The following is a 230,686-nucleotide window of genomic DNA, read 5'->3' on the forward strand; positions in this document are numbered from 1 at the left end:
CAGCGTACGCAACCCAATCAACACAACCACCATCATCATCACCCCCGCACCAATCGCCACCCCGAACCCCGCACGCGCACCATAAGCATCAATCACCGGCCCCGCGAGCATGCCCCCAAGCGCTACGCCAATGCTGATGCCAGTGGTCATCCACGTCAGTCCTTCTGTCATCCTGGACGCAGGGATGATGATCGTCCCCAACTTCATGACCACGACCATGGTGGGCGCAAACGATATGCCCGCGATAAACAGCATCGCTGACAGGACATAAACATCTGTTGCGAAAACCGGCAATACGCCCGTGATTGCCGTGACCAATATGCCGATAAAGAACTGTTTTTCTATCGGCAAGGTTAGCCGCAATGCACCGAACGTCAGACCCGCCACCAGCGAGCCCAACGCATAGGCGGCGAGGATGAAGGTGGCAGACGCGGGCCAGCCTTGATCATTGGCGAAAGCCACGACGGCGACATCGATGGCTCCGCCAATAGCCCCCATCGCCAACAGCGCCAGAACAATGGTGCGAACGCCGGGAATCAGCAAAGTGGAACCGGTGTTGCTGCGGTTGCCAACAACCACTTTCGGTTCGGTCTGACGCTGCATGAGAAACGCCGTCACCCCGATGGCCAGCAGCCCGACCGCAACCAGTGGCCCGGCTTCGGCGAAGAAGGTCACGCTCAAACCGATCGCCAGTGGCGGGCCGATGATATACGCGAGTTCGGTCAGGACCGTGTCCAGAGAGAACGCCGTGTGCAACTGCGGCTTACCGCGGAACAACTGCGTCCAGCGTGCCCTGATCATGGACGGCATGCTGGGCATCGTCCCCGCCAGTGCCGCCAGAACAAAAAACAAGGCGGCAGGAGCCCTCATGTAGACGGCGAAAATCAGCGCCAGCAGCATGACCACGCTGAATGCCGTGACGATGGGCAGCACTCGACTCTGGCCGCGCTGATCAACGAATCTCGAAATGACCGGGCCGAGCAGCGCATTGGCCAAGGTGAACGTACCGGCAACGGCGCCGGCCAGCCAGTAGACACCGGTTTGCTGGACCAGCATGGTGATGATGCCGATGCCGATGCCGATCATTGCTTGTGGCAGTCGGGCAATAGAGCTCGCGAGCACTAACCCGGTGGCGCCGGGTGTCGTGAACAGTTCGCGATAGTGATTGGCCATGGTTTCTCCATTTTATAAACGTCGCTGATCAGCATCCGGCTGCAAGCGCTGCCGCCCATGTTGGCGGAGTCAAACATCAATACCTACGCGTAGAGCAAAAGCAACCCCCTCACCCCAGCCCTCTCCCGGAGGGAGAGGGAGCCGACCGAGGTGTCTCGAGTCATTCATCGACCTGAAAAAACCAGTCGATTATGGATTCAAAGCAGCACGTTCAAGTCGGCGCATCTTTTAAACATCACCCAGTCCCCTCTCCCTCCGGGAGAGGGTTAGGGTGAGGGGCTCTTCTTCGTGACAGGTCGAGGGTTGGAGGCACAGATCAAAAGATCGCAGCCTTCGGCAGCTCCTACAGGATCGCGCTCGATGTAGGAGCTGCCGAAGGCTGCGATCTTTTGATTCTAAAAAACAAAAACCCGCACAAGGCGGGTTTTGTTTGTAACAGGTATGGCAATCAGTCAGCCAGACGCCAGGTAGTCCCACCCTTCCCGTCTTCCAACACCACACCCATCGCAGTGAGCTGGTCACGAATACGGTCGGACTCAGCCCAATCCTTACCCGCCCGTGCCGCCAGACGCGCAGCAATCAGCGCGTCGACTTCAGCCGCGTCAACACGCCCTTCGGCGCCAGCCTGCAGGAAGTCGTCGGCTTCGAGTTGCAACACACCCAGTACGCTGGCCAGTTCTTTCAAACGGGCAGCCAGACCGGCCGCTGCATCAAGATCGCTCTCGCGCAGACGGTTGATCTCACGCACCATCTCGAACAGCACAGCGCAGGCTTCCGGCGTGCCGAAGTCGTCGTTCATCACCGTGGTGAAACGTTCGACAAACGCTTCGCCGCCGGCAGGCGCCACGTTCGGCAGGCCTTTCAACGCGTGGTAGAAACGCTCGAGTGCGCTTTTGGCGTCCTTGAGGTTGTCTTCCGAGTAGTTGATCGCGCTGCGGTAGTGGCTCGATACCAGCAGGTAACGCACGACTTCCGGGTGGTACTTTTCCAGCACGTCGCGAATGGTGAAGAAGTTGTTCAAGGACTTGGACATCTTCTCGCCATTGATGCGAATCATGCCGCAATGCATCCACGCGTTGGCGTAGGTCTTGCCGGTGGCCGCTTCGCTCTGGGCGATTTCGTTTTCGTGATGCGGGAACTCGAGGTCGCTGCCGCCGCCATGAATATCGAAAGTCTCACCGAGGCAGCAAGTCGACATCACCGAGCATTCGATGTGCCAGCCCGGACGCCCGTCGCCCCACGGCGATGCCCAGCTCGGCTCACCCGGCTTGACGCCTTTCCACAGCACGAAGTCCAGCGGATCTTCCTTCGCTTCGTCAACCTCGATCCGCGCACCGATGCGCAGGTCTTCGATCTTCTTGCGCGACAGCTTGCCGTAGCCCATGAACTTGCCGACGCGGTAGTACACGTCGCCATTGCCCGGGGCGTAGGCATAGCCCTTGTCGATCAGGGTCTGGATCATCGCGTGCATGCCCGGAATGTGATCCGTGGCGCGCGGTTCCATGTCCGGCTTCTTGATGTTCAGGCGCGCTTCGTCTTCATGCATCGCGGCGATCATGCGCTCGGTCAACGCTTCGAACGACTCGCCATTCTCGTTGGCACGATTGATGATCTTGTCGTCGATGTCGGTGATATTGCGCACGTAAGTCAGGTCGTAACCGCTGAACCGCAACCAGCGGGTCACCAGGTCAAACGCAACCATGCTGCGACCGTGGCCCAGGTGGCAGTAGTCGTACACGGTCATCCCGCAGACGTACATGCGCACCTTGTTGCCATCGAGCGGCTTGAAGACTTCTTTGCTCTTGGTGAGCGTGTTGTAAATCGTAAGCACGTTGGTTTCCTTGACGCTAAATCACTGGCCCCACGAATCACGCAGGGTCACGGTACGGTTGAATACCGGCTGACCTGGTTTCGAGTCCTTGATATCGGCAACGAAGTAGCCTTCGCGCTCGAACTGGAAACGGTCTTCCGGCTGTGCATTGCCAAGCGATGGCTCAGCACGACAACCGGTCAGCACTTGCAGCGAATCAGGGTTGATGTTGTCGAGGAAACTGGCGCTGTCTTCGGCCTTCTCCGGGTTGGCCGAACGGAACAGACGATCGTACAGACGCACTTCGCACTCGATGCTGGCGGCGGCCGGCACCCAGTGGATCACGCCTTTGACCTTGCGGCCTTCCGGGTTCTTGCCCAGGGTTTCGGGGTCGTAGGAGCAGCGCAGCTCGACGATGTTGCCGTCGGCGTCCTTGATCGCTTCGTCGGCGCGGATCACGTAGCTGCCGCGCAGACGCACTTCGCCGCCCGATTCCAGACGCTTGTAGCCCTTCGGCGGCTCTTCCATGAAGTCTTCACGGTCGATGTAGATTTCCCGGGCGAACGGCAGAGCGCGCACGCCCATGTCTTCTTTCGGATGGCGCGGCAGTTCGAGGTTCTCGACCTGGCCTTCCGGGTAGTTGGTGATCACGACTTTCAGCGGACGCAGCACGCACATGGCACGCGGGGCGCTGTGGTCGAGGTCGTCACGGATGCTGAATTCGAGCATGCCAAAGTCGACCACGCCGTCGGAACGGTTGGTGCCGATCATTTCGCAGAAGTTGCGGATCGATTTCGGTGTGTAGCCACGACGACGGAAGCCCGACAGCGTGGACATGCGCGGATCGTCCCAGCCATTGACGTGCTTTTCATCGACCAGTTGCTTGAGCTTGCGCTTGCTGGTGATGGTGTAGTTGAGGTTCAGGCGGCTGAACTCGTACTGACGCGGGTGCGCCGGCACTGGCAGCGCATCGAGGAACCACTCGTACAGCGGACGATGGCTTTCGAATTCCAGGGTGCAGATCGAGTGGGTGATGCCTTCGATGGCGTCCGACTGACCGTGGGTGAAGTCGTAGTTCGGGTAGATGCACCACTTGTCACCGGTCTGATGGTGATGGGCGTGGCGGATGCGGTACATGATCGGGTCGCGCAGGTTCATGTTCGGCGAGGCCATGTCGATCTTGGCACGCAGCACGCGGGCGCCGTCCGGGAACTCACCGGCGCGCATGCGGGCGAACCAGTCGAGGTTCTCTTCAACCGAACGGTCACGGAACGGGCTGTTCTTGCCCGGCTCGGTCAGGCTGCCGCGGTATTCCTTGGCTTGCTCGGGCGTCAGGTCGTCGACGTAGGCCTTGCCGGCCTTGATCAGCTCGACGGCCCAGTCGTGCAACTGGTCGAAATACTGCGAGGCGTAGCGCACTTCGCCGGACCATTCAAAGCCCAGCCATTTGACGTCGCTTTCGATCGCGTCGATGTATTCCTGATCTTCCTTGGCCGGGTTGGTGTCGTCGAAACGCAGGTGCGTGACGCCGCCGAACTCCTGGGCCAGGCCGAAGTTCACGCAGATCGACTTGGCGTGACCGATGTGCAGGTAGCCGTTGGGCTCAGGCGGAAAACGGGTGATGATCTTGGTGTGCTTGCCCGAGTCCAGATCTGCCTGGATGATCGGCCGCAGGAAGTTGACCGGCACGGCGGGGCCGGACTTGGCATTCGAGGTAGGGTCGACAGTGGGCTTGCTCATAGGATCCTTGACTTACATGTGCGCGGCCGCAGAAGAGGGGCCAGACAAAACAAAGCCGCTATCATAGCCGATGCTGTCAAGGGGCTGACAGAGCAGGCCCTATAAAGGCGTGCATTTAATCGCACGGAAATGAAAAACTGCCTCGAAATTCACGCCTGTCACGCTAAACTGCGCACCTCGGCCTTCAAGGGCTGAACCGGTAAAGGGTGCAAATGGCCCATACCCACGAATTCCTTATAAAGAGTAGCGATCATGACTCAAGTAAAACTGACCACTAACTTCGGTGACATTGTCATCGAGCTGAACGAAGAAAAAGCCCCGATCACCGCGGCCAACTTCATCGAATACGTTAAAAAAGGTCACTACGAGAACGTCGTGTTCCACCGTGTGATCAAAGGTTTCATGATCCAGGGCGGCGGTTTCGAGCCTGGCATGAAGGAAAAGAAAGACAAGAGCCCAAGCATTCAGAACGAAGCTGACAACGGTCTGAAGAACGAGAAGTACACCCTGGCCATGGCTCGCACCATGGACCCGCATTCGGCATCGGCGCAGTTCTTCATCAACGCCACCGACAACGGCTTCCTCAACCACACCGCCAAGACCGCTCAGGGTTGGGGTTACGCGGTATTCGGTAAAGTGGTTGCGGGCTTCGACGTTGTCGACAAGATCGAAGGCGTTTCCACCACGTCCAAGGCAGGTCACCAGGACGTACCAGCAGACGACGTGATCATCGAGAAAGCCGAGATCATCGAAGCGTGATATTGCTGATTTCAGACTTGCATCTGGAAGAGGAGCGCCCGGACATAACCCGGGCGTTTCTGGATTTGCTCGCCGGACGCGCCCGCTCGGCGAGTGCGTTGTACATTCTGGGCGACTTCTTCGAAGCGTGGATTGGCGACGACGCCATGACACCTTTCCAGCGTTCCATCTGCCAGGCCCTGCGCGAATTAAGTGACAGCGGCACGGCGATATTTCTGATGCACGGCAATCGCGACTTCATGCTCGGCAAGGCCTTTTGCAAACAGGCCGGCTGCACATTATTGAAGGACCCGAGTGTCGTGCAGTTTTACGGCGAGCCAGTGCTGTTGATGCACGGCGACAGCCTCTGCACCCGCGACGTCGGCTATATGAAGCTGCGTCGTTATCTGCGCAATCCGGTCACCCTGTTTGTCCTGCGGCATCTGCCACTGCGCACCCGCCATAAACTGGCGCGCAAACTGCGCAGCGAGAGCCGGGCGCAGACGCGGATGAAGGCCAATGACATTGTCGATGTCACGCCCGAGGAGATTCCGCGGATCATGCAGGCATTTGGCGTAAAGACCCTGATTCACGGCCACACCCATCGTCCCGCGATCCACAAGCTGCAACTTGGTGAGCAGGCGGCGAAGCGGATTGTGCTGGGGGATTGGGATCGTCAGGGTTGGGCGTTGCAGGTGGATGAAAACGGGTATGCATTGGCGCCGTTCAACTTTGCTCCGCCGCTGGCATTGCCGCACGGCTGAAGAGCCTCACCCCCTCACCCCAGCCCTCTCCCCCAAGGGGGAGAGGGGGAAAGGGAGCAGATCTTCATGCTGTTCAAACCTGTGTTCGACCAAATTCCTCAAGTAATGCTTTCCAACACCTGAGTTCGGCTCGGAATTTCAGGCCAATGCACCTTGAAAGAACACCCCAATCAGTCCCCTCTCCCTCCGGGAGAGGGCTAGGGTGAGGGGCTTTTGATCTGGCTTTTGATCTTCAATGGCCGGAAGCAGCAGGCCCCGCCTTCGCCGCAAACGGCGGCTTCGCCAGCCACACAATCAATATCAACCCCATAAAGCCCCAACCCAACAGCGCGAAGTAATCCACGGTGGAGAGCATGTACGCCTGACTGGTCAGAATCTGATCCATATGCGCATAAGCCGGCTGACTGGCGCCGCCCAATGAGTTCAGCATCTCACGCGTCGTCGGCTCATACGTGCTGATACTTTCACTCATGTACGCATGATGCTGATCCGCGCGGCGAATCCAGATCCATGTGGTCAGCGAAGCCGCGAAGCTGCCGCCCAAGGTGCGCAGGAACGTCGCAAGGCCTGCGCCGTCAGCGATCTGGCTTGGCGGCAGGTCCGACATCAAGATGCTCAACGTCGGCATGAAGAACAGCGCCACGCCAATGCCCATGAACAGTTGCACCAGCGCGATGTGCTGGAAGTCCACCTCGTTGGTGAACCCGGCGCGCATGAAGCAGCTCAGGCCAATCGCCAGAAACGCCAGCCCGGCCAGCAGGCGCAGGTCGAACTTGTTCGCGTACTTGCCGACAAAGGGCGACAGCAGCACCGGCAGAATGCCGATCGGTGCCACAGCCAACCCGGCCCAGGTCGCGGTGTAGCCCATCTGGATTTGCAGCCACTGCGGCAGGATCAGGTTGATACCGAAGAACCCGGCGTAACCCAACACCAACACAATCGTGCCGATGCGGAAGTTGCGATGAGCGAACAGGCGCAGATTGACCACCGGGTGCTGATCGGTCATTTCCCAGATCACGAACACCGCTAGCGCAACCACCGAAATCGCCGCGCCGATGATGATGAAGTTCGACTCGAACCAGTCCAGGTCATTGCCCTTGTCGAGGATGACCTGCAACGCACCGACACCGATGATCAGCGAGATCAGCCCGACGTAATCCATCGGCTGGCGACTGGTCACCACCGGACGCTTGGCCAGTTGCGAACGCACCACCATCACCGCAAAGATGCCGATCGGCACGTTGATGAAGAAGATCCACGGCCAGCTATAACTGTCGGTGATCCAGCCGCCGAGGATCGGCCCGGCAATCGGCGCGACCACCGTGACCATCGCCAGTAACGCGAGCGCCATCCCCCGTTTAGCGGGGGGATAAACAGCGATCAACAATGTTTGTGTCATCGGGTACAGCGGCCCGGCGACCAGACCTTGCAGCACACGGAAACCGATCAGTTCCGGCATCGACGTCGAGATACCGCAAAGGAACGACGCCAGTACAAACAGAATGGTCGCCCAGAGAAACAGCTTCACCTCGCCGAACCGGCGGCTGAGCCAACCGGTCAGCGGCAGCGCAATCGCGTTGCTGACGGCGAACGAGGTGATCACCCAGGTGCCCTGCTCCGAACTCACGCCGAGATTGCCGGAAATCGTCGGCAGCGCCACGTTGGCGATGGTGGTGTCGAGCACTTGCATGAACGTCGCCAGCGACAGGCCGATGGTGCTGAGCAACAGGCTGGGCGGCGTAAAAGAGGCGTTATTGCTCATCGTGAATCCTTTGAAACCAGGTTGACGCCGTGCCCTTTGTGGGAGCGAGCCTGCTCGCGAAAGCGGTGTGTCAGACAACTTCTAAGTTGAATGTCAGTCAGCATTCGCGAGCAGGCTCGCTCCCACAGGGGAAAGATTCAGCGTTGCGCGGTTTTGCTGGCCGCGGCGCTGTTGTCGTGGATCAGCCGCGCAATCATCGCGTCAGCTTCGGCCAGTTGACGGTCATAGACGTTGGTGCTGAACGAGGCCTTTTGCGGCGGCTGCTGGGCCAGTACCGGGCCGCTCTGGTCGTGCAGATTGACCTCGACGTTGGTCGACAGACCGACACGCAGCGGATGCTTGGCCAGTTCTTCAGCGTTGATGTGAATCCGTACCGGCACACGCTGGACGATCTTGATCCAGTTACCGGTGGCGTTCTGCGCAGGCAACAGGGCAAACGCGCTGCCAGTGCCGGCGCCGAGGCTGTCGATGGTGCCGCTGTATTTCACGTCGCTGCCGTAGATGTCGGATTCGATGTCCACCGGCTGGCCGATGCGCATGTCACGCAATTGGGTTTCCTTGAAGTTGGCGTCGATCCACAGTTGATCCAGCGGAATCACCGCCATCAGCGCGATGCCCGGTTGCACACGCTGACCAAGCTGCACGGTGCGTTTGGCGACGTAACCGGTGACCGGTGCAATCAAGGTGCTGCGGGCATTGGTCAGATAGGCCTGACGCAGATCGGCGGCGGCCGACATCACGTCCGGATGCGACGAAACCACGGTGTCGTCGACCAGGGCGCTGGTGGTTTTCAGTTGCTGTTTAGCGTTGGCCAGGGCGTTTTTTGCCGAGGTCAGGTCATCGCGAGCGTGGGACAGTTCTTCCTGGGAAATCGCCCCGCCCGAGGCAAGATTCTTGCGGCGGTTGTAGTTGTCCTGGGCTTTCTGCACTTCAGCTTGCTGGGCGTTGACCTGGGCTTTCATGCCATCGACGTTGCTGTACAAGCCGCGCACCTGACGCACAGTGTGCGCCAGTTTCGCCTGAGCACTTTGCAGGCCGACTTCAGGGTCGTTGGGGTCGAAGTTGATCAGCACCTGACCTTCGTGAACCAGATCGCCATCGTCAGCACCAATGCTGACCACGGTACCGGTGACCAGCGGGGTGATTTCAACGACGTTGCCGTTGACGTAGGCGTCGTCGGTGCTTTCACTCCAACGCCCGATGAATTCGTGATAAGCCCAGACGCCGGCGATGGCGAGGATTACCACGACGGCCAGCGTCAGCAGCATCACTTTACGTTTGCGCGGGTTGCCGGTGTCCGGGGTGTTGTCTTGAGCTTGGGTGTTTTCGGCAGTGGCCATGAAAAATACCTTGAATTAGTTGTGCGGCGTGGCTGGGCGGGCGTTGGCTGCGGCCAGGGTTTGCCCCTGGAAGCCGCCGCCCAGCGCTTGCATCAGTTGAATCGACAGATCGATCTGCTCGGCATTGAGGTTGGCCAACTGACGTTGGGCCTGGAGCAATTGCTGCTCGATGCTGAGCACGTCCAGGTAGTTGCCGATGCCGGAACCGTAACGCTGGACGACGGTGTTGTAAGAATCCTGCGCAATGTCGGTGGCGTGTTGCTGCGCACCGATCTGCCGGCCGATGTCACGCAACTGGTTGATCGTGTCGCTGACATCGCCGAGTGCTTTCACCAGACTTTTGTTGTACTGCGCCACCGCGAGATCGTAATCGGCGTCGCGCGCATCGAGGTTGGCGCGTAGGCGTCCACCGTCGAAGATCGGCACCGAAATGGTCGGGGCTATGTTGAAGAAGCGACTGGCCGACCCGAACATCGCATCACCCAACAACGATTCCGCACCGGCCGAGGCCGTGAGGTTCAGGTTGGGATAAAACCGGGTTTTCGCCGAGTCGATGTCTTTGCTCGCGGCTTCCACGCGCCAGCGGGCGGCGACCAGATCCGGACGACGACCGAGCAGTTCCGCCGGCAACACCGACGGCACGGCCACGGCGCTGGCCTGGAGGATTTTCGGTCGGGCGATTTCGTTGCCGCGATCCGGGCCTTTGCCGAGTAGCACCGCCAAAGCGATTTTCGCGCTGTTCAGGCGTTTTTCGGCATCGATCAGACTGGCTTCGGAACTGGCTTCCAGACTTTGCGTTTGCTGGAACTGGTACTGGCTGTCGATCCCCGAGCTCAGGCGACGCTGGCTCAGTTCGAGCATCTGTTTAGTGCGCTTGAGGTCTTCGTTGGCCAGGTCATAGACGATGTGCGCCTGCCCCAGATCGCTGTAGGCCCGGGCGACGTCGGCGGCGAGGGTCAGCTGTGCAGCCTGACGATCGACTTCGGCGGCACGGGCCTGACCGAGTGCGGCTTCCCAGGCATCGCGCTGACCGCCCCACAAATCGAAGTTGTAATTGAAGCCGGCGCTGACATTGCGCACGGTGGAATAGGCATCGCCCTGCCCTCGCGGATCCTGATCCTTGGCCAGGCGCGAGCGGCTGATGCCGGCGCTGGCGTCCAGCGTCGGATAGCGTTCGGCATCGGCGGCATACGCGGCGGCGCTGGCCTGATGGGCGCGGGCTTGGGCGATCTGCATGTCGGGGCTGTCGTGCAGGGCTTCGCGGATCAAGCCGTCGAGTTGCGGATCGCCGAGGCTGGTCCACCAATCGCTTTTCGGCCAGGCCGCCGGCGACAGCGTGACGCCATTGAGCGACTGACCGACTTTGAGGCTCTTCGCATCGAGGCTCTGACCTTGAGTGTCGAGGCCGCTGTAGTTGGCGCAACCGGCGAGAATCATCGCCGACAGCACCAAATTGAGGCTGCTGCGCAAGGTTTTACCGCTCATTGTGTTCACCTAACCGCTGGATAGTGATCGGGTCACCGGCTGCCAGCAGAATTTTTTTGAGGATGTATTCCAGGGTTTTCAACTCGTCCGGAGTGACGGCGCCGGCCAGTTCATTCATCGCATCGGCGCCGATGTGTGGCAGGCGATCGGCCAGTTGCTGGCCTTGTTCGGTCAGTTTCAGTTGCACCTGACGGCGATCGCCTTCGCTGCGTTGGCGAACCAGAAAGCCTTTCTGCTCCAGACGATCGAGCATGCGCGTCATCGAACCGCTGTCGAGCGACAAGTGCCGGCACAGCTCGGCCGGCGTATCAACGCCGAACTGGGCCATGATGATCAACACCTTGAACTGCGCGGCAGTGATGCCGTGGGGTTCCATGTGGGTGTCGATGATCCGGTCCTTGAGCAGCGCAGCACGGCCAAGCAACAGGCCGAGATGGCAATGTTTGAATTCGTCCGGGGTGAAATGCTTCATTTGCTCACCTAATAACTGCCTAGGCAGTGAATGTATGTCGAGATGTTACTGCCTAGGCAGCGAATGTCAACGAAATCGTTAGCAGGCTAGGTAATTAGCTGACAAATGGGCTGGGGTTTTGCGTTGCGCAATCGGACGTCATCGCTGGCAAGCCAGCTCCCACAGGGTCCTTGCCGGGCACAACATTCAGGTGCGCCAGAGAGACTTGTGGGAGCTGGCTTGCCAGCGATTGAAGCGACTCGGTTCAGGTGAAAGCGCGACCTAGAAATCGCGCTTGTAGAAAATGTCCAGAGAACTGGCCACGCCACTGGCGACTTCGACGTAAACCTTCTTGCTCAGCTTGTACCGCAGCGCAATGGTGCTGGCCGGTTCAAACACGCCAACGCCATAACGCAAACTGAGCTTCTCGGAGATGTTGCCGCTGGCCACCACGCTGGTGGCGTCGCCGCTGCCCTGTGTGTCGAGCTGGAAATCCTGAATACCCAGATCCTTGGCCAGGCCGCTGGTGACCCCGGCACTGCCCATCAAGCCCAGGCCCAACGCCGCTTGCGCGAGCATGTTGTTGTCTTCACCGTTGGTGCTCAACGGACGGCCGAGGACGAGGTAAGACAGCGCCTGTTCCTGGCTCATCGCCGGCTCGGAGAAGATCTGCGTGGTCGGTTGTTCCGCGCTGCCGCTCAGGCGAATACCGGCGATCACGTCGTCTGTCTGGCGAATCGCTTCGATATCCAGATACGGCTGATCGATGGGACCGGCGAACAGCAGACGCGCACGGCGCACCGTCAGGCGCTGACCGTAGGCGCGGTAACGCCCGTCGTTGAGCCAGAGTTCGCCGCGAGTGTCCATGTTGTCACCGATGTGAACCTGACCTTGCAGATTGGCGGTCAGGCCAAAACCGGCGAAGCTCAACTTGTCTTGCCCGACCACCACGTCGATGTCCATTTTCATGGCTATGGGTGGTTTGCCCTGTTCGGTCTGTGCGCCGACGATGATCGTGTCATCGGAGACCTTCACAGTCGATGGCGGCAATTCACGTACGGTGATTTCGCCTTTGGGCACCAGCACTTTGCCGGCAATTTTCAGCTCATCGCCGGCCATGGAAATCTTCAGGTCCGGCGCCACTTCGAGTTTGGCGTAGGGTTCGACGCTGACCGGCAATTGCGTGCCTTTGAGCGCCAGATCCACCACCAGTGCCTGGCCCCAGGTGATATTGCCGTTCAGGCTGCCCTGCCCGCTCTTGCCGCTTTTCCAGCCGCCGTCCAGACGCACCGACTCACCGGCAATCATCGCTTTGACTTGCAGATCCTGCAGTTCCATCGGCAACTCGGCGCCGGACACTTCGCCATCGCTGAGTTGCACGGTGCCATTGACCAGGGGTGCGAGCAGACCACCGGAGATCGTGCCGCTGCCGTTGAGGCGCCCGGTGAGTTTCTCGACCATTGGCACAAACGGACGCGCCACAGACAGGTCCAGCCCGGTCAGGCGGAACGAGCCGCTCAGCGGTTTGTTTTTCGGCAGCGGATTGAGTTGCGCCTGCACCATCAGTTCGCCAAGTTTGCCACCGACGAAATTGAGGTCCGTGTCGATGCGTTTCGGGGTCAACTTACTGGTGAGTTTCAGCGTCTGGTACGGAAAGTCGAGCCACTGATCCTTTTCACGCATACGCAAGGTGCCGCCGCTGGCGTCGATGCTGATCACGCCATTGGGGCCGCTGGCCGGCAGGTCCAGTTGCAGATCGGCATTGAGCTTGCCCTGCCAGGCGAAGTCTTTGGGCAACCACTGCGCGAGGCTTTCAATCGGGAATTGCTTGAGGTGGTATCGCAGTTTCGGCTCGGGCATCAGCCGTTGATCTTCACCGCAGAAGCTGGCGCTGCCGGACACCCAGCAGTGGGCGCCGAAATTGATTTTGCCGTCCGCCAGGCGCTCGAGCCTGGCCGGGTTTTGCAGTTTCCAATCCTGGCCACCGGCCTGAATATCGCCGCTGGCAAGGCGCCCGCGCCAGTTGCCGTTGTCCAGATTGCCGTCCAGGCCAAGCGCCAGTTTCAGTTTCGGCCCAAGCAGGTCGAGATTGAGTTTCTGGCTCTTGATGTCGCCTTGGGCGCTGGCGGTCAGGGTGCCCAAATTCGTGTCGCCGGCCTGAATGCCGCTGCCTTTGAGATCGATCTTCGCTCGCTGTGCGCTGTCGACGGTGGCGTCGAGGTTGAGGCTTTGCAGGCGATTATCCTGAAAGGCCAGCTGCGAACCTTGCAGACCGAGCTTGCCTTGCGGTGCTTTCAATGTGCCGGCGACGTTGACCTGACCGTTGATCTGCCCGCGCAGCTCTGGCCAGAGTTGGGCCAGACGCGGCAACTTGATGTCGATCTGCCCGGTGAGTTTCTGTTGCAGACTGCCCTTGCCGCTGATGCTATTGTCGCCGAGGCGGATTTGCAGGGCATTCAGATTCCATAGTTCGCCAGCGCCGTCGGCCTTGGCCTGGAGGATCGCCGGTTGGCCGCGCAGTTTGCCTTTGAGGTCGAGATCGGCCGTCAGGCTCAAGCGCTCGTTCTTCATTTCGCCTTGGCTTTTCAACGGCCCCGCCAGGGTGCCCGGCAGTTCTGCAACCCAATACGCCGGGTTGAGCGCCGACAGATCCAGCGCCGCGTCCCAGGCAATGCCGTCAGCAAACTGCACGTTCACGTGTCCTTCGGCTTTGCCCTGCCCGGCCTCCATTTTCAGTTGCGGCAACGCGATCTGTTCAAGGCTGCCGCTAAACGGACTGCTCAGGCTGAATGCGCCCGCCGGGCCATCCAGCGCGGCGGCGAAGTTACCGATGTATTGACCGTCGGTGTAAGACACTTCGCCGTTGAAGGTACGCAAAGCGACCTGTGGCTCGTCGATTTCGTTGTAGAGCCGATGCCACGGGAAGTCCTGCCAATTGATGTTGGCTTGAGCGGTCAGCCCCTTGCTCCAGTCAACACTGCCGGTGAGTTTGAGGCTTTGCTTGTCGTTGGCGCTCAGGTCGAGGCCGGCGATTTGCGCGCCGCTGGCGTCGACCTTGCCTTTGAGCAATAGCGCGACCGGGCCTTTATCGGCGGGCAGCGTGGCGTTGCCGTTTAGCTGGTAACCGTTTTTCAGGTCGCCTTCACCGGTCAGCACCAGTTGATTGAGTTGCAGGGTATCCGGCAGATCAGCGCTCGGTTTGAACGCCTCGGACGTGATACGCACCTTGGCCGGCAGGTTTTCCGCCAGCGGTTGCAGTTCGCCGCTCAACTGGCCATCAAGGTAGCCACGACTGTCGGCGTGCAGGTTCAGGGTCTTCAACAGATCGCCGTCGATTTTCAACGCCAGCGTCCAGGGATCGGTGCCCGGTGACGGCAGGGTCAGATCCCCTGCAATGTTCAGCGGCCAGTTACCGGTGGGCTGGAGCAACCCGGACAGGTTCAGGCTCAACTCATCGCGTTGCAATTTCACGCTGTCGATCTGCAAGCCTTTAGCGGTCCAGTGGGCCGCCAGTTGCAGGCCTTTGAGTTGCTCGCTGCCGTTGAACAGCAAACTGCCGACCTGCACATCGCCCAGTTCGAGACCCAGCGGCAATTGCAGATCAGGCAGTTTGATCGGGCCGCTTTCGGTGGTTTCTTCACTCGGCGGAAACTGCAAAACAACCCGATCAGCCTTGAGTTGATCGATGCACAACGTCATGCGCGTCAGGCACAGCGGCGACCAGGCGAAGATGGCCTGGTCCAGTTCGACCCGGCTGCTGTCTTGCTGCCAGACAAGATGATCGGCGCTCCATTGCCCGCCGAGGCGACCCTGGAAATTCTCCGTGCTCAAGCCCGGCACCAGACCCAGCGCCCAGCGGCTGCCGGTGTTGGTTCCGAGTACGACGGCCACACTCAATACGATCAAGAACACCAACGCCAACAGCGTCAGTGCGGTAATTTTCAAACCACGCTTCACAGCTCAGGCCCCATGGAAAAGTGCAGCCGGATGCCGCCATCGTCGTCCAGCGCATGGGCCAGGTCGAGGCGGATCGGCCCCACCGGCGAGACCCAGCGCACACCGATGCCGACCCCGGTCTTGAGGTTCGGCAGTTCGAGTTTGTTGAAGGAGTTGCCCTGATCGACGAAGGTCGCGACTCGCCATTTCTCGGCGACGGAGTATTGATATTCAACACTGCCGGCAATCATGTAGCGGCCACCGATGCGGTCGCCATCGGAGTTTTCCGGGGACAGGCTCTGGTAGTCGTAACCGCGCACGCTCTGATCGCCACCGGCAAAGAAGCGCAGCGACGGCGGGACCGATTTGTAACCGTTGGTGGCGCTGCCGCCGACCTGCACACGACCGAGCAGACGGTGTTTGTCGAACACCGTGGTCAAGCCCTTGACCAGCGCAGTGCCATATAAAAGGTTGGTGTCGGAGCCGACGCCTTCCTTCGCGACTTTGCTTTCAAAGGTCAGGCGATAACCGTTGTGCGGGTCGATGCGGTTGTCACTTTTGAGGTACGAGTAACTGATGCCGGGCATCAGCAAGGTACTCAAGCCCGAGTCGTCGCCAAGCTCGTATTCCTCGCGCTGCCATTTCAGCGAGATCACCCGTTGCCAGCCGCTGGGCAACTTGCTGTGCCATTCCGGGCCGAAGGTCAGCAGTTTGCTGAGCGTGTCGGAACCTTCGATGTCTTCGAATTGATAACCGCCAGCCCAACGCAATTTGTCGGTCAGCGGCGGGTCGAGCGGGATGTCGTAGAACAGCCCGACGTTCTGCCGCGGCGCCGAGAGCTCGGCTTCCCAGCCATAGCTGTCGCCCTGCGGATTGACCCAGTGGCGCGTCCAGTTGGCTTTGATCCGTGGGCCGACGTCGGTCGAATAGCCGAGACCCAGGCCCATGGTGCGCGGCTTGCGCGTGTCGAGTTTGACGTCCACCGGGATCACGTCATTTTTTGCAGCAGTCGGTGCGGCGTCGACGCGCACGCCTTCGAAATAGCCACTCGATTGCAGATCGCGGTTGAGTTCGGCGATCAGTTCGGAGTCGTAAGGCTCGCCCGGTTTGAATGGCACCATGCGTTGCAGCAGATCTTCGTCGAACGGCGTATCGCCTTCGAAACTGACTGTGCCCAGCGCATAACGCGGGCCGCTTTCATAAATCAGTTCGACATCGGCGACGCCTGCGCGCGGGTCGACCAAGAGTTTTTGACTGGTGAAATGGCCACTGAAATAACCGAAGCGCGAGGCCTGATTCTGGATCAGTCGCTTGGCGTCTTCGTAGCGACCATGGTTGAGCACCGCGCCAGGCTTGAGCACGTCGGCTTTCGGTACGCGAAAGGATTTAAAGGAGGCAGCCGGGCCGTCGACACGGATGGTGACGTTGCGCAGGCGAATCGGCTCGCCGGGATCGATGTTCAGCACCAGGCGCGGCTTGTCACCGCCCTTCACGTCGCTGTCGATCTGCGGCTGGTAGTAGCCCAACGCCTGGGCCGCCTTGCGCGCCTGCTCTTCGGCACCACGACTGAAGCGCAGCAAGGCTTCTTCGTCGCGGTCACCGAGGCTGCCGATATAGCCTTCTATATTGGCCTTGAGTTCATCGTTGGACGGTTTGATCCGCACATCCAATTCACTTTGCGCCAGCGCCGCGCAGCTGGATAACAGCATGAGCACGCCACTGGTAAATCTTCCTGGAAACTTCATGGCGCGAATGCTATCACGGGCTTGGGAGCGTAATAGAAGAGGAAATTTCCCAAGAAGTTCGATTGCTAAGCTGTTGCTGTTTGTAACACCTGAGGGTTGGCGTGGAAAAATACATGCTCACGCACCGGGCCGACGGCAACTTCGCCGATCTCCTCGTAACCCTGTCGTTTGTAAAATTCCAGATAGCGCGGATTGCCGGTGTCGAGCACCACACCTTGCGACGTTTCGTCCACCGCGCACCAGTTGTGTACGGCCGTCAGCAGTTGCTCACCGAAGTGTTTGCCCTGGAACTGCGGGTGAATACCGAGCAGCGGCAACATGTGTACCGAATCACTCGGCACGCACGCGGCGACGGCATCGTGATATTCCAGATAGCGCCGGGTGCAGCGAAAACCGGTGCTGAGCACCATGCGCAGGCGCCATGCCCAACTTTCGGTGATGCCCAAGCGGCGCTGCGGCGGCGCGATCAGAGCGATGCCGATCAGGCGGTCGTTGACCAGCAGGCCAATGGCGGGCAAGTCCTGAAGAAAGTGCTGCTTGACCAGTTCACGGACCGTCGCCCGCACCCGCTGTTCGTATCCGGGGCGTTCGGCTTCGAACAGGTAACCGAAAGTCGGCTCGTGGCGATAGGCCTGATAGAGCAGGGATCTGGCTTCGCGGGAATAACCGCGGTCGAGCATATGAATGTCGGCAATGGCGGTCTGGGTTTCAGGCATGTCAGTGATTCTCCCCTGGCACCGCTTGAATGGCGGGGCTCTTGTTGGTACGAACCTTTTGGTGATGCTGCGGTTCCCCACAGGTATAGACCAACTGGGGATCTTCATCGACTGAACGGACGCCATCGCTGGCAAGCCAGCTCCCACAGGTTTCTCGGGTGTTCACAAAATTTGTGTTCGCTGGAGATCCCTGTGGGAGCTGGCTTGCCAGCGATGGCGCCATTGCAGACAGCACAAACCCCACAGACCAAACCGAATCTGCCTACCCCAACACTGGCCCCCATCCCACATGTCAGCTAGCATCGCCCTTTTGCCAGGACTGCCGACCATGAAGATTGTTTCCTTCAACATCAACGGACTGCGCGCCCGTCCGCATCAGCTGGCAGCGCTGATCGAAAAACACCAGCCGGACGTGATCGGCCTGCAGGAAACCAAGGTCCACGACGACCAGTTTCCGCTGGAAGAAGTACGTGCCCTTGGCTACCACGTGTATTTCCACGGCCAGAAAGGCCATTACGGCGTGGCAATGCTCTCGCGTCAGGAGCCGATTGCCATCCACAAAGGTTTCGCGACTGACGAAGAAGACGCCCAGCGCCGCTTCATCTGGGGCACTTTCGCTGACGCCAATGGCGTGCCGGTGACGATCATGAACGGCTATTTCCCACAGGGTGAGAGCCGCGACCATCCAACCAAATTCCCCGCCAAGCAGCGTTTTTACAGCGATCTGCAAACCCTGCTGGAAACCCGGTTCAGCAACGAACAGCCAGTGGTGGTGATGGGCGATGTGAACATTTCCCCGGAAGACTGCGACATCGGCATCGGCCCGGACAACATGAAGCGCTGGCTGAAAACCGGCAAATGCAGCTTCCTGCCGGAAGAGCGCGAGTGGATGGCCCGCCTGAAAAACTGGGGCCTGACCGACAGCTACCGCCACCTGAACCCGGACGTGACTGACATGTTCAGCTGGTTCGACTACCGCAGCCGTGGTTTTGAAGATGAACCGAAACGCGGGTTGCGCATCGACGTGATCCTGGCATCCCACGGTTTGCTGCCTCGGGTAAAAGCGGCGGGTGTCGACTATGAATTGCGCGGCATGGAAAAGCCTTCGGACCATGCGCCAATCTGGCTTGAACTGAGCTGATCCTCAAATCACCTGAAATCCCCCTGTGGGAGCGAGCCTGCTCGCTCCCACATTGAATCGCTGTCATGTTTTGGTCATACGCCTGACTTAATCTCCCCGGCAATCCCCTTGGCTTCAATTGGTGCCGGCATGACCCTGCGTGTTTTACTGGTTTTTCTGTTGGGCGCATGGCTGAAGGTCTCCGCCGCAGCCCTGCCCATCGCGCAAAACGGCCCGGCACTGCGCATCCAGGGATCCAACACCATTGGCGCCGAACTCGGCCCGGCACTGGTTGAAGGATTGCTGCGAGAGCAAGGTCTGCTGAAGATTCACCGCGAAACCGCGGACACCGCCAATGAACTGCGGATCGTTGGCCAGACCGCGCAAGGTCAACGCGTTGTCGTGGAAGTTGCGGCCCACGGCTCGAGTACCGGATTCGTCGCATTGAAAAACGCCAGCGCCGATCTGGCCGCGTCTTCCCGCGAGATCAAGGATGGTGAGTTACAGACACTGCAATCACTCGGCGATCTGAAAAGCCCAGGCGCCGAGCAAGTCATTGCCATCGATGGCCTGGCGATCATCCTCCACCCCGATAATCCATTGCAGCAACTGGATACCGAACAACTGGCGCGGATCTTCAGTGGCGAGCTAAAAACCTGGGAAGACCTCGGCGGGCGTGGTGGCGTCATTCATTTATATGCGCGGGATGATCAGTCCGGGACGTACGACACGTTTAAGGAATTGGTCTTGAGTCGTCGTGGGAAAAGTCTGAGTAACGCGGCGAAACGGTTTGAATCCAGCGAGCAGTTATCCGACGCCGTCAGCAGCGATCCACAGGGTATCGGCTTCATCGGTTTGCCGTACGTGCGCCAGGCCAAAGCGGTGGCGATAGCCGATGGCCCGTCGCAATCGATGCTGCCACTCAACAGCTTGATCGCCACCGAAGACTATCCGCTGTCGCGACGATTGTTCTTCTATCTGCCGCCCGACAGTCAAAACCCGTGGGCCAAGGCATTGGTGGCGTTTGCGCAAAGTCGTCAGGGCCAGGGCATTGTTGCGGCCAACGGTTTCATCAGTCAGACCGTGCATGCGATGACCGTCGCACCGAATGCGCTGATGCCGGAGGGGTATCAATCCCTCAGCCGTCACGCCCAACGTCTGACAGTCAATTTCCGTTTCGAGGAAGGCAGTGCCAGCCTCGACAACAAGGCTCGGCAGGATCTGGCTCGGGTGTTCGACTATATAACGCGCCACGACAAAACCGATCGCGCGGTAACACTGGTGGGGTTTGGCGACATCAAGGACGACCCGGCGCGGGCGGACTTGTTGTCCAAATTGCGGGCGATGGCCGTACGGCGTGAGCTGGTGAAAAACGGCGTGGTGCTGCGCGAGGTACGCGGATTTGGCGCGCAGATGCCGGTGGCAGCCAATAGCGCGGATGAAGGCCGGATCAAGAATCGGCGGGTTGAAGTTTGGATCTACTGAACCTGATGTGATTGGGTGAACCTGCTGATGCCATCGCTGGCAAGCCAGCTCCCACAGGTTTCTCGGGTGTTCACAAAATTTGTGCTCATTGGAGGTCCCTGTGGGAGCTGGCTTGCCAGCGATGAACGATGACACGGTGTCGAATCAGCGCTCGCTACGCAGCATTTCCTTCGGCACATACTTGCCGATTTCGAACTTGCCAATCGCCGCGCGGTGCACTTCGTCGGGGCCGTCAGCCAGGCGCAGGGTGCGTTGCATGGCGTACATGTAGGCCAGCGGGAAATCGTTAGACACCCCTGCCCCGCCATGCATCTGGATCGCCCGATCAATCACGCGAAGTGCCACGTTCGGCGCGACAACCTTGATCTGCGCGATCTCGCTCTTCGCCACTTTGTTACCGACAGTGTCCATCATGTAGGCCGCTTTCAACGTCAGCAGGCGCGCCATGTCGATTTCCATCCGCGAATCGGCGATCTTGTCGACGTTACCGCCCAGACGCGCCAGGGGTTTGCCGAATGCCGTGCGGCTCACCGAGCGTTTGCACATCAATTCCAAGGCACGTTCGGCCATGCCGACCGATCGCATGCAGTGGTGAATTCGGCCCGGGCCAAGGCGACCCTGAGCGATTTCGAAGCCGCGTCCTTCACCCAGCAGGACGTTTTCGTACGGCACGCGTACGTTGTCGAACAGCACTTCAGCGTGACCATGCGGCGCGTCGTCATAACCGAATACCGGCAGCGGACGGACGATTTTCACGCCGGGGGTGTCAACCGGCACGAGGATCATCGAGTGCTGCGCGTGGCGCGGCGCATCAGGATTGCTCAGGCCCATGAAGATGAGGATTTTGCAGCGTGGATCGCAGGCGCCGGAGGTCCACCACTTCTTGCCATTGATCACCCACTCGTCGCCATCACGCACGGCGCGGGCGGCCATGTTGGTGGCGTCGGACGAAGCGACATCCGGTTCGGTCATGGCAAACGCCGAGCGGATCTCGCCGCGCAGCAGCGGTTCGAGCCAGCGCTGTTTCTGTTCTTCGTTGGCGTAACGCACCAGCACTTCCATGTTGCCGGTGTCCGGAGCCGAGCAGTTGAACGGCTCTGGCCCGAGCAAGGAGCGCCCCATGATTTCTGCCAGGGGTGCGTATTCGAGGTTGGTCAGACCGGCGCCGAGTTCCGATTCCGGCAGAAACAGATTCCACAACCCCTGTGCCTTGGCCTTGGCCTTGAGCTCCTCCATGATCGCCGTCGGCTGCCAGCGATCGCCTTCGGCAACCTGGCGTTCGAACACGGCTTCGGCCGGGTAAACGTAAGTGTCCATGAACGCGGTCACGCGCTCACGCAGTTCTTGCACCTTGGGCGAATAAGCGAAATCCATGAGCAATTACCTTCTTGGGCAGAGGTTGTTTAAGTCATGCAATCGATGCTAGAACAGCGTTGATAATTTACCTAGCCTATTCTCGGCGTGTATTAACATTCATCACCGATATATGATCGGCTGATTGTCAGCCCCTAAAACACTTGCCCTTAAAACAAGAGAAGCCGCGTTATGAATCTGAGCAAGGTCGACCTCAACCTTTTCATCGTCTTCGACGCGATCTACACCGAAGCCAACCTGACCCGTGCCGGGCAGATTGTCGGCATCACGCAGCCGGCGGTGTCCAACGCGCTGGCGCGGTTGCGCGAAACGTTTAACGACCCGCTCTTCGTACGCACGGCTCAGGGCATGGTGCCGACGCCGATGGCACAGAACATCATCGGCCCGGTGCGCAACGCGCTGTCGCTATTGCGCGTATCGGTTCAGGAAAGTCGCATTTTCAACCCGGCGCAAGCGGTCAAGACCTACCGCATCAGCATGACCGACCTCACCGAGGCAGTGATTTTGCCGCCGCTGTTCCAGCGTTTGCGCCGTTTGGCGCCAGCGGTAATCATTGAGAGTTTCCTGTCCAAACGTCGCGAGACCACCAAGGAACTGGCGGCCGGACGTCTGGATTTTGCCGTGGATGCGCCGCTCAACACCGACCCGCAGGTGCGTCATGTCAAGCTGATGGAAGACCGCTACGTTTGCGCGATGCGCAAGGGCCATCCGATGGCGGGCAAGGAAAAATTCTCCCTCGATGACTATCTGTCGCTGACGCACATCCATATTTCCAGCCGTCGCAGCGGCCTCGGCTATGTGGACCTGGCACTTGGAAAAATGGGCATTCAGCGCAAGATCGCATTGCGCTCGCAGCATTATTTGATGGCGTCCCAGGTGATGCAGCAGACCGACATGGTCATGACCGTGCCGGAGCGTTTCGCCCGTCGCCATGAACTGCATGCGTTTAATCTGCCGGTCAACGATGTGCCGCCGGTGGAGACGCATCTGTATTGGCATGAGAGCACCGATCAGGACCCGGCGAATCGCTGGATGCGCGAGCAGATGATCGAGTTGTGCCAGCAGGTGACGGCGCATGAGAAGAAGCTTGATAAGGTGTAAGAAATTACACCGCGTTATCGTTCTTCGCGAGCAGGCTCGCTCCCACAGGGGATTGCTCTCTGACTGAATTAATGCGGTCGAATGTGGGAGCGAGCCTGCTCGCGAAGGGGCCATCAAATACACCAAAAATCATCCCGCTTGACGTAAACGTCAACCTACCATTAGCTTAGCGCCAAGACCTTTTATCGAGCGCTTTCATGAGCAGCCAGACCTATAGCATTTCCGACCTTGCCCGCGAGCTGGACATCACCACCCGGGCAATTCGCTTTTATGAAGAGCAAGGCCTGCTCAGCCCTGAGCGTCGCGGCCAGGAACGCATCTATTCGCCCCGCGACAAGGTCAGCCTGAAGCTGATCCTGCGCGGCAAGCGCATCGGTTTCTCGCTGGCCGAATGCCGCGAACTGATCGAACTCTACGACCCGTCCAGCGGTAACACCAAACAACTCAACAGCATGCTGGCGAAAATCAGCGAGCGCCGGGAACAGCTGGAGCAGCAATTGCTCGACATCGAGCAGATGAAGCTGGAACTCGATACCGCCGAGGAACGCTGCGTGCAGGCGCTGGAGCAGACGCTCAAGAGCCAGCAAGCCATCTAAAGGTCAACTTTTCCCCCTGTGGAAGCGGGCTTGCCCGCGATCATGCCGGAGCATCCAGCATTAATGCTGACTGACCCGACGTCATCGCGGGCAAGCCCGCTCCCACAGGACTCTCCACGAATCAAAATTCAAGCAGGTCAACGCCATGTCCCTCCCCTCCCAAGTACGCCTGATCGAAGTCGGCCCGCGCGATGGCCTGCAGAACGAAGCCCAACCCATCAGCGTGGCTGACAAGGTGCAACTGGTCGACGCCTTGAGCGCCGCAGGTCTTGGCTATATAGAAGTCGGCAGTTTCGTCTCACCGAAATGGGTGCCGCAGATGGCCGGGTCCGCCGAGGTGTTCGCGCAGATCCAACGTAAGCCCGGCGTGACCTACGGTGCACTGGCACCGAACCTGCGTGGTTTCGAAGATGCTGTCGCGGCCGGGGTCAAGGAGGTCGCGGTGTTCGCCGCTGCATCCGAAGCGTTCTCGCAGCGCAACATCAACTGCTCAATCAGTGAAAGCCTGGCGCGGTTTGCGCCGATCATGGACGCGGCGAAACAGCATGGCGTTACCGTACGCGGTTACGTTTCCTGCGTGCTCGGCTGTCCTTACGAGGGCACCGTCGCGCCGGAGCAAGTGGCCATGGTTGCGCGCGAGTTGTACGCGATGGGCTGTTATGAAGTGTCGCTCGGCGACACCATCGGCACCGGCACCGCAGGCGCGACTCGTCGCCTGTTTGAAGTGGTTTCGGCGCAGGTGCCAAGAGAAAAACTCGCCGGGCACTTTCACGACACCTATGGCCAGGCCATGGCCAACATCTACGCCAGTCTGCTCGAAGGCATCGCGGTGTTCGACAGCTCTATCGCCGGCCTCGGCGGTTGCCCGTACGCCAAAGGTGCGAGCGGTAACGTCGCCACCGAAGACGTTGTTTACCTGCTCAACGGGCTGGGAATCGACACCGGAATCGACCTGGACGCCTTGATTGCCGCGGGTCAGCAAATCAGCGCGGTGCTCGGTCGCCCGAGCGGCTCGCGCGTGGCCAAGGCCCGTAACGCACAGTGAGGCCGAGGGTGTTACCGCTGCGTCCGCAAAGTGGGCACGAGCGAGTAACACGGAAACAAATTGTCTGGCTTTGACCGGGCGATAAAACCCGAAAAAATATCAAGTCATTGATTTATAAGGAATTTTTAAAGTTGGCACGCGTCCTGCTATCTCTATGGCATAACAAGAATAAAAAGCGGCAAACCAATAAAAATAAGACGTAACGACTCTGACATAACAAAAACAACACGGCAGAGACGCAGCTAACAGATTTTTTTGGAGAAGGTGTGTTTTTCAGGGTGCTCTCAGGAGTGACCCGCAACCGGGCAGAGAATAATAAAACTACCTTCAGGTAGCTCCCGAATCGGTTGGATCGTTTAACGAGAAAGCAGATCAGCGCTCAAAAAAATACGTTTGCTCTTGATCCCGGATGGGGGTCGCCAAAAACAGCGGTAAAGGGCCACGGTTGCCAAAAACAACAATAGACCGACCCTCAATAATAAAAAAAGAGCACGCGACGACAAAATTAAAGGGGAGCCTCGGCTCCCCTTTGTGCTTTCTGTGATTCCCGAATACCCCCCAATCCCTGTGGGAGCTGGCTTGCCAGCGATTGCGGTAGATCATTCAACGTTGATGCTGGCTGACCTGACGCCATCGCTGGCAAGCCAGCTCCCACAGTGATTGTGGTTAGGGCTCAATTGTTTTCAGCTCCTCGATACTGATCTCGCGCATCCTGAATTTCTGAATCTTGCCCGTCACCGTCATCGGAAACTCTTCGACAAACTTGAAATGCCGTGGTGTCTTGAAGTGCGCGATGCGCTCCTTGCACCAGGTTTGCAGCTCCAGTTCTGAAGCGCTGTGGCCGGGATGGAATTTGATCCAGGCGACAATTTCCTCACCGTAACGCGAGCACGGAATGCCGATCACCTGCACGTCCGCCACGGCCGGATGGGTGAAGAAGAACTCCTCCAGCTCACGCGGATAAACATTCTCGCCACCGCGAATGATCATGTCCTTGTTACGTCCGGCGATGTTCACGTAGCCATCGTCATCCATGCTCGCCAGATCGCCGGTGTGCATCCAGCCGGCCTCATCGATGGCCTCGGCGGTGGCCTGCGGATTGCTCCAGTAGCCGAGCATGACACTGTAACCACGGGTACAGAGTTCGCCGATGGTGCCGCGCGGCACCAGGTTGCCGGCCTCGTCGATGATCTTGCTTTCAAGTTGCGGTTGGGTGCGGCCGACAGTGGTCACGCGCAATTCCAGTTCATCGTTCGGTCCGGTCTGTAGCGAAACGGGGCTGGTTTCGGTCATGCCATAGGCGATCTGCACTTCGCTCATGTGCATCTCGCTGATGACCCGGCGCATGACTTCGATCGGGCAAGTGGCGCCGGCCATGATGCCGGTGCGCAGGCTCGACAGATCGAATTCGCCGCGTTGTGGCTGGTCGAGCATGGCGATGAACATGGTCGGCACGCCGTAAAGCCCGGTGGCTTTTTCTTCGGCGACGGTTTGCAGGGTCAGCAACGGATCGAAGGCATCGTTGGGATAAATCATCGTGCTGCCGTGGGTAATGCAACCGAGGTTGCCCATGACCATGCCGAAGCAGTGGTACAGCGGCACCGGGATCACCAGTCGATCAAGCGGCGTCAGGCCAATACTTTCGCCGACCATGTAACCGTTATTGAGAATGTTGTAGTGACTGAGGGTCGCGCCCTTGGGGAAACCGGTGGTGCCGGAGGTGTACTGGATGTTCACCGGTTGATCGAAGTGCAGGCTGTCGCTGCGTTCATGCAGTTGTTGCGGGGCGATGCTGGCGGCCATATCGGCCAGTTGCGACCACGGCAGGAAACCCGACGGCGGTTGTGCGTCGAGGCTGATCACGCCACGCAGCTCCGGCAGACGCTCGCTGCGCAATTGGCCGATGGATTGCTCCGCCAGTTCCGGCACCAGTCCCTGCAACATGCCGTGATAACTGGAGGTCTTGAATGCTCCGGCACAGACCAGCCAGTTGCAGCCCGACTGCTTGAGGACATATTCGAGTTCGGAGGTGCGGTAGGCCGGGTTGATGTTGACCAGGATCACCCCGATCTTCGCGGTGGCGAATTGGGTGATGCACCACTGCGCGCAATTCGGGGCCCAGATGCCGAGTCGATCGCCCGCCTGCAATCCCAACGCCAGCAAAGCCCTGGCATGCAGATCCACTGCGTCAGCGAGCTGTTGCCAGGAGTAGCGCAGCTGCTGATGGCGCACCACCAACGCCTCGCCGTCCGGGTATCGCGCGACGGTCTGATCGAACATCTGCCCGATGGTCATCGCCAGCAAGGCTTTGTCCTGGGAACCTCGGGTGTAACTGCGCTGCGGATTTGCACTGGGTTGATCCATGACGACCCCTATTGTCTTTATTAGCGGGTTTGCCGGATTAGTCCCTCTGGGACAGTCCGTTTTCTATCTTGAACTGTCTCTACTCTCGCCTAAGTTGACGTTAACGTAAAGTGTGATTGACAGTCACTCATCGCAGGCTTACGTTAACGTCAAGGTGAGAGCTGAACCGCCGCCCTCCCCACCCTACAAAAAAGCCAAAAGGTGACCCATGAGCTACCCATCCCTGAACTTCGCCCTCGGTGAAACCATCGACATGCTGCGCGATCAGGTTCAGTCCTTCGTCGCTAAAGAGATCGCCCCACGCGCGGCGCAAATCGACAGCGACAACCTGTTCCCTGCCGACATGTGGGGCAAATTCGGTGACATGGGCCTGCTCGGTATCACCGTGCCGGAAGAGTACGGCGGCGCAGGCCTGGGGTATCTGGCGCACGTGGTGGCGATGGAAGAGATAAGCCGCGGCTCGGCCTCGGTGGCGTTGTCCTACGGCGCGCACTCCAATCTCTGCGTCAACCAGATCAACCGTAACGGCAACCACGAACAGAAAACCAAGTACCTGCCGAAGCTGATCAGCGGCGAGCACGTCGGCGCGCTGGCGATGAGCGAGCCGAACGCCGGTTCTGACGTGGTTTCAATGAAACTGCGCGCCGACAAACGTGGCGACCGCTACGTCCTCAACGGCAGCAAAACCTGGATCACCAACGGCCCCGACGCCAACACCTACGTGATCTACGCCAAGACCGATCTGGAAAAAGGCGCCCACGGCATCACTGCATTCATCGTCGAGCGCGACTGGAAAGGCTTCAGCCGCAGCAACAAGTTCGACAAGCTCGGCATGCGCGGTTCCAACACCTGCGAGCTGTTCTTCGATGACGTCGAAGTGCCGCAAGAGAACATCCTCGGCGTGCTCAACGGCGGCGTGAAAGTGCTGATGAGCGGCCTCGATTACGAACGCGTCGTGCTGTCGGGCGGCCCGACCGGGATCATGCAGTCGTGCATGGATCTGATCGTCCCGTACATCCATGACCGCAAGCAGTTCGGCCAGAGCATCGGCGAATTCCAGCTGATCCAGGGCAAAGTCGCCGACATGTACACCCAACTCAACGCCAGCCGCGCCTACCTTTACGCGGTGGCTCAGGCCTGCGAGCGCGGTGAAACGACACGCAAGGACGCTGCCGGCGTAATCCTTTACACCGCCGAACGTGCCACGCAGATCGCCCTCGACGCGATCCAGATTCTCGGCGGTAACGGTTACATCAACGAATTCCCCGCCGGTCGTCTGCTGCGTGACGCCAAGCTGTACGAAATCGGCGCCGGCACCAGTGAGATTCGTCGCATGCTGATCGGTCGCGAACTGTTCAACGAAACGAAATGAATTTCGTCAGCGGCAAGCTGCGAGCGTCAAGCGGCAAGAGACATGCGCTCTCGCCTCAACTTGCAGCTCGTAGCTTGAAACTTGAAGCTGCTACGGAGTAGCACATGATTCTGCACACTCAGCTCAATCCTCGTTCAGCGGAATTCGCCGCCAACAGCGCCGCGATGCTCAAACAGGTCGACGCCCTGCACACCCTGCTCGCACAGGTCGCGCAGGGTGGCGGCGCGAAAGCACAGGAACGCCACACCTCGCGAGGCAAACTGCTGCCGCGTGAACGCATCAACCGCCTGCTCGATCCGGGCTCGCCGTTTCTGGAAATGAGCCAGTTGGCCGCCCACGGTGTCTATGGCGAAGACGTTCCGGCCGCAGGCGTGATCGCCGGTATCGGCCGGGTTGAAGGCGTCGAATGCATGATCGTCGCCAACGATGCGACGGTGAAAGGTGGTTCGTATTATCCATTGACCGTAAAAAAACACCTGCGCGCGCAGACCATCGCCCAGCAAAACCGTTTGCCGTGCATTTATCTGGTGGATTCGGGTGGTGCCAATCTGCCGCGTCAGGACGAAGTGTTCCCGGATCGCGAACACTTCGGGCGGATCTTCTTTAATCAAGCCAACATGAGCGCGATGGGCATTCCACAGATCGCCGTGGTCATGGGCTCGTGCACCGCCGGTGGCGCTTACGTGCCGGCGATGGCCGACGAAGCGATCATGGTGCGCAACCAGGCAACGATTTTCCTCGCCGGCCCGCCGCTGGTGAAAGCCGCGACCGGGGAAGTGGTCAGCGCCGAGGACCTGGGCGGGGCCGATGTGCACTGCAAGATTTCCGGGGTGGCCGACCATTACGCCGAAAGCGACGAGCGCGCCCTGGCCCTCGCCCGCCGCAGCGTCGCCAATCTCAACTGGCGCAAGCTCGGCGAAGTGCAGCAGCGCACACCGATCGCTCCGCTGTACAGCAGCGACGAGTTGTACGGTGTGGTCTCGGCCGACGCCAAGCAGCCGTTCGATGTCCGTGAAGTGATTGCGCGGCTGGTCGATGGCTCGGTGTTCGATGAATTCAAAGCACTGTTCGGCACTACGCTGGTCTGCGGTTTCGCCCATCTGCACGGCTACCCGATCGCCATCCTCGCCAACAACGGCATCCTCTTCGCCGAAGCCGCGCAGAAAGGCGCGCACTTCATCGAACTGGCCTGCCAGCGCGGCATTCCACTGCTGTTTCTGCAAAACATCACCGGCTTCATGGTTGGCCAGAAATACGAAGCCGGCGGCATCGCCAAGCACGGTGCAAAACTGGTGACCGCTGTGGCGTGCGCCAAGGTGCCGAAATTTACCGTGATCATCGGTGGCAGCTTTGGCGCCGGTAACTATGGCATGTGCGGTCGCGCCTACGATCCGCGTTTCCTGTGGATGTGGCCGAACGCGCGCATTGGCGTGATGGGCGCCGAACAAGCGGCTGGCGTGCTGGTACAGGTCAAACGCGAACAGGCTGAACGCAGCGGCCAGGCGTTCAGCGCCGAGCAGGAAGCCGAGATCAAGCAGCCGATTCTCGACCAGTACGAAGAACAGGGTCACCCCTACTATTCAAGCGCACGATTGTGGGACGACGGCGTCATCGACCCGGCGCAGACCCGCGATGTGTTGGCCCTGGCCTTGTCCGCGTCGTTGAACGCGCCTATCGAACCGAGCCGCTTCGGCGTGTTCCGGATGTGATGCTTTTTGTGGGCGCGAGCCTGCTCGCGAAACGGTCTGTCAGGAATCAGAGAAGTCGATTGATAAACCGCTTTCGCGAGCAGGCTCGCTCCCACAAGAACCGTGGAGACGGATGAATATGAGCGATTTCAACACCCTCGAACTGCACAGCGACCCACGGGGTTTTGCGACTGTGTGGCTCAACCGTGCGGAGAAGAACAACGCCTTCAACGCCGAAATGATCCGCGAACTGATCCTCGCCCTCGACAAGGTGGCCAGCGACGCCAGCATGCGTTTCCTGTTGGTGCGCGGGCGCGGCAAGCATTTCAGCGCCGGCGCCGATCTGGCGTGGATGCAGCAATCGGCCGAACTCGATTATCACACCAACCTCGACGATGCTCGGGAACTGGCGGAGTTGATGTACAACCTGGCCAAACTGAAGATTCCAACCTTGGCCGTGGTGCAAGGCGCAGCATTCGGCGGCGCGTTGGGTCTGATCAGTTGCTGCGACATGGCGATTGGTGCCGATGATGCGCAATTCTGCCTGTCGGAAGTGCGCATCGGTCTGGCGCCAGCGGTGATCAGCCCGTTCGTGGTGCAGGCCATCGGCGAGCGCGCAGCACGCCGCTATGCCCTGACCGCCGAGCGTTTTGGTGGCCAGCGTGCGCGGGAAATCGGCTTGTTGTCCGAGAGCTATCCGAACGCAGAGCTTGAGCAACAGGTCGAGCAATGGATCGATAATCTGCTGCTCAACAGCCCTGCTGCCATGCGCGCCAGCAAGGATTTGCTGCGTGAAGTCGGCAACGGTGCGCTGACTCCAGCCCTGCGCCGCTACACCGAAAACGCCATCGCCCGCATCCGCGTCAGCCCTGAAGGTCAGGAAGGCTTGCGCGCCTTTTTGCAAAAACGTCCGCCGAACTGGCAAGCCGCAACCACCACCAAGGAGCCGCGTTGATGAGCGCACCTGTTCTCACCACCCTGCTGGTGGCCAACCGAGGCGAAATTGCTTGCCGGGTCATGCGCACTGCCAAGGCCCTGGGCCTGGCCACAGTCGCGGTACACAGCGCTACCGACCGTGATGCGCGACACAGCCGTGAAGCAGATATCCGCGTTGATCTGGGCGGCAGCAAAGCGGCCGACAGTTATCTGCAAATCGACAAACTGATCGCAGCGGCCAAGGCCAGCGGCGCCCAGGCGATTCATCCGGGTTATGGTTTTCTTTCCGAGAACGCCGGATTCGCTCGCGCCATCGAAGCCGCGGGTCTGATCTTCCTCGGCCCGCCCGCCTCGGCCATCGACGCCATGGGCAGCAAATCCGCCGCCAAAGCGCTGATGGAAACGGCTGGCGTACCGCTGGTGCCGGGTTATCACGGCGAAGCGCAAGACCTCGACACCTTCCGCGACGCCTGTGAACGCATCGGTTATCCGGTGCTGCTCAAAGCCACTGCCGGTGGTGGCGGCAAAGGCATGAAAGTCGTCGAGGACGTCAGCCAACTGGCCGAAGCCCTCGCCTCCGCTCAACGTGAGGCACAATCATCGTTCGGCGACTCGCGAATGCTGGTGGAGAAATACCTGCTCAAGCCACGCCATGTGGAAATTCAGGTGTTTGCCGACCAGCACGGCAACTGCCTTTATCTCAATGAGCGTGATTGCTCGATTCAGCGCCGCCATCAGAAAGTTGTCGAAGAGGCGCCGGCACCGGGGCTGACCGCGCAGCTGCGCCGCGAGATGGGTGAAGCGGCTGTGCGTTCGGCGCAGGCGATCGGCTACGTTGGCGCGGGCACCGTGGAATTCCTGCTCGATGCTCGCGGCGAATTCTTCTTTATGGAGATGAACACAAGACTGCAGGTTGAGCATCCCGTGACCGAGGCCATTACCGGCCTGGATCTGGTTGCGTGGCAGATCCGCGTTGCGCGTGGTGAAGCGTTGCCGATCACTCAGGAGCAAGTGCCGCTCAATGGCCATGCCATTGAAGTTCGGTTATATGCCGAAGATCCGTCGAATGACTTCCTGCCCGCCGCCGGACGTCTGGCCCTGTATCGCGAATCAGCCGACGGCCCAGGACGGCGGGTAGATAGCGGCGTCGCAGAAGGTGACGAGATTTCGCCGTTCTACGACCCAATGCTCGGCAAGCTGATTGCCTGGGGCGAAGATCGGGAGCAGGCGCGTCTGAGGCTGTTGAGCATGCTCGATGAGTTTGCGATTGGCGGCTTGAAAACCAATATCAATTTTCTCCGGCGGATCATCGCTCACCCCGCGTTCGCGGCGGCAGAACTGGATACCGGTTTTATTCCGCGTTATCAGGAGCAACTGTTGCCGGCTCCGGGCGAGCTGAGTGATGCGTTCTGGAATGTGGCGGCGCAGGCGTTTGCGCAGAGCCTGCCGAGCATTGCGCGGGCTGATGACCCGAGTTCGCCATGGGCTCGCAATAGCGGTTTGCGCGCGGGTCTGCCGCCGGAAATCACCCTGCACTTGAGTTGCGAGGGCCAGGATCGCGCGTTGACGTTGGGTGCAGGTAGCACCGCCAGACTGTTGGGTGAAGCACTGATTGTCGAGCACGACGGGGTGCGTCGTGACTTGCGCGCTATCCGTCAGGGCGATTCACTGTATCTGCAATGGGAAGGTGAGTTGCGGCGTATCGAGTCGTACGACCCGATCAGCGCTGTCGAAGCCAGCCACAGTCATCAAGGCGGACTGACTGCGCCAATGAACGGCAGCATCGTGCGGGTTCTGGTTGAAGCGGGTCAATCGGTTGAGGCCGGGGCGCAACTGGTGGTGCTGGAAGCCATGAAAATGGAACACAGCATCCGCGCACCACACGCCGGCGTGATCAAGGCGCTGTATTGCCAGGAAGGCGAAATGGTTGGCGAAGGCAGCGCTTTGGTTGAGCTGGAAGCTGTGTGAAATGAAGATCGATCCTACGCCTGGCGAGGATCGATCTGACTAAAAACGCGCCGTTGCCTGAACCACTACGCCGATAATTCGACACTCATCGGTAAACAGGGCTTTCGGCCAGGTCGGATTGAGCGGCACCAGATAGCGCTGGCCGCCCTCTTCGTCGAGTTTTCGAAAAATCGCTTCGTCGCTTCCCGGCCACTGCGCGATCACCAGCTTGCCGGGCACCGCCTCCACCTCTGGATCCACCAGAATCAGCATGCCTTCAGCAATGCTTATGCCACTGGGCGCGGTCATCGAATCCCCCGTCACCGTCAGCCAGAACGCAGCACCTCGGGCGTGGTAATCCGTCAATTCGAAGCGTTGTTTATCGGGCGCGGGCGCATAGGCTGGCTGTCCGCTTTCGCGCACCTCGCATGGCGCTCGCCAGTCACTGACGGGGTAACGGAAGTACGGGTTGTACTTCTGCGCCAGCGGCATCTCATCCTCCGGCGTCTCCTGCTGCTCGCGGATCAGTACCACCACTTCCAGATATTCCATGCCCAGCGCATGCAGCACGCGATTCATTTCAGTGACGCCCGGTTCCCTACGTTTGTTCAGCCAATGACCGATCCCTCCCTGGGACATACCGACGCGCTCTCCGAGCACTGTTTGAGTGATTTTGAGTTCACTCATCTTGGCCTTGACCAACTCAATCCATTTATCCATGTGCAGCACCTTACGCGGAGGCCTTCCGCACAACAAAACACAAATTGTAGTATTTAATTTTTAGTCAAAACTACACTTCGTACTATTCTGAAAGCACGGATTTTCAATCGAACAAGGAGTGGCCGTCATCATGAATATCAGCAGCAAAGACTTGCCCGATCTGCAAATGGACACCACGTTCACCTCGCCACAAGGCAATGCCGCGGCACAGCGAGCACTGGACTATTACTTGAAACCGGCTGTGTCAGAGCCCGAAGTCGATGAGCGCTTCTTCGATGTGAGGCGCCATCTCAGCGGCGAGGAAGCGCTGGTGCACGCCTCGGATCTACTGCGTTGCGCGGCAGCCACCGCGTTCAAGGCAGCAGAAAACCTGCAGGGCGCGAGCCGCGACCTGGCATTTTCGGTGGTGCATATGGTGGATATGGCGCGGGCAATGGTCGACCACTCGCTTGATGGCGAGGAAACCTGAAGGCGCGAGAAGAAAGAATTTTCCAATCGTCCAGATGAAAACATTTGACTTGCAAATGATAATGATTATTATTGCATACAGCTGGTCGCGAGATCAGTCGATGGACCAGAGACCTTAGGTCGGTCTTCTGGACTATCTCCTCATCAGGCTAATCACGGTTTTTGACCCGGCTTATTGCCGGGTCTTTTTTTTGCCCATTTTTGGGCTTATAGCTTCAGGCTAATGAAGTCTTTAGATGCTGCAAATTCGATGGCGCGGATAATATCAAAAGAATATCGATTGGCAAGACAAGCCCGGCTGCATTGGGGAAAACTAACAACAGATAGCACTTGAGAATCAATCGCATACACTCTAAGCTGCATCCGCGTCATGGAGGACGCCCCCGCCTCCACACCACAATTACACTCGGTTTCACGTCCATCTTGTGTGTAAAGTAACGGCCATAAAAATCATATTCAGGAACCGATTATGACCGTGGCCAAATCTTCGTTCGACATCAGCGCCAATTTCGACAGCGGCAATATCCAAGTCATCGATATCAGTAATCCGCTCAACCCGGTTCTGGCCATCCGCCCGGACACCCGCAGCGCGCATTTCCAGTGGTTTCACTTCAAGGCCAGCGGCTTGCATGTCGGCCAGGAGCACTGGTTTCGCCTGAACAACGCCAGTCAATCGACTTACAGCAAAGGCTGGCCAGGCTATCAGGCAGTGGCCTCCTACGATCACGTCAACTGGTTCCGTGTGCCGACGATCTTCGAAGGCGACTGCCTGCGTTTCTCCCTTGAAGCCACCCAGACCCACGCCTGGTTCGCCTACTTCGAACCTTACAGCCGTGGCCGTCACGACTGGCTGATCGAGCAGGCCCTGACCAAAGCCGGCACCGAACTGCTGGCCACCGGCAAGAGCGTCGAAGGCCGCGACATCCAATTGCTGCGCAAAGGCACAGGTGCCGAAGGCCAGCGCAAAGTCTGGATCATCGCCCAGCAACACCCGGGTGAACACATGGCCGAATGGTTCATGGAAGGCGTGATCGAGCGCCTGGAAAGACACGATGATCCGGTCATGAACAAATTGCTCGCCAGCGCCGATCTTTACCTGGTGCCGAACATGAACCCGGACGGCGCGTTCCATGGTCACCTGCGCACCAATGCCATGGGCCAAGACTTGAACCGCGCCTGGCAGAACGCCACTCAGGAAGTCAGCCCTGAAGTGCTTTTCGTGCAGCAGCAAATGGAAAAATACGGTGTCGATCTGTTTCTCGACGTACACGGGGACGAGGAAATCCCCCACGTCTTCACCGCCGGTTGTGAAGGCAATCCGGGCTACACACCTCGGATCGAGAAGCTCGAAGAACATTTCCGCAACCACTTGAAGCACACCACCAAAGACTTCCAGACCAAGTACGGCTACACCCGCGACGAACCGGGCCAGGCCAACATGACCCTGGCGTGCAACAGCGTCGGTCAGAAGTACGATTGCCTGTCGCTGACGCTGGAAATGCCGTTCAAGGATCACGACGACCATCCAGATCAACACACCGGCTGGTCGGGCAAACGCTCCAAGCAATTGGGCAAAGACGTGCTGACCACCATTGCCGACATGGTCGGCACCCTGCGTTGACCCCCCGCTCTCGGTAATCCGCAAAAGATCGCAGCTTGTCTGCGATCTTTTGTTTTGTGCAATGCACAGCCTCGCTCAATCAGGTTGCAAAACGAAACCAGATTACATACCGTGATTCTGGTTTTAATTTGAAACCTAAAAGGAAGCCGGGTATGAAACCTCATTCACTCAACAACAGCGTGATACTGCTCTTTGCCGTTGCCTGTGGTCTGGCCGTGGGCAATGTGTATTACGCGCAACCGCTGCTCGACGCGATGGCCGAAGCGTTTGCCATGTCGCCGGCAACCATTGGCATCGTGATTACCCTGACTCAGGTCGGTTACGGCGTCGGCCTGGTATTGCTCGTGCCACTTGGCGATTTGCTCAACCGACGACGATTGATCGTCGCGCAGACGCTGCTATCGGCCGCGGCGTTACTGATGATCGCGCTGGCACCCAGCAGCCTGTGGCTATTGATCGGCATGACCTTGACCGGTCTGCTCGCCGTGGTGACGCAAGTATTAGTGGCTTACGCAGCGACGCTGGCGATCCCGGCACAACGCGGGCGCGTGGTTGGCGTGGTCACCAGCGGCATCGTGGTCGGCATCTTGCTGGCGCGCACGGTCGCAGGCGCCATGGCCGATCTGGCTGGATGGCGGGCAATTTATCTGCTGTCGGCGGGGCTGACGTTGTTGATCGCTTTACTGCTGTTTCACGTGCTGCCCAAAAAAGAACGTCCGCAGCCGACGACAACCTATCGTGCATTGATCATCTCGGTTTTTGGTTTGTTCAGGGAAGAGCCCGTTCTGCGTCAGCGCGCAATGCTCGCCCTGCTGACCTTCGCCAGCGCCATGGTGCTGTGGACGCCGATGGTCCTACCGCTAGCCGCCCCGCCGCTGTCACTTTCCCACAGCGAAATCGGCTTGTTCGGACTTGCCGGGGCCGCAGGCGCGCTGGCCGCCGCCCGCGCCGGTCACTTGGCTGATCGAGGTCTCGGCCAGTGGGTCAGTGGGTTATCGCTATTGTTGATGCTCGGCTCGTGGCTGCCGATCGCCCTCACCCAATCCTCGCTGTGGGCGTTGCTACTCGGCGTAGTCACCCTGGATCTGGGCTTACAAGCCGTGCACGTCACCAGCCAAAGCATGATCTACAGCGTGCGCCCGGAAGCACAAAGCCGCCTCACCGCCGGTTACATGTTGTTCTATTCGATCGGCAGCGCGCTGGGTTCGATCGGCTCTACCGCCATGTATGCGTGGGCCGGATGGATCGGCGTGTGCTGGCTGGGCGCGGGCATCAATGCCCTGGCGTTGGCGTACTGGTACCTGACGCTGAGAAGCGGCGCATCTTCACAATGCGCCGCTCAGGCAGGCTAACGGCGATCACGCCCGCGCAACATGCTGTCGAGTACCTCGTCGCGGCGCACCCAGCCATGGAACAGCGCCGCCGCCAGGTGCAGCAGCACCGTCAGGAACAACAGATACGCCAGATACCCATGGGCCTTGCGCAGCAACGCAAACAACTGCGCATCGGCCGGCACAATTGACGGTAACAGCAGCGAGCTGCTGAGCATCACCGGTTCGCCCGACGCACTGATCATCGCCCATCCGAGCAACGGCAACACCAGCATCAGCGCATACAGCAATACATGCGAAGCCTTGGCCGCCATCACTTGCCAGTTCGGCAAATCGGCGGGCAGCGGCGGTTGCCGAGTGGAAAACCGCACAAGAAGACGCACGATCACCAGCGCCAGAATCGCAATACCCAATGGCTTGTGCAGATGGATCAGCCATTCATGCCGCTCGGAAACCGAGGTGACCATGCCGGCGCCAATAAACAGCATGGCGATGATCATCAGCGCCATCAGCCAATGCAGCAGCCGCGCCAGCAGCGCGAAATGAGTCGGTTGAGCGCTCATGGACGAGCCTCCTGTTTGGCGGCGGGCAACTGGCTGACTTCGCTGGTGCGTCGCAGGTAGGAATCGGCGTAACCGGCGGAGCGAGCCGCAAGCAACGGATCGTCGGAACCTTGAATCCCGGCCGGCAGCACCAGCGGATCGTAGTTGATGTCGCGGCACTCGCCGCTCAGTTGCGGTTGGGTTCGCTCCAGCACCAAGGTGCCGGCGTTCAGAACCTTGCGCCCCTCTGGCCAGGCTTTGCTGGCGTCGTTCACCGGGTCATCGGCATTGGCCAAGGTAATGTTCAACTGAAAACGCAACGGTGCGGACGCCAATCGTTGCACCAGGTCTTTCTCCAGAAAATCGCCCCCCTCAGGCGCAGTGGCACCCGCAGTGTCCTGCGCCAAAGGTTTCATGCTCCAGCGCACGGCCTGTTTTTTGCCACTGGCGTCCACCAGATAGAACGCGTTGACGCTGTTATACGTTTCAGTGGCGTAACTGGCGGATGGCTTGGCGGTCTTCACCCACGTCAGAAACGGCACGGCTTCCGGGTGCGCTGCAAAAAAGGCTGGCACCTTGGTCGGATCCGGTTTGCCAGTGGCCGGATCCGGCGATTGCGCCTGCTGCAACTGATAGAACGCCTCAGGCGTGCCGACCGGGAACACCGGCATGCTGTTCATCCCGGTGCGCCATTGCTGACCATTGGCCTGAGTGAATCGTAGCGCCAGGCTGCGGATCGGCACGCTGCTGTCCGGTGCATAAGGATTGCCCGCCGGCAGCGCGAAACGCCCGACCACTGGCGTGCGCGGATCGTTGAACACCTGCGCGGTGGAGAACACTCGCGCCTCGCCACTGCTCTCAAAATGCCCGATCACGCACACGCCTTTGGCGTGATTACGGCGAAACCCGGGATGCACGCCGTTGTTCTTCTCCAGCACATCGACCAGCGCTTTGGGCGTCAGACGTTGTGGGTCAAAGGTGCCATTAACGTAGGCAAAAGCCCCGGCCACGGCGGCGACTACCACGGCAATGGCGCCAAGACGCAATACCAGGTTCGCGGCACTCAATGGCGGGCGTTGCGGCCCGCCGGGTGGTGCCGCGTTGGGTGAGCTGCGATCAACCATGAAAGACTCCAGGGCCATCGGCCATAGGGAAAGGTGCTATGAGACGCACGCCTCGTAGGATTATTCCCTTTGAACTGTAGTTTCTTTCAGGTCACTGCGTTTGCTGATGCGTTGAGCAGGTTAAATCTGCTCAAAACGTGGCGTGCGCTTCTCCAAAAATGCCTGCATGCCTTCTTTTTGCCCCGGTGTGGCGAACAAGCCGTGAAACACTCGACGCTCGAACAGGATGCCTTCGCGCAGCCCGACTTCCTGAGCGCGATCCACTGCTTCACGCGCGGCCAATGTCGCCGTTCGTGGAAACCCGGCAATCTGCTGCGCAACTGCCAGTGCCTGTTCAAGCAAGTCATCGGCGGCTGTCACGCGCGACACCAATCCCGCCTGCTCGGCCTCCCGAGCACTGATCGAGCGCCCGGTCAGGATCATGTCCATGGCTTTAGCCCGGCCGATCGCACGTGTCAGACGCTGGGTTCCGCCCATGCCCGGCATGACGCCGAGCGTGATCTCAGGCAACGCAAATTGCGCTGACTCGGCGGCGATGAGCACATCGCACATCATGGCCAACTCACAGCCGCCGCCATAGGCATACCCCGCCACTGCAGCCACTTTCGGTGTCTTGAACCCGACGAAGGCATCCCAACCGGCGAAGTAGTCCTGCTCAATCATTTCCAGACAGGTCTTTGCGTACATTTCCTTGATATCAGCGCCGGCAGCAAAGTACTCATTCGTACCGGTAATAACGAAACAACCGACACCCGGATCATTGTCCAGGCCTCTCAGGCAATCGAGCAGTTCACTCATCATTTGCTGGCTCAGGGCATTGCGGGCTCGTGGACGATTGAGCCGAATCAGCACAACGCGTCCGAGTCTTTCGATCGATATGTTCATGTTCATTGCCTTCCTTGGATTAAGTAACACTAAGAAAAATATCGACGCGGTGTCAGGAATCCCAAATAGCGCCGTAAGCAGGGATACCCCTGGCTTCCATTTCCTCGACCACGCGCTCCGTCAATGTCTGATTGGATATGCAAATCACTGCCTCCGCGCCGAACGACTGCACCGCGCAATACGCCAGCTTCACCAGGTCGGGTTTGCCTGACACATCGGTGTCCCAGATCAGTGCATCGGGCTGCGCCGCGAGAATTTCGTCCACCAGTGCATCGCCATAAGTGGCTCTGGGACTTCGGGTCGACCAGATCAGGCGGATGGGTATCTGTTTGGCCAACAAGTGCGGCAACACCGGGCCAATTCCGCTGCCGGTGGCGATATACACCACTGCTTTGAACAACGTCTCAATGTGCGCCACCCCTGCGGTGGTAATGCCTTTGACCCAGACGTGGGTCGGCGCCTGCTCGATGAAATCGCCCGTCCAGTCACCCGCCCGGGAAATGATCAGTCGGAAACCGTCCTCCCCCGGCGCAGGAATATTGGCGAACGAATGCCATTCCCACAGTGGGTTGCGACTGATCGCAGTGGCTGAACCGGCAAACGGTGTGTGGTGATCGAACCGGGCTATCACCGCGTGGGAGGAAAGCGGCACCACACTGACAGGGACTCGGCGCAACCGCAGCCACGGCAAGGTAATGCTGAATGTCACCAGCAATAGCATCCAGAACGAGCCAGATCGCAAGAGGGCATCCGTCAGCGCAGCCGTGGGATGTTGCTCCCTGACAAACACCAGTGTCATCGCCCAGAACATCGCGAGCGCGGCCCAACCGGCGAAGCGGTGGGTGCGCTCGAAAGCATTATGAAAACGCGCGCGAATGATCGGCAGCGCCATGATCGCCATCAGTAAAAGCAGCACGAGCAAACCGCCGCTCAGCCCGATCAGGGTCAACGAAACGCCGCCCGGGCCTTCAAATTTCAGCCAGATCATCGAGCCGAACAACAACGCAAACCAAGCAATGGCTGCCATCGCGCCACCGCTGTGCAGACCACCAAAATGGTAGACCTTGGCCAACGACCGGCGAATCGCCAGCGGCCAGGACGTCGGCGCCCGGGTGGCCAGCCAGAACAAGCCATTGATGACGTACTGCTGCCGAATCAGTATCGCCATCGACAAGTTCGCGACGACCAACCCGGACAGCGTTTGCAAAGCAACGCCTGAAGTCGACCACCACTGGCCGATGTTCAAACCGTAAACCAGGGCGGCAATGTTGACGGCGAACACCAGCAACACCAGACGGTTGTAATGCGAGAACATCGGCAGCGTTCCCAAACGCCGCCACAATGCGCGCCGGGGCGGTAACACGATCGTCGAATCTGTGCGGCTCATGCCTGCACCTGCTGCTCGGCGCGAGCATGTTGTACCTGATGCGCCACGGCCCATTGGAGCAACAAACGCTTGTCGACCTTGCCTCGGGATGTCAGCGGAATATCATCCACAGCGAGAATCAACGATGGCACGCAATAATAAGCCAGGCGCTCTTCGCAACGTTTTCGCGCTACTTCAACGTCTGTGATGGCGGGATAGACGAAGGCCACCAGATGGCGACTGTCGAGCTTGAGGGTGACCGCGCGCTCACAGCCCGGCGCAGACTCCAGTGCCGCTGACACCGAGTCGAGTTCCACCCGAAACCCCCTGACCTTGACCTGATCATCGACACGCCCCAGGTGTTCGAGCTCACCGTCCGCCGTCCAGCGTCCCAGATCCCGGGTACGGAACATCAAACGTCCCTGACCCAGAAACGGATCGGGCCGATAGCGTTCGTTGGTCAGTTGCGGATTTCCCAGATAACCGGCGGTCACGCAGTCACCGCCCGCCCACATTTCTCCCTGCTCGCCCGGAGCGCAAAGCTGTCCGGCGTCGTCGAGTACATAAACGGTGTTGTTGGGCGTTGGCTTGCCGATCGTCAACGCACCCGCGCCGCGATAGTGCTGCATGGTATCGACGATGGTGGTCTCGGTCGGCCCACAGGCATTATAAAAAGTGCAAAACGCCGCCCAACGATCCGCCAGCGGTTGTGGGCAGGGCTCGCCAGCCAGAGCGACCACTTTTACCTGACTGCAACGGGCAGGATCGAGCGTAGCGAGTATCGACGGCGTCGCAATCAGCACGTCACAGCGCTCGGCGGTTTGCGCGATGTCCTTGCCGCGGATCAACAGCGTTGCTCCGTTGGCCAGACAACCCAGCACTTCCCAGGCCGCCATATCAAAAGCGATGTTCAGGATCTGGCCGACCTTCAGGCCCGGGCGCATACCAAGATTGCCGGGCTCGGTCAGCAAAATATTGCACACATTACGCTGCGTCACGCGAACGCCATTGGGCAGTCCGGTTGTACCCGAGGTGAACAGGACAAAGCACAGTGAGTCCGGCGATGACGTCGTGCCACACCTATTCAAGTCGTCGCTGGCGACACTCGGCACCTGAATGAATTCATCCAGGTGGATGCACTGTTGATCCGTGGTCAGAGGAATCGCCCGCGCCAGTTCGGACAGTGTCAGTACGACCCGAACCTGGGCGACCGCCATGATATGACTCAGCTGCGCTGCGGGGGTGATGCCGACGTGTTGAGGAATATAGGCCGCCCCGGTTTTCAGCACGGCCAGCATGCCCACCAGCATCGGGATCGAACGCTCGACAAACAGCGCCACATGATCGCCCGGACCCACACCCTGCTTGAGCAATGTCGTGGCGAGTCGATTGGCCTGGCGGTTCAACTCGCCGTAAGTGATGGACTGGCCCTGATATTCGGCCGCGATTGCTTCAGGCCGGCCAGCTGCTTGCAGTTCGATTGCGCGATGGATCAACGTAGCGTCAGGCTGGACGCTCGGACCGCAGCCGAAGCGTTGCCATGGGTTGGACTCGACGAACGGATTCGGCTCCGCGTTCGATGTCGACCGGTTATTCATCGCAAATGCTTGCATGGGATTTCCCTTTCCTTTTCTCAACGATTTATGTTTTCACGTTCGGCTCCGCATCCTTGGGTTGCGCCGATAGCCAACGTGATTGACAAATGGGTTGAGCAGGGAAAGTTGAATCCATTACACGGCTTACAAATCGCAGCGAACTATCCTACGAAGAAGGGAGAAAAAATTTTCAAACCGGCGGATGGAATAACCATCCTTGAGGGACGTCTTTCTTCTCAACATCGCCTTTCGGCAAAGAGCAGCCCCTCGCCATGAACGAGCTAGACGAACAACTGCGTGAACTGATCCCCAGGCTACGGCGCTTCGCCGTTTCGTTGACGCGCAACAGCAGCAGCGCCGACGATCTGGTGCAGGCGTGCCTTGAGCGGGCCCTGTCGAGTTGGGGCGGCAAGCGCGCTGACGGTGATCTGCGGGCCTGGCTGTTTTCGATCCTCTACCGGCAGTTTCTCGATGCCCATCGCCGCTCGCGCCGTCACGCGCGGATGCTCGAGTTTTTCACCGGTCGCGACGATGCCGAACCGTCGACCGAGCGCACCGTGATCGCCCAATCGACCCTGCAAGCGTTCGACCGCCTGCCCAGCGAACAGCGGGCGCTGCTGCTGATGGTCTCGGTTGAGGGCCTTTCCTATAAAGAGGTCGCCGAGATTCTCGACACCCCGATCGGCACCGTGATGTCGCGCCTGTCCCGCGCCCGCCAGGCTTTGCGCCAACTCAGCGACGGCGAAATCATCAGCCCTTCTTTGCGGATACTCAAATGATCAGCATGCCTCCCAGCGAGCGTGACCTGCACGCCTACGTCGATCACCAACTCAGCGACGCCGACCGGCGCGTGCTGGAAACCTGGCTGGCCAGCCATCCGGACGAAGCCGCACAGGTTCGTGGCTGGCAACAGGACGCCCAGCAACTGCGTGCGGCACTGAGCGGCGCATTGCAGCAACCGGCCAATCCGGCACTTGATCCGGCGATGATTCGTCTGCGCCGCCAGCGTCAGTCGCGCCGCCATCTGGCCAGCGCGGCGGTGCTACTGATCGCGGTGAGCGTCGGTGGTTTCAGCGGTTGGCAGGCACGGGAAATGACCCTCGTGCGAGCCTCCGCGTTACCAATGACCGACGCCCTGCTGGCCTATCGGTTGATTGCCCAGCAAGGCATGCTGCCCGCGGATTACAAGGTCGATGGTGCTGGCGACATGCAGCGCTGGCTTGATCGTTATTTCACTCAGGTCAGTCGCTTGCCAGATTTGACGGCGGCGGGGTTTGAGCCCGTCAGCGGGCGCTTGCTGAGTACCGATGAAGGGCCGGCGGCGATGGTGATGTATGAAGATGCGAGTGGGCACAAGGTCAGTTTTTATGTGCGACCGCCTGGGCCAAAAAACACCTTCTTGCCCAGAGGCAGTCGTAGTGATGGGGATTTGCAGGCGGACTACTGGTCAGGCGGTGGTTACAACTATGCGATGGTCAGCCCGGTTGATACGCCGGCCGCGCCACTGCTCAAGCAATCGCTGCAATTCTGAAAATCAACGCAGGACCGGAGGGTACAAAACCCAGCTCCACCTTGCCAGCCGTGTAGCGAACCTCACCAACGGCGCCGTGCAAAATGCCATCGACGCGCACGGTAGCAGGCCAGCGGCGCGCCCGGTTAAACTACGCCGCGGCGCTCCTGGGCGCCGGTTCGCTGAACACGGAGTAAACCAAAGTGCCCGCCCATCCGCCGAAACGATCGCGACTGACCCAGCGCTGGCCGGTGCTGCGCCGTTTGTTCGGCAAAGGCACGCCTGCCAAAGCAGGCCATGACGCCAGCGCCCAGTTGATCCGCGATTACTTCCGCCACAAGGCCAACGGCCAGGGTTACACCCTCAGCCACAGTCAGTTGCGAGTGATCGACTGCATGGCGCAGCAGGCCAGTCTGCTGTTCGGCGCAACAGCGCAAACTCCACCGAGCCTGTATCTGCACGGCAGCGTGGGGCGCGGCAAGAGTTGGCTGCTGGATGGCTTCTTTCAGGCGCTGCCGATCACGCAGAAACGCCGCCTGCATTTCCATGAGTTTTTCGCGCAGTTGCATCAAGGCATGTTCAGTCATCGCGAACAGGACGATGCGCTGGCCATAACGCTGGATGAACTGCTGCTGGACTGTCGGGTACTGTGTTTCGACGAGTTTCATGTGCATGACATTGGCGACGCGATGCTTATCACCCGTCTGTTCAAAGCGCTGTTCCAACGGCGGATTCTGCTGCTGGTGACCTCCAACTATCCGCCCGAAGGCCTGCTGCCCAATCCGCTTTACCATGCGCGATTCAAACCGGTGATCGAACTGATCAACTCGCGCATGCAGATCATGGAGGTCGGCGGCCCTCACGACTACCGCAGTCAGATGCGCAACCATGCGCATCAGGTTTTCACTCAGGGACGCTACGTGTGGCCAGCCACCCCCGCTCAGCGTGAGACGCTGAAGCTGCCGACGGAAGACGCACCAGCCATTTCGTTAACCGTTGGCACCCGGCCTTTTCGCGCACGTTTTTGCGAGGATCGCCGCGTCGGCTTCACCTTCGCTGACCTGTGTGAACAGCCGACGGCGGTCATGGACTATCTGCAATTGTGCCGACGCTTCGACCACTGGATCATCGACGGGCTGCCGGAACTGGGCGAATGCTCGATTGCCGCTCAGCAGCGGTTCATCAATTTGATCGACGTGCTCTACGACCAGGACAAACACCTGACGTTGCTCGGTCGGTTGCCACTGGGCGAAAGCCTGGCGGGTCAGGTTATCGATCTGGCCCGGACCCGCAGCCGGCTGGGGCAGTTGCAGGAAGAACACAGCACGGGCTGACCGCCATCAATTCCCTGTGGGACTCCCACAGTTAAAGCCGAGTCAAGATCCGATAAAATTTCAAATCACAGCTTTGCCGCTATCATGTCGCCCATTCCCAGCGACCCCTCTATTTGCGAATTCCTTCATGCACACCCTTGCTCAATTGCGCGCCGGCGAATTGTCGGGCATCACGCGGCTGGACCTGTCCTGCGGCCTGACCGAGTTCCCGGCAGAAATCTTCGATCTGGCCGACACCCTGGAAATCCTCAATCTCAGCGGCAACGCCTTGAGCTGCCTGCCGGATGACCTGCATCGTCTGACTCGATTGCGCGTGCTGTTCTGCTCCGACAACCAGTTCACCGCGCTGCCCGCCTGCCTTGGCCAATGCACGGCCCTGACGATGATTGGCTTCAAGACCAACCGCATCGCCGACGTCCCCGGCGCCGCCCTGCCACCGCTGCTGCGCTGGCTGATCCTGACGGACAACTGCATCGACACCTTGCCGAGCGAACTGGGTGAACGTGCGCACCTGCAAAAACTCATGCTGGCCGGCAATCGCCTGCAATCGCTGCCGTCGTCGCTGAGTCATTGCCACCGACTGGAACTGCTGCGCATCGCTGCCAACCAGTTGACCGAGTTGCCCCACTGGATACTGACGTTGCCGAGCCTGACGTGGCTGGCCTACGCCGGCAATCCGCTGGAAACCGAAGCCGACGCCGCGGCGCTTGAAGCCACGCCGCAGATTGACTGGTCGGCGCTGCGCCTGGAGCAACAACTGGGCGAAGGCGCCTCCGGGGTCATTTCCCGTGCGACCTGGCAACGCGCCGATGGTGCGGTGACGCCGGTTGCGGTGAAGCTGTACAAAGGCGAAATGACCAGCGATGGCTCACCACTGCATGAAATGAACGCCTGCATCACGGCCGGGTTGCACCCGAATCTGATTCGAATTGAAGGTCGCATCCATGGCCATCCCGACGGCCAGCAAGGTTTGGTCATGCAACTGATCGATCCGAGCTTTGCCAACCTGGCAGGACTGCCGAGCCTGGCGTCCTGCTCTCGGGATGTCTATGCCGAGGATCGCCGCTTCAGCGCACAGGTTGCACTGCGCATTGCCATGGGCATTGCGTCGGCGGCGGAGCATCTGCACCAACAAGGCATCACCCATGGCGATCTCTACGGACACAACATTCTGTTGAACGATCAGGGTGACTGTTTACTGGGGGATTTCGGCGCAGCGTCGTTTCATTCCACCACCGACAGCATGGAAACGCGGGCGCTGCAACGCATCGAAGTACGGGCGTTCGGGGTCTTGCTGGGAGAATTGCTGGCGCGGATCGACTCGGGACTGAGTGAGGAGCGACGTGAGGCGCTTGAAGAGCTGGCGCGGCGTTGCTCTCAGGCGGATGTGCTGGGGCGGCCGGGGTTCAGTGAGGTGATTGAGGTATTGCAACAGCTGTGACCGCTGTACGGTCAATCGCTGGCAGGCTAGCTCCCACAGGGTTTATGGCGATCACATAGTGTGTGCACGACGCCATACCTGTGGGAGCGGGCTTGCCCGTGTGGCGGCTCTACTGAGTAAACAAATCAGCCAGCCAGACCCACAAACATATCCTGCACGTCATCATGGTTGTCGAGGCCTTCGAGGAACGCTTCAACCTCAGCCATCTGCTCATCGCTCAAACCGCTGACCGGGTTTTTCGGCTGGTAGCCGAGCTTGGCCGACAGCACGGTGAAGCCTTGTTCCGGCAGGGCTTTCTGCACCGCGTCGAGGTCGGTCGGATCGGTGATAAACAGGGTCGCGCCCTCTTCACCCGGCTCAAAATCCTGGGCACCGGCTTCGATCGCCGCCATTTCCGGATCGGCGTCCGGAGTGTCTGCCGAGGCTTCGATCATGCCGACGTGGTTGAAGTCCCAGGCAACCGAACCGGAAGCGCCCAATTGGCCCTTGCGGAACGCCACGCGGATTTCCGCCACGGTGCGGTTGATGTTGTCGGTGACGCACTCGACGATCAATGGCACCTGGTGCGGGGCGAAACCTTCGTAGGTCACGCGGTGGTATTGCACGGTTTCGCCCAGCAGGCCCGCGCCTTTCTTGATTGCGCGGTCGAGGGTTTCTTTCGGCATCGAGGCTTTCTTGGCCTGTTCGACTACCAGACGCAGGTGCGCGTTGGTCGCGGTATCGGCACCGTTACGCGCAGCAATGGTGATTTCTTTCACCAGTTTGCCGAAGATCTTGCCCTTGGCATTGGATGCCGCTTCTTTGTGTTTAACCTTCCACTGTGCGCCCATTACTCACTCTCTTGATCTGTGGCGCCGAGACATCTATTGGCCGACGCGTGGCGCCAAGTTTATACGGCCTAAAGTCGGCAATCGACCAAAAAAATCCAATGTTGAATCGACATCTTCGCCGGACCTTGTAGGGCGATTCTGAAAACCACCTTTGACATGACCATTCAGCGCTGCGGTTTCGTACCCTCTGAGGCCCGTATCGCCTGACAGAGCCTGTTCGAATGCTCAATGACAAGGAAAGTCCGTTTACCCTCACCCTGACCGACAGTGGATTATGCCTGCCGGTGGTGCGTTTCAATGGCGAGGAAGCGCTCAACCAACGCTATCGTTTCGACATCGAACTGATCGGCCTGGCCCCCGCCGTGACGCCGGGCACACTGGTGCAGCAACCGGTATTTCTGCGTCTGGATGACCATCACGGCATTCACGGCATGATCGACAGTGCCAGTTGCGAACATCGCGGAGCGCACCGCATCGGCTATCGACTGATCGTGGTCCCGGCGCTGCAACGGATGGCGCAGCCGAGCAAACGTCGGGTGTTCGTGCAACTGAGCGTGCCGCAGATTCTTGAACGGTTGCTCGCTGACAACGCCCTGCCGGCCGACAGCTACCGAATTGAAATGACCGTGGGCCAGTATCCGGCACGTCCATTTTGCGTGCAGTTCGAGGAAAGCGATCTGGCGCTGCTACACAGACTTTGAGAAGAAGAAGGCATCCACTATCACTTCGAGCACAGCACCGACGGGCATGTTGTCGTGTTCGCCGATGACAGCCTGAGTCTGCCGCAAGAACCGTCACTGGTGCCGTTCATGGAGGATGAACAAGCGTCCTCGCCCTGTGTCAGCTCGTTGTACCAGAACCACCACGCCGCCCCCATCCCGACGCTGCACGCCGTGCGCAATCGAGGGCTACAGACTGCCGACGGGGATGCGGCCAATCAGCCCCCGTCAAAACCGTCGCTGCCGATCCCTTCGCCGCAGCAACGCCACAGTGAACAGCGCAGTCGTCGCCATCTGGAACGACAACGTTGCCAACATCGTTCAATCAATGGCCGCAGTAACTGCGTCGGTTTGCTCAGCGGGCACTTGTTGCAAGTGACGGAACATCCCATCAGCCAGTTCAACGAACAATGGCGGATCACCACCCTGCGCCATCACGGGCAACACCCATCGATTCTGGACCCGGCAGCGACGGTGCACCGTTACTACAACGATTTCACCGCCCAACCGTGGTCTACCGACTATCGCCCGCCACTTCAGCAACCGCGCCCGAGCATTGCGGGCTATCACCTGGCGCAAGTACTGGGAACACCAGGGCAACCCGTGCGGCTCGATGCGCAAGGGCGGATCGCCGTCAGGTTGTGGCCATCGCAATCGCCCCCCGTCGCCGACACCGACACCGAAGCCATCTGGCTACCCATCGCCATGCCCCGGGCCAACGGTCGAATCGCCCCTGATGAATTGCCCAGCGTGGGCAGTGAAGTGTGGGTGAGTTTTCTCGACAGTGATCCGGACCGGCCGATCCTGTGCCTGGGCAACACACGCAATCCCACACCCCGCGAAACTCCGTCCGCGACTGACAGCAGTCTGTTGCTCGATTGGCTGCTCAACGGAACCCACCTGTGACCTGATCTGTAGGAGCTGCCGAAGGCTCGGGCCGCGATCGGACGATCTTTTGATCTTGCTTTTAAAAACCAAAATCAAAAGATCGCAGCCTTCGGCAGCTCCTACAGGGGTTGGAGTGTTTTGCGGTTATGCGGTTGTCAGCCCTTGTCAGCCTTGCCTGCCGCCGCGGCAAATTTGGCCAGGCGCACGTCCAGATGCCGGGGCCGGTGGCCATGGTCTTCGGCGCGCTCCTTGCGGCGGATGGCGTTACGCACCATCAACGATCCCAGGTAGCGGATTGGCTCCGGCGGGAAATAACCCATCGGCCCGTTGACCAACGGCGAGCGCGTCCACGGATTGTCCAGCCCCTGCACCAGTGACGCCAGAATCTGCCCGCCCATGTGACACGGGCCGACGCCGCTGCCGGAATAGCCGAAACCGTAAAACACATTGCCACTGCTGCTCATCTGACCGAAAAACGGCAAACCGGTGACCGAGCGATCTGACGGGCCGTTCCAGGTCGCGTCGACTTTGACATCGGCAAACGCCGGGAAAAAATCGCCCAGGCTCGTTTTGAGCAGGTCCGCGTAAGGCGATGGCTGATCGAACACCGGCAACATCCGCCCGCCAAAAGCGAAGGTGTTACCGCCCTTGCCGAGCATGATCCGGCCATCCGGGGTGTTGTGGTAGTAGTGCACGAAAATCCGCGAATCGAGCACGGTGATCCCACTGGTCAAGCCGATTTCCTGCAACAGATCCGGACGCGGTTCGGTGATCAGCATGTCGCTGGAGACAATCGCCACACTGCGTTCGAATTGCGGGAAGGCGCGGGCCATCCACGCGTTCATCGCCAACACCACGCGGTCTGCCTGCACATTGCCGTTGGCCGTACGAATGCGTGCTGGACGGCCCTCCTCCAAACCGGTCATTGCCGTGTTTTCGTGAATTTTCACGCCCAACTCCAGCGCTACACGGCGCAACCCGCGCACCAGTTTGCCGGGTTGCACACTGGCTGCTGCTGGCGAAAACCAGCCCTCCAGATGCTTGCTGGAGCCGGCCATGCGCTGCACATCAGCCACCGGACGTTGAGTGAACGAGTTGATACCGTTGCGCTCAAGCGCAGCGATTACCGCGTCAGTCGAACCGACCTGCGCACGGTTGGTCGCGGTATAAAGCGTGCCATCGAGCCGGTAGTCGGCATCGACGCCGTACTGCTCGCAGAACTCGCCGATCGCATGAATGCTGCGTTCGGATTCCTTGACCAGACGCACCGCTTCCTCAACGCCGAACAAGCGCTCAAGCGTAAAATATTTGGCCGACCACGACAGCGCACACCCGCCGTTACGCCCACTGGCGCCGGCGCCGCAGATGTCGGCTTCGATCAGCAGCACATCGAGTTCGGGGTTTTGTTGCTTGAGCATGATCGCCGTCCACAACCCGGTGTAACCACCGCCGACGATGCACACGTCGGTGCGCACTTCGCCTTGCAGCGGCGGGCAGGTTTCGGAGGTGTCGGCCTGCAGGGCCTGCTCCAGCCAAAACGGTCTCATGGGTATTCTCCAGTCAGTTGGCCACGACACAGCCTGCCGCGAACACCGCAGCAGGCCGCGAGGCAAAGCGTTTTCAGTTACGCAGAGGTTTGATCGTCAAGGGGGAGTTGGGGATGGACGCGCGCGGCTCCATGAAACCGACCGGACGGCTGTTCCAGTGCGGAATCAACACCAGCGCCGAAAACAGTGCACAACCGGCGAAGACGATGAACACCGTCACCGTGTCGAAGTAGCCCGGCAGCAAGCCGCCAAGCACGGCGCCGACCGAGCCGCAGCCGTTGACGAATCCGGCGGCAGTGGCCCCGGCCTTGGCTTTGCCGAAATCGATGGCGGCCGCACCGCTGATCATCGAGTCGGGTCCGTACAGGGTCAGGCCCATGAAAAACAGCAATGCCACAACCAGCAAAACACTGCCGGTCTGCAAGGCAGCCATGAACAGCGCCAGCGTCACCGTCAGCGCCAGCAGGCTGATCACACAGGCTGGCATGCGCCGAGCGCCGAACAATTTGTCCGACGCCAGACCAATCATGATCGGCCCAAGCAGCCCGGCCAGCTCGAACGAAGTGGGGATGATCGCCGCACCCACCTTGCCGACGCTGGGCATCTGTTCAAACACGATCACCGGGCCCCACAGCAGGATCGCGTAACGCGCCGGTTTCAACATGAAATACGCCAGGCCCAGCACCAGCACCGTGCGATTACGCAGGATTTCCTTCAACGGCTCCCAAACACTGAGCTTGCTGTTGGCTTCGGTCTCTTCGGCGGTTAACACAGGCTCCGGTTCCACCGCCGGCAGGCCGACATCTTCCGGTTTGTCGCGCTGGAAGATGAAGAACAACACCGCCACCACCGCCACCACTGCCGCACTGGAAAAAAACGCTGCGTGCCAGCTGCCGACGAGCGTGTAGGCCCACCAACCGGCGAACGGCGACGCCACCAGTCCACCAAATGCGTAGCAAGAACTCCACAAGCCGAGCACTCGCCCGCGCTGCTTGGACGGGAAGAAACTGCCAAGGTTTTTACACAACCCCGACCATCCCGTGGACTGTGCCAACCCTTGAATCAACATACAGGTGGCGAAGATCGGCAGAGTGGCGAAACTGCCCATCACCAGCGCCGCCGCCGCAGAAATCAGCAAGCCTCCGAACACCACGACCCTTGGGCCGAAGCGGTCAGCGAGCATGCCCCAGGTGAATTGGCCGATGGCGTATGCCGCCAGATAGATGGCATCGAGGTTGGCCATGGTCATTTTGTCGAGCATGAAATCTGGATCTTCGCCGATGCCCAGTTTGGCCACCGAGAAGGCTTTGCGAGTGAAATAGAAAGCGGCGTACGCGAGCCATGTGATAGCAAAAATCTGCATGCGCCAACGCGCAATGGTGCCGATGTGCTTGTTCATTGTGGTTCTGACCTCAGGGTGTGAGTGTGCCGGCAGAATCGTTAAGTAAACGCCTGTGTTTTTTTATTGTTGAGCACTGCGATATCACCCCGTCCCTATGGCGATACCGGTCAGATGAGTCCTGCTGTTGCACGCACAGGCTCATGGCCAGCGCCGCTGTTCGATCGAGCAGTCGGCGGTGGCGTGAGCCGATCAAAGCAATTACTGTTTAATAAATAAAATCGATTTATCGTATTTCACACATAAGCTCAGCTTTTAACTGGAGCGACGATGTCAATTTCCCACGCCCAACTCAAAGCGTTCCACGCCGTGGCCGTGCATGGAAGCTTCACCAAAGCCGCCCAGCGTCTTTTTCTCACGCAACCGGCGATTTCCGACCAGGTGCGCAAACTCGAAGAACGTTTTGGGGTTTTGCTGTTTCATCGCAACAAACGTTCGGTACGCCTGACCGATCTGGGCGAACGCTTGCTGGCGATCACCCAGCGCCTGTTTGTGATTGAAGCGGAAGCACAGGAGTTATTGCAGGAATCCAAGGCCTTGCAGACCGGCAGCCTGATTCTGGCGGTGGATGCGCCGGTGCATGTGCTGCCGCAGATCGCGCGGTTCTGCGAGCGTTTCCCTGGCATCAACGTGAAAATCGAGACCGGTAACACCGATGAATCATTGTTTCGCCTGTTCAACTATCAGGCCGATCTGGCGCTGCTTGGGCGTGATGTCAGCGATGAACGCTTGCTGTGCGTACCGCTGCGCAACGATCCGATGGTGGCGTTTGTTTCGCGCAATCACCCGTGGGCCGAGCGCGAGTCGATCTGCCTGGCGGACCTGGATGACACGCCGCTGGTATTGCGCGAACACGGTTCGGTGACCCGGCAAACGCTGGAGGAGGAAATGGCTCGGGCGGGGTTTCGCATTCGTCCGGCGATTCAGGTCGAAGGCCGGGAAGCGGCGCGCGAGGCGGTGGTGGTGGGGATTGGTGTGGGCGTGGTTTCAGCGGCCGAGTTTGGCGCCGACTCAAGGGTTTGCGCGTTGCCGATCACTGACTGCACCCGACGCTTGACCGAAACCCTGGTGTGCTTGCGCGAACAGAGTTCGCGGCGAGTGGTGGCGACGTTTCTGGATATGGTTCGCGAGAGTCTTGTGTGAACGGCGCTGGCCCAATCGCTGGCAAGCCAGCTCCCACAGGGTTACAGCCTTTAACAAATTGTGCGTACACCAGAGAAACCTGTGGGAGCTGGCTTGCCAGCGATGAAAGCGCCACGGTTTATCAGGCTGGCGCCAATCCAAAAAACGCCTGAATCAAGCGCAACTCCCGCCGCCGCTCCATGCAACCGATCATGTGCCGATTGACCAAGCCCTCCCCGACAATAGGAATTGCCACCACCCGTGGGTCGTGGCTGACTTCCACCGATGACACCACGCCAACGCCCAGTTGCGCGGCGACCGCCTCGGTCACCGCCTCGCGACTGTCCAGTTCGAGCAACACGCGTGGATGAATCGACGCCTGCGTGCAGGCTAGATCAAATGTGCGCCGGGTAATCGAACTCGGCTCACGCAGCACCATGATCACCTGATCCAGTTCCTTGAGTTTCACCTCCGTGGCACGCGCTGCCCACGGATGCCCCGCCGGCACCAGTGCACAAATCCGCGACTCGCTCAGTGCTTGCAGATGCAGTCCCTTGCGTGACTCGACTTCGGTCAGCACCGCGACGTCGGCGTGTTCCGACAATAACGCCGCCAGCGTTTCCTGGGCATTGCCCAAACGCAGATTCACCGTGATCCCCGGATAGCGCGCACGCAGACTGGCCAGCATCGGCATGACCATGTGCGGGCCGTCCGCCGCCACTTCCAGCCGCCCGGTCAACAACTGGCGGTTGGCCTCCAGCATGGTTTGCGCTTCTTCCGCCAGACCGAACATTGCGCGAGTAATCGCCGCCAGTTTGGTGCCTTCCTCAGTCAACTCCACCCGTCGCGCGGTGCGTCGCAACAACGTGATTTGGTAATGCTCCTCGAGCGACTTGATGTGCCCGGTCACTGCCGGCTGGCTGATGAACAACCGTGCGGCGGCGCGGGTAAAGCTGCCCTCGCGCGCCACGGCATCGAAGGCGCGCAGCTGAAACAGGTTCATGAATAACTCTCACTGATGGCTGGCATAACAACAAACAATTTGATTGATGCAACGGCAAATTGCAACTTAGGCCCCGTAGCTTCATCCCACAGCGCTATCCGAGGACACACGAATGAGTATCGCCGAACCCATCCTGCTCACTCCCGGCCCGTTGACCACTTCGGCCCGCACCCGCCAGGCGATGATGGTCGACTGGGGGTCATGGGATGACCGCTTCAATCAACTGACCGCCAGCCTCTGCGAGCAATTACTGGCGATTCTCAACGGCGCCGCGACCCACCACTGCGTGCCATTGCAAGGCAGCGGCACTTTCGCGGTCGAGGCAGCGATCGGCACGCTGGTGCCACGCGACGGCAAAATACTGGTGCTGATAAACGGCGCCTACGGCAAGCGACTGGCAAAAATCTGCGAAGTGCTGGGCCGCTCGTTCAGCACTTTCGAAACCGCTGAAGACGAACCGACCACCGCCGCCGACGTCGACCGTCTGTTGCGCGCCGACAGCACTATCACTCACGTCGCGCTGATCCACTGCGAAACCAGCACCGGCATTCTTAATCCGCTGGCGGAAATCGCTCACGTCGTCGAGCAACACGGCAAGCGCCTGATCATCGACGCCATGAGCTCCTTCGGCGCGCTGCCGGTGGACGCGCAGCAAGTGCCATTCGATGCGCTGATCGCCGCGTCAGGCAAGTGCCTGGAAGGCGTGCCGGGGATGGGTTTTGTTTTCGCACGCAAAGAGTCGTTGGCCTCAGCTGCCGGCAATTCGCACTCACTGGCGATGGACCTGTTCGACCAGCACGCCTACATGATGAAGACCGGGCAATGGCGCTTCACCCCGCCGACCCACGTAGTCGCGGCGCTGCACGAAGCCCTGCTGCAATACAACGAAGAAGGTGGCCTGCCGGCGCGGCATGCGCGTTACGCCGCCAATTGCCAGGCGCTGATGGAAGAGATGGGCAAACTCGGTTTGCGCAGCTTTCTGCCAGCAGCGATTCAGGCGCCGATCATCGCGACGTTCCACGCACCTAATGACCCGCGTTATCAGTTCAAGGATTTCTACGAACGGGTCAAGGCCAAGGGCTACATCCTCTATCCCGGCAAACTGACTCAGGTCGAAACCTTCCGCGTCGGCTGCATCGGTCATGTCAGCCCGGACCAAATGCGCCAGGCCGTGGCGGCGGTGGGCGAAGTATTGCGCGAGATGGAAGTGTTAGAGATCTAACCCCCCTAATACCTATGGGAGCGAGCCTGCTCGCGAATGCGGTTGAACATTCAACCTTGATATCGACTGGTCTGACGCCTTCGCGAGCAGGCTCGTTCCCACATTTGAATTGCATTGCCAACACAGGATTTTCAACATCATGAACTACACCAACCCAACCAAGCTGCAAGCCGCCATCCTCGACTGGGCCGGCACCGTGGTCGATTTCGGTTCCTTCGCTCCGACGCAGATCTTCGTCGAAGCCTTTGCCGAATTCGACGTTCAGGTTTCCATTGAAGAGGCCCGCGGCCCGATGGGCATGGGCAAGTGGGATCACATCCGCACCCTGTGCGATCAGCCGCAGGTGGCCGAACGTTACCGCAAAGCGTTCGGCCGCACGCCGACCGACGATGACGTCACCGCCATTTACGAGCGCTTCATGCCGCTACAAATCGAGAAAATCGCTGAACACTCGGCGCTGATTCCCGGTGCCCTGGACACCATCGCCAACCTGCGCCAGCAAGGCATCAAGATCGGCTCCTGCTCCGGCTACCCGAAACAGGTGATGGATAAAGTCGTCGAACTGGCTGCCACCAACGGCTACATCGCCGACCACGTGGTCGCCACCGACGAAGTGCCGAACGGCCGCCCTTGGCCAGCACAGGCATTGGCCAACGTCATCGCGCTGGGCATCGACGACGTCGGCGCCTGCGTGAAGATCGACGACACCGTCCCGGGCATCCTCGAAGGTCGCCGCGCCGGAATGTGGACCGTGGCGCTGATCTGCTCGGGCAACGCGCTGGGCCTGGATTACGAGGGCTTCCGTGCCTTGGGCAGCGATGAGCTGGCCAGCGAACGCGCGCGTATCCATGCGCTGTTCGAAAGCTCGCGCCCGCATTACATGATCGACACTATCAGCGATCTGCCGGAAGTGATTGCCGACATCAACAAACGTCTGGCCAACGGTGAAATGCCGCAATCCTGCTAACTTGCAATAAAAAAACACCGCCGACTTGAGAGCCAGTCGGCGGTGTTTCTGTTTTACTGATCGAGACGCAGAGCATCACGAAACTTTACAACATGGCCAACCCACAACTTATTACGAGACAAGGTTACCTTGCGCATCGTAGGTCAGGCCGTCCGGATACTTGATACTGCCATCAGGAAGTTGTTCTGTTCCATCTTCCCAAACAATGCGGCCATCAGGGTGTTCGATCGTGTTATCCGGCCAGATAATGCGGCCATCAGGAAACTCGACACGGCCGTCCTGGTGATGGATAACGCCATCGGGGCCCTTGAGTAAGTTCTTGCTCGTATCAACCAGACTGCCATCGGGAAGGGACGCAGAGCCATCAGTATTGAAGATTCCGCCCAAACTGATAACAAGTGTCGCCAGAGCGACCGGATCAATATTGAAGTTGATGGTCGGCCAAGGCATGGGTGGCCTTTTCGCTGCAACAGGTCTGACAATGCCGCCAGTAGTTACAGGTTTGGTTATCGGAACTGGCTTGACTGGCTTGACTGGCAAGAGTGGCTTGACCGGCTTGACGATTGGTTTGACTGGCTTGACAGGCTTGATGAGAGGCTTGACCGGCACTACAGGTTTGGGCGGCACTGGCTTGACCACCGGTTTCGGTTTGGAGACAGGTCGTTTGGCCATGGCCTTTTTAATAACATGAGCGTTTTTGTTTTTACCAGAGAACATAAATAATCCACTTGAAAAATCAAACAAAATTAATACCCCCAAGTAACTATTTTTACCCGAGGACTTACCCACACAATAAACAGCACGATATAACCAGGCAATCCGAAGTCAAATACAGAATATAAACAACAAGCCGCAACACAAACACTTAACCTTCAAATCCAAACTTCAAAAACAATTAACAGCCATTAAACTCAGCCACTTCACGCATCGCCATAGAAAACATCCAAATCGCACCAGTACATTGAACAAAACTCAGACGACTCAGAGCAAAAACGCGCCATCGGGTTGAGCCCAGGCAGGGGTGATCCCGGCCGAGACACAGCAGCGGCGCTCTTTGGCCATAGATAGATCCCATGCCCGCAAAAGCTCAACTTAGAAGAAGGTTATGGGAGAACCCCCGCCGTCCCTGCAATCCACCTGTATGCACGAAGACCAAGCGTGCGCCGCTGGCGAATTTACCTGCCTCGACCTGCTGCTTGAGCGCCAGCAACGCCTTGCCGGTGTACAGGGGCTCCAACGGTACGCCGCTGTCCAGCTCGGTCTGCGCAATGAACGCCAGCAACGGCGAATCAACCTTGGCAAAACCGCCGCGACTGGCATCAATCAGCTCATAGTCAGCGCTGCGCCGGCCGGATTCCTGCAGGATCGACTCGACTTGCGCCGCCACGCCGTGATCCTCAGGCACCGCCAACGCGCCGTAAACCGGATGCGCCCCCGCCTCGGCGAGTGCCAACCCGGCCAACGTTGTCCCGGTGCCGCAGGCCAGCCACCAACCGTGATAATCGTTCCAACCCAAATGGCTCAATTGCGCATCGACCTGCGCTTTGATCGCGGCACAACCCAGCGCCCCGGCTAATCCGCCACCGCCCTCCGGCACCGCATGCAGATTTGGATAACGCGTCTGCCACGACTCCCAGAACCCCGGATCATGTCGCGCTCGATAGCCGCCATAACCCAGCCAATGCAGGTGCATGCCGTACGCCTGCAGATCGGCGACAGTCGGCGTTTCTTGTGGATGACCGCGCAGCAGCCCGGCCGTTTTAAACCCTAGCCGTTTACCCGCCGCCGCCAACGCGTGCAAATGATTGGAGTGCGCGCCGCCGAGACTGATGATGCCTTCGGCACCGGTGCGATCGGCGGCTTTCAGATGTTCAACGAGCTTGAACCACTTGTTGCCGCTGATCAGCGGGTCGATTTGATCGAGGCGCAGGATGGCGACTTCAACATTGGCGGCGGTGAGCCAGTCGAGTTGCAGGAGTTCAAGAGGAGCTTGCGCAGGCAAAAACATAAGCACCGCATGACTTGAAAAAGATCACAGTCTACCAGCCAAAAAAACCCTTGTAGGAGCTGCCGAAGGCTACGATCTTTTGATCTTGTTTTTGAAAAACAAAGTCAAAAGATCGCAGCCTGCGGCAGCTCCTACAGGGGTTAGTCCGTTACCGGTGGCCGTTGATCAGAGCTCTGCAGCCAGACGCGACCCTTGATTGATCGCACGCTTGGCATCCAGCTCCGCCGCCACATCAGCACCGCCGATCAGGTGCACGTTTTGCCCGGCCGCTACCAGGCCATCGTGCAGTTCACGCAAAGGGTCCTGCCCCGCGCAGATCACGATGTTGTCCACCGCCAGCAACTGTGGCTCGCCGGTTTCGCCGATGCGGATGTGCAGGCCTTCGTCGTCGATGCTCAGGTATTCAACACTGTTGAGCATCTGCACCTGCTTGTTCTTCAGCCCGGTACGGTGAATCCAGCCAGTGGTTTTGCCCAGACCGTCGCCGACCTTGGTTTTCTTGCGCTGCAAAAGGAACACTTCGCGAGCCGGCGCGTGCGGCGCAGGTTTGATCCCGGCCACGCCACCACGGGCTTCAAGTTTGGCGTCGATGCCCCACTCCTTCCAGAACGCGGCGCGATCCTGACTGGTGGCAATGCCTTCGTGAACGAGGAATTCCGAGACGTCGAAACCGATGCCGCCCGCACCAATTACCGCCACGCGTTTGCCAACCGGTTTACGCTCGAGGATCACGTCGAGATAGCTCAACACCTTGGCATTTTCAACGCCCGGAATCGCCGGAGTGCGCGGCGCAATACCCGTGGCGAGGATGATTTCGTCGTAACCGCCGTCAACCAGTGTCGCGACGTCGACGCGGGTGTTCAGGCACACCTCGACGTTAGTCGTTTGCAGCTTGCGGTTGAAGTAGCGCAGGGTTTCGAAAAACTCTTCTTTGCCCGGCACGCGTTTGGCGATGTTGAACTGGCCACCAATTTCGCTGGCAGAATCGAACAACGTCACCTGATGGCCACGCTCGGCAGCCACGGTCGCGGCGGACAACCCGGCAGGGCCGGCGCCAACCACGGCGATTTTCTTGATTTGCTGCACCGGCAGATAGTTAAGCTCGGTTTCGTGGCAGGCGCGCGGGTTGACCAGGCAACTGGTGAGCTTGCCGCCGAAGGTGTGGTCGAGGCAGGCCTGGTTGCAGCCGATGCAGGTGTTGATCTCGTCAGCGCGACCTTCGGCAGCCTTGTTGACGAAGTCCGGATCGGCAAGAAACGGCCGCGCCATCGAGACCATGTCGGCATCGCCTTCGGCGAGTATCTGCTCGGCGATTTCCGGCGTGTTGATGCGGTTGGTGGTGATCAGCGGAATGCTCACCGAGCCACGCAGCTTGGCCGTGACCTTGCTGAATGCCGCACGCGGCACCTTGGTGGCGATGGTCGGAATACGCGCTTCGTGCCAGCCGATGCCGGTGTTGATGATGGTCGCCCCGGCCTGCTCGATGGCTTTGGCGAGGATGACGATCTCGTCCCAGGTGCTGCCACCTTCGACCAGATCAAGCATCGACAAACGGAAGATGATGATGAAGTTGGGGCCGACCGCGTCACGGACGCGGCGCACGATTTCCACTGGCAGACGCATACGGTTTTCGTAGCTACCGCCCCAACGGTCGGTGCGATGGTTGGTGTGCGCGGCGAGGAACTGGTTAATGAAATAACCTTCCGAACCCATGATTTCCACGCCGTCATACTCGGCGGTTTGCGCCAGCACCGAACAGGTCACGAAATCCCTGATCTGCTTCTCGATGCCCTCCTCGTCGAGCTCTTTTGGCTTGAACGGGTTGATCGGCGCCTGAATCGCACTCGGCGCGACTTGTTTCGGGCTGTAGGCATAACGGCCGGCATGGAGGATCTGCATGCAGATCTTGCCGCCCGCCTCGTGCACCGCGCGGGTGACGATACGGTGCTTGAGCGCTTCCTCTTCGGTGGTCAGTTTGGCTGCACCGGAATACACCCCGCCCTCGTCGTTCGGGCCGATCCCGCCAGTCACCATCAGGCCGACGCCGCCACGGGCACGTTCAGCGAAGTACGCTGCCATGCGCTCGAAGCCACCCGGCTTTTCTTCAAGACCGGTGTGCATCGAGCCCATCAGGGTGCGGTTGCGCAGCGTGGTGAATCCCAGGTCCAGCGGGGCCAACAGGTGCGGGTAATGAGCGGCGGTCATCGGTAACTCCACAACGAGCGATCACGGAAAAAGTGCGGGAGCTCTGCGTCCCCCATCAGTCATGTTCGACAGACTAAGAGTCGCATCGCTGTCACTCAATGACCGTAACTGACAAGTTAATGATCTAAATGCGCAGCGCCCCTTGGCAAGCCAGACCCGGGGCCCTACCCTAGTCGCCATACCCTGTACCCGGTCGTTGTTGGTTTTCATGCGCAAACTTTTGTACCTGTTTTTTTCCATGGCCCTCGTTGCCGTCCTCACCACCTACGCCATGTGGGCGGCAGACCGGCCTGCGGGGCATTACCTGTCGGACCTGCGCATCAAACTGGCGGTCGATCAGGGCACGCCCGCCGACCGAGGTAATCTGCTGGGCATCCAGCCGGAACTGTTCCCCACCGACTACCAAAGCCCCGCGCGCCTGCGCCGCAAACTCGCGGCGTACTTGCAACAAGCGCAGGATCAAGGCTTGTTGAATGACAAGACCGTGGTGGTGTTGCCGGAACATGTCGGCACCTGGTTAATGATCAGCGGCGAAAAAGACGAGCTCTATCAAGCCCCCACTCTCGCCGAGGCGATGAATTGGCTGGCGGCGAGCAATCCGTTGTTGTTCGCCCGCGCCTGGCTCAGCGCCAAGGGCAAAGACCGTCTCGACGATGCTCACCTGCGCATGAAATCGCGCACCATGGCCAAGGACTACCAAACGCTGTTCGGCGGCCTGGCCAAGGAATTTCACGTGACGCTGGTGGCCGGCTCAATCGTTCTGCCCGAGCCGAGCATCCGTGACGGCCAGCTCAAACCCGGCAGCGGTGCGCTGTACAACAGCAGCGTGGTCTTCGGTCGCGACGGTGCACCGCTCGGCCAGCCGCAGCGGCAACTGCACCCGGTGTTCAGCCAGCGTGATGTCATCCAGGCCAATGAGAAGACGATCAACGTGGTCGATACCCCGGCCGGGCGACTTGGCGTACTCATCGGCAGCGACAGCTGGTATCCGGACAACTACCGCAAACTCGACGAACAAGGCGCGCAATTGATTGCCGTGCCGGCGCAGGTACTCGGTCAGGGTGCATGGGATCAGCCGTGGCGTGGCTATAAGAGTTCGAGTACACCAAGCTCCGTCAGTCTCAAGCCCGGCGAAGTCAGCGAAGGCCAGGCCTGGCATCGCCTGACCTTGACCGCGCAACCGCCCAGCAGCCATGCAGTCGCCGGCATGAGTGTATTTCTGCGTGGGCAGTTCTGGGATAAATCAGGCGCAGGCCGAAGCTTCCTCAACAGCAACGGCCAGCAGTTCGCCGACGGTGACGCCCGCGGTGCACGTATGCTCAATATCTGGTTGTAAGCGATGAAGCCGCTGCCGATGCGCCTTGGGGATCTGTCGGTAGGTTTCGTTCATAGCCTCGCTGATGCGGTTCGCAGTCACGGCGCTGACCCACAGCCGCTGCTCGAACAATACGCACTGGATGCGGCAAGATTGGCCGAGGCCGGGGCACGACTGTCGATTCCGCGTTACATGCGTTTGGGGCATGGCGCGATTCAATTGACCGGGGATCCGGCCCTCGGCCTGCGCATGGGTCAGCTCAGTCGCTTGAGCCAGGCGGGACTGGCCGGTGTCACCGCATCGCAGGCGCCTACCGTACGTGAGGCCGCTCGCTGCCTGATCCGCTTCGAACCGTTGTACGGTTCCAATTACCGCGGCCAGTCGAGCTTTCACGAGGACGCCACTGGCGCATGGCTGCGTTTCTATTCGATCAGCCCGTACAACGCCTATAACCGTTTCGTGGTGGATTCGATCATCGCCGGCTGGCTGCATCAACTGTCCAGTGTCAGCCGCGAACCGCTACGGGCTGAACGCGTTGAAATCGAATTCGACGCGCCCGATTATCGCGACGCTTACACTGCCTTGGGTGATTGCCCGGTCCAGTTCGGCGCCGAGCGCAACCAGTTGCGCCTGAACCTTGCCAGCCTTGCCCTGCGCAACCCCGAACACTGCCCGAGCACTTGGCGGCATCTGCTGCAACTGTGTGAAAGAGAACTGGAGCAGCTGACCCGCACTCGTAGCCTGCGCGAACGCATCACGCAACTGCTTGGGCCGTTATTGAATGGTGGCCGAGAACCCGACCTGGAAGAAGTGGCGGCACGCCTGAAGCTGCCGACATGGACCTTGCGGCGCAAACTGACAGAGGAAGGCACGCAATTTCGAGCGATCCTCAACGACACTCGCCGTGATCTGGCGATGACCTACATCCGCGATACGGAACTGGCGTTCGGCGAAATCGCATACCTGCTCGGCTTTGCTTCAGCCGAAGCATTCCAGCGAGCGTTCAAACGCTGGAGCGGCCAGACGCCGGGCGAATTCCGCCGCAGTCATCGTAAAACAGCCTGACACCTTAAAGCTCGGTAGCGTCTTCCGCCGGCTCTGGCGAATCCAGTTCGTAGGCCTGGAATTCGAGCAGTTCTTCCTGATAGTCATCCATCGCGTAATCCCCCTGCTGCTCTGTTGAATGGGCCTGAGCAAATGCCCAGAGCCACGAGCATAACGTGCCCGTGTGAAGGAAAAGTGAAGCCTGGCCTTCATGAATAAAACGTAGCAGGCGGTCAGGAATTTATCGCAGGATTTTTGTCAGGGGAATGTAACGAGATATTCCTCTGTGGAGCTGCCCAAGACGCGATCCTTGATGATTTCAAGATCAAAAGATCGCAGCCTTCGGCAGCTCCTACAGGGGACGAGCCGATGCGTGGGATTATTGGCCGGAGGCCGGCATTGCCGGAATCGGCTCGGACGGCGGCGGAATGTCCGTCGGGTTGGCCGGTGGCGTGATGGTTTCGGTAGCCGGCGCAGGTTCTGCACTGGGTGCCGGAGCAATCGGGGTCGACTCCGCAGGAGGTGCGACCGGCTCGGAACTGACCGGTGCCGGTTCAGCGGGCGCAGGCGCGGTCACGGCCGGCTCAGGCGCTGGCTCAGGTGCTGTAACGGGAGCTGTAACAGGCGCTGGAGCGGGCTCTGCGGCCGGCGTCAGGCTCGCGGGAGCCACTTTTGCCTCAGGCACGCCCAGATCCGTCTTCGGCTTTTCCTCGATATGTGCAGCTTTCTTGGTTTCTGCCGGCAGAAACTGTTCGACCAGGGTAAAGAAGCGCTCATAGAACTTCTGCGCCGTCACCGTCTCGCTGGCGACCTTGACCATCGAATCGTCCGACGAGCCGATCGGCATCGATACCGACCCCAATACGCCGACGCCGAGGCTGGCTGAGTTGTTGGTCTTCTTCAGCGCATAACGATCCTGCAAGGCATTGGCGAACATCGTCGCGTGGTGCCCGGCACTGCCGTCATCGGCACAGACCACATTGAAGCTGATCTCCATGTGCGTATCGCCGGTTTGCTGAAAACTCTTGTGGCCACTGATCAGTTTCGAGTCGCTGCTGGTAATGATGTAGCCCTGACTCAGCAACGCACGACGCGCCGCTTCGCAACTGACAACGTCGGTCACCGGGTAATTACGCGAAAACGTACCGGAGTCATCGAAGCTCTCGTGCTCATACATCGGCTTGTCTTTCGCACAACCGGCAACACCGGCCAACAACAGCGCCAACCCGACAACACGCAAGGGAGTGGAAATCAACATTAAACATCCTGAGGGAAAACAGTCCGGGGCGTATTGTGCAACAGAACGCGCCCTCGCGGCGTAAGGATTAGTGTCTTGAAACGGTTACAAGCCTATCGACCCCAGATTGCGGAAAAAGGTCGCGTCGATAATTCAATGAAGGAAATCCAGCAAAATCCAGAATCAGTTCTCGGCTAAAAGCAACGACAGCACCACCCCAAACCGAATGGATAGTTACAGAAGAGAGCATCAGCCGAAAACGAGAAAAGCCCTGCAAGCGTAAACCTGCAGGGCTTCTCGGTCAGGCTGACCTTCTCATTAAGCCCCGGCACACAGCCCGGGACTTCTTGTACTACAGCTCAAACCGCCATCAGAACTTCTTGATGTCAGCCTGGCTCTCCAACTGCTTGCGATACGCCGCAAAGTCCTGCTGACCTTCACGCGACGCAAGGAAGCGACGGTACTGAACCTTCTCTTCATCAGTCGGCGCAGCCGCTTCGTTCACGCCATTGAGGCGAACGATCACCAAACTGCCGTCCGGCAACGTCACACTGGTAAACGTCGGTTTGTCCTTGGCAGCCGGTTTCGGCATGCGGAACAGTGCTTGCAGCACCGCCGGTTCAACACCTTCCTGACCACGCGTGGCCGCTTCGGTGGTTTTCCAGTCCTGACCGTCAACCGCTTTGTCCAGAGGAGCCTTGCCATCACGCAGATCAGCAATCAGCTTCTCGGCCTTGGTCTTGGCTGCAGCGCTGGCATGCTCTTTGGTCAACTGAGCGCGGATGGCCGCACTCACGCTTTCCAGAGGCAGTTGAGCAGGCTTCAAGTGTTCCTTGGCACGCAGCACGATCACAGTGTCCGGATCCAGCTCAATGGCGGTGCTGTTGGCACTCTCATCGAGCACTTCGGTGCTGAATGCAGCAGTGACTACGGCACGGTTGGCCGTAACCCCTTCGCCACCTTCACGGCCGAATGGCTTGGAAGTGTGAACAGTCAGCTTCAAATCTGCTGCTGGCTGAGCCAGGTCAGACGCTTCAAACGCGGAGTCTTCCAGTTGCTTGGTCGCCTCGACGAAACGCTGCTCGACTTGCGCCGCTTTCAAATCGCGGGTCAGCTTGTCTTTCAGGCTGGCCAGGGACGGCACTTCAGGTGCTTCTACACCCAGCAGCTTGATCAGGTGGAAACCGAAGTCGGTGCGAACCGGCTCGGAAACCTGGTCTTTGGCCAGCGAGTACAGCGATTTTTCGAAGGCTGGATCGTAGACACCAGGACCTGCGTAACCGAGGTCACCGCCATTGTTGGCCGAACCCGGATCCTGCGAGAACTCCTTGGCCAGCGCTTCGAATTTCTCGCCTTTGGCCAGACGCGCCTGGACTTCTTCGATCTTCGCTTTGGCTTGAGCTTCGGTGGTCTTGTCGTTCACTTCGATCAGGATGTGAGCCGCGCGACGCTGCTCCGACAGGTTGGCAATCTCTTTCTGATACGCCGCCTGCAGGTCTTCATCCTTGACAGTAACCTGGTCGAAGAACGAGGCCTTCTTCAGCTCCAGGTAATCGATGACGACTTGATCCGGAGTCATGAACTCCTTGGCGTGTTCGTCGTAGTAAGCCTTGACCTCATCGTCGGTCACCTTGACTGCAGCCGGATCGGCCTTGACGTTCAGGGTCGCGAAGTCACGGGTCTGTTTTTCCAGACGGGCGAAAGCCAGCACTTCGGCGTCGGTCACAAAGCCGCTGCCCGCAACGCCGGCACGCAGTTGGCCGATCAGCATTTCCTGAGCCAGCATCTGGCGGAACTGCATACGGCTGTAACCCAGTTGACGGATCACCTGGTCGAAACGCTCGGAGCTGAACTTGCCGTCAACCTGAAATTCAGGCGTCAGCAGAATCACCTGATCAAGGGCACCTTCGGAGAAAGCAAATTTCGCTTCGTCCGCACCTTGCAGCAGCAGCTTGCGATCAATCAAACCCTTGAGGGCTGATTCGCGGAGCATTTTTTCATCGAGCAACGAAGCGTCGAAATCCTTGCCCAGCTGTTGCATCAGTTGACGGCGTTGCATATCAACGGCCTGGCTGAGCTCGTTCTGGCTGATGTCTTCACCGTTGACCGTGGCCGCATTCTGGCTGTTGGTCGTAGCCTGGAAAATGGCCTCGACACCCGTGAACGCCATCAATACAACGATGATCCCGATAATAGTCTTGGCAATCCAGCCTTGTGAATTGTCCCTGATATTCTGCAGCATGCGTCCCCCAGAAACGGTTGAATTTCAATATTTAGGCAACCGTGGAGCGTGGGTAAAATCCGGATAGAAGAAAGGCGCATCCGAGGATGCGCCTTCTCGTAACTGGCGGAGCGGACAGGGCTCGAACCCTCGATCCCGGCGTTACAGGCAGCTGTTTCAGCGACCTGCTCTACCGCTCCGCTGCCAAGTCAGGCATAACCCCGACCCGGATGGGTAAAAACCTGAAAACTTAGTTAACCGCTTCTTTCAGTGCTTTACCGGCTTTGAAACCTGGTTTTTTAGCAGCAGCGATCTGCAGCGTCTTGCCGGTCTGTGGGTTACGACCAACGCGAGCTGGACGATCAGTTACGGAGAAAGTACCGAAACCAACCAGAACTACGGAGTCGCCAGCCTTGAGAGCGCCAGTGACGGATTCGATTACAGCGTCCAGCGCACGGCCAGCAGCAGCTTTCGGGATATCAGCGGATGCAGCGATAGCATCAATCAGTTCCGACTTGTTCACTCTAAGTCCCCTTATATCTATTTTGAGATGATTCTAAGTTTTTTGGTGAAAGCAAAAACGAGTGCTGGATGGCCTACAAACACTTAAGAGCCGCTTTATAACAAGGGCTCTAAAAAGCTGTCAAGGAAGCCACCCAGTCAAAAACGATTAATGCGTGCTAATTCTTTCCTTAGAGTCAGACTCACGTTTTTCATCCTTGGCAACTATCTCCGGAGCCACATCCGGCAAGGGCTCCGGCGCGTATTGCAGCGCAATTTGCAGGACCTCGTCAATCCATTTAACCGGTTTAATCTGCAGATCCTGCTTGATATTGTCAGGAATCTCCTTCAAATCGCGCACGTTCTCTTCCGGAATAATCACAATCTTGATTCCGCCGCGGTGTGCCGCCAGCAGTTTTTCCTTCAGACCGCCGATTGCCAGTACCTGACCACGCAAGGTGATTTCGCCCGTCATGGCGACATCAGCGCGCACCGGAATACCGGTCAGTGCAGACACCAATGCCGTGCACATGCCTACACCGGCGCTAGGGCCGTCCTTCGGGGTCGCCCCTTCCGGCATGTGAATGTGCGTGTCGCGCTTCTCGTGGAAGTCCAGAGGAATGCCCAGGCTCTTGGCACGGCTGCGCACAACGGTCAGGGCAGCAGTGATCGATTCGACCATTACATCGCCCAGCGAGCCCGTCTTGATCAACTGACCTTTGCCCGGTACGACAGCGGCTTCGATGGTCAACAATTCGCCGCCAACCTGCGTCCAGGCAAGGCCGGTGACCTGACCGATCTGATCCTGCTGCTCGGCCAGACCATAGCGGAATTTGCGCACGCCGAGGAAGTGTTCCAGCAGCTCAGCTGTCACTTTCACCGAGAAGCGTTTTTCCATCGCATGCTCTTTCACCGCCTTGCGGCAGACCTTGGCGATCTGACGTTCAAGACCACGCACACCGGCTTCACGGGTGTAGTAACGAATGATGTCGCGAATTGCTTCGGCGTCGAACTCCAGCTCGCCTTTCTTCAGACCGTTGGCGGTGATCTGCTTGGGCGACAGGTATTTGACCGCGATGTTGATCTTCTCGTCTTCGGTGTAGCCCGGCAGACGGATGACTTCCATCCGGTCGAGCAGCGCCGGCGGGATATTCATCGAGTTCGAGGTGCACAGGAACATCACGTCCGAAAGATCGTAATCGACTTCCAGATAGTGGTCGTTGAAGTTGTGGTTCTGCTCCGGATCGAGCACTTCCAGCAAAGCAGATGCCGGATCGCCACGCATGTCGCTGCCCATTTTGTCGATTTCATCGAGCAGGAACAGCGGGTTACGGACGCCCACCTTTGTCATTTTTTGAATCAATCTTCCCGGCATCGAACCGATGTAAGTCCGGCGGTGACCGCGAATTTCCGCTTCATCACGCACGCCACCCAGGGCCATGCGCACGAATTTGCGGTTGGTGGCATGAGCAATCGACTCCGCCAACGAGGTTTTACCCACGCCAGGAGGACCGACCAGGCACAACACCGGGCCACGAATTTTTTTCACGCGTTTTTGCACGGCGAGGTATTCAAGGATACGTTCCTTGACCTCTTCGAGGCCGTAGTGATCGGCATCGAGAATGTCTTCTGCGCGAGCCAGGTCCAGACGCACCTTGCTCTGCGCCTTCCACGGCACCTGCACCAGCCAGTCGATGTACGAGCGCACCACGGTGGCCTCGGCGGACATCGGCGACATTTGCTTGAGCTTGTTCAGCTCGGCAGTGGCTTTGGCCAACGCGTCCTTCGGCAGACCCGCAGCGTCGATACGCTTTTTCAGGTCTTCGATTTCGTTATGGCCTTCATCGCTGTCACCAAGTTCTTTCTGAATGGCCTTCATCTGCTCATTCAGGTAGTACTCGCGCTGACTGCGCTCCATCTGCTTTTTGACGCGACCGCGAATGCGTTTTTCGACTTGCAGCAGATCAATCTCGGCGTCCAGCAACGCCAGGACGTGTTCGACCCGTGCCGACAAATCGATGATTTCGAGGATTTCCTGCTTCTGCTCGATCTTCAGCGCCATGTGTGCAGCCATGGTGTCGACCAGGCGGCCCGGTTCATCGATGCTGTTGAGCGAAGACAGGACTTCAGCCGGGACTTTTTTGCCCAGCTGTACATATTGTTCGAACTGCGAAAGCAGCGTGCGCACGAATACTTCGGATTCGCGCTCGACAGCCTCGACTTCTTCGATCAGCGAGACTTCGGCACGGCAGTGCCCGTCGACTTCACTGAAGCGTTCAACGGTACCGCGCTGCTCACCCTCGACCAGCACCTTGACGGTGCCGTCAGGCAGCTTGAGCAGCTGCAGAACGGTAGCGATGGTACCTACGCGATAGAGAGCGTCTTCACCGGGATCATCATCAGCCGGGTTTCTCTGGGCCAGCAACAGAATCTGCTTGTCGCCCGTCATCGCAGCTTCGAGGGCTTCGATGGATTTCTCGCGCCCCACGAACAGCGGGATAACCATGTGCGGATAAACCACGACATCACGCAATGGCAAGAGAGGCAATTCGATGGTTGTCTTCATGATTTCGCCTCTACGGCGGCCATATGGCCGTAATCAGATGGAATTAAGCTTGAAACCAAGATGGGGGCTGCCTTGAAAAAAAACAAGCGCAAAGCGGATGTAAAAAACGACATAAAAAAAAGAGGCCCGAAGGCCCCTTCTTTATTCCGGCAGAGTGGACGCTTAAGCGTCCGGCGCTGCCTTGGCAGTCGGCTCACTGTTTTCGTAGATATACAGTGGCTTGGACTTGCCTTCGATCACACTTTCATCGATCACGACTTTGCTCACCTCGGACTGCGAGGGGATTTCATACATCGTGTCGAGCAGCACACCTTCGAGAATCGAACGCAGGCCACGAGCACCGGTTTTACGTTCCAGGGCACGTTTAGCGACTGATTTCAGTGCATCGGCACGGAATTCCAGATCGACGCCTTCCATCTCGAACAGCTTGGCATACTGTTTGGTCAGAGCATTTTTCGGCTCGGTGAGGATCTGCATCAGCGCAGCCTCATCCAGCTCGTCCAGCGTCGCGAGGACCGGCAGACGACCGACGAACTCCGGGATCAGACCGAACTTGACCAGATCGTCAGGCTCAACTTCACGCAGGGATTCACCGACTTTCTTGCCTTCTTCCTTGCTGCGCACTTCTGCGTTGAAACCGATGCCACCCTTGGTGGAACGGTTCTGGATGACCTTCTCGAGACCCGAGAACGCGCCACCGCAGATGAACAGGATGTTACGGGTGTCGACCTGCAGGAACTCCTGCTGCGGATGCTTGCGGCCACCTTGCGGCGGTACGGAAGCGACCGTGCCTTCGATCAACTTGAGCAAGGCCTGCTGCACGCCTTCACCGGAAACGTCCCGGGTGATCGACGGGTTGTCGGACTTGCGGGAAATCTTGTCGATTTCATCGATGTAGACAATACCCATCTGGGCTTTCTCTACGTCGTAATCGCACTTCTGCAGCAGTTTCTGAATGATGTTCTCGACATCTTCACCCACGTAACCGGCCTCGGTGAGGGTGGTGGCGTCGGCGATCGTGAACGGAACGTTCAGCAAGCGGGCCAGTGTTTCGGCCAGCAGGGTTTTACCGGAGCCTGTCGGGCCGATCAGCAGGATGTTGCTCTTGCCGAGTTCGACGTCGTCAGCCTTTTTGTCACGCTGGTTAAGGCGCTTGTAGTGGTTGTACACCGCTACGGCCAGAACCTTCTTTGCACGCTCCTGACCAATGACGTACTGGTCAAGGATGCCGCTGATTTCTTTAGGCGAAGGCAATTTATGCGCGCTGCTTTCGGCCTGGGCTTCCTGCACCTCCTCGCGGATGATGTCATTGCACAGGTCGACGCACTCGTCGCAGATAAAGACCGAGGGGCCGGCAATCAATTTGCGTACTTCATGCTGGCTTTTGCCACAGAAGGAGCAATAGAGCAGCTTGCCGTTGTCCTCGCCGTTGCGGGTGTCAGTCATTCGTTCGATCCAAATCCGATAGGCTTGCAACACAAGATGAAGGCTATTGCGGGCTTTTTCAAGCCCGCCGCTGATCAGACCAGCCGACCACGCCTAATTTGAGCTGCTTATTTTTACGCTGGGCGCTGGTTGATCACTTCGTCGATCAAGCCATATGCCTTCGCAGCTTCTGCACTCATGAAGTTATCGCGGTTGGTATCGCGCTCGATTTCTTCCAGAGTGTGACCGCTGTGCTTGGCCATCAACGTGTTCAGACGTTCGCGAATGAAGAGGATTTCCTTGGCATGGATTTCGATATCCGATGCCTGGCCCTGGAAACCGCCCAGTGGCTGGTGAATCATCACACGCGAGTTCGGCAGACAGAAACGCTTGCCTGGAGCACCTGCGGTCAGCAGGAATGCGCCCATGCTGCAGGCCTGGCCGATGCAAGTGGTCGATACGTTGGGTTTGATGAACTGCATGGTGTCGTAGATCGACATGCCCGCTGTCACCGAACCGCCCGGGGAGTTGATATAGAGATGGATGTCCTTGTCCGGGTTTTCCGCTTCAAGGAACAGCAGTTGCGCGCAAATCAGGTTGGCCATGTAGTCCTCTACCGGACCAACCAGAAAGATCACTCGCTCCTTGAGCAGGCGCGAGTAGATGTCATAGGCGCGTTCGCCACGAGCAGATTGCTCGACAACCATCGGAACCAGGCCGCCTGCGGCCTGGATATCAGAGTTCTGCTGAATATACGAATTACGGAACATGCTCTGCAGTCACTCCCAAATAGTTATGTCTTGAATACGCATAAGCCAGCTCGAGAGCTGGCTTATGTGAGCACTTCTTAACGCAAAAACAATCAGTCGGCTGTTGGAGCTTCTACCGGCTTGACCGCTTCTTCGTAAGAGACCGATTTGTCGGTCACGCTAGCTTTCTGCAGAACAGTATCCACAACTTGCTCTTCCAGCACAACCGAACGAACTTCGTTCAGTTGCTGGTCGTTCTTGTAGTACCAGGACACAACCTGCTCAGGCTCCTGGTAAGCAGAAGCCATTTCCTGAATCATTTCGCGTACGCGGGCTTCGTCAGGCTTGAGGTCGAACTGCTTGACCACTTCAGCCACGATCAGACCCAGCACGACACGGCGCTTGGCTTGCTCTTCGAACAGCTCGGCCGGCAGTTGGTCAGGCTTGATGTTGCCACCAAACTGCTGAACAGCCTGCACGCGCAGACGGTCGACTTCGTTGGACAGCAGAGCCTTTGGCACTTCAATCGGGTTGGTGGCCAGCAGACCGTCCATTACCTGATTCTTGACCTTGGATTTGATCGCCTGACGCAGTTCACGCTCCATGTTCTTGCGAACTTCAGTGCGGAAACCGTCGATACCGCTTTCCTTGATGCCGAATTGAGCGAAGAACTCTTCGTTCAGCTCAGGCAGCTTCGGCTCGGAAACGGTGTTTACAGTCACGGTGAACTCGGCGGTTTTACCAGCCAGGTCCAGGTTCTGATAGTCCTCTGGGAAGGTCAGGTTCAGAACGCGCTCTTCGCCCGCCTTAGCGCCAACCAGGCCTTCTTCGAAGCCCGGGATCATGCGGCCGGAACCCAGTACCAGCTGAGTGCCCTTGGCGGAGCCGCCAGCAAACACTTCGCCGTCGACCTTGCCAACGAAATCGATGTTCAGCTGGTCTTCGTTCTGGGCAGCGCGATCGGCCACTTCAAAACGAGTGTTCTGCTTGCGCAGGATGTCGAGCATTTTGTCCAGGTCAGCGTCAGCCACGTCAGCGCTCAGGCGCTCAACGGTGATGCCTTCGAAACCAGCAACGGTGAACTCAGGGAACACTTCGAATACGGCAACGTATTCCAGATCCTTGCCAGCTTCGAGCGACTTGGGCTCGATTGCAGGCGAACCAGCCGGGTTCAGCTTCTGCTCGACCACAGCTTCGTAGAAGGAGGACTGGATGACATCACCAACAGCTTCCTGACGAGCATCAGCACCGAAACGGCGCTTGATTTCGCTCATTGGCACTTTGCCTGGACGGAAGCCAGCAATCTTGGCCTTTTGGGCAGTCTGCTGCAGACGCTTGTTGACCTGGCTCTCAATACGCTCAGCCGGCACGGTGACGCTCATGCGGCGCTCAAGAGCAGTAGTATTTTCAACAGAAACTTGCATGGATATTCCTCGTTGCACAGACGTTAGCCGGCCGTTTCCGACCCCAGAATCAAGGGCATGCATTCTAGTGGGTCAAACTCAAGAAGTCACCCTACTGAAAACGGGTAAAAAAACAGCAGGCAATTTATAGGAGCCGATGCACGGATGCGTCGCGCCCCCGAGGCGAATACAACCAATCACGCCAGGGCTCTGCGCCGACCTCTTCTATATATAGAAGCGGCGACCAATCATTCCCTGACGGCCGACCTTGCAAGCAAGCTCGACGAGCAGCACAGCATCATCGAGCAACATAAATTCGACGAAGCGCCCTGGTCTTGCGACTCGAAAGCGGCAATCGCCGACTTTTCAAATCGCTAAAACAAAAAAGGCGCCAGACTGTTAAATCTGGCGCCTTTCGAAATATGGGGTGGACGATGGGGATCGAACCCACGACAACGGGAGTCACAATCCCGTGCTCTACCAACTGAGCTACGCCCACCATATTGCGTAACAAAAAAGCCAAATAACTTCTTTGTTGAACCTCACCAGCCCAAAGGCAGAATGAAGCTTTAATTGGTGCGGATGAAGAGACTCGAACTCTTACGCCTCGCGGCGCTGGAACCTAAATCCAGTGTGTCTACCAATTCCACCACATCCGCGGATGAAGCTTTTAAAACAAAAACGCCAGACCGTTAAATCTGGCGCTTTTCGAAATATGGGGTGGACGATGGGGATCGAACCCACGACAACGGGAGTCACAATCCCGTGCTCTACCAACTGAGCTACGCCCACCATATCGCGTTACTTGTGCCAAAGCTGCCTAATGGCGCACCCGGCAGGACTCGAACCTGCGACCATCCGCTTAGAAGGCGGATGCTCTATCCAGCTGAGCTACGGGCGCCTTATTAATCTGTACTCTTAAAGGACTACAAACTAAGTGCTTTCCAGTGCCGCGGAACGTTGATTCCGCTTTACCTTCTTAACCAGTGCTAGGCTGTGCCCGACAAGTGCGACGAATAGTATAGAGCGCTCCAAAGGTCGTCAAATCCTTTTTGAAAAAAATTCATTTAATTAAAGGAGTTAGGGGAATTAGCTGACCAAGCGCCTTTGCCCTCACCGCCCGACATGCGAGAATGCGTTCTCTTTTTTTCCCCTCTCGATGGTTAATCACGCGCAATGACTGCACAACTAATCGACGGCAAATCGATCGCCGCCAGCCTGCGCCAGCAGATCGCCAAACGAGTTGCCGAGCGTCGCCAGCAAGGCCTGCGCACTCCCGGCCTCGCGGTGATCCTGGTCGGCAGCGATCCTGCCTCTCAGGTTTATGTCTCGCACAAGCGTAAAGACTGTGAAGAGGTCGGCTTCCTCTCGCAAGCCTACGACCTGCCCTGCGACACCACTCAGCAAGCGCTGACCGATCTGGTCGACCGTCTTAACGACGATCCGGCCATCGACGGCATTTTGCTGCAGCTACCGCTGCCCGAGCATCTGGACGCCTCCAAACTACTGGAGCGCATCCGCCCGGATAAAGACGTAGACGGCTTCCATCCTTATAACGTCGGCCGTCTGGCCCAGCGCATCCCACTGCTGCGCCCATGCACGCCAAAAGGCATCATCACCCTGCTGGAAAGCACCGGTGCTGATCTTTATGGCATGGATGCGGTGGTTGTCGGCGCCTCCAACATTGTGGGTCGCCCGATGGCGATGGAACTGCTGCTGGCCGGTTGCACCGTGACCGTGACACACCGCTTCACCAAGGATCTGGCCGGCCACGTTGGCCGTGCCGATCTGGTGGTCGTGGCCGCCGGCAAGCCGGGCTTGGTCAAGGGCGAGTGGATCAAGGAAGGCGCGATCGTGATCGACGTCGGCATCAACCGTCAGGAAGACGGCAAACTGGTCGGTGACGTTGTCTACGAAACCGCCCTGCCCCGCGCCGGCTGGATCACTCCAGTGCCGGGTGGCGTTGGTCCGATGACTCGCGCCTGCCTGCTGGAAAACACCCTCTACGCGGCAGAAACCCTGCACGCTTAAGTCGGTTTTTTCGCAGCATTGGAACCCCGCCTCGTGCGGGGTTTTTCATGCGTGAGAAAAAACACTAACCGTTCGCCGGAAACCCCTATTTTTACAGGTCTTTTCACGAGATTTTCAGGTCATTCAAACAACCATCGACAGATGTTCAGCCATACTTCTAGAATGCGACGCTTTTAAGAAATAACCCGTTACAAACTAACGGAATATCCAACTTTTATGAGTTCGCCCGCGTGAAAATTCGTCTTTCGATTCTGAGCCTGTTTTTTGCATTTACAGGCGCATTCATCACGCCAACGATCAACGCTGCGGAAACCACCGCCGCCCCACGTGACGCTTCGAAACTGAAGATCGCTTCCGGCAGCGCCCTGCTCATGGATATGCAGACCAACAAAGTCATCTACTCCAGCAATCCTGACGTGATCGTTCCGATCGCTTCCGTCAGCAAGCTGATGACTGGACTGGTAGTGGCTGAAGCCCGACAGAACATGGACGAATGGATCAATGTCGATATCAGCAGCACGCCGGAAATGAGAGGCGTGTTCTCCCGAGTCAAACTGAAGAGTGAACTGCCGCGCCGCGAGATGCTGCTGATTGCCCTGATGTCTTCGGAAAACCGCGCAGCTGCAAGCCTGGCGCATCACTACCCGGGTGGCTACGCAGCGTTTATCGCGGCGATGAATGCCAAGGCAAAGGCACTGGGCATGACCAGCACTCACTTCGTCGAGCCGACCGGCCTGTCGCCGCGCAACGTATCCACCGCGCGTGACTTGAGCAAATTGCTGATAGCGGCGCAAAAGCAACCGTTGCTTGTTCAGTTGAGCACCACCAAGGAAAAAACCGTAGCGTTCCGCAAACCCAACTACACCCTGGGTTTTCGTAACACCAACCATTTGGTGAGCAAGGACAACTGGAACATCAAGATTACCAAGACCGGCTTCACCAATCAGGCCGGGCATTGCCTGGTGCTGGTGACGAGGATGGGCAATCGCCAGGTGGCGCTGGTGATTCTTGACGCATTCGGCAAATACACACATTTTGCCGATGCCAGCCGTATCCGCAGCTGGGTTGAGACGGGCAAGAGCGCCAACGTTCCAGCGGTGGCTCAACAGTACAAGGCCGATAAAAACCTCAAGAGCCGCCAGAGTGGCGTGGTTGAAGCCTCCAAGTAAAAGGCACCCAAACAAAAAGCCCCGAATCTTCGGGGCTTTTTTTCATCTACGCGCCTCAGTCGTTAGGCAACGGCATCTTGTCATCGTCAGGAATGCCATCTCCCTTGCTGGTATCGGGCGTAAGCCCAGGAGCTACCAAGGGCCGGGCCATTGGGTCGCGCATCGGGCTGTCCGGATCGAGCACTGGATCAACGCCCTCTTCAGGCGTCGTCGGCACGCTGTCGGGCTTTTGGTCATCGAAGCTTGAATCGGTACTCATACGCACCTCACATCAAGGTTTCAGATTGGCTAAAGGATCGTAGGGTTTGGCCGGTTTCTTTTCTTCTTCACCGGGCTCCACATCCAGCGGTGCCTTGGCGGGACCTACGGGATCAACTTGTGGATCGGCGACATCCGGCGAATCCGGATCAAACCCCAGGTCATCGCCTGAGGAATGCTCGGAAGAATGCGGGCCTTGCGGGGATCGAGAATCTGTCATGTCGCCTCCTTGTTCACCCGTGAACAACGGGTTGTCATCTTCAGAGGCCTGCCGGGCGCAGTCGTGCCCGGCAGATGACGAACGGAGACTCAGTGCGCGGCCAGTGCCTTACGCGCTTGCGCCGCTTCGGGTTCCTGACCGGCCTGAGACAACTCGTCGGCAGCCTTGAGCCAGCGCTGACGATCCACGTCCACAGGAATCTGCGCAGGTTTCTGGATCAGGATGGCCCAGCCACCAGACTTTTCGAAGGCCGATTCAAAAGCGCTGAAGCTCATCAGCTCGCGACGGTTCATACCCGCGCGCAGCAGCACTTTCTGTTTATTGCGGTCGTAACCGGAAAGAATCGCGTAACGCGGCTCAGCCCAGAATGCCGAACCTTCGCTGAACCGCACCATTACCGGGAACCCTGCGGCAACCTGAGTCAACAAGGCCGGCAAGCTCTTGTCCAGCGGATATACAACCATGCCGTATTCCCGGGCGAGGTTCTGGATGTTCTGTTGCAGCTTGTCCTCCGCACCGGGCAGGTGCAGCGGTTTTTCCAGCAAGCCCGGCGTGATGACGATGCCTTGCTGCGACAACAGACTGGCCAACACCTGCGGGCCGCTTTGATTGGCTTCGCCCCGATAGAACGTGCCGCTCAGCTCGACCCGTTCCGGCAGTCGCTTGACCTGCGGCGCGACAGTGCTCGCACACCCGGCCATCACAGCCGCGCATCCGGCCACCAACAGCGCCGCACGAATTCGAGAAAATACCTGCACCTTTGTCACTCTCTGTTCAGACGCCGGTCGTCGTGTTCCGGCAAGGTCAAGGATCATAGGACGCCGCAAGGCTGCGGTATAGCCTTAAACCGCAGACACATCGATTGCATAGAGCAAACTGATTGGTCATCACCGACCTTTGGTCAATAGCTTGAAACACCGCAGTGACTAGACTGTCACTGAGACAGAGCGAACTGAAAAAGTGGGCGCCCGATGCAGGGCAAAGAGGAGGCACTGATGAGCCTGACCATGACCATCGTAATGTTGATTGCCGGCTGGCTGGCTGTGGCCACCGCCATGCTTTGGGGAGTGCTGCGCATTGCGCGGCGCCATCATCATCATCATCATCATCATCATCATCATCATCATCATCATCATCATCCTGTCCAGACCACGCTGGTGGAAAAGGCAGAAGAGCAACGCGTACGCCACGCAACTGCGCATTAAGCGAAAAGCCCCTCACCCTAGCCCTCTCCCGAAGGGAGAGGGAACCGAGGGGGTTGTTCTCTCGAGGTACACCGACCTGAAAGCCCGAGCCGAACTCAAGATTTGAAAGGCCCGAGGATCCACGCCCTCTCCCTCGGGAGAGGGCTGGACGGGCGGCGTTCCGATGAGGGGCTGGCTCTATCCACGCCACAAATCCATAGCCGAAAAAAACCGCCTGAGCTCCAGGAGTTCAAGCGGTCTTTTGTTTTTCAGCTATTACGCCTGCGCGGCCAACTTCTTCTGCTTGGCACGACGCGACAGCATGTTCAGCACTTCAATCCCGGCCGAGAACGCCATGGCTGCATACACATAACCTTTCGGTACGTGGGCGCCGAAGCCTTCGGCGATCAGCGTCATGCCGATCATGATCAGGAAGCCCAGGGCCAGCATCACCACCGTCGGGTTGTCGTTGATGAACTTGGCCAGCGGATCAGCAGCCAACAACATCACCAGTACCGAGGCCACGACCGCGATGATCATGATCGGCAAGTGTTCGGTCATGCCGACCGCAGTGATGATGCTGTCGATCGAGAACACCATGTCGAGCACCAGGATCTGGCCGATAGCCGCAGCAAAGCCCAGCGTGACCGTCGAGGTGGCCGACTTCGGGTCTTCCGGCGCCGGGTCCATGCTGTGATGGATCTCGGTCGTGGCTTTCCAGACAAGGAACAGACCACCGGCAATCAGGATCATGTCCTTCCAGGAGAAAGCCTGGCCGAGGATGTCAATCACAGGCTCGGTCAACTGCACGATGAACGCGATGGTGCTCAACAGCGCCAGACGCAGAATCAACGCCATGCCGATACCAATGCGCCGCGCCTTCTGGCGATGCTGCTCAGGCAACTTGTTGGTCAGGATCGAAATGAAGATCAGGTTATCGATGCCGAGCACGATCTCCATCACGACCAGTGTGGCCAAGGCAACCCAGGCGGTGGGGCTGGCGGCGAGTTCTAACAGATATTCCATGGGTCAGTCCTGACTCTGTGTAAGACGATTTAGATGGTCTTGGAGGAAGATTCGGAAGTTTCCGAGTCTTTTTCCGATGGTTCTTTTTTCTCGATCAGCCCGCCAGTGGCGTCGCTGATTGCTTGCTCGGCAGCCTTGTGGGTGTCGTCGATGGCTTGCTTGGCGCTTTCGGCCGCTTTGCCCATCAACTGCTGAGCGCTTTTCTCGGCTTGATCGCAACCGGTCAGAACCAGTAAAGACGTAAACATCAACACAGGGAATGTGTATTTCATGAGGCTTCCTTGGAATAAACAGTCAGGGTCACAGACCGACCCTCGATGGCTGGGCATTCTAGGGAGCCGAACACTTCAGGAAAATTCGTATTTTTAGCGGCTATACTTCGGCTTTTACGAACTGACGGAGCCGCCAATGCTCAATTACCGACAACTGCATTATTTCTGGGTGGTCGCCAAGACCGGCAGTATCGTGCGTGCCTGCGAGCAGCTGAACCTGACGCCACAGACTATCAGCGGGCAGATTTCCCTGCTCGAGCAAACGTACGGCATTGAATTGTTCAGACGGGTTGGCCGGCAACTGGAGCTCACCGAGGCCGGGCGTCAGGCTCTGCCCTACGCCGAGCAGATGTTTCAACTGGGCGGTGAACTGGAACTGATGCTGCGCGCACAACCCAACGAACAGCAGATTCTGTTCCGCGTTGGTGTTGCTGACGTGGTGCCGAAATCCATCGTCTATCGCCTGATCGCGCCAACCATGGAGCTGAACGAACCACTGCGCATCACCTGCCGCGAAGACAAACTCGAACGCTTGCTGGCGGATCTGGCGATCCAGCGCCTGGATCTGGTGATTTCCGACAGCCCGATGCCGTCGCATCTCGACATCAAGGGCTACAGCCAGAAACTCGGTGAGTGCGGGATCAGTTTCTTCGCGACCGCCGAACTGGCTGCGCGCTTCGGTCAGGATTTTCCGCGCAGTCTGCACGGCGCCCCGCTGTTGATTCCCGGACCGGAAACCGTGGTGCGCAGTCGGTTGCAGCGCTGGTTTGCCGAGCAGCAGATCCAGCCGCAAATCGTCGGTGAGTTCGATGACAGTGCCTTGATGCAGGCCTTCGGCCAATCGGGCAGCGGGATTTTTATCGGCCCCAGCGTGATTGCCGAGGAAGTGAAGCGTCAGTACGGCGTTCAGCTGATCGGCCAGACCGACGCGGTGACCGAGTCGTTCTATGCCATATCCGTGGAGCGCAAGGTCAAACACCCCGGCATCGTTGCGATTACCGAAGGTGCCCGACGCGAGCTGTTTACCGCGTTATGAACCCTGGGCGCAGACGTCGCGCGGCTTGAGCGTCATCAGCACCATGGCGAGGAACACCGACAGCAGAATGAACCCTGCGGCGGCAAACCCGAGGAAGCCCAGACCTGCGCTGTCGATGACTCGGCCGCCGACCATCGCGCCCAGACCGATCCCCAGATTGGCCCCGGCAATGTTCAGCGATGCGGCGAAGGCCGGCGCTTCTGGCGCGGCTTTCATCAAGCGCACATGGCTGACCAAGAACAACGCCGCTTGGGTCACGCCCCAGATGCCCATCGCAACCGTCAAACCCAGCGGCGAATGAATGTTCGGCACCAGCGACACCATGCCGGCAATCATGAACGCACAGAACAACACCGACGCCCCCAGCGGATGGCGGTCCACTGCACGACCACCCAACGAGTTGCCGATCAAGCCGACCGCGCCAAAGCCCATCAGGCACCATCCAACCACCGTGCCGTTGAAACCGGCGAGGCGTTCAAGGATGTCGGCCAGATAGGTGTAAACGGTGAACATGCCGCTGAACACCAGAATCGACAGCACGACGTGGCCGATCATCAGCGGGCTGCGCAAGATCTTGAACTGCGAGCTGAAGCTGACCTGATGCTGGTGCAGGTCGGTTTTCGGCAGATACACAAACAGCAGCAATGCCTTGGCAAAGGCGATTACCGCCAGAATGCCAAACGCGCTGCGCCAGCCGAACGCATCGGATATCAAGGTGCCGACCGGAATGCCGAACACCGTGGCGCAAACAATGCCGAAGCCGATCTTGGCGATGGCTCGACCGGCAAAGTCCGGGCCGACGATGTCCACCGCCGTTTCACTGGCCAGCGCCCAGAACACCGGCAGGCCGAGCGCCGGGATCAACCGGGCAATCGCCATCACCCAGATATTGGGCGCCAGTGCGGCCACGGTATTGGCCAGACCAAACATGATCAGGATGCTGATAAACAGCTTGCGCCGCTCGAAGCGAGCGAAATACGCGGTCAAGAATGGGCCGAACATCGCCACGGTAAAAGCGAATAAAGTCACCAGCAGACCGGCCTGCGGGATGGTGACCTCAAGGTCTCGGGCTATCGCCGGTAGCAGGCCGACGATAACGAATTCCGTGGTCAGCACCGTGAAACCGGCGGCGGACAACAGAAGGATGGGCAACAGCATGGGAAACTCCAAAGAAACGACGACACCAGCGATGACCGGAAGGCCCGCTGGCAGAACTTGAAAATGAGGATGCGCGATCTTAACAGAGTGTGTCCGGACTGACTTGCACAAACCTGTCTATCTTGCTGACAGATCGGTGGCAGATCGTCACATGCCTGAAGGATAAGGCCTACGCTGTGATAAAGTCCGCGCCCTGAAAAACGTACACCTGTTCAACGGTCTGTTTAAGGACGTTGAATTTGCGTCAACACTTTCGCTGCGTGGTGGTGGTCTGCCCTGGTTTTGCCACCGCCTCACGCAACCTTGTACCCAATAAAAAACAGAGATGCCGTCATGACCGCTTCATCCCCTTCTCTATTGCAACGCTTGAAAAACCTGAGCCTGGTCACGCAGATCGTGATCGGCCTGATTGCCGGTATCGTCTTGGCGATGTTCGCGCCGGAAGCGGCGAAATCGACGGCGTTTATCGGCAAGGTGTTCGTTTCGGCATTGAAAGCCGTGGCGCCGATTCTGGTGTTCGTGCTGGTCATGGCGTCGATCGCCAACCACAAGCACGGCCAGGAAACCCACATCCGTCCGATTCTGTTCCTTTACCTGCTGGGCACCTTCTCCGCAGCAGCGGTGGCCGTGGTCGCGAGCATGTTGTTCCCGTCCAATCTGGTACTGGCCACCGAAAACGTTGCGGTATCCGCGCCGGGCGGTATCGGTGAAGTGCTGCAAAGCCTGGCGCTGAGCGTGGTGGATAACCCGGTAAGCGCGCTGATGAACGCCAACTTCATCGGCATTCTGGCCTGGGCGATCGGCATGGGCATCGCGATTCGCCATGCCGGCGACACTACCCGCGAAGTGCTGGGCGATCTGTCCAACGGCGTCACGGTAATCGTGCGCGTGGTGATTCGCTTCGCCCCGCTGGGGATCTTCGGCCTGGTCGCTTCGACGCTGGCCACGTCCGGTTTCGGCGCGCTGATGGGGTATGCGCACCTGCTGGCGGTGCTGCTGGGCTGCATGCTGTTCGTGGCGTTGGTGATGAATCCGCTGATCGTGTTCTGGAAGCTGCGTCGTAACCCGTATCCGCTGACCCTCAAGTGCCTGCGCGAAAGCGGCATCACTGCATTCTTCACCCGCAGTTCGGCGGCGAACATTCCGGTCAACCTGGAATTGAGCAAGCGTCTGGGCCTGCACGAAGACACGTACTCGGTATCGATCCCGCTGGGTGCGACGATCAACATGGCCGGCGCGGCGATTACCATCACCGTGCTGGCCCTGGCTGCAGTGCACACGCTGGGCATCACCGTGGATATTCCGACGGCGATCCTGCTGAGTGTGGTGGCCGCGATCTGCGCCTGCGGCGCTTCGGGTGTGGCCGGTGGCTCGCTGTTGCTGATCCCGCTGGCGTGCAGCCTGTTTGGCATTCCAAGCGAGATCGCCATGCAGGTGGTCGCGGTAGGGTTCATCATCGGCGTACTGCAGGATTCCGCCGAAACCGCGCTGAACTCCTCCACCGACGTGCTGTTTACCGCAGCGGCGTGCCTGGGTGAGGAAGAGAAAGCTCGCCGCACCGCGTAATTACGCTGCGATAAAAAAGCCCGCCAACGTGTGAACCTTGGCGGGCTTTTTTGTGGCTGAAATCGCGGTCCCCCTCACCCCAACCCTCTCCCCCATGGGGGGCGAGGGGGAAAGGGAGCTGATCTTTGTCGCTTCCGATCCAGAGTTCGACTTGATATCTCACGTCTACGTATCTCGACCAATCAGCTCGGTCAGTCCCCTCTCCCTCCGGGAGAGGGTTAGGGTGAGGGGCTCTTGGCGATTTAGAACGCGCCCATGTAATCGCGTTTACCCACTTCAACACCGTTGTGACGCAGCAAGGCGTAAGTGGTGGTGACGTGGAAGAAGAACTGCGGCAGACCGTAGGTCAGCAGGTAGGACTGGCCACTGAAGCGCTTTTCTTTCGGCGTGCCCGGACGGGTAACGATTTCGATGCCTTCCTTGCCATCGATCTGCTCTGGCTTGATCTCGCCGATGAAGGCCAGGACCTTGGCGATCAGGGCTTGCAGCTCGGCGAAGGTGGTTTCGCTGTCGTCGTACTTCGGCAGTTCGACTTCAGCCAGACGCGCGCAAACACCTTTGGCGAAGTCCACGGCAATCTGCACCTGACGGGTCAGCGGGAACATGTCCGGGTACAGGCGAGCTTGCAGGAAGGCGTTCGGGTCGATGTTTTTCTCGGTGGCGTGGGCTTCAGCCTTTTTCAGGACATCGCTCAGGGCGTTGAGCATTTGTTGAAAAACCGGGACGGATGCGGCGTACAGGGAAATGGTCATGGCAGTCTCGTGTAGTGGCTGGGTGGAACATGGGGGCGATTATAGCCATGCTTGATGACCACACGGCTTGCCTTTTGTTTGGCAAGGATTACGCTAGGCGCCTTCGACTGCTGAGGGAACGCGCGATGACCACCGAACCAGAATCCACCTTCGACGAGCCACGGCTTAACGCCACAGAAATCCGTATCCTCGGTTCGTTGATCGAGAAACAGGCCACCAGCCCGGAAACCTATCCGTTGACCCTCAACGCACTGGTCACCGCTTGCAATCAGAAAACCAGCCGTGAACCGGTGATGAACCTGACCCAGGGCCAGGTTGGCCAGAGCCTGCGCGCTCTGGAAGGTCGCGGTTTTGCCAAGCTTGTCATGGGCAGTCGTGCCGACCGCTGGGAGCACAAGGTCGACAAGGCGCTGGAGCTGGTGCCGGCGCAGGTGATTCTGGCGGGGCTGCTGTTTCTGCGTGGCCCGCAAACCATCAACGAACTGCTGACTCGCAGCGGGCGCATGCATGATTTCGAAGATGCCGAGCAGGTGTTGCACCAGCTCGAGCGCCTGATTGCTCGCGGGCTGGCGGTGCTGATTCCACGTCAGGCCGGGCAGCGCGAAGATCGTTACACCCATGCGCTGGGTGATCCGGCGGATATCGAGGTCATTCTGGCGGCGCGGCACAACCCTCAGGAGCGTGGCGCGGCTAGCGGTGTTTCGGTGGAGCGTATCGAAGAGCTTGAGGCGCGGATTGCGGCGCTGGAAGAGCGTCTGGCGCGGCTGGAATAAACACCTGAAATCAGCGAGGGAGCCAGCCTGCTATCGATAGCGGTCCGTCAGTTACAAATCAGCTGGATGTGCCGACCTCATCGCTGGCAAGCCAGCTGCCACATTGGGTCTTGGTGATACGCAGGTATTGTGTTCACCGCAGATCCCTGTGGGAGCTGGCTTGCCAGCGATTGGGCCAGCTCATTCACCGCATGACTTTCAGCTACGCGCAAACTCCACCGCGGCCTGAAACTGCTCTTCGGTCGGCCGCACCCCGGTATAAAGTACGAACTGCTCCAGCGCCTGGATCGCAATCACCTCCAGCCCGGTGATCACTCGCTTGCCTTCAGCCCGTCCGCGCACGATCAGCGGCGTTTCCGAAGGAATCGCCACCACATCAAACACAGTCTGCGCCGCTTTGATCACCTCAGGCTCAAACGCCAGTTGCCCTGCTTCCGGGCCACCGTCCATACCGACCGGAGTGACGTTGATCAGCATCTGCGGGCGCTCATCGCCCAACGCGGCCAGCCAGCGGTAGCCGAGCGAGTCTGCGAGTGCACGCCCGGCGCGCTCGTTACGGGCGACGATCAAACCGTTTTTGTAGCCACCGTCGCGCAGGGCACTGGCCACAGCCTTGGCCATGCCACCGCTGCCGCGCAGTGCGAAGGTCGATTCCTTGGGCACCGCATGGGTTTCCAGCAGCTGTGCGATGGCAATGTAGTCAGTGTTGTAAGCCTTGAGATGGCCATGGGTGTTGACGATGGTATTGATCGACTGAATCGCCGCCGCCGACGCGTCCAGCTCATCGACCAGCGCAATACTGGCCTCCTTGAACGGCATCGACACTCCGCAACCACGGATGCCCAGCGCGCGAATTCCACTGACTGCGCCGGTCAGATCCTTACTGGCGAAGGCCTTGTAGTAGAAATTCAGGCCCAACTGCTCATACAAATGGTTATGAAAACGCAGACCGAAATTACCCGGCCGGCCGGACAGGGACATGCACAGCTGGGTGTCTTTGTTCGGGTTCATCTGCATGAAACTTCTCCTTCAAACGCACTTTCGGATGGGCGGGATTAGCCAGCCCATCGGGTTCTGTTCGATCATATCGGCGTGGCTGTACGCGATGACGTTAGCGTTGAGCGTCCGGTAAAGAAAACGGTACAGACCTTACACAAAATTTACCTGGCGACTGTGCTGAATTTCAAAAAAACGCTGTCTTAGAAGTATCCCCGCGACGACTGCGGGCCTGGTGCAGGCCCTGCCGCCGGGTCGAAGAACCGAGGAATTATCATGATTCGTAAACTCTCCATCATGGCAATGTTGATTGGCGCACTCGCTGTCACAGGACAGGCAGAAGCCGGTGGTGGCCATGGCTGGCAAGGCCCTGCGGTGTTTGGCGCGATCGTCGGCTCGGCCATCATCGGCTCGGCGCTGATCAATCAGGATCGACCGGTGTATGTCCAGCAGCAACCGGTTTACGTTCAGCCACAACCGGTTTACGTGCAACAGCCGCCCCCACCGGTTTATTACCAACCGGCACCGGTGTATGTGCAGCAACCGGTATATATCCAACGGGCGCCCGTCTATTACGGCCCGCCTCGCGGTTATTACGGTCGGCCACACGGTTACTACGGTGGCCCACGCTGGTAACCGAAACACAGAGCCCCGCCTTGATAGCGGGGCTTTTTTGTGACCGTCTGTCGGCCGCCGTCTGAAAAAATCTCGCCAAGGTCGCTGTGAGGACAGTTTCAACAGCTAAAGTCGGCATGATGGATTCGACCGCTGGGGAAACATCGAACGGTCATTTATTTGTCATGACGGAACCGCAAGCTGAATCCGTCCGTAAACAACAGGTTGATAACAACAAGGACGACTCCATGCCAACACAAAATCCGCACCGCATCGTCGGCTTGTGCACCTCCAGCAAGGTGTACAGCGCGCTGACCGAGCTCAAGCACCTGGAAGGCCACCGCTGCGCCAAGTTTCTTTCGCTGCTGGCCGAGAACCTCGTGCACAAGGGCCTGCTCAATGAGCGCGAAGTGATGCAGATGCTTGATCAAGTGGTCGATTGAAACAGCCCTCACTGTTATCAATGACCACTATCGAAAGCGTTGATTGTCCCTGAGAACGCCAAGTCCCTAAGGTAGCGCCATCGATTGATGGAGGTCCTTGTCATGGCTCAGGTTCAAATCATGTCCGTTATTGGCAGCGCCGTTCCTGCCTCACTCAGAGAGCTGGGATTGCTCGCCTGTTGGTATCTGGTGCGTGACGGCGAGCCGATCAGCGGCCCGCTCACGTCCTTGCCGGCAGCGCAGGCACTGTCGCAACAGGTCGCCGGCGCGCGGTTCCAGGTTTAAGGCAACTGCACCTTGGGCTTGGTCTCGATAAACAGCGCCCAGCTGGACATGAACAGCGCGGCAATCAAAGGCCCGATCACAAACCCGTTCAAGCCGAATACCGCCAGACCGCCCAGGGTCGAGATCAGGATCAGGTAGTCGGGCATGCGCGTGTCCTTGCCGACCAGAATCGGGCGCAGCACGTTATCGACCAGCCCGATCACGAAAATGCCGAACAAGCCAAGCACGACACCCTGCCAGATCATGTTGCTGAGCAGGAAATAAATCGCCACCGGTGCCCAGACAATCCCGGCTCCGACCGCGGGCAACAGCGACAGAAACGCCATCAATACCGCCCACAGCAGCGCGCTGGGGATGTCGAGAAACCAGAAGATTGCGCCGCCCAGCGCGCCTTGCGTGACCGCGACCACCAGGTTGCCCTTCACCGTTGCCCGCACCACGCGGTTGAACTTCAGCTGCAGGCGTCGCTTGTGACTCTCTTCCAGCGGTACGGCGGTGCGTATCTTGCGCGCCAGTTCCGGGCCGTCACGCAGAAAGAAGAACAGCAGATAGAGCATGATGAAGAAACTCACCACAAACTCGAACGTACCCTGGCCAAAACTGAATGCCTGAGTGGCCAGCACCTGGCTGCCCTGCATCGCCGACTTGACGATTTTGTCGCGCAAGCCGTTCAGCTCGCCCATGCCGAAACGGTCCAGCAAATGCTGGAAGTACGGCGGCAGGCTCTGCTTGAACTGCGCCAGATAAGCCGCGACATCCAGCTCGCCACTCTCGATGTTCTTGTAGACCATCGCCCCTTCCTGGACCAGCAACACGCTGATGATGATCACGGGCAAAATCGCAATCACCAGACAGACGCTCAACGTACACAACGACGTCAGGTTGCGCTGCCAGCCGAATCTGGCCTGCAACCGACGCTGCATCGGCGCAAACAGAATGCCGAGGATCACCGCCCAGAACACCGCGCCGTAGAACGGCAGCAGAATCCAGATAAAGGCCACCGTCACCAGCACCAACAGCACCGTGAGGGATTTGAATTGAAGACTTTTTTCGTTCATGTCCGATCCATGTCAGTCAGGCGTCACACACGCCCGCTCCACTTAGTCCGCCTTCACCCGCGCGAGTGCCATCTTTATTCAAGGAGCATAGATCCAGATCAATAAACCCTGGAGACAACCGCACTACCCTGCCGCGCTTTTGCGAGCGCTGCCGCCATGACTCCCACACTCACTCTCGCCGCCCCCGAACTGCTCGCCCCCGCCGGCACCCTGAAAAACATGCGTTACGCCTTTGCTTACGGTGCCGATGCGGTTTACGCCGGCCAGCCGCGCTACAGCCTGCGGGTGCGCAACAACGAGTTCGATCACGCCAATCTGGCACTGGGTATTCGTGAAGCGCAGGCGCAGGGCAAGCGCTTCTACGTGGTGGTCAACATCGCGCCGCACAATGCCAAGCTCAAGACCTTTCTCAAGGACCTGGCGCCAGTCATCGAGATGGCGCCAGACGCGCTGATCATGTCCGACCCGGGGCTGATCATGCTGGTGCGCCGGCATTTCCCGCAGATGCCGATCCACCTTTCGGTGCAGGCCAACACGGTGAACTGGGCGAGCGTCGAGTTCTGGCAGCAACAGGGCCTGAGCCGGATTATCCTGTCCCGCGAACTGTCGCTGGAAGAAATCGCCGAAATCCGCGAGCAGGTGCCGGGCATGGAGCTGGAGGTGTTCGTTCACGGTGCCCTGTGCATGGCCTATTCCGGACGTTGCCTGCTCTCGGGTTACATGAACAAACGTGACGCCAATCAGGGCACCTGCACCAACGCCTGCCGCTGGAAATACTCGGCGCAGGAGGCCACGCAGAATCAGCTGGGCGAGATCGTCCAGACCTTCCAGCCCGAGCCAACCCTGGGCCTTGGCGCGCCGACCGATCAGGTGTTTCTGCTGCAGGAAGCCAATCGCCCTGACGAATTGATGCCCGCTTTCGAGGATGAGCACGGCACCTACATCATGAACGCCAAGGATCTGCGCGCGGTCCAGCATGTCGAGCGCCTGACCCGCATGGGCGTGCATTCACTGAAAATCGAGGGCCGGACCAAATCGCATTTTTACTGCGCGCGCACCACGCAGGTGTATCGCCGGGCAATTGATGATGCGGTGGCCGGGCGCGAGTTCGATCGCAGCCTGATGAACGATCTGGAATCACTGGCCCAGCGCGGCTACACCGAGGGTTTCCTGCGTCGCCATGTGCATGACGAGTACCAGAATTATCTGCATGGCAGCTCGGTCTCGGAGCGACAGCAGTTTGTCGGGGAGTTGACCGGCGAGCGGCGTGACGGATTGGCCGAGGTCAAGGTGAAGAACCGTTTTGCGCTGGGTGATCATCTGGAATTGATGACGCCTGGGGGCAACTTTCATTTTGATCTGCAGGAGCTGCGCAACCTCAAGGGTGAAGCTGTCGAGGTGGCGCCGGGGGATGGGCACACGGTGTTCGTGCCGATTCCGGACGGGGTGGATTTGCGCTTCGGGTTGTTGATGCGCGATGTGGCGAATGCCTGAAAGCCCCTCACCCTAGCCCTCTCCCAGAGTGAGAGAGGACTGAATGGGGAATATTTCAGAGATTCACCGACATGGACTTGCTTCACCGAATCCATAGTCGACAGAGATTTTTCAGGTCGATGTCGAGCGTAAAACAACTCGGTCGGCTCCCTCTCCCTCCGGGAGAGGGCTGGGGTGAGGGTAACTGTTCTTACGCAGTGAATTCTTCGCGCAACATCGCCACAAACGCCTCGCGCGCCGGGTGCACCCCGGCGTTTTCATGCCAGTAAAACAGATTGTCGATGGCCGTCAGTTCGGGGAACTCATAGCCCACACACCCCGCGCCTTTGGCGTATTGCTCGAACACCCCTTTGGGCACCAACGCCACGCCAGCCCCCGCACTGACGCACCCGACAATTGCCCCGTAACTGGCCAGGCTGACAATCGGCAACGCCTGCCCCTGACGCAACAACCAGTGTTCCAGCGCCGCCCGATACGGACAGCCTTGCGGCCACATGAACACGGTTTTGTCCTGAAGATCATCGATGCCGTGCACCGGCCCGAACGACGTCGAGGCAATCAGCAGCAACTCTTCGCGATACATCGGTGTGCGTTTGAGCTGGGAACGCTCAACGTCCACCGCGACAATCGCGCCGTCGAGGCGGTGGTTCAGCGTGTCGTCGAGCAACTGGCCCCAGGTGCCGGTGGTGAGTTCCAGTGCGACCTGCGGATAACGCTTGTGAAACTTCGCAAGCAGCCGTGGCAAACGCCCGGTGGCTGACGATTCGATGGCGCCGATGCGCAGCGGCCCGGATGGCTCGGCCGAGGGATCAACTGCGCGTTTGGCCTCCGCGGTCAGCGCCAGAATTTTTTGCGCATAGGCTAGAAACGTCTGCCCTGCCGGACTGATGCGCAGCCCACGTCCCTCACGCAGAAACAGTGCAACGCCCAACTCCGCCTCCAGCGCCTTGATCCGCGCGGTGATGTTCGACGGCACGCAGAACAGTTTTTCCGCCGCCCGGGCGATGCTGCCCTCCTCGGCCACGGTCTTGAACATACGGATTTGTGCCAGCTCCATACTCATCACTCTGAGTGAACATTCAGCGCAGTATAAGTCAGTTGTGGCGAATGATTGCCCGCCCGGATACTCGGCGCATCATGCCTACTGGTGCTCGATCATGCCGTCCCCTGCTTCGCTGAAAATGTTACTGGCCATGGCGTTTGTCGTCGGCTGCTGGGCGTATTCGCCAACCGGCATCCACATCGGCCTGCAAGCCTACGATCCCGGGCATCTGGCGTTGTTGCGGTTTCTGTTGGCGTCGTTGTTCATGGCGGTCATCGCCGCGTTCAAAGGCCTTCAACTTCCCCGCGTGAAGGACGTACCACTGCTGTTCGCCCTGGGTTTCTTCGCGGTCAGCCTGCATCACGTCGCGCTGAACATCGGCCAGCAAAGCGTCAGCGCCGGGGCGTCGAGCGTGCTGGCGCAATCGAGTCCACTGTTCAGCACTTTACTGGCGCGTTTTGTGTTCAAGGATCAAATCACTGTCTGGCGTTGGGGCTGCGTGTTGCTGGGTTTGGTCGGCGTGGCGATTGTGGTCAGCGGCGATAGTGGTGTGGGCGAGATCGACGCGCATGGCTTACTGATCTTGCTGGCGGCGGTTTCCTGGAGCATCTATTTCGCCCTGCAAAAGCATCACGCCCGGCGCTATGACAGTTTGAGTCTGACGTGCTACGCGGTGTGGTCGGGGACATTGCTGTTGCTGATTTATCTGCCGGGGTTGAGCGACGCGGTGATGAAAGCGCCGCTGCGGGTGCAATGGGCAGTGTTGGCGCTGGGTGTGTTTCCAAGTGCCCTGGCCTATCTGGCGTGGGGGTTTGTGCTCAGGCATGTGGATTTAAGTCGGGCGACCATGACCCTGTACCTGATTCCGCCGACGGCGATGGGGATTGCGTCGGTGGGGCTGGGCGAGCGGCCGACCCTGTTGATGCTGGCGGGCTCGGCGGTGGTATTGGTCAGTGTGCTGGCGTTGAATCTGGAGCGGCAGTTTTGGCTGGGGCGGACTGCGTGCGCTAATCATTGATATCGAGTGAGACGGATGCCGCCATCGCTGGCAAGCCAGCTCCCACAGGGTTCGGGGTTGTACAAAGGTTCTGCTGCACACCCGCATAACCTGTGGGAGCCATCACATCAATCAGAGCCAGCTGCCCATCAGCGCCGATCATCCGACAACGGCGTCGGCTCATCCGCTGGCGGCATTTCTTCATCCGCCGGTGGGTCCTTCCAGTCCTCCGGCCGATCGGCGTCACTCAACGGATCGCGCCCCGGAGTCATCCCTGGCGGTGCATCGTGATCGCCCAGTGACGGCTCATCGGTGCCGGGCACCGGGAGGGTTGGGTCGGAGGGAAGCACTCCCCCCTGAAACAGCAAGTCGTTAGCCATGACGCACCTCACCAAAGAGGTCCGGAAAACCCGGGCCGTACAGTTTGGAATCGGCCCCGGGAACGGCGTGCCATCGAACAGACCAACGGCGCTCAACCCTGTGCGAGGAACCGGTCGCGACTGTTGGTCAGATGCAGCCACATGGCTGCCCGCGCTGCATCCGGATCCTGGCGCTTGATCGCATTCAAAATCGCCTCGTGCTCCAGATTGGCCAGTTGCCCCAGCTTGCTCAAATCCGACGCCCCGCGCTCGACTGCATTGACCCGCGCCCGCGGAATCATCGCGTTGCCCAAGTGCTGCATGATCTCGCTGAAGCACACATTGCCAGTGGCCTCGGCGATCAACAGATGAAAGCGCCGATCAGCCTCAACGCAGCTGTCGTTGTTGGCCAACAGACGCTGATAGTCATCCAGCGCCTGGCGCATCTGCAGCACTTGCTGCTCGCTGCGGCGCTGCGCCGCCAGCGCCACGGCTTGCGTCTCCAGCCCCATGCGCAATTCAAGAATGCTGCGCACCCCGAGCGCGGTGTCGACGTTCAACCGCAACCCCTGCTCCGGCGCCCGCTCGATCACGAACGTGCCGATGCCATGCCGGGTCTCGACCAGCCCCGACGCCTGCAATTTGGAAATCGCCTCGCGCACCACTGTGCGGCTGACCCCGTATTCCTGAACGATGGAATTCTCCGACGGCAATTTGTCGCCGGGCGACATTTGCCCGAGCAGGATGCTCTGGGTGAGCTTCTCCACCAGGTCGTGGGCCAGGTTGTGCGCACGTTTGCGCGCGGGGGCGTCGAGGTCTTCTTGCATGGTCGGTTCCGGTGAACGGGGCTTGCGGATCGTAGCACTGCGGGGATGGCTGACAAGGGTCGATGTTACTCCTCTGGGCCCGATCAACTTGTATGACAACACTCAATTCCTGCGGAAAAACGCATTCAGGAATTAAGCGTTTCGCTGAACCAACATGCGGAGCTGTTCAAAAGACACGCCCGCGCAACACAAGAAAAACCCAGTAAAAACGGACTTTACGACCCAAAAAAGCATAAGAAATCTGCCTCTCCAAAGAATTTAGTCGGTCCTTCCCACTTGTAGGACAAAAAAACCTAGTTGTATGATGTCTATCAACAACGCAGCACCCAGCCCTACCCCGCATAAAAATAATCAGTGGGAGAAAACCTAGTGAAAACCTCCGTCTCCGGGATGAACGAGGGCGTTGACCCAACGCTGGCGTCCGCCATCTCGAAAGTGAAACGCCACGTCTTGCCGCTCTTCGTGATCATGTTCATCGTCAATTACATTGACCGGGTGAACATCGGTTTCGTCCGTACCCATATGGAACATGACCTGGGCATCGGCGCCGCCGCTTACGGCTTCGGCGCCGGCCTGTTCTTCATCGGTTATGCGCTGTTCGAAGTCCCCTCCAACATGCTTTTGCAGAAGGTCGGCGCACGTATCTGGCTGACCCGAATCATGTTCACCTGGGGCGTGGTCGCTACCTGCATGGCGTTCATCCAGAACGAAACCCACTTCTACATCCTGCGTTTCCTGCTCGGTGTCGCCGAGGCCGGGTTCTTTCCCGGGGTGATCTACTACTTCACTCGCTGGCTGCCCGGCGCCGAACGCGGTAAAGCCATTGCGATTTTCCTCAGCGGCTCGGCCATTGCGTCCCTGATCTCCGGCCCGCTGTCCGGCCTGCTCCTGCAAATCAACGGGCTGGGCATGCACGGCTGGCAATGGATGTACTTTATTGAAGGGATGTTTTCGGTGTGCCTGTGCGTGTTCGTCTGGTTCTGGCTCGACGCCAAACCTCACGATGCAAAATGGCTGAGCCGCGCCGAACAGGACGCGCTCGTCACGGCCATCGACGACGAACAGAAGGCCCGCGAAGCTGCCACACCGATCCGGCCATCAATGGGCAAACTGCTCAAGGATCGGCAGATCATCCTGTTCTGCCTGATCTACTTCTTCATTCAATTGACGATCTACGCCGCGACCTTCTGGCTGCCGAGCATCATCAAGAAGATGGGCGAACTCAGCGATGTGCAGGTCGGCTTGTTCAACTCGATTCCGTGGCTGCTGTCGATTGTCGGCATGTATGCCTTCGCCTCCCTCTCCACCAAATGGAAACACCAGCAGGCATGGGTCGCCGCTGCGCTGCTGATCGCTGCAGCGGGGATGTTCATGTCCACCACGGGTGGGCCGATCTTCGCCTTCGTTGCGATCTGCTTTGCGGCGCTGGGTTTCAAGTCGGCTTCGTCGCTGTTCTGGCCGATTCCGCAGGCTTATCTGGATGCCCGGATTGCCGCCGCCGTGATAGCGCTGATCAACTCGGTGGGCAACCTCGGCGGCTTCGTTGCGCCGACCACTTTCGGTCTGCTCGAAGAACACACCGGCTCGATTCAGGGTGGCCTCTACGGCTTGGCCGCTACCTCGATCATTGCCGCGATCATCGTCTTCTTCGCCCGCACCAAGCCCAGGCCGGCTGCGGATATTGCTATAGCTGAAACTGCGCCGAAACACGCCTGATTCTGAAAGATACGAAAAGGATAAAAACAATGAACGCACACGACACCGCCAAAGCCCCGATCATCACTGACATGCAGGTCATTCCGGTGGCCGGCCACGATGGCATGCTGCTTAATCTGAGCGGCGCCCACGGGCCATTTTTCACCCGCAACATCGTCATTCTCAAGGACAACGCCGGCCACACCGGTGTCGGTGAAGTACCCGGTGGCGAGCGCATTCGCCAGACGCTGGAAGACGCACGCAGCCTGGTCATCGGCAGCCCGATCGGCACGTATCAAAAGATGCTCAACCAGGTGCGTCAGACCTTTGCCGACCGCGATGCCGGCGGCCGCGGCCTGCAAACCTTCGACCTGCGCATCACTATTCACGCGGTCACCGGCCTCGAAGCCGCACTGCTCGACTTGCTCGGTCAGCACCTCGACGTGCCAGTCGCGGCGCTGCTCGGCGAAGGCCAGCAACGCGACGAAGTGAAGATGCTCGGCTACCTGTTTTACGTCGGCGACCAGCACGAAACCGACCTCGCCTACCGCAGCGAACCGGACGCCGACAACGACTGGTTCCGCGTACGTCACGAGAAGGCCATGACCGCCGAAGCCGTGGTGCGCCTCGCCGAAGCGGCCCACGCGAAATACGGCTTCAAGGATTTCAAGCTCAAGGGCGGCGTGCTCAGTGGCGACGCGGAAATCGAAGCGGTCACGGCGCTGGCCGAACGCTTCCCGCAGGCGCGCATCACCCTCGACCCGAACGGCGCCTGGTCACTCAAGGAAGCGATCCGCTTGTGCCGCGACCAGCATCAGGTTCTGGCGTATGCGGAAGACCCGTGCGGTGCGGAAAACGGTTATTCCGGCCGCGAAGTCATGGCTGAATTTCGCCGCGCCACCGGCCTGAAAACCGCCACCAACATGATCGCCACCGACTGGCGCGAAATGGGCCATGCGATTCAGTTGCAATCGGTGGACATCCCGCTGGCCGACCCGCACTTCTGGACCATGCAGGGCTCCGTGCGCGTGGCGCAGATGTGCCATGAGTGGGGACTGACCTGGGGCTCGCACTCCAACAACCACTTCGATATTTCGTTGGCCATGTTCACCCATGTTGCGGCGGCAGCACCGGGTGAAATCACCGCCATCGACACCCACTGGATCTGGCAGGACGGCCAGCGCCTGACCAAGGCACCGCTGCAAATCGTCGAAGGTTGCGTGCAGGTGCCGAAGGCATCGGGGCTGGGTGTGGAAGTGGATATGGATCAGGTGGCCAAGGCTCACGAACTGTACAAAGGCATGGGCCTTGGCGCGCGGGATGACAGCGTGGCGATGCAGTTTCTGATTCCGGGCTGGAAGTTCGATAACAAGCGGCCGTGTCTGGTGCGCTAACGCTTCACTGACATCACGGATCTCCTGCACTCTCAATTTTGCAGGAGGTAGGTGATTGCCGGTCCGAGACATAAACCTGTGGGAGCTGGCTTGCCAGCGATGACGTCAACACGGGCAACATTGAAGGTGACTGACCCAACGCTATCGCTGGCAAGCCAGCTCCCACAGGGTCGTGTGCTAGAAAGCGATTTGTAGCAGCCAGTTTTTAAACGCATTCATCGCCGTCGTCTCCGGCCGCGACTGTAACCGCGTCAGCCAGTAACTCCCGGTAGTGATCTCGATCGCGAACGGCTGGCGGATTGTATCCGCCGCCAGTTGCCGGGCAAACATCAGCGGCGGGGCCAACGCCACGCCACTGCCCTGCAACGCCGCTTCCATCATCGCCAGCGACGAGTCGAACATGATGCTTTGCGGCGGCGCGGCCTGTGTCGCCAGACCTGCCGCCTGAAACCACGCTGGCCATTCATCAGTGCGATAGGAACGCAGCAACGTCTGCTGCAACAGATCCCCCGGCATGTGCAATTGCCGGGCGATCTCCGGCACGCACAGCACTGATAGCGGCGCATCGAGCAAGCGCATCGCCTCGATACCGTGCCAGGCGCCAGCGCCAAAGCGGATCGCATAATCCAGCCCTTCGGCGGCAACATCCACGCGATTGTTGTGCGTCGACAGCCGTAAATCTATGAGCGGATGTTTCGCCCGGAAGTCCGCAAGCCTTGGCAACAGCCAACCCACGGCGAAAGTGCCGACCGCACCGACGGTCAACATCTCGCGATACTGTCCACCGGCAAGGCGTTCGAGGATCTGCGCGATGTGATCAAACGAGGTGCTTAACACCGGCAGCAACGTTTCGCCTTCACTGGTCAGCATCAGCCCGCGGGGCAGGCGTTTGAACAGTGTTACGTTGAGCTGCGCTTCGAGGCTTTTGACCTGATGACTGACGGCAGCCTGAGTCACGCACAGCTCCACGGCAGCTCGAGTGAAACTCAAGTGACGCGCCGATGCTTCGAAAGCGCGCAGTGCATTGAGCGGCAATTGCGGTCGAATCATGCCCAGCCCCTAATTTTTCTAATGGCTAATCCAAGATTTCGTCGTTTGTCGATTCACGTCGGACTGCCTAAATTGTCGGCGCTGATCAGCCGCCCATTACAAAAATCGCCCGCAGTGTAGCGCGATACCACCATCAACACTCATGGAGAGTGGTTCACTTATGTCATCCATCAACCTGACCAAAGCCTTTTCCTGTAGCGCGTTCGGACTGTTATTCGGCGCTGCAACCTGCCTCGGCGCCCCGCAAACGGATGAGCAACTGCAAGCGCTGGTCAAAGCCGCCGTCACACCGGTGATGCAGCAACAGAACATTGCCGGCCTGGCCGTTGCACTGACCATCAACGGCCAGCCGCATTACTTTAACTACGGCGTCGCCGCCAAGGACACCGGGCAGAAGGTCAGCGAAAACACCCTGTTCGAAGTCGGCTCGGTGAGCAAAACCTTCACCGCGACATTGGCCGGTTACGCGCAGGCCACGGGCAAACTGGATTTGTCGACCAAGGCCAGCACGCTCTGGCCGGAACTAAAAGGCAGCGCCTTCGACAACATCAGCGTGCTGCAACTGGGCACCTACAGCGCGGGCGGTTTGCCGCTGCAGTTTCCTGCTGATGCGGACTCAACGGACAAGATGCTCGGCTATTACCGGCAGTGGAAACCGGCCTATTCGCCGGGCAGCCATCGCCTGTATTCGAACCCCAGCCTCGGCCTGTTCGGCTACCTGACGGCAAAAAGCCTCGGTCAACCCTTTGCTCAGGCCATGACTGAAACCTTGCTGCCGAAGCTGGGCCTCAAGCACACCTTCATTGAAGTGCCCGCCTCAGAAGCGAAGCTCTACGCGCAGGGTTACGACAAGAACGACAAACCGGTTCGCGTCAGCCCCGGTGCACTGGACGCCGAAGCCTACGGCATCAAGACCAGTGCGGCGGATCTGCTGCGCTACGTCGAGGCCAACCTCAAGCCTGCGAACCTTGAACAGCCGCTACAAAAAGCCATCGCCGCGACCCACACCGGTCACTACACCGTCGGCGATATGACACAGGGTCTGGGCTGGGAGCGTTATCACTACCCGATCAGCCTGGAGAAGCTGCAGGCCGGCAACTCGACGCCGATGGCGATGGAGCCGCACAAGGTCAAATGGCTGACCCCGCCACAGCCTGAGCCGGCCAATGTGCTTTACAACAAAACCGGCGCAACCGGCGGTTTCGGCGCGTACGTGGCGTTCGTGCCATCGAAGGATATTGGCATCGTGATTCTGGCCAACAAGAACTACCCGAATGCGGAACGGGTGAAGATTGCGCATGAGATTTTCAGTGCGCTGACCAATTAAAGATCAAGAGATCGCAGCCTTCGGCAGCGCCCTTTTTGCAGGCAATAAAAATGGGCGACCTTTAGAGGTCGCCCATTTTTTGATTCAAGTCGAACCCTCAATCATTTGGCATTTCTGGCGCCTTGGCAGGTTTGCCCGGCTTGGCGCCTTTCGCACCTTTGGCCGGTTCAGGTTCGGCAGCGGCCGGGGCCTGGGCTGCTGCTGCGGCGGCCGCTTCTTTCTCGGCCATGGGCATGGCGTCGATTGTGTCGAAGATTTTCTTCAGGTCGATGGTCTTTGCGTCATCTCCCGAGGCGGAGAGTTTGGTCTCGCCGTCCTTGCCCACCAGGAACACTTTCGGATAAGCCCCGGCGCCCAGCTTCAGCGAGCGCAGCAGGGCCATGGTCTCTTGCTGGCCCATGTCCTTGCCGTCGAGCTGACCCGACATACTGAGAATGGTGTAAACCTTGATATTGCGATCGGCGACGCCCTTTTTGTTGGCCGGGTCGTCCAGCGACGTTTTCAGGTTCAGCCACACGGGGTCGGCGGTGCTTTGCGCGATCACGATCAGCGGTCGGGCGCGGCCCATGTCTGCGGCAATCGGCGAATCGTTGTCAGCGGCGAACAGGGGGCCGGCAACTGCCAGCAAGAGTGTCAGGGTCAGTGACCTGATGAGCATGCGCATCTCCTTTTGATATCCACGCTCTAATGATTGCGCATCGCGGCGATTGTTCCGGCGTATCCGGCAAATATCTGTCGCCCTGCCAGAAGCTTAGGTCAGCCCCGACATTGCGCAACTGCACAAACGCGATTGCCACGCCAATTTGATTACCGTTCATGAGCGCATTAGGGTGGCTGTTCTGCTCACGAAATGGAGGTCACCGCGTGCACATTGATTACCTGTGCGATCACCCTGAATTGATCGAAGAACTGGCTGAACTCAACTTCAAGCAATGGAGTGGCTTTCGTCCCGGCGACACCCTTGCTGCCCGCACCGAACGCATGCGTGCGGCGTGCGGCAAAGGTGCGATCCCCAGTGTCGTGGTTGCGATTGAAGACGGCCGGTTGCTGGGCGGCGCACTGCTGATCGACAGCGACATGAAGGTCCGCCCCGAACTCACGCCCTGGCTGGCCGGGGTTTATGTGAAGGCTGAAGAACGTGGCCGCGGGATTGCTTCGCAACTGGTCAAGCGCATTGTTGAAGAGGCTGAGGCGCTGGATGTGCCGGAACTGTACCTGTACACCGACGCAGCGCAGTCGCTGTATGCGCGGCTGGGTTGGGAGGTGGTCGAAGAGATGGTTTACGAAAATTTGCCGGTGACCGTCATGAAATACATCACGCGAAAACCAACATAAGAAGAAATCTGTGGCGAGGGGATCTAGCGCGACGTCAGTCCAGTGCCGAATCGAGTGCCGCCAGTAGATGTGCGGATTCGATCAAACGCTCGCCGAGTCTGATTACCCCGCCGTCCAGATCAATGCTCACCGTCACCGACGCGCGATCGCCAGGGTATTTGCGCAGTAGCAAGTCGATGCCACTGACCGTCTCCTGCGCTGTGCCGATCAAATCCCATACGCTGTCGCTCAGATCCATCAATACCTGCTGACGCTGCCGATCAACCACCAGCGGCGCATACAGCCAATGGCTCATGCGCATCTCGCGAGGTTCGACAGTGATGGCGATACGGCCATCGCAGTGCACAGTGGTTTCGCTCATGGTTGTCGATCAAAACGCCAGTTTATAGCCGATCAATACCAGCATCGTCGCCAGGCAGGGTCGCAGCACTTCGTCGGAGATGCGGCCGGTCAGGTGGCTGCCAAGCCAGATGCCTGGCAACGAACCGATCAGCAAAAAGCCCAGCACGCTCCAGTCCATGTTGCCCATGCTCGCATGGCCGAGGCCGGCGACGAGGGTCAGCGGTACGGCGTGGGCGATTTCGGTGCCGACCAGGCGGCGGGTCGGCAGCAGCGGATAGAGGATGAACAAGGCCACGGTGCCGAGTGCGCCGGCGCCGATCGAGGTCAGGGCGACCATGGTGCCAAGGATCAGGCCGGTGATCACCGTCATCACGTTCAGCCGCGAACCGCTCGGGTTGTAGTTGCCGCCAGCGCGTTTGTGGGCGAAGTCCAGCAAGCGTTTTTTGAAGAAGATCGCCAACGCCGTGGCAAACAACACAAAGCCCAAGGCTTGTTTGATGATGGCGTTCATCGCGTCCGGCGCGGTGTGCAGCGTGCTGAGAAACCACAAGGTCATGACCACCGCCGGCACGCTGCCGAGGGTCAACCAACCGGTGATGGCCCAATCGATATTCTTGTTCTTCTTGTGAACAATGACGCCACTGGATTTGGTAATGGCCGCGTACAGCAGATCGGTGCCGACCGCCGTTGCCGGGTTGATGCCGAACCACAGCAGGATCGGCGTCATCAACGAACCACCGCCGACACCGGTCATGCCGACAATAAAACCCACCACCAGCCCGGCAATCACCAGGCCGAAATTTGCCAATTCCATTAAGACGTCCAGAAAAACGACTAGAAAAATCTGGTCCGCAGCATAGCGATTTTTCTTATAACCACATATATCGATGCGGTCTATCGTTATGCCCAATCACCAACTCCCCCTGTAGAAGCTGCAGAGGGCTGCGATCCTTTGAAGGTCGCGCTTTCTGGTTTTTGGGAACTTTGGTTGCGCTTTTTTTGTGTCTTGGCGGCCTGTGGGCCGACCAGGTTGTTGGGGGGCGTGTGTGAATATCCGTTTTTTGGGTGATGGCTGAGTAGGGTTCCGCCCTTACGGCGGGTCACCTTTTCCAAACGCCGAAAAGGTAACCCAAAAGGCTTTGCCCTGACGTTCGGCCCACTCGCTGGGGCTCGGGGTTCCTTCGCTCCGGGATCCATCCGGGGCATCGATTCCGGTTTGCTTCGCTGCACCTCCTTTCGATGTCTTCCCCGGATGAACCCCTACGCTCAGCCTGCCGACGGGCCTTTAAGATCAAGAGCTGCACTCGAGCTAACGCTCATTGTGTTGAGTGGTGGGAGAGCGATGCGGTCGGCATTGGTTTTGTGGTGGATTTTCCCTCACCCCCAGCCCTCTCCCGAGGGAGAGGGAGCCGATTTCTGTTGGTTAGAAAACTTATATTCGACTCAGGATCCCAGTCCGGCATCCTTCTACCAAACAACGCGATCAGTCCCCTCTCCCTCCGGGAGAGGGCTAGGGTGAGGGGCTCTTGATCTGGCCTTGGCTCTTGATCTGGCTTTTGATCTTCTGCCCCTTCGGCAGGCCGAGCGTAGGTGTTCATCCGGGGGGCAGGCGCGCAGCGCCGTGCGGCGAAGCCGCATTCATCGAAAGGAGGTGCAGCGCAGCAAACCGTAGGCGATGCCCCCGGATGGACACCGTAGCGAGGGAACACTGAGCCTAAGCGAAGTGCCGTACGCCGGGGCAAAGCCTTTTGGTTCCTTTTTGGCGTTTGAAAAAGGGACTCGCTGTAAGAGCGAAACCGCCAGCGGCAACACCCGCAGCAACGGATATACCCCCAATCCCGATCCCAATCCCAATCCGGCGTTCAGGTGCTCCACGACGAACGCAACAAGAAAGATCAAAAGATCGCAGCCTTCGGCAGCTCCTACAGGGGGATCAGTGTTGGCGTCGTCCGGGTTTGAAGCTGTGATGGCTGTTGATCCACACGGTTGCCAGCGCAATCAGCGACAGAATCAGCAGCGCCCACGGAAACGACATCGCCCCCGCTCGATCCAGCAGTAAGCCGCCAAACAGCCCGCCTCCGGCGATTGCCACGTTCCAGGAAGTCGTCAGCATTGCCTGCACCACATCGACATGGTCGCCAGCAGAATCCGCCGCTGCCGTCAGCAACAACGTCGCCGAACCACCGAAGGACAACCCCCACACCGCCATGCAGCCGTAGATCACCCATGGCGACGGATTCGCCAGGGCCAGCACCAGCGCTGTCACGGCAAACACCGCGAGGCTGATCAGGGTCAGCCAGCGCAACCAGCGATCCACCAGCATGCCGATGATCCAGATTCCCACCAGCGAACACACGCCAAACACCAGCAGCACCAGATCGACACGTCCGGCGAGTCCGGCCTGCATCAAAAACGGAGAAATGTAGGTGTAGAGAATGTTGTGCCCGAGCATCCACGTCAGCACCACCAACAACACCGGGCGCACACCCGGCAGACGCAGAGACTGCATCAATGGCAGACGCTCGGCACTGGCCTGCCCCGGACGATCGGGCACCGCCACAACAATCCACGCCGCCAGCACCAGGGCCAGTGCCGACATTATTCCGAACGAGGCGCGCCAACCGATCAGATGGCCCAGCCACGTTCCCGCCGGTGTTCCCAGGGAAAGCGCCACTGGTGTGCCGAGCATGGCAATCGCCAGGGCTCGCCCCTGCTGATGCACCGGCACAATCCCGCGGGCGTAGCCGGCCATGATTCCCCACGACAGCCCAGCCGCCATACCGGCGAGAAAGCGCGAGGCCAGCGTCAGGCCGTAATGACTGGAGAACGTGGTGATGGTGTTGAACAGCAGAAACCCGCCAACCGTCATCAACAGCACCCGGCGCCGTGGCCAGCCACGGGTGGCCACGGTCAGCGGAATCGCCGCAACAATCGAACCCAGCGCATACAGCGTCACCAATTGCCCGGCGAGCACTTCGCTGACGTTCAGTCCGGCGCTGATTTGCGGCAGCAATCCGGCCGGCAGGGTTTCAGTGAGGATGGCGATAAACCCGGTCATGGCGAAGGCCAGCAACGCGGCATAGGGCAGTTTGTCGGCGCGGGTCGCGTGGTCGACACGGCTGAAATCGGCGCTTGCGGGGTCGGTCATGACGGATGCAGCTCCATTTGGATCAAAATTAGCGAGTGATTGTATACAAGTTATCCGACTACCGATCAACCCAATCCCGCTGACAACACTATCTCCCCTGTAGAAGCTGCCGAAGGCTGCGATCTTTTGATCTTGATCTAAAAAACCAAAATCAAAAGATCGCAGCCTGCGGCAGCTCCTGCATTTATTGGCCAGCAGCGTATCCACAGATTTATTGCACCGGGAGGAAGTTGAGGAACAGCAAACTCTGCGCGTAATTGAGCCCGATCCGCCGGTAGCGTTCATCAAGCATTTGCGTCAGCAGATCCAGGCGCGCAACGATTTTGCCGAACTCCACGGCAAAACTCAGGTTGCTGCCCTCCTCCGAGATCTCATTGGAAAACAACAGCGGCTGGCCTTCCTTGTTCTGACGCTGCGACAGAATCCACGTGGCTTTTTCGATGTTGCGCGCCGCGTTATGCACGAACGTCGGGTCAATCGCGTCCGTCATGTAGAACTGGGTTCGATTGCCATGGGCCGTCACCAGCATGCTGCCGATGGCATAAATGAACGCGCCGACGCGGTCACCACGAAACTCCGGGCTCATCGCATAGCTGAGCGCCGCGAGGTCCTTTCTGCCGCCGAGCACCGGCAATGGTTGTTGCTGCTCGATGGCCAGTCGTACCTGCTTGACGGCGGCGTGAATGTTGAGGAAACCCGACTTGCGCAACTCGTCCGGGTTGCGCAGGTACAGCTTGCCCATCAACCGGTAAAGACTGCCAAGGTTGTCGCGCATCGCCAGCGTGGCCATCCGGTCGACGCTGGTCTGCAGAAATTCCTGCGGCTGCCCTTCGCGGATCTGGTTGATGAAACCGTTACCGTCCTGATGGCTACAACCGCTGACCAGCAGCGACGACAAACACGCCAGCAACAGGCACGGGCGACGGATAAATCGGGTGATCAGCTTAAACACTCTCGGCATGAATTCTCGAACAGGCACATTCCTGTGCGGCGGGAGTCACCGCATCCTGGCCATGGATAGAGCCGCTGATTGCGCAAAAGTGCAGTGCTGGTGTTATTTCCCGACCTTCGGCGTGACACAGCAATCCATTTAGTCCGACTTTATTTTTGCAATAAACGTTTAATCCGCTATAAATTCTCACTCGAACGATAAATAGCATGACTATTGCCACCCCCTACAAAACAACAACAAAAAGGAAGGTCAACCATGATTCAATCCCGTCACCTGCTCTCCGGCCTTGGACTGTCCCTGATGATCGCCACCCTCTCTGCCAACGCGGCCGGCCTGAGCGCCGAACACAAGGCCTTCGGCAAAACCAATGACGGCACGCCCGTCGAGCAATACATCCTGCGCAACAGCCATGGCATGCAAGCCACGGTCATCACGTACGGCGCAACCCTGCAATCGCTGCAAGTGGCGGACAAGAACGGCAAGTTCGACGACGTCGTGCTCGGCTTCGACGATGTGCAGGGCTACCAGAAAGGCACCGCGTACTTCGGCGCGACCATTGGCCGCTTCGGCAATCGTCTGGCAGAAGGTGCTTTCGAACTCGACGGCAAACGCTATCAAGTGCCGCAGAATGACAAGTCCAACGCCTTGCACGGCGGCACTCAGGGCTTCGATAAAAAGGTCTGGAAAGCCCAGGAAACCAAAGACAAGGATTCGGTCGGCGTGACCCTGACCTATCTGTCGGTGGACGGTGAAATGGGTTTCCCCGGCAACCTCACCACCGAGGTGACTTATCGCCTCACCGACAACAACGAACTGCGCATCGACTACAAGGCCAGCACCGATAAGCCGACAGTGCTGAACCTGACCAACCACAGCTACTTCAACCTCGCCGGCGCCGGTAATGGCGACATCCTCAAGCAAGTCGCGACCTTGCATGCCAGCCATTACACGCCGGTCACCGGCAAACTGATCCCCACCGGAGAGCTGGCGCCAGTGGCCGGTACACCGATGGACTTCAGCAAACCGACCGCCATCGGCACGCACATCAAGGCGGATCATCCGCAACTGAAATTTGCCGAGCCGAAACAGGGTGGCTTCGATTTCAACTGGGCGCTGGATACCAAAGGTGATGCGAGCAAACTGGCCGTCGAAGTCAGCGACCCACAGTCCGGCCGGCATCTACAGCTGTTCACCAGCGAACCGGGCGTGCAGTTCTACACCAGCAACTTCCTCGACGGCACGGTCAAGGGCAAGGGTGGCAAGGTCTACCCGCACTGGGGCGCGTTTACCCTCGAGACCCAGCATTATCCAGACTCACCGAATCAGCCGAACTTCCCCAGCACACGGCTGGACCCGGGGCAGGCTTACGCGCATAGCGTGGTGTTGAAGTTTTCTGCGAAGTAGAAGCTGAAGATCAACAGATCGCAGCCTGCGGCAGCTCCTGCAGTTGTTTGGGTACACCGTTTGAATGGCGGTGAATCCAACCCCACCTTTAGGAGCTGCCGCAGGCTGCGATCTTTTGCTTTATGAAGCTCATGGAACCCCTGCGCTATCCTGCTGCCCACTAAGGTATTGACCCTTTCAGGCAGGAGGTTTGAATGCGTACCCTCGAATTGGCTGGCGTGCAGGTCCCGGTGATGGGCCAGGGCACTTGGCGTATGGGTGAGGATCGTTCGGCCCACAAGCGCGAAGTTGCCGCCTTGCGCAGCGGCATCGAACTGGGCATGACCCTGATCGACAGCGCCGAAATGTACGCCGAGGGCGGCGCCGAAAGTGTGGTCGGCGAAGCCATCGCCGGTCTGCGCGATCAGGTGTTTCTGGTCAGCAAGGTCTACCCGCACAACGCCAGCCGCAAAGGCATCCCGCAAGCTTGCGAACGCAGTCTGCGTCGGCTGGATACCGATTACATCGACCTCTATCTGCTGCATTGGCGCGGCCAGTATCCGCTGGATGAAACCGTCGAGGCTTTCGAACGCCTGCGCGAAGAGGGCAAGATTGGTCGCTGGGGCGTGTCGAATTTCGACGTCGATGACCTCGAAGAACTGGCGTCTCCTGCCTGCGCGACCAATCAGGTGCTCTACAACCTTGAAGAGCGTGGCGTCGAATTCGACCTGCTGCCGTGGTGCCAGCAACAGCGCCTGCCGCTGATGGCTTACTGTCCGATCGGTCAGGGCGGCGCGATGCTGGCCAACCCGGTGCTGAAACAGATTGCCGCTCGTCACGGCGTCACCCCGGCGCAGGTGTCGCTGGCGTGGATTCTGCGTCAGGATGGCGTCATTGCGATTCCCAAGGCTGTGCGGCCGGAACATGTGCAACTCAATGCACAAGCTGCGCAGCTGCAACTGGAGGCCGGGGATCTGGCGGCGCTGGACCAGACGTTTCAAGCGCCACAACGCAAGCAGCGGCTGGCCATGGTCTGAGCTGACGACTGGCCGAGGTTCCGTATGAGAAGCACTGATCATCACGACCCGTTTGACCTGCAACGATTCGTCCAGGCTCAGGACCCGGTATTTGACCGGGTCCAGCGCGAACTCGGAGCGGGTCGCAAACGCAGCCACTGGATGTGGTTTGTCTTCCCGCAGTTCGCAGGGCTTGGCGGCAGTGAAATGTCCCGACGCTTCGCCATCGGGTCTGCCGCAGAAACCCAGGCCTACCTCGATCACCCATTGCTCGGCGCACGACTGCGCACCTGCACGCAGCTTGTGCTGAATACCGGCCAGCGATCCATTACAGAGATTTTTGGGCATCCCGATGACTTGAAATTTCACTCCTCGATGACGCTCTTCAGCCAGTTTTCCGCTGGCGAAAGCCTGTTCAATCAAGCCCTCGATCGCTACTTCCATGGGATCCCGGACGAATGGACGCTGCAACTGCTGGACTCAAAAGAGGCCCAGTTGCCCCCCGATCAGGGTTGAAAAATCATCGTCGACGAAGGGCAGGATCGCGTCCGCCACCGGTTGCAGCTGCCGGGTGATGTAGTGGTCGTAATCGATGGTTGAACGTCGCACTTCCAGCGGTTCCGGACCGGCCAGGGTGATGACGTAGCTGATCCAGCCGCCATTCTGGTATTGCCGTGGACGGCCGTGCTGCGTGTTGTATTCGTCGGCCAGCCGCGCGGCGCGCACATGGGGCGGCACGTTGCGTTCGTAATCATCGAGGGTGCGACGCAGGCGCTTGCGATAGACCAGCCGATCATCGAATTCCCCGGCGAGGGTTTTGCGCACGTAATCGCGCACGTAATCCTTATACGGCTTGCGCTGGAAGATTCGCTCATACAGCTCCTGCTGGAACTGCCGGGCCAGGAGCGACCAATCGGTGCGCACGGTTTCCAGGCCTTTATAGACCATCTCATCTGTACCGTCCGCGCGCGTTACCAGACCGGCATAGCGCTTCTTGCTGCCCTCCTCTGCGCCGCGAATGGTCGGCATCAGGAAGCGTTTGTAGTGAATTTCAAACTGCAATTCGAGCGCACTTTCCAGCCCGTACTCTTCGCGCACATGCTCGCGCCACCAGTCGTTGACGTGCTTGACCAGGATATGGCCGATCGTCGCCGCCTCCTCCTGACCATGGGCGCGACGCAGCCAGACAAAGGTCGAATCGGTGTCGCCGTAGATCACCGCATGCCCCTGCTCTTCGATCAGCTTGCGCGTGCGCAGCATGATTTCGTGTCCGCGCAGCGTGATGGATGAGGCCAGCCGCGTATCGAAGAAGCGGCAACCGCTGGAGCCAAGCACGCCGTAGAAGGCATTCATGATGATTTTCAAGGCTTGCGACAGCGGCGCGTTGTGCTCGCGTTTGGCGGTCTCGCGACCCTCGGCGACCCGCGACACAATCGACGGCAGACAATGCCGGGTGCGCGAGAACCGTGCGCCCCGAAAACCCGGCACCGAGTCCGCATCGTCCGGGTGCTGCAAGCCTTCGATCAGCCCCACCGGATCAATCAGGAATGTGCGGATGATCGACGGATAAAGACTCTTGTAGTCGAGCACCAGCACCGATTCGTAGAGGCCCGGTTGCGAGTCCATGACAAACCCGCCGGGGCTGGCCTGCGGCGGATTGGTCCCGAGGTTCGGCGCAACAAACCCCTGGCGATGCATCAGCGGCATATACAGGTGCGTGAACGCCGCTACAGAGCCGCCGCTGCGATCCGCCGGCAGGCCGGTGACGCTGGCGCGCTCAAGCAAAAATGTCAGCAGTTCAGTCTTGGCGAAGATCCGCGTGACCAGTTCGCAGTCCTTGAGGTTGTATTTGGCCAGCGCCGGTTTGTCCTCGGCGAACATGCGGTTGATCTCGTCCATGCGCTGGTACGGATTGTCGATGGCCTTGCCTTCACCGAGCAGGGTCTGGGCGACGTTTTCCAGGCTGAACGAGGGAAAGCTCCACGTCGCCGAACGCAGGGATTCGATGCCATCGATGATCAACCGCCCCGCCGCCGAGGCGAAGTAATGATTGCGGCTGCCGTGCTCACGCCACTGCATCTCCTCACCGCCACGACCGATTTTCAGCGGCACGCCCAGGCGCCGTGCGTGTTCGTGAAGAATGCGTAAATCGAATTGCACAACGTTCCAGCCGATGATTGCGTCAGGGTCGTGCAGCGCGAACCAGTCGTTGAGCTTCTTCAGGATGACCGTGCGTGAATCGCAATATTCAAGGTCGAAGTCGACGATGCTGTCATCGCCATTCGCCGTGCCGAGCATATAGACCTGACGCTCGCCGCAGCCTTCCAGCGCAATGGAATACAACTCGCCGTTTTCGGTGGTTTCAATGTCCAGCGAGACCAGCCGCAGCTTCGGCCGGTAGTTGGGGTCGGGCTTGAGTTGAGCGTTGAGCAATATACCGTTAGCGTCGGGTGTGCCACTGAACAACACCGGGGCGGTGATGAAACGCTCCATCAGGTAGCGCTCGGGCGGACGGACATCGGCCTCGAAGACATCGACGCCGGCGCGGGTGAGCGCGGTTTCCAGGCGCATCAACTGGCCGTGTTGCTGGCAATACAGGCCCAGCACCGGACGATGTTCGAAATCCAGCAGGGCCAAAGGTCGCAGTTCGACGTTTTTTTCGTCGTGCAGCAGGCGTTCGGCCGCTTCACGCTGCTCGGCAGGTATAAACGCCACCGACGGCTGATGCGGCAAACGCACACGGCGCGGCCCGGCATCGGTCGCCAGCCAGAACTCGACTTCGGTGCCGGCGGGGGTATCGCGCCAATGCCGGGTCAGGACGAAGCCCTGCTGTAAATCCACCACTGCGACCTCAGAAATTGAAACAGAGGGGCATTCTACGCGGCATTCGACCATTGGGTGGCGCGCAAAGCATGGTTGGCAACGGTGCGACACCTGTCAGAGTTGACAGGTTACACACCGTGCCAGAGTTGCTAGATTGGCCTTTGCCTCCATGCGATGCCATGCGTCGAAGGAAATGAGAAATGGATCTCTCCGTTCATCGCCGCACCCCGTCGGTCAGCGTGAACGACGGCCGGGGTCTTCCTGTTCGTCAGATCGCCTATTTGCGAAAGGTGCCAGGGGCGGCCGCACAGTCGTTGATCACCCGGCAACGTCACGACGCCGCAGGCAGAGCGATAGAGCATTGGGATCCACGACTGTTCGCAACAGCGCCAAAAGCCAATTTGACGACCATTCATGACATGGCAGGCCAATCGCTGCAGCTCAACAGCGTCGATTCTGGCTGGAGCCTGGGTTTGCATGGTTTGGCCGGGGAAGTTGTCCGGCGTTGGGATGCCCGAGGGAATCGATGGAGCAACCGCTACGACAATCGTTTGCGCTTGCAGGGCATCAAAGTGAACGACGGGCCTGAGATGGAGACCATGCGCTATGGCGCCGCCGATGCAGATGCCGAGAAAAACCTGCGCGGCCAATTGCTCCACAAAGTCGATGCCTCAGGTTCTCTGGATTACAGCTCGTTCAGCCTCAATGCCCTGCCTCTGGAAGAAACCCGCACGCTGCGTGATGCCGGTGTCTACACCACGCGTTGGCGCTACGGGGCCAACGGCGCAGCACTGAGCCAGACGGATGCAAGTGGCCATCAGCAATGCTCACGCTATGACGTCGGCGGGCAACTCCAGCAGGTGACTCTCAAGATCAGCGGCGACGATGCTGTGAAAGACATCCTCAAACACGCCCGATACAACGCCGAAGGCGAGAAAATCGAACAAATCCTGGGCAACGGCGTGGTGTGCAATTGGGAATACGATGGCGCCAACGGTCGCTTGAATGGCATCAAGGCAGGTCTGCCCGGCCAGGCCTTGCGGCAAAATCTCGAATACCAATACGACAAGGTCGGCAATGTTGTCGGTCTTCTGGATCGCACCGTTGACCCAGTGTTCTTTGCCAACCAGCTTATCGACGGCCAGCGCGACTTTAGCTATGACTCGCTCTATCGCCTGATCCGCGCCACCGGACAGGACGTCATGCCCCCGACCGGCATGCCCGGCCGTGCATTACCGAGCGATCCCAAAAACCGCCTCAATTACACCCAGACCTACGAATATGACACCGGTGGTAACCTGATCAAACTGGTTCACGCCCGGGCAATCGCTGGCTACACCCATCACATGTTCATCGACCCGAACAGCAATCGTGGCGTGCGCTGGAAAGAAGGTGACCCACCGCCCGACTTTTCCACGCAGTTCGACGCTCATGGCAACCTGCAAGCCTTGCAACCCGGCCAGGGTTTGCAATGGAATGTCCTGGATGAACTGGCATCGGTCACGTTGATCGAACGCGAATCCGCCCTGCCCGACAAGGAAACCTATCGCTACAGCGGCGGCGCCCGAGTCTTCAAACACCACGAGACTCAGGGCTCAACCACGACGCACTTTCATCAGGTGCGTTACCTGCCGGGGATCGAGATCCGCACTCGCGAAACAGGTGAAGAGTTGCACGTCATCACGTTACCGAGCCTGATCGGCAACGTCCGCTGCCTGCATTGGCTCAGTGGCCGCCCAGGCGAAATCAACAACAATCAACTGCGCTATTGCCTTGAAGACAGTCAGAGCTCCACCCTGATCGAACTCGACCAGAATGCACGCCTGATCAGTCATGAACACTATTACCCGTTTGGGGGAACGGCCTCACTGGTCGCCAATTCGAGGACGGAAGTCAGCTACAAGACCATTCGTTATTCAGGCAAGGAACTGGATGACACCGGCCTCTATTATTACGGCCGACGCTATTACGCACCGTGGTTGCAGCGCTGGATCAGCGCCGATCCGGCAGGGGCGGTGGATGGGTGGAATCTGTATGCGATGGTGGGGAATAACCCGACGAGTTTTGTTGATGAGTTCGGGTTGAATGACAAGTTGAACGAAAGAGTCAGTAGTCGAACAACGAGTATGATAAGTGCAGGAAACGAACCTGTTGATTCCAGACCAGCCAAGCAAAAGAGGCGATTACTTGAAAACCCTGATAGGCGGTTCACCAAAAAATACAGGAATACTCAAGCCGTAGCCCATGCGGGAGCTCTGATACCTGGCACAAGTTCAGACCAGGACATTATCGTCACTGACTTTTTTAATATTTCGCTGGAAAGGGCGGAATTCACAGAAAAGGAACACGGCTTCCATATCACAAGACAGAGTGACAACAATCTGGACTCAAGCGAACTCGCTTCACTTGGGGTTTTCCAGGTTGACGACTTGAACGAATTTGCAAGCTTCATGGCAAAGCTCTATATCAACCGGCTGGCGGACAAGGATCTGGCTGTAAAAATCTACAACGGGGAATCGTCAGAGCCTCAAAGCCTCAAAGCCTCAAAGGAATGGAATATGAAGTACCTCTTCTCCATGATGTAACACTTGATCGCATGAAGCGTCACATAGAAGCCAGCAATAACCGAATACCCATGAGTCGCGGGCTTCCAGGAGCTCATGCGGAAGTGCAGGCAGCCAACGCAGCTCTTTATATCCAACAACATCTTACGGGCTCGACCAACCCGAAAGAGATCTCGATAGTGACCCAGAAGTTGCAGCAAGCTGACTACGCACAGGCATTTGAAGCGTGCTACAACTGCACCGGCCAGTTGGTCGCGACTTACGATAACGCTGTTGTTCCCTTCGACGTACTATCGGGAGCCACAAATCAGGACCACGAACATTGGATAAACCAACAGAAAACTCTTTCCGGGTGGAAATAAGTTTCAGTAACTAAAAAAGGCCTGTTTCGGAAAACAGGCCTTTTTTTTCATACAGCTATCGACTGCTTTGATAATAGGCCTTGGGTCAATGCTTTCAGCAAAGCCTTGCGTTCCTCGTTTAATCCGACAAGTTCGCGCTCATAAACTTGCTGTGAAACGGTGCCTGCCGAATACCGATCAAGCAACGCCTCCGCCTTCGCGTCGTACACCTGCGCATTCTGCTTAAACGCCTGCGTATGCCTCCCTTTCAGATACTTACGCCAGAACCGCTGTTCGATCATTCGGTTGACCAATCCGTCCCCCGCCTCAAGCGACAACACCGTTTGATAAGCCTCGTCGATCTGCGTCTCACTGACTTCAGCGATGCTGCGAAACAACATTCCCCGTGACTGCCACGGCAACTCGAGCCGATCAGCCAGACCGGTCTGAAATGCCAGATAGACTTCCACTTCATCAATGCTGCCCGTGAATTCACCGTCCTCATCAAGTGCAATAAAAGCTTCACCAGCCTCCAGGCGGGTCTGAATGTTGGCGCGGGCAACGTCGTTAACCATGTCCAGGCGAGACTTGCCCTGCGCCAATTGCACCAGACTGAACTCGACCTGCTCGGGGCTGCCCGCCAGCCAGGCTTCATGGATCAGAACCTTGATCCCCATCTCATTGAAAATCTGTGCCCCGGCGTCCGCGCAAGAGTCAGGATTACTGGCCATGCGGAACAATTCTTCACGCAGTTGCGTGTTCTGTGTCGCGGCATCCAGCATTCGCCACACCCGCTCGGTCAGCGCCGGACGCGCCTCCTCGGCGATGTAGTCTGCTGACTCCGCGACTTTTTCCAGCACTTCAAAAAAACCCTGGGAATCAGGCTCGTGCTCCAACTCATCCCACACTGTTTGCTTGCGCTGACGCGGCTCGCCCGTGACGCCCTCCAGCCAATGCGCACTGGTCTGCTCGCCCTTCGGCGGATAACTGCGAGCGGGGTCGTAGCCCACCGAGCGCATATAGGCATGAAATTGTTCGCGGCCCTGATCGGACAGACGTTCACGACTCAAACGGGTGCGCGCTATCAATCGCGCCTGCTCCGAACCGGGTACTACCTGAGGAACCTGTTCGATTGGATTGCCTTGCAGATCCAGATCGAACGCCCTTGAACGCGGTGCCGTGAACAGGCCTGTCGGCCATTCGGTAATCCCGGTGTCGTGCAGATCGAGGATTTGCAAGTCTGCCATCGCACTGACATCCGGTGCCCGCGCCAGCATCGGATTCGCGCCCAGCCTCAAGGTCTGCAAGCGGGTCAGATGGCTGAGTTCAGTGACGTTTGCGGCCGTCAGCGTCAGTTGGTTGTTGCCCAGATCCAGTGTTTCCAAAGCGTGCAGATGGCCTACCCGACGGGGTAATGCGGTGAGGGAGTTTTCGCTCAGGTTCAGGACCTTCAATTTGGGGAAGTAGCCGAGGAACTGGCTGATATCAATGCGCAACTGCGCATGACGAAATTGCAGCTCGCTGACGTGCGCAAACTCAACGTCAAGCGTCGGCAGGTACTCAAGAAAATCACTGGTCCAGTGAAAATCCAGATCCAGCGTGTAGCCGCCCTCTCCCGCCGTTTCAGCGGCCTGCCAGCATTGGCTGAGTGCCTTGGCGAAACGCCGTTTGTGAAAACGCTGATCCATCGGCAGCAATTCGCCGCGCTCGATGGCCACCCAGTCATCAAGGGTTTTCTGCAGATGTTTGAACGCCAATTCCCGCCCCCGGATGAGCCGTAAAGCGTCGGCAGGTGTTCCGGATGCTCGCACAAACTCATTGAAGTTAGCCGTCGTGGCCCGCGGATAGAGGCTTTTGAACCGATCCTCCGGACTCGACTCACCGCCCGTGCCTAATAGCCGTTCAGTGATCAACGTGTAGCCTGGATTTTGGGTTTTTTCGACGGCGATTCGAAGCGGTGAGTCGTCGAGCAGATCGCGCAGCTCTGCACGGGTTATGGACGATTGCTGAAGGTTGCTGCGCAAGCGCTGACCTTCACCGATGCCAAGCCCCAGACTGTCGCGTTCGGCATCCGGCAATGCCTGCAACACCGCATCATAAAAATCACCCGCGCCGTGCAAACTATTGCCCTGCGCGTCGTAGGGCTGGAACTGGTTCTGCACCGTGCGCAGCAGTACTTTGCGAATGGGTGCCGAGGTCGGTCCGACGCTGTCGATCAGCAGTCCGTCGAACGATTGGTTGCGAATTTCGATCAAGACCTGCGGCGACCAGCCCGGTAACTTTCCCAGACTGTGCAGCGCCAATCGGTAGCTGTCGAGATTGGCATTGGCCGGCAAGTACAGCCCCTCCCAGGCCCGGGTCGTGCGCCATTCATGCATCGCTTCACGGGCAGCCTGTTTCAAGCGCAAGGACAATTGTCCCTGCTCGCTGGCCAACTGCTTTTCTGCCGGCAAGACATCCGTCAGTAAATTGCTCACAAGCTCGTTCGGCAGCTGGGGAAACTCATTGCGCAGCAACACGCTTTCGGCAGAAGGCACGGCAGTCGGCACCTCCAGCCATTTGACGTGGCTATCCACCAACGCTGTTCTTTGCGCCCTTGCCGATTCGACGATCAAGGCGCGCAGCCTCGCAGCACGTACGTTCGCAGCGATAACGCCACGACCAAACTCTTCTTCCAGCAACACGTTGATGTCCTGCTCGCTCAACAGGGACAACAGCGTGGCGGACAGGTCTGCGACGGTGCCGTGGTCGAGCTGCAAATTGATCGGCGTTTTACCTGCCAGTGATGACGATTGCCACAGCACGTTGCCTTGCTCATCGAGCCATCGCAGCGAGAGCTTTTCAGGCCATTGTTTGTGCCCCGTCAGCAACTGCAGTTGCATCCGCACATCGGCCTTGCCATGGATCTGCAAGTCGTCACTGCCAAGCTGTGCAATGAACGTTTCAATGAACTGATCGGCAGTAAAACGCTTGATCGTCGCCGCCAGCATCGCGGGCGGCTGTTCACGTTCAACGTGCAGTTTGCGCAATGTCGACTCATCCACACCGCTGACGATGCGGATCTGTTCCAGCGACTGTTCGGAAAAACCGTCGACCTGATGACCGAGACGCCGCATCAACTGACTCCCCTGCCAGGCCTGAGGTTGTTCGGCTTCATGCACCCAGGCGCCAGCACCGTTGTGGCTAAGACGGGGGGCATAGGCATCGCTGCGCTGCGGATGCTGGATGCGGTAATCATCCGATCCGGGCTCCGGGCGAATAACGAACGTTTCGCCCTCCAGCGGCAATACCTGCTGATCGGCCTGACGATAAATGCCCATGGCGTCAGGCCGGGCCGATTCACTCAAGTCCACCGACTGTGAATAGCGCCGCAGATCCGAATCCCATAACCGCGAGCGACCATCCGCCATATCGACAATTTTCATGCGGCCGATCAAGGGCGACGCCTTGGGCGAGACCACCGCCCCCACCAGTTGCCCACCCACCAGGAACGCACCCAGCTGAATCAGGCTTTCCACCACGCCGAGCACATGTTCGAACGCCTCAGTACGCAGTCCTTGAGCCCACTCGACGATCCCTTCGAACGTTTCATCCAGCAACTGGTAGGCGGTGTACGCAAGCATCAATTCACCCAGACCAGGTACAAACGGCGCGGCGACAAATGCCCCCACCTCCAGCACGGTCAGCGCGACGTTGAGGAAGCTGTCCCAGCGAGCCCAGCGTGAATTGGCGTCCTCATCGCCAGTGGGGACTGCCCGCGTTCGAGCGTCGGCAAACAAGGTGTTCAACTTCTGCTGAAACTGGTGAAACCAGAACTCACCCTTGATTCGCGCATACCCGATCTGCAGAGCAGGTTTCAGAACAGGCGCTGGGCGCCAGGCCGGCAGTTGCTGAGAAGGAACCGGTGCATGCCATTGCAGTTTTAATAGCCGATTGTTGAGCTGAAAAAACAACTGGCCTCGGTGCTGATGCGGCACGAACCGGCTGAAGAATCGCTGGTATTGCGGTGAGCGCAGCTGTCGTGTCAGCTCGACGCCGAACTGGGTCGAAGACGCGTACTGCTTCAGCGGATGCTCGGGATCATGGGGGACATAGGCAATGACCGGAACAGTCGTTGAACTGTGCTCAAGATCGGCGCAGACCAGCACAATCCCTGGCAACTCGACGCCCATCATCGTCAATGCATGGCAGTGGACTGCCCGCCCTTTCCAGAATAACCGTCGATCTCCCGCAGCCCACCTCTCTACCAGGCGATGAGCGTCGTGATCAATATCGCCTTTGATCAACGCCAGCCCATTGCACAGGCGCAGGGTGCTCTTCTCGTTAGCCTCGACCTTTATTTTCAGGACGGCGCTGGCAACGGGATTGGCCGGATCGAAAAAGTCTTCGAGATATCTCTGATAAGCGGCACCGGCGTCCAGCTCCCGGCACAACGCGGTAAAAGCCGCGACGGACATTCTGGCCTTGATCGGCACGACGTCGAATTCTCCGGAGTCCGAAGGTCGGGTAATAAAGTCGCTCGCCGGGTCGTAATATTCTGCTCGGGTCTCTTTCAATTCGAAATTGTGCAGACAGCACTCAAGCAGGGTCAGGGTGCGCACCTCGAAGCCCCCCGTCATCCCGGTCGAACGGTAAAGCCTTAGACACGTCGAGCTGACGTCTACGGTGATGTCATAGCGGTCTTTCAGCGCAGCGGTCAGCAACCCATGGGCAAACGCTTCGACTTCGGTCAGCCGCGCGAAGACTTTGTCCACCGCTTGCCGGGCAGTCCAACTCGCTGCAAGGGCGCTTTTCATCTCGTCGCGTTGCGCTGACGAGGCAGAGTGAAACCAAGGCTGGTCTGGCACTGTGGCCTGCTTTAACGCGTCCCTGTGCAGTGCTGTTCAATAGCCAGTCTGGAACATTCCCGGCAATGAAGCTGAATGTGGCATTGCCAGCCAGAGAATCCGGCAGCGATGGCACGATATTTTTGTTGCTCAAATTCAAGCCAGGCATCGAAATTTTCATCCATGAAATTCAGATGCCCGAGTCTATCCAAGACGCAGAAACGCCATCGCGCCCTTCTGTATCAATACGTGCACAGGCCAAGAAGCGGCCATGCGTGGAAAAAAACGGCCAAATGACGTTTTTTGCGTGCTATCTGCCGCTTTGCCACCTTGCCCTGCGCGCCAGCGTCTACGATGCTTGGATAACAACGACAACACCTGAGTAACCGCCATGAAGACCGTCGCCCAACTGCTCAAGCTCAAAGATCAGAAAAACCAGGAAGTGCACCAGATCAAGCCAGATCACATGGTGCTTGAAGCGCTGATGAAGATGGCCGAGAAAAACGTCGGTGCCCTGCTGGTGGTGGAAGACGACAACGTGGTCGGCATCATCAGCGAGCGCGATTACGCGCGCAAACTGGTGCTGCATGGCCGCTCATCGGTGGGCACGCCGGTTCGCGACATCATGGTGGCGAACGTGATTACCGTTGATACCCACCAGACCGTCGACACGTGCCTTAGCATCATGTCGGACAAGCGCCTGCGCCACTTGCCCGTGGTGGAGAACGGCAAGTTGATTGGCTTGCTGTCGATTGGTGACCTGGTCAAGGAAGCGATTGCCGAACAAGCCGAACTGATCAAGCAACTGGAGCAATACATTCGCGGGGAGTGATCTCCCGAAACACCACGATCCCCTGCAGGAGTGAGCCTGCTCACTCCTACCATTGGATTTACCGCGTGTTCACACGGGCCAATGCCGCGCAAACACCGGCGCCAGCACCGGATGTCGATCAATGCGCTGCAACCACGCATAAAACCCCGGACGGGTCTGACGCAGATGCTCGCGGCTGCCCGCCCAGCGCGTCACCACCGCCGCCAGCACGTCCAGCGCACCCGGTGTTTCGTCGTCCAGGTACAGCTCGGCGGAGAACTGGTCGGCAAACACTTCCCAACTCCAGTGCAATCGCTGGCGAGCGCCGGCGATCAGGTTCTGCCGCGACGCTTCGTCGGGCATCACCAGCCAGCGCTCGGGATAGTCGACGACGCCGATCGCCGCGTAGCAATTGCTGACGATGTAGACCAGACCGCGAATGGCCTGATCGCGCTCGTCCGCCTTGGCCGGCAGCAAACCCGATTTGGGAAATGTCAGGCCCAGATGAATCAGAATCGCCGCGCTCTCGGTGAGCACGCTGCCATCGGGCAATTGCAGGGTCGGGATCTGCTTCAGGGGATTGAGCTTCGCCAGATCCTCGGCGGCTTCGGTACTGGCTTCGATATCAATGAAGCGATAAGCGATCTGACACAACTCCAGCGCCGCTTCGATGGCGGCTGCGCCTGAGTTGCGATGTCCGTAGAGCTGATACATACCCCCTCCTCAATCCCCGACAGGCCTCTGATGTAGCACTATTTATAGCTGTTGTATCCGATTTGGCCCGATTTTCCCATGCACTCGTAGCTGCGAATCAAACCTCGCAAGAAAGCGCTGGCGGTGATTAAAAAATATTTTTCAGTCACTGCATCCAAACCCCTCCGTCACGGGTAGTCCCTGTAACAGCCCTCCTCGGCTGTCAGCGGTTTACCCTTTTCGGAGAAAGACACTGATGAACACCACACAGCTGATCTGCTTCACCGGTTTGCTCGCCGTCACCTCGACGACCTTCGCCCAAAGCAACTATCCGGACGCCATCAAAGTTCCGGAAGGCCACAAGATCGCATTGGAAACCACCGGGGTGGGCGAGATCACTTACGAATGCCGCGACAAGCCCAACGCTGCCGGGCAGACCGAGTGGACCTTCGTCGGCCCGAAAGCGGTGCTCAATGATCGCAGCGGCAAGCAGGTCGGCACCTATTTCGGTCCGCCAGCCACCTGGCAGGCCAAGGACGGTTCGAAAGTCACCGGTACGCAATTGGCCGTGGCGCCGTCGACTCCGGGCAACCTGCCCTATCAACTGGTCAAGGCCAACCCTGCTGAAGGCAAAGGCGCAATGACCGGCGTCAGCTACATCCAGCGCGTCGCGCTCAAGGGTGGCGTGGCGCCAGGCAGTGCCTGCACGGCGGATAACAAGGGCAAGCAGGAAGTGGTGAAGTATCAGGCGGATTATATTTTCTGGGCAGCGAACTGACGTTACAGGCCTGACACAAAACCTGTGGAAGCGGGCGTGCCCGCGATAGCGGTGGATCAGTGAAGTAGAAATTGGCTGACACGACGCCATCGCGGGCAAGCCCGCTCCCACAAGGTTCTGTGTGCAGAAGTTACATGTCAGCTAGATTGCACCACATGACCTTGCCTGAACCCGAATTCGATTATGAAGCCCGTCTCGCTGCCTGTGCCCGCGGCGAGCGTTCTGCCCTGCGCGATTTGTACGTGCAGGAAGGCCCGCGCCTGCTCGGTGTGACCAAACGGCTGGTGCGCGACACGGCGCTGGCGGAGGACATTGTCCATGACGCATTTATCAAGATCTGGAACGGTGCCGCGGGGTTTGACGCTTCACGAGGTTCGGCGCGTGGCTGGATGTACAGCGTGACGCGGCATCTGGCGTTGAATCAACTGCGTGATCACCGGCGGGAAACGCCGTTCGACGAAGACCACGAAGTGCTCGACGAGACTTTCAACGCGCAGGATCATTCGGCGCGCATCCATCGCTGCCTGGAACAACTCGACCCACAGCGCCGGCGCTGCATCCTCCACGCCTACGTCGACGGCTATACCCACGCGCAAATTTCCACGCGCCTCGGCACGCCGCTCGGCACGGTCAAGGCCTGGATCAAACGCAGCCTCAACGCCTTGCGGGAGTGCATGGGATGACCACTGAATCGGCGCAGGAACGCGATGAACTGGCGGGAGAGTACGTGCTCGGCACGCTCTCTGCCGAACAACGGATCGAGGTGCAGAAACGCCTGCCACATGAGCCTGAACTGCGTGCGGCGGTGGATGCCTGGGAGCGGCGGTTGCTGGAACTGACGGATTTCGCCGCGCCGCAACAACCGTCAGCGCTGCTGTGGCCGCGGATCAATCGCAGCATTGATCGACTCACGCAGCCAGCACCTTCAACCTCATGGTGGAACCTGCTGCCGCTGTGGCGCGGGTTGAGCGCTGCCGGCCTGGCCGCCACATTGGTGTTGGGCGCGATGCTGCTGACCCAGACCACACCGAAACCGAGTTATCTGGTGGTGCTGGTCGCGCCGCAGGACAAGGCTCCGGGCTGGGTGATCCAGGCGAGCAATTCGCGGGAAATCCAGCTGATTCCCTTGGGTGTGATGGAAGTGCCTGCGGACAAGGCGCTGGAGTTCTGGACCAAGGCTGACGGCTGGCAAGGCCCGGTATCGCTGGGGTTGGTCAAACCGGGGCAGGCGCTGTCGGTGCCCCTGGACAAGTTGCCGCCGCTGGAAGCGAATCAGCTGTTCGAGTTGACGCTTGAAGGGGCGAACGGTTCGCCAATCGGCAAGCCGACCGGGCCGATCCAGGCGATTGGCCGGGCAGTCAAAGTCCTCTGAATCAATCATCATTGCCGTCGATGTTCACCATCACGGCAATGAAGTTCTCTTAAAAAATCTCCGGCGTAACATCTGCTCCATACCAACCCAATAACACCCCGGAGCACACCATCATGAAACGCCAAACTCTTCTCAGCATCGCTTTCTCGGTTTTCGCAGTTAACGCTTTTGCCGCTACCCCGGCTCACACGATGATCGCTGCTGATGGCGCAGATCGTGTGCACCAGAGCACTATCGCCGCTGACGGCGCTGATCGCGTCAAAGGCAACACCATCGCTGCTGACGGTGCTGATCGCGTCAAAGGCAACACCATCGCTGCTGACGGTGCTGATCGTGTCAAAGGCAACACCATCGCCGCTGACGGCGCTGATCGCGTCAAAGGCAACACCATCGCCGCCGACGGTGCTGATCGTGTCAAAGGCAACACCATCGCTGCTGACGGTGCTGATCGTGTCAAAGGCAACACCATCGCTGCTGACGGTGCTGATCGCGTCAAAGGCAACACCATTGCCGCTGATGGTTCGGATCGCCTGAATGGCAACCGTGTCGCTGAAGGTGGTGCAGATCGTCTGAACGAACTTCGTAACGCTTGAATGAATGGCGTTAATCGCAACAACCCAGAGAAGCCCGGCTCCCGTAGCCGGGTTTTTTATGTCTGGGAAAGTTATCCGGCCTTGGCCATGCAGCGTTTGTAGCGCTCGTCCACACGTTTGGCGAACCATGCGGTGGTCAGTTTGCGGGTGATTTTCGGGCTCTGCAGCACGATCCCCGGCAGCACCGCCCGTGGCAGTGATTTGCCTTCGGCCTTTTCGGCCAGTGCAAAAACCTCTCGGTACAGCTTGGTCTCTTCGAATTCCAGGGTTTTGCCCTTCTCCAGTTGATCGCGAATGGTCGGATTGCGCATGCCCAATGACTTGCCAAGGGTACGCACCGCCAGTTCCGTGCCGCCGGGCATGATCGAGTCGTAGCGGATCAGGTCGCCATCCAGCGCCAGCGGGATACCCGATGCGCGGCTGACCGCATTCTGAAACGCCGCATTGCGGCTGGCGTACCAACCGGCGTTGAAGTCGGCGAAGCGATAGAGCGGCTCGCGGTAGCTCACGGGGTAGCCGAGCAAATGCGCGATGCCGAAATACATGCCGCCGCGACGGCTGAACACTTCGCGGCGGATCGTGCCGTCCACCGGGTACGGATAGTCCTTGGCGTGCTGCTCGGCAAATTCGATGCTGACCTGCATCGGCCCGCCGGTGTGCACCGGATTGAAGCCTCCAAACAGCGTGCGACCCATCGGCACCATGCCGATGAACTCGTCAAAAATGGCACTCAATTCCTTTTCACTGCGCGCCGCCTTCAAGCGTTCGCTGTAGGTTTTGCCATTGGAGGAGCGTACCTGCAAGGCGCCGCTGACCAGCAAGCTTGGGATGTGGACTTTGCCGGCACGACGGTCGATTTCGTCGCGGGCGATCTTACCCATGCCCGGCACTGTCGGGTCAGCTTGAAAGGTTGATTCCTGCTCGGTGACGGCCAGCACCGAACACAGGTTTTGCGTAGTCGGATTGATGTCCTGTGCAGCGAATGCCACGTAAATATCAGTCGCCCAGCCTTGGCGGTCAGCGATTTTCGCCGGTATCAGGCGCACGATCTCAGCCTTCACTTCGGCCGGAGGGCGCGGGGCGGGCTCGCCATTGCGCTGGCTGGCGCAACCGGCCAGCACCAGCATTGCTGCGAGGGTGATCAGTAATCGAGGGGTGTGCATGTTGCTTCATCCAGTCCGTTGAGGCGGGTTCACCATACGTTCAATGGTATGGCGCAGGCTAGGACTGCGATGATCCGGGCCTGTTCCCTGACTGAACACACTCCCCTGTAGGAGCGGGGTGATGCAGCGATGATGACAAACTGATTGCAAAACGTTACTGAGAAAATCTATCATTCGCGCCTGGAGTCGCATTTGCGCAAGGAGTTCCCGCGCCGCCCCACTTTCTCACCGGCCGTGCGCCTCCAGGTATGAAACATGTCCGCTCCTGCCCGACTACGCGTTCCTTTTCGTCCGACGCTTCTTGCCCTGCTCTGCTCCCTGACCGTTACCGCCCACGCTGCTGAAGAAGACAACAAAGCGCTGGTGCTGGACAACGTCAATATCAACGCTAAAGCGCCAGCGCCAAACGCCCTGCCCCCGGTCTATTCCGGTGGTCAGGTCGCACGCGGGGGCCAGCTCGGCGTGTTGGGCAATCAGGACATGATGGACGTGCCGTTCAGCGCCGCGTCCTACACCGAACAACTGATTCAGGATCAGCAAGCCGAAAACGTCGCCGACGTGCTGCTCAACGATTCGTCAGTGCGTCAGGCTTCGGGGTTTTCCAACCAGTCGCAGGTGTTCATGATCCGTGGCCTGCCGCTCAACGGCGACGACATTTCCTATAACGGCCTGTATGGCGTGTTGCCGCGGCAGATCATTTCCACCGACGCCCTGGAGCGCGTGGAAGTGTTCAAAGGCCCCAACGCTTTTATCAACGGCGTGACCCCGACCGGCTCCGGCATCGGCGGCGGCGTCAACCTGCAGCCAAAACGCGCCGGCGACGTGCCGCTGCGCCGCTACACCACAGACATCAACAGCGAAGGCCGCATCGGTCATCACTTCGACATTGGCCAACGCTTCGGTGAAGACAACCGCTTCGGCGCGCGCATCAACCTGTCCCAGCGCGAAGGCGACACTGGTATCGATCACGAAAACCAGCGCTCGAAACTGTTCGCCATCGGCCTCGACTATCGCGGCGATGCGCTACGAATTTCCGGCGACTTCGCCTATCAGAAGGAGCGCGTCAACGGTGGCCGCAGCTCGGTCAACCTCGGCACTGCCACGCACATCCCGGACGCGCGATCGGCCGACACCAACTACGCGCCGAAATGGGGCTACACCGACATCGAAGACACCTTCGGCATGCTCCGCGCCGAGTACGACCTCAACGACAACTGGACTGCCTATGCCGCTGGCGGCGCCAAACACACCCGTGAAGTCGGGCGCTACAACTCGACCACGCTGGTGGGCAACTCTGGCGCATCTTTCACCACCGGCTCTTTCATTCCTCACGACGAAGACAACACCAGCGTCATGGCGGGCCTCAACGGCAAATTCAATACCGGCCCGGTCAGCCACAAGCTCAACTTCGGCCTGACCGGCATCTGGACCGAACAGCGCAGCGCCTACGATTTTGACCTGACCCAATACGCCAACAGCATCTACCACCCGGTGCAGACGCCCGCGCCGGTCGGCAACTTTTCCGGCGGTGACCTGAATGATCCGGGCATCGTCGGCAAAACTTTCAACCGTAGTCTGGCGATTTCCGACACCCTCGGTTTCTTCGATGATCGCCTGCTGGTGACTGCCGGCCTGCGCCGCCAGCAACTCGTAGTGCAAGGTTATGGTTACGCCAGTTACGGCAGCGGCCCGCGTTCGTCGAGCTACGACGAATCGATCACCACGCCGGTCTACGGCATCGTGTTCAAACCGTGGGACCACGTGTCGTTCTACGCCAACCACATCGAAGGTCTGGCTCAAGGCCCGACCTCGCCGACCAGCTCCGGCGGGTTCCGCGTGACCAACGGCAACGAAGTCTATGCACCGGCACGCTCCAAGCAGACCGAGGCCGGGGTGAAGATCGACATGGGCACCTACGGCGCGAGCCTGGGGGTTTATCGCATCGAGCAGCCGAGCGACGGCTACTGTGAAATCGACAGCGCCACCACATGCACCTACGTGCGTGAAGGCGAGCAGGTCAACAAAGGCGTAGAAATGAACGTGTTCGGCGAGCCGATCCAAGGCCTGCGCCTGATCAGCGGCCTGACCCTGATGGATACCGAACTGAAAAACACCCTTAACGGCGCCAATGACGGCAACCGTGCCATTGGCGTGCCGACCTTCCAGTTCAACGCCGGCGCCGATTGGGACGTACCCGGCCTGCAAGGCGTGGCGCTGAACGCGCGGATGCTGCGCACCGGCGGCCAATACGCCGACGCGGCCAACAACCTCAGCCTGCCGACCTGGAACCGCTTTGACGCGGGTGCGCGTTATGCCTTCAAGGTCTCGGAGAAAGACGTGACGGTGCGTCTGGGGGTGGAGAACCTGGCCAACAAGAAGTACTGGGAATCGGCGCAGGGTGGTTATCTGACGCAAGGTGAGCCGCGCGTGGCGAAGTTGTCGGGCACGATTGATTTCTAAGGCCTGAAAAGCCCCTCACCCTAACCCTCTCCCGGAGGGAGAGGGGACTGACCGGGGGATGCTGAAGAGATACACCGACGTGAACATGCTGTACTGAATCCACAATCGACTCGATTTCTCAGGTCGACGGATCGCTCAAGACCGCTCGGTCGGCCCCCTCTCCCTCTGGGAGAGGGCTGGGGTGAGGGGCTGGATTCCCGTCACACCATTACACGTCAGTCGAACCCCAAAAAGGCCCCGCAACTTCAACGCTGCGGGGCCTTTTTCCGTCTGGCCGACAAACTGGCCACCCTCTCCTTCTGATCCATACTTGCTCCACAGCAAAAGGAGCACGCACCCATGAACCGCAGCGACGTCCTGATCATCGGCGCCGGCCCCACCGGGCTGGTGCTGGCCCTGTGGCTGAGCAAATTCGGCGTGCAGGTGCGCATCATCGACAAGACTGCCGGCCCCGGCACCACTTCCCGGGCGCTGGCGGTGCAGGCGCGAACGCTGGAGCTGTATCGGCAACTGGACCTGGCAGAGACCATCGTGCGCAACGGTCATCAGGTGGCGGCGGCAAACTTCTGGGTCAATGGCAAACCGGTCGCGCAGTTGCCGCTCAACCGTATCGGCGAGGGCCTGACGCCCTACTCGTTCGTCGAAATATTCCCGCAGGACCAACATGAACAGCTGTTGATCGAGCGTCTCGAAGATTATGGCGTGCGCGTCGAGCGCGAAACCACGCTGGAAAGTTTCGAGGAAACCAGCGACGGCGTCACCGCCCATTTGCGCCTGCCCGATGGCGAGCAGGAAATCTGCCAGGCCTGCTATCTGGCAGGTGCAGACGGGGCGCGGTCGGTGGTGCGCAAAAACCTCGACGCCGGTTTTCCCGGTGGCACTTATCAGCAGATTTTCTATGTGGCGGATGTCCAGGCCAGCGGCCCGGCGCTCAACGGCGAGTTGCATCTGGATCTGGACGAAGCCGACTTTCTCGCGGTGTTTCCACTGGCCGGCAAAGGCCGCGCGCGATTGATCGGCACCGTGCGTGACGAACGTGCGGAGCGTGCCGAAACGCTGGAGTTTTCTGATGTCAGCAGCCGCGCCATCGAACACCTGAAAGTGCACATCGAGGACGTCCACTGGTTTTCCACCTACCGCGTGCACCACCGCGTGGCCGAGCATTTTCGCGGCGGGAGGGCGTTTCTGCTCGGCGACGCGGCCCATGTGCACAGCCCGGCGGGCGGGCAGGGCATGAACACCGGCATCGGCGATGCAATCAATCTGGCGTGGAAACTCGCTGCAGTCCTCAGCGGCGGTGCCGAGGCGAAACTGCTCGACAGCTACGAAACCGAACGCATCGCCTTCGCCCGGCGGCTGGTCTCCACCACCGACAAAGTGTTCAGTTTTGTCACGGCCGAGGGGCGCATGGCCGATCTGTTGCGCACGCGGCTGGCACCGTTTCTGATTCCCAGGATGGCGTCGTTCGAGGCGAGTCGCGAATTCCTTTTTCGCACGGTCTCACAAGTCACCCTCAACTATCGTGGCATGCCGCTCAGTCAAGGCACGGCCGGCCACGTCCACGGTGGCGATCGCTTGCCGTGGGCACATGACGGTGAGGGAGATAATTACGAACCGCTGAGGCAGCCGTGCTGGCAGGTGCATGTGTATGGCGACACCAGCGACGAAATGCTCGCCTGGTGCCTTGAACATCATTTGCCGCTGCACGTGTTCGACTGGCGACCGGCGTTTGAAACGGCAGGATTGGCGCGCAACGGTTTTTACCTGTTGCGCCCGGACACCTACGTGGCGATTGCCGATAGCAGCGCCGATCCGAAGGTGATTGAGCGCTACTTCCGCGACCAAGGGATCCGGCCATTTTTCGCCTGCCCCTGACCCACGAACACCACAGAAACCTGTGGGAGCTGGCTTGCCAGCGATGAGGTCAGCACAGCCAAAATCAACCTCGACTGAACCACCGCTATCGCTGGCAAGCCAGCTCCCACAGGGTTTTGCGGTGCGGGTTAGATCCCGGCCAGCGCCAGATCCATCGCGAAATACGTGAGGATCAGATCCGCCCCCGCACGCTTGATCGCGCCCAGGCTCTCGCGCACCACGCGATCCTCATCAATCGCGCCGGCCTGCGCGCCGAACTTGATCATCGCGTACTCGCCGCTGACCTGATACGCCGCCAGCGGCAGGTTCGACGCTTCGCGGATATCGCGGATGATGTCCAGGTACGCACCGGCCGGTTTGACCATCAGCGCATCGGCACCTTCCTGCTCGTCGAGCAGCGATTCGCGCAGGGCTTCGCGGCGGTTCATCGGGTTCATCTGATAGCTTTTGCGGTCGCCCTTCAACGCGCTGCCACCGGCCTCGCGGAACGGGCCGTACAGCGCCGAGGCGAATTTGGTCGAATAGGCCATGATCGGAATCTGGGTGAAGCCGGCCGCATCCAGTGCCTGACGAATCGCCCGCACCTGACCGTCCATCGCCGCCGACGGCGCAATCACATCAGCACCGGCACGGGCAGCAGCAACGGCCTGTTTGCCGAGGTTGATGAGGGTCTGATCGTTGTCGACTTCATGGTTGTGCATCACGCCGCAGTGGCCGTGATCGGTGTATTCGCAGAAACAGGTGTCGGACATCACGATCATTTCCGGCACGGCGTCCTTGGCGATGCGCGACATGCGCGAGACCAGGCCCTCTTCGCGCCAGGTGTCGCTGCCGTTGCTGTCCAGATGATGGGACACACCAAAGGTCATCACCGACTTGATGCCGGCGCGGGCATAGCGCTCGATTTCGCTGGCCAGTTTGCGCTCGGGAATACGCATCACACCGGGCATGCTCTTGATCGGCACGAAGTCATCGATCTCTTCCTCGACGAAAATCGGCAGCACCAGATCATTCAGGCTGAACTCGGTTTCCTGGAACAGACTGCGCAGGCTCGCATTGCGGCGCAGACGGCGGGGACGTGCTTCGGGGAACTGACTGGACATGGGGCTTTCCTGAAAACGGAAGATGAGACGAAAGTCGTAGGGGGCGAAGCTTATGCCTTGCAGGCGTTGGCGTACAAACCTGGATCAATCAAGACAGCATTACTGAGTGCGTAATAATCTTTCAGGCACCCTGAAACCCTGTGGGAGCTGGCTTGCCAGCGATGACGGCGGCAGGGTCGACATGAATGTTGCCATTTCCACCGCTATCGCTGGCAAGCCCCACAGGGTTGTGTGTCAATCAGGAAGGGATCGTTAAACCACGGATTACCGCAGGCCGTGCCAGAAAACGCTCCAGCACCCGGGTGACATTCGGGAAGTTGCTGATGCCCACCAAGTCACCGGCCTCATAAAAGCCAATCAAATTACGCACCCACGGAAATGTCGCGATATCGGCAATGGTGTAACGCTCGCCCATGATCCAGTCGCGACCTTCCAGCCGACCGTCGAGCACCTTGAGCAGACGTTTGCTCTCTTCGACGTAACGATCACGCGGGCGTTTGTCCTCGTAATCCTTGCCGGCGAACTTGTTGAAAAAACCGAGCTGGCCAAACATCGGGCCGATGCCGCCCATCTGGAACATCAGCCACTGCAGGGTTTCATAGCGCAAGGTGCCCTCCTGCGCGAGCAACTGGCCGCTCTTGTCGGCGAGGTAAATCAGGATCGCGCCAGACTCGAACAACGGCAGCGGCTGATCTTCGGGGCCGTGGGGATCAAGAATCGCCGGGATCTTGTTGTTCGGGTTCAGCGAGAGGAACTCCGGGGACAACTGATCATTGGTGTCGAAACCCACGCGGTGCGGCTCGTACGGCAGGCCGATCTCTTCAAGCATGATCGACACCTTGACGCCATTGGGTGTCGGCAAGGAATAGAGCTGAATCCAGTCAGGGTACTGCGCCGGCCATTTCTGGGTGATCGGGAACGCGGACAGATCGGTCATGGGAAGCATCCAGTCACAAATTAAAGCCCGATCATAATGTAGGCGCTGCCGCAGGCTGCGATCTTTTGAGTTTGAGCGTTTCAACAGGATCGAAAGATCGCAGCCTTCGGCAACGCCTACAGGAACCGTAACATTCAGTGATTATTCTCTGCCAATGCTGTGAGTGCTTGCCATTAGAGTGCCGCGCACGCTTGCGAATCGAACCAAAGGGCCTCGGAGGACTCTGAGCTATGCCCTTGTTGCAGAGGAAGCGCTTCATGACATGGAAAACACCCGGTGCTGGGAGCCTGCGGTGTAAAGGTTTGTCAGCCTTAACCGAACACGCTGAAGACCTTTTTATTTCATGTCGAATTTGATGAGTTTCGCCAAACGCTTCAAACATCGCGCCTACGTTGCCCTGCCCTCCCTGTTGGCGGTCAGCGCGTTGTTCCTGTCGCTGGAATCCAGCGAAAGCCGTGCACAACCGGTGGACGGCACCCAGACCCTGGTGTTCCTGCGCCACGCCGAAAAGCCTGAAGGTGGCCTCGGCCAGCTCAATTGCCAGGGCTTGAACCGCGCCATTGACCTGTCGACGTTGCTGCCGGAGAAATTCGGCGCTGCCGACTACGTGTTCGCCGCCAATCCGACGCGCAACGTCGAGGAAGGCGAGCTGGACAACTCCTACAGCTATATTCGCCCGCTGATGACCATCAGCCCCGCCGCCATCAAGCTCGGCCTGCCCGTGAACATCGAATTTTCGGCCAATGACACCAGCGATCTGGCGCGCGAACTGCTGGAGGACAAGTATCACAACTCCACCATCTACACCGCGTGGTCCCACGGCTATTTGCCGGAACTGATCAACAAAGTCGCGGGCAACGCGGTCGGTGAAAAACAGAACATTACCGATGACTGGGCGGGCAGCGACTTTGATTCGCTGTATGTGCTGACCCTGACCTGGCACAACGGCAAGGCCAGTTTGCAGAGCCACAGCTACAAGCAAGGGCTGGATAACGGCAAGGCCACCTGCCCGACTTGAGTCTTCGGGTGCCTGTTCGGGCCTCATCGCTGGCGAGCCAGCTCCCACAGGTTTTGAATGCACAATGAATGCTGTGGAAGGCTGGATGATGGCTGGGACACTTGTCTGACTTGAGTCTTCTACTGTCAGTGATGGCCTCATCGCTGGCAAGCCAGCTCCCACAGGTTTTGAATGCACAACGAATGCTGTGGAAGACTGGATGATGGCTGGGACAGTTGTCTGACTTGAGTCTTCTACTCTCGGTGATGGCCTCATCGCTGGCGAGCCGGACTCCCGCAGGTTTGGAGTGATGCGCATATTTGCGCTGACCCCACAACACTGTGGGAGCTGGCTTGCCAGCGATGAGGCCGGCAAACACGCCATCAGGCTTTCTGATTCACCCGCTCGCGCAGATACTCGATAACCGCCCCACGCTCCCCGGCAAACTCGATACGCCCGCCCTTTTTCTCGCGCTGGAACACATACATCGGGTCGTAATACTCACGCAGCAACCCTTCGATCCAGCCGCGATGCAGATCCACCACACCACTGCGAGCCTGCTCTGACAGCGCCGCTTCCATCAAATCGAACAGCCGCCGATGGCGTTCGCCACCCAGGCGTTTCTGCACGTTGTTCAGGCTCTCAAGCAGCCGCTCTGCGAACAGCGCAAAACCTTCCTCGCCATGCACCGATGCAAACTCGGCAGACAGATCGACCACGTAATCACGCAGAATCCGCTCCACGCGATCCTCGAAACTGTCTTCCAGCCAGACCATCGGGTACTGCTGCATGCCCTGATACATCGCCAGCGGCAAGGCGCAACTGCCGACCACCCGACTCTCGTCCTCCAGCACAAACTGCTCGATACCGGCATCACGCTTCTTGAGGATGTCGATGGCCAAGCGGTTCTCGAAATCGATGTTCGACGGCTGCGCGGTGGCGCGTTTACCGAAACTGGAGCCGCGGTGATTGGCGTGCCCTTCCAGATCCAGGCCATTACGCAATTGCACCAGCACTTCGGTCTTGCCGGTGCCGGTCATGCCGCCCAGCAAAACGAAATCACACTGCGCGATGGCTTGTTCAGTGGTGTCGATAAGGAAGCTGCGCATCGCCTTGTAACCGCCGCCAACGCGAGGATAGTCAATGCCGGCCTCGTCACGCAGCCATTGTTGGGTGATCTGCGAACGCAAACCGCCGCGAAAGCAATAGAGGTAACCGTCGGGATGGGCCCGGGCGAAATCCGCCCAGGCCTGAATGCGCTCGGCCTTCACCGCACCGGACACCATTTGATGGCCCAACTCGATGGCGGCCTGCTGGCCGTGCTGCTTGTAACAGGTGCCGATTTTCTGCCGCTCGATGTCATTCATCAGCGGCAGATTGATCACGCCAGGGAACGCGCCTTTGTGAAACTCGACCGGCGCGCGGGCGTCCATCAGCGGCCGATCGTTGAGGAAAATATCGCGGTAATCGGTGCAGTCGCGGAGCATCAAATCACCTCGACTGCGTTCGTCTGTCGCTCGACCAATTCGCCAATTGGCGCCAGGTTCAAGCCCAGTTCGGCGGCGACGGCGAGGAACTCGTCATTGCCTTCAGGCGTAACCGCGATCAACAGACCGCCGCTGGTTTGCGGGTCGCAGAGCACACGTTTGTGCAGCTCCTGCACACGGCCGACCTTGCTCGAATAACTGTCGAAGTTGCGCAACGTACCGCCGGGGACACAGCCCTGTTCGAGGTAATACTCGACGCTGTCCAGACGCGGCACTCGGTCGTAGGTAATGCGCGCCGTGAGCTGGCTGCCGTCGGCCATTTCCACCAGATGCCCGAGCAGGCCGAAACCGGTGACGTCGGTCATCGCCGTAACGCCAGCGAGTTTGCCGAAGCGGCTGCCGGGTTTGTTCAGCGTGCACATCCAGTCGCGAGCGACTCCGACGTCGGCAGGACGCAACTTGCCTTTCTTTTCGGCCGTGGTGAGGATGCCGATGCCCAGCGGTTTGGTCAGGTACAGCAGGCAACCGGCGGTGGCGGTGTCGTTGCGTTTCATGTGGCGTTTTTCCACCAGACCGGTCACCGCGAGACCGAAAATCGGCTCTGGCGCATCAATCGAATGCCCGCCCGCCAACGGAATGCCTGCCGCGTCGCACACCGCACGCCCGCCACGGATCACTTCCCGTGCCACTTCCGGCGCCAGCACATTCACCGGCCAGCCGAGTATCGCAATCGCCATCAACGGATCACCGCCCATCGCATAGATGTCGCTGATCGCGTTGGTCGCGGCAATGCGCCCGAAGTCGAACGGATCATCGACGATCGGCATGAAGAAGTCCGTGGTCGAAACTACACCGCGCTCGGCATCAATTTCATAGACCGCCGCGTCATCGCGCGAAGCGTTGCCGACCCACAGTTTCGGGTCAAGGTTCTGCGCGCCGCTGCCGGCCAGAATCACCTCCAGCACCTGCGGGGAAATCTTGCAGCCGCAACCGGCACCGTGACTGTATTGGGTGAGGCGAATCGGCTCGCTCATGGGAAAGAGTCTCTGGCAGGGAATGGGGCGGATTCTAGCAGAGCGCGGCTGACAATTTTTCTGCTGACTGTCAGGGCGCCTTCGCGAGCAAGCTCGCTCCCACCTCAGATCGCTATACCCTGCGCAGACCCAGTGTGGGAGCGAGCCTGCTCGCGAAGGCTATTGAGCAGTCAATGAGCACTTCATTGCAAAGCGCAAAAAGTGTCCTGATGAAAAATCATCCGCCACTGCTCGACAGTTCCTACACCGATTTCACTGGTTACATGTTTGGGCTACGGCAGGTTGCGTCTTTGCCTACAACAACGCCAGAATCGGCCGGCTTGTGTGCCTTGCGCGCTGTCCCTATTGTTTCTCGGTCGCTGAAATTCAGCGGTCGGGCTTGGCGGCCCGGAAAGGTGTTGCAGGTTCTGTCATGAAAGTTTCAGGCACTTATGAGTGCCAGACTCACTTTATGGCAGGTTGCACATGGATTCCTTCGGGGATGCCGATTCACCTTTCTCGGTCCGCCAACCTTGTGCAACCTGCCACCCACTCTGCTTGGCGGCAGATGGGGTAAGTCCATCGATCTGAAAGGTGATTTCACAATGGTCAAAGTTACTCCGGATCCCCCCAGCACCATGTTCATGGTCGCCCCCGAAATCGACACCGAATCGCTCCTCGCCAACGCCTGCGAATCATTGGCCTCTGCCAAAGTGATGCTGACCGAATTTGCCGCCGTGCTGAATGGCCCTAACCGCAGCATCGCGCTGGGCATCGCCCAGATCGTCATGCTCGGTGAACTTGCAGTGAACCGGGCCTTGGACAATATCGACCCGCAACAGTAAAGAACGAAAGATCGCAGCCTGCGGCAGCGCCTACAGGAAAAACGCGAATTCCCATGTAGGAGCTGCCGCAGGCTGCGATCTTTTGCCTCTGCAAAAAAAACCGCCCTTTCGGGCGGTTAAAAGTGCTTCGACCCTAAATCAGAAGCCAAGGCTGAAGCTGATCGTCATCGCATGATCGTTGTTGTCATCCGACAGTTGCCCCGAGTAGCCGATACCAAGTTTGCCGGTCGGACTGATCTGGAAGTCCACGCCCGCTTCGACTATCGCGCTGTCCTTGGCAATCGGTACGCCTTGGGTGCTGAACGAGGCGCCGCCGTCGATGAAGGTCAGGTCGGCATCAGGTTTGGTGTCGCCGAACGCATGCCGCCAGCCCACTGCCGCGCGCGGGGTGAATTGCCCGCCGTTGGCCAGGGTGATGACTTTGCCGGCACGCAGGCCGAGGGTGGAGAAGGTGATGTCCTGATCGGCATCGGCTTTCAGGCGCCCTACTCCGCCTTTTTCCTTGGCCTTGTCAGTGTCGTAGTTGACGTAGGCCAGACCTGCGAACGGCTCCAGAGCAATGCCGGCAGCTTGCATTGTGTAACCGACTTCACCGAACACCTGAGCGCTACGAGCGTCGTAATTGGCCTCCAGACGGTCGTTGTAGGTGCCGACGCTGACATCACGCTTGGTCTCGATGTCGTGCCAGCTGTAAGCCGCGCCGAGGCGCACTGCCAAAGCATCGAACTGCGAGTTGAGATATGCCGCCAGGTGGTAGCTTTCTACCGTGGCATCCGAGCGACGATCATGCGCATCGAGGTCGCTGCGGGTGTAACCGGCGGCCATGCCCAGGCGCCACTGGTCATCGAGTTGCTTGTCAGTGCCGAGCATGAAGCCGCTGAGGTTGCGGTCGAGTTTGGCGCTGTTGCTGTCGCCATCCGACTCACCCCAGGCGCCAAGTGCGCGGGCCCAGCCGACCATCTCGCCGTGGCAACCGTTGCTGCTCAACTGGTTGTCGCTTGGCGCCAAGGCACGGCGTGGATCATCCAGCGCACTGCACGAAGGCTGGCGCATGCGGTCGTTAACGGCTTCGCGCACGTAACGCGAATCCTCGAGGATCGCACTGGCGGTGCTGGCATGAATCTCCCCGGACAGGCTGTCGAAGGCATTGCGCGCACCGGCCACGCTGAGGTTGACGATCTGGTTCTGCAACGCCGCGCCCGCCGCACCGTTGCGCGACAATGCCGAAGCGGTATTGCGCTGATTGCCCGTGGCGGCGACGTCGGCGAACGAGTTGTCGTTACGGCTCACTACCAGGTTTACCGCGTTGGCGTCGTACACCAGCGCCGAGTCGAGGAATGCGTATTGCGGCAGATCCGCTGCACTGAAGGTACCGGTGACACCGCCGCCCGCCGTGATCAGCGAATACGTGGTGTTGCCAGTGAACGGCGCAAGCGAGTTGACTTGCAGACCGCCACCCAGCGCAGCCGTACCGCCGACCGCCAGCGGTGTAGCGGTTGGCGAGCTGACTGTCAGCGCCAGCACACCGCTGGAAGCATTGGTCAGGTTGCCGGCGACACTCAACGTGCCCGCCTCGGCCCCGGATTGCACCAGACCATTGTTGACCACCGAACCGACACTGCCGTTACCGCTGAGCGCAGCGCCGCTGGCGACAGTGACCTGCCCTCCCAACGAGGCCTGAGCAGCGCGGCTGCCGATTTGCAGCACGCCTTGATCGACCGCTACGGTGCCGCTGAACGGGTTATCACCGGTCAACAGCAAGGTGCCCGTGCCGCGTTTGAGCATGGCGCCGAGCCCGCGCAACGACCCGTTAAATTGCCCGTTGAAGTTCTGCACGAACAACAGCGAAGCGTTGTTGAGGATGTTGCCTTGCAAGCTGGTGGTGTTACCCGCCAACGTACCGCCGCTGACAGTCGTGCCACCGCTGTAAGTGTTGGCGCCGCTCAACACCAGAGTCCCGGAATCGAGCTTCTCGATGCCGCCCGTGCCCACCAGCGGTGTGGAGATTTCCGCGCTGCCACCAGCATTCACCCGCACCGGTGCGAGACTGCCGTCTGCGCCGTTGACCGGAGTCAGCGTACCGCCAGCGCCAGGCGCGAGGCTGTAGCCATTGCTGAGGAACTGCAAACCAGTGAAGTTCTGATTACCCAACACGGTGACAGTGCCGGCCTGACCACCAAACACAGCGAACTGCCCGTTGGAGGCCAACGCCTGGGTGCCGCTCGGATCAGTCCAGTTGGTCCCCGGCCCCCACACACCACTGCCGCCACCGATGCTGCCATCGGGATTGGTGGTGCCGCCGTTCCAGAACTGCACTTCACCCGGCGAGTCTTGCACCAGCAGATTGATCTGATTGGCAATGGCGGTTTGCAGGGTCAGGTTGGCCTGCGCAACCGGCAGGCTGCCGTAGACCAGACCGTTGTCGGTCAGGCTGCCGCCGTAGCTGAACAGTTGATAGACGCCTGTGCCGAAACCACCGGCGTTGCTGATGTTCAGCGTGCCGTCGAGGGTCAGGTTGCCGGCGACATTGACCACCGTGGTCGAACTGGCGGCAGACCCGAGGCTGAAGTCCAGATCAGTCCCCGAAGACAACGCCAACGCACCGACTGACAGCGGCGTCGCCGTGCCGCCACCGGCCAGCGTCGCGCCGTCGGCCAGTTGCAGCGAACCGCCCAATTGACCGCCACCGCCAATCTGCGCACCGCTGGCGACGTTGACGTTGGCACTGTTGAGCACACCGTTGACGGTCAAGGTGCCGGCCTGCACAGAGGTGTTGCCGGTGAAGCTATTGTTGCCGGTCAGCAGCAACTGACCGCTGCCGGTTTTATTCAGCGTGCCGGTACCGGTGAGGTTGCCGGTGTAGCTGCCGTCGGCGTTTTGCTCGAAGGTCAACGCCGCGTTGTTGGCGATTGCACCTTGCAGGCTGCTGGTGTCGCCTCGAGTGCTACCGCCGTTCAGCGTGGTGCCACCGCTGTAGGTGTTGGCGCCGCTGAGCAGCAGGTCGCCGCTGCCGTTTTTCACCAGACTGCCGGTGCCGGTGACCGCGCCGATCAGCGTGGTGTTCTGGTTGCCGGCGAGTGTCAGCTCGGCGCCCAGGTTGATGGCGTTGGCCAGTTGCAGCGCCGAGGTGCTGTCCAGTGTGCCGTTGCCGAGCACACTCAATGCACCGCTGCTGATTGCGCTGTTGTTGCCCAGAGCCAGCGTGCCGCCACTCAGTTGGGTGCCACCGGAGTAAGTATTGCTGCCATTGAGAGTCAGGCTCGAAGCACCGGTTTTGATCAAACTGCCGCTGCCGCTGACGACGCCACCGAGGGTCAAGGCGTTGGAGCCGGCGACGCTCAATCCTCCGTTGAGCACCACATCATTGCCGAGGCTGACAGCGGTGTTGCTGTCCAGCGCAGTGCCATTCGCGGCAGTTAACACACCAGTGCCGAGCGCGGCATTGTCGCCGACGACAATCGTACCGCCATTGAGCGCGGTGCCGCCGGTGTAGCCGTTGGCAGCGTTGAGCACCAGGGTGCCGGTGTCATATTTGCCGAGGGTGCCTGCGCCGTTGAGCGCTACACCGACGGTTGCCGTGGCATTCGGATCGACGCGCACCGAGGCGTTGCCCAGCGAACCGTTGACCAGATTGAGCGATCCCGCCGTGCCGTTCTGCAGGCTGTAGCCATCGGTGACGAACTGCATGCCGGTGATGGTTTGCGCGCCGTTGACCGTAACCGTGCCCGCCGCGCCCTGGAACACCGCGAAGTTGTTGGTCCAGGCTTGATTGGTGGTGCCGTTGACGTCGGTCCAGTTCGTGGTGCCGGTGCCCCAGGTACCGTTGCCACCGTCGACCGTGCCGTTGGCGATCAGTTGGCTACCGTCCCAGAACTGCACGGTGACGGCTGGCGCGGTGACCAGCAGGTTGAGCTGATTGGCCTGCGCGGTCTGCAGTTGCAGATCGCCCACTGAGACGCTGCCCGGCACGCTGCCGATGAGCATGCCGTTGTCGATCAGGCCACCGGTGTAGTTGATCAGGCGATACACGCCGCTGCCAAAACCGCCGATGTCGCTGACATTGAGTGTGCCATCGAGGGTCAGGTTGCCGCCGACGTTGACCAGCGCGTTACCGCCACCCGACACCGGCGTACCGAGGCCGACATCGAAGTTGGAGTTGCCGTTGAATACCAGCGAATCCACCGACAAGGTGCTGCCGGTGACACCCGCCAGATGTCCGCCATCGGCCACGGTCACCGCACTGGTCAACGTGCCGCTGCCGCCGAGTGTGCCGCCGTTGTTGACCAACACATTGGCGCTGGCCAGCGAACCGTTGACCTGCAAGGTGCCGGCGTTGACGTTGGTGTCGCCCGTGAGGTCGCTGATGCCGCTCAGGGTCAGGCTGCCAGTGCCGAGTTTGGTCAGCCCGCCGTCACCGCTGAGGATGCCAGCGAACGTGCTGCTGACGTTATTGCTGCCCAGGCTCAGCGTGTTGCCAGTGCCGATCAGCGCAGTGCCGCTACCCGTCAGGCTGGCGAGACTGCCCGATGCGCCGAGATTGAGGGCTGCGCCAGCACCGAGATTGACCGTCGCATCATTGCCCAGCGCTGTACCGCTCAGGGTGGTGAGGCTGCCGGACAGCACATCGAAGGTCCCGCTGAACGTGTTGTTGCCGCTCAACGTCAGGTCGGCCAGGCCGTTTTTGCTCAACGTTCCGGACCCGGCAACCACGCCGCCCAGGGTCAGGTTGTTGTTACCGGCCAAGGCCAGATTCGCATTGACGTTGACGTCGTTCGCCAGCACCAGCGGCGAGCTGTTGTCGAGGGTCGACGCGCCAGCCACGTTCAGTGCGCCGGAGCCCAATGCCGCAGCGGTGCCAAGAGTCAAGGTGCCGGCATTTAAGGTAGTGCCGCCGGTGAAGGTATTGACGCCGTTGAGGGTCAGGTTCGACGCGCCGTCCTTGATCAGTCCGCCCGCGCCGCTGACTACACCGGCGAGCGTCAGGTTGTTGTTGCCGGTGTTGCTCAGGTTGGCGTTGAGCACGATGTTGTTGCCCAGGCTCAACGCACTGGTGCTGTCCAGCGCCGAAGCGCCGGCCACGGTGAGGTTGCCCAGCCCCAGCGCCGAGTTGCTGCCAGCGGTCAGGGTGCCGGCGCTCAGGTTGATGCCGCCGAGGAAGTTGTTGTTGCCGCTCAGGGTCAGGTTGGCCGCGCCGGTTTTGCTCAGGCTGCCCGCACCATTGATCGTGCCGGCAAGCGTCAGGTCTGCCGTACCGCCAATGCCGAGGTTCCCCGCCAGATTGACCGCGTTATTCACCGAAACCGCGGTGGCGGCATCGAGCGTGGTGCCGCCCGCCGCGTTCAGGGTGCCGGAGCCCAGCGCCGAGTTCGACGCCAGAATCAGTCCGCCGGCATTCAGCGCCACCGGCCCGAGGAAGGCATTGTTGCCGCCGAGCGTCAGGTTGGCCGCGCCGGTTTTGATCAGGCCGCCAGTGCCGCCGATCACGCCGTTAAGCGTCAGCGCATTGCTGCCGACCACGGTGAGGTTGCCATTAAGGGTCGCTGCGTTGCCGAGAGTCACCGCAGCATTGCTGTCCAGTTGCGTGCCGGCGTTGGCGGTCAGTGTGCCGCTGCCCAGCGCGGTGTTGCTGCCAACGATGATCTTGCCGCCGTCCAGTTGCGTGCCGCCGCTGTAAGTGTTGGCGCCGTTGAGCACCAGGGTGCCGGTATCGAGTTTGTTGAGGATGCCGCTGCCATCGATATTGACGCCGATGGTCGCGGTCACACCCGGATCAACGCGCAACGCGGTGGTCCCCCCGGTGCCGTTGACAGCAGTCAGTTGCCCCGCCGTGCCATTCACTACGTTGTAGCCATCGGTGAGGAACTGCATGCCGGTGAACGCTTGCGTGCCGTTGACCGTCACCGTACCCGCCGAGCCCTGGAATACCGCGAAGTCGCCCGCCCACGGTTGATTGACCAATCCGTTGGCATCGGTCCAGTTGGTGCCCACCGCATTCCAGGTACCGGTGCCGCCGTCGACGACGCCGTTGGCAATGGTCTGGCTGCCATCCCAATAACGGATGTTCACGTTCGGTGCCGACACTTCAATGTTGATCTGGTTGGCCACACCGGTTTGCACGATCAAGTCGCCGAGGCCGTAGCCGACCGGTACGCCGGCAACATCGAGACCGAGATTGGTCAGGGCACCGGTGTAGTTGAACAAGCGATACACACCGACCCCGAAACCGCCGGCGTCAGTGACGTTGAGATTACCGTCGAGGGTGAGGTTGCCGCCGACATTCATCAACGACGTGGTCGACGGTGTCCCCAGTGCTACATCAACATTGCTGCCGGCCGCGAGGGTCAGCGCACCGGCGGACAGTTGATTGCCCGAGGACAGCGCCAGATGGCCGCCGCTGTTGACGTTGACGGTACCGAGCGCCGAACCGGTACCGCTCAGGGTACCGCCGGTATTGACGTTGATCTGCGCGCTGGCCAGCGAACCGCTGAGATTCACGATGCCGCTGTTGATCGCGGTGTCGCCGGTGATGCCGTTGATTCCGGTGAGGTTCAAGGTGCCGGTGCCGACTTTGATGAGGCCGCCGCTGCCGCTGAGGTCGCCGTCGAACGTGCTGGTGCCGTTGCCACTGCCGACGGTCAGCGTGTTGCTGCCGGTGAGTTGCACGCTGCCACTGCCGGTCAGTGCTCCGAGGCTGGCGTCGCTGCCCAGGTTCAACCCGGCGCCGGCGCTGACGTTGACGCCGGCGGTGTTGCCCAGCGCGTTGGTGTTCAACGTCGTGACGCTGCCGGACACAATGTTCAGCGCGCCGGTAAAGGTGTTGTTGCCGGCCAGGGTCAGGTCTGACAGGCCATTTTTGGTCAGGCTGCCGGCGCCGTCGATGATGCCGTTGAGGCTCAGGTCGTTGTTGCCCGCGATGGTCAGCCCGGCGTTCAACGTGATCGCATTGCCGATTCCGAAGGAAGCGCTGTTATCCAGGGTTGCAGCGCCGCCGACGATCAACCCACCGCTGCCCAAACCGTTGGCATTGCCCAGCGTCAGGGTGCCGGCATTGAGCGCGGTGCCGCCGCTGAAGGTGTTATTGCCGTTGAGCGTCAGGTTGGCCGCGCCGTTCTTGATCAATTGGCCGGTACCGCTAGCGATGCCGCCGAGGGTCAGGTTCTGCGTACCGCCGACGGTCAGCGCAGCATTGAGGGCGACAGCGTTGCTGAGACTGACCAGCGGTGAATTGCTGTCCAGCGTCGCCGCGCCGCCAACGGTCAAGTCACCCGTGCCCAGCGCCGAACTGTTGCCGACGGTCAATGTGCCGGCGTTCAAAGTCGTGCCGCCGAGGAAGTTGTTGGCAGCGTTGAGAATCAGATTGGCCGCGCCGTCTTTCACCAGACTGCCAGCGCCGCTGACCAGACCGGTCAGGGTCAGATCCGCCGTGCCGCCGATGTTCAAGGCTCCGGCCAACGCCACCGCGTTGTTCAGGCTGACGGCGGTATTGGCGTCGAGCGTAGTGCCTGCCGCCGCGTTCAATGTGCCGGCGCCCAGCGCGTTGTTACTGCCGAGGATCAGTTTGCCGGTGTTCAGCGCGGTGTTACCGAAATAGGTGTTGGCGCCGTTGAGGATCAGGTCGGCGGCGCCGTTCTTGACCAGCCCACCGATACCGGCGACCACGCCGCCGAGGGTCAACGCATTGGTGCCGCCCAGAGTCAGCGTGCCGCCGAGGTTGACGTTGTTGGCCAGGGTTGCTGCGGTACCCGCGTCCAGCGTGGTGCCGTTCGATGCGTTCAGTGCACCAGTGCCGAGCGCCGTGTTGGAGCCGACGATCAGCGAACCGGCATTCAGCGCCGTGGTACCGGTGTAGGTGTTGGCGCCGTTGAGGGTCAGGCTCGACGCGCCCGTCTTGATCAAACCGTTGGCGCCACTGATCACGCCGTCGAGGGTCAGCGCGTTGGCGCCGCCGGCGGTGAGGTTGGCGTTGAGGGTAATCGCGTTATTCAGGGTCAGCGCCGAGCTGCTGTTGAGGGTGCCCGCCCCGGCCACGGTCAGTGCGCCAGTGCCGAGTGCTGCACCATTGCCGACAGTCAGACTGCCGGCGTTCAGCGTGGTACCGCCAGTGTACGTGTTGGCGCCACTGAGGGTCAGGTTGGCCGCGCCATTCTTGAGCAACTGACCGGCGCCGTTGATCACACCGGAGAGGGTCAGGCCGCTGCTGCCGCCGAGGGTCAGGGCACTGCTGTTGAGGTTGACGTTATTGCTCAGGTTGACGGCGGTGTTGCTGTCCAGTGCTGAAACGTCGATGACGTTCAGCGCACCGCTGCCCAACGCAGCATCATTGCCCACGGTGAGGGTGCCGGCGGCCAGCGTGGTATCGCCGAGATAGGTGTTGGCGCCGTTGAGAGTCAGGTTAGTAAAACCGCGTTTGGTCAGCCCGCCACTGCCACTGATAACACCGCCGAGGGTCAGGTCAGCGCTGCCACGGACTTCCAGATCGCCACCCAGGGAAACGGCGTTGGTCAATGCGACCGCGGTGCTGGCATCAAGCTTGGTGCCTGCCGCGGTCGTCAAGGCCCCCGTACCCAGCGCAGTGTTGGAGCCGACAATCAGCGTGCCGGCATTGAGCGCGGTACCGCCGGCAAAGGTGTTGTTGCCGCTGAGGGTAAGGTCCGCCGTGCCGTTCTTGATCAGGTTGCCGGCACCGCTGACGACGCCACTCAGACCCAATGCCTGCGTGCCACCGATGGTCAGCCCTCCCGCCAGCGCTACGGCATTGGCGAGCGTCACGGCCGTGGTCGCGTCCAGCGTGGTGTTGGCCGCCGCGTTCAATGCGCCAGTGCCGAGCGCGGTGTTGCTGCCGACAAACAGGCTGCCGGCGTTGAGCGCGGTATTGCCGGCGTTAGTATTGTTGCCGGTCAGCGTCAGGCTGGCGCTGCCGCTTTTGGTGATGGCGCCGGTGCCGGACAAAATGCCATCCAGGGTCAAGGCATTGCTGCCGAGCACGTTCAGCGCGCCAGTCATGGCGATGTTGTTGGCCAGCGAGACGTTGGCGGTGCTGTCGAGGCTAGTGCCGGCAGCCGTGTTCAGTGCGCCGCTGCCCAGCGAATCGTTGTTGGTCACCAGCAAGCTACCGGCGCTCAGGGTGGTCGTGCCGGTGTAACCACTGTTGGCGCCGCTGAGGGTCAGGCTGCCGGTGCCGGTTTTGCTCAGGCCGCTGCTGCCGGAGATCAACCCGCCGAGGGTCAGTGCGCCGGTGCCGCCGGCCGTCAATGTGCCGCCGAGGCTGATGGCGTTGTTCAGGCTGATCGTGCCGGGGGCACTCAGGGTTGTCGCGCCGGTGACGTTGAGGGTGCCAGTGCTCAGCGCAAGGTTGTTGCCCAACTGCACGGTGCCGCCGTTGAGTATGGTGTTGCCCAAGTACGTGTTGGCGGCGCTGAGGCTCAGTTGCCCGGAACCGACTTTGGTCAGGCCGCCGCTGCCGGAAATCACCCCGCTGAGGGTGGTGGCGTTGGTGCCTTGCACCGTCACGCCACCGGCACCGAGGGAGATCAGATTGCTGACGTTCAACCCGGCGTTGCTCGCCTGCAAAATCCCGCCGTTGGAGGTGATCACACCGCTGCCAAACGTGGCGTTGTTGTTGAACTGGGCGACGCCGCCATTGAGCGTGGTCGCGCCACTGACCAAGGGTCCCTGCAAGGTCCAGGTGCCGCTGTTGATGGTCAGATTGTTGAAGTTGACGTAGGTGGCGCTCGACGCTGTGCCGACTCCGGTGGTACCGCCGCCGACGCCGATCGGGTTTTGCAGGATCAGGCTGTTGGTGCCGCCTGCGCCGCCATCGACGGTACCGGTCGGGGCGAAGGTCAGGTTGATGCCGATCAGGCCACCGAGACCGACGCTGACCTGAACACCGTCACCGACCTGCACCGTAGAACCGGTAATCGCCGTGAACGTGTTGGTGCTGCTTGCGCCCATCGACACGCCGCCGGTAATTGCGCCGGCGTTGGTAAATGTATTGCCCGCGGCCGACGTCTCGAACGCGATCCGGCCGTTGATGACACCGGTGCTGCTGTTGGTCATGTTGACCTGCGAACCGCCGTAGACGCCGACTACCGGCGTATCGGCCAGGGTGATGCCCCCAATCGATAATCCCGTGGAGGTGATGGTGCCGTTGTTGGTGATGCTGGTGGTACCGGCCGCCGCATTGTTCACCGCGATACCCAGGCCGTCGATGCTGGTCAGGTTGAGCCCGAGCAACATGCCGGTGCCGCGAATGATGCCGCTGGCGTTGTTGAGCACGCTGACCGTACTCGTCGCGCCGGTCCCAATGAATGCACCGCCACTCAATACCGAAACCAGGCCCAGCAATGCCGGATCAAGCGTGCCTGAGTTGTTGAGGGAGATGTTCACCCCGGTCAGGTCCATCACGTGGCCGCCCAGGGTCGCGTTCATCTGCGCGCCACTGTTGACGTTGACCGTGAGACCGTTGGTAGCGCTGTTGAAGTTATTAAGAAACAGCGGCAGGCTCGGCACGCCGGTACAGGTCACCGTAGAACCCGCGGTGGAACAGGTGGCTAGCGCCGGCATGCTCACTGCGCCGAACAACAGTCCGGCGACGCTCAAGTGCACAGCAAGGGAAAGAGGGGAGAAACGCGAAACGAGGGCGACACCGGACCTTACTTCCACGGGCTACTCCTTTGTCGTGGCCAATTCTTCCTTGAATGCGTGAGAAGTCAGGCTTATTCCGCACGCGAATCAAGACTGCGACGGTCATCACAAAACCGTTGATTGCTGACAACGCTAGTAGAGCCGCGCAAATGGGAGCGGATTAAATGGTATTAATACTTTAATACTAGGCCCTCTAAATCAGGGCTTTCAGCCTGTGAACAAGGGGAACTGGCCGTAAAACATCCCTCTGTAGGAGCTGCGGCACGCTGCGATCTTTTGATGTTGCTTTAAGCATCAAGATCAAAAGATCGCAGCGTGCTGCAGCTCCTACAGGGCCACCGGAAGAAAACTGGTACGGCTTATGCAAACGTTTGCGAGCCGTCAATCACGGCATTTTCGCCACACATCCGCCAGGCCCGCAGATTCCGGGCCTTGATCCGCAAAAAAAGGACTTTGCATGCACGTCGCTTCCCTTCTTCGCGCCCCCTTCGCGCGCACGTTTGCTGTTTCCTTGCTACTGACTGGCGTTACCGGAGTTCTCAGTCAAAGCGCATTTGCACAACCGGCCCTGCCCGAGTCCGCCCAGGGCGAAACCCTGAGCCCCGAAGCCAGCCCGCCGAAACAAGGCGCGTACCTGTCGGACTGGTACAACCAGGACCTGACCCTGATCGGCAGCAAAGACATCAGCTTCGGCCCGCAACCGGCCGACGACATCTACCTGGAATATGAATACTTCGGGCGCAAGGGCCCGTTCGAGCTATACGGCTACATCGACGTGCCGAAAATCTTCAACATCGGTAACAGCCACGACAGAGGCGTATGGGACCACGGTTCGCCAGTGTTCATGGAGCACGAACCGCGGATCTCCATCGACTACCTAGCCGGCCGCAGCCTGGCTATCGGCCCGTTCAAGGAATGGTATGTAGCCTTCGACTGGATCTACGACCACGGCAGCCGCAAAGAAAACCGCGCCAACACCCTCTACAGCGGTTTCGGCACCGACATCGACACCCATTCGCGGGTCAATCTGTCAGCCAACCTGTACGGGCGCTACCAGTGGGAAAACTACGGTGCGAGCAACGAGTATTCCTGGGACGGCTACCGTGCACAGCTCAAGTACATCATCCCCATCGACAAATTCAGCAACGGCGCCTCGCTGACCTACATCGGCTTCACCAACTTCGATTTCGGCTCCGACATCCACAAGGACAACCCGGCACGCACCGCCAACGCGACGGTGGCGACCAACGTGTTGCTCTACGCGTTCACCCATTTGCGCTTCACCCTGGTCGGGCGTTATTTCCATAACGGCGGCAACTGGGAGGATGGCAGCGAGCTGAATTTCGGCGACGGCAATTTCCGCGCGCGTTCGAATGGTTGGGGGTATTACGCGGGGATCGGTTATCAGTTCTGACCTGTAAATGATCACTGGATCGCAGCCATCGGTAGCGCCCATCAGATCGGGGTAGATACCGTCGGACAATCCGAGTGAATTTTCCCGGTGCGCCGCGATCCTTCTATTACCACAGGGAGGAATACGGGCTTTATGAACAACGCAAAACTTTATGTCATCGACTACACCCTTCACGGTACGCCCAAGTCCTTCATTATCCGCTCGGACAAGATGGACAACGCCGAGGCTTGGCATTGGGCGAGCTGCGACGCAGGCGTAGGTCGGATCCCGCGTTTCGGCCGGGAAAAGGTGCAGAAGACCAGTAAACCGATGGCGGAAAAATTCGGCGTGGAAAACGTTGTCTGGCGACCGACCAGCTAAGCTGCGCACAGTGATCGACATCATTCGGGGGAATGCACAATGACCCACCTCATGAGCCCGGCACATCTGGATTACGGCCTGGACAGCTTGTTCGGGCGTATTACCAAAAGTGTTGATTGTTCGGTAGGGCTTGAAGCCGTCGAGGGTGATCCGTTTCGCTTCGCGCTGAGGGTGCCGGCGCCGTTACCTGAAAATCTTGATCAGGCGAAAACCGTCGTGGTCACGGTCGAAGGCCGACGCTTGCAAGGCACGGTGCGGCATGTAGAGCGGCTGGATGACGACAGCCTGAAACTGGAAGTGGAGCCTGATTAGGCTCCACTTTTTTTAGGCGTACGTTTATTTGGGATGCGCGCACTGGCAGCCCTTGCTGGAACATTCCTCGCCACCCTTGTGGTGGTGAGCGCAGGCTTCACAGCAATAGTGCTTACCGTGCTCAGCGTACGCATGCTCGCCGTCTTTGATGGTGCATTTACATCCGGGGCAATCGCATTTTCTATCAGGCATGGGACAGACTCCTTGGGTTGTGGTTGTCTGAGGCTCGAATGCGAGCCGTAAACAACAGTGTAGGAGCTGCCGCAGGCTGCGATCTTTTGATTTTGTTTGAGTTTGGATTTTGGGAGTTGTGAGCATATCCGTTGTTGCGGGTGCGGCCGCTGACGGTTTCGCTCTTACAGCGACTCACTTTTCCAGACGCCGAAAAGTAAGCAAAAGGCTTTGCCCCCGGCGTACGGCACTTCGCCGAGGCTCAGTGTTCCCTCGCTACGGTGTCCATCCGGGGGCATCGCTTCCGGTTTGCTTCGCTGCACCTCCTTTCGATGGATGCGGCTTCGCCGCACGGCGCTGCGCGCCTAACCCCCGGATGAACACCTCCGCTCGGCCTGCCGATGGGGGCTAAGAGCAAGAGCAACATCAAAAGCCAGATCAAGAGCCCCTCACCCTAGCCCTCTCCCGGAGGGAGAGGGGACTGACCGAGGTGTTTGGCAGAGCTATGCCGACCTGGGATACCGAGTCGAACTCAGATTCTGAAAGCCTCACAAATCGGCTCCCTCTCCTCGGGGAGAGGGCTGGGGTGATGAGTGAATCCAACACCGAACAAAAGCCGACCGCATCGCTCTTCCCCCACTCAACACAATGAGCGTTAGCTCGAGTGCAGCTCTTGATCTCGAAGGCCCGTCGGAAGGCTGAGAGCAGGGATTCATCCGGGGAGAACATCGAAAGGAGGTGCAGCGCAGCAAACCGAAATCGATGCCCCGGATGGATCCCGGAGCGAAGGAACCCCGAGCCCCAGCGAGCGGGCCGGACGTCAGGGCAAAGCCTTTTGGGTTACCTTTTCGGCGTCTGGAAAAGGTGACTCGCCGTAAGGGCGAAACCCTAAGCAGCCATCACCGCAGCAACGGATATGTACTCAGTCAGTAAATCAATCAACCCCACGAACACTACTGCGATACATAAAAACCAAAGCCAACCCCAAGCAACCCATCGCCAAAACCCGACTCGAAGAAAGCTCAATCGCCGGATTTCCCAACCAGCCAAAATTATCAATCAACATCCCCATCCCAAGCTGCCCGACAATGACAGCTACCGTCGCCACAGCCGTCCCCACGACAGGCACCGCGCCCACCATCACCATCATATAAACCACCCCAAACAGCGCCCCCATCAACTGCCACTTGGGCACATCCAGCAAACTCACCGCCTGCGCCGGCTCAAAAAACAGAATCAACAGCCCGGTCACCACCGCGCCCACCACAAACGTCAGCAAACTGCTGCGCAATACACCAACGGTTTCACCCAAACGCCCGTTGATCGCCGCCTGCACACTCAACACCGCGCCGGCCAATACCACCACTGCCAACAAAATAATCAGACTCATCACTCACCCCCGCGCAATCAAAACCAATGCCACCACAATCAACCCCAACGCCAGCCAGCGCTCAGCGTTAACCTTCTTGCGCGTCGTCCCGAACCAACCAAAGTGATCGATCAACACACTCTTGCCGACCTGCCCGGACAGAATCGCGATCATCGTCATCGCAATACCGATATGCGGCGTCGCCAACGTCAGAACCACCACATACATCGGCCCCAGAAACCCGCCGATCAACTGCCAGCGTGGCAGATCGGTGAGCGCAGGGCCCTTTTGCGGGCCTGCGAACAACAACAGCAAAAACAGAATCGCCGAGCCGACGCCAAAGATGCTCAAGGTCGCCCACAAATGCCCGACCTGCACCCCCAACGGCCCGAGCAAGCCCGCCTCCACTGACAAACCCATGCCCGCCAGAATCACCAGCGGCAGCAACAACAATCGCAACAACGGCCTGGCCACTGGCGCGCTAACACTCACCTCATCCAACGTCTGCATAACCAAAACCTGTGCAAGTAAACGATGGCGCGGATTATCGGCTGGCTTCGCTGTGCGATAAATGGGAGCATCCGGACAACACTTTTGCGTAACTCGCACAGCAGGACGATCCATGCACGGGCTCAATGAACTCGGTTTCAAGGCACTCAGACTGTTTGTCGCAGTGCTCGACCACGGCAGCTTCTCTGAAGTCGCCCGCCGCGAGGGCGTGGCGCCCTCCTCCATCTCTCGGCAAATCCAGTTGATGGAGCAAGCGCTGAACCAGCAATTGCTCTATCGCCATACGCGCGCAGTCACGCCGACCGAAGCCGGGCGCATGCTCGGCCACCATGCGCGGCTGGTGCTGGTGCAACTGGAAGAAGCCGAACAAGCCTTGCAGGAACAGCAAAGCGAACCCACTGGCCTTGTGCGGATCAACGCCCCGGTGGTGTTTGGTCAACGGCATCTGACGCCGTGGCTCGGTCAGTTGTGCGCGCGTTATCCCAAGCTGCAACTGGACATCCAGCAAACCGACCATTACGTCGATCCGTTGCAGGAAGGTGCAGACCTGTTGTTTCGCATCGGCCCGCTGCACGACTCGAGCATGCAGGCGCGGATAATTGCGCCGCACCGCTTTCAGGTCGCCGCCAGCCCGGCCTATCTGAAACGTCACGGCACGCCGCAGCATCCCGATGATCTCGCACGACATCAGTGTCTGGCCTACAAAGGCGCAACTGGACAGCAGCGTTGGTTTTTCCGTCAGGATCAAGGCGACTGGACGCCCTATTCGGTGAGGGGTCCGATCACCGGCAACCACGCCGACACCCTCACCCAGGCGGCCGAACAGGGGCTGGGGTTGGTGATGTTTCCGTCATGGCTGATTGGTGAAGCGGTGCGCGAAGGCACGCTGGTGCCGGTGCTTGGGGAGTATCAGGTGTCGAACAGTCTGGAGCCGCAGCAGATCGCGGTGCTGTGGCCGGGGAGCCGGCGGTTGTCGGTGAAGGTACGGACGGTGATTGATTTCTTTGTCGAGTGTTTTGGCGAAGTGCCTTATTGGGACAGACCCTCACCCTAGCCCTCTCCCGGAGGGAGAGGGGACTGATTGGGGGATGCTGCAGGATTACACCGACCTGAACGAACTGCTGTGAATCCATAATCGACCGGATCTCTCAGGTCGATGTATGACGCAAGACACCTCGGTCAGTCCCCTCTCCCTCCGGGAGAGGGCTAGGGTGAGGGGCTGTTGTGGCGCTCAGATTCGGAACTGCCCAACCAGTTTGCCCAACCGCTGGCCAAGATCCGCCAGACTGCGCGACGTCTGCGCACCCAACTGCGTTTCATCCGCCACGCTATCCACCGCCACCGCAATCTGATGCACGCTGCGGTTGATCTCTTCGGCCACCGCCGTCTGCTCCTCGGCAGCGCTGGCAATCTGTGCGTTCATCGAGTTGATGGTCGCGATCAATTCCGCCATCGCATCCAGTGAAGCCCCGGCCTGATTGGCCTGCGCCGATGTTCCGTCACCCGCCTCGCTGGAGCGGCGCATCGCCTCGACCGCCGCTTGCGTGCCGGCCTGCAAGCGATCGATCATCGCCTGAATTTCCTGGGTGCTGATCTGCGTACGACTGGCCAGCGCACGCACCTCATCCGCCACCACTGCAAACCCACGCCCGGCCTCACCGGCCCGCGCCGCTTCAATTGCCGCGTTCAGTGCCAGCAGGTTGGTTTGCTCGGCAATCGAACGGATCACCCCGAGCACACCGACAATCGAACTGACGTCCTGTTGCAGGCTATCGAGCGACACGCCGCTGCTGCGGATGTCATCGACCAGCGCATGAATCTGTTTGATGCTGCCGGCCACCACGCGTTTGGCGCTCTGGCCTTCTTCATCGGTTTGCTGGGCGGCGACGGCGGCGTTCTGCGCGCTCTTGGCGACTTCCTGGGCGGCGGCGGACATTTCGTTGATCGCCGTGGCGACCTGATCGGTCTCGTGGCGTTGACGCTCCATCGCCTGATCCGAACGCTGGGCCTGATCCGAAACCTGCGTCACCAGCCCGGTCAATTGTGTGGTCATCTCGGTGATCTGCCGCACCAGGCCGTGAATCTTGTCGACGAAGCGATTGAACGAGCCGGCCAGATCACCCAGTTCGTCCTGGCTGGTGATGTTCAGGCGACGGGTCAGGTCGCCCTCGCCAGCCGCGATATCGTCGAGGTTGGCTTTCATCTGGGTCAGCGGACGCAAAATGGTATTGGCCAGCAGCATTCCCACCGCTGCAATCACCAGCAGCACCACCACCGCCACGCCGACGATGCTCAGCACCACGCCTTGCATGCGTTCCTGCACCTGCGTTTCGACCAGCGCCACTTGCGCTTCGATGCCGTCGAGGTTGACCGAGGTACCGACCGCCATGTCCCACTTCGCCAGGTATTCGGTGTAGCCGAGTTTCGGCACCAGCACCTTCGCGTTGCCCGGCAGCGGCGAGCTGTATTGCAAGTAATGCGTGCCGTCCTTCGCCACTTTCACCAGACCGAGGTTGACGTAAACGCCGTTCGGGTCGCGGTTGTCCTTGAAGCTTTTGCCCACGCCATCGGGATCGTTGGCCTTGAACAGGCGCACGGTCTCGGAGTCGTAGCCGAAGAAGTAGCCGTCCTTGCCGTAGCGAATCCCCGACAGCAGTTTGATCGCCTGCGCGCGCGCCGCTTCATCGCCGGGGGCGGCAGCGTCGTACAGCGGTTTGATCGTGGTCATGGCCACGGCGACGTAACTTTGCAGAGTGGCTTTGGCGTCGCCGAGCAGGCGCTCGCGCGTCTGTTCGACCTCTTCGCGCGCCTGTTTCTGAAGAATGAACAGCGTGGTCAGGCTGATGACCAGCGCAAAGAGCAATACCGGGAGGACGGCAAGGGAGAGGACTTTAGCCTTGAGGCTCAAACGCATTGGGGTGCTCACTCTTTTGGTTTTATTGGCGTGGTTAAAGGCTTTAACGGCACGCCAGGTCAAAAGTTGAGTCAGCAGACACCTCATCACCCTGCGGGAGCGGGCTTGCCCGCGATAGCGGTGTGTCTGCCACATAATTGTTGAATGTGTCGACGCCATCGCGGGCAAGCCCGCTCCCACAGGGTTCAGCGGTTACAACACCATCGCGGCCACCCAGCCGAACGCCAGCAAAGGCAGGTTGTAATGCAGAAACGTCGGCACCACGGTGTCCCAGATATGGTGATGCTGGCCGTCGATGTTCAGGCCGGAGGTCGGGCCCAGGGTCGAGTCCGAGGCAGGCGAACCGGCATCGCCCAGCGCACCGGCAGTGCCGATAATGCAGACGATGGCCAACGGGCTGAAGCCCAGTTGCAAGCACAGGGGAACGAAAATCGCCGCCAGAATCGGCACCGTGGAAAACGACGAACCGATGCCCATGGTCACCAGCAACCCGACCAGCAGCATCAACAGCACACCCACACCCTTGCTGTGATTGATCAACGACGCCGACGACTCGACCAGGGTCTGTATCTGCCCGGTGGCCTTCATCACTTCGGCGAAACCCGAGGCAGCGATCATGATGAAGCCGATCATCGCCATCATCTTCATGCCTTCGGTGAACAGATCATCGGTGTCGCGCCATTTGACGATGCCCGACACCGAGAAGATCAGGAAGCCCACCAGCGCCCCGATAATCATAGAGTCGAGCAGCAACTGCACGATGAACGCTGCGGCAATCGCCACGCCGGCGATCATCAGGCTCAGCGGGTTGTACTGCACCGCCGCTTGCTCGACCTGCTCGATCTTCGCCAGGTCGTACACGCGCCGCTTGCGGTAACTGATGAAGGCCATTGCCAGACCGAACACCATGCCCAAAGCCGGAATGCCCATGGCGTGGGTGACGTTAATGCCACTGATGTCGACGCCGCTGCGTGCAACGTTGGCCAGCAGGATTTCATTGAGAAAGATGTTGCCGAAACCCACCGGCAGGAACATGTACGGCGTGATCAGACCGAACGTCATGACGCAGGCGATCAAGCGGCGGTCGAGTTGCAGCTTGGTCAGTACATAAAGAAGCGGCGGCACCAGCAACGGAATGAACGCAATGTGGATCGGCAGGATGTTCTGCGAGGCAATCGCCACCACCCACAACAGGCCGATCAGCAGCCATTTGACGTTGCCGCCACCGGTACTGTGCTGGCGATCGACCATCGCCAGCGCCTTGTCGGCCAGCGCATGGGCCAGGCCCGACTTGGCAATCGCCACGGCGAAAGCGCCGAGCAATGCGTAGGACAACGCCACCGTCGCCCCGCCGCCCAAGCCGCTGTTGAACGCCTTTAGCGTGGCATCGATGCCCAGACCACCGGTCAGGCCGCCGACCAGCGCGCCGACGATCAAAGCGATCACCACGTGCACGCGGGACAGGCTGAGAATCAGCATGATGCCAACCGCCGCTATGACTGCATTCATTTCACTACCTCAAAAAACACTGCGGTGGAAAACCGACCGCCAGACAGGATGAGCCCGCCAAAGGTTAACCGGCGGATTGCAAAGAGGGTCTTATTAGAAGGGCGCGCACTGTGAATGAAGCCGCGACAAGCTGCAAGTAACAAGCGGCAAGCTTTTGCGTTTTTTCGCTTGCAGCTTGCGGCTGGAAGCTCAAGAAAGCTGCTTTCAGGCCGCTACAGTGCAAAGTCTAAGATATTTATCGAATAAGGACGTGTCCATGTCGCTCAGACAACTTTCCATCCAATGGAAAATCACCCTGCTCGCCGGGCTTTGCCTGGCCGGTATCGTGACCCTGTTGGTGGGTCTTTCGCTGTATCGCATGGAGCACAGCTCCGAAATGGTGAAAGCCTCCAGCATGGAGATGCTCACCGAATCGGCCCAGGCGCGCATCGAATCCCAGGGCGAAGTGCAAGCGGCGGGCATTCGCCAGCAGTTCATGGACGCCTATCAATACGGCCATGGTTTCTCGCGTCAGGTGCTGTTCCTGCGCGAGCAGGCCGAAAAGCGCTTCCTTGATGCCTTCGACCTGCGCGAAGACATGACCCGTCAGGTCAAGTCCGCGTTGCAGGCCAACCCCGACTTGCTCGGTCTGTCGCTGGTGTTCGAAGCCAACGCGCTGGACGGCAAGGATGAACTGTTTGCCGGCCAGGCCGAGCTGGGCAGTAACGACAAGGGCCGTTTCGCCCTGTACTGGTCGCAGCCGACACCGGGCAAAATCACCTCGATGGCCCTGCCGGAAAGCGACATGGCCGACACCAGCACCGGCCCCAGCGGCCAGGCTGCCAACGCCTGGTTTACCTGCCCGCGCACCACGCTCAAACCCTGCGTGATCGAACCGTACTTCTATGTGATCGACGGCCAGAACGTGCTGATGACCAGCATCGTTTTCCCGCTGACGGTGAACGGCAAAGTCATCGCTTCGCTGTCGGTCGACATCAACCTCAACAGCCTGCAAGCGATCAGCCAGAGCGCCAGCAAAAAACTCTACGACGGCCAAACCGTCGTGAGCATCATCAGCCCGGTCGGCCTGCTCGCCGGCTACAGCTCGGATGCCGGCAAACTCAGCCAGCGTCTGGACGCCGTGGATAAAACCAGCGGCGCCGAACTGCTGCGCCAACTTGCTTCAAATACCAGTGTCAGCAGCCTGCACAGCAACGGCCAGTTGAAAGTGCTGTCGCCGTTCCAGCCGATTCCCGGCGGACCGTCGTGGGCAGTGTTGCTGGATGTCCCTGAAAAAGTGCTGGTGGAACGCGCCGAAGCACTCAAGCAGCAACTGGATGCGAGCAACAACACCGGCACGTTGATCGAGTTGGGCCTCGGCGTTCTGGCGGCGTTGATTGGCCTGCTGCTGGTCTGGCTGATGGCGCGCAGCGTGACCCGACCGATCCTTGGCGTGGCGCACATGCTCGAAGACATCGCCAGCGGCGAAGGCGATCTGACCCGGCGTCTGGCGTATGACAAACAGGATGAACTCGGCCAACTGGCCGGTTGGTTCAACAAGTTCCTCGACAAGTTGCAGCCGATCATCGCCGAAGTGAAACGCTCGGTGCAGGACGCGCGCAACACCGCCGACCAGTCCTCGGCCATCGCTACGCAGACCAGCGCCGGCATGGAACAGCAATACCGTCAGGTCGATCAGGTCGCGACTGCGTCCCACGAAATGAGCGCCACCGCGCAGGACGTCGCTCGCAGTGCCGCTCAGGCGGCCGAAGCGGCCAAGGATGCTGATCGTGCCACCCGTCAGGGCCTGACTGTGATCGACCGCACCACCGCCAGCATCGACACCCTCGCCGCCGACATGAGCGCGGCAATGGTGCAAGTCGAAGGCCTGGCCGCCAACAGTGAGAAAATCGGCGCGGTGCTCGAAACTATCCGCGCCATTGCCGAGCAAACCAACCTGCTGGCCCTCAACGCCGCGATCGAAGCGGCTCGTGCCGGTGAAGCCGGACGCGGTTTTGCCGTCGTCGCCGACGAAGTCCGCAACCTCGCCCGCCGCACGCAGGAGTCGGTGGAGGAAACCCGTCAGGTCATCGAACAGTTGCAGAGCGGCACGCAGGATGTGGTCGGCTCGATGAGCAACAGCCATCGTCAGGCGCAGGGCAGTGTCGAGCAGGTAGGCCAAGCGGTAACAGCGCTGCGTCAGATTGGTGATGCGGTGACAGTGATCAGCGACATGAACCTGCAGATTGCCAGTGCCGCTGAAGAGCAGAGCGCGGTGGCGGAAGAGATCAACAACAACGTGGCGACGATTCGCGATGTGACTGAATCGCTGTCCGGGCAAGCGAACGAATCGGCGCGGGTGAGCCAGTCGCTGAACAGCCTGGCGAATCAGCAGCAGAGTTTGATGGATCAGTTTCGCGTCTGATTCAAAGGTTGTGGGGTGTCAGTTGGATTCCCCCCTCACCCCAGCCCTCTCCCCCCAAGGGGGGCGAGGGGGAAAGGGAGCCGATCTGCACAGGCTTCAAGGCTGGCGTTCGGCGGGATAACTCAGGTCGGCGTACCTCAAACAAACAACGCGGTCAGTTCCCTCTCCCTCGGGGCGGTCCGACGTTTCGGGAGGGCTAGGGTGAGGGGCTCTTAATGACTTATCGCCGAGGCAGCTGAATCTCTACCTTCAACCCGCCCCACTCACTCTCGCCCAACACCAACGTCCCGCCCCACGTATCGACGATATCGCGCACAATCCCCAGCCCCAGGCCATGGCCGTCGGTCTGCTCATCAAGCCGTGTCCCGCGACTGAACACCTGAGCGCGTTGTTCGGCAGGAATCCCCGGGCCATCATCCTCGACGCTCAAGGCAAACCCGTCAGCGCTCTCGACCACGCTCAAACGCACCTCGGCATCCGCCCACTTGCAGGCGTTATCCAGCAGGTTGCCGAGCAGCTCCAGCAAATCCTCGCGGTCCCACGGCAGTTGCAGCCCTTTGGGAGCAACGTAACTGAGCGCCAGGTGCTCGCCGTGGATCATGTTCAGCGTCGCCAGCAATCCCGGCAGTTCGGCATCGCAATCAAACAGCGCCCCGGGCAACGCATCACCGGACAGTCGCGCGCGATTGAGTTCACGATTGAGCCGTTGCTGCACCTGTTCCAGTTGTTCCTTGAGGATCTTGCGCAGCTCGGGATGGCTGTCGAGTTTTTCGCTCGACGCCAGGCTCAGCAACACCGCCAGCGGTGTTTTCAGCGCGTGGCCAAGATTGCCCAGCGCATTGCGCGAACGCTTGAGGCTGTCTTCGGTGTGTGCGAGCAAATGGTTGATCTGCGCCACCAGTGGCTCCAGCTCCACCGGCACCTGATCGTCCAGTTGCGAGCGCTGGCCCTGCTGCAACTGAGCGATTTGCTCACGCGCCTTTTCCAACGGCCGCAGCGCGCGACGCACGGTGAGGCGTTGCAACAACAGAATCAGCAGCAAACCGGCCAGACCGAGACCGAGGCCGATCCGGCGCATGCGCTCGAAGCTCTCGCTCACCGGCGTGTAATCCTGCGCGACGCTGATGGAGATCGACTGGCCCAACCGGCGATAGTCCGAACGCAGCACCAGCAATTTCTGGCCGTCCGGGCCCAATTGCAGATTACTGTGCAGCCCCGGATGCTCGAGCAGCGGCAGATCCTGGTCCCACAGCGAGCGCGAGCGCCAGTGGCTGTCGGCAAAATCGATGCGGAAATAATGCCCGGAAAACGGCCGCTGATAGGCGGGCGACAGGTGGCGCTCATCCAGCTGCAAGCCCTGCGGGCCGCGCACCAGCGCCACCAAAAGGCTCTCGCTGTCGTTGCGCAATCCGGCTTCGAGGTAGCGCTGCAAGCCCATTTCGAACAACCACAGACTGGTTTGCGCCAGCACCAGCCCCACCACCACCATCACGCTGATCAAACCCAGGCTCAAGCGGCGCTGGATCGACCTCATGAAGCTTGCCCGCCGAACAGGTAACCCTGACCGCGACGGGTTTCGATCACGCTTTTGCCCAGTTTGCGGCGCAGGTGATTGACGTGGACTTCGAGGACGTTGGAGTCACGCTCGGTCTCGCCGTCGTAGAGGTGTTCGGCGAGGTGGCTTTTGGAAAGGATCTGCTCCGGGTGCAGCATGAAATAGCGCAGCAGACGGAATTCCGCGGCGGTCAGCTGGATATCGGCACCATCGCGCGTCACGCACTGACGGCCCTCGTCCAGATGCAGGCCGGCAGCCTTGAGCGTGGTTTGATTGGCCTGGCCCTTGGAACGGCGCAACAGCGACTGCACCCGCAGGTGCAGCTCTTCCGGGTGGAACGGTTTGGTCAGGTAATCGTCAGCGCCGGCCTTGAGGCCCTCGATGCGTTCAGCCCAGGAGTCGCGCGCCGTGAGGATCAACACCGGGATCGCCAACCCGCCCGCGCGCCACTGCGCCAGCACCTCAAGCCCCGGCACCCCGGGCAGGCCGAGGTCGAGGATGATCAGGTCATAGGGCTCGCTGCTGCCCTGATACACGGCATCGCGTCCGTCCGCCAGCCAATCCACCGCGTAGCCTTGGCGTTGCAGGCCGGCGATCAACTCGTCAGCCAGCGGTACGTGGTCTTCCACCAGAAGCAAGCGCATCGATCAATCTTCCTTGTCTTTCACGAGTTCACCGGTATCGGCCTTCAGGTGCAGCTCGCGCGCTACACCCTCGGCCGTCAGCAACTCGACTTCATAAATGTAGACGTCGTGTTTTTCTTCCAGCTCGACTTCCAGCAGTTTTGCCCCGGGATAACGATCCATGGCCTGCTGCAACACTTGCTCCAGCGGCAGGATCACCCCGCGCTGACGCAGCTCCAGTGCCTCGTCCTGATCGAGGTCGCGCGCCATCGCCGACGACCAGAAAATCACAAGCGCCAACGCAGCAAGGCTGGTGGCGCGAACATTAACCTTCATTACGTATCCTGATGATCCTTGAGAACCTGCCCACTGACCGCGTCTAATTCCAGATCCCAGTTCAGCCCTTGAGGATCACGCAGTTCGACCTGGTAGATGTACTTGCCGTACTCCTCTTCCAGCTCGGTTTCGGTGATGGTCGAACCCGGGTGTTTGGCCAGTGCCGTGGCATTGAGCTTCTCGAAGGAGACGATAGTACCAGCGTCGCGCAGCCGCAGGGCCTCATCAGGGCCCAAATCGCGGGCATGGGCGAGGCTGGCGGTCAGGCCGATGATCGAGACGAGGGACAGGGCAGTCAGGGTTTTCATGGGTATCTCCGTATTTTTTTATGTGTTGCCTACGGAGGGCACCTTAACGGGATGAACTTAACTGAAACTGAATGGCCATCATTGTGCAATGACCAACACAAATCTCTCCTGTGGGAGCGAGCCTGCTCGCGAATACGGTGTATCAGCTACATCTTCGCTGACTGACACTGCGCTTTCGCGAGCAGGCTCGCTCCCACAGGGTTTGGGGAAACGCTTATAATCCTTCGCTTGCTAACGATCGAGACCGGTATGACTGCCATCCACATCAAGTTCCCCGCCCTAACCCTCAAGGCTGGCCCACGGGCCATGGCGCGCATTCGTGCGCAAGGCCTGAACGCTGCCGACGTCGGCACCCTGCCCGGCGCGGCCGGTGGGCCGAAGGCGCTGGGGATTCAGGGGCTGGATCTGGCGTTGTTCGGTGAGTGGCTGCCAAGTGCACCACGCGAGCGTTCGCTGATCGGGGCATCGGTCGGTTCCTGGCGCTTCGCCAGCGCCTGTCTGCCGGACGCCGCCGAAGGCATCCGTCGCCTCGGCCAGCTCTACGCCGAGCAGAATTTCAACAAAGGCGTGACCATGGCCGAGATCAGCCAGAGCTCGCAGCGCATGCTCAACGACCTGCTCGACGGCCGCGATGCGAGCATCCTCAACAACGCCGATTACCGCTTGAACATCATGGTAGTGAAGAGCCAGGGGCGTCTGGCCGATGACCATCGTGGTCGTCTCGGTCTGGCGCTGGGCTCCGTGATTGCCGATAACTTGCGAGGCCGCGCACGGCTGTCGCGGCACTTCGAACGATTGATCATCCACGATCCGCGCCTGGCGCCGCCGGTCAATGCGTTGAACGACTTTCCGTCACGCTTCGTCGCGCTCAATGCCGGCAATCTGCGTCAGGCGCTGCTGGCGTCGGGTTCGATCCCGATGGTCATGGAAGGCGTGCGTGATTTGCCGGGCGCCGGTGCCGGGACGTTTCGCGACGGTGGCCTGCTCGACTATCACCTCGACCTGCCCTACAGCGGCGACGGTATTGTGCTCTATCCGCACTTCACCGACCGGGTGATTCCGGGCTGGTTCGACAAGACGTTGCCGTGGCGCCGTGCTTCGGTGGAGCGCTTGCAGGACGTGCTGTTGCTCGCGCCGTCGAAGGAATACCTGGCGCGCCTGCCCTACGGCAAACTGCCCGACCGCAACGACTTCAAGCGCTTCATGGGCGATGCACCGAGCCGGCAGAAATACTGGCACGCGGCGATGGACGAGAGCCGCCGACTGGGCGACGAGTTTCTCGAACTGGTTGCCAATGGTCGCCTCGCCGAGCGCTTGCTGACCCTTTAGTCAGCACGGCCAAACACAAGCTGATAAACTCCCCGCCTGCCCGAATCGCTGCGGCGAACGCCATCTGAACAGAGCTGAAAACACTGTGGAAATCTTCAAGGAATTTACATTCGAATCCGCCCACCGCCTGCCGCACGTCCCGGACGGCCACAAGTGCGGGCGCCTGCACGGTCACTCGTTCAAAGTGGCGATTCACCTCAGCGGCGACCTCGATCCGCACACCGGCTGGATCCGCGACTTCTCCGAGATCAAGGCGATCTTCAAGCCTCTGTACGAGCGCCTGGATCACAACTACCTGAACGATATTCCCGGTCTGGAAAACCCGACCAGCGAAGTATTGGCAAAATTCATCTGGAATGAAATGAAGCCACTGCTGCCGGAACTCAGCGCGATCCGCATTCATGAAACCTGCACCAGCGGTTGCATTTATCGCGGTGAGTAACTCGTACTGAACAACACCGCTTATCCTGTGGGAGCTGGCTTGCCAGCGATGACGTCGGCACACGCAACATCAATGTGACTGACCCACCGCTATCGCGGGCAAGCCCGCTCCCACAGGGTTCAGTGTCTGCTCGCAGAAAAATGAACAGCCGCCATGGCTGTTTTTTTACGCCTATGCTTCTTGGCTCAAACCCGCCAAGAGGACAGGCCCATGACGGACTGGCTGCTCGATCAGGTCTTTGATTTCCATGGCCGACAGGTACGTCATGCCGTGCGCGGCGACGGCCCGCCGCTGGTGTTTGTGCATGGCACGCCCTTCTCTTCCTACGTGTGGCACCGCATTGCACCGCATTTTTTCGCGACGCACCGGGTGCACTATTTCGATTTGCTCGGCTACGGGCATTCCGAGCAACCTGATGCGGATGTGTCCCTCGGCATCCAAAACCAACTCCTCGCGCAATTGCTCGAGCACTGGAATATCCTACGTCCCGACGTGGTCGCCCATGACTTCGGCGGCGCCACCGCGTTGCGCACGCATCTGCTCGATGGCAAGGACTACCGCAGCCTGACGCTGATCGATCCGGTGGCGCTGACGCCTTGGGGTTCGCCGTTTGTGCAGCATGTACGCCTGTATGAAGCAGCCTTCAGCGGATTGCCCGACTACATTCAGCGCGCCATCGTGCCGACCTATATTCGCGGAGCGATTCACCGCGAGATTCCTGATGATGAATTGGCGCCCTACGTGCAGCCCTGGCTCGGCGATCCGGGCCAAGCGGCGTTCTATCGGCAGATTGCGCAGATGGATGAGCGCTATACCCGTGAAGCTGAAAGTTTGTACTCGGCGATCCGTTGCCCGGTGCAGATTCTCTGGGGTGAAGAGGATCAGTGGATTCCCATCGAACGTGGTCGAGCGTTACACAACATGATCCCGGGATCACAATTCCACCCAATCGCCAACGCCGGCCACCTCGTCCAGGAAGACGCCCCTGAAGCCATTGTCGCCGCCCTGCTGCGATTTCTCTGAGCCCAGAAATCCCCCTGTAGGAGCTGCCGAACGCGGCCCGAGCCTTCGGCAGCTCCTACATAGGGCTTCGGTTTCGTCAGGTGCACTGCTTTCGAGCCGAAAATTCCTGACTCGTCTATACATAACCGCGCCAACCGCGATTGGCACGACCACTGCAACCCTCCCCGCATCTTCCTCTTTCAGCAAGGACCGCCCCATGACGCAAAACGATTCCGGCAACGATTACCCCCTCAGCGAAGTCCCCCTGCATGCGCGCAAAGGCCTGGCCTCCACGGCGATGGTGTTGCTGGGTTTTACCTTCTTCACCGCGACCATGTTTGCCGGTGGCAAGCTCGGTGTGGCGTTCGGTTTTGCCGAGTTGATGGCGGTGATCATCGTCGGCAATCTGCTGCTCGGGATTTACGCGGCGGGCCTGGGTTACATCGCCTTCAAGAGCGGTCTCAATTCGGTACTGATGGGGCGTTTCTGCTTTGGCGAAGTCGGCAGCAAGCTCAGCGACCTGATCCTCGGTTTCACCCAGATCGGCTGGTACGCCTGGGGCACGGCGACGGCGGCGGTGGTGATCGGCAAGTATTTCAACCTCGATGAGGCCACGGTCCTCGGGTTGATGGTGTTGTTCGGTCTGATGTTCTGCGCCACGGCGTATGTCGGTTATCGCGGGCTGGAGATTCTGTCGTACATCGCGGTGCCGGCAATGATGTTGCTGCTGATGCTGTCGATGTGGGCCGCGACGGTGAAAGTCGGCGGTTTCGAAAGATTGCTGAGCGTTGTGCCCAGTGGTTCGCTGGACTGGTCGACCGCCATCACCTTGGTGTTCGGCACATTCGTCAGTGGCGCGACTCAGGCGACCAACTGGACGCGCTTTTCGCGCTCGGCAAAAGTTGCGGTATTGGCGAGCCTGATCGGGTTCTTCATCGGCAACGGCCTGATGGTACTGATCGGCGCCTATGGCGCCATCGTCTATCAGCAACCGGACGTGGTTGAAGTGTTGCTGTTGCAAGGTTTCGCCATGGCCGCAATGGCGATGCTGTTGCTGAACATCTGGAGCACTCAGGACAACACCATCTACAACTTCGCCGTCGCCGGGTGCAACCTGCTGCGCACCGGGCGACGCAAGACCGTGACGTTGGCGGGTGCGGTGATCGGTACCCTGCTCGCTCTGCTGGGCATGTACGACATGCTGGTGCCGTACCTGATTCTGCTTGGCACGGTGATCCCACCGATTGGCGGCGTGATCATGGCCGACTTCTTCTACCGCTGGCGCGGGCGCTATCCGCGTCTGGCCGACGCACGGCTGCCGGCCTTCAACTGGCCGGGTCTCGGGGCCTACGGGATCGGCACCGTCGCGGCGTTCAGCTCGCCGTGGGTCGCGCCGCTGGTAGGGATCGCTGCTGCCGCGCTAACGTATGTCATCTTCACCGCCATACTCGGCGCCCGCAGCGCCAGCGCGCCACTTCAAGACTTATAAGAAGGATTTGCCTGATGCACATCATCAACGCCCGACTGCGCAACCAGGAAGGTTTGCACGAATTGCACCTTGAAGACGGGCTGATCCGCAGCATCGCCCGCCAGACCGAAGCCCCGACCCTGGGCCCCGACGACCTCGACGCCGGCGGCAATCTGGTGGTGCCGCCCTTCGTCGAGCCACACATACACCTCGACGCCACCCTCACCGCCGGCGAGCCGCGCTGGAACATGAGCGGCACGCTGTTCGAAGGCATCGAATGCTGGGGCGAGCGCAAGGTCACCATCACCGAAGAAGACACCAAGACCCGCGCCAAGAAAACCATTCAGACCCTGGCGGCTCACGGCATCCAGCATGTGCGCACCCACGTCGACGTCACCGACCCGCAGCTCACCGCACTCAAGGCCATGCTCGAAGTGCGCGAGGAAAGTCGACACCTGATCGACCTGCAAATCGTCGCGTTTCCGCAGGAAGGCATCGAGTCGTTCCGCAACGGTCGCGAGTTGATGGAAGAAGCCATCCGCATGGGCGCCGACGTGGTCGGCGGGATCCCGCATTTCGAGTACACCCGCGATCAGGGTGTGAGTTCGGTGAAGTTCCTGATGGACCTGGCCGAACGCACCGGATGCCTGGTCGACGTGCACTGCGACGAGACCGACGACCCGCATTCACGCTTCCTCGAAGTGCTCGCCGAAGAAGCCCGCAGCCGCGACATGGGCGCCCTCGTCACCGCCAGCCACACCACGGCGATGGGCTCCTACGACAACGCCTACTGCGCAAAACTGTTCCGCCTGCTCGGCCATTCCGGGATCAGTTTTGTCTCGTGCCCGACCGAAAGCATTCACCTGCAAGGGCGCTTCGACAACTTTCCGAAACGCCGTGGCGTGACCCGCGTGAATGAGCTGCTCGAAGCCGGAATGAACGTGTGTTTCGGCCAGGATTCGATCGTCGACCCGTGGTATCCGCTGGGCAACGGCAACATCCTGCGCGTGCTTGAAGCCGGCCTGCACATCTGCCACATGCTCGGTTACCGCAACCTGCAAAGTGCGCTGGATCTGGTGACCGACAACAGCGCCAAAGCGATGAATCTGGGCGAGCGTTATGGCCTGGAACAGGGGCGACCGGCAAACCTGCTGATCCTCTCGGCGGACAGCGATTACGAGGTCATTCGCAGCCAGGGCTTGCCGCTGTATTCGATTCGCGGCGGCAAGGTGTTGATGAAGCGGCAGATGCCGCTGGTGGAGTTCAGCAGCAATCTGAGCTGAAGCTGAGGGCCCCATCGCTGGCAAGCCAGCTCCCACAGGGTTTTCGGTGAGCACAGTGTGTGTCTGGCCTAGGACTGCTGTGTACACAGACGAAGTGCTCAGCACAAAAACCTGTGGGAGTCTGGCTTGCCAGCGATAGCGATGTCGGATTCAGCGTATCAATTGCGCCGTACCGAATAATCTGACGCCGACCAATTCCCCGTGTTCTTCCTCAAGCAAAATCGGCGCCGTGCCACCAGGCATCACCACGTGAACTAGCCCAGCCGCGACCCAACCAACTCGCCACGCCGCGCACACCACCGCACTGGCGCTGGTACCGGAGGAAGCGGTCGGCCCTTCGCCGCGTTCGAACACCCGCGCGACAATTCGCTGCTCGGACTCGCGCACGGCCCATTGCAGATTGACGCCCGCCGGGCAAGGATCACCTTCACCCGTCGGCATCGCGTAAGCAATCCGGGTCAGGCCTTCGGTCAGTGGCGATTCGCGCATTTGCTCGTTATTCGGCAATGCGCCAGCGTCTGTCAGTAACGTCACACAATGCGGATTGCCGATGCGTACAAACTGACTGCGGCTCCACGTCGGATCGAGTTGCGCCAAGGGCCTCACATGGCTTACGGCACGCCCATTGAACTCGCCGCTTTCTATATTCTGCGCTCCGACCGCCTCCGCGCCGAATCCGGGCTGGCGAGATCCAGCCAGAAACCTTTCACACCTTCGATTTGCGCCGGTTTCACCGAGGTTTCCAGCGCATCACCCTTGTCGTGGTGGACGCTTAATCGTGCCCCCTGCTCCGGCATCAATCCCTGCTCGGTCAACGCTTGAGAAAATATCGTCAGGCCGTTGCCACTGCGCTCGGCGAGGGTGCCGTCGGTGTTGACGATCAGCACGTCAAACGGCGGCGAGTCCTGGAAAGGGCCAATCAACAGGCCATCGCTGCGGTGGGATTTGCTGTTCGGCGGGCGCTGACCTTCCGGCCAGTCGCAGCAAAGCGCGATGGCCGCTTTACTCCATGCCCTGCGCGCTGACGCACATTCGGTTGCATTCGCTGGCAAATCAATCCCTGCTTCACGCAACGTCGCCGGAGAAACCACCCCATAGATGTTGCCCCGAGCATCGTAGAACTGCGTCATCACCTGCCCTTCATCGTTTCGAAAATGGCACTGTAAAACGCAATCCCCTGTGGGAGCGAGCCTGCTCGCGAATGCGTTGGCTGAGTCAAAGAACATGTGCACTGACACACCGCTTTCGCAAGCAGGCTCGCTCCCACGGGTTGGACTGTGCAACGATATCCTGCTGCGTTCCACCAAGTCCTGTGATCGAACCTCGACGCTCAATCACTGTCCCTCGGGGACGCGATGTATTTTTGCCAAGGATCGATATGACCAGCCTCAACCCCCAAGACACGTTCGTCCCCGGACGCTTGCAACAGATGTCCACCCGCATCGCTTTTTTCATCGCCGGCCTCGGTATTGCCGCGTGGGCGCCACTGGTGCCGTACGCCAAGGCCCGCGCCGGGCTCAATGAGGGCACCTTGGGATTGCTGCTGTTGTGCCTCGGCGTCGGTTCGATTCTCGCGATGCCATTGGCGGGGATTCTCGCCACGCGGTTCGGTTGCCGACGCGTGGCAACTGGCGGCACGTTACTGATCTGCGCGGCGTTGCCGTTGCTGGCGACGGTGTCGTCGATTCCGGCGCTGATCGCCACGCTGTTCATGTTCGGCGCAGGGCTGGGTACGGTGGATTCGACGGTAAACCTGCAAGCGGTGATCGTCGAGCGCGCCAGCGGCAAGAACATGATGTCGGGTTTTCACGGCTTGTTCAGCCTCGGCGGGATTGTCGGCGCGGCGGGCGTCAGCGCCCTGCTCGGCCTCGGTATGTCGCCGCTGGGGGCGATGCTGGTGGTGGTCGCGGTGCTGATCGGCGCGCTGTTCAAATGCGTCCCGCACATGCTGCCGTATGGCAGCGAAAGCTCGGGCCCGGCCTTTGCGGTGCCGCACGGCATCGTGCTGTTTATCGGCGGGATGTGCTTCATCGTGTTCCTCACCGAAGGCGCGGCGCTGGACTGGAGCGCGGTGTTCCTCGCTCAGGAGCGCGGGATCGACACGGCGTATGCGGGTTTGGGTTACGCGGCGTTCGCTCTGACCATGACCGCCGGACGCTTGATGGGTGACCGAATTGTGCGCAGTGTCGGTGCGACGCGGATCATTCTGTTTGGTGGCCTGCTGGCGGCGGCAGGCTTGTTCCTGGCGACGTTCGCGCCAAGCTGGCAACTCGCACTGGTCGGTTATGCGCTGGTCGGTGCCGGTTGTTCGAACATCGTGCCGGTGCTGTACACGGCGGTGGGCAAGCAGACAGTGATGCCGGAAAGCATTGCCGTGCCGGCGATCACTACGCTGGGTTATGCGGGGATTCTGGCGGGGCCGGCGGTGATCGGTTTTGTCGCGCATGCCAGCAGTTTGAGTTTTGCGTTTGGCCTGATGGCGGTGTTGTTGGTGGCCGTGGCGATTGGCGGGAAGGTGTTGAAAGTCTGAACCGAGTGCACCTGCCAGATCGCGAACTGTGTGGGGGTTGCTGAAGGCTGCGATCTTTTGATTTGGTTTTTTGGGGGTTGGGGTTTGGGGTTGGGTTTGGGGGCATATCCGTTGGTGCGGGTGCTGCCGCTGGCGGTTTCGCCCTTACGGCGAGTCACCTTTTCCAAACGCCGAAAAGGTAACCCAAAAGGCTTTGCCCCGGCGTACGGCACTTCGCTTAGGCTCAGTGTTCCCTCGCTACGGTGTCCATCCGGGGGCATCGCTTCCGGTTTGCTTCGCTGCACCTCCTTTCGATGGATGCGGCTTCGCCGCACGGCGCTACGCGCCTAACCCCCGGATGAACACCTCCGCTCGGCCTGCCGAAGGGGCAACAAATCAAAATCAAAAGCCAAAGCCAAAGCCAAAGCAAGATCACAAGCCAAATCAAGAGCCCCCTCACCCTAGCCCTCTCCCGGAGGGAGAGGGGACTGATCGAGGTGTTTGGCAGAGCTACGCCGACCTGAGATACCGAGTCGAACTCAGATTCTGAAAGCCTCACAAATCGGCTCCCTCTCCTCGGGGAGAGGGCTGGGCGGGCGGCGTTCCGATGAGGGGTGAATCCAACACCGAACAAAAGCCGACCGCATCGCTCTTCCCCCACTCAACACAATGAGCGTTAGCTCGAGTGCAGCTCTTGATCTCAGAGCCCGTCGGCAGGCTGAGTGGAGGGATTCATCCGGGGAGGACATCGAAAGGAGGTGCAGCGAAGCAAACCGGAATCGATGCCCCGGATGGATCCCGGAGCGAAGGAACCCGAGCCACAGCGAGGGCCGAACGTCAGGGCAAGACTTTTTGGTTACTTTTGAGGCGTTTGTCAAAAGTGACCCGCCGTAAGGGCGGAACCCTACTCAGCCATCACCCAAAAAACGGATCCGCCCCCCAAAAGCCTCAAAACCCCAAACTAGCCTGCACAAAAAACGTCCGCGGCGCCCCCACATACATCCCCGAATTGTTATCACTGGAACGCGTGAAATACTGTTTGTCAAAAACGTTCTTCACCCCAGCGCCCAGCTTCAGATTCGACACCTGCGGCCCGAAGTCATAGCCGCCGCGCACGTTCCAGGTCACATAACCCGGAATATCACCGTACTGCCCATCCGCCGTGCCGTCAGTGATGTAGTTACCGTTAAAACTACCATCGGCATTCACACCAGTACCCGGCGAACGCTGTTTCGACTGGGCAAAACCGTCAAGATTGTAGGTCCAGCGATTGACGTCATAGCGCAAACCAACGGTCGCCACCTGACGCGAATAGAACGGCAGATCCCGGCCCTTGAAGCCTGGAATCTCACCTTCATAGGTCGCACGGGTATACGTAAAACCGGCATTCGCGGTCAGACCATCAAGGCGCGGGTCCAATGCAGCCATGTCGTAGTGCACCGACGCTTCAATGCCTTGGTGCTTGGTCGCGCCGAGGTTGGTCCAGCCCACGTCGTTGCTGATGTATTGCAGTTCGTCGTCGAAGTCGATGTAGAACAGCGTCACTTCCCCGCCCCAAACGTCATCGTTGTAACGCGTGCCGATCTCGTAGGTCTTGGCCTTTTCCGGTTGCAGACCGTTGGCGGTGCTATCGCCCGAGCCGCCCTGCCCCAGCTGGAAATATTGCAGGCTGCCGAACGAGGTTTCGTAGTTGGCAAACAGCTTCCACGCGTCTGACAGGTGATACATCACGCTCAGTGCCGGCAGCGGTTCATTGCTTTCGATGCTGCGGTTTTTCTCTGGCACCGGTCTGCCGGCGGCATCGAGCACTGCGCGATCGTGCCAATCCGTGCTGATGTGTTCGAAGCGAATGCCCGGCGTGATCGTCCAGTTGCCGACGTCGATTTTGTTGTCGACGTAAACCGAGTTGGCCTCGGTGCCGCCGGTACGATCCTGGAACACGTGGCCGTCGGAAGTCGGCGTGACGACAGGCTGGTTGTTGACCAGCGCCAGTCGGCTCGACTGCTCGTGCATCGCCTCCTTCAGATAGCGATAACCGACGCTGACTTCCTGGGTGGTCGGGCCGACGTCGAACACGCGCGACACACGCGGCTCGATGCCCAGAGTGTAATAAGAGCGCGGATACGAGCTGAGGGTTTTCTGGTCGCGTGCAGCGATGGTGCTGCCACGGAAACTGTCGGTGTAGTAGGTCAGCACTTCAGCCTGAGTGCGCTCGTCGATCTGGCGAACCCACTTGAACGACACGTCCTTGCGTCGGCCCGTAAAGCTGTCGTAGTCGCGCACCGACTCATACGGATTGTCGTCGTACTGCTTCTGCGTAAGGCCGCCCGGCATGTCGGCGCTGGCGTCGTAGTAATGGAAATTGAGGCTGAAATCATCCTGATCGGTCGGCGCCCAGTGCGTCTTGAGGATCACGTCGTCAATGTCGTTGCCGTTGTTGCGCTCGCGGTAGCCGTGGCCGTTGACGCCCGAGTACAACAGCGCCACGCCCATGCCGTTGTCGGCGGTACCGCCGAGGAACGCCGTGTCGATGTGCTTCCAGCCACCGTACTGGGTAGTTTCAAGGGTAGTGCCGATCTCGCCAGTGGTTTTTTCCGGGATCGCGCGGGTGACGAAGTTGATCACGCCACCGACGTTTTGCGGCCCATAACGCACGGAGCCGGCGCCACGCACCACGTCGATGCTGTCGAGGTTGCCCGACGAGATCGGCGCCATCGACAGTTGTGGCTGACCGTACGGCGCGAACGCCGCCGGCACGCCGTCGATCAGCACGGTCGAGCGTGGCGACAGACGCGACGTCAGACCGCGCACGCCAACGTTCAGGGCAATGTCGCTGCCGCCGGTGCCGTTGGAGTCCTGCACCTGTACGCCGGGTACGCGTTTGAGCACGTCGCTGACGTTCATTGCGCCCTGCTCGACCATCGCTTCGCGGCGAATCACCGTGCGCGCGCCGGGGTGGTTTTGCACCACGGCCGCATTCGCGTCGCCGAGCCAGTCGCCGACCACTTTAATATCGGTCACGCCCAGTTCCAGCGGGCCGTTGGTGGCGGCAGAAGTCGCGGCGGGCGACAGCGTCACCGAGCCGTCGTTGATCTGATAATCCAGACCGCTGCCTTGCAGCAATTGGCGCAGCGCCTGTTCTGGCGAGATATCACCGTCGACTGCCGGGGCTTGTTTGCCGGCGACCAGGTCCGGGCTGAAAAACACTTGCAGCGAGGTTTGCTGGCCCAGTTCACTCAAGGCCTGACCCAGCGGCTGCGCGCGAATATGAATAGATTCAGCAGCGAACGCCAAAGGCACGGCAGCATTGACCGCCACCGCGAGGGCCAGCGGCAACCAAGGAGATTTTTTGTTGTTGGCAGGGATGGTTTTCACGTCGAACGTAGTCCTGTGGATCGCAAGAGTGTGCGGCTGTTAATGCAAACCAGTTGCAGTTGAACAGGAAGACGATGAACTCGAAAAAAACCTGAATTTTATTTTGAAATTATTTCCTGGCTGCCATCCGCGAGGGTGCGAATGGCCACCGGCAGAATGTTCGGCAAGGCCTTGAGCAAGGCATCGGTGTTGTCGGATTTGAACACGCTGGTGAGGCGCAGATTGGCCACGCCGGGGTTGCTGACGGTCAGCGGCCTTTCGCGATAACGCGATACTTCGGCGGCCACTTCGCTGAGGCGGGCGTTGTTGAACACCAGTTTGCCGCCACGCCACGCCGTCAGCTCCGCCGGGTTGACGGCGTAGGCTGCCGCCACTTTGCCTTGCGCATCGACGTGGGTGCCGAGGCCGGCGGTCAGGTTGGTAAATTCGTTGTCCGGCGCATCGTGTCCCTGGACCTTCACCGTGCCCTGCTCCACCGCCACCCGTGTCTGCGTCACGTCGCGGCGCACATCGAAGCGCGTGCCGGTGACCGTGACCTTGCCGCTGCCGGCCTCGACTACGAACGGCCGCGAGGCGTCGTGCTCGACGCTGAACATCGCCTCGCCTTCACTCAATTCGATGAGCCGGCGATCCGTTTCATAATGCACCTGCAAGCGACTGCGGCTGTTGAGGTCGATCACCGAGCCGTCCGGCAATGCCACATGCTTGCGCTCACCGAGCGCGGTGGAGAATTCTGCGCTGTAACCGCCCGGGTGATTAAGGCCGCTGAACAGTCCCAGCCCAAGCGCCACCGCCAGCACACTGGCCGCCACCGCATAACGCAGCAACGGACGCCGCTCACGGCGGGCCGGTTGGTTTTCAGCGAGGGCTTTGAGGCGTGGCGCCGGCAGCAGGTCAGCCGCCGTCCACAGCCCTTGCAGCAACTGGAATTCATCACGGTGTTGCGGATGTTGATTCAGCCAGGCGTCAAAGCGCTGCTGCTCGTCGGCACTGACGGCCGGCTCCTGCAAACGCACAAACCAGCGAGCCGCGTCATCGCGCACCGTCGTTTGCCCGCACGCGCAATCACGAGTATCCATCATGGAATGTCCTGTTTGGACGGGGATGAAAAGCTGCAGCGACTCACGACTGCAACCCGTCCAGTCGATCACGCAGATGCCGCAGGGTGCGGATCATATACTTTTCGACCATGTTCTTGGACAGCCCCAGGCGCTCTGCGATTTCCGCCTGGGTCAGGCCTTCAATCTTCTGCCAGACAAAAATCTTCCGGCAATTGACCGGCAGTTCCGCCAGCGCCCGTTCGATGGAGTCGGCCAACTGGATCGCGTGCATGTAATGCTCCGGGTCGCCGGTTGACGACGCACTGTGATCGATCGCCTCCGACTCCATGGCGCCGCGCCGATCCTCCCGCCGATAGCCATCGACCGCAATATTGCGCGCGGTCTGGTGCAAATACGCCCGTGGTTGCTGCACCTCTGCCGAATCGGATTCGAGCACCCGCACAAAGGTGTCGTGCGCCAAATCCTCGGCCTGCGCGCGATTGCGCAGGCGACGAGTCCAGGTGCCGATCAACTCTTCGTAATGCTCGAAAAAGCCGGGTCTGCGGGGACGCATGGGGTATGGGTGGTGTGCTGAGGAAAGGAGCGCGAATAGTAATGGTTACTATTAAGACCGGCAAATCATTCCGATCATAAGCAAATCCCCGTGGAGCTGCGGCACGCTGCGATCTTTTGATCCTGGTTTTCCAAGATCAAAAGATCGCAGCTTACGGCAGCTCCTACACGAGTATCGGGATCAGCCTTTTTCGTCGATTCCGGCTTGGAGGGTTTGGGTATCGAGATGCCCGCTCAAGGTGATCGGGCCGACTTTGAGGTTGCCGTTTTCAAGGGAAACCTTTGGGGCGTTTTCCTCGGTTTTTTGTGGCAGATCCAGGACAGCCTTGATGCCGTAATCGCGATTGTTCAGGTCGGTGCTGCTGACCTTCGAACCACCCAGATCAACCTTGCCGTCACTCGCCGAAATGCGCGCGCCGGTCAGTTGTGTCGCGCCGCCTACATTCAGCTTTACACCTTGACTGGCGCTGATGCCGGACGCCTGCGCGACGCTGTCCTTGTGCGCGTATTCGCCTTGGGCTTTCAGCGTTGGCTTGTAATCGGTGCCGGCGAGTTTTTCCTTGTCGTTCGGTGGGTTTTTCTTGGCGGTCAGGCCCAGATCCACGTCAATCTTGGCGCTTGTCTTCGAGTCTTGACGGCTGTCGACTGCCAGATCACCTGCGACATTCCCGCTGACAGTCTTCGCATCGATTCGCGCGCCAGCCAACTCTGCATCACCTGCGCTGTTCAACACCACACTGTCAGCCTTGATCTGACTGTTCTGCTGCGTGGTGCCTTGCAGGTAATCCACGCCGACCTTGGCGCCAGCATTGAAACCGTGATCGCTGCTGGCCTGCTCTTCGGCGGCTGTCGGTTTTTTGCTGCTCAGGTTGCCGCCGGCATTCAGTGCGACGCTCCAGTTGTTACGGCTTTCAGTGGACTGTGCCGACTCCTGAACATAGCCGCCCTTCTGTGCATCGACGTTGACGTTTGGTGCACTGACTTGCGTGCCTTGCAGATGAACAGCGTCACCGCTCAGGGCGATCCCGCTCTGGCTGTTGAGTTGGCCACCGGTCAGTGTTCGTGAGTGCTCATTGACCCGACCGATGTTGAAGTTGCCACTGAGATTGCCGCCCTGATCGCGGCTCTTCTCGCTGCTGGATTTGCTGCCGCCGCCCTTCAAGCCGCCGCCGAGATTGCTGCCGGTAGCAGTGTGAGTGTCCGTGGCTGCTTGCAGATCGAGTTTGCCGTCAGCATGCAGATCGATGGCGCCAGCGCTGTCGATCGTCGTACCTTGCTGGACCTGATTGCCGCCGCTGCTCAGTTGTACCGGGCCGTTGCCGGTGATGCTTGCGACATGGGCCTGAGTGTCAGAGGTCTGCTTGCCGGTGTGGTCGAGCTGGAACCCGGCGCCGAGATCGACGTTGGTGCCATCGCTGCCCGGCAAGGTGCCGACCGTCAGCGAGCCATTGCCGCGCAGACTGGCGTCACTGCTGTTCTGGCGATCGTTCGCTTGATTGAGTGCAAGATCGCCGCCGGTCTTGATGCTCACACCGCCCTGCCCGCCGTCGAAACGGCTGCCTTCGAACTGCGCGTCGCCACCGACCTTGATGTTCACACCCTGGCTGCCGGCATAAGCGCCGACCACCGCAGTGGAACTGTCCTTGCTCGACTGGCTGCTGCCACCCGCGCCGCTACCGGCGACATTCACGTCTTCACCGGTTTTGGTGTAGACCCGCACGTCGACTTTGGCATCCACCGAACTGTCGGTGCTGGCGTGGGTATTGCTCGCGGCATCGGCAACCAGTTTGTCGGCGCTGATGTTCACTTGACCGGCGCTGGCGTTGTACTGCGTGCCTTGGTCGTGCAGGGTTCCAGCGACGTTCACGTCGACAGTGCCGCCGTCAAAACGACTGACCACAGCGTTGCTGCCTTGCTCGGTTTTCTCGGCGCTGCCGTGACCGACCGCGACGTCGATACCGACGTTCGGCTGACCGAGATTGGCCAGTGCATCCTTGTCCGGCACCTTGGCGTTCAGCACATCTTTAACCGCACCAGCGATAGGCCGGGCGATGTCTTTGTACTCGACGTTGGCGCCGATGTCCGCCGACCAGTTGCTTTGGTTGTGAGTGCTGCTTTCGGTGTTGCTGGCCGCGCGGTTATCGACTTCGTTGGCCACGATGTTCAAACCGTCGCCAGCCTTCACTTGCGCGCCTTCAGTGGCGAGCTTGTCGGCGTTGATCGTCAGGCTGCCGCTGCTCTGCACGCTGGTGGTTTGCGCAGTGGTTTTGCTGCTGGTGTCTTGCGAGGTGCTATGGGCGAAATCGATGCCACTGCCGGCGCGGTCAAGGCCGCCGGTGTAATAGAAACCGCCGCCGGTGCTGGACTGGTCGGTGGTGGTTTTGTGACTGTCCTGTTCGGCCAGCAACGACACGTTTTTACCGCTCAACGTCGTGTCGCCCGCGGTGGATTTAACGTCCGCGCCCTTGAGGGTCACGTCGCCGCCCGCCTTCACTTGCACGCTCCCGCCGCTGAGGCTGGAACCTTGCTGGGTGACGTCGTTGCGGGTCACGGTTTGTTGCTTGTCTTCGTAATGAATCCCGGCGCGATACTGCTCTGGCGTCTGCTCTTTGGCGTAGGCATCGAAGCCACGGGTTTCAGTCGTGGTGCTGCTGTCGTGGCTGTTCTGCGCAGAATGCACGTTCACATCCCCCGCCGCATCCGCCGTCAACGCGCCGCCCGCCTTGACGGTCGAGCCGGCCACTTCAATGTCCTTGGCACTTTTGAGCTTGAGGTTGCTGTCGGACACCAGTTCGCTGTGCACCGTGGTGCTGTTCTTGGCGTTCTGGCGCGACTCGTCCTTGCTGATGCCGAAGAACTTGCTGTCCTTGTCATGATTGTTGCTGTGCGAGGTGTCCTGCACGCCGTCGATGATCAGCGAACCCTTGTCGCTGATCACGCTTGCGTCGGTGCTGCCACGGACCTGGCTGCCGCTGATGCGTACGTCGTCAGCCTTGACGATCAATTTGCCCGCCGCATTGACCTTGCTGCCCTGATGCTGGGTCTGGCCCTTGTCGGCATCACCGGTTTTGCCGAAGAAACCACCGCCAACCAGGTCGCCGGAATAGCGATTGTCGTTGCTGCGATCGGTGCGTGTGGCCGTGGTGATTTCCACCTGTTTGCCGGCCAGTTGCAGGTCGCCCGCACTGTTCAACTCGGCACCTTCGGAACGCAACAGCGCTGCGGTTTGCAGGGCGATATTGCCAGCCTTCAACTGGCTGGTGACATTGCGCTGCTCTTCGCTGCTGGTGTCCCAGTTGGCTTTCCACAAGTGTTTGCGGTGATTGCCCTGATCGGTCTGGGTGTGGCTTTCGGTGGCGGCGGTCAGACGCAGATCACCGCCACTTTGCACGCTGAGATTCTTCGCCGCTTCGACTTTTGCAGCCTGCAGTTGAGTGTCTTTGCCGGAGGACAATGTCGCGTCGCGACTGGCGATAATCTGGCTGCCGTGCTGACGCGACTCGCTGGCGGTTTGGGTACGGTCGTAGGTTTCCCACGTGATGCCGATGGTGCTGTTACTCCAGTTTTCGCGCTTTTCCTGGAGCTTGCGGCTTTCGACCGTACTCAGGGTCAGGTTGCGCTTGGCATTGACGCTAACGTCACGGCCACTGACATCGGTGGCGGCCAAGGTCAGGTCCTTGCCGCTGTGCAGGCCGACATCGCCCTGGCTGCTGCGGATGCCAGCGCGCGTCACGTCGAGACTGTTCGCCACGGCATCGCCGCTGACACTGAGGTCACCGGCAGAACGAATCTGCACGCCATCGCGCCCGGCCACTTGTACTGCGCCAACTCGCACGCCAGCGTCTTCAGCGGTGCTGACGATATTGATGCGTCCGGCTTGCATCGCCCCGAACAGGCTGGCGTCGATGCGTTGATCGGTGGTGTTGCCTGCCGGGTCCACAGTCTTCACCTGGCCGCTGGCGTAATCGACCTGATTGCGACCAACGGTGAGGTTCAATTGATCGCGGGCATTGAGCGCGCCCAGGCTGTCGATACGCGGGGCAATCAGGTTGATCGAGCCCTCGCCATTACGCAGGCCACCGCTCTGAATCTGCAACTGGCCGCTGGCGTCACGGGTGTTCAGGGCGTGCAGTTTGCCGTCGTTCAACTCCGGGCGACCGACCACCAGATTGGCGTTCGGCGTGTTGATGAAACTGCCGCCATTCACCGAAATGCCGTTGGGGTTGGCCAGCACGTAATCGGCGGCGCGACCGAAGATTTCCTGTGCGCCGTTGATGGCCGACGGGTTGCGGCTGATCACTTCGTTGAGGATCACGCTCGCCGCTTGCCCTTGCAGTTGCGGGTTGGCCGCCAGTTGCCCGGCGAGTTGCGACTGTCCGGCCTGCAAGGCGTTGTTCAGCACCAGACCCTGGCGGTCGACGTTGTAGTCGAGGAACTGGTTGTGCGACAGGCCCGAACCGTTGGGCGCGACGATATTGACGATCGGCACACCGCCCTGAGTCTGCAATTGCGCCGTGCCGCCCGGTCCGGGAGCGACGACTACACCACCGGCCAAAGCGCTCGGCAGGTGCACGGCGAAGAACAGGCTGGCGATCGCCCAGCGCAATTTGCCCCGTGGGGAAAGATGAAATGCAAAGGTATGTGCTGGCATAAAAACGTCTCCATGTAAGTACGGCATCACGTCGCGCGTTTTGGTGTTGGCCGTGGCTGTCGCGCTCAGATCCGACGGCTGTTTGTTCATTGCATTGTTCGTATCAGTCATATCTGCACCCCGACCCGCATCAGCCAGGTTTCGGGCTCATGTTGCAGACCGTTTGGGGTGTTGAGGGCGCGTTGGTAATCGACGTCCACTTGCAGGTTCTTCCAGCCCAGATTCAGGCCGACACTGGCGCCGCTCAGGCGTTGACCCTGGGCGCCGTGATCGGCCTTGATCCAGCCGTGGTCGAGGCCGATACGCGGGGTCATCTGCAGCGGCCATTCGCTGCGCAGCGGCAGGCGCAAGGTGTTGCGCCAGATCGCACCGCTGGCACCGGAGGCACTGCTGACGCGATAGCCGCGCACCGCCGAATCGTCGGTACCCAGCAGTTGCTCGATGGCCGGCAACGGATCTGGGCTGTACTGCAAATTGATTTGGCTTTGCCATTGCCAGGCTTGCGCGCCGAACTGGCCATTGCGCCATTGACTGAGGCCGGCGCGGTACTTGCGAAACTGTGCCTTCGGCAGGTTGTTGATCGCCTGTCGGGAATCGTCATCTGCACCGAACCAGCGCAGGCCTTGCGCGTAGTTGACGTCGAGATTCCACACCGCGCGGTCGAGCCAGAACAGATTGAGCCCGGCTTCGGCCACAGTCAGGGTCGGGCTCTGGATACCCAAGCGGACGTGTTGCAGATAACTGTCGACGTCCTTGTGCGCCAGTTGCAGATTGGCGCTGAGCTGGCGGCTCTGGTCGCGCCACAACACGCGGTCGGCGCGCAGGCTGACCTGGTCAGTGATGCCGGTGCTGTGAAAAGTCGTGCTCGGCAATTTGAACGGCGCGCGGTATTCGGCGTGGCTGGCGAACACGCTGTAGGTCCAGTAGCCGTAGGGGATCGCGTAATACAGGCTGGCGTTGCGGCTGTAGCGGTCGCCCTGATTCAACGTGTCACTGGCGCTGAGGCTCAACAGGTCGTTGAGTTCCAGCGGACTGTCGAGGCTCAGACTGAGCGTATCGCGGTCACGCCCGGTGCTGGCGCTGCCGAGGTTGTCGATCCCTGCATTCAAGGCCCAGCGCGAGTGCCCGGTGGTGCGCGAGCGCAGGATGATGCGTGAGGCGCCGGGCTGGCTGCCGGGGGCGATGTCGGCGGTGAAGTCAACCGAGCGCAAGCGGTTCAACTGATCCAGCCCCTGCTCCAGATCGCGCAGGTTCAACGGTCCGCCGAGCATGCCCGGGAACGCACCACCGAGGGAAACCGGCAGGCTTTGATCGGCCAGTTCGATGGACTCGATGTAGCCTTCGTCAATCCGGATGTCCAGCGACTGCCCCGCCGCCGGTGCACTCACCAGGTAGGGACGGCTGGCGATGTAGCCCTTCTCGACGTAAATCGCGGTGATGGTCGCCAGCAGATGATTGATCTGGCCGACGCCCATGCACGGCGCGAGCAGCGGCTTGATGCGGGCATTGAGTTTGTCGCTGTCGATCAGCGTGACGCCGCCGATGCGCGTGCCGCTCAACGGCCAGCAGCGCTCATCGGGAGTAACGGTTTGGGGAATCGCCGGAGTGACCGGCGCCGGGCCGAACGCGCCGCGCTCCAGCTGACGTTTTCTTTGCTCAAGTTGCAGCTGTTGCAAGTCGCGCTGCTGCTGTTGCTGCTGGCGCAGCACTTCCTGGCTCGGTGCGACAGGTTCGGCCGCTTCAAGCGAGGACGCAACCACGCTCAACACAACGACCGACCACAGCGGCCAACGCGTGACATAACGAGGAAAAACAGCGCGAATCGAATACGGCACGCAACTTCCTTGCGATCATTGAATGGCGTAATGCCACATCATCAATAATCGTGATAGTCGGAGCCCTCCTACACAAATGCAAGACGCTTCCTACAGCGCTTACACTTCTTAAACAATTGCTTTTGTTGCTTTTATTGTCAGCAGCAACGCCACGGTACTACAGGCTATCAGGGTTTCCCCGAGGGCCTGAGACCACCCTGCTAGCATCATGCCCGCGCCGATCAGCAGGTAATAAATCAGCCCCAACAAAGCTCCGGCAGTGCCGAGACGATCCGGGTAATTAACCAGCGCCAGGCCAAGAATATTGGGGATTGCCATGCCGAACGCCAGCACGATCAGCAACATCGGCAGCACAAACGCGCCACTGTCCTGCAGCCACCAGACGCCAATGCCACCGAGCAAACCGATGATGGCGGCGAGCCGGATCAACTGCATCGCGGCACACCCTGCCTGCAACAAACGCCTGTTGGCCCATGCGCCAAAACCTGAGCCCAGCGCGAGTATCACGCCGCTGTAGCCGAACCATGTTGCGTCCAGATTCAGACGCTGAAAAATGAACGGGCCAAGGCTGTAATAACTGAACAGCGCCACATTGAACGCAGCAATCCATAACGCCGAGCGCCAGATGCCCAAGTCGCGCAGCATGCGAGCGAGGGTTTCCCACAGATCGACATGGGGTGTTTGCTCAGGAGGGGTTTCCGGCAAGGCGTAGCAACTCCAAAGCCACAGCGTCGCGGCCAGCAAAACCAGTGCAGTCAATACGCCGCGATAGCCGAATGCCTCGACCAGGCTAGCGCCGCTGAACAGACCGATTGCAGGACTTGCCGCCAATGCGATGCCCACCAGGGAAAAAACCTGCGCCAGTTCTGCCCCTTTGAAACGGTCGCGCAGCAAAGTCTGCGTGACCACCGAGCCCACCGCCGCACCAAATGCTGCCACCCCCTGCGCCAGCAATAGACCGTTGAAACTGCTGACTCGCAAGGCGATAACCATGGCGACCGCGTAGATCGCCAATCCCATAAGCATGACCGGACGCCGGCCGATGCGATCACACAATCGCCCCCACACCACCACGCCCACGGCAAAGGCGAGGAAGTAAACCGACAAGGTCTGCGCTGCCGCCTCGGGACTGACTTTAAATACCCTGCCGATATCCCCCAGCGCCGGGCTGTACAGGGTCTGCGCAATCTGCGGAAACATCAGCAACGCAATCGCCAGCGGCAACAGATTTTTGTTGTTCATTGTTTATGACTCCTCGAGTAAACCGCCGGGGAGTTTAAGAACTGCTGACTGGCGTATTATCCGAATCCTGCCAATTTATCGCGCAAATCGGACAACCCATGGCTTGGATTGACGCCCACACACTCTTTGATGCGGACTGTTACTCGGCGCCGGTGATCGGCATCGCAGCAATACTGGGTGATCACGATTCCGGCCAACATCAGCACCTGCACGGGCAACTGCTGTACACCCGACAGGGCTGCACGCGCATCACCCTCGCGCAGCAATTGTGTCTGCTGCCACCGTCGCGAGCGGCGTGGATTCCGGCGGGTGTGAGCCATCGGGCACAGATGCAGCAAAGCGTTGATTACCGCTCCATTTACCTGGTCCCTGAATTGTGCCGCGAGCTGCCGCAACAAGTTTGCGTCATCGAGGTCAGCCCTCTGCTGCGCGCCGTGCTGGAGCCCATGGCCACGGCGGATTTCGACACTGATTGGCAACAGGGCAAATTCGCCCATTTACTGGGTTTGTGCCTGAGCGAAATTATCGAAGCGGCACAACAACCGATGTTGTTGCCGTTGCCACGGGACAAGCGTTTGCTGCCACTGCTCGCAACCCCGGAACAATTGCCACCGGAACTGCAGGTGCTGGAACGCCAGATCGGCGCCAGCAGCCGCACCATCGGCCGAATTTTCCAGCGCGAAACCGGCATGAGTTATCAGCAGTGGCGCCAGCAATGGCGGTTGATGCGCGCCATGGAGTTGCTCGCCACCGGACGCAGCCTCAGTTATTGCAGCTTCGAACTGGGCTTCGCCAGTGACAGCGCGTTCATCGCGTTCTTCAAAGCCATGACCGGCAGCACACCCGGCCAGTGGCTCAGATAAACATTTGAAGACCGGCGCACGCGTCCACGCAAATTGTGATGTGGCCTCAGGCTTGAGGAGTTTTGCGGAAGCCAACCGCCAAGCGGTTCCAGCTGTTGATGGTGCTGATCGCGACGCTCAGGTCGACCATTTCCTTGGGCGAAAACTGCGCGGCAACGACGTCGTAGTCTTCGTCCGGCGCGTGGGTCAGGCTCAGTTGGGTCAGCGATTCGGTCCACAGCAACGCGGCGCGTTCACGGTCGCTGAAGAATGGCGCTTCACGCCATGCGGTCACCGCGAACAGGCGCCGTGGAGTCTCGCCACCCTTGATTGCATCGGCGGTGTGCATGTCGATACAGAAAGCGCAGCCGTTGATTTGCGAGGCGCGCAGCTTGACCAGTTCGATCAGGGTTTTTTCCAGCGGCAGCTTTGAGACGGCGGTTTCCAGGGCGATCATCGCTTTCAGGGCGTCCGGGGAAGCCGTGTAGAAATCGATACGAGGTTGCATGGTAGTTTTCCGGGGCAAGTGAATGTGTGGCTACGTTAGTCCCGGTGCAGCGCTCGGCAAATAGCCAATATTCCTGAAGAACAGTAGGCCACTCCATCGACCGCTCGTCACTCGGGCGGCACAAAGCGTTGGGGGCCTCAGACCAATATCAGGTAAATCCCCTTTTTGGAGACGTACCATGATGACGCGCAAACTTACCTCGTTACTGCTCGCTGGCCTGCTGGCCACGGCATCGGCTGCCAGCTTCGCTGCCAACGACGGCGCCGATGCAACAGGCACCAAATCGGGTTCCACCAGCGGCTCGACAATGCCACCGGACAACACGCCGGGCGCGCCATCGGGCGGTAACGGCGCAGACGGCACCGGCACCAACGGCGGCGCCAGCGGATCGGGCTCGGGTGCTGGTGGTGGCACCGGTTCGGCGGGTGGCGGTACCGGCGGTGCGGGCGGTGGCACGGGTGGCTGAACGAACAAGAGCCATCCGTGGTAAAAATCTTTCCACGTGCTCTCTAGACATTCACACAATCTGTGCTCCCACAGGTATTTGTGGTGGTCTTTGTATCAGCGGTCGTAGCGCATCAGCTCAGCGATCCCGTCATCCGTCGACAGCACCGCCGCCCGATTGCGCCCGGCATTTTTGGCCTGATACAACGCCGCATCCGCGCGCTGGATAAACACTTCAATACTGTCATTGCCGCTGGGGACAAACGAGTAGCAGCCCAGACTGACCGTCAGATAACCGGTGGGCGAACCACTGTGGGTGATGCGCTTGTCGATCACGCTGCGGCGAATCTGCCCGGCAATCGCCAATGCGCCATTGATGTCCGTGTCGGGCAATAAAACCGCGAACTCCTCGCCCCCGTAACGCACGACCAGATCGGACTTGCGCTGGCAGCAGTTCTTCAGCACCTGGGCCACTTGCGTCAGGCAATGATCCCCCGCCACATGCCCATAAGCGTCGTTGTAACGCTTGAAGAAATCGATATCGAGCATGATCAGGCTGACCGGACTGACCTGCCGCGCACCACGGGCAAACTCGATCTCCAGCGACCGCTCGAACAGGCGCCGATTGGCCAGCCCGGTGAGGCTGTCGTGAGTGGCGATCTGCTCCAGCGCCCGTTGCGCCTTGCGCAGGTTTTTCTCGATCCGCTCGCCGTCGCGCACCTGATTGATAAACACCCAGCCGAACAAACCGATACCCAGCATCACCAACGCCACAATCACGCTGGACTGAAACGCGCGGTCATACCAACCCTTGAGAATCGTGTCCCGCGAAGTCGCGGCCGACACCACCAGCGGATAAGCCGACAGTTGCCGGTAGCCGTACAAACGGGTGACACCATCGACTACCGATTGGAACATCGCCGTCCCGGCAGAGGCATTGGGCAACAGTGATTGATAAATTTCGCCTTTGGCCAGTGAAGTGCCAATCAGGGATTCATCGTACGGCCGGCGGGCGAGCAAAGTGCCGTCAGTCAGGCCGATAAACATGATCCCGTTGTCATCGAGGCTGAAGCTCTTAAAGAACTGCTCGAAGTACGACATTTTGATCCCGGCCAGCAACACACCCTGAAAGTTGCCGGCACGATCGTTGACGCGTTTGGAGATCGGGATGATCCATTCGCCGTTCTCGCGGCTGCGAATCGCCGGGCCGATATGCGCTACCGCCGAGACATTCTGCTGATGAAACTTGAAATATTCGCGATCAGCCACGCTGTTGCCATGGGGCAGATCAGGGACTGAGGTAACGACCCAGTGTCCCTGGTCGTCGAACAGAAACATGCCGTGCAACTGCTCCAGCTGCTGCACCCGTCGGGAGAACGTTTTCTGCAAGCGCGGTCTCAGCGCCGTACCGTAACCGTCGTCCTGAATCCAGTCGACCAGACTGGTCAGCACCAGGTCCGCCGCCAGAAACGTATCCTCTGCCTGCTGCGCCATCGCCCGGGTCAGGTTGCTCGAGGCCATTTGCGCCACCGTCAGATCCTGGCGCCGCGACTGCTCAAGTTGCAGGTACAGCAAACCAAACAGGCACAAACTCACCGCAACGATAAACAGCACCGCCGCTTTGCGCAGCGGCAGACGCTTTAGCGTGCCGGGAGCCTGATGCGGATCTTGAATGGGGATTGGCAAAAGCATGTCCTGGGCAGGTACGACAGGGGCGTTAGCCCGAAACCCTTATGAATTGTGAGCGTAGTCCACCGGGGTGCAAGGGGCAAACGCCCCGCTCCCGCCCAGTTGTATCGGCGTAATGCGCGATTGGATGACAGCCGTGGGTCGAATTATTTTTGCGGCGACTATTGCAGATAGGGTTGGTGAAGTTTTTGCGCGGGGTGTCGAGGATGGATACTGAGAGATTCGTCTGACCAGACCGAAACCTCCTGTGGTGAGGGGATTTATCCCCGATGGGCCGCGAAGCGCCCCCCTGAAATGGGACTGCTGCGCAGTCCATCGGGGATAAATCCCCTCGCCACAGGTTCAGTGCTCAGTGCTCAGTGCTCAGTGCTAAAACCAGATCACATCACCGCGCCGGAGGCACCCGAATATCCCCCGCCCGGCACTGTGTTTTCACACCCTTGCCGCACGCGCCAAACTGCAGATCCTTGCCCATGCACACGCGCACTTCCGACAACTCCGGGCCACTGCAAATCACCGCGATGCCATCAGCCGGAATCCCCGGATTGGCCTTGCGAAACAAGTCGGAAATTTCCTGCGCCTCGAAGTAATACGACGTACTGAACGGTTGCAACTCCTGGGGAATTTTCACCGTACCAACCGCTTTATCCGCCGCATCCAGATACCCCATCGCGCCGAGGCCGCTGCAAGTGCCGTGCTTGGACCACTCGTGATCGAGCAGTTTTTTGGTTGGGAACAGCGTCATGCCTTTGTTGCTTTCCGCGGCCGACAGTGTAGTCAGCGGCGGACAGGATTGCGGCCAGCCGCCCTTGGCGTATTGCGGCCACAAGCCGTGTAGGACAAAGCCATAACCCTTGCCGGAACACTGCACGTCGTCCTTGTGCGTCAAACAGAAGGTCGGCGACCAGGACAGCGTCAGCAGGTAATAATCGAATACCCCCGCCACCGACTCCGATTGCGCCTTGCTCGACTGCGATTGACGTGCCGAACTCAGACCGATGCTACCGGCCGTCAGCGCAATCACTGCCAAAATTGTAAACAGCTTTTTCATGTACCCGCTCCTTGGGACGCCTGCGTCCGTGGTTTTCGATCCTGACCAGACTGGTCAGCGCAGATTTCGACACGCTTGTGTTGCAAGCGCATGACGCACGGCAACGTTGTACGCCGTTGAAAGGTCTACGATTAATAAGCAGACACCACAAACAGGGAACCGAAATGAGTAAAGCAGACGAACTCGCCGCGAAGCTCAAGCAAACCCGGCATAGCCACGCGGACGACATCACCTGCGCCGAACTGGAGATCGATTGCTGGCCCGCGCAGGTGTATGACCTTTACCACCGCATCGAAACCTGGCTGCAACCGGTGACCGAAGTCGGCCTGAAAATTCGGCGCAATCCTACGCACATCTGCGAAACCTCTCCGGACGGCGAATCCCACGATTACGCTATCGATCAGTTGGTGATCGAAGCGAATAACCAAACCCTGACCTTTGATCCCATCGCACGATTCACCGAAGACGGCGCCGGGCGCGTGCAAATCACCCTTCCGGACAGAAACACCTATCTACTGCGCACCGTCGATGAACATCACGAAAGCCACTGGTGGATGCAAACCGTTGAAACCGGGCAGGAACTGGATGCCATCGCGCTGACGGAGAACAACCTGTTGTCGGTGGTGCAGGAAGGATTGGGGTTGTAAGCGCGCTCTGCCGATAGGGATCAGAGCCCAGAACGTGGTTAACTTCTGGCTCCGATTCCTTTGAAGCCCGACAGCCATGATAAAAACCAAAATCTTGCTCGGTACCTTACTGGCCCTGCCCCTGACCTTCAGCGCTCAGGCAGCGGAACAACCGTCGCACCTCGACACCATCCAGCAACAAGGCCAACTGCGCGTCTGCACCACCGGCGACTACAAGCCTTACACCTTCAAACGCACCGACGGCGATTTCGAGGGCATCGACATCAGCATGGCGCGCTCGCTGGCCGACAGCCTCGGGGTCAAGGTCGAGTGGGTGCAGACCACCTGGAAAACCCTTATGCCGGACATGGAGGCCGGCAAATGCGACATCGGCATGGGCGGCATTTCGGTGACGCTGGAGCGGCAGAAAAAGGCATTTTTCAGCAATACCCTCGACGTCGACGGCAAGATCCCGCTGGTGCGCTGCGCCGACCAATCCAAGTACCAGACTGTCGAGCAGATCAACCAGCCCAACGTGCGCCTGGTTGAACCTGCCGGCGGCACCAACGAAGCGTTCGTCCACGCCTTCCTGCCAAAAGCGCAATTGGCCCTGCACGACAACGTGACCATCTTCCAGCAACTGCTCGACAACAAGGCCGACGTGATGATCACCGACGCCTCGGAAGCGCTTTACCAGCAGAAACTCAAACCGGGGTTGTGCGCGGTGAATCCGCAGCAGTTCATGCAGTACGGGGAAAAGGCTTACCTGCTGCCGCGCGATGACATCAGCTGGAAGTTGTACGTTGATCAGTGGTTGCACTTGAGCAAAGTGACCGGCAAATATCAGAAAGTACTGAGCGAATGGATCGCCGTGCCTCAATAAGCATTGCGGCCTGATACAGCCCGTGTGGCGAGGGAATTGCTCCCTCGTCCTCATGCAACCGAACGCCATAACATGCAACTTCCCTGATCAACAGCGCCGGTTCAGAATCGCTCACCCGCCAGACAAGGACATCCCCATGCAATTCCTCCCCCTCACCGACGCCAGCCCCGCCCTCCAGACCCACGTCCGCACCCTGCGCAACCAGGAAGACGTGCGCAAATTCATGTACACCTCCCACGAAATCACCGAACAGGAACATGCCAACTGGCTGGCCTCTTTGCAGGGCAATCCACGCCAGCAGGTGTTTGTGGTGATCAAGGATGAGCAGGCGGTCGGGGTTGTTTCGCTGAATGCGATTAACGAACTGCACAAGACAGCGGATTGGGCGTTTTATCTGGATGTCGGGTTGCAGGGTAAGGGGTTGGGCAGCGTGGTCGAGTTCTGGATGCTTGATTACGCATTTGATGTGGCGGGGTTGGAGAAGCTGAATTGCGAAGTGCTGGCGATGAACTCGGCGGTGGTGAAAATGCATCAGAAGTTTGGGTTTGAGGTTGAGGGTGTGAGGCGACAGAACGTGGTGAAGGATGGGGTTCGGATTGATGTCGTGCTGTTGGGGATTACCAAAGAAGAATGGCAAAACAAGCGCCCAGCACTCTTTCCCGTTATCGAACGCATCAGCGCCGCTTGACGCCGGGAGGTCTGCGTTTGAGACGTGAACCAAGCCCAGCCGAGTTATACAAAATCCGGGACGCATTATCCTGGATCTTCGTCGACACCGCTGTGGACTTCCCCTACATCGCCAGCCAGGTCGAAGGCTACGACCCGGAACAGATCAAGGACATCCTGTACTCGGAAGTCGCCGTCGTCTGCGCCTGGAACCTCGCAGGTCCACTGCCGCAGATCTGGACAGGATTCGACGCCGATGAGTTAAACCGCGATATCGAGGAAATGCTGGCGGCGAAGAAAAACAGCTGGCTGCGGCGCCAGCGCCACAGGCTGCACACGGCTTGGTTACGCTTTAACTACGGCGACGCCTGGAAAGAGCTTTCAGCTCATCTGAAACAACCGAACTGATCCCGTCCGCGGCAACGGTAACGGTAACCCGTCGCCACAGAGGGACACGACTTACGCCTTCACCTCAACGTTATCCAACGCCTGATTCACCGCCAACTCCCCCAACATCACCACCTGCGCAATACCCAGCGCGGTTTTGCGGTGCGAGGGATCCAGCGTCGCGGCGAAGTTGTTGAGCATCTCGGAGGCGGAACTCAGCGTTTCGCTGGCATTGGCCAACAGGGATTCCGAGTCGTATTTTGGATTGGCGAAGTACATCCGCTCGGGCTCGTTGGCGCTGGCCATGATCTGGCTGGCGGGCAGCAGATAATGATCGAGCGCACGCTCGGCGGCTTCGTGGAGTTTTTTGGAATTGGGGGATTCGTAGGGGGATGCGGGATCGGTTTCTGGCGGGTTGGGTGTTGGTTTGAACATAGATGGAACCTCTAGCGCGATTACTAAAAGAAGCCATCACCCTCGCTACCAAACGAAGGGTGGCGGCCATACGCGGGTTGGTAGACCGGTCGCACTAGAACCCGGCGCCCACGAATGGGCCCCACGCATGACCACCATGAAATCCGAGCCCTGGGAAAGCGACTGAACAAGGTGACGCATGCATCTAGACACGAAGCGGGCTACCAAACCCGATCACTGGTTTTCAGTGACCAAAGGACGATAGAACCTGCGGACTAGACGCACAAGCCGGGGGATTCTGTCTTACGTGTAGGGGGTGGCGCAAGAAGGCGTAGGCCAAGGACTGCAAAAACAGACTTCTTTTAAACACGTGCAGATTTCTGCGTTTAGAACAAGCTCGACGAGTTCAGTGTTCGAACCAAAAACAGTCGCCGATGCAGGGAGCATTGCGTTCCTTTTCAAGTGCTGTCTGTCGTGGCGATGATGGATTGGGGCAGTAAATGAGTATGAAAATGCTCCTTCACAATAGCCGACGTTCGGCCAGAAGCGGACATTCTCCTTTGTTGCTGAGGAGTCGAGGGACTATCACCGTTTATACGATTGTCTTCATACGTTCCGCGCGCTAACCTCAAACCGACATTAAGCTCACACCCTGCGGCATGGAATGTTACCCATCAAATCCGTCCAGAGCGTTATGCGCCATTTCATGCCTATTTATAGATATGCCTTTCGATAGGAGGCTCTAAGCGTGGCTGCAAAAATCACTCCTCGTTTGATCGAACTCACATATGAGTCGGTTCTGAAATCTTTCTGGCGCCGTAAAGCATTACAAAAATTCCTACTCGCCTCTCATGTGGCTGAAAAATTTGTAGATACTTGGACGACTGACGAGTCAAAACGAGATCTACTGGATCGCATGTTTCCTAGATTGCAGACCTCTGATCGCGGGAAAGCAGTTATCTTCCAGATTGCGCGCAACCTTTCGGAACAAACCACTTTCCCCGATTTACGCAATTGGGAAGATTCAGATCAGAAAATTCAGGAAGCACACAAGGCAGTCCAAGAGCTAAAAGCATATTTGCGACAACAAGACGAAGAAATAAATACTGAAAAAGAGCGGCAGGAAGCTTTGGAGCGTGCTCGCTCTGAACGCCAACGAATTCAGAGGTCATTAACGGACAAGACGAAGCTGCAGCAAAGACTTGACGCACTGCATGCCAAAGTTGGAACACAGGAAGGTGGGTACGAATTCGAGGGATGGTTTTATGAACTACTCAATTACTGTGAAATCTCCAACCGAAGCCCCTATAAGACTGATGGTAGACAGATCGACGGTTCCTTGACACATGAAGGAACCACATATTTGATCGAACTAAAATTCACCAAAAGCCAATCGGGAGCTACAGACATTGACTCGTTGAAAGCCAAGGTTAATAAGATGGCTGACAACACCATGGGAATTATGGTCTCCATCTCAGGCTACAGCAGTACTGCCATTGCAGATGCCTCAGGAAGTAAGACTACGTTACTTATCTTGGACGCTAGCCATCTGTACCTATTTCTCAGTGGCGGTATGACTTTCGCTGAAATCATCTCAAGAGTGAGAAGGCATGTATCTCAAACTGGTCAAGCGTATCTTCCTATCAATCAGTTTCATGGTTAAATACAGACATAACAAAGGCACTGTATCCACCCAGTGCACGGAAGAAGAACCTCGTCGTGTTTCGGTTATTCCGGCGGGTTCAGGAATAACTGATGGACTGGAACAAAGGGGCGGGAGACGGGTTTATTTACTGTGAAGCCTCCATCCCATAAATAAACCCGCCACCTTTTTAGTAAACCATTAAAAAATTCAAAAATTATCGCCTTTCAAAATATACTTTTGAAAGGTCTCTGCGCGAACCACTCGTGATTTCCGATTATTTGTACCTTGGTACATGTATGAAAAATACGTACCGAACTCAGTCTCAGGACTATTCTTTTGACTCAGAACAGATACTTCCATTTTCTCAAGGCGCAGTTTCAGGTCGCCTAGATCTGGAATCTGGTCAGCGACAGATAGTTCCACGGCCAAAGTGAAAAAATTAGACTTTCGAAACCAAATAGAATCAAGCCCCAACCCTAACTGTTCAATAACCCCAAAAGTTTTTAGCAACAAAGCCTTCATCGTGGTAGCGCCGGAGTATTCATCATTGAATTCGGCGACACATTTTTCTATTTCATTATCCCGATGATAGTAACCCCCCCTCTGAATTGTGGACATTACTTGTAGAACAAAATGAAGATCTGCCATACGGGTAAATTCGGACTCATGGAACACACCATAGTCCTCTAACTTCAGATCTTTTACTATTGACTTTGCCGTCTGAATATACTGCCCGTCATAGACAGCGTTATGAATTTCAATATCTTCTAATTTGAATTTGGTAAGGTTAATTCTTCGAAAAATTTCGCGAACCAAATCATCATCTACCTTTCCGATATCTCGTAGGACAATTTGATACGAAAGGAAAAGTTCTCTTTCGCCCTCTTCCAAATCAGCGTACCGTCTCACTAACTTAAGCGGCTTTTCGAAAGTATCTTCTATGTAATTTTTTATCGTAGTCAATCGCTGCTGGCCATCAATGACCACTTGAGTAGTCCGAAGCTTTTTGGTATCAACCTCACCCTGACAAACGTAAATTTCAGGAAATGGAAAACCATTCAATATGGTATCCAGAAACTGTTCTTGGTGCTCATGAGTCCATACAAACTTACGCTGAAAATCTGGCTTCAAGTTTAACTTTTGCGTATCAATTTTCTCATAGATATCAGCAATCGTAGGATTCGTTACCGACGGTTTAATCTGCACAGCCATATTATTTCCTTATACTCTTTGACGTTTTCACGTCTTTCATCCCGCTGACAATATAGTCTTCTAAATGAGCATAGCTTTTAAAAACGCCCGCACTCACCTTATAGTTACCTACACTACAGCGCCCATTGGAGATAGAAGAGAAAAACTCAAACCAATCATCCTTAAATGTTTTCATTTGAAAGGAAATCGGTAACTTATCAGGGCGAATCCAACCTAGGGCGACATACTCTAAAAACTGATGATACATAGCAAGTTCACTTTCGCGAACAACAGTCCTCGCCTTACGGAACCTCATTTGATACCCAGCAATATCCTTCATTATTCGTTCAAACAGGGTTGGTGAGACTAATGCCACGTCAATATCAGAATCGTAATCGAATATCTTTCCTTTATGAGGACTGAAACCGAGCTTACCAGATCCAGTTATATAAACCTCGTGAAAGGGGACTTCAAATTTACAAGACAACAACTTCTTAAAGTCATAGTATTCCTCCACCCGACCATCATAGACATGAGGAATACCGTGCAAAACATGTCGACGACAGAAGTCAAGGACTTCGTCATCGTTTTCAGTTTTTTCTAGCTCAGATAAAAAGAGTTTTAGATCCACAAGCATTCCTTGGCTATTGCATTTTCTACGCAGTCAACTGCATCCTATCGCCATCAAATTGCCATCAAATTGCCATCGTCAAAAAATTTACATTTAGAGCTTTTCAGCATTTGCTGAACACATTGCCGGAAGTATTTGACTTTATCGATAAAAAGATAGGTATCTCATACCCCTCTTAACCTTTTACTGATTGTGGGGAAAGTCGATTGGGTCGGAGAGCTACCGATCGATTTCCGTAATCGAACAAAAAAGGCTTCATTACTCCGATACTCGTCTCCGCCCCCCAAACTTCTCCCCCAACCCTGATAAACTCCCCTACCTCCCAGCCCCATACAATCCAGTACCGCCAATGCCCCCTATTCCCGCCACATCCGCCCCACTCTCCCGCCGCTTCTCCGTCGCCCCGATGATGGATTGGACCGACCGTCATTGCCGTTTCTTCCTACGCCTCCTGTCGAAGAACGCTCTGCTCTACACCGAGATGGTCACCACCGGTGCGCTGCTCAATGGCGATCACGAACGCTTCCTCCGTCACAACGAAGCTGAACATCCGTTGGCCTTGCAGTTAGGCGGTAGCGTGCCACTCGATCTGGCCGCTTGCGCTCGCATGGCGCAGGAGCACGGTTACGACGAGGTGAACCTGAACGTCGGCTGCCCGAGCGATCGTGTGCAGAACAACATGATCGGCGCGTGCCTGATGGGTCACCCTCAATTGGTGGCGGATTGTGTGAAGGCGATGCGTGATGCGGTGTCGATTCCGGTGACGGTGAAGCATCGGATCGGGATTAACGGGCGGGACAGTTACGAGGAGCTGTGTGATTTCGTCGGGACGGTGCGGGATGCCGGGTGTACCAGTTTTACGGTGCATGCGCGGATTGCGATTCTGGAGGGGTTGTCGCCGAAGGAGAATCGCGACATTCCGCCACTTCGCTATGACGTTGCGGCGCGGTTGAAGGCGGATTTTCCGGAGTTGGAGTTTGTGTTGAACGGCGGGATCAAGACGATGGAGGCCTGCCATGAGCATTTGCAGACCTTTGACGGTGTGATGCTGGGGCGTGAGGCTTATCACAATCCGTATCTGCTGGCGGAGGTGGATCAGCAGTTGTTCGGCAGTTCGGCGCCGGTGATCAGCCGGGCTGAGGCGTTGGCGCAGTTGCGACCTTATATAGCCGAGCATTTGCTGGCCGGTGGGTCGATGCATCACATCACGCGGCATGTGCTGGGCCTGGGCACCGGGTTTCCGGGGGCGCGCAAGTTTCGCCAATTGTTGTCAGTGGACATCCACAAGGCCAAGGATCCGTTGGCGTTGCTGGATCAGGCGGCGGAGTTGTTGGAGGGTCGTTGATCGACGCGTTGTATGTGCGGGCAACGAATGAGCGTTGCCCGGAGTGTTGTTGTACTGACAGGATGTCTTTTGTTTATGCCCGCGTTTATTTTTTCTCGCTTGAAGCGTTACTGCCTGCTCGCCTTGTTTAGCTTCACCTCGAATGTTTATGCACATTGCGACGGGTTCTGCATGGGGAGCACCGATACGCCGTGGGAGGCCACGCAATTTTCCGGTTTCTCCATCCTTGTGCTGTTTCTCACACCTTTTTCTGCGACGAATAACACGACCGAAAACTTCAAACGTGTTTACTCCGCCGAGGAGCAGGAAGACGCTCGCTATTACCTCGCCAGCGACGGCATGCTGCAAGCCGCGTATTTCACCTCGGCCTTGCAGCGTTTTCGTCGGGAATCCCCCGACAGCGAATTAAACGATCTCGCCGTCGCCGCGCTGATCAGCAGCCAGTAATCAGCTCGCCGCAGCCGCCGTCCAGTTCACCCAGCCAAACATCCACGTAGCCAGAATCAACAAGCCAAACGCAATCCGATACCAGGCGAACGCGGCATAGCTATGGTTGGCGATGAACTTGAGCAAGCCGCGCACGGCGATCATGGCGAAGATGAATGCGGTGACGAAGCCCAAGGCGAAGACCGGCAGGTCGCTTTGCTGGAACAGGTCGCGGTATTTGTAGCCTGAGTACACGGCGGCACCGACCATGGTCGGCATGGCCAGGAAAAACGAGAACTCGGTGGCGGCTTTGCGCGACAGACCGAACAGCAGGCCGCCGATGATGGTAGATCCGGAACGCGAGGTGCCGGGAATCATCGCCAGACACTGTACGAAACCGACCTTAAGCGCGTCAGACCAGTGCATGTCATCGACATGCTCGACGCGAATCACGTGGCTGCGCTGTTCGGCCCACAACATCACGATGCCGCCGACAACCAAAGCGACGGCGACTGTGATCGGGTTAAACAGGTAGTGATGAATGGCGTCAGCGAAGAGCACACCCAGAACCACGGCGGGCAGAAAGGCGATCAACAGGTTGAGAGTGAAACGCTGGGCGTTGCGCTCGGTCGGCAGGCCTTTGACGATTTCGGTAATCTTTGGCCGGAATTCCCAGACGACGGCAAGAATGGCCCCCAGTTGAATAATGATGTTGAACGCCATGGCGCGTTCACCGCCGAACTCCAGCAAGTCGGCAACGATAATCTGGTGGCCAGTACTGGAGATCGGCAAGAATTCGGTGAGGCCTTCTACTGCACCCAAAATCAACACCTGGAAAAAGGTCCAGAAATCCATTAATCCTCCGTCAGAGCGCTCTTGGTGAGCGACTGGTCGATAACACTCAGGGATTGAGTATCTGAAATAATACAAAGATCAAAAGATCGCAGCCTTCGGCAGCTCCTACAGGTGAATGCTTTCCAAATGTAGGCGCTGCCGAAGGCTGCGATCTTTACTCTTGTTGGCCGAGGAGATTACGTCTTATCAAAAGACACACTCAAGCCATGTTAATAAACGTCCGCGTACGAACTAATGTGAAACTATTTAGGCACTTAGTAGGAAAAACTTCATTGCGTCAATAAAGTGTGACCTGTCTCACATATTGAAGGCTGGCTATACAGTGGCCAATGGACACAAACAAAGATGTCGTCATGAGTTCAAAATAGTGGCACAATTTCATATTGCCACCACATACTCACTAGTTCACGAAGCCGAGAAAATCAACTAAAAGCTTGAAAAGCTTATTTATTGTTAGAAAACTCGGGAGCTACGTCTAAAAACGGCGTAAATGTTACCAATTGTCAGTCACAGATGAGAACCTGTGCTTTAACATCCTGATGTCAGCACCTAATTTCGAGTCAATGCATGATGCTCTCAGGGAACTTGGCGACTAGAAGTCCGCGCCCGACAATCGACGAACCAGGTGTACTCACTCTGGGTCGAACCCGTGGTGTGGCGGAGCATTTTAGTGCGCTACTCGCAAAGCTTGTGCGAACCGATGTGGCGCTTGAAGCCAACTCGTACACTGATGCCTATATGCAGAATGAAGATTCTGCATTGTATCGAGCAATCTTCATTGTGATCGACAGCCCACAAGCACTCGAAGACAATCTTGCGCTGGTCGAGAACCTGCGCAAAGACAACTTTAAGCCGCTCATTTGTGCAGTTATCACTGGCCGCGGTGCTTTCAACAAGATCAAGTACTACCTTGCCGGTGCCGACTTCTGTATCAAAATCAACACCCTTTCCGAAGATGGCGCCGAGTCGTTAGGAGAATTCTTCAGCAGTGAAGAATGGCAAAGAGACATCAATCTGACACTTGATCCAACTCGAATCTGTCTACTGAGCACGAACAAGCGGCTGGATATCTCGTTTGCCGAGATGAAAATCCTTGAAGCGTTTGCGCAAAGCAATAATCACATTCTGAGCCATGATGAAATCGCCAACATCATGGGGCTCAATCCCAATTTCTACGATCCTCGTGCGTTGGAGAAGTCCATCAGTCGCTTGCGTGGAAAAATCAAGGACGTGTATGGTACAAACGCGATTCAGAGCATCCGCGGCTATGGCTATCGACTGATGCGGGGCCTGATATCGACTGCCTGAGTCTCGGGCAGACCTCCCTTTTGCATGCTCACGAAGGATCGTCTGATGCAACGATATATCTATGGTTTCACTTCACGCCTACCTATAAAAAAGCGATCGAATGAGCGCAACAATATAACAATAAACTCAACAACATAGCAGCAGAACGAGTGGAACTTATCGAGGGCCAATTTCGGGCCCAGACCCTGCCTGTCGATTACTTCCAAGGAAGTCATTGCTCGCCTGCCGATTTACCTTTTAACCAATTTTGGTGCGCAGTTAAGGAGAGAGACATGGAAACTAGTACAACCCTCCCCAGAAAATATTTTGTTGTCGTGACCAACAGCACAGCGTCGCAGCGTGAACTCGAGAACATCCTGTCGAGCGAGCGCTTCAATTCACTGGGCACGTCTCAGGCACAAATGTTTATTGAAGGTGCTACTTCGCCCTCTTCCGCCCCCATGCTGATGGAGTTCACTTACCCAAGCGGCACCCGAAAGCAGGTTGCCCGCACGATTGAACATGACACCCAGCGTATATTGGCCACACTCGAATCCGAGTGGCGGGCAGCACAATCAAGCAATCCCTTTCGCAGCGCCCCGGCCATAACCGGCGAATCCGGCAAACTGCCTGTTGGTAATGAAGGCGTTACGCCATGTACCGAAACCTGGCATCTGGATAATGATCAAGGTGCATTGGTCAAAGACGATATCGAGATCAGTCTTACCGGCCTGGAAACGGCACTGGTGAGAAAAATGCTGCATCACGAAGACCGTGTGGTCAGTCGAGATGACTTGATCCTGAGCATCGGCCGAGAGCCGGAGCAGTATCGCGGACTGGAAATGTGTCTGAGCCGTCTGCAAGACAAATTCAAAAGTGCCAGCCAAGGTGAGCGACTGTTCCGTGCCGTGAGAAATCGCGGTTATTGCCTCATCCAGGACATCGTCGCGTAAACACAGGCAATATCTGCGAACACACAAACAGATAACAGTGCGATTACAAAAACAACAAGAGCACTCTGTTTGGTTCCATCTCCCTGATTAGAATAAAAATCCCTGCCTCCACCCTCTAACAGTAACAAATACAACAACAACTATTCACCCCCTCCTCTGCGACCTTTTCTAACAACCAACTATTTAATTATTAAAAAGTTGGCATTGTGCCACCTTGTTAGAACTCGTCAGACACCATTCCCGACAATAAATTAGTCTATTGACTGACGACAGTTCGGCACATCGATGTTGTTACTTTCAGAACACTCAATAGAACAAAAACAATACATCTGACTAACAACTCGGCTTTCAACTGTTGAAACCTGAATGGACGTCTTTTGGGGATATCGTATGGATCTTTCTCTTAGTATCAATCGAAGCACGGGCCTCAAGGGACTTACCTTCTGGGGACAATGGGCGCTGGCACAGGGCTTTATCGTAGCCCTGCTGTTTGTATTGGCGGAGCAACACACGGGAACCGTCGCGTTCTACTACCGGATGTGCGCAACGCTGGCGGTACTGGCATCGGTGCCGGCTTACACGTTCAGCGGCGTTTATCGTAAACGGGATAACTATCTGACGGGGCTGGGTCGCCTGTTCATGGGCTGGTCCATGACCATGGCGGCGTTGGCTTTCATCGCGTTTGTGTGCAAGGCCGATGAGTTGTTTTCCCGACAGGTCATCCTCAGTTGGGCGGTGTACGGCTTCCTTGGCCAGGCACTGTTGTACGCGCCGCTGCATGCGTTTTCGAAGTTCTACCAGCGTTCGCGTAAAAGCGAGCACAAGACCTTGATCGTCGGCACCGGTGAGTTGGCGCTGGGGCTGGCGAAGAAGCTGAGCCAAATTGAAAATCTGCCGCTGGTGGGGTTGATCAGCAACGGCAAGGTGCCTTCGCTTACCTCGGATGCACCTCGCGTGGTCGGCGCCCAGGAAGATCTGCTGGCGTTGATCGAAGCCCACGATATCCGCCGTTTGTACATCACCCTGCCGCTGTCGGAAGCGGCGAAAATCGAAGCCATGTATGTCGACTTGCTCGGCGCCAACGTGGATGTGGTCTGGGTGCCGGACTTGAACAGCCTGACGCTGCTCAATCATTCGGTGAAAGTCGTGGACGGCCTGCCGGCGATCTACCTGAACGAAAGCCCGCTGACCAGCCGTCCGACCGCTGCACTGAGCAAAAGCCTGATGGAGAAAAGCGTTGCGCTACTGGCGATCATCCTGTTGAGTCCGGTGCTGGCGATCATTGCCTTGGCCGTGAAGATCAACTCGCCGGGTCCGGTGTTTTTCAAGCAGGATCGCCACGGCTGGAATGGCAAGGTGATTCAGGTCTGGAAATTCCGCTCGATGCGCGTGCACGATGACAAAGAGGTCAAGCAGGCCAGCCGCAACGATTCGCGCATCACCCCGGTCGGACGCTTCATCCGCCGCACTTCGCTGGATGAGTTGCCGCAATTGTTCAACGTGCTGCAAGGGCACATGGCGCTGGTCGGCCCACGTCCTCATGCCGTCGCGCACAACAATTTCTACTCGGGGAAAATTCTCGCTTACATGGCGCGTCATCGGATTAAGCCAGGCATTACCGGCCTCGCCCAAATCAGCGGCTGCCGGGGTGAGACCGATACCATCGACAAGATGCAGCGACGTGTCGAGATTGACCTGCAGTACATCAACAGCTGGTCGCTGTGGCTGGACCTGAAGATCCTGGTGAAGACACCGTTTACGTTGTTGTCGAAGGATATCTACTGAGGGTTGGCGTTAAGTAATACATGACCGCAGGGGGACGAAAGTCCCCTTTTTTGTGCCTGGGATTTGGGGTTGACCGAAGTCGGATATGGACCCTGACTCGGGGCTCACTAAGAGCCCATGGGGGAATGGGTATGAATCGGATCTTTGGTTTCGACATCTGACCCTGTAGGAGCTGTCGAGTGAAACGAGGCTGCGATCTTTTGATCGTAAAGATCAGGATCAAAAGATCGCAGCGTTCCGCAGCTCCTACAGGGGACTTGTGGTGGATCCGAGTTTGGGGCTGCGGCGAATGACCCTGTGGGGATGGCTTGCCAGCGATTGCGGAAGGTCAGTCAGTCAACATCAGTGCTGAATGTGCCGCCGTCATCGCTGGCAAGCCAGCTCCCACAGGGATTCGGATACATCCGCAATATCAACTGTGCCTGATATATGGCTATCGCCAGCAGGCTGGCTCCTACAGATTTGGACTCGGTGTATTCCGACAAAAACTCGTCGGCTGGCAGGCCAGCCACACAGGTTGAGTCCTCGCAAGACCAGTCATTACTCAGTGATCTTCTCGAAGTTGCGATAGAACATATCGTCATCGCGGCTATCGGTCATCGAGTGCAGTTGATAACCACGATTAAGCCGCGCGCCGCCGTCTCGGGTCAGCGGTGCCCAGACCAGGTTGGCGCGGCGCATGGTCGACATGCTCATCATTTCGTCGAACGGGATCGACAGATAGAGGCCCTTGTCGAAGCTACCTTCACCGTACTCGGCGCTACTGGCCGTGGTTATCGTTGCCCAGGCACCGACCCGCACGCCGTTGGAAAACTCCCGGGAAATGTCCATCGTGCCGCCCCAGTCGCCGGCCAGGTAACGGCCGACACTGACAGCAGCCAGCATGTCGTAAGGCAAGTCGGTATAACCGGTGACATGACCGGTCACCACCGAGTAATCACGCAGGCCGAAACCCTGGTCGAATTCACGCTGGCGCACGTAGTTGAGGTCCGCGCCCACCGACCAGCGCTCGCCGGTCGGGCGGAACAGCACTTCGCCCCCTACCCCGGCATACATCGACTCCAGATAACCGCCGTAAACCATGCCGTACAAGTCTTTATCCAACTGTTCGGTGTGGCTGAGCTGGAACATCGGCATGGTCACTTCGGACTCGGTCAGGTACCGACGCAAATCCGTGCGCACGCGCGGCAACCCGCTGGGTGCGTCGTAGGTGAATTTGTCGAAGTTGTTGATCAGGTTGGCACTGAGCAAACCGCTCCACCATGTGCTGCGGTTGAAGCGGTACTCGGCGTCCGCGTCGGCACTGAACTGATAGAGCAAACCGTCAGGGCCGCCGACGTTTTGCTTGAAGCCCAGACCCACGCCATAACTGAAGTGCTGCGGCGCTTCGCTGTAGAGGGTTTTCTCGTTGTGCGGCATCGCCGGATTGATTTCGGTGGTGCGGTGCAACGACAGCAGCGGCTCCTCGTTGTTGATCACTTCACGAAAGGTCTCGCGCGGCACGCTGGTTTCTTCCAGCGGCAGGTCGTAACGCTTGTTGACCACGGTGAACCAGTTGATGTCGTCGTTGACGCTGTTGTCGAGAATCCGGCTCGCACGACCGACCGCTTTGGACGAATGAAAATAACGCTGCTGCTCGCCATACACGATCAGCTCGGAATCGCGCTGGGCGATGCGCTCCACCTTGTACCCGGCATTTTGCTGCAACCGCTGCGAGACGTTAGCCCAGTCGACCTGCTCCATCGACGTGGCCGGCATCTTCGCCGGCAGCGGTTCGGGGGTTGGGTCGTAGGTCTTGGCCGGCGCCTTGCGGCTGACGAAATTGGTATGAAATGTCACGCCGAACATCGCGGTGTTGCCGCGCTCCCACGCCGCGCTGATGTCGACCGAATCCGCGACCTTGAACACTGCGCCGAAGTTGATCGGCGAGTCTTGCTTGATCACGTTGTCCTTCGGCTCGTGCTTGTAGTCGTTGCCTTCATATTCGAGCTTCAGGCTCAGGCGATCCCATGGCGTCTGATAACTCACACCGCCGAAGAATGAGGGCTTTCCGCGAAAGTACGAACCTGAGTTGACGTCACCGGTGCCTTCGAGCGCGGGCCGGGTATCGAAGCGATCACTGACATAGCCCAGCGGGTTGTCGAAGTCGCCGCGATTGCCCAGGTAACCCCAGGCAATGCCGGCGCTGAAATCGAAATTGTCGTAGCGCTTGTTGGCGACGAAATATTCACTGGAGAACAAACCCGTACCGCCGATATCTCGGAAGCCCAGTGCAACATCGGGCAGCCAATGGCTTTCCTGCCACAGCCGGACTTTGGCGTCGACCGCCTTATCCTTATAGCTTTGGCTGCCGCTGAGGGCCTCGGAGCCGTACGCCCGGTTGGTGATCGCGGTGTAGCGAAACGAGCCTTCGAGCCAATCCAGAGGCTGCAACGAAACGCTGTAACGGCTGTAAGGCTCGGTGCGGTTGGCGTTGACGCTCAACTCGCCGGCCGGGGCCATGCGCGCCGTCGGCGTCTGCAACAGGCCCGTGCCACCGAAGTCACTTTGGGTAATGCGCGGTTCTCCATGAACCAGACCACAGGGCAATAACAACACAGCTGCAAAACGAAAATTCAACGAACCACCTCAGCCAATTGCGTGGCAATCAATTCGGCCAACTGCTGATTCAGTTCAGGAAGAGGCGGATCAAGATCATCATTTTTGACCGGCACCAGAATCTTGCTGCCGGCGACGGGCATGTGCCCGCTCTCGCGATTCCAGTGCGCAATACCGACGCGCCGCGTAACACCGTTGGGCTGGATCAGCCACAGGTAATCGGCCTCGGCATCGCTCAGGATCGAGCACCCTTGCAGGTATTCGCGAGCCTCCTGCAACGGTTGATACGGCAAGTGGCAAGGCTCGGCGACAGCACCGAGCACTTCAACTTCGTCGATGCGCTTGGGGTAGATCAGACGATCGCCATCGTCCAGACGGATGTTGCGCGCGAAGCCGACTTCCACCGCGACCGGATCGAGGTCGGCGATCTGCCGGCCAGTCACCGGCATCTGCCGGACTTGCTCGGTCAGCCGTTGCGCCAGCGCCACACGGCTCGGCATGTCAAAGAGCAACGCCATGCGCTGCAAGACATCCAGATCAAACAGCACGCCAGCCTTGAGTCGCGTCTGCTCCTCCAGCAATGACTGGCGCAGCAACACCCCCGCCAACCAATAACCTTCGGCATTGGGCACCGCTTCGTTGATCACATCGAGCAAGCGCCCGCCCGCCGGCAGTTCGACCGGCCCGGGATTGGCGACATCGCCCGTCACCGTGACAGCGGCCTGGCTCACACCGGCAATCACCATCAGACACGCTGAAAAAAAGCCAAGACGCTTCACGGCAGATGCCTGCGATCAGGTGTCAGTTGCACGATTCTGACGCGCAGTTGCGAGGTCAGTTGCTGCTCACTCTTGAAGATGAAACCGTCACGCGGATCAACCCAATAACGATTGGTCGCACTCAGGCCGATGGCCGGAGCTTCAATCTGCTCATCGACACGCAGCACGGTGTATTCCTTGTCAAGAATGTCGAGGGTTTCCGTCGAGCGGCGGGTGAAGCGACTGTTGACGATCACCCCCACTTCCTGGCCCTTGTAGAGGTCGATCCAGCGCCGCGTGGTAAAGCCATCGGCGACTTGATGCAGGCCTGACTTGAACGGCGAGTCATCCGCCAGACGCGTGCCGTCGAGATCACCCTCAAGGCCCAGACCGATGCTGCGCACGGCGAGGCCATCGCGCAGCAGCAGCACTTGCTTGCCGGAGGCGACCCAGAACTGCAGGTCTTCACGCTCGCGCACCAACGCCAGCACCCCGGAGCCGGACGGCGTGGTCAACTTGAGTTGCGGATAGCTGACCTCGGCCACCTGGGCCGGCGTCACGTCCACTTCGTCAGGGCCGATCACTGCCGATTTGAGGTTGTTCAGCGACGCGCTCATCAGTGGGTTACAGCCACACAACAACAGGGCCGCCATCAGGCAGACACCTACTTTCAACGTGTTCACAGTCGGCGGCCTTATTTGCTGTTGTTACTGTATTCGCTCCAGTTCTTCGCAGCGGAAGCCCCGGTGCCGACAATCGACGCCGACGGCACCAATTGGCTGATGAAGCGGTTCCAGCGCGTCACGTTCGCTGGGCCGACATAAACGACATCCTGCGGGCGCACTTCGAAATGCGTGGCGAGCGCCATGGCGGTCGGCGACTCGGCATTCAACTGGTAGATTTTCGCCGGCTCGACGTCGAGGTTTTCCACGCCGCGAATGACGTAAACCGCGTTGCCGTTGGAGGTGGTCTGGCTCAAGCCGCCGACCGAACCGAGCACATCGGAGAGGTTCATCGTCGCCGTCTTGAAGCTCAATGCGCGTGGCTGGTTGACCTCACCCATGACGTAAATTCGCTTGTTGTCGTTGTACGGCAGGTACAACTGATCGCCGCCCTTGAGGTACACGCCTTGCAACTCGGAATCATGATGGTTGAGCGAGTCGAGATTGAGCGGATACACCCGCCCGTTACGCGTCAGCAACAGGCCGGACAAGTCCGCGTTGTTGGTATCGATGCCGGCCGAACCCAGCGCTTCGACCACGCTCAGCGGATTGGTCGAAATCGCCTGCGGGCCGGCCTTCGTAACCGCGCCGGTGACCACCACTTTCTGACTGGCGAAACGCAATACGGCGACGTCAACCTGCGGCTCGGCGATGAACGCCGACAGCCGTTGTTCGATGTCAGAGCGCAGTTGCTGGATGGTCCGGCCGGTGGCCTGGACTTCCTTGATAAACGGGTAGTACAGCGTGCCATCAGAACGCACCAGACGGCCGTTGGCATCGATCTGTTGCTGCGCACCGGACGGCGCTGTCAGCTCGGGGTGATCCCAGACCGTGATGTACAAGACATCGTTATTGCCGATGCGGTACTCGGCCGGGGTCGTCAATAACTCCGGCGGCAGCGACGTGCGCTTTTGCGTGGCGCGGGTGGTGGAGATCAGCTTGGGCGTGATCGGAATCAGCTCGACCCGACTGCTCTCACTGGCACCCTGGCGGGTGATGTCGCTGGTGCTCAGGTATTGGCCGGGGGAAAACATGCAACCTTGTAAAGCGAGACTTGCCAACATTAAAAGAGAAAAACTACGAGTCATAATGGCACTACGCTATTCAAGGGCGGATCTAAAAAAAGAAGTCACCCGACTTGCGTCGGGCGACCCTGTACTGCACTAACAAAACGGCTGTTAGTTATGCGTGCCGGTTGTACCGGTGGTACCCGTCGTACCGGTGGTACCGCCGTTGGCACTGCCACCGCTGTTGGACGCCGCTACTGCACTGGCGACCATTGCAGTACTGGCTGCAGGGGCTTGCGAAGCCGCTACACTACCGCCCACATTGGTCACCGCAGTAAGCGGCGCTTCAGCTGCGGCAGCCCAGTTGCTCAACATCGTCAACAGGGCAACTGCCATCACTTTCTTCATATCAACTCCTTTCTAACATTCGACCTGTTAAAAACCGGCCGGTGCTAGAGGTGGTAGAGTTCAAGTCCGCGAAAAATGCGAACAAGATCCGTTGTTCTTTCACAGTCTTACGCAACTGATAAAAGTCGAACGGCAGGTTTATATCTACGGACTTGCAAAAGGCATTTCCAGCGTATTTTCCCGACGATATCTAACACCTGACCGAAACTAACATTGGGCATCAAAACGACATTATCGGAGATAGCCCTTCGGATGGTTCGATTGCCAGCGCCACGTGTCGGTGACCATGTCCTGCAAGTTACGCCTGGCTTTCCAGCCCAGCTCTTGCGCAGCTTTGGACGCGTCGGCCCAACTCTCGGCGATATCCCCCGAACGTCGCGGCATCACCCGATACGGCACGGGTTGTCCGCAGGCCTGCTCAAAAGCACGTAACACTTGCAACACGCTGTAGCCATCGCCGGTGCCGAGGTTCCAGGTATGAATGCCGCTGCGTCCGGAAATCGACTGCAAGGCTTTCAAATGCCCGTCCGCCAGGTCGACCACGTGGATGTAGTCACGCACACCGGTGCCATCGACCGTGGGGTAATCGTCGCCAAAAATCGACAACTCTTGCAGGCTGCCCACCGCGACCTGACTGATATAAGGCAGCAGGTTGTTGGGAATGCCATTCGGATCTTCACCCATATGGCCGCTGTGGTGCGCGCCGATCGGGTTGAAGTAACGCAGCAAGGCGATGCTCCAGCGCGGCTCGGACTGGCACAGATCACGCAGGACGTTTTCGACGATCAGCTTGGATTGCCCGTAGGGATTGGTCGGAGTACCGGTCGGGAAGTCTTCGCGGATCGGCATCTGCGCCGGCTCGCCGTAGACCGTGGCCGATGAGCTGAACACCAGGCGAAACACCCCAGCCGCCGCCATCGCCTGACACAGCGTGATGCTGCCGCTGACGTTGGTCTCGTAATACTCAAGCGGCTTGCGCACGCTCTCGCCGACCGCTTTGAGACCGGCGAAATGCAGCACGCCGTCGATGGCATGCTCGTTGAATATCCGGTCAAGCAGCGCCCGATCGCAGACATCACCGCGAATCATCTGCGCACTTTTGCCGCAGATCGCCTCCACCGCATGCAGTGCCGCATCGCTGCTGTTGCAAAGATTATCCAGCACGACAACTTCATAACCTGCTTCAAGCAGCGCAAGTGTGGTGTGCGAGCCGATATAGCCGGCGCCACCGGTTACCAGAATCTTCATAGCGCGGTCCGTGATTGGATAATTAACAAGTAGCGTGTCAAGCCTGTTGTTGTGGAGATGTGTCGCAATCCACACAAACCAGGCGACAACAACCGAAAACAAAACTAGTTCAATGACTGGCAATAAATATTTTTGCAGGTCACACTGTATTGCCCGGTACTTATTAGCACTGCAAGTGCACTCATCACTATCAACAGATACCGACTAAAAATAACTAATAACGCGCCATCCGACATCTCATAACATTGTCGCGTTTTACCGGCGCATTCAATTGCAATTAATAACCTGACTCAGGTATTAAAGCAGTCGTTCAATAACTATTGAAACTTGCACTCCTTCGTTAGTGCGCGCACCCGTTGGCTGTGTTCCATGACTGTCCAGGATACTTTTATGATTCGTAAATGTTTGTTTCCCGCTGCCGGATATGGCACGCGTTTCTTGCCAGCCACCAAAGCCATGCCGAAAGAGATGCTGCCGATCGTCAACAAGCCGTTGATCGAGTACGCCGTTGAAGAAGCGCGAGACGCCGGCTTGCAACACATGGCCATCGTCACCGGCCGGGGCAAGCGTGCGCTGGAAGATCATTTCGATATCAGCTACGAACTTGAACACCAGATCCGCGGGACCGAGAAAGAGAAGTTCCTTGCCGGCACCCGCGAGCTGATCGACACCTGCACCTTCTCCTACACGCGCCAGGTAGAAATGAAAGGCCTGGGCCACGCGATTCTCAGCGGTCGTCCGTTGATCGGCGACGAACCATTCGCCGTGGTTCTGGCCGATGACCTGTGCTTGAACCTGGAAGGTGATGGCGTGCTCACGCAGATGATCCAGCTCTACAAGAAATTCCGCTGCTCGATCGTAGCGATCCAGGAAGTCCCGGCCGATCAGACGCACAAGTACGGCGTGATCGCCGGCGAGCTGATTTCCGATGGCATTTATCGGGTCAACAACATGGTCGAAAAACCGGCGCCGCAGGATGCACCTTCGAACCTGGCGATCATCGGTCGCTACATCCTGACGCCCGACATTTTCGACCTGATCGCCGACACCCAGCCGGGCAAGGGCGGCGAGATCCAGATCACCGACGCCCTGATGAAACAGGCGCAAAACGGTTGCGTACTGGCCTACAAGTTCAAGGGCCTGCGCTTCGACTGCGGCGACGCCGAGGGTTACCTGCAAGCGACCAACTTCTGCTACGAAAACGTCTACCTCAAGGGCCGCTGAGACGGCCCACACACCCACCGCCCACTTATCATTTCAGGCAGGCCTCTATGAACATTGCACAACATTCGGCAGACATTGAACGTGAGGTGGGCAACCTCGGGGTGGTCAGTTGGTTGTCGCGTCAGCAGCCGTTGCCCAGCGCCAATGAATCCTGGCTGGGCACCATTTTGCTGGTGGAGCGCATCGGCATGTTTCCGTCCTCCGGCGACATTCGCCGGCCGCTGGCCGATCCATATCCCCTGCTCGCCCACCTGAAAAAGCTCTATGGCGAGCAGGCGCTGGAAATCGATGACCACGACGGCCTGAAAGTGATTTTCAGCGACTGGCGCTTCCGGGTGCGCATCTGCTGCAACGACCCGGCGATCATCATCAACGTGGAGACGCGTTGTGATACGCGGTTGATGCCGCAGAAGCTTGCGGAGTTGTTGAGTCAACTGGACGGCTTCGAAAAAGCGTAAGCCCCAACGTTCACCTGTTGATTTTATATCCCCGCTATCCCGGTTATCTCAGTTGCCCCGGTTTGCTCGGCAGCTCCTACAGGGGTATGCGTTTTCATGCCATCGCACGCAGGACAGGGGAACGATCACAGTGGGGAAGCGGCGCAACGGTCCTTGGCACCAGTGATCCAGCCATAGAAATAATCGGCAATCACCTTGCCGCCCGTGGCCGGCACCGGATGAATCTTGTCCGGGCCGATCATCGCGGCCGCGTAGCGTTTGACGTCGCTGCCGAACGCGCATTGCAGATTGGCGTACCCCAGATGCTGGGACTGAGCCCAAGGCTGCAAAACCTGCGCATAAGCCGACATCGGATAGGCACTGGAGCGCGTGGTGTCCTGACGCATGATCAGGTTGATGCTCGCCGCTGGCTGAATCTCGCGAATCATTGCCACCAGCCCCTGCACATTGTGCAAATACGTCTGCGGCTTCACACCAAAGCCCTGATCGTTGCCACCGAGCATGATCAGATAAACGTCGGCAGGAATCTTCGACACGGCCGCTTTCCACTGTGTCTGCCACTGCGGATCGCTGTGATAGAAGTCAGCGGATGCCGCGCCTGACGCCGCCAGTTTGGACACCCGCACGCCGCCCTGATCGTTGCTCATCCACAAGCCGAACAAGGTTGGCGCGCCGTTCACCACTTCGAGCCGGAACGCCCAATCCGCCGCTGTCGGCGTGTCAGGCAATGGCACCTCTTGTACGCCGGAACCAGCGAGCTTCAAGGGTTTCCAGTCTTGCGATGGCGTCCAGCGATAGCGGATCTCACTGGACTCACCGTTGCCCAGATAAAGTAATTTCGCTTGAGTGACGACGGTGTTGATCGCCGGTGTCGGACTGGCATTGACCTGCAACCATGCACCGGGCCGCCCTGTCACCGTTCGGCTATCGGGGCTGGCCTGGCCGAGCCCGGAGACCTTCCAGTCGCCGCCGAAATACTTCTCGCTGCTACGGGTGTATTTGAAGTGTGTGCCGCCCAGCGCCGCGCCGTGGTTGAAACCGACGTAGCCAGGCCCGGCGAAACCCACCTCCCCGGCCACCCGCTGAACCAGTTTGTTCAGATAGAAATCCTGTCCGGCGCTGTAGCTGTCGCCAATCACCGAGACTGCCAGCACCTTGCCGGCCTTGCCTTCACGCCACCGGGCAAAGCGCTCGCGCGCATCACCTACCTCAACCACCGACGCTGCAACGGGCTGAGCGTCATCAACTGCCAACATGCATAAATTCCTTCATTCAGTGACGGCCCCTTCGCGAGCAAGCTCGCTCCCACAGGGTTTGTGGTCATCCATTAAATCTGTGCATACCAATAAACCTGTGGGAGCTGGCTTGCTAGCTCCGACAGAGATGGTGTGACTTACAGGGATGATTGGGTTGGCACCACCGGGGTGATGGGTTCCAGTGGTTTTTTGCTTGCCGCTCGCTCCCCCAGAAACAGCACGGAGGTGAAATTGAACCGACTGAAAACCATCGACAACACCACAGGTCCAAGCAACCCGCACGCCACGCCGCCGAACACCAGCACGCTCTCATCCTTCACGCCCAAACGTCCCAGGACAAACCGCGAAGTGGCGGCAAACAAAACATGGAACAGGAAAATCGCATAGGAATAACCGCCCAGCCAGGTCAGCCACTTCGAGCGCATATCGCTCGACAGCAGCGCGAAGCAGGACACGCAACCCACCGTCAGACCCATCACACTACGGCGATCGACAATCAGCTCGCGATCCACCGCCGCGACATACAACAGCGTCAGCGAGATCAGCACAAACACCAGCGGCCCGATCATCTTGAAGCGCTGTCTCAACGCGTCGACGCTCTCTTGGCCGATCATCCCCGCGACGAAAAACGGCAGCAGGTAGATTGCGCCGTTGATGCCGAACGCGTCGAACGTGAACGGCGGCAGTAGAAAAATCGCCGCAGCAAAGGCAAACAGCAGATACAGGCGCGTGGGCGAACGCAGCAGACCACGCCACTCCAGCAAGCCGACGAACATGAAAATGATGAACACCGCCTGCAAGAACCAGAAGTGGTTGATCGGCACCCAGAACGACAACAACGCGTCGATCACACTGACCTCCTTGTTCACCCCCGGGCCGACCGCTTGCAGCACCGAGAACGGCACGCCCACGCAAAACAGCGGCACGATCAGCCGCCGAACCTTGCCGGTGAAGAACGCGGAAAAGTCATTCCCGCGGATTTTGTAAATCGAGTAGATGTAGCCGGAAATGAAGGTGAACAGCGGCATGCGCACGTACACCATCGAGTCGGCGAGCACTCGAAACGGTGAGCCCAGATCGATCTTCAAGCCGCCGCCCAACGGGCCGATGACGTGATAGAGCACCAGCAGCAGGCACGCCAGGCCGCGCAGGGTTTCGATCTCCAGGGACTTTTTCTTGCTCGACATAAAGCACCTGCCTCAATTCAGAATTCTTGATTCAACCTGCACCGGCTTGTTCGCGCGCAGCATCAATCCCAGGCCGACGAACAGCACTGGCACGACCATCGAGAAGTGCCGGGCGAAGGAGCCGAAGTCCGGCTCGAACAACCCCTGCACCAGCAAAAACGCCAGCGGAATCGCGATCAGTTCCTTGGGTTTGGTCTGGATCGGCGTGCCCTTGTAATCGGTGGAGGTGATGACTTTGAACAGCAGCAACGCGGTCATGATCATCAAGGCGACGAAGATCGCCTGACCCGGCCCGGACAGCAGGATTAGCTCCACGGGGAACGACAACCGGAAGAAAATGATCATCGAGTCCAGCGCTTGGGAGACGAAGTCACTGCCGCTGAGCCACGACACGATCAGCGATTTCGAGCCCTCTTCCCCCGCCGTGCGCAACTCGTTGTTACTCGCGCGAATCGACGACACCGGAAACCCGAGCGCCAACTGAATCGCCATGGCGACTGCCAGATAGAACATGAACAGCATCAGGAAAAAGGTCATGCGCGACACATACTTCTTCATCACACAGACGCCGACCCAGGACAGCGAAAACAGAATCCAGTAGGGCCGGATCAACACGCCGTAGATCACCGCCGACAGGAAAAATCCGCCGCGATATTTACGCGTCAACGAGCTGAGCAAAATGCTCAGCACCGCCACCGAAACGATGATTTCCTTGGTCAGGTTTTCCAGAAAAAACGAGCGGACGATGCCCCACAGACACAAGGTGCCGAAGATCGCCAGCGGCATGCGCCGAAACACCACCACCGGAATCGCCGTGAGGAAGAAGTTGCAGAACATGCCGTAGGCCCAGGCATTGGTCAGGTTGATCCCGGTGGGCCGCAGCAGGAACGCCGAACACTCGTAGGAGGAGCGATCCGGCGAGAACGGATTCCAGAAATTGCAGTTGTCGGCGCGAGCATAGGACGACCATAACGTCATGGCATCCGGCCCGGGCGCGCGAGGGACCAGCAGCGGCATGGCCACCGACAGAAACAGGCCGGTGAAGAGGATCAGGAACGAGACGTACGAATCGAGTTTCTTGCCACGAAACTCGATGCACGGCAGCTTCAGGCCCATGACACAGCGGCCTTCTTCGCGCCCGTCACACGGGTCAACACGGCAATCACGCCCAGTTGCACGATGATCGCAACGACGTTGCCCCACGCCGCGCCATAGATCGAATAGTGCTTGATCAGCAGGTAGCTGACCGGCACCGAAACCAACAGGCAGATTGCCGCGCTGGCGAGTGACACGCGACTGTTTTTCGAGGCAATCAAACCGCCCCAGACGATGTCGCCAATCGCGCGCAAGGCGAAGGAAAAGATCAGCACAGCGAGGATCGCGTTGTCCGGACGTGGCACGCTGGTCGCGACGTAATCGAGCACCACGTTGAAGAACAGATAAATCGCCACCGCTACCACAGCGGACACCGCCAGTGAGCGCATGACCCATTTGTTGACGAACAATTGCCTGACCGTGAACGCTTGCTGATCGGCCTGAAAACGTTTGGCCAACACCGGAATGCCGACCACCGCCACCACCGCGTAGGACAACGCTTGCAAGGTGTTGGCCGCCGACCACGCGTACACGTATTTACCGAGGCTGGCGTAGGGTTCGAGGTCGATGATCAGAAAGCGCTCGGCGTACTGACTCAACGCGATCAAACCGGTGCCGAGGTAGAACGGCAACCCGGCCTTCCACACTGTCGCGGTGGCCAGCGTTCCGGCTTCTCGTCCCCGATGCACGTTCACCACGATCAGGTAGCCGGCGATGATCACCAGCACGTTGGCGACCACCCACAGCCACAAAACACTGGTAATGCCCGACACCCAGCCGAGCATCATCCCGCCCACCGCCAACAACGCCCACAGGCCGGTCTTGATGAAAAACAGCAGCGCGCCCGCCGTGGCTTTCTGCGCGGAAAACACGAACGAGTTGATTTCGAACGACAGGTGTTCGGTGAGCAACACCAGCGTCACGCAGAGGATCAGCGCCATCGGCGCCTCGACAGCCTGGAACAGTGAATAAATCAGCACTGTGACCACCGACAACACCAGCCCCACCGCCAGATACAGCAGCAAAACCTTGTCGACGACCCGGCGCGAACTGCCGCCGACACTGATCAGCCGATTGATTTCCGAACTGAAGCCGACACTGTAGAACTTCGAGGCAATCAGCGATGCCGCGACCACCACGCCGTAAAAGCCCAACGCTTCATAACCGAGGTAATGAGTGATCGCCAGCACCAGCAAAAACTTCGCGCCCAAGGCTCCGCCGCGAAGCAGTAGCCGAAATATCATCGAACGATCCCTTTGATGATCTCGTCCATGGCCACGGTTTTTGCCTCGATCTCGCGGCAGGTGTCGGTCAGGCGTTTGCCGAAATTCGACAGCGCGTTCGGCGCGTAAACCGTGTTGATGATGGTGTCGACATTGATGTCGCCGCCGTTGATCACCCAGTCCTCGACACCCATGTCCTGATAAGCGCCGAAGCCTTTGCGCTCGTAGCTGATGTGATACGCCGGCACGCCCGAGAGCAGTGATTCGATCGCGCCGTGCAAGCGCACGGAAATCACCAGATCCGGCTGATACTTGGCAATTGTCGCCTTCAGCGACAGCAAGTCTTCGCTGATGCCCAATTCGCGATAGAACGCGCCGTCATCGTTGCCACGCACAGCGCTTTGCACGGCGCAGACCACTTTGCTTTTGTTCTTCAGGCGTTGCAGCAGCAGCTTCAGATTGGCGACGTAGGCGACCTTCTTTTCCTTGCTCCACTCTGGAGGCTTGCGCAGCACGACGCACACCGTGGCCGGGGACGCGGCGCAACGGGTGAACTTGGGTTGCTGCAGAATTTTGCTGGCCAACGATTGCACCGCCAGATCCGGCGCGCGGTAGACGTTGTCACAGGCATCGAAGATCGCCGACGAACGATTGTCGCGCACGAACACCGCGTCGGCGCTGGCGTAATGCTCGACGATTTTGCTGCTCTCGCCATGGAACGGGCCGATGCTTTGCGGCAGGTACACCGACGGCACTTTGCTGAGGATCGCGGTTTCCAGTTGCTTGGCGTGGCCGAGTTTCAACTTGATGTGCTCGAACGCACTTTTCGAGCGCATGTAACCGCCGCCGACGCCGACGATCAGGTCGGTTTTGCGCAACAGATCGGCGAGCCCTGCGTAGGACTGATTGAGAAACACCGCTTGCTTGACCCGCCCCAGTCCTTTGGCTGCCATCACCGGCGCGTCAAAACGTGGGTGTGGCAGGTAGCTGAAGGATTGCGGATCGGACGCCACAACGCTGATCGCGGTGTCGTCACCAAAGTTGCGCTGCACCAGGGCAATGGCCAGATCGACAAGAAGACCGTCACCGGAGTTGGACGCACTGTAGCCATGCAAAATCGTTACGTTCATAAGCTTGAGTTCTACTTAATAAGTGGGAGCGCGATACAGGTCGTAGGTCTGGCGGATCATCAACGCGGCGCTGAAACGCTCGCGGACAATGCTGCGGCCCTCGTTGCCGAGGTCGAGCAAGCGCGGCTTCTGGATTTTCGCCAGCACATCGGCCAGCGCCTGGTGATCACCGGTCGGGAAGACGTAACCGGACACCTCGTTGCTGACCAGCTCGGGCAGCGACGTGCAGTCACTGGCGATCACCGGCAGCCCCATGGCCATGCCTTCCAGCGGCACCATGGCAAAACCTTCCCAGCGACTCGGGACGATCAAGGCATCGGCTTGTTGATACAGCGCGTGCACTTCACTTGGTGTGACCCACGGCAGGTATTCAACGCCATGCATGGGCGGGCACTCGACCACGTCCTCGTTGACCGCACTGCCGACCACCGTCAGTTTCAGATCGTTGCGCTGCACCTTGGCGTAGGCCTTGAGCAACACGTCGAAGCCTTTCTGGTAGTCGAGGCGGCCGACAAACAACAGATGAATCGGCTCGGGGTTGGCGATTTTTGCCGCCTCGTCCCGGCGATGAATGCCGTTATAGATCAGGCGCATGCGCTTGCGCTCGATGCCAAAACTCGCGGCTTTGTCGAGCTCATACTGGCTGACGCAGATGATCACGTCGGTAACCTTCTGCAAGACACGCTCGATCCACGCATAGACTTTCTGCTTGATCGGCGAGCTTTCCATCAGGAACGAAAACGCATGCGGGCAGTAGACGATTTTCGGCTTGCACCAAGGTCGCAACAGCACGCAAACGCAACGGCCGATCACCCCGGAAAAGGTGCTGTGCAGATGCACCACATCGGGTTTTTCCTTGATCATCACCTGCGCCAGGCGCCAGGCGAAACGCAGCAGCGACGGCACGTTGCGCCCGTTTCGGGCGAAGGTGCGAATCTGCTGCGCTGCAATGCCGTGCAGCTCTTTTTCCTGATCCTGCGGGACCAGATAAACCAGCTCGTAATTGGCAGCGTCGTCTTCGGGCGACGTCGAAATCGTGCGAATGACCGTCGCAACGCCACCTTTTATCGTCTCAGCCACGTGCAGTATTTTTTTCACAACCACCCACTCCAAATTTAGAAAAATCGCGGCAAATCAGGATTTGTCGGAGGCGTATTCGTAGTTGTAATAGCCGTAGCCGCCGTTGCCGTAGTAACTGGCCGCGCGCTTCTCGACGCCGTTGAACACCGCACCTTTCAACTCGATGCCGTTCTGCGCGAAGCGGCGAATGGTCAATTCGATTTCCTTGGCCGGGTTCACGCCGAAACGCGTGACGATCAGGCTGATGCCCGCCTCACGGCCAACAATCGCCGCATCGGTCACCGCCAGCAGCGGCGGCGTGTCGATGATCACCACGTCGTACAGTTCGCTGAGCTCTGCCAGCAGCTCGCGGAAATTGGCGTGCATCAACAGCTCGGAAGGATTGGGCGGCACCTGCCCGCGACTGATGAAGTGCAGGTCAGCGCCTTCGATTTTTTTGATCGACTGCTCGAGGCTGCAGCGCTTGACCAGCAGGTCTGACAGACCATTGGCGATGGGTACGTCGAGGGTCTTGTGCAGATGCCCTTTGCGCATGTCGGCGTCGATCAGCACCACACGCTGACCGCTTTGCGCCATGACGGCGGCAAGGTTGGAAGAGACGAACGTCTTGCCGACCTGCGGGCTCGGCCCGGAAATCATGATGCGGTTGTTGGTCGAGTCGAGCCCGGCGAAGTGCAGGCAGGTACGCAGGCTGCGGATCGACTCGATGGACAGATCCGTCGGGTTGCGCAACGCCAACAGGTACGCCGGTTTGTCCACGCCATCGCGGGCGCGACCCTTTTTGCCGTCCTCTTCCTGCTGCAGCGCGCTGTAAGGAATCGACGCGTACACCGGCAAGCCAAGTTGCTCGATGGCCTCCGGCCCTTCCAGGCCACGACTGAGGGATTTGCGCAGCAACACCAGGGCGACGCCGACGAAGGCGCCGAGGAAGGTGGCGATAAGCACGATCAGGGCTTTTTTCGGTTTGACCGGGCTGGTCAGGTCGACATCCGCCGTGTCGATCAAGCGCACGTTGCCGACTGCGCCGGCACGGACGATGTCCAGTTCCTGAGATTTGTTCAGCAATTGCGTGTAGATCTGCGAGGCCACTTCGACATCGCGGGTCAGGTTCAACAGCTCCTGTTGCGTGGCCGGCAAATCCTGAACCTTGCCTTCAAGCGACTTCTGCTGTTGCGTCAATTCGCCGATCTGGCTCATCAGTGCGCGATAGGCCGGATGCTGTTTGGTGAACTTGCGATCCATCTCCGCCTGCTGCATTTTCAGCTCGGAAATCCGTGTATCGAGCGCCACGGTCTGACCGAGTACCGATTGGGTTTCCAGGGAGATATTTACGGTCTTGCCGTGCGTCTGGTAGGCGTTGAGCGCATCACTGGCCTTGGCCAGATCACGTTTGACCTGCGGTAGCTGGCTCTGCAGGAACGCCAGGCTTTGCGCCGCTTCGGCAGACGTGCGACGCACATTCTGCTCGACGTACAGCGCCGCGATCTTGTTGAGGATCTTCACCGCCTCAGGCGCATCGGCGCTGGCCAGCGCGAGGCGGATGATGCCCGACTCTTTGCCCTGCTCGGAAATATCCAGCGCATCCTGATAGCTCTGGATGGTCACGATCCGTGGATTGCGCACCACCTGGAACTGCGTGCCAGGATTGGCCGACAGATGAGCAATCAGCCCCGCCACGTCATCCTGGGCGAAGGCTTCACCGACGACACCGTCTACCAGCACGTTGTCGTTTTCATCGAACAGCTTGAAGTGATGTTGTTCGCCGGCAATCAGCGTGAGCTTTTTGCCCAGCAGTTCTTTTGGCAGGTCCAGCCGGGCGATCTCGACGCGCTCGCCGCCCCATGCATAGCTGTTCATGCCGAACTTTGGCGGCGCGACGCTGAACTCGGTTTCGCCGCGATAACGGCGAGCGAGAAAACCGCCAATCAGCGGGAAGGTATTAGGCGTGACATCGATATCCAGACGCAGGTCATCGACGGTTTTACCGATCACCGCGCGCGACTTGATGATGCCAATTTCGGTCACCGACGGCGATTGCCCACCGAGCATGCTGTTGAGGTCGGAGAAACCGAGCATGTCGTTCTTTTTCGGTTCGACCTGCACCAGCGCGTTCGCCTGGTACACAGGCGTGGCCAACACCGCATAGGCAACGCCGGCAGCCATAAAGGCACCGGTGAGTGCGCCGATCAACCATTTCTGGTCTATCAAACTGCCGAATATGCCGAGTAGATCAATACTGTCTTGATCGTTGTCACGGTTGGCGATTACTGACGGTAACTGCATAAGTCTGTTCTTACCATTCACTGATCTGAAGAATATTGATCAACGTACAAGACGTTGCGCCCATGCGCTGACAGCATCTTCAATCAATGCATGGGCATGAATAAAAGCGGCCTTGCCTTGACGGTATGGATCTTGTATCTCTCGTTCGCTCTGCCATTTGCCGAGAAGAAATACTTTGCCCCGCGCATGGGAGGCAATATTCAATACTTGGTTAACGTGTTGTTTTTCCATGACCAGAATCAGATCTGATTCATTGACGATGTCCGAGGTCAGTTGCCGCGCCCTGAAGCCTTCGGCGCTATGCCCGTGGTCTTCCAGAACCTGCCGCGCCGAAGCTTCAACGCCTTCTCCGACACGTGCCGCGAGGCCTGCAGAGGTCACCGAGATTGCTCCGGGGGCCAGCGCGTTACGCAGCAACAGTTCTGCGGTAGGACTTCGGCATATATTGCCAACGCAGACGACAAGGATCTTTTTGAACAAGGTTTACTTTCCTGTGTAATATCAAACTGCCAACATCTAGAGCGAACTTTAATGAACCCACTAGATCTTCCTGCACTCAGAAAATAGATTCACCCTGTTAGTACCGGAACACTAAGTACCACAGCGCTTAAAAGCCCCCCAACCAGAATTAGCGGACTAAAAATAACTGTGATTTTCACGCGAATGATTTCCGACAAAAAATAACATTCGCGCACTTCGCGCGATTGTTAGTTTCAAACAACAGACGTCCAGAGAACTATTCGCCGTTGTCATTCTCATTGGAGAGCAGACATGAAATCAGCCCATCTCAAACGCCTCAGTGCCTCGCTGTTGCTGGCGCTCAGTGCCGCACCTCAAGTTCATGCCAGCGAGCTGTTTCCCAACCTCCCCGCCAAGACCATCGGAATCCAGGTCAAGATCCAGAACTTCTCCGCCGAGGATGCTGCCCATATCAAAGCCTCAGGCTTCAGTTTTGTGCGCTTCGGCGTATGGAGCGACAGTCTCAGCGCCAAGGCTTATCAGAAGCAGGTCAGCGATGCCTTTGCAGCCGCGCAATCCGCTGGCCTGCCGGTGTTACTGACCGTGCGCGCGATCAAGCCGTTGACCCCGACACCCGACAACGTTGGTGAACTGACAAAGGCTGGAGAATCGTTCGCCACCGCACTGACAGGCCTGGAGAAAACCTACAGTTCACAACTGGTGGCGATCGAGATCTGGAACGAGCCCGACCTTGAAACCTACTGGCCAACGCGCAATTTCGCTACGACGTTCGTGCCGTTCATGAGCGCCGTGTGCAAGTCGTTGCAGGCCACAGCGCAAACCACGCCAGTGGTCGGCTTCGGTTTTGCCCGGGCACCGACCGCAGGCTCTGCGTCAACGGTGGCGCTTAACAGGATCGTCAGTGAGTACCCGAAATGCCTCGACGCGATTTCCTATCACCCGTACGGCATGTCGGCCACGCAAATCAGCACTGCACAGTCGTTTATCCAGCAAAACTTTCATCTGCCCGGGGTCATCAGTGAATGGGGCGTATCGGCGCTCAGCTCCAATGGCGGCATCGACGGGCAGGCCAGCAAAGTCAGCGCGTTTATCGCCGATGTGAAAAAGCTAAACATTGCGCTGACATCGATCTACGAATGGCGCAACAGCGCATCGGGCAGTAACGAACGCGAGAAGAACTTCGGCCTGCTGACCACAGACGGGCAACCGAAACCGGCGAAAATGGCCGCCGCCACTCAGCTGAACATGCAGTAGACACTGTGCGACTGATCTGTACGCATGTCAGTTGCTTTGAACCTGTCAGGGGTTTTGACGTCGTATTCATCGATACCGCGCCCCGCCTTTCAAACAATCGTTTTCAGGTTGTTGCCTCAGGGGCCATCGATCCACGCACGCGCCCTTGAGTGGCTGTCAGCGCTCGGGTAATGTCGTCAGACCCACAGGACAGAGCACACCCATGACTTCCAAGCTGGAACAACTCAAACAATTCACCACCGTTGTGGCCGACACCGGCGACCTCGAAGCGATCACCCGGGTCAAACCGGTCGACGCCACCACCAACCCTTCCCTGCTGCTCAAAGCTTCGGCCATTCCCGGTTACGCCGAACTGCTGAATGCTTGCGTCAGCGACTGCAAGGGCGATGTTGGCCTGGCCAGCGACCGTTTCGGCGTTGCGGTGGGTCAGGAAATCCTCAAAGTAATCCCGGGCCGTATCTCCACCGAAGTGGACGCGCGCCTGTCGTTCGACAAGGACGCCGTGCTGAAACGCGCGCATCGCCTGATCGAGCTTTACGACAAGGCCGGCATTGGCCGTGACCGCGTTCTGATCAAGATTGCTTCGACCTGGGAAGGCATCCGTGCCGCCGAAGTACTGGAGAAGGAAGGCATTCAGACCAACCTGACCTTGCTGTTCTCCTTCGCCCAAGCGGCAGCTTGCGCCGATGCCGGTGTGTTCCTGATCTCGCCGTTCGTAGGCCGGATCTACGACTGGTACAAGAAGGCCAACGGCAACGACTACACCGGCGCCGACGATCCGGGTGTGCAGTCCGTAACGCGCATCTACAACTACTACAAGGCCAATGACTACAAGACCGTGGTCATGGGTGCGAGCTTCCGCAACCTCAACCAGATCGAGCAACTGGCTGGCTGCGACCGCCTGACCATCAGCCCGGACCTGATCGACAAACTGGCTGCCGACACTGGCAAGCTGGAGCGCAAACTGGCGCCAGGGCACGCGGGTGAAGCGCGCCAGAGCCTCAATGAAGCGCAGTTCCGCTGGTTATCCAACGAAGACGCGATGGCCACCGAGAAACTGGCTGAAGGCATTCGTCAGTTCGCCCGTGACCAGGAAAAACTCGAGGCGTTGCTGCAAGCCAAGCTGTAATCTGGTTCGGCAAATGCAAAAAGGGCGAACCCTGGTGGGTTCGCCCTTTTTTATTGGCTAGATACTTGGAAATGTAGCGTCTGAGCTGACGCCTTCGCGAGCAAGCTCGCGCCCACAGGATATGCGGGTGTATGGAAATGCTGTGGTCACCACGTAACCCTGTGGGAGCGAGCCTGCTCGCGAAGAGGCCAGCCCGGCAAACATCACTTCAGGTAATCAGTGCCGTTCGAGCGCATTCACCAGATCGTGAAACGCTTCACGATTGGAGTCATTCAGGCCCATGAGGATCTTGTGCGCTTCCAGCACCTTGATCCGCACCACTTCTTCCGACTGATCCTGATCCGGCAGGTCATCGAGGCACTCCGGGCACGGCACGGGGTGGTTGACGATGTTGAACACCTGCTCGAAGCCCATCGATTGCAGCAGACGGGTGATGTCATCGTGGGTGGTGACCACGGTCGGCAGCAAACCAACCTTCTGCCGCGACAGGATCGACAGTTTGGCCAACAGGCCCAATGTCGTGCTGTCGATGCTGCGGGTTTCGGTCAAATCAATCACGATCGCGTTGAAATTCAGCGCGGTGAAGATTTTCTCAATAGTCGCATCCAACGCCGAACACAGGGTCAGGCGAACTTCACCAACGAACTTCAGGACGAAGGTGCCATCCTGCTCGGCGAACTGGATTCTACCGGTACTCATTAAAGATTCCTGCTCAACACCAACAGGGCGATATCATCCGGCATCTCCCCCAGCGTGGCCAATCCAAAAACTTGCCGCAGACCATCCAGGCTGCCGCCCGCCGACTTCACCCGTTGAGGCAAAGCGGCTTCTTTTTCTTTGAGCGTAGGTTCTGGCAATAGATCCAGAATGCCGTCGGACATCAGCGTCAGGCTGAACGTCGGCGGCAGCTCAAGCACGTGATCTTCGTAGGTGGCTTCATTGAAGAGGCCCACCGGCAGACCGCGCCCTTCGAGATATCGAACACTTTCAGGCGTGTACAACACAGGCAACGGCAGATGGCCGCCGATGCTATAGGTCAACAAACCGGTCTCCTCGTCGATGACTCCACCGACCATTGTGACGTGTTTACCCAGCTTACAACTGATCAGCCCCCGGTTGATATGACCAAGGACTTGCGAAGGCTTGAATTCAGGCAAAGTGCCGTTGCGCTTGGATTCGAACAGCAAGCGCGTGGTCATGAACTTCAGCAGCACGGTGACGAAGGCTGAAGAGGCGCCATGACCCGATACGTCCGCCAGATAAAACGCTACCCGGCGCTCGTCGACACGGAAATAGTCGACAAAATCACCCGACAGGTACAACGACGGGATGATCTGGTGGGCAAACTTGAACTCGTCGATGCTCCACGGGCTTTCCGGTAGCATGTTCATCTGCACCTGGCGACCGGCGTTCTGGTCTTCCTGGAGCAGGTTCAGGCTGGCTTCGAGCTCGCGGTTGGCCTTTTCGAGCTTCTCGCGGTAGCGCTGGTTTTCCAGCAGCAGGCGCGCACGATCCAGGGCTCGGCGCACAGAGTGCTCGAGCACAGCCAGATCTTCGAGAGGCTTGATCAGGTAATCCGCCGCGCCCAGGCGCAGCGCCTCGACCGCGTCGTTCATCACGCCGGCACCCGAAACCACGATCACCGGCGTTTGCGGTGACAGCTCGGTGACCTGACGGATGAGTTCGAGACCGCCCATCTGCGGCATGCGCAGATCGCAGATGACCAAGTCGGGCTTGTCTTGCTCGAATACCTGAAGACCCTGTTGGCCGTTGCTGGCCTGCAGGACGCTGAAACCACTGTCTTCCAAATAGGCCGCGAGGCTCGCGCGCACTACTTCGTCATCATCGATTATCAGCAGCGTGGCACTGGTTTTTGGCATGTGGGCAAACGGCGCCAGAATTAGGTTGGCGTAGTTGGCGGGGCAACGGCCCCTGCGCAGACTACTGGATTCGCTTTCTAGCCTCTCTGCTGCACCGCCTTCGCGCGTTAGCTGCGTACACGGTTGCACCAGAGGTGCCCTTCTAAGGCGCAGACGGTACTCCCATCCGCTGGGCGTTTCAAGCATGCGCCGATGGTCGCTTGACGACTTTACTTGTCAAATCACCGAGAGTTATGAGAACTGCTCAAACCGTAACCCAATGGAAGGTCAGAACCATGAGTCAAACCGGTCGGGACTACAGCGAAAAGCGCGATTTCATCCGCATGCGTGTCGATGCCGATGTCGTATTGATTCATGAAGGGGATCAGGTCTCGGCCGTGTGCATCGACCTCTCCAGCAGCGGCATGCAGGTTGAAGCACCGCGCAGCTTCAAGGTGGGTGATCGTTTGTACGTGAGCATTGACTCCGAGCATTCGGCACTCAGCGGCCTGGAAGCCGAAACCGAAGTGGTTTGGGTCAAGGATCAGGAGGGCAACAGCCAAAAGCTTGGCCTGAGCATCCTGAAGATGAAATAAGCGCACACAAAAAAGGCGACCCGAGGGGTCGCCTTCTTTTTTCACCGGTCGAGATCAAAAATCGTCTTCGACCTGGCCGTCCTTCACCTTGAACTCGCGGTTTTGCAAGTAGGCGTTACGAATGAAGGTGTACTTGTCGCCACTGATCAGCTTCTCGCTGGACAGCAGGCTGGCGCGGGTGTCGACAATGTTCAGGCCGAATATCGAGTTACGCACGGGCACATCGTTGATGTAGCGGTACATGCCGGTGAAGCCGTCGACATACTTGGACGGTGCGTCACGCAGGGTGCTCGGGCCCATCAGCGGCAGCATCACGTACGGGCCACTGCTCACGCCCCAGTAACCGAGGGTCTGACCGAAGTCTTCGTCGCTGCGGGTCAGGCCCATGTGGGTGCCGACGTCGAAGAAGCCGAGCAGGCCGAATGTGGTGTTGAAGATCAGGCGTGCGGTGTCGACGCCAGCCGCAGCGGGTTTGGCCTGCAGAATGTTGTTCGCCAGGTTGGTGACATCACCGACGTTGCGGAACATGTTGTGGATGCCGTCTTCGACAAATTGCGGGGTCACGAACTCATAGCCCTGCGCCAAAGGCTTCAGCGCGTAGGTGTCGACGAAGTCGTTGAACTGGAAGATCGGACGGTTGACGCTTTCCCAAGGGTCTTCTTCCGTTGCCGCTTGAGTGGCGAACGGCGCCAGCACCAGGCCGGCATATACACAAAGCTGAGCGAGCGAAGGGCTCAAGCGCATAGAGAAACTCCTTGGATTTGTACTGGCACAGGCATCTCGACCTGGGCGGTAAGGCCGCTAGTATAAGCGCAAAAGTCCTTTTGAGCAGTCCGGGAATGCAGTGACTTGCAGGACGTTTCTCGAGCCCTTCATTCACACCGCCGTCATGCAACTGTCATCGACACGTTCTAGCCTCATGGATATTTCAGGGACGTTGCCATGTCACACGCCGAAACCTTGCCCGTCGCCGCGCCCGGCCTGAACGCCATACTGTTCGGACTCAGTGGTTGCCTGGTGGATTTCGGTGCCCGCGCCCGACAACACAGTGCCGCCCTGCCCGAACATGCCGAGACCACACCGGGCGCGCTCGAAAGTCTGCAGAGCCTGCAGCGCCAGCAAATTCCTTGCGCATGGATCGACGACCTGGCCCCTGCCCTTGCGCAACCGCTATCGGCTGCCTTACCGGCGTGGATCAAGCCTGCGCAACATTCGGCAACAATCAATCCCTGGCCCGCTCCCAACGCCTGCTGGCAAGCGCTGATGGACTTGAACGTTGGCAGCCTGGACGGTTGCGTACTGGTCAGCGGCGAGCCTCGACTGCTGCAATCGGGGCTCAATGCCGGCTTATGGACAATCGGCCTGGCATCCTGCGGCTCACTGTGCGGTCTGGCGCCGGGCGAGTGGCAAGCCTTGAGCCAAAAGGAACGGGAGCAGTTGCGCGGCAAAGCGACGATGCAGCTGTTCGGCCTTGGCGTGCACTCGGTGATCGATCATTTGGGCGAGCTGGAAACCTGCCTGGCGGACATCAGCCTGCGCCGCCTCAAAGGCGAAAAGCCCTGATCGGGATCATGCAGGGTGCTCGAGAGTGGATTAATCTAAAGGTCAGCCATAGACCTTTGGCGCGTGGCTGCGGTCAATGCCAGTGCCTCTCGATAAAAGGAACAACACCATGCCCGCTCAAGAACTTCAAAAACAGCTCGACACCCTGCGTGAGCAGCTGGATCAGAATCCGCCGCTGTCGGAAGCCGAACGGGAAGATCTGCGTGCGTTGATGGCGCAGATTGAATCTGAAATCAAACTGGAAACAGCGACCCAAGATGCCAGCATCGCCGACGGCGTGAACCTGGCGGTTGATCGCTTTGAACTCGAACACCCGGCCATTGCCGGCACCCTGCGTAACATCGTCAATGCGCTGGGCAGCATGGGGATCTGATTCCCCCCGAAACGCAAAAAAGCCCTGCCAGTGATGGCAGGGCTTTTTCATTTCCGGACTTGAAAAACAGCGCCCTGTGGGAGCGAGCCTGCTCGCGAAGGCGTCGCGTCAGTCGACATCATCCTTGAATGACACACCGCATTCGCGAGCAGGCTCGCTCCCACACTGGGTGTGCCACATCCCGGGAACTTATTGACGCACGAGCCGGTGGTTCGGCAACTGCACGCTCTCGGTACTGCGATACGGGTTGATGTCCAGCCCACCGCGACGCACATAACGCGCAAACACGGTCAACTTCTCCGGTTTCAGTAACCGTTGCAGGTCGAGGAAAATCCGCTCGACGCACTGCTCATGGAAGTCCGAGTGCTGACGGAAGCTGACGATGTATTCCAGCAGACTGGCGTGATCCAGCGCCGCGCCGCGATATTCCACCACTACACTGCCCCAGTCCGGTTGACTGGTCACCGGGCAATTGGACTTGAGCAGGTGGCTGTGCACGCTTTCCTCGACGACGTGCGAATCATCGCAACGCAGCAGCTCCGGACGCGGGTGCTCATAGTTGCTGACGCTGATTTCCAGGTCATCAATGCACACACCCGGCAACGCCACGACACCTTCGGCTTCGACTTCTTTGAGGCTGCGAACCCGCACGCCGACCGGTTTGCCGGCCGCTGCCGACAGATCCTTGACCAGCGTCGCTTCCAGCGTGGCGCTATCGGCAAACGGCGTCTGGTTCAGCGAGTTCAAATACAGCTTGAAAGACTTGGATTCGATGATATTCGGCGAATCCGCCGGAATGCTGAATTCGCCGATGGCCACCACCGGTTTGCCTGACGGCAGCAGCCAAGACAGTTCGAAGCAGTTCCAGAAATCCACGCCTTTATACGGCAGGGTTTCGGCGGTCAGGCCCAGCTCCGCCCATTTCGCGGTGCGCGGAATCGGGAACAGCAAGGACGGCGTGTAGGTGGCGATGTATTCGCTGGATTTGCCCAGCGGCGAGTGTTCGGCTGCGGGATGCATGGCGGAAACCTGACTGAAGAATCAGCGGATTCTACCAGTCTTTGCCCGCACCTTTGAGTGCTTACTGACTGACAGTCAGTTTGCCGACCATACCGGCCTGATAATGGCCAGGGATGTTGCAGGCAAACTCCAGACCCGTAGCCTTGCTGAAGGTCCAGGTCAACTCAGCGGTTTTACCCGGTTCGACCAACACACTGTTCGGATCGTCGTGCTTCATGCCATGGCCCATCGCCGCGTGATCCATGCCCGCCTTGTCGTGGGACATTTCCTTCATGCCAGTAGGCGTGAGCATGCCGCGCTGCTGCATCTGCAACATTTCCTTCTGGTGACTGGCATGCATCGCCGCGTCACCGAGGTTGAATTCATGCAGCAATTGGCCTTTATTCACCAGCACAAAGCGAACGGTCTCACCGGCCTCGACCTTGATAGCCTTTGGCTCGAACGACATATCGCCCATCACCACTTCAATACTTCGCGTGGCTTTGCTTGCCGCGGCCGGTTGACCGAATTCGTAGGTGTGCCCTGCCCCGGCCGACACTGACGCGCTCAATGCCAACAAACAAGCGGTCAACATCAGGGATTTGCGCGAAAACATGGTCGTACTCCAACAAGATAAGGTTCAGCCTGTGGGAAACTCTAGCCGGCCGGCGCTGGCATCTACCTGACAGGCAGATTACAACTTTGTCAGGTTGACGGTTGTCGCCTGCTGTCACGGTATAAAGCTTTCGTTGCTACACCCCGAATCACATTGAATCAACCCGAGTTGCCCATGAAACTGTTGATCGTCGAAGACCAAGCGAAAACCGGCCAATACCTGCGTCAGGGCCTGACCGAGGCCGGCTTCAACACCGAACTGGTGGCCGACGGCGACAGCGGCCAGCAACTGGCCTTGAGCGGTGATTACGCATTGCTGATCCTCGACGTGATGCTGCCCGGGCGCAATGGTTGGCAGATTCTGCAAACAGTGCGCAGTGCTGGCCTGGATACGCCGGTGCTTTTTCTGACAGCAAAAGACGCGGTGGAGGACAGGGTTCACGGTCTGGAGCTCGGCGCCGACGATTACCTGGTCAAACCGTTCGCCTTCTCCGAACTGCTGGCCAGGGTGCGTAGCCTGTTGCGTCGGGGCAGTGCCACACCGCAGGAAACCAGCCTGCAATTGGCCGATCTGCGTCTGGACCTGATCCGTCGCCGAGTCGAACGCCAGGGCCAGCGCATCGACCTGACCGCCAAGGAATTCGCCCTGCTGGAAATGCTTCTGCGCCGTCAGGGGGAAGTGCTGCCCAAATCGCTGATCGCCTCGCAGGTCTGGGACATGAATTTCGACAGCGACACCAACGTCATCGAAGTGGCGATCCGGCGCCTGCGCCTGAAGGTCGACGACGAATTCCCCAACAAGCTGATCCACACCGTGCGCGGCATGGGTTATGTGCTTGAAGAGCGCCCGGCCTGATGCGCCGGCTGTCGTTGAGTTCACGCCTGGCCTTGTTGTTTGCTGCCTGCACCGCTGTGGTTTCACTGTTCGCCGGGGTGCTGTTCAATCGCGCCAGTGAGGCGCATTTCATTGAGCTCGACCAGCAATTGCTCGACGGCAAACTGATCGGCCTGCGCCGCGCCTTGCAGGATATTCAGGCCAGCGAGGCTGAGGCACGGCTGGCGGACGAACTGAGCCGACAAGCCGATCTGTCGTTGCGCATCACTGGCGGTGACGGGCAACGCTGGTATGACAGCTCGATCAAGGTGCCAGATGTCTTGCCGCAACAATCTGGCCTGTCGACTGTGAGCAATAGCGACACCGAGTACCGCGTGCTGAATGCCCCGCTCTACCCGGATAAACCCGACTCGCCAAAATTGACGCTGTTGCTGGACATCACCCATCACCAGCACTTTCTGCAACGCATGCAGCATCTGATCTGGCTAACCGTCGGGCTTTCGGCGCTGGCTACCGCGTTGCTCGGTGCCTGGGCCGCGCGCAGCGGCTTGCGCCCATTGCGGCGCATGAGTGCGGTGGCGCGTGGGATTTCGGCGCAATCGCTCAATGCCCGACTGTCGGAAGCGCAAATGCCTCCAGAGCTTGCGGAAATGGCCCACAGCTTCAACGCCATGCTCGCACGCCTCGACGACTCGTTTCAGCGGCTCTCGGCATTTTCGGCCGACATCGCCCATGAACTGCGCACGCCACTGTCGAACCTGCTGACCCACACCCAGGTCACCCTCACCCGTCCGCGGCCGATCGAGGACTACCGCGAAGCGCTGCACAGCAATCTCGAAGAACTGCAATGGATGGCGCAACTGGTCAATGACATGTTGTATCTGGCCAAGGCTGATCACGGTTTGCTGATGCCCAAGCGTGAACCGCTAACGTTGGCGGATGAGGCGGATGCGCTGTTGGAGTTTTTTGCGCCGTTGGCCGAGGACGCCGCAGTGACGTTGAGCCGTGAAGGCTCTGCGCGAATCGAAGGTGACCGCAGCATGTTGCGCCGAGCGCTGTCGAATCTGCTGGATAACGCGCTGCGATTTACGCCCCCCTCGGGGGAGGTTCGCTTGGCGATCCAGGACCTGCCGAATGCTGTGCGTGTATCGGTCGAGAACACCGGCGGTGGGATTTCAGCGCAGCTGTTACCACGATTGTTTGACCGTTTCTATCGGGCCGATCCGGCGCGGCAGGAAGGTAGCAGCGAACATGCGGGGTTGGGATTGGCGATTACTCAATCGATCGTTCGGGCCCATGGTGGGCAGATTCATTGCGAATCGGATCAGGGCTGGACGCGGTTTGTGATTGAGTTGCCCAAAGAAGATTGAAACTGTAGGAGCTGCGGCACGCTGCGATCTTTTGATCTTAAAGATCAAGATCAAAAGATCGCAGCGTGCCGCAGCTCCTACAGTATTTCGCGTCAGTGCTTACGAATATCTCAGGGCGTGAGCCGGCTCGATCTTCGCCGCCCGCCACGCCGGATACAGCGTCGCGAGGAAGCTCAAGACAAACCCGGCGGAGCAGATCAGCAACACATCACCACCCTGCAATTCAGACGGCAGATTGCTGACGAAATACACATCGGAGCTGAAGATGTGCTGCCCGCTCACTCGCTCGAACCAGCCGACCAGTTCACTGACATTCAGCGCCGCGATCACGCCCAGCACACCGCCAATCAGCGTACCGACAATGCCGATCACCGTGCCCTGCACCATGAAGATCGCCATGATCTGCCGGGGCGTGGCACCGATGGTGCGCAGGATCGCAATGTCCGCGCCCTTGTCGTTCACCACCATGATCAATGTGGCGATGATGTTGAACGCCGCCACCGCGACAATCATCAGCAGCAACAGGCCGATCATGGTTTTTTCCATCTTCATCGCACTGAACAGACTGCCCTGAGTGTGGGTCCAGTCGTCCGCCTTGAACTCGGCGCCAAGACTGGCGGCGATGTCTGAAGACACTTTCGGCGCGGCGTACAAGTCTTTGACTGCCAGACGCACGCTCTGCACCTGATTCGGCTCCCAGCGCTGCATGGTCGCGGCATCGGCTACGTGAATCAGGCCCATCGAACCGTCCAGCTCGGCCCCCACCTTGAACACGCCGACCACGTTGAGCCGCTGCATACGCGGGGTAATACCGCCCGGCGCGGTGCTGACTTCCGGCACGATCAGGGTGATCTTGTCGCCGACATTCAGGCGGAAACGGCGAGCGGTAATTTCACCAATGACCACGCCGAACTCACCTGGTTTCAGTGCGTCGAGACGGCCCTGCACAATGTGCTGGGCGACGATCGACACCTTGCCTTCCTGCGCCGGATCGACGCCGCTGATCTGGATCGGCTGCATCAAACCCTTGTAGGAGAGCATGCCTTCCATTTCGGTGAACGGCACGGCGGCAGTCACTTCGGGATTTTTCATGGCCGCGGCGGCTACCGGCTGCCAATCGTCAATCGGTTTGACGCCAACGATGGTCGCGTGCGGCACCATGCCGAGGATGCGCGAGCTCATTTCGCGCTGGAAGCCGTTCATCACCGACAACACCACGATCATCGCCAGCACGCCGAGGGCGAGGCCGATCATCGAGGTCATCGAAATGAACGAAACAAAGCGATTGCGGCGCTTGGCGCGGGTATAGCGCGTGCCGATAAAGATCGATAACGGTCTGAACATTCGCTGGGGCACCGTATAAAAATAAAAGACCCGACGCCTTTTCAGACGCCGGGTTTCAACTCATCAGATGGGCGTCAGGCAACCGTTTTGCAGGTGCAGGACGCGATCCATCTGGCGAGCCAGGTTCATGTCGTGGGTTACCACCAGGAACGCCGTGCGCATCGAGGTGCTGAGTTCCAGCATCAAATCCTGAATGCCCTGGGCGGTGTGGGAGTCGAGGTTGCCGGTCGGCTCGTCTAGCATGACCAGCCCCGGCTTGTTCACCAATGCGCGGGCAATCGCCACACGCTGGCGTTCACCGCCGGACAGCTCGGAGGGTTTGTGTTCCAGGCGATGGCCCAGCCCCACTCGCTCCAGCAGCGCGGTGGCGCGCTGACGTGCCTCAGGGATCGACGTCTTGCCGATCAGCAGCGGCATGCAGACGTTTTCCAGCGCGGTGAATTCCGGCAGCAAGTGGTGGAACTGGTAGACGAAGCCCAGCGAACGGTTACGCAGCAGACCGCGCTTCTTCTCGCTCAACGCCGACAATTCTTCACCATCGAGCCAGACACTGCCCTGGGTCGGCGTGTCGAGGCCGCCCAGCAGGTTGAGCAAAGTACTTTTGCCCGAGCCCGAGGTGCCGACAATCGCCACACGCTCGCCCGGGTTCAACTCCAGTTGCAGACCAGCCAGCACTTCTACCGACTCCGGACCTTCCTCGTAGGATTTGCCCAGGTTGCGGCAGCTCAAGATTGCTTTTTCACTCATGCCCGACTCACTCATAACGTAATGCCTCCGCCGGCTGGGTGCGCGCGGCACGCCAGGCCGGATACAGGGTGGCGAGGAAACTCAAAACCAACGCAGCGGCGCAGACCATGATCACATCCTGGCTCTGCACCTGCGACGGAAGATAATCAATGAAATACACGTCAGCATTAAGGAACTTGTGCCCGAGCAGCCCTTCGAGGGCCGAGATCGCAGCGCTGACGTTGAGCGCGGCGAGAATCCCGAGCACCGCGCCAATGGCTGTGCCGACCACACCGATGACCGTGCCTTGCACCATGAACGTGCGCATGATCGTCCCCGGCGTAGCGCCGAGGGTGCGCAGAATGGCGATGTCACCCTTCTTGTCGTTCACCACCATCACCAGCGTGGAAATGATGTTGAACGCCGCCACCGCAACGATCAGCAGCAACAGCAGACCGATCATGGCTTTCTCCATGCGGATCGCCTGATACAGATTGCCGTGGGTGCGGGTCCAGTCACGGGCGTAGAAACGGTCATCGCCAAGTTGCTGGGCGATGTTCCATGCCGCACGCGGTGCCTGAAACAGGTCGTCGAACTTCAGACGCAGGCCCTGCACCTGATCAGGTTTCCAGCGATGCATTTTCGCCAGATCCTGCAGGTTGGTGACGCCCAGATAACCGTCGAGCTCGCCGGCGCCGACATGGAAAATGCCGACCACGGTGAAGCGCTTCATGCGCGGGAACATCCCGGCCGGGGTCACGCTGACCTCCGGGGCGACGAAGGTGACCTTGTCACCGAGCCCCACGCCGAGCTTGGTCGCGGCCTTGTCGCCGATGACGATGCCGAAGCTGCCCGGCGTCAGGTCGTCGAGTTTGCCCTGCTTCATGAAGTTGTCGATGATCGACACATTGCGCTCGAGCGCAGGGTCGATGGCGTTGAGCAACACCTTGGAGACCTGACCGTTATTGGTCAGCAGGCCCTGCATCTGGGTGAACGGCGCGACGGCCGCCACCTGCGGGTTCTGTTTGACCTTGGTGGCCAGGCTTTGCCAATCGTTGATCGGATCAGTGGATTCAATGGTCGCGTGGGGCACCATGCCCAGCACGCGGGTGCGCATCTCATGATCGAAGCCATTCATCACCGAGAGCACCACGATCATCACGACCACGCCAAGGGCGAGCCCGATCATCGAAGTCAGGGAAATGAATGACACAAAATGATTGCGACGCTTTGCACGGGTATAACGCGTGCCGATAAATACGAAGAGAGGTCTGAACATGTCGGGGCTTGTTCGGAGGGAAAAGGAACGTCCTTGTGGCGGGGGTCGATAACCAGCTTTACACTCAGACCACCGCCGCTACCATGGGTTCGCCATGTCGACATTAGATGAAGAAGATCGCCGCGAATACTACCGTATCGAGGACACGATCGCACTGGAAATTCGGCCCCTGTCCGCTCCCGAAGCCGCAGGCCAGGAAGTGTTGCAGGATGCTTCCCCTCTATTCAACCTGCTCAGCGAGCTGCACCTGAGCGAATTCGAGTCGCAGCACCTGTTGCGCCAGATCAGCGAGCGCGATCGGGCCATCGCCGCGTTCCTGAAATCCCAGAACAAACGCATCGACCTGCTCAGCCAGGTGGTCGCCCTCACCGTGCTCGGCCACATCGGCGAGCCGCAACCGGTGATCATCTCCGAGGGCGGGATCGACTTTCAGTATCCGACGCCAATTGCTACCGGCGCGCATCTATCGGTAAAACTGGTGCTGATGCCGCAAGCGCTGGGCCTGCTGTTGCGTGCACGCGTCACCCATTGCGACCGCAAGGGCGACGGCTATGACGTCGGCACCGAGTTCGAACACCTGACCGATGCCCAGCGCCAGCTACTTGCCCGCTATATCTTGCAGAAGCAGGCTCAGGAACGGCGTCTGGCCCGCGAACAGAACGAATCAGGCATTTAAATTAAGGAAGAACCGTGACCCTCATCTACGGCCACCGCGGCGCCAAGGGCGAAGCACCGGAAAACACCCTGACCGGTTTTCAGGAATGTCTCAAGCACGGCGTGCGCCGCTGCGAACTGGATCTGCACCTGTCAAAGGACGGCGAGCTGATGGTCATCCACGACCCGACGCTCAAGCGCACCACCGACCGTCGCGGCAAGGTCGTCGAGCAGACTGCCGCCGATCTGGTGACATTTGATGCGCGTAAGGGCGGCCCTGGCTGGATCAAGCCGTGCCCGATTCCGACGCTGGAAGAGTTGTTCGAGAAGTGCGATTTCGAGCACTGGCAGCTTGAAGTCAAAAGTGCATCTCGCACCCGCGCTGCCACCACCGTGTTGGCGATTCGGGAAATGGCGCAACGCCACGGCTTGCTCGACAAGGTGACCATCACCTCGAGCTCGCGGGAAGTATTGAAGGCTGCACTGGATCTGGTGCCGGATGTGTCGCGCGGTCTGGTCGCCGAGTACGCCTGGCTCGACCCGTTGAAGGTCGCGCAAAGCTACGGCTGCGAGATTCTGGCGTTGAACTGGACGCTGTGTACGCCTGAGCGCCTGCAAAAAGCGCAGCGTCAGGGCCTGCATGTGTCGGTGTGGACCGTCAACGAGCCTGCGCTGATGCGCAGACTCGCCGACTTCGGCGTTGACAGCCTGATTACAGACTTTCCCGGTTTGGCCACTGCCACGCTCGAGAATTGCTGAAATCGGTCTCCCCGGCCGGCTCAGGCCACCGGCCGGAGCCCGTCAAAAAAGCCGGTTGAGGCCGTCGTACGCCGCTACCCGATAGGCTTCAGCCATGGTCGGGTAGTTGAACGTGGTGTTGACGAAGTACTTCAGTGTGTTCAGCTCACCCGGCTGGCTCATGATCGCCTGACCGATGTGAACGATCTCCGATGCCTGATAACCGAAGCAGTGAACGCCCAGCACTTCCAGGGTTTCACGGTGGAACAGGATCTTCAGCATGCCTTGCGGCTCGCCGGCAATCTGCGCCCGCGCCATGCTCTTGAAGAACGCCTTGCCAACTTCGTACGGCACCTTGGCCTGGGTCAGTTCCTGCTCGTTCTTGCCGATCGAGCTGATCTCCGGAATGGTGTAGATGCCGGTCGGCACGTCATTGACGAAGCGCCAGCTAGCGTTATCCACGATGCTGCCAGCGGCCGAACGGCCCTGGTCGTGAGCAGCGCTGGCCAGGCTCGGCCAGCCGATCACGTCGCCCGCGCCGTAGATGTTCGGCACGCAGGTGCGATAAGCCTCGTCGACTTCGATCTGGCCACGGCTGTTGACCTTGACGCCGATGTTTTCCAGACCCAACTGATCGGTGTTGCCGGTACGCCCGTTGCACCAGAGCAAGGCGTCGGCCTTGATCTTCTTGCCGGACTTCAGGTGCAGGATCACGCCGTTGTCGACGCCTTCAACGCGATCGTAATCTTCGTTGTGGCGCACTGTGATGTTGTTGTTGCTGAAGTGGTAGCTCAACGCCTGGGAGATTTCCGAGTCGAGGAAGCTCAGCAACTGACCGCGGTTGTCCACCAGCTCAACCAGCACACCCAGACCACTGAAGATCGACGCGTATTCGCAGCCGATCACGCCGGCGCCGTAAACGATCAGTTTGCGCGGGGTGTGGCCGAGGCTGAGGATGGTGTCGCTATCGTAGATACGCGGGTGATGGAAATCGATGTCCGCCGGGCGATACGGACGCGAACCGGTGGCGATGATGATGTGCTTGGCTACCAGTTTTTCGACCACGCCATTGGCGCAGACCACTTCAATGGTTTGCTCGTCGGCGAAGCTGCCGGTGCCGAAAAACACGTCGACACGATTACGAGCGTAGTAGCCAGTGCGCGAGGCGACTTGTTTGGAAATGACTTTCTCGGCGCTTTTCAACACGTCCGGGAAGGAGAACCAGCGCGGCTCGCCGATGGCCCGGAACATAGGGTTGGTGTTGAACTGCATGATCTGCCGCACCGAGTGACGCAGTGCCTTGGACGGGATGGTGCCGAGGTGGGTGCAGTTGCCGCCGACCTGGCGACGGCTGTCGACCATCGCGACCTTGCGCCCTGCTTTGGCGGCGTTCATTGCCGCGCCTTCTCCTGCCGGGCCGGAACCCAGCACCACCACGTCGTAGTTGTAGACAGCCATGCGTACTCCTCAGAACAGGCCGCGGTGCCAGCAGCACCGGCGGCTAAA

Annotated in this window: 191 protein-coding genes, 4 tRNA genes and 5 pseudogenes (1 of these 200 running past the window's edge); 90 read left to right on the forward strand and 110 right to left on the reverse strand. The window is 59.0% G+C overall.

Annotated features, from left to right (window positions below):
- From IEQ42_RS08120 to IEQ42_RS08130, 3 genes are all read right to left on the reverse strand, one after another.
- A protein-coding gene (locus IEQ42_RS08120; RefSeq protein ID WP_210703152.1) for an MFS transporter crosses the window boundary here: on the reverse strand, nt 1-1,173 show its 5' portion. Its footprint begins 42 nt before the window's first position; the window shows 1,173 of its 1,215 coding nt (coding positions 1-1,173); it begins with the start codon at nt 1,171-1,173; its stop codon lies beyond the left edge, outside the window.
- Between the two features lie 448 nt (nt 1,174-1,621).
- The gene (gene cysS / locus IEQ42_RS08125) at nt 1,622-3,004 is read right to left on the reverse strand and encodes a cysteine--tRNA ligase (protein ID WP_042559897.1); all 1,383 of its coding nucleotides are present in this window, start codon (nt 3,002-3,004) and stop codon (nt 1,622-1,624) included.
- Between the two features lie 21 nt (nt 3,005-3,025).
- Nucleotides 3,026-4,723 carry a glutamine--tRNA ligase/YqeY domain fusion protein gene (locus IEQ42_RS08130; RefSeq protein ID WP_042559898.1) on the reverse strand — a complete coding sequence of 566 codons (1,698 nt, stop codon included), beginning with the start codon at nt 4,721-4,723 and terminating at the stop codon, nt 3,026-3,028.
- 252 nt (nt 4,724-4,975) lie between these two features.
- Between IEQ42_RS08130 and IEQ42_RS08135 the strand changes: the two genes are divergently transcribed.
- Complete coding sequence (locus IEQ42_RS08135) at nt 4,976-5,482, forward strand: peptidylprolyl isomerase (protein ID WP_042559899.1); 507 nt, start codon at nt 4,976-4,978, stop codon at nt 5,480-5,482.
- Complete coding sequence (gene lpxH / locus IEQ42_RS08140; RefSeq protein WP_210703153.1) at nt 5,479-6,225, forward strand: UDP-2,3-diacylglucosamine diphosphatase; 747 nt, start codon at nt 5,479-5,481, stop codon at nt 6,223-6,225. Before IEQ42_RS08135 ends, lpxH begins: the two co-directional genes overlap by 4 nt.
- 232 nt (nt 6,226-6,457) lie before the next feature.
- Here the strand turns inward: lpxH and IEQ42_RS08145 are convergent, their stop codons facing one another.
- The 7 genes from IEQ42_RS08145 to IEQ42_RS08175 all read right to left on the reverse strand — a co-directional run bounded on the left by IEQ42_RS08145 (nt 6,458) and on the right by IEQ42_RS08175 (nt 17,660).
- The gene (locus IEQ42_RS08145; RefSeq protein ID WP_210703154.1) at nt 6,458-7,987 is read right to left on the reverse strand and encodes a DHA2 family efflux MFS transporter permease subunit; all 1,530 of its coding nucleotides are present in this window, start codon (nt 7,985-7,987) and stop codon (nt 6,458-6,460) included.
- A 137-nt stretch (nt 7,988-8,124) separates the two neighbouring features.
- On the reverse strand, nt 8,125-9,327 hold the full coding sequence (locus IEQ42_RS08150) for an HlyD/EmrA/EmrK family protein (protein WP_210703155.1): 1,203 nt from the start codon (nt 9,325-9,327) through the stop codon (nt 8,125-8,127).
- A gap of 15 nt (nt 9,328-9,342) precedes the next feature.
- Nucleotides 9,343-10,812, reverse strand: a complete 1,470-nt coding sequence (locus tag IEQ42_RS08155) for an efflux transporter outer membrane subunit (protein WP_210703156.1) — start codon at nt 10,810-10,812, stop codon at nt 9,343-9,345.
- Nucleotides 10,802-11,284, reverse strand: coding sequence for a MarR family winged helix-turn-helix transcriptional regulator (locus IEQ42_RS08160; RefSeq protein WP_150592326.1), 483 nt, complete (start codon nt 11,282-11,284; stop codon nt 10,802-10,804). Before IEQ42_RS08160 ends, IEQ42_RS08155 begins: the two co-directional genes overlap by 11 nt.
- A 261-nt stretch (nt 11,285-11,545) precedes the next feature.
- Nucleotides 11,546-15,220, reverse strand: a complete 3,675-nt coding sequence (locus tag IEQ42_RS08165) for a translocation/assembly module TamB domain-containing protein (RefSeq protein WP_210703157.1) — start codon at nt 15,218-15,220, stop codon at nt 11,546-11,548.
- On the reverse strand, nt 15,217-16,944 hold the full coding sequence (locus IEQ42_RS08170) for an autotransporter assembly complex protein TamA (protein WP_210703158.1): 1,728 nt from the start codon (nt 16,942-16,944) through the stop codon (nt 15,217-15,219). Before IEQ42_RS08170 ends, IEQ42_RS08165 begins: the two co-directional genes overlap by 4 nt.
- Nucleotides 16,945-17,009: 65 nt before the next feature.
- Nucleotides 17,010-17,660: a GNAT family N-acetyltransferase gene (locus IEQ42_RS08175; RefSeq protein ID WP_007912451.1), complete on the reverse strand. Its 651-nt coding sequence runs from the start codon at nt 17,658-17,660 to the stop codon at nt 17,010-17,012.
- A gap of 328 nt (nt 17,661-17,988) precedes the next feature.
- On the opposite strand from IEQ42_RS08175, the gene xthA reads away from it, so the two are divergent.
- Both xthA and IEQ42_RS08185 read left to right on the forward strand, forming a co-directional pair.
- A complete protein-coding gene (gene xthA / locus IEQ42_RS08180; protein WP_210703159.1) occupies nt 17,989-18,801 on the forward strand; it encodes an exodeoxyribonuclease III in 813 nt (270 codons plus the stop codon).
- Nucleotides 18,802-18,930: 129 nt separating this feature from the next.
- Nucleotides 18,931-20,265, forward strand: a complete 1,335-nt coding sequence (locus IEQ42_RS08185) for a substrate-binding domain-containing protein (protein WP_210703160.1) — start codon at nt 18,931-18,933, stop codon at nt 20,263-20,265.
- Between the two features lie 144 nt (nt 20,266-20,409).
- Here the strand turns inward: IEQ42_RS08185 and IEQ42_RS08190 are convergent, their stop codons facing one another.
- Nucleotides 20,410-21,639, reverse strand: a complete 1,230-nt coding sequence (locus tag IEQ42_RS08190; protein ID WP_115147313.1) for an acyl-CoA dehydrogenase — start codon at nt 21,637-21,639, stop codon at nt 20,410-20,412.
- Nucleotides 21,640-21,810: 171 nt separating this feature from the next.
- On the opposite strand from IEQ42_RS08190, the gene IEQ42_RS08195 reads away from it, so the two are divergent.
- From IEQ42_RS08195 to IEQ42_RS08205, 3 genes are all read left to right on the forward strand, one after another.
- Nucleotides 21,811-22,740, forward strand: coding sequence for a LysR family transcriptional regulator (locus IEQ42_RS08195; protein WP_210703161.1), 930 nt, complete (start codon nt 21,811-21,813; stop codon nt 22,738-22,740).
- A gap of 197 nt (nt 22,741-22,937) precedes the next feature.
- Complete coding sequence (locus tag IEQ42_RS08200; protein ID WP_042559912.1) at nt 22,938-23,336, forward strand: MerR family transcriptional regulator; 399 nt, start codon at nt 22,938-22,940, stop codon at nt 23,334-23,336.
- A gap of 145 nt (nt 23,337-23,481) precedes the next feature.
- Nucleotides 23,482-24,381 carry a hydroxymethylglutaryl-CoA lyase gene (locus tag IEQ42_RS08205; protein ID WP_042559913.1) on the forward strand — a complete coding sequence of 300 codons (900 nt, stop codon included), beginning with the start codon at nt 23,482-23,484 and terminating at the stop codon, nt 24,379-24,381.
- Between the two features lie 666 nt (nt 24,382-25,047).
- Here IEQ42_RS08205 and IEQ42_RS08210 read toward each other — a convergent pair.
- Complete coding sequence (locus IEQ42_RS08210) at nt 25,048-26,745, reverse strand: AMP-binding protein (protein WP_210703162.1); 1,698 nt, start codon at nt 26,743-26,745, stop codon at nt 25,048-25,050.
- Nucleotides 26,746-26,953: 208 nt separating this feature from the next.
- On the opposite strand from IEQ42_RS08210, the gene IEQ42_RS08215 reads away from it, so the two are divergent.
- The 4 genes from IEQ42_RS08215 to IEQ42_RS08230 all read left to right on the forward strand — a co-directional run bounded on the left by IEQ42_RS08215 (nt 26,954) and on the right by IEQ42_RS08230 (nt 32,709).
- Nucleotides 26,954-28,117 (forward strand): isovaleryl-CoA dehydrogenase, encoded by a 1,164-nt coding sequence (locus tag IEQ42_RS08215; protein WP_210703163.1) that lies wholly within the window; start codon nt 26,954-26,956, stop codon nt 28,115-28,117.
- Between the two features lie 104 nt (nt 28,118-28,221).
- The gene (locus IEQ42_RS08220) at nt 28,222-29,826 is read left to right on the forward strand and encodes a carboxyl transferase domain-containing protein (protein ID WP_210703164.1); all 1,605 of its coding nucleotides are present in this window, start codon (nt 28,222-28,224) and stop codon (nt 29,824-29,826) included.
- Nucleotides 29,827-29,944: 118 nt separating this feature from the next.
- Nucleotides 29,945-30,760 (forward strand): gamma-carboxygeranoyl-CoA hydratase, encoded by an 816-nt coding sequence (locus IEQ42_RS08225; RefSeq protein ID WP_210703165.1) that lies wholly within the window; start codon nt 29,945-29,947, stop codon nt 30,758-30,760.
- Nucleotides 30,760-32,709 (forward strand): acetyl/propionyl/methylcrotonyl-CoA carboxylase subunit alpha, encoded by a 1,950-nt coding sequence (locus IEQ42_RS08230; protein ID WP_210703166.1) that lies wholly within the window; start codon nt 30,760-30,762, stop codon nt 32,707-32,709. The genes IEQ42_RS08225 and IEQ42_RS08230 overlap by 1 nt, the downstream gene beginning before the upstream one ends.
- Before the next feature lie 39 nt (nt 32,710-32,748).
- Here IEQ42_RS08230 and IEQ42_RS08235 read toward each other — a convergent pair whose 3' ends face one another.
- Nucleotides 32,749-33,408, reverse strand: coding sequence for a LexA family protein (locus IEQ42_RS08235; protein WP_210703167.1), 660 nt, complete (start codon nt 33,406-33,408; stop codon nt 32,749-32,751).
- A gap of 130 nt (nt 33,409-33,538) precedes the next feature.
- Here IEQ42_RS08235 and IEQ42_RS08240 point away from each other — a divergent pair, with 130 nt between their 5' ends.
- From IEQ42_RS08240 to IEQ42_RS08250, 3 genes are all read left to right on the forward strand, one after another.
- The gene (locus IEQ42_RS08240) at nt 33,539-33,877 is read left to right on the forward strand and encodes a DUF6124 family protein (protein ID WP_042559920.1); all 339 of its coding nucleotides are present in this window, start codon (nt 33,539-33,541) and stop codon (nt 33,875-33,877) included.
- 468 nt (nt 33,878-34,345) lie between these two features.
- Complete coding sequence (locus tag IEQ42_RS08245; RefSeq protein ID WP_210703168.1) at nt 34,346-35,497, forward strand: M14 family metallopeptidase; 1,152 nt, start codon at nt 34,346-34,348, stop codon at nt 35,495-35,497.
- 152 nt (nt 35,498-35,649) lie between these two features.
- Nucleotides 35,650-36,849, forward strand: coding sequence for an MFS transporter (locus IEQ42_RS08250; RefSeq protein ID WP_210703169.1), 1,200 nt, complete (start codon nt 35,650-35,652; stop codon nt 36,847-36,849).
- On the opposite strand, the gene IEQ42_RS08255 is transcribed toward IEQ42_RS08250, so the two are convergent.
- The 5 genes from IEQ42_RS08255 to IEQ42_RS08275 all read right to left on the reverse strand — a co-directional run bounded on the left by IEQ42_RS08255 (nt 36,846) and on the right by IEQ42_RS08275 (nt 42,343).
- The gene (locus IEQ42_RS08255) at nt 36,846-37,391 is read right to left on the reverse strand and encodes a cytochrome b (RefSeq protein WP_047301987.1); all 546 of its coding nucleotides are present in this window, start codon (nt 37,389-37,391) and stop codon (nt 36,846-36,848) included. The genes IEQ42_RS08250 and IEQ42_RS08255 overlap by 4 nt on opposite strands.
- Nucleotides 37,388-38,494 carry a catalase family peroxidase gene (locus tag IEQ42_RS08260; protein ID WP_210703170.1) on the reverse strand — a complete coding sequence of 369 codons (1,107 nt, stop codon included), beginning with the start codon at nt 38,492-38,494 and terminating at the stop codon, nt 37,388-37,390. The genes IEQ42_RS08255 and IEQ42_RS08260 overlap by 4 nt, the downstream gene beginning before the upstream one ends.
- A gap of 120 nt (nt 38,495-38,614) precedes the next feature.
- Nucleotides 38,615-39,379 carry an enoyl-CoA hydratase-related protein gene (locus IEQ42_RS08265; RefSeq protein WP_210703171.1) on the reverse strand — a complete coding sequence of 255 codons (765 nt, stop codon included), beginning with the start codon at nt 39,377-39,379 and terminating at the stop codon, nt 38,615-38,617.
- Nucleotides 39,380-39,431: 52 nt separating this feature from the next.
- The gene (locus IEQ42_RS08270; RefSeq protein WP_210703172.1) at nt 39,432-40,766 is read right to left on the reverse strand and encodes a hypothetical protein; all 1,335 of its coding nucleotides are present in this window, start codon (nt 40,764-40,766) and stop codon (nt 39,432-39,434) included.
- Entirely contained in the window at nt 40,763-42,343 is a 1,581-nt protein-coding gene (locus tag IEQ42_RS08275; protein WP_228731965.1) for an amino acid adenylation domain-containing protein, read from the reverse strand. The genes IEQ42_RS08270 and IEQ42_RS08275 overlap by 4 nt, the downstream gene beginning before the upstream one ends.
- A gap of 269 nt (nt 42,344-42,612) precedes the next feature.
- Between IEQ42_RS08275 and IEQ42_RS08280 the strand changes: the two genes are divergently transcribed.
- The 4 genes from IEQ42_RS08280 to IEQ42_RS08295 all read left to right on the forward strand — a co-directional run bounded on the left by IEQ42_RS08280 (nt 42,613) and on the right by IEQ42_RS08295 (nt 46,625).
- Nucleotides 42,613-43,119: a sigma-70 family RNA polymerase sigma factor gene (locus tag IEQ42_RS08280; protein WP_042559927.1), complete on the forward strand. Its 507-nt coding sequence runs from the start codon at nt 42,613-42,615 to the stop codon at nt 43,117-43,119.
- On the forward strand, nt 43,116-43,871 hold the full coding sequence (locus tag IEQ42_RS08285) for an anti-sigma factor family protein (RefSeq protein ID WP_210703174.1): 756 nt from the start codon (nt 43,116-43,118) through the stop codon (nt 43,869-43,871). The genes IEQ42_RS08280 and IEQ42_RS08285 overlap by 4 nt, the downstream gene beginning before the upstream one ends.
- 182 nt (nt 43,872-44,053) lie before the next feature.
- Nucleotides 44,054-45,184: a cell division protein ZapE gene (zapE, locus tag IEQ42_RS08290; protein WP_210703175.1), complete on the forward strand. Its 1,131-nt coding sequence runs from the start codon at nt 44,054-44,056 to the stop codon at nt 45,182-45,184.
- A gap of 127 nt (nt 45,185-45,311) precedes the next feature.
- Entirely contained in the window at nt 45,312-46,625 is a 1,314-nt protein-coding gene (locus IEQ42_RS08295; protein ID WP_210703176.1) for a leucine-rich repeat-containing protein kinase family protein, read from the forward strand.
- Nucleotides 46,626-46,750: 125 nt separating this feature from the next.
- Here the strand turns inward: IEQ42_RS08295 and IEQ42_RS08300 are convergent, their stop codons facing one another.
- Nucleotides 46,751-47,455: a YebC/PmpR family DNA-binding transcriptional regulator gene (locus IEQ42_RS08300; RefSeq protein ID WP_042559931.1), complete on the reverse strand. Its 705-nt coding sequence runs from the start codon at nt 47,453-47,455 to the stop codon at nt 46,751-46,753.
- Between the two features lie 221 nt (nt 47,456-47,676).
- Here IEQ42_RS08300 and IEQ42_RS08305 point away from each other — a divergent pair.
- Nucleotides 47,677-49,080 (forward strand): annotated as a pseudogene (locus IEQ42_RS08305) (type VI secretion system Vgr family protein).
- A gap of 137 nt (nt 49,081-49,217) precedes the next feature.
- On the opposite strand, the gene IEQ42_RS08310 reads toward IEQ42_RS08305, so the two are convergent.
- On the reverse strand, nt 49,218-50,615 hold the full coding sequence (locus IEQ42_RS08310) for an FAD-dependent oxidoreductase (RefSeq protein WP_210703314.1): 1,398 nt from the start codon (nt 50,613-50,615) through the stop codon (nt 49,218-49,220).
- 67 nt (nt 50,616-50,682) lie between these two features.
- Nucleotides 50,683-52,008 (reverse strand): MFS transporter, encoded by a 1,326-nt coding sequence (locus tag IEQ42_RS08315; protein WP_210703177.1) that lies wholly within the window; start codon nt 52,006-52,008, stop codon nt 50,683-50,685.
- Nucleotides 52,009-52,278: 270 nt separating this feature from the next.
- On the opposite strand from IEQ42_RS08315, the gene IEQ42_RS08320 reads away from it, so the two are divergent.
- Entirely contained in the window at nt 52,279-53,151 is an 873-nt protein-coding gene (locus IEQ42_RS08320; RefSeq protein ID WP_210703178.1) for a LysR family transcriptional regulator, read from the forward strand.
- Nucleotides 53,152-53,272: 121 nt separating this feature from the next.
- Here IEQ42_RS08320 and IEQ42_RS08325 read toward each other — a convergent pair whose 3' ends face one another.
- Nucleotides 53,273-54,133: a LysR substrate-binding domain-containing protein gene (locus IEQ42_RS08325; protein WP_210703179.1), complete on the reverse strand. Its 861-nt coding sequence runs from the start codon at nt 54,131-54,133 to the stop codon at nt 53,273-53,275.
- Between the two features lie 112 nt (nt 54,134-54,245).
- Here IEQ42_RS08325 and IEQ42_RS08330 point away from each other — a divergent pair, with 112 nt between their 5' ends.
- Together IEQ42_RS08330 and phnX are read left to right on the forward strand one after the other, a co-directional pair.
- On the forward strand, nt 54,246-55,355 hold the full coding sequence (locus IEQ42_RS08330; protein ID WP_210703180.1) for a 2-aminoethylphosphonate--pyruvate transaminase: 1,110 nt from the start codon (nt 54,246-54,248) through the stop codon (nt 55,353-55,355).
- Between the two features lie 139 nt (nt 55,356-55,494).
- Entirely contained in the window at nt 55,495-56,322 is an 828-nt protein-coding gene (gene phnX / locus IEQ42_RS08335) for a phosphonoacetaldehyde hydrolase (protein WP_047302014.1), read from the forward strand.
- 111 nt (nt 56,323-56,433) lie between these two features.
- Here the strand turns inward: phnX and IEQ42_RS08340 are convergent, their stop codons facing one another.
- The 3 genes from IEQ42_RS08340 to IEQ42_RS08350 form a co-directional block, all read right to left on the reverse strand.
- Nucleotides 56,434-57,039: a hypothetical protein gene (locus tag IEQ42_RS08340; protein WP_210703181.1), complete on the reverse strand. Its 606-nt coding sequence runs from the start codon at nt 57,037-57,039 to the stop codon at nt 56,434-56,436.
- Nucleotides 57,040-57,409: 370 nt separating this feature from the next.
- On the reverse strand, nt 57,410-58,330 hold the full coding sequence (locus IEQ42_RS08345; protein ID WP_210703182.1) for a 1-aminocyclopropane-1-carboxylate deaminase/D-cysteine desulfhydrase: 921 nt from the start codon (nt 58,328-58,330) through the stop codon (nt 57,410-57,412).
- A 165-nt stretch (nt 58,331-58,495) separates the two neighbouring features.
- On the reverse strand, nt 58,496-60,535 hold the full coding sequence (locus IEQ42_RS08350; protein ID WP_210703183.1) for an NADPH-dependent 2,4-dienoyl-CoA reductase: 2,040 nt from the start codon (nt 60,533-60,535) through the stop codon (nt 58,496-58,498).
- A gap of 208 nt (nt 60,536-60,743) precedes the next feature.
- Between IEQ42_RS08350 and IEQ42_RS08355 the strand changes: the two genes are divergently transcribed.
- Together IEQ42_RS08355 and IEQ42_RS08360 are read left to right on the forward strand one after the other, a co-directional pair.
- On the forward strand, nt 60,744-61,871 hold the full coding sequence (locus IEQ42_RS08355) for a carbon-nitrogen hydrolase family protein (protein ID WP_210703184.1): 1,128 nt from the start codon (nt 60,744-60,746) through the stop codon (nt 61,869-61,871).
- A 3-nt stretch (nt 61,872-61,874) separates the two neighbouring features.
- Nucleotides 61,875-62,915, forward strand: coding sequence for an AraC family transcriptional regulator (locus tag IEQ42_RS08360; protein WP_210703185.1), 1,041 nt, complete (start codon nt 61,875-61,877; stop codon nt 62,913-62,915).
- A 358-nt stretch (nt 62,916-63,273) separates the two neighbouring features.
- Here IEQ42_RS08360 and IEQ42_RS08365 read toward each other — a convergent pair whose 3' ends face one another.
- From IEQ42_RS08365 to tig, 7 genes are all read right to left on the reverse strand, one after another.
- A complete protein-coding gene (locus tag IEQ42_RS08365; protein WP_210703186.1) occupies nt 63,274-64,152 on the reverse strand; it encodes a DUF2242 domain-containing protein in 879 nt (292 codons plus the stop codon).
- A gap of 349 nt (nt 64,153-64,501) precedes the next feature.
- Nucleotides 64,502-66,373 (reverse strand): SurA N-terminal domain-containing protein, encoded by a 1,872-nt coding sequence (locus tag IEQ42_RS08370; RefSeq protein ID WP_210703187.1) that lies wholly within the window; start codon nt 66,371-66,373, stop codon nt 64,502-64,504.
- 229 nt (nt 66,374-66,602) lie between these two features.
- Entirely contained in the window at nt 66,603-66,875 is a 273-nt protein-coding gene (locus IEQ42_RS08375; RefSeq protein WP_008077714.1) for an HU family DNA-binding protein, read from the reverse strand.
- A gap of 147 nt (nt 66,876-67,022) precedes the next feature.
- Entirely contained in the window at nt 67,023-69,419 is a 2,397-nt protein-coding gene (gene lon, locus IEQ42_RS08380) for an endopeptidase La (protein WP_210703188.1), read from the reverse strand.
- 162 nt (nt 69,420-69,581) lie between these two features.
- Nucleotides 69,582-70,865, reverse strand: a complete 1,284-nt coding sequence (clpX, locus tag IEQ42_RS08385) for an ATP-dependent Clp protease ATP-binding subunit ClpX (RefSeq protein ID WP_042559947.1) — start codon at nt 70,863-70,865, stop codon at nt 69,582-69,584.
- Nucleotides 70,866-70,978: 113 nt separating this feature from the next.
- Nucleotides 70,979-71,614: an ATP-dependent Clp endopeptidase proteolytic subunit ClpP gene (gene clpP, locus IEQ42_RS08390; RefSeq protein ID WP_042559948.1), complete on the reverse strand. Its 636-nt coding sequence runs from the start codon at nt 71,612-71,614 to the stop codon at nt 70,979-70,981.
- Nucleotides 71,615-71,706: 92 nt separating this feature from the next.
- Entirely contained in the window at nt 71,707-73,017 is a 1,311-nt protein-coding gene (tig, locus tag IEQ42_RS08395; RefSeq protein WP_210703189.1) for a trigger factor, read from the reverse strand.
- Between the two features lie 144 nt (nt 73,018-73,161).
- Between tig and IEQ42_RS08400 the strand changes: the two genes are divergently transcribed.
- Nucleotides 73,162-73,374, forward strand: coding sequence for a hypothetical protein (locus tag IEQ42_RS08400; RefSeq protein WP_210703190.1), 213 nt, complete (start codon nt 73,162-73,164; stop codon nt 73,372-73,374).
- A 45-nt stretch (nt 73,375-73,419) separates the two neighbouring features.
- Here the strand turns inward: IEQ42_RS08400 and IEQ42_RS08405 are convergent.
- The 4 genes from IEQ42_RS08405 to IEQ42_RS08420 form a co-directional block, all read right to left on the reverse strand.
- Nucleotides 73,420-73,495: transfer RNA gene (locus IEQ42_RS08405), tRNA-His, on the reverse strand.
- Between the two features lie 75 nt (nt 73,496-73,570).
- Nucleotides 73,571-73,655: transfer RNA gene (locus IEQ42_RS08410), tRNA-Leu, on the reverse strand.
- A 57-nt stretch (nt 73,656-73,712) separates the two neighbouring features.
- Nucleotides 73,713-73,788 (reverse strand) — tRNA-His (locus IEQ42_RS08415).
- Nucleotides 73,789-73,820: 32 nt separating this feature from the next.
- Nucleotides 73,821-73,897 (reverse strand) — tRNA-Arg (locus IEQ42_RS08420).
- Nucleotides 73,898-74,172: 275 nt separating this feature from the next.
- On the opposite strand from IEQ42_RS08420, the gene folD reads away from it, so the two are divergent.
- Nucleotides 74,173-75,027, forward strand: coding sequence for a bifunctional methylenetetrahydrofolate dehydrogenase/methenyltetrahydrofolate cyclohydrolase FolD (folD, locus tag IEQ42_RS08425; RefSeq protein WP_210703191.1), 855 nt, complete (start codon nt 74,173-74,175; stop codon nt 75,025-75,027).
- A gap of 230 nt (nt 75,028-75,257) precedes the next feature.
- On the forward strand, nt 75,258-76,196 hold the full coding sequence (gene pbpG, locus IEQ42_RS08430; protein ID WP_210703192.1) for a D-alanyl-D-alanine endopeptidase: 939 nt from the start codon (nt 75,258-75,260) through the stop codon (nt 76,194-76,196).
- A gap of 55 nt (nt 76,197-76,251) precedes the next feature.
- On the opposite strand, the gene IEQ42_RS08435 is transcribed toward pbpG, so the two are convergent.
- The 3 genes from IEQ42_RS08435 to IEQ42_RS08445 form a co-directional block, all read right to left on the reverse strand.
- Nucleotides 76,252-76,455, reverse strand: coding sequence for a hypothetical protein (locus tag IEQ42_RS08435; RefSeq protein ID WP_150618319.1), 204 nt, complete (start codon nt 76,453-76,455; stop codon nt 76,252-76,254).
- Between the two features lie 12 nt (nt 76,456-76,467).
- On the reverse strand, nt 76,468-76,674 hold the full coding sequence (locus IEQ42_RS08440; protein ID WP_042560025.1) for a DUF6021 family protein: 207 nt from the start codon (nt 76,672-76,674) through the stop codon (nt 76,468-76,470).
- Nucleotides 76,675-76,763: 89 nt separating this feature from the next.
- The gene (locus IEQ42_RS08445; protein WP_210703193.1) at nt 76,764-77,489 is read right to left on the reverse strand and encodes a peptidase C39 family protein; all 726 of its coding nucleotides are present in this window, start codon (nt 77,487-77,489) and stop codon (nt 76,764-76,766) included.
- Nucleotides 77,490-77,669: 180 nt separating this feature from the next.
- On the opposite strand from IEQ42_RS08445, the gene IEQ42_RS08450 reads away from it, so the two are divergent.
- A complete protein-coding gene (locus IEQ42_RS08450) occupies nt 77,670-77,879 on the forward strand; it encodes a hypothetical protein (protein ID WP_210703194.1) in 210 nt (69 codons plus the stop codon).
- A gap of 255 nt (nt 77,880-78,134) precedes the next feature.
- On the opposite strand, the gene IEQ42_RS08455 is transcribed toward IEQ42_RS08450, so the two are convergent.
- Both IEQ42_RS08455 and IEQ42_RS08460 read right to left on the reverse strand, forming a co-directional pair.
- A complete protein-coding gene (locus IEQ42_RS08455) occupies nt 78,135-78,884 on the reverse strand; it encodes a TerC family protein (protein ID WP_200611884.1) in 750 nt (249 codons plus the stop codon).
- Nucleotides 78,885-78,913: 29 nt separating this feature from the next.
- Nucleotides 78,914-79,156 (reverse strand): hypothetical protein, encoded by a 243-nt coding sequence (locus IEQ42_RS08460; protein WP_042560029.1) that lies wholly within the window; start codon nt 79,154-79,156, stop codon nt 78,914-78,916.
- A 136-nt stretch (nt 79,157-79,292) separates the two neighbouring features.
- Here IEQ42_RS08460 and nhaR point away from each other — a divergent pair, with 136 nt between their 5' ends.
- On the forward strand, nt 79,293-80,192 hold the full coding sequence (gene nhaR / locus IEQ42_RS08465; protein ID WP_042560030.1) for a transcriptional activator NhaR: 900 nt from the start codon (nt 79,293-79,295) through the stop codon (nt 80,190-80,192).
- On the opposite strand, the gene IEQ42_RS08470 is transcribed toward nhaR, so the two are convergent.
- Nucleotides 80,187-81,350: an MFS transporter gene (locus tag IEQ42_RS08470; protein ID WP_210703195.1), complete on the reverse strand. Its 1,164-nt coding sequence runs from the start codon at nt 81,348-81,350 to the stop codon at nt 80,187-80,189. The two genes, nhaR and IEQ42_RS08470, sit on opposite strands and share 6 nt — an antisense overlap.
- A gap of 333 nt (nt 81,351-81,683) precedes the next feature.
- Between IEQ42_RS08470 and sstT the strand changes: the two genes are divergently transcribed.
- Nucleotides 81,684-82,916 carry a serine/threonine transporter SstT gene (gene sstT / locus IEQ42_RS08475; RefSeq protein ID WP_210703196.1) on the forward strand — a complete coding sequence of 411 codons (1,233 nt, stop codon included), beginning with the start codon at nt 81,684-81,686 and terminating at the stop codon, nt 82,914-82,916.
- 242 nt (nt 82,917-83,158) lie between these two features.
- On the opposite strand, the gene IEQ42_RS08480 is transcribed toward sstT, so the two are convergent.
- Nucleotides 83,159-83,668, reverse strand: coding sequence for a DUF1993 domain-containing protein (locus IEQ42_RS08480; protein WP_210703197.1), 510 nt, complete (start codon nt 83,666-83,668; stop codon nt 83,159-83,161).
- A 125-nt stretch (nt 83,669-83,793) separates the two neighbouring features.
- On the opposite strand from IEQ42_RS08480, the gene IEQ42_RS08485 reads away from it, so the two are divergent.
- Entirely contained in the window at nt 83,794-84,441 is a 648-nt protein-coding gene (locus IEQ42_RS08485; RefSeq protein ID WP_210703198.1) for a YceH family protein, read from the forward strand.
- A 198-nt stretch (nt 84,442-84,639) separates the two neighbouring features.
- Here the strand turns inward: IEQ42_RS08485 and IEQ42_RS08490 are convergent, their stop codons facing one another.
- Nucleotides 84,640-85,458 carry a shikimate 5-dehydrogenase gene (locus tag IEQ42_RS08490; RefSeq protein ID WP_210703199.1) on the reverse strand — a complete coding sequence of 273 codons (819 nt, stop codon included), beginning with the start codon at nt 85,456-85,458 and terminating at the stop codon, nt 84,640-84,642.
- A gap of 255 nt (nt 85,459-85,713) precedes the next feature.
- Between IEQ42_RS08490 and IEQ42_RS08495 the strand changes: the two genes are divergently transcribed.
- From IEQ42_RS08495 to IEQ42_RS08505, 3 genes are all read left to right on the forward strand, one after another.
- Nucleotides 85,714-86,073 carry a hypothetical protein gene (locus IEQ42_RS08495; protein WP_210703200.1) on the forward strand — a complete coding sequence of 120 codons (360 nt, stop codon included), beginning with the start codon at nt 85,714-85,716 and terminating at the stop codon, nt 86,071-86,073.
- A 227-nt stretch (nt 86,074-86,300) separates the two neighbouring features.
- Entirely contained in the window at nt 86,301-86,495 is a 195-nt protein-coding gene (locus tag IEQ42_RS08500) for a hypothetical protein (protein WP_115147320.1), read from the forward strand.
- A 102-nt stretch (nt 86,496-86,597) separates the two neighbouring features.
- Complete coding sequence (locus IEQ42_RS08505) at nt 86,598-86,780, forward strand: hypothetical protein (protein ID WP_042560038.1); 183 nt, start codon at nt 86,598-86,600, stop codon at nt 86,778-86,780.
- Here IEQ42_RS08505 and IEQ42_RS08510 read toward each other — a convergent pair.
- Nucleotides 86,777-87,838 carry an AI-2E family transporter gene (locus tag IEQ42_RS08510; protein ID WP_210703201.1) on the reverse strand — a complete coding sequence of 354 codons (1,062 nt, stop codon included), beginning with the start codon at nt 87,836-87,838 and terminating at the stop codon, nt 86,777-86,779. The two genes, IEQ42_RS08505 and IEQ42_RS08510, sit on opposite strands and share 4 nt — an antisense overlap.
- 156 nt (nt 87,839-87,994) lie before the next feature.
- On the opposite strand from IEQ42_RS08510, the gene trhP reads away from it, so the two are divergent.
- Nucleotides 87,995-89,332, forward strand: coding sequence for a prephenate-dependent tRNA uridine(34) hydroxylase TrhP (gene trhP, locus IEQ42_RS08515; protein WP_210703202.1), 1,338 nt, complete (start codon nt 87,995-87,997; stop codon nt 89,330-89,332).
- Nucleotides 89,333-89,522: 190 nt separating this feature from the next.
- On the opposite strand, the gene IEQ42_RS08520 is transcribed toward trhP, so the two are convergent.
- On the reverse strand, nt 89,523-90,389 hold the full coding sequence (locus IEQ42_RS08520; protein ID WP_210703203.1) for a LysR family transcriptional regulator: 867 nt from the start codon (nt 90,387-90,389) through the stop codon (nt 89,523-89,525).
- A 100-nt stretch (nt 90,390-90,489) separates the two neighbouring features.
- On the opposite strand from IEQ42_RS08520, the gene IEQ42_RS08525 reads away from it, so the two are divergent.
- Nucleotides 90,490-91,392 (forward strand): DMT family transporter, encoded by a 903-nt coding sequence (locus IEQ42_RS08525; protein WP_210703204.1) that lies wholly within the window; start codon nt 90,490-90,492, stop codon nt 91,390-91,392.
- A 128-nt stretch (nt 91,393-91,520) separates the two neighbouring features.
- Here IEQ42_RS08525 and IEQ42_RS08530 read toward each other — a convergent pair whose 3' ends face one another.
- Nucleotides 91,521-91,751: a hypothetical protein gene (locus IEQ42_RS08530; RefSeq protein WP_210703205.1), complete on the reverse strand. Its 231-nt coding sequence runs from the start codon at nt 91,749-91,751 to the stop codon at nt 91,521-91,523.
- A gap of 92 nt (nt 91,752-91,843) precedes the next feature.
- Nucleotides 91,844-92,557 carry a FadR/GntR family transcriptional regulator gene (locus IEQ42_RS08535; RefSeq protein WP_210703206.1) on the reverse strand — a complete coding sequence of 238 codons (714 nt, stop codon included), beginning with the start codon at nt 92,555-92,557 and terminating at the stop codon, nt 91,844-91,846.
- Nucleotides 92,558-92,926: 369 nt separating this feature from the next.
- Here IEQ42_RS08535 and IEQ42_RS08540 point away from each other — a divergent pair, with 369 nt between their 5' ends.
- Nucleotides 92,927-94,273, forward strand: coding sequence for an MFS transporter (locus tag IEQ42_RS08540; RefSeq protein WP_210703207.1), 1,347 nt, complete (start codon nt 92,927-92,929; stop codon nt 94,271-94,273).
- Between the two features lie 29 nt (nt 94,274-94,302).
- Complete coding sequence (gene gudD, locus IEQ42_RS08545; protein WP_210703208.1) at nt 94,303-95,646, forward strand: glucarate dehydratase; 1,344 nt, start codon at nt 94,303-94,305, stop codon at nt 95,644-95,646.
- 177 nt (nt 95,647-95,823) lie between these two features.
- Here the strand turns inward: gudD and IEQ42_RS08550 are convergent, their stop codons facing one another.
- Nucleotides 95,824-96,696, reverse strand: coding sequence for a LysR family transcriptional regulator (locus IEQ42_RS08550; RefSeq protein WP_210703209.1), 873 nt, complete (start codon nt 96,694-96,696; stop codon nt 95,824-95,826).
- Between the two features lie 160 nt (nt 96,697-96,856).
- On the opposite strand from IEQ42_RS08550, the gene ampC reads away from it, so the two are divergent.
- Nucleotides 96,857-98,023, forward strand: coding sequence for a class C beta-lactamase (ampC, locus tag IEQ42_RS08555; protein WP_210703210.1), 1,167 nt, complete (start codon nt 96,857-96,859; stop codon nt 98,021-98,023).
- Between the two features lie 97 nt (nt 98,024-98,120).
- Here the strand turns inward: ampC and IEQ42_RS08560 are convergent, their stop codons facing one another.
- Nucleotides 98,121-98,681: a DUF4174 domain-containing protein gene (locus tag IEQ42_RS08560; protein WP_210703211.1), complete on the reverse strand. Its 561-nt coding sequence runs from the start codon at nt 98,679-98,681 to the stop codon at nt 98,121-98,123.
- Nucleotides 98,682-98,887: 206 nt separating this feature from the next.
- On the opposite strand from IEQ42_RS08560, the gene IEQ42_RS08565 reads away from it, so the two are divergent.
- Entirely contained in the window at nt 98,888-99,358 is a 471-nt protein-coding gene (locus IEQ42_RS08565) for a GNAT family N-acetyltransferase (protein ID WP_210703212.1), read from the forward strand.
- A 34-nt stretch (nt 99,359-99,392) separates the two neighbouring features.
- Here the strand turns inward: IEQ42_RS08565 and IEQ42_RS08570 are convergent, their stop codons facing one another.
- The 4 genes from IEQ42_RS08570 to IEQ42_RS08585 form a co-directional block, all read right to left on the reverse strand.
- Nucleotides 99,393-99,719, reverse strand: a complete 327-nt coding sequence (locus IEQ42_RS08570) for a hypothetical protein (protein WP_210703213.1) — start codon at nt 99,717-99,719, stop codon at nt 99,393-99,395.
- A 9-nt stretch (nt 99,720-99,728) separates the two neighbouring features.
- A complete protein-coding gene (locus IEQ42_RS08575) occupies nt 99,729-100,514 on the reverse strand; it encodes a sulfite exporter TauE/SafE family protein (protein WP_210703214.1) in 786 nt (261 codons plus the stop codon).
- Between the two features lie 1,119 nt (nt 100,515-101,633).
- Entirely contained in the window at nt 101,634-102,848 is a 1,215-nt protein-coding gene (locus IEQ42_RS08580) for an MFS transporter (RefSeq protein ID WP_210703215.1), read from the reverse strand.
- Between the two features lie 211 nt (nt 102,849-103,059).
- A complete protein-coding gene (locus tag IEQ42_RS08585) occupies nt 103,060-103,809 on the reverse strand; it encodes a hypothetical protein (RefSeq protein WP_210703216.1) in 750 nt (249 codons plus the stop codon).
- A 246-nt stretch (nt 103,810-104,055) separates the two neighbouring features.
- Here IEQ42_RS08585 and IEQ42_RS08590 point away from each other — a divergent pair, with 246 nt between their 5' ends.
- From IEQ42_RS08590 to IEQ42_RS08600, 3 genes are all read left to right on the forward strand, one after another.
- Nucleotides 104,056-105,204, forward strand: a complete 1,149-nt coding sequence (locus tag IEQ42_RS08590) for an aldose epimerase family protein (protein WP_210703217.1) — start codon at nt 104,056-104,058, stop codon at nt 105,202-105,204.
- Nucleotides 105,205-105,398: 194 nt separating this feature from the next.
- On the forward strand, nt 105,399-106,220 hold the full coding sequence (locus IEQ42_RS08595; RefSeq protein ID WP_210703218.1) for an aldo/keto reductase: 822 nt from the start codon (nt 105,399-105,401) through the stop codon (nt 106,218-106,220).
- Nucleotides 106,221-106,244: 24 nt separating this feature from the next.
- Nucleotides 106,245-106,715, forward strand: coding sequence for a DUF1810 domain-containing protein (locus IEQ42_RS08600; RefSeq protein ID WP_210703219.1), 471 nt, complete (start codon nt 106,245-106,247; stop codon nt 106,713-106,715).
- Here the strand turns inward: IEQ42_RS08600 and IEQ42_RS08605 are convergent.
- Nucleotides 106,680-109,040, reverse strand: a complete 2,361-nt coding sequence (locus IEQ42_RS08605; RefSeq protein ID WP_210703220.1) for a DNA polymerase II — start codon at nt 109,038-109,040, stop codon at nt 106,680-106,682. The genes IEQ42_RS08600 and IEQ42_RS08605 overlap by 36 nt on opposite strands.
- A gap of 182 nt (nt 109,041-109,222) precedes the next feature.
- Between IEQ42_RS08605 and IEQ42_RS08610 the strand changes: the two genes are divergently transcribed.
- Nucleotides 109,223-111,607 (forward strand): RHS repeat domain-containing protein, encoded by a 2,385-nt coding sequence (locus IEQ42_RS08610; RefSeq protein ID WP_210703221.1) that lies wholly within the window; start codon nt 109,223-109,225, stop codon nt 111,605-111,607.
- Entirely contained in the window at nt 111,574-111,948 is a 375-nt protein-coding gene (locus IEQ42_RS08615) for a YwqJ-related putative deaminase (protein ID WP_210703222.1), read from the forward strand. Before IEQ42_RS08610 ends, IEQ42_RS08615 begins: the two co-directional genes overlap by 34 nt.
- A 47-nt stretch (nt 111,949-111,995) precedes the next feature.
- Here the strand turns inward: IEQ42_RS08615 and IEQ42_RS08620 are convergent, their stop codons facing one another.
- Nucleotides 111,996-116,723, reverse strand: a complete 4,728-nt coding sequence (locus tag IEQ42_RS08620; protein WP_210703223.1) for an NEL-type E3 ubiquitin ligase domain-containing protein — start codon at nt 116,721-116,723, stop codon at nt 111,996-111,998.
- 116 nt (nt 116,724-116,839) lie between these two features.
- Between IEQ42_RS08620 and IEQ42_RS08625 the strand changes: the two genes are divergently transcribed.
- Nucleotides 116,840-117,139 (forward strand): hypothetical protein, encoded by a 300-nt coding sequence (locus IEQ42_RS08625; RefSeq protein WP_210703224.1) that lies wholly within the window; start codon nt 116,840-116,842, stop codon nt 117,137-117,139.
- A gap of 5 nt (nt 117,140-117,144) precedes the next feature.
- A complete protein-coding gene (locus tag IEQ42_RS08630) occupies nt 117,145-117,585 on the forward strand; it encodes a CBS domain-containing protein (protein WP_042560061.1) in 441 nt (146 codons plus the stop codon).
- Nucleotides 117,586-117,654: 69 nt separating this feature from the next.
- Here the strand turns inward: IEQ42_RS08630 and IEQ42_RS08635 are convergent, their stop codons facing one another.
- Complete coding sequence (locus tag IEQ42_RS08635) at nt 117,655-118,278, reverse strand: glutathione S-transferase (RefSeq protein ID WP_210703225.1); 624 nt, start codon at nt 118,276-118,278, stop codon at nt 117,655-117,657.
- A 235-nt stretch (nt 118,279-118,513) separates the two neighbouring features.
- Between IEQ42_RS08635 and IEQ42_RS08640 the strand changes: the two genes are divergently transcribed.
- From IEQ42_RS08640 to IEQ42_RS08655, 4 genes are all read left to right on the forward strand, one after another.
- The gene (locus IEQ42_RS08640) at nt 118,514-119,035 is read left to right on the forward strand and encodes a DUF3455 domain-containing protein (protein ID WP_042560063.1); all 522 of its coding nucleotides are present in this window, start codon (nt 118,514-118,516) and stop codon (nt 119,033-119,035) included.
- Nucleotides 119,036-119,190: 155 nt separating this feature from the next.
- Nucleotides 119,191-119,718, forward strand: coding sequence for a sigma-70 family RNA polymerase sigma factor (locus IEQ42_RS08645; protein ID WP_210703226.1), 528 nt, complete (start codon nt 119,191-119,193; stop codon nt 119,716-119,718).
- Nucleotides 119,715-120,407 (forward strand): anti-sigma factor, encoded by a 693-nt coding sequence (locus tag IEQ42_RS08650; RefSeq protein ID WP_210703227.1) that lies wholly within the window; start codon nt 119,715-119,717, stop codon nt 120,405-120,407. Before IEQ42_RS08645 ends, IEQ42_RS08650 begins: the two co-directional genes overlap by 4 nt.
- A gap of 113 nt (nt 120,408-120,520) precedes the next feature.
- Nucleotides 120,521-121,000, forward strand: a complete 480-nt coding sequence (locus IEQ42_RS08655; protein ID WP_210703228.1) for a hypothetical protein — start codon at nt 120,521-120,523, stop codon at nt 120,998-121,000.
- A gap of 71 nt (nt 121,001-121,071) precedes the next feature.
- Here IEQ42_RS08655 and IEQ42_RS08660 read toward each other — a convergent pair whose 3' ends face one another.
- On the reverse strand, nt 121,072-122,163 hold the full coding sequence (locus tag IEQ42_RS08660; protein ID WP_210703229.1) for a DUF1615 domain-containing protein: 1,092 nt from the start codon (nt 122,161-122,163) through the stop codon (nt 121,072-121,074).
- A 255-nt stretch (nt 122,164-122,418) separates the two neighbouring features.
- Between IEQ42_RS08660 and IEQ42_RS08665 the strand changes: the two genes are divergently transcribed.
- Both IEQ42_RS08665 and IEQ42_RS08670 read left to right on the forward strand, forming a co-directional pair.
- Complete coding sequence (locus tag IEQ42_RS08665) at nt 122,419-124,623, forward strand: TonB-dependent receptor (RefSeq protein ID WP_210703230.1); 2,205 nt, start codon at nt 122,419-122,421, stop codon at nt 124,621-124,623.
- Nucleotides 124,624-124,962: 339 nt separating this feature from the next.
- Nucleotides 124,963-126,498: an FAD-dependent monooxygenase gene (locus IEQ42_RS08670; RefSeq protein WP_210703231.1), complete on the forward strand. Its 1,536-nt coding sequence runs from the start codon at nt 124,963-124,965 to the stop codon at nt 126,496-126,498.
- A 128-nt stretch (nt 126,499-126,626) separates the two neighbouring features.
- Here the strand turns inward: IEQ42_RS08670 and hemB are convergent, their stop codons facing one another.
- Both hemB and IEQ42_RS08680 read right to left on the reverse strand, forming a co-directional pair.
- Complete coding sequence (gene hemB, locus IEQ42_RS08675; RefSeq protein ID WP_210703232.1) at nt 126,627-127,601, reverse strand: porphobilinogen synthase; 975 nt, start codon at nt 127,599-127,601, stop codon at nt 126,627-126,629.
- A gap of 238 nt (nt 127,602-127,839) precedes the next feature.
- Nucleotides 127,840-128,538, reverse strand: coding sequence for a glutathione S-transferase family protein (locus tag IEQ42_RS08680; protein ID WP_042560071.1), 699 nt, complete (start codon nt 128,536-128,538; stop codon nt 127,840-127,842).
- Between the two features lie 343 nt (nt 128,539-128,881).
- Here IEQ42_RS08680 and IEQ42_RS08685 point away from each other — a divergent pair, with 343 nt between their 5' ends.
- Nucleotides 128,882-129,556, forward strand: coding sequence for a histidine phosphatase family protein (locus tag IEQ42_RS08685; protein WP_210703233.1), 675 nt, complete (start codon nt 128,882-128,884; stop codon nt 129,554-129,556).
- Between the two features lie 362 nt (nt 129,557-129,918).
- Here the strand turns inward: IEQ42_RS08685 and mnmH are convergent, their stop codons facing one another.
- On the reverse strand, nt 129,919-131,022 hold the full coding sequence (mnmH, locus tag IEQ42_RS08690) for a tRNA 2-selenouridine(34) synthase MnmH (RefSeq protein WP_210703234.1): 1,104 nt from the start codon (nt 131,020-131,022) through the stop codon (nt 129,919-129,921).
- Nucleotides 131,022-132,056: a selenide, water dikinase SelD gene (gene selD / locus IEQ42_RS08695; protein ID WP_210703235.1), complete on the reverse strand. Its 1,035-nt coding sequence runs from the start codon at nt 132,054-132,056 to the stop codon at nt 131,022-131,024. Before selD ends, mnmH begins: the two co-directional genes overlap by 1 nt.
- Nucleotides 132,057-132,640: 584 nt before the next feature.
- Here selD and IEQ42_RS08700 point away from each other — a divergent pair.
- The gene (locus IEQ42_RS08700; RefSeq protein WP_210703236.1) at nt 132,641-132,880 is read left to right on the forward strand and encodes a DUF6124 family protein; all 240 of its coding nucleotides are present in this window, start codon (nt 132,641-132,643) and stop codon (nt 132,878-132,880) included.
- 138 nt (nt 132,881-133,018) lie between these two features.
- Here IEQ42_RS08700 and IEQ42_RS08705 read toward each other — a convergent pair whose 3' ends face one another.
- The gene (locus tag IEQ42_RS08705; RefSeq protein WP_210703237.1) at nt 133,019-143,545 is read right to left on the reverse strand and encodes an autotransporter-associated beta strand repeat-containing protein; all 10,527 of its coding nucleotides are present in this window, start codon (nt 143,543-143,545) and stop codon (nt 133,019-133,021) included.
- A gap of 439 nt (nt 143,546-143,984) precedes the next feature.
- Between IEQ42_RS08705 and IEQ42_RS08710 the strand changes: the two genes are divergently transcribed.
- From IEQ42_RS08710 to IEQ42_RS08720, 3 genes are all read left to right on the forward strand, one after another.
- Nucleotides 143,985-144,941 carry a nucleoside-specific channel-forming protein Tsx gene (locus tag IEQ42_RS08710; RefSeq protein ID WP_210703238.1) on the forward strand — a complete coding sequence of 319 codons (957 nt, stop codon included), beginning with the start codon at nt 143,985-143,987 and terminating at the stop codon, nt 144,939-144,941.
- 132 nt (nt 144,942-145,073) lie between these two features.
- Entirely contained in the window at nt 145,074-145,301 is a 228-nt protein-coding gene (locus IEQ42_RS08715) for a DUF6555 family protein (protein ID WP_034154602.1), read from the forward strand.
- Nucleotides 145,302-145,340: 39 nt separating this feature from the next.
- On the forward strand, nt 145,341-145,613 hold the full coding sequence (locus tag IEQ42_RS08720; protein ID WP_210703239.1) for a hypothetical protein: 273 nt from the start codon (nt 145,341-145,343) through the stop codon (nt 145,611-145,613).
- Between the two features lie 24 nt (nt 145,614-145,637).
- On the opposite strand, the gene IEQ42_RS08725 is transcribed toward IEQ42_RS08720, so the two are convergent.
- The 3 genes from IEQ42_RS08725 to IEQ42_RS08735 form a co-directional block, all read right to left on the reverse strand.
- Entirely contained in the window at nt 145,638-145,805 is a 168-nt protein-coding gene (locus tag IEQ42_RS08725) for a metallothionein (RefSeq protein WP_210703240.1), read from the reverse strand.
- A 913-nt stretch (nt 145,806-146,718) separates the two neighbouring features.
- A complete protein-coding gene (locus tag IEQ42_RS08730; RefSeq protein WP_150605317.1) occupies nt 146,719-147,174 on the reverse strand; it encodes a DMT family transporter in 456 nt (151 codons plus the stop codon).
- A 3-nt stretch (nt 147,175-147,177) separates the two neighbouring features.
- Entirely contained in the window at nt 147,178-147,663 is a 486-nt protein-coding gene (locus IEQ42_RS08735; RefSeq protein WP_210703241.1) for a DMT family transporter, read from the reverse strand.
- Between the two features lie 112 nt (nt 147,664-147,775).
- On the opposite strand from IEQ42_RS08735, the gene IEQ42_RS08740 reads away from it, so the two are divergent.
- Nucleotides 147,776-148,717, forward strand: a complete 942-nt coding sequence (locus IEQ42_RS08740; RefSeq protein WP_210703242.1) for a LysR family transcriptional regulator — start codon at nt 147,776-147,778, stop codon at nt 148,715-148,717.
- A gap of 177 nt (nt 148,718-148,894) precedes the next feature.
- Here the strand turns inward: IEQ42_RS08740 and IEQ42_RS27680 are convergent, their stop codons facing one another.
- From IEQ42_RS27680 to IEQ42_RS08750, 3 genes and pseudogenes are all read right to left on the reverse strand, one after another.
- Nucleotides 148,895-149,716: a methyl-accepting chemotaxis protein gene (locus IEQ42_RS27680; protein ID WP_395593806.1), complete on the reverse strand. Its 822-nt coding sequence runs from the start codon at nt 149,714-149,716 to the stop codon at nt 148,895-148,897.
- Nucleotides 149,717-149,752: 36 nt separating this feature from the next.
- Nucleotides 149,753-150,736 (reverse strand): annotated as a pseudogene (locus IEQ42_RS27685) (cache domain-containing protein); the annotation flags it as partial.
- A 33-nt stretch (nt 150,737-150,769) separates the two neighbouring features.
- Nucleotides 150,770-152,086, reverse strand: coding sequence for a Na+/H+ antiporter family protein (locus tag IEQ42_RS08750; protein ID WP_210703244.1), 1,317 nt, complete (start codon nt 152,084-152,086; stop codon nt 150,770-150,772).
- Nucleotides 152,087-152,663: 577 nt separating this feature from the next.
- On the opposite strand from IEQ42_RS08750, the pseudogene IEQ42_RS27690 reads away from it, so the two are divergent.
- Both IEQ42_RS27690 and IEQ42_RS27695 read left to right on the forward strand, forming a co-directional pair.
- Nucleotides 152,664-153,632 (forward strand): annotated as a pseudogene (locus tag IEQ42_RS27690) (cache domain-containing protein); the annotation flags it as partial.
- Between the two features lie 264 nt (nt 153,633-153,896).
- Nucleotides 153,897-154,490: pseudogene (locus IEQ42_RS27695) on the forward strand (methyl-accepting chemotaxis protein); the annotation flags it as partial.
- 220 nt (nt 154,491-154,710) lie between these two features.
- Here the strand turns inward: IEQ42_RS27695 and IEQ42_RS08760 are convergent.
- The 4 genes from IEQ42_RS08760 to IEQ42_RS08775 are packed head-to-tail and all read right to left on the reverse strand — an operon-like array spanning nt 154,711 to nt 157,312.
- Nucleotides 154,711-156,024: a sensor histidine kinase gene (locus IEQ42_RS08760; protein ID WP_210703246.1), complete on the reverse strand. Its 1,314-nt coding sequence runs from the start codon at nt 156,022-156,024 to the stop codon at nt 154,711-154,713.
- The gene (locus IEQ42_RS08765; protein ID WP_042560088.1) at nt 156,021-156,689 is read right to left on the reverse strand and encodes a response regulator transcription factor; all 669 of its coding nucleotides are present in this window, start codon (nt 156,687-156,689) and stop codon (nt 156,021-156,023) included. Before IEQ42_RS08765 ends, IEQ42_RS08760 begins: the two co-directional genes overlap by 4 nt.
- A 3-nt stretch (nt 156,690-156,692) precedes the next feature.
- Nucleotides 156,693-157,004 (reverse strand): PepSY domain-containing protein, encoded by a 312-nt coding sequence (locus IEQ42_RS08770; protein WP_210703247.1) that lies wholly within the window; start codon nt 157,002-157,004, stop codon nt 156,693-156,695.
- Nucleotides 157,004-157,312 (reverse strand): PepSY domain-containing protein, encoded by a 309-nt coding sequence (locus IEQ42_RS08775; RefSeq protein WP_042560090.1) that lies wholly within the window; start codon nt 157,310-157,312, stop codon nt 157,004-157,006. Before IEQ42_RS08775 ends, IEQ42_RS08770 begins: the two co-directional genes overlap by 1 nt.
- Nucleotides 157,313-157,561: 249 nt before the next feature.
- Between IEQ42_RS08775 and IEQ42_RS08780 the strand changes: the two genes are divergently transcribed.
- From IEQ42_RS08780 to codA, 5 genes are all read left to right on the forward strand, one after another.
- A complete protein-coding gene (locus tag IEQ42_RS08780) occupies nt 157,562-158,641 on the forward strand; it encodes a patatin-like phospholipase family protein (RefSeq protein WP_210703248.1) in 1,080 nt (359 codons plus the stop codon).
- An 85-nt stretch (nt 158,642-158,726) separates the two neighbouring features.
- Nucleotides 158,727-159,083 carry a 6-carboxytetrahydropterin synthase QueD gene (gene queD, locus IEQ42_RS08785; RefSeq protein ID WP_003223505.1) on the forward strand — a complete coding sequence of 119 codons (357 nt, stop codon included), beginning with the start codon at nt 158,727-158,729 and terminating at the stop codon, nt 159,081-159,083.
- A gap of 210 nt (nt 159,084-159,293) precedes the next feature.
- Nucleotides 159,294-160,106 carry an alpha/beta fold hydrolase gene (locus IEQ42_RS08790; protein WP_210703249.1) on the forward strand — a complete coding sequence of 271 codons (813 nt, stop codon included), beginning with the start codon at nt 159,294-159,296 and terminating at the stop codon, nt 160,104-160,106.
- 196 nt (nt 160,107-160,302) lie between these two features.
- Nucleotides 160,303-161,574: a cytosine permease gene (gene codB, locus IEQ42_RS08795; RefSeq protein ID WP_210703250.1), complete on the forward strand. Its 1,272-nt coding sequence runs from the start codon at nt 160,303-160,305 to the stop codon at nt 161,572-161,574.
- A 14-nt stretch (nt 161,575-161,588) separates the two neighbouring features.
- The gene (gene codA / locus IEQ42_RS08800) at nt 161,589-162,836 is read left to right on the forward strand and encodes a cytosine deaminase (protein WP_210703251.1); all 1,248 of its coding nucleotides are present in this window, start codon (nt 161,589-161,591) and stop codon (nt 162,834-162,836) included.
- Nucleotides 162,837-162,986: 150 nt separating this feature from the next.
- On the opposite strand, the pseudogene IEQ42_RS08805 reads toward codA, so the two are convergent.
- Nucleotides 162,987-163,966 (reverse strand): annotated as a pseudogene (locus tag IEQ42_RS08805) (diaminopimelate epimerase).
- A gap of 248 nt (nt 163,967-164,214) precedes the next feature.
- On the opposite strand from IEQ42_RS08805, the gene IEQ42_RS08810 reads away from it, so the two are divergent.
- Nucleotides 164,215-165,366 (forward strand): MFS transporter, encoded by a 1,152-nt coding sequence (locus tag IEQ42_RS08810; protein ID WP_210703252.1) that lies wholly within the window; start codon nt 164,215-164,217, stop codon nt 165,364-165,366.
- 927 nt (nt 165,367-166,293) lie between these two features.
- On the opposite strand, the gene IEQ42_RS08815 is transcribed toward IEQ42_RS08810, so the two are convergent.
- The 6 genes from IEQ42_RS08815 to IEQ42_RS08840 all read right to left on the reverse strand — a co-directional run bounded on the left by IEQ42_RS08815 (nt 166,294) and on the right by IEQ42_RS08840 (nt 178,061).
- Nucleotides 166,294-168,720: a TonB-dependent siderophore receptor gene (locus IEQ42_RS08815; protein ID WP_210703253.1), complete on the reverse strand. Its 2,427-nt coding sequence runs from the start codon at nt 168,718-168,720 to the stop codon at nt 166,294-166,296.
- Between the two features lie 98 nt (nt 168,721-168,818).
- A complete protein-coding gene (locus IEQ42_RS08820; RefSeq protein ID WP_210703254.1) occupies nt 168,819-169,802 on the reverse strand; it encodes a FecR family protein in 984 nt (327 codons plus the stop codon).
- 40 nt (nt 169,803-169,842) lie between these two features.
- Entirely contained in the window at nt 169,843-170,334 is a 492-nt protein-coding gene (locus IEQ42_RS08825; RefSeq protein ID WP_210703255.1) for a sigma-70 family RNA polymerase sigma factor, read from the reverse strand.
- A 180-nt stretch (nt 170,335-170,514) separates the two neighbouring features.
- Nucleotides 170,515-174,984: a hemagglutinin repeat-containing protein gene (locus tag IEQ42_RS08830; protein ID WP_210703256.1), complete on the reverse strand. Its 4,470-nt coding sequence runs from the start codon at nt 174,982-174,984 to the stop codon at nt 170,515-170,517.
- A gap of 107 nt (nt 174,985-175,091) precedes the next feature.
- A complete protein-coding gene (locus tag IEQ42_RS08835; RefSeq protein ID WP_210703257.1) occupies nt 175,092-176,819 on the reverse strand; it encodes a ShlB/FhaC/HecB family hemolysin secretion/activation protein in 1,728 nt (575 codons plus the stop codon).
- 108 nt (nt 176,820-176,927) lie between these two features.
- Entirely contained in the window at nt 176,928-178,061 is a 1,134-nt protein-coding gene (locus IEQ42_RS08840; protein ID WP_210703258.1) for a multidrug effflux MFS transporter, read from the reverse strand.
- A gap of 98 nt (nt 178,062-178,159) precedes the next feature.
- Here IEQ42_RS08840 and IEQ42_RS08845 point away from each other — a divergent pair, with 98 nt between their 5' ends.
- Nucleotides 178,160-178,924, forward strand: a complete 765-nt coding sequence (locus IEQ42_RS08845; protein WP_210703259.1) for an AraC family transcriptional regulator — start codon at nt 178,160-178,162, stop codon at nt 178,922-178,924.
- Between the two features lie 46 nt (nt 178,925-178,970).
- Here the strand turns inward: IEQ42_RS08845 and IEQ42_RS08850 are convergent, their stop codons facing one another.
- Nucleotides 178,971-179,411, reverse strand: coding sequence for a carboxymuconolactone decarboxylase family protein (locus tag IEQ42_RS08850; protein ID WP_042560104.1), 441 nt, complete (start codon nt 179,409-179,411; stop codon nt 178,971-178,973).
- A gap of 178 nt (nt 179,412-179,589) precedes the next feature.
- Between IEQ42_RS08850 and IEQ42_RS08855 the strand changes: the two genes are divergently transcribed.
- Nucleotides 179,590-179,877: a hypothetical protein gene (locus tag IEQ42_RS08855; RefSeq protein ID WP_042560105.1), complete on the forward strand. Its 288-nt coding sequence runs from the start codon at nt 179,590-179,592 to the stop codon at nt 179,875-179,877.
- Between the two features lie 95 nt (nt 179,878-179,972).
- Here the strand turns inward: IEQ42_RS08855 and IEQ42_RS08860 are convergent, their stop codons facing one another.
- Nucleotides 179,973-181,541 carry a sensor domain-containing diguanylate cyclase gene (locus tag IEQ42_RS08860; RefSeq protein ID WP_210703260.1) on the reverse strand — a complete coding sequence of 523 codons (1,569 nt, stop codon included), beginning with the start codon at nt 181,539-181,541 and terminating at the stop codon, nt 179,973-179,975.
- A 388-nt stretch (nt 181,542-181,929) separates the two neighbouring features.
- Entirely contained in the window at nt 181,930-182,595 is a 666-nt protein-coding gene (locus IEQ42_RS08865) for a ribonuclease T2 (protein WP_210703261.1), read from the reverse strand.
- A 164-nt stretch (nt 182,596-182,759) separates the two neighbouring features.
- Between IEQ42_RS08865 and IEQ42_RS08870 the strand changes: the two genes are divergently transcribed.
- The 4 genes from IEQ42_RS08870 (at nt 182,760) to IEQ42_RS08885 (ending at nt 185,178) form a co-directional block, all read left to right on the forward strand.
- On the forward strand, nt 182,760-183,242 hold the full coding sequence (locus tag IEQ42_RS08870; protein ID WP_210703262.1) for a hypothetical protein: 483 nt from the start codon (nt 182,760-182,762) through the stop codon (nt 183,240-183,242).
- 76 nt (nt 183,243-183,318) lie between these two features.
- A complete protein-coding gene (locus IEQ42_RS08875) occupies nt 183,319-184,104 on the forward strand; it encodes a transporter substrate-binding domain-containing protein (RefSeq protein WP_210703263.1) in 786 nt (261 codons plus the stop codon).
- 136 nt (nt 184,105-184,240) lie between these two features.
- A complete protein-coding gene (gene pseH / locus IEQ42_RS08880; protein WP_210703264.1) occupies nt 184,241-184,792 on the forward strand; it encodes a UDP-4-amino-4,6-dideoxy-N-acetyl-beta-L-altrosamine N-acetyltransferase in 552 nt (183 codons plus the stop codon).
- A gap of 17 nt (nt 184,793-184,809) precedes the next feature.
- Nucleotides 184,810-185,178, forward strand: coding sequence for a DUF7079 family protein (locus IEQ42_RS08885; RefSeq protein WP_210703265.1), 369 nt, complete (start codon nt 184,810-184,812; stop codon nt 185,176-185,178).
- Between the two features lie 51 nt (nt 185,179-185,229).
- Here the strand turns inward: IEQ42_RS08885 and IEQ42_RS08890 are convergent, their stop codons facing one another.
- Nucleotides 185,230-185,592, reverse strand: a complete 363-nt coding sequence (locus IEQ42_RS08890) for a DUF6124 family protein (RefSeq protein ID WP_210703266.1) — start codon at nt 185,590-185,592, stop codon at nt 185,230-185,232.
- Nucleotides 185,593-186,319: 727 nt separating this feature from the next.
- On the opposite strand from IEQ42_RS08890, the gene IEQ42_RS08895 reads away from it, so the two are divergent.
- The gene (locus IEQ42_RS08895) at nt 186,320-187,234 is read left to right on the forward strand and encodes a restriction endonuclease (protein WP_232392323.1); all 915 of its coding nucleotides are present in this window, start codon (nt 186,320-186,322) and stop codon (nt 187,232-187,234) included.
- A gap of 189 nt (nt 187,235-187,423) precedes the next feature.
- On the opposite strand, the gene IEQ42_RS08900 is transcribed toward IEQ42_RS08895, so the two are convergent.
- Entirely contained in the window at nt 187,424-188,428 is a 1,005-nt protein-coding gene (locus tag IEQ42_RS08900; RefSeq protein ID WP_210703267.1) for a DUF262 domain-containing protein, read from the reverse strand.
- A 1-nt stretch (nt 188,429) separates the two neighbouring features.
- Complete coding sequence (locus tag IEQ42_RS08905; protein ID WP_210703268.1) at nt 188,430-189,038, reverse strand: hypothetical protein; 609 nt, start codon at nt 189,036-189,038, stop codon at nt 188,430-188,432.
- A 349-nt stretch (nt 189,039-189,387) separates the two neighbouring features.
- Between IEQ42_RS08905 and dusA the strand changes: the two genes are divergently transcribed.
- Complete coding sequence (dusA, locus tag IEQ42_RS08910; RefSeq protein WP_210703269.1) at nt 189,388-190,383, forward strand: tRNA dihydrouridine(20/20a) synthase DusA; 996 nt, start codon at nt 189,388-189,390, stop codon at nt 190,381-190,383.
- 75 nt (nt 190,384-190,458) lie between these two features.
- Nucleotides 190,459-190,830 carry a DUF2388 domain-containing protein gene (locus tag IEQ42_RS08915; protein ID WP_210703316.1) on the forward strand — a complete coding sequence of 124 codons (372 nt, stop codon included), beginning with the start codon at nt 190,459-190,461 and terminating at the stop codon, nt 190,828-190,830.
- On the opposite strand, the gene IEQ42_RS08920 is transcribed toward IEQ42_RS08915, so the two are convergent.
- Complete coding sequence (locus IEQ42_RS08920; RefSeq protein WP_210703270.1) at nt 190,831-191,664, reverse strand: undecaprenyl-diphosphate phosphatase; 834 nt, start codon at nt 191,662-191,664, stop codon at nt 190,831-190,833.
- A gap of 567 nt (nt 191,665-192,231) precedes the next feature.
- On the opposite strand from IEQ42_RS08920, the gene IEQ42_RS08925 reads away from it, so the two are divergent.
- From IEQ42_RS08925 to IEQ42_RS08935, 3 genes are all read left to right on the forward strand, one after another.
- On the forward strand, nt 192,232-192,972 hold the full coding sequence (locus IEQ42_RS08925) for a winged helix-turn-helix domain-containing protein (RefSeq protein WP_210703271.1): 741 nt from the start codon (nt 192,232-192,234) through the stop codon (nt 192,970-192,972).
- 272 nt (nt 192,973-193,244) lie between these two features.
- Complete coding sequence (locus tag IEQ42_RS08930) at nt 193,245-193,904, forward strand: winged helix-turn-helix domain-containing protein (protein WP_210703317.1); 660 nt, start codon at nt 193,245-193,247, stop codon at nt 193,902-193,904.
- Between the two features lie 390 nt (nt 193,905-194,294).
- Complete coding sequence (locus IEQ42_RS08935) at nt 194,295-195,689, forward strand: undecaprenyl-phosphate glucose phosphotransferase (RefSeq protein ID WP_042560124.1); 1,395 nt, start codon at nt 194,295-194,297, stop codon at nt 195,687-195,689.
- A gap of 540 nt (nt 195,690-196,229) precedes the next feature.
- Here the strand turns inward: IEQ42_RS08935 and IEQ42_RS08940 are convergent.
- The 6 genes from IEQ42_RS08940 to galE form a co-directional block, all read right to left on the reverse strand.
- Complete coding sequence (locus IEQ42_RS08940; protein ID WP_210703272.1) at nt 196,230-198,308, reverse strand: YjbH domain-containing protein; 2,079 nt, start codon at nt 198,306-198,308, stop codon at nt 196,230-196,232.
- On the reverse strand, nt 198,305-199,033 hold the full coding sequence (locus tag IEQ42_RS08945) for a capsule biosynthesis GfcC family protein (protein WP_210623935.1): 729 nt from the start codon (nt 199,031-199,033) through the stop codon (nt 198,305-198,307). Before IEQ42_RS08945 ends, IEQ42_RS08940 begins: the two co-directional genes overlap by 4 nt.
- A gap of 29 nt (nt 199,034-199,062) precedes the next feature.
- A complete protein-coding gene (locus IEQ42_RS08950) occupies nt 199,063-199,728 on the reverse strand; it encodes a YjbF family lipoprotein (protein ID WP_210703273.1) in 666 nt (221 codons plus the stop codon).
- A gap of 11 nt (nt 199,729-199,739) precedes the next feature.
- Nucleotides 199,740-200,855: a polysaccharide biosynthesis/export family protein gene (locus tag IEQ42_RS08955; protein ID WP_210703274.1), complete on the reverse strand. Its 1,116-nt coding sequence runs from the start codon at nt 200,853-200,855 to the stop codon at nt 199,740-199,742.
- A gap of 90 nt (nt 200,856-200,945) precedes the next feature.
- Nucleotides 200,946-201,182 (reverse strand): hypothetical protein, encoded by a 237-nt coding sequence (locus IEQ42_RS08960; protein WP_016775457.1) that lies wholly within the window; start codon nt 201,180-201,182, stop codon nt 200,946-200,948.
- A gap of 231 nt (nt 201,183-201,413) precedes the next feature.
- A complete protein-coding gene (gene galE, locus IEQ42_RS08965; RefSeq protein ID WP_210703275.1) occupies nt 201,414-202,430 on the reverse strand; it encodes a UDP-glucose 4-epimerase GalE in 1,017 nt (338 codons plus the stop codon).
- 390 nt (nt 202,431-202,820) lie between these two features.
- Between galE and galU the strand changes: the two genes are divergently transcribed.
- Together galU and IEQ42_RS08975 are read left to right on the forward strand one after the other, a co-directional pair.
- Nucleotides 202,821-203,654 carry a UTP--glucose-1-phosphate uridylyltransferase GalU gene (gene galU / locus IEQ42_RS08970; RefSeq protein WP_042560129.1) on the forward strand — a complete coding sequence of 278 codons (834 nt, stop codon included), beginning with the start codon at nt 202,821-202,823 and terminating at the stop codon, nt 203,652-203,654.
- Nucleotides 203,655-203,701: 47 nt separating this feature from the next.
- On the forward strand, nt 203,702-204,112 hold the full coding sequence (locus tag IEQ42_RS08975) for a phosphohexomutase domain-containing protein (RefSeq protein ID WP_210623893.1): 411 nt from the start codon (nt 203,702-203,704) through the stop codon (nt 204,110-204,112).
- Between the two features lie 125 nt (nt 204,113-204,237).
- On the opposite strand, the gene IEQ42_RS08980 is transcribed toward IEQ42_RS08975, so the two are convergent.
- From IEQ42_RS08980 to IEQ42_RS09015, 8 genes are all read right to left on the reverse strand, one after another.
- On the reverse strand, nt 204,238-205,368 hold the full coding sequence (locus IEQ42_RS08980) for an SGNH/GDSL hydrolase family protein (RefSeq protein ID WP_210703276.1): 1,131 nt from the start codon (nt 205,366-205,368) through the stop codon (nt 204,238-204,240).
- Nucleotides 205,369-205,505: 137 nt separating this feature from the next.
- The gene (locus tag IEQ42_RS08985) at nt 205,506-206,555 is read right to left on the reverse strand and encodes an acyltransferase family protein (protein WP_210703277.1); all 1,050 of its coding nucleotides are present in this window, start codon (nt 206,553-206,555) and stop codon (nt 205,506-205,508) included.
- A 12-nt stretch (nt 206,556-206,567) separates the two neighbouring features.
- Nucleotides 206,568-207,671 carry a hypothetical protein gene (locus IEQ42_RS08990; RefSeq protein ID WP_042560133.1) on the reverse strand — a complete coding sequence of 368 codons (1,104 nt, stop codon included), beginning with the start codon at nt 207,669-207,671 and terminating at the stop codon, nt 206,568-206,570.
- Nucleotides 207,662-208,894 (reverse strand): MATE family efflux transporter, encoded by a 1,233-nt coding sequence (locus tag IEQ42_RS08995; RefSeq protein WP_210703278.1) that lies wholly within the window; start codon nt 208,892-208,894, stop codon nt 207,662-207,664. The genes IEQ42_RS08990 and IEQ42_RS08995 overlap by 10 nt, the downstream gene beginning before the upstream one ends.
- A complete protein-coding gene (locus IEQ42_RS09000) occupies nt 208,891-210,003 on the reverse strand; it encodes a polysaccharide pyruvyl transferase family protein (protein ID WP_047302206.1) in 1,113 nt (370 codons plus the stop codon). The genes IEQ42_RS08995 and IEQ42_RS09000 overlap by 4 nt, the downstream gene beginning before the upstream one ends.
- 15 nt (nt 210,004-210,018) lie before the next feature.
- A complete protein-coding gene (locus IEQ42_RS09005; RefSeq protein ID WP_210703279.1) occupies nt 210,019-211,101 on the reverse strand; it encodes a glycosyltransferase in 1,083 nt (360 codons plus the stop codon).
- A gap of 36 nt (nt 211,102-211,137) precedes the next feature.
- On the reverse strand, nt 211,138-213,366 hold the full coding sequence (locus tag IEQ42_RS09010; RefSeq protein WP_210703280.1) for a polysaccharide biosynthesis tyrosine autokinase: 2,229 nt from the start codon (nt 213,364-213,366) through the stop codon (nt 211,138-211,140).
- A 39-nt stretch (nt 213,367-213,405) separates the two neighbouring features.
- On the reverse strand, nt 213,406-213,846 hold the full coding sequence (locus IEQ42_RS09015) for a low molecular weight protein-tyrosine-phosphatase (RefSeq protein WP_042560138.1): 441 nt from the start codon (nt 213,844-213,846) through the stop codon (nt 213,406-213,408).
- A gap of 291 nt (nt 213,847-214,137) precedes the next feature.
- Between IEQ42_RS09015 and IEQ42_RS09020 the strand changes: the two genes are divergently transcribed.
- Nucleotides 214,138-215,100, forward strand: coding sequence for a cellulase family glycosylhydrolase (locus IEQ42_RS09020; RefSeq protein WP_210703281.1), 963 nt, complete (start codon nt 214,138-214,140; stop codon nt 215,098-215,100).
- A 202-nt stretch (nt 215,101-215,302) separates the two neighbouring features.
- On the forward strand, nt 215,303-216,229 hold the full coding sequence (gene tal, locus IEQ42_RS09025; protein WP_210703282.1) for a transaldolase: 927 nt from the start codon (nt 215,303-215,305) through the stop codon (nt 216,227-216,229).
- Between the two features lie 216 nt (nt 216,230-216,445).
- On the opposite strand, the gene rssC is transcribed toward tal, so the two are convergent.
- The gene (gene rssC, locus IEQ42_RS09030) at nt 216,446-216,928 is read right to left on the reverse strand and encodes an anti-sigma factor antagonist RssC (protein ID WP_042560140.1); all 483 of its coding nucleotides are present in this window, start codon (nt 216,926-216,928) and stop codon (nt 216,446-216,448) included.
- Nucleotides 216,928-218,109, reverse strand: coding sequence for a two-component system response regulator RssB (gene rssB / locus IEQ42_RS09035; RefSeq protein WP_210703283.1), 1,182 nt, complete (start codon nt 218,107-218,109; stop codon nt 216,928-216,930). The genes rssC and rssB overlap by 1 nt, the downstream gene beginning before the upstream one ends.
- Nucleotides 218,110-218,384: 275 nt before the next feature.
- On the opposite strand from rssB, the gene IEQ42_RS09040 reads away from it, so the two are divergent.
- Nucleotides 218,385-218,684: a PilZ domain-containing protein gene (locus IEQ42_RS09040; RefSeq protein ID WP_210703284.1), complete on the forward strand. Its 300-nt coding sequence runs from the start codon at nt 218,385-218,387 to the stop codon at nt 218,682-218,684.
- Between the two features lie 54 nt (nt 218,685-218,738).
- Here the strand turns inward: IEQ42_RS09040 and IEQ42_RS09045 are convergent, their stop codons facing one another.
- Nucleotides 218,739-219,428: an MlaA family lipoprotein gene (locus IEQ42_RS09045; protein WP_210703285.1), complete on the reverse strand. Its 690-nt coding sequence runs from the start codon at nt 219,426-219,428 to the stop codon at nt 218,739-218,741.
- Nucleotides 219,429-219,626: 198 nt separating this feature from the next.
- Here IEQ42_RS09045 and IEQ42_RS09050 point away from each other — a divergent pair, with 198 nt between their 5' ends.
- Nucleotides 219,627-220,247 carry an HAD superfamily inactivated hydrolase PcrP gene (locus IEQ42_RS09050; RefSeq protein WP_210703286.1) on the forward strand — a complete coding sequence of 207 codons (621 nt, stop codon included), beginning with the start codon at nt 219,627-219,629 and terminating at the stop codon, nt 220,245-220,247.
- Nucleotides 220,248-220,356: 109 nt separating this feature from the next.
- A complete protein-coding gene (locus tag IEQ42_RS09055) occupies nt 220,357-220,620 on the forward strand; it encodes a DUF4404 family protein (protein ID WP_210703287.1) in 264 nt (87 codons plus the stop codon).
- A gap of 189 nt (nt 220,621-220,809) precedes the next feature.
- Here IEQ42_RS09055 and queF read toward each other — a convergent pair whose 3' ends face one another.
- On the reverse strand, nt 220,810-221,640 hold the full coding sequence (queF, locus tag IEQ42_RS09060; protein WP_210703288.1) for an NADPH-dependent 7-cyano-7-deazaguanine reductase QueF: 831 nt from the start codon (nt 221,638-221,640) through the stop codon (nt 220,810-220,812).
- Nucleotides 221,641-221,701: 61 nt separating this feature from the next.
- Nucleotides 221,702-222,235, reverse strand: a complete 534-nt coding sequence (gene copI / locus IEQ42_RS09065; RefSeq protein WP_210703289.1) for a copper-resistant cuproprotein CopI — start codon at nt 222,233-222,235, stop codon at nt 221,702-221,704.
- Nucleotides 222,236-222,409: 174 nt separating this feature from the next.
- Here copI and IEQ42_RS09070 point away from each other — a divergent pair, with 174 nt between their 5' ends.
- Both IEQ42_RS09070 and IEQ42_RS09075 read left to right on the forward strand, forming a co-directional pair.
- Nucleotides 222,410-223,090 carry a heavy metal response regulator transcription factor gene (locus tag IEQ42_RS09070; RefSeq protein ID WP_042560148.1) on the forward strand — a complete coding sequence of 227 codons (681 nt, stop codon included), beginning with the start codon at nt 222,410-222,412 and terminating at the stop codon, nt 223,088-223,090.
- A complete protein-coding gene (locus IEQ42_RS09075) occupies nt 223,090-224,439 on the forward strand; it encodes a heavy metal sensor histidine kinase (protein WP_210703290.1) in 1,350 nt (449 codons plus the stop codon). Before IEQ42_RS09070 ends, IEQ42_RS09075 begins: the two co-directional genes overlap by 1 nt.
- Nucleotides 224,440-224,538: 99 nt before the next feature.
- Here the strand turns inward: IEQ42_RS09075 and IEQ42_RS09080 are convergent, their stop codons facing one another.
- The 3 genes from IEQ42_RS09080 to IEQ42_RS09090 all read right to left on the reverse strand — a co-directional run bounded on the left by IEQ42_RS09080 (nt 224,539) and on the right by IEQ42_RS09090 (nt 227,788).
- Nucleotides 224,539-225,783: a lipoprotein-releasing ABC transporter permease subunit gene (locus tag IEQ42_RS09080; protein ID WP_210703291.1), complete on the reverse strand. Its 1,245-nt coding sequence runs from the start codon at nt 225,781-225,783 to the stop codon at nt 224,539-224,541.
- A 63-nt stretch (nt 225,784-225,846) separates the two neighbouring features.
- Nucleotides 225,847-226,530 carry a lipoprotein-releasing ABC transporter ATP-binding protein LolD gene (gene lolD, locus IEQ42_RS09085; RefSeq protein ID WP_164488114.1) on the reverse strand — a complete coding sequence of 228 codons (684 nt, stop codon included), beginning with the start codon at nt 226,528-226,530 and terminating at the stop codon, nt 225,847-225,849.
- Nucleotides 226,531-226,537: 7 nt separating this feature from the next.
- A complete protein-coding gene (locus IEQ42_RS09090) occupies nt 226,538-227,788 on the reverse strand; it encodes a lipoprotein-releasing ABC transporter permease subunit (protein WP_042560153.1) in 1,251 nt (416 codons plus the stop codon).
- Between the two features lie 94 nt (nt 227,789-227,882).
- Here IEQ42_RS09090 and IEQ42_RS09095 point away from each other — a divergent pair, with 94 nt between their 5' ends.
- Both IEQ42_RS09095 and IEQ42_RS09100 read left to right on the forward strand, forming a co-directional pair.
- Nucleotides 227,883-228,464 (forward strand): PilZ domain-containing protein, encoded by a 582-nt coding sequence (locus IEQ42_RS09095; RefSeq protein WP_210703292.1) that lies wholly within the window; start codon nt 227,883-227,885, stop codon nt 228,462-228,464.
- Nucleotides 228,465-228,478: 14 nt separating this feature from the next.
- Nucleotides 228,479-229,201: a glycerophosphodiester phosphodiesterase gene (locus IEQ42_RS09100; protein WP_150592525.1), complete on the forward strand. Its 723-nt coding sequence runs from the start codon at nt 228,479-228,481 to the stop codon at nt 229,199-229,201.
- 42 nt (nt 229,202-229,243) lie between these two features.
- On the opposite strand, the gene sthA is transcribed toward IEQ42_RS09100, so the two are convergent.
- Nucleotides 229,244-230,638, reverse strand: coding sequence for a Si-specific NAD(P)(+) transhydrogenase (gene sthA, locus IEQ42_RS09105; protein WP_210703293.1), 1,395 nt, complete (start codon nt 230,636-230,638; stop codon nt 229,244-229,246).
- Between the last annotated feature and the right edge of the window lie 48 nt (nt 230,639-230,686).

This window comes from Pseudomonas iridis, assembly GCF_017980685.1.
In the GTDB taxonomy this organism is placed as follows: domain Bacteria; phylum Pseudomonadota; class Gammaproteobacteria; order Pseudomonadales; family Pseudomonadaceae; genus Aquipseudomonas; species Aquipseudomonas iridis.

Bases quoted from the DNA above. Each gene is read 5' to 3' on its own strand.
- IEQ42_RS08715 (WP_034154602.1), top strand. From the start codon at position 145,074: ATGAACAACGCAAAACTTTATGTCATCGACTACACCCTTCACGGTACG.
- IEQ42_RS08345 (WP_210703182.1), bottom strand. From the start codon at position 58,330: ATGTTTTTGCCTGCGCAAGCTCCTCTTGAACTCCTGCAACTCGACTGG.
- IEQ42_RS09095 (WP_210703292.1), top strand. From the start codon at position 227,883: ATGTCGACATTAGATGAAGAAGATCGCCGCGAATACTACCGTATCGAG.
- IEQ42_RS08760 (WP_210703246.1), bottom strand. From the start codon at position 156,024: ATGAGGTCGATCCAGCGCCGCTTGAGCCTGGGTTTGATCAGCGTGATG.
- IEQ42_RS08235 (WP_210703167.1), bottom strand. From the start codon at position 33,408: ATGGATAAATGGATTGAGTTGGTCAAGGCCAAGATGAGTGAACTCAAA.
- phnX (WP_047302014.1), top strand. From the start codon at position 55,495: ATGAACTACACCAACCCAACCAAGCTGCAAGCCGCCATCCTCGACTGG.
- IEQ42_RS08350 (WP_210703183.1), bottom strand. From the start codon at position 60,535: ATGACCGCCGCTCATTACCCGCACCTGTTGGCCCCGCTGGACCTGGGA.
- IEQ42_RS08435 (WP_150618319.1), bottom strand. From the start codon at position 76,455: ATGAGTACCGATTCAAGCTTCGATGACCAAAAGCCCGACAGCGTGCCG.
- IEQ42_RS09020 (WP_210703281.1), top strand. From the start codon at position 214,138: ATGAAATCAGCCCATCTCAAACGCCTCAGTGCCTCGCTGTTGCTGGCG.
- IEQ42_RS08470 (WP_210703195.1), bottom strand. From the start codon at position 81,350: ATGCTGTTGCCCATCCTTCTGTTGTCCGCCGCCGGTTTCACGGTGCTG.
- IEQ42_RS08820 (WP_210703254.1), bottom strand. From the start codon at position 169,802: ATGATGGATACTCGTGATTGCGCGTGCGGGCAAACGACGGTGCGCGAT.
- IEQ42_RS09090 (WP_042560153.1), bottom strand. From the start codon at position 227,788: ATGTTCAGACCTCTCTTCGTATTTATCGGCACGCGTTATACCCGTGCA.
- IEQ42_RS09055 (WP_210703287.1), top strand. From the start codon at position 220,357: ATGCCCGCTCAAGAACTTCAAAAACAGCTCGACACCCTGCGTGAGCAG.
- IEQ42_RS08855 (WP_042560105.1), top strand. From the start codon at position 179,590: ATGATGACGCGCAAACTTACCTCGTTACTGCTCGCTGGCCTGCTGGCC.
- IEQ42_RS08155 (WP_210703156.1), bottom strand. From the start codon at position 10,812: ATGAGCGGTAAAACCTTGCGCAGCAGCCTCAATTTGGTGCTGTCGGCG.
- IEQ42_RS08825 (WP_210703255.1), bottom strand. From the start codon at position 170,334: ATGCGTCCCCGCAGACCCGGCTTTTTCGAGCATTACGAAGAGTTGATC.
- galE (WP_210703275.1), bottom strand. From the start codon at position 202,430: ATGAAGATTCTGGTAACCGGTGGCGCCGGCTATATCGGCTCGCACACC.
- IEQ42_RS08740 (WP_210703242.1), top strand. From the start codon at position 147,776: ATGCACGGGCTCAATGAACTCGGTTTCAAGGCACTCAGACTGTTTGTC.
- IEQ42_RS08845 (WP_210703259.1), top strand. From the start codon at position 178,160: ATGGCTTGGATTGACGCCCACACACTCTTTGATGCGGACTGTTACTCG.
- IEQ42_RS09040 (WP_210703284.1), top strand. From the start codon at position 218,385: ATGAGTCAAACCGGTCGGGACTACAGCGAAAAGCGCGATTTCATCCGC.
- IEQ42_RS08365 (WP_210703186.1), bottom strand. From the start codon at position 64,152: ATGTTGATTTCCACTCCCTTGCGTGTTGTCGGGTTGGCGCTGTTGTTG.
- IEQ42_RS08840 (WP_210703258.1), bottom strand. From the start codon at position 178,061: ATGAACAACAAAAATCTGTTGCCGCTGGCGATTGCGTTGCTGATGTTT.
- IEQ42_RS08360 (WP_210703185.1), top strand. From the start codon at position 61,875: ATGAAGCCGCTGCCGATGCGCCTTGGGGATCTGTCGGTAGGTTTCGTT.
- IEQ42_RS08735 (WP_210703241.1), bottom strand. From the start codon at position 147,663: ATGCAGACGTTGGATGAGGTGAGTGTTAGCGCGCCAGTGGCCAGGCCG.
- IEQ42_RS08145 (WP_210703154.1), bottom strand. From the start codon at position 7,987: ATGAGCAATAACGCCTCTTTTACGCCGCCCAGCCTGTTGCTCAGCACC.
- IEQ42_RS08170 (WP_210703158.1), bottom strand. From the start codon at position 16,944: ATGAAGTTTCCAGGAAGATTTACCAGTGGCGTGCTCATGCTGTTATCC.
- IEQ42_RS08265 (WP_210703171.1), bottom strand. From the start codon at position 39,379: ATGAACATATCGATCGAAAGACTCGGACGCGTTGTGCTGATTCGGCTC.
- IEQ42_RS08770 (WP_210703247.1), bottom strand. From the start codon at position 157,004: ATGAAGGTTAATGTTCGCGCCACCAGCCTTGCTGCGTTGGCGCTTGTG.
- codB (WP_210703250.1), top strand. From the start codon at position 160,303: ATGACGCAAAACGATTCCGGCAACGATTACCCCCTCAGCGAAGTCCCC.
- IEQ42_RS08130 (WP_042559898.1), bottom strand. From the start codon at position 4,723: ATGAGCAAGCCCACTGTCGACCCTACCTCGAATGCCAAGTCCGGCCCC.
- pseH (WP_210703264.1), top strand. From the start codon at position 184,241: ATGCAATTCCTCCCCCTCACCGACGCCAGCCCCGCCCTCCAGACCCAC.
- IEQ42_RS08160 (WP_150592326.1), bottom strand. From the start codon at position 11,284: ATGAAGCATTTCACCCCGGACGAATTCAAACATTGCCATCTCGGCCTG.
- IEQ42_RS08490 (WP_210703199.1), bottom strand. From the start codon at position 85,458: ATGCAGATGAACCCGAACAAAGACACCCAGCTGTGCATGTCCCTGTCC.
- IEQ42_RS08195 (WP_210703161.1), top strand. From the start codon at position 21,811: ATGAATCTGAGCAAGGTCGACCTCAACCTTTTCATCGTCTTCGACGCG.
- IEQ42_RS09080 (WP_210703291.1), bottom strand. From the start codon at position 225,783: ATGTTCAGACCGTTATCGATCTTTATCGGCACGCGCTATACCCGCGCC.
- IEQ42_RS08315 (WP_210703177.1), bottom strand. From the start codon at position 52,008: ATGAACAAGCACATCGGCACCATTGCGCGTTGGCGCATGCAGATTTTT.
- IEQ42_RS08790 (WP_210703249.1), top strand. From the start codon at position 159,294: ATGACGGACTGGCTGCTCGATCAGGTCTTTGATTTCCATGGCCGACAG.
- IEQ42_RS08510 (WP_210703201.1), bottom strand. From the start codon at position 87,838: ATGAACGAAAAAAGTCTTCAATTCAAATCCCTCACGGTGCTGTTGGTG.
- IEQ42_RS08765 (WP_042560088.1), bottom strand. From the start codon at position 156,689: ATGCGCTTGCTTCTGGTGGAAGACCACGTACCGCTGGCTGACGAGTTG.
- IEQ42_RS08640 (WP_042560063.1), top strand. From the start codon at position 118,514: ATGAACACCACACAGCTGATCTGCTTCACCGGTTTGCTCGCCGTCACC.
- IEQ42_RS08440 (WP_042560025.1), bottom strand. From the start codon at position 76,674: ATGACAGATTCTCGATCCCCGCAAGGCCCGCATTCTTCCGAGCATTCC.
- IEQ42_RS08550 (WP_210703209.1), bottom strand. From the start codon at position 96,696: ATGATTCGACCGCAATTGCCGCTCAATGCACTGCGCGCTTTCGAAGCA.
- IEQ42_RS08210 (WP_210703162.1), bottom strand. From the start codon at position 26,745: ATGGATCAACCCAGTGCAAATCCGCAGCGCAGTTACACCCGAGGTTCC.
- IEQ42_RS08875 (WP_210703263.1), top strand. From the start codon at position 183,319: ATGATAAAAACCAAAATCTTGCTCGGTACCTTACTGGCCCTGCCCCTG.
- IEQ42_RS08580 (WP_210703215.1), bottom strand. From the start codon at position 102,848: ATGACCGACCCCGCAAGCGCCGATTTCAGCCGTGTCGACCACGCGACC.
- IEQ42_RS08615 (WP_210703222.1), top strand. From the start codon at position 111,574: ATGGAATATGAAGTACCTCTTCTCCATGATGTAACACTTGATCGCATG.
- IEQ42_RS08590 (WP_210703217.1), top strand. From the start codon at position 104,056: ATGATTCAATCCCGTCACCTGCTCTCCGGCCTTGGACTGTCCCTGATG.
- IEQ42_RS08525 (WP_210703204.1), top strand. From the start codon at position 90,490: ATGCCGTCCCCTGCTTCGCTGAAAATGTTACTGGCCATGGCGTTTGTC.
- IEQ42_RS08810 (WP_210703252.1), top strand. From the start codon at position 164,215: ATGACCAGCCTCAACCCCCAAGACACGTTCGTCCCCGGACGCTTGCAA.
- IEQ42_RS27680 (WP_395593806.1), bottom strand. From the start codon at position 149,716: ATGACCACACAATTGACCGGGCTGGTGACGCAGGTTTCGGATCAGGCC.
- rssB (WP_210703283.1), bottom strand. From the start codon at position 218,109: ATGCCAAAAACCAGTGCCACGCTGCTGATAATCGATGATGACGAAGTA.
- IEQ42_RS08780 (WP_210703248.1), top strand. From the start codon at position 157,562: ATGACTGCCATCCACATCAAGTTCCCCGCCCTAACCCTCAAGGCTGGC.
- IEQ42_RS08830 (WP_210703256.1), bottom strand. From the start codon at position 174,984: ATGCCAGCACATACCTTTGCATTTCATCTTTCCCCACGGGGCAAATTG.
- IEQ42_RS08485 (WP_210703198.1), top strand. From the start codon at position 83,794: ATGACCACCGAACCAGAATCCACCTTCGACGAGCCACGGCTTAACGCC.
- IEQ42_RS08595 (WP_210703218.1), top strand. From the start codon at position 105,399: ATGCGTACCCTCGAATTGGCTGGCGTGCAGGTCCCGGTGATGGGCCAG.
- IEQ42_RS09045 (WP_210703285.1), bottom strand. From the start codon at position 219,428: ATGCGCTTGAGCCCTTCGCTCGCTCAGCTTTGTGTATATGCCGGCCTG.
- IEQ42_RS08495 (WP_210703200.1), top strand. From the start codon at position 85,714: ATGATTCGTAAACTCTCCATCATGGCAATGTTGATTGGCGCACTCGCT.
- IEQ42_RS08645 (WP_210703226.1), top strand. From the start codon at position 119,191: ATGACCTTGCCTGAACCCGAATTCGATTATGAAGCCCGTCTCGCTGCC.
- IEQ42_RS08975 (WP_210623893.1), top strand. From the start codon at position 203,702: ATGAACATTGCACAACATTCGGCAGACATTGAACGTGAGGTGGGCAAC.
- IEQ42_RS08620 (WP_210703223.1), bottom strand. From the start codon at position 116,723: ATGAAAAGCGCCCTTGCAGCGAGTTGGACTGCCCGGCAAGCGGTGGAC.
- IEQ42_RS08935 (WP_042560124.1), top strand. From the start codon at position 194,295: ATGGATCTTTCTCTTAGTATCAATCGAAGCACGGGCCTCAAGGGACTT.
- tig (WP_210703189.1), bottom strand. From the start codon at position 73,017: ATGCAAGTTTCTGTTGAAAATACTACTGCTCTTGAGCGCCGCATGAGC.
- IEQ42_RS08665 (WP_210703230.1), top strand. From the start codon at position 122,419: ATGTCCGCTCCTGCCCGACTACGCGTTCCTTTTCGTCCGACGCTTCTT.
- IEQ42_RS08135 (WP_042559899.1), top strand. From the start codon at position 4,976: ATGACTCAAGTAAAACTGACCACTAACTTCGGTGACATTGTCATCGAG.
- IEQ42_RS09050 (WP_210703286.1), top strand. From the start codon at position 219,627: ATGTCACACGCCGAAACCTTGCCCGTCGCCGCGCCCGGCCTGAACGCC.
- IEQ42_RS08650 (WP_210703227.1), top strand. From the start codon at position 119,715: ATGACCACTGAATCGGCGCAGGAACGCGATGAACTGGCGGGAGAGTAC.
- IEQ42_RS08520 (WP_210703203.1), bottom strand. From the start codon at position 90,389: ATGGAGCTGGCACAAATCCGTATGTTCAAGACCGTGGCCGAGGAGGGC.
- IEQ42_RS08915 (WP_210703316.1), top strand. From the start codon at position 190,459: ATGCCCGCGTTTATTTTTTCTCGCTTGAAGCGTTACTGCCTGCTCGCC.
- lon (WP_210703188.1), bottom strand. From the start codon at position 69,419: ATGAAGACAACCATCGAATTGCCTCTCTTGCCATTGCGTGATGTCGTG.
- IEQ42_RS08610 (WP_210703221.1), top strand. From the start codon at position 109,223: ATGGATCTCTCCGTTCATCGCCGCACCCCGTCGGTCAGCGTGAACGAC.
- IEQ42_RS09010 (WP_210703280.1), bottom strand. From the start codon at position 213,366: ATGCAGTTACCGTCAGTAATCGCCAACCGTGACAACGATCAAGACAGT.
- IEQ42_RS08325 (WP_210703179.1), bottom strand. From the start codon at position 54,133: ATGAACCTGTTTCAGCTGCGCGCCTTCGATGCCGTGGCGCGCGAGGGC.
- IEQ42_RS08355 (WP_210703184.1), top strand. From the start codon at position 60,744: ATGCGCAAACTTTTGTACCTGTTTTTTTCCATGGCCCTCGTTGCCGTC.
- selD (WP_210703235.1), bottom strand. From the start codon at position 132,056: ATGAGCGAGCCGATTCGCCTCACCCAATACAGTCACGGTGCCGGTTGC.
- xthA (WP_210703159.1), top strand. From the start codon at position 17,989: ATGAAGATTGTTTCCTTCAACATCAACGGACTGCGCGCCCGTCCGCAT.
- IEQ42_RS08185 (WP_210703160.1), top strand. From the start codon at position 18,931: ATGACCCTGCGTGTTTTACTGGTTTTTCTGTTGGGCGCATGGCTGAAG.
- IEQ42_RS08925 (WP_210703271.1), top strand. From the start codon at position 192,232: ATGATGCTCTCAGGGAACTTGGCGACTAGAAGTCCGCGCCCGACAATC.
- IEQ42_RS08980 (WP_210703276.1), bottom strand. From the start codon at position 205,368: ATGTTGGCAGTTGATGACGCTCAGCCCGTTGCAGCGTCGGTGGTTGAG.
- IEQ42_RS08585 (WP_210703216.1), bottom strand. From the start codon at position 103,809: ATGCCGAGAGTGTTTAAGCTGATCACCCGATTTATCCGTCGCCCGTGC.
- IEQ42_RS08900 (WP_210703267.1), bottom strand. From the start codon at position 188,428: ATGGCTGTGCAGATTAAACCGTCGGTAACGAATCCTACGATTGCTGAT.
- IEQ42_RS08320 (WP_210703178.1), top strand. From the start codon at position 52,279: ATGTCAATTTCCCACGCCCAACTCAAAGCGTTCCACGCCGTGGCCGTG.
- IEQ42_RS08850 (WP_042560104.1), bottom strand. From the start codon at position 179,411: ATGCAACCTCGTATCGATTTCTACACGGCTTCCCCGGACGCCCTGAAA.
- IEQ42_RS08750 (WP_210703244.1), bottom strand. From the start codon at position 152,086: ATGAATGCAGTCATAGCGGCGGTTGGCATCATGCTGATTCTCAGCCTG.
- IEQ42_RS08445 (WP_210703193.1), bottom strand. From the start codon at position 77,489: ATGATCCTTGACCTTGCCGGAACACGACGACCGGCGTCTGAACAGAGA.
- codA (WP_210703251.1), top strand. From the start codon at position 161,589: ATGCACATCATCAACGCCCGACTGCGCAACCAGGAAGGTTTGCACGAA.
- rssC (WP_042560140.1), bottom strand. From the start codon at position 216,928: ATGAGTACCGGTAGAATCCAGTTCGCCGAGCAGGATGGCACCTTCGTC.
- IEQ42_RS08670 (WP_210703231.1), top strand. From the start codon at position 124,963: ATGAACCGCAGCGACGTCCTGATCATCGGCGCCGGCCCCACCGGGCTG.
- IEQ42_RS08205 (WP_042559913.1), top strand. From the start codon at position 23,482: ATGTCCCTCCCCTCCCAAGTACGCCTGATCGAAGTCGGCCCGCGCGAT.
- nhaR (WP_042560030.1), top strand. From the start codon at position 79,293: ATGCTCAATTACCGACAACTGCATTATTTCTGGGTGGTCGCCAAGACC.
- IEQ42_RS08190 (WP_115147313.1), bottom strand. From the start codon at position 21,639: ATGGATTTCGCTTATTCGCCCAAGGTGCAAGAACTGCGTGAGCGCGTG.
- queF (WP_210703288.1), bottom strand. From the start codon at position 221,640: ATGCATCCCGCAGCCGAACACTCGCCGCTGGGCAAATCCAGCGAATAC.
- IEQ42_RS08300 (WP_042559931.1), bottom strand. From the start codon at position 47,455: ATGGGCGCACAGTGGAAGGTTAAACACAAAGAAGCGGCATCCAATGCC.
- IEQ42_RS08775 (WP_042560090.1), bottom strand. From the start codon at position 157,312: ATGAAAACCCTGACTGCCCTGTCCCTCGTCTCGATCATCGGCCTGACC.
- IEQ42_RS08275 (WP_228731965.1), bottom strand. From the start codon at position 42,343: ATGAATAACCGGTCGACATCGAACGCGGAGCCGAATCCGTTCGTCGAG.
- IEQ42_RS08250 (WP_210703169.1), top strand. From the start codon at position 35,650: ATGAAACCTCATTCACTCAACAACAGCGTGATACTGCTCTTTGCCGTT.
- IEQ42_RS08730 (WP_150605317.1), bottom strand. From the start codon at position 147,174: ATGAGTCTGATTATTTTGTTGGCAGTGGTGGTATTGGCCGGCGCGGTG.
- IEQ42_RS08700 (WP_210703236.1), top strand. From the start codon at position 132,641: ATGGTCAAAGTTACTCCGGATCCCCCCAGCACCATGTTCATGGTCGCC.
- IEQ42_RS08270 (WP_210703172.1), bottom strand. From the start codon at position 40,766: ATGAGCCGCACAGATTCGACGATCGTGTTACCGCCCCGGCGCGCATTG.
- IEQ42_RS08230 (WP_210703166.1), top strand. From the start codon at position 30,760: ATGAGCGCACCTGTTCTCACCACCCTGCTGGTGGCCAACCGAGGCGAA.
- IEQ42_RS08560 (WP_210703211.1), bottom strand. From the start codon at position 98,681: ATGCTCATCAGGTCACTGACCCTGACACTCTTGCTGGCAGTTGCCGGC.
- IEQ42_RS08530 (WP_210703205.1), bottom strand. From the start codon at position 91,751: ATGGCTAACGACTTGCTGTTTCAGGGGGGAGTGCTTCCCTCCGACCCA.
- IEQ42_RS08150 (WP_210703155.1), bottom strand. From the start codon at position 9,327: ATGGCCACTGCCGAAAACACCCAAGCTCAAGACAACACCCCGGACACC.
- IEQ42_RS08625 (WP_210703224.1), top strand. From the start codon at position 116,840: ATGAAGCTGAATGTGGCATTGCCAGCCAGAGAATCCGGCAGCGATGGC.
- tal (WP_210703282.1), top strand. From the start codon at position 215,303: ATGACTTCCAAGCTGGAACAACTCAAACAATTCACCACCGTTGTGGCC.
- IEQ42_RS08600 (WP_210703219.1), top strand. From the start codon at position 106,245: ATGAGAAGCACTGATCATCACGACCCGTTTGACCTGCAACGATTCGTC.
- IEQ42_RS08200 (WP_042559912.1), top strand. From the start codon at position 22,938: ATGAGCAGCCAGACCTATAGCATTTCCGACCTTGCCCGCGAGCTGGAC.
- IEQ42_RS08340 (WP_210703181.1), bottom strand. From the start codon at position 57,039: ATGTTCTCTGGTAAAAACAAAAACGCTCATGTTATTAAAAAGGCCATG.
- IEQ42_RS08635 (WP_210703225.1), bottom strand. From the start codon at position 118,278: ATGTATCAGCTCTACGGACATCGCAACTCAGGCGCAGCCGCCATCGAA.
- IEQ42_RS09000 (WP_047302206.1), bottom strand. From the start codon at position 210,003: ATGAACGTAACGATTTTGCATGGCTACAGTGCGTCCAACTCCGGTGAC.
- IEQ42_RS08500 (WP_115147320.1), top strand. From the start codon at position 86,301: ATGCCAACACAAAATCCGCACCGCATCGTCGGCTTGTGCACCTCCAGC.
- IEQ42_RS08220 (WP_210703164.1), top strand. From the start codon at position 28,222: ATGATTCTGCACACTCAGCTCAATCCTCGTTCAGCGGAATTCGCCGCC.
- IEQ42_RS08505 (WP_042560038.1), top strand. From the start codon at position 86,598: ATGGCTCAGGTTCAAATCATGTCCGTTATTGGCAGCGCCGTTCCTGCC.
- IEQ42_RS08280 (WP_042559927.1), top strand. From the start codon at position 42,613: ATGAACGAGCTAGACGAACAACTGCGTGAACTGATCCCCAGGCTACGG.
- IEQ42_RS08400 (WP_210703190.1), top strand. From the start codon at position 73,162: ATGCGTCGCGCCCCCGAGGCGAATACAACCAATCACGCCAGGGCTCTG.
- IEQ42_RS08890 (WP_210703266.1), bottom strand. From the start codon at position 185,592: ATGTTCAAACCAACACCCAACCCGCCAGAAACCGATCCCGCATCCCCC.
- IEQ42_RS08450 (WP_210703194.1), top strand. From the start codon at position 77,670: ATGAGCCTGACCATGACCATCGTAATGTTGATTGCCGGCTGGCTGGCT.
- IEQ42_RS08920 (WP_210703270.1), bottom strand. From the start codon at position 191,664: ATGGATTTCTGGACCTTTTTCCAGGTGTTGATTTTGGGTGCAGTAGAA.
- IEQ42_RS08255 (WP_047301987.1), bottom strand. From the start codon at position 37,391: ATGAGCGCTCAACCGACTCATTTCGCGCTGCTGGCGCGGCTGCTGCAT.
- sstT (WP_210703196.1), top strand. From the start codon at position 81,684: ATGACCGCTTCATCCCCTTCTCTATTGCAACGCTTGAAAAACCTGAGC.
- copI (WP_210703289.1), bottom strand. From the start codon at position 222,235: ATGTTTTCGCGCAAATCCCTGATGTTGACCGCTTGTTTGTTGGCATTG.
- IEQ42_RS08370 (WP_210703187.1), bottom strand. From the start codon at position 66,373: ATGCTGCAGAATATCAGGGACAATTCACAAGGCTGGATTGCCAAGACT.
- IEQ42_RS08660 (WP_210703229.1), bottom strand. From the start codon at position 122,163: ATGCACACCCCTCGATTACTGATCACCCTCGCAGCAATGCTGGTGCTG.
- lolD (WP_164488114.1), bottom strand. From the start codon at position 226,530: ATGAGTGAAAAAGCAATCTTGAGCTGCCGCAACCTGGGCAAATCCTAC.
- IEQ42_RS08990 (WP_042560133.1), bottom strand. From the start codon at position 207,671: ATGGGCCTGAAGCTGCCGTGCATCGAGTTTCGTGGCAAGAAACTCGAT.
- IEQ42_RS08870 (WP_210703262.1), top strand. From the start codon at position 182,760: ATGAGTAAAGCAGACGAACTCGCCGCGAAGCTCAAGCAAACCCGGCAT.
- IEQ42_RS08865 (WP_210703261.1), bottom strand. From the start codon at position 182,595: ATGAAAAAGCTGTTTACAATTTTGGCAGTGATTGCGCTGACGGCCGGT.
- IEQ42_RS09075 (WP_210703290.1), top strand. From the start codon at position 223,090: ATGCGCCGGCTGTCGTTGAGTTCACGCCTGGCCTTGTTGTTTGCTGCC.
- IEQ42_RS08995 (WP_210703278.1), bottom strand. From the start codon at position 208,894: ATGATATTTCGGCTACTGCTTCGCGGCGGAGCCTTGGGCGCGAAGTTT.
- IEQ42_RS08720 (WP_210703239.1), top strand. From the start codon at position 145,341: ATGACCCACCTCATGAGCCCGGCACATCTGGATTACGGCCTGGACAGC.
- folD (WP_210703191.1), top strand. From the start codon at position 74,173: ATGACTGCACAACTAATCGACGGCAAATCGATCGCCGCCAGCCTGCGC.
- IEQ42_RS08655 (WP_210703228.1), top strand. From the start codon at position 120,521: ATGAAACGCCAAACTCTTCTCAGCATCGCTTTCTCGGTTTTCGCAGTT.
- dusA (WP_210703269.1), top strand. From the start codon at position 189,388: ATGCCCCCTATTCCCGCCACATCCGCCCCACTCTCCCGCCGCTTCTCC.
- IEQ42_RS08725 (WP_210703240.1), bottom strand. From the start codon at position 145,805: ATGCCTGATAGAAAATGCGATTGCCCCGGATGTAAATGCACCATCAAA.
- IEQ42_RS08630 (WP_042560061.1), top strand. From the start codon at position 117,145: ATGAAGACCGTCGCCCAACTGCTCAAGCTCAAAGATCAGAAAAACCAG.
- IEQ42_RS08455 (WP_200611884.1), bottom strand. From the start codon at position 78,884: ATGGAATATCTGTTAGAACTCGCCGCCAGCCCCACCGCCTGGGTTGCC.
- IEQ42_RS08330 (WP_210703180.1), top strand. From the start codon at position 54,246: ATGAGTATCGCCGAACCCATCCTGCTCACTCCCGGCCCGTTGACCACT.
- IEQ42_RS08685 (WP_210703233.1), top strand. From the start codon at position 128,882: ATGTCGAATTTGATGAGTTTCGCCAAACGCTTCAAACATCGCGCCTAC.
- IEQ42_RS08245 (WP_210703168.1), top strand. From the start codon at position 34,346: ATGACCGTGGCCAAATCTTCGTTCGACATCAGCGCCAATTTCGACAGC.
- IEQ42_RS08460 (WP_042560029.1), bottom strand. From the start codon at position 79,156: ATGAAATACACATTCCCTGTGTTGATGTTTACGTCTTTACTGGTTCTG.
- IEQ42_RS08985 (WP_210703277.1), bottom strand. From the start codon at position 206,555: ATGTCGAGCAAGAAAAAGTCCCTGGAGATCGAAACCCTGCGCGGCCTG.
- IEQ42_RS08680 (WP_042560071.1), bottom strand. From the start codon at position 128,538: ATGACCGATCTGTCCGCGTTCCCGATCACCCAGAAATGGCCGGCGCAG.
- clpP (WP_042559948.1), bottom strand. From the start codon at position 71,614: ATGTTCCGTAATTCGTATATTCAGCAGAACTCTGATATCCAGGCCGCA.
- trhP (WP_210703202.1), top strand. From the start codon at position 87,995: ATGACTCCCACACTCACTCTCGCCGCCCCCGAACTGCTCGCCCCCGCC.
- gudD (WP_210703208.1), top strand. From the start codon at position 94,303: ATGAACGCACACGACACCGCCAAAGCCCCGATCATCACTGACATGCAG.
- IEQ42_RS08175 (WP_007912451.1), bottom strand. From the start codon at position 17,660: ATGCCTGAAACCCAGACCGCCATTGCCGACATTCATATGCTCGACCGC.
- IEQ42_RS08535 (WP_210703206.1), bottom strand. From the start codon at position 92,557: ATGCAAGAAGACCTCGACGCCCCCGCGCGCAAACGTGCGCACAACCTG.
- IEQ42_RS08930 (WP_210703317.1), top strand. From the start codon at position 193,245: ATGGAAACTAGTACAACCCTCCCCAGAAAATATTTTGTTGTCGTGACC.
- IEQ42_RS08260 (WP_210703170.1), bottom strand. From the start codon at position 38,494: ATGGTTGATCGCAGCTCACCCAACGCGGCACCACCCGGCGGGCCGCAA.
- IEQ42_RS08710 (WP_210703238.1), top strand. From the start codon at position 143,985: ATGCACGTCGCTTCCCTTCTTCGCGCCCCCTTCGCGCGCACGTTTGCT.
- clpX (WP_042559947.1), bottom strand. From the start codon at position 70,865: ATGACTGACACCCGCAACGGCGAGGACAACGGCAAGCTGCTCTATTGC.
- IEQ42_RS08945 (WP_210623935.1), bottom strand. From the start codon at position 199,033: ATGGTGATTGCCGGTGTGAGCCAGGCCGCTGTCACGGTGACGGGCGAT.
- IEQ42_RS08570 (WP_210703213.1), bottom strand. From the start codon at position 99,719: ATGAGCGAAACCACTGTGCACTGCGATGGCCGTATCGCCATCACTGTC.
- IEQ42_RS08215 (WP_210703163.1), top strand. From the start codon at position 26,954: ATGAGCTACCCATCCCTGAACTTCGCCCTCGGTGAAACCATCGACATG.
- mnmH (WP_210703234.1), bottom strand. From the start codon at position 131,022: ATGCTCCGCGACTGCACCGATTACCGCGATATTTTCCTCAACGATCGG.
- IEQ42_RS08285 (WP_210703174.1), top strand. From the start codon at position 43,116: ATGATCAGCATGCCTCCCAGCGAGCGTGACCTGCACGCCTACGTCGAT.
- IEQ42_RS08960 (WP_016775457.1), bottom strand. From the start codon at position 201,182: ATGAAGAAAGTGATGGCAGTTGCCCTGTTGACGATGTTGAGCAACTGG.
- sthA (WP_210703293.1), bottom strand. From the start codon at position 230,638: ATGGCTGTCTACAACTACGACGTGGTGGTGCTGGGTTCCGGCCCGGCA.
- galU (WP_042560129.1), top strand. From the start codon at position 202,821: ATGATTCGTAAATGTTTGTTTCCCGCTGCCGGATATGGCACGCGTTTC.
- IEQ42_RS08225 (WP_210703165.1), top strand. From the start codon at position 29,945: ATGAGCGATTTCAACACCCTCGAACTGCACAGCGACCCACGGGGTTTT.
- IEQ42_RS08240 (WP_042559920.1), top strand. From the start codon at position 33,539: ATGAATATCAGCAGCAAAGACTTGCCCGATCTGCAAATGGACACCACG.
- hemB (WP_210703232.1), bottom strand. From the start codon at position 127,601: ATGTCCAGTCAGTTCCCCGAAGCACGTCCCCGCCGTCTGCGCCGCAAT.
- IEQ42_RS08575 (WP_210703214.1), bottom strand. From the start codon at position 100,514: ATGGAATTGGCAAATTTCGGCCTGGTGATTGCCGGGCTGGTGGTGGGT.
- IEQ42_RS08955 (WP_210703274.1), bottom strand. From the start codon at position 200,855: ATGACTCGTAGTTTTTCTCTTTTAATGTTGGCAAGTCTCGCTTTACAA.
- IEQ42_RS09070 (WP_042560148.1), top strand. From the start codon at position 222,410: ATGAAACTGTTGATCGTCGAAGACCAAGCGAAAACCGGCCAATACCTG.
- IEQ42_RS08295 (WP_210703176.1), top strand. From the start codon at position 45,312: ATGCACACCCTTGCTCAATTGCGCGCCGGCGAATTGTCGGGCATCACG.
- ampC (WP_210703210.1), top strand. From the start codon at position 96,857: ATGTCATCCATCAACCTGACCAAAGCCTTTTCCTGTAGCGCGTTCGGA.
- IEQ42_RS08480 (WP_210703197.1), bottom strand. From the start codon at position 83,668: ATGACCATTTCCCTGTACGCCGCATCCGTCCCGGTTTTTCAACAAATG.